Genomic DNA, 230,686 nt, shown 5'->3' on the forward strand with positions numbered 1-230,686 from the left:
CTTGGCTCAAGGTTCAAACGTCTCGTTTGACGAGTCGCTTGCCTTGATATTTCAGTGACAGTGTCACTGACTCATCGGCAAGCGCCCACATGAATTACCTGATCAATTTTTAAAGAGCTCGCCCTCGGCCAAACCGGCCGGAAGAGCGTCTCGCTTTGCTGCGCCGCAGCCCGAATCGTTAACCCGAGCCCTTGTCACAGCGCCCTGCGAGGAAGGCGTATTCTACAGAATCGAAGCGTTTCGTCAAGGCTTTCTTTTTTCGCCGTGCAAGCAATGCCTGCAGGACCCAAGAGAAAGCGAAGCGAGCCTGACGCGCATCCTGCGATGCCGTCCTGGCGACTCCGATCGAGTGGCGAGCATTTTACCGATTTCTCGTTGCCCGTCAAGTGGAGAATTTTTCGAAGACTTGAAAAAGCCTTTTCAAAACAATCACTTTACCACCCTTCACCGCCTGTGACGTTTGCTCGTCGTCGGCAGCGGATGCGTACTTTACGGATCGGGGCCGGCCTTGGCAAGCACTTCGTGTAAAAAAATTTCGACCAAAGGCTAAGCCTGCCCGGCGACGGATTTTGCAGGCCCATGGGTACGCCCGGGGACAGCGCTGCCCACGCTGCCCAAGCCACCGCCCTCCCCTCGTTGGTCTCTACAGCACCAGCAGATCGACAAAGCGATGAACCGGCGTCGCCGCCAGGCGCTCGGCGTCCTGATACAGCGTCATGATCTCGTCGCAACGTCCGGGGGCGAATCGGGTGGCCAGGTGGCGTCGACACTTGGCCTCGAGCACCGCCATGCCCTCTTCGCGACGACGGCGATGACCAATGGGATATGCCACCTCCACCGTGTCAGTCGCACTACCATCGGTGAACACCACCCTGACCGCGTTGGCGATCGATCGCTTGTCCGGGTCCAGATAGTCCCGTGTATAGCCCTCGTCCTCGACGACCACCATCCTTTCCCGCAGCTCATCAATCTCCGGATGAGCCTGATGAAAGTCATCCTCGTAGTGCTCGGCCTGAAGCTCACCCAGCATCAGCGGTACCGCCACCATGTACTGCAGGCAGTGGTCTCGATCTGCCGGGTTGGCCAGCGCCCCTTCCTTGGAGATGATGCGTATTGCCGACTCATGGGTAGTCAGCTCGATGCGCTCGATCTCATCCAGCCGCCCCTTGACCTCGGGGTGCAGGGTGACCGCCGCCTCGCAGGCCGTCTGGGCATGAAACTCTGCGGGGAAGGAAAGCTTGAACAGGATGTTCTCCATCACGTAGCTGCCAAACGACTGAGGCAGACGTAGACGCCGGGTGTCCTCGGGCTTCAGCGAGAGATCACGATTGGAGTGACTGAAGGAGACATCACAGAAGCCCCACTGGGGAGCGCTCAGGACGCCGGGTATGCCCATTTCCCCGCGCATCGCGATGTCCACCAGACGCGCCGACCGCGAGGTGGCGTCACCGGCGGCCCAGCTCTTGCGCGAACCGGCATTGGGAGCATGGCGGTAGGTGCGCAGGCTCTGACCGTCGACGAAGGCATGGGATAGCGCCGACAGCGTCTGCTCACGACTGGCGCCGCGCAGCCTGGCGATAGCGGCAGTGGACGCCACCTTGACCAGTAACACGTGGTCCAGTCCGACACGATTGAACGAGTTCTCCAGCGCCAGCACGCCCTGTATCTCGTGTGCCCGTATCATCGCATCGAGCACCTCGTGCATGACCAACGGGGCTTCGCCCCTGGCCACGCGGCACTGTGAGAGATGGTCGGCCACCGCCAGGATACCGCCCAGATTGTCCGACGGGTGCCCCCACTCCGCCGCGAGCCAGGTATCGTTGTAGTCCAGCCAGCGCACCATGGCTCCGATATCGAAGGCCGCCTTGATCGGGTCCAGTCGATAGGACGTGCCAGGCACCCGCGAGCCACATGGCACCTGGGTGCCTTCCACCAGCGGCCCTAGATGCTTGGTGCATTCAGGGAAGCGCAATGCCAGCAGGCCACAGCCCAAAGTATCCATCAGGCAGTGGCGCGCCGTATCGAAGGCCTCGTCACTATCGATGACGGCGTCCAGCGCATAGTCGGCGATGGCCTTGAGTTCGTCGTCGTAGTCGGGACGAACATTGGATTCGACGGTGCTCATGTCTGCCTCCTTCCAGTGAGCGCTATCGCCCGCTGCCGGCGTGCCTGCACCTGAGCCAGAGCCGGGAGTCCGAGGACCAGCGTGGGCGGATGGCGAGAGGTTCGAGAATGGGGGAGAACGACAGCGCCGCCTGGCGGCGGCGCTAATGCAAAAGGTCCGTTGTCAGTATCGTCGTGGTGCGCCACTGGCGCCAGTATCGACACTGGCGGGCTTCATCGGTCGAGAGCGTTATGAATCGAGGACGTCAGCCGGCACCCTGACCTTGCCCTCCATCAGAATGCGGGCACTGCGGCTCATGGTCGCCTCCGTGGCGGTCCATTCCCCGTCCAGCTGTTCAGCTCGCGCCCCGACCCGCAGGGTGCCGGAGGGATGACCGAAGACCACCGAACTGCGCCCATCGTCGCCGCCGGCGGCCTGGCTGACCAGGGTCCCCGGCACCGCGGCGGCCACTCCGATGGCCACGGCCGCGGTGCCCATCATGGCGTGATGCAGTTTGCCCATGGACATGGCCCGCACCAGCAGATCGATATCGCCTTCGTCGATCTGCTTGCCGCTGGACGCCCGGTAGCCCCGAGGCGAGGCGACGAAGGCCAGCTTCGGCGTGTGCTGACGGCTCGCGGCCTCCTCGAGTCTCGAGATCAGACCCATCTTCAGCGCGCCGTGGGCCCGTAGCGTCTCGAGCCGATCGAGGGTGGCGGGGTCTGAATTGATATCGTCCTGAAGCTCGGTGCCGTCATAGCCAAGGTCGGCCGCGCTGACGAAGATGGTCGGAATACCGGCATTGATCAGGGTTGCCTGAATGCGACCTCCGGCCACCACCTCCTCGGGAACCTCGAGTTCATCCACCACCTGGCCTGTCGGGAACATCCGCCCTTCGCCGTCGGCGGGGTCCTTGAAGGCCAGGCCGATCTCGGCGGCGGGGAAGGCCACGCCGTCGAGCTCGAAGTCACCGCTTTCCTGCACCTGACCGTCCTGTATCGGCACTCGGGCGACGATGGTCTTTTCGATGTTGGCCTGCCAGATGCGTACCTCCACCTCGCCGTCGGCAGGAATTCGCTCAGGCGGGATCAGTCCGCTCTCGATGGCGAAGGGACCGACCGCCGAGGACAGGTTGCCGCAGTTACCGCTCCAGTCGACAAAGGCCTTGTCGATGGCCACCTGGCCGAACAGATAGTCGACATCGTGATCCGGCGACTCGCTGGCGCTGACGATGACCACCTTACTGGTGCTGGAGGTGGCGCCACCCATGCCGTCGGTGTGCTTGGCGTAGGGATCGGGGCTACCGACCAGACGCATCAGCAGGGCGTCGCGCACGGGGCCGGGCTCACGCGCGGCCTCGGGCAGGTCGTCCTTGCGCAGGAAGGTGCCCTTGCTGGTGCCGCCACGCATGTAGATGGCGGGAATGCGGAGCTGCGGAGCAAAAGCGGCCATCACGCCACCTCCGATTCGAGGAAGTCCTGGGCGAAACGCTGCAGCACGCCACCGGCTTCGTAGATCGACAGCTCCTCGAAGGTGTCGAGACGACAGGTCACCGGCACCTCGACGCTTTCTCCGTCACGCCGCTTGATCACCAGGGTCAGGCTGGCCCCCGGCTGGATGTCGCCGCGGACATCGAAGGTCTCGCTGCCGTCGATGCCGAGGGTCTTGCGTGTGGTCCCCTCCTCGAACTGCAGCGGCAGTACCCCCATGCCGATCAGGTTGGTGCGGTGGATGCGCTCGAAGCCCTCGGCCACGATGACCTCGACACCGGCCAGACGCACCCCCTTGGCGGCCCAGTCACGGGAGGAACCCTGACCATAGTCGGCCCCGGCGATCACGATCAGCGGCTGCTTGCGCGCCATGTAGGTCTCGATGGCCTCCCACATGCGCATGACCTCGCCCTCGGGCTCGAGGCGAGCCAGTGAGCCCTGCTTGACCTCACCGTCGACCACCGCCATTTCGTTGATCAGCTTGGGGTTGGCGAAGGTCGCCCGCTGGGCGGTCAGGTGATCACCTCGATGGGTGGCGTAGGAATTGAAGTCCTCCTCCGGCAGGCCCATCTTGGCCAGGTACTCCCCCGCCGCGCTGGTCGGCAGGATGGCATTGGACGGCGACAGGTGGTCGGTGGTGATGTTGTCCCCCAGCACCGCCAGGGCGCGCAGCCCGGTCAGCGAGCGCTCGGCGGCCAGCGCACCCTCCCAGTACGGCGGACGCCGGATATAGGTGCTCATCTCGCGCCAGTCGTACAGCGGGCTGATGTCCTTCGACCTGTCGAAGGTGGTGTCGAACATCGGGATGTAGACGTCGCGGAAGTGCTCCGGCTTGACGCTCTCGGCGATGATCGCATCGATCTCGTCATCCGCCGGCCACAGATCCTTCAGGGTGATCGGGTTGCCCTCGGCGTCTTCGCCCAGGGCGTCCTTCTCGATATCGAAGCGCACGCTGCCGGCGATGGCGTAGGCCACCACCAGCGGCGGAGAGGCCAGAAACGCCTGCTTGGCGTAGGGGTGGATACGCCCATCGAAGTTGCGGTTACCCGACAGCACGGCGGTGGCGTAGAGATCACGCTCGACCACCTCCTTCTGGATCACCGGATCGAGCGCACCACTCATGCCGTTGCAGGTGGTGCAGGCGAAACCGACGATGCCGAAGCCGAGCTGCTCGAGCTCACCGAGCAGGTTCGACTCCTCCAGATACAGCTGCACCGCCTTGGACCCCGGCGCCAGCGAGGTCTTGACCCAGGGCTTGCGGGTCAGGCCCAGCTCGTTGGCGCGCTTGGCCAGAAGCCCCGCGGCGATGACGTTGCGCGGATTGGAGGTATTGGTACAGCTGGTGATGGCGGCGATGATCACCGCGCCATCGGGCATCTCGCCGTCCTTCTGCTCGTAAGGAGCGGCGATACCGCGACTGGCAAGCTCCCGCGTAGAGACCCGGTTGTGTGGACTAGAAGGCCCCGCCAGGGTGCGCTCCACCTTGGACAGGTCGAAGTGCAACACCCTTTCGTAGTCGGCGTTGACGAGGCTGTCGGCCCACAGGCCGGCGGCCTTGGCGTAGGTCTCCACCAGTTCGATCTGCTCCGGCTCGCGCCCGGTCAGCTTGAGGTAGTCGAGGGTCTGATCGTCGATGTAGAACATCGCGGCGGTGGCGCCATACTCCGGCGTCATGTTGGAGATGGTGGCACGATCACCCAGTGTCAGGTGCCCCGCGCCTTCACCGAAGAACTCGAGATAGCTCGACACCACCCGTTCGCTGCGCAGGTATTCGGTCAGCGCCAGCACGATATCGGTGGCGGTGATGCCAGGCTGGGGCTTGCCGCTGAGCTCCACCCCGACGATGTCAGGCAGTCGCATGTAGGAGGCACGCCCCAGCATCACGCTTTCGGCCTCGAGCCCGCCCACCCCGACGGCGATCACGCCGAGGGCGTCCACGTGGGGCGTGTGGCTGTCGGTACCCACCAGGGTGTCGGGGAAGGCCACGCCGTCACGGGCCTGGATCACCGGCGACATCTTCTCCAGGTTGATCTGGTGCATGATGCCGTTGCCGGGGGGGATCACGTCGACGTTCTCGAAGGCTTCGCGGGTCCAGTTGATGAAGTGAAAGCGGTCCTCGTTGCGCCGATCCTCGATGGCGCGGTTCTTGTCGAAGGCGCCCTCCTCGAATCCCGGGTGCTCCACCGCCAGCGAATGGTCGACGATCAGCTGGGTCGGCACCACCGGATTGACCTTGGCCGGATCACCACCCTTCTCGGCGATGGCGTCACGCAGGCCGGCCAGGTCGACCAGCGCCGTCTGCCCGAGGATGTCGTGGCACACCACCCGCGCAGGGAACCAGGGAAAGTCGAGTTCGCGCTTGCGCTCGATGATCTGGGACAGCGCCGCCGTGAGATCCTCCGGCGGACAGCGGCGCACCAGGTTCTCGGCCAGCACCCGGGAGGTGTAGGGCAGTCGGTCGTAGGCGCCGGGAGAGATGGCGTCCACCGCCTCCCGGGTATCGAAGTAGTCAAGGTCGGTCCCCGGCAGGGGCTTGCGATAGTCGGTGTTCATGGGCGTCACGGTCTCGGGCGCCCGAGGGCACGGCCCTCGCGGCGCGAATATGGTAGGAAGGCGGCGGAGCCACTTGTGCCTGCGCATGACCATGACCACAACCATGACCATGCGCGCGCCCCGCCGCTCGAGCCTCGGGATACCGTTGGGGTACCTTCGGGAGAGCCCCGGGCTCAGTCACGCTCTTCGATGGGTACCCATTCGCTGTGGGCCGGGCCGGTGTAGTCGGCGCTGGGGCGGATGATGCGATTGTTCTCGCGCTGCTCGAACACGTGGGCGCACCAGCCGGTCACCCGAGAACACACGAAGATCGGGGTGAACAGCTTGGTCGGGATATCCATGAAGTGATAGGCGCTGGCGTGGAAGAAGTCGGCGTTGCAGAACAGCTTCTTCTCGCGCCACATCACCGCTTCGACCCGCTCGGACACCGGGTACAGGCGGGTGTCGCCCACGTCGTCGGCGAGCTTCTTCGACCAGTGCTTGATGATGGCGTTGCGCGGGTCGGACTCGCGATAGATGGCGTGTCCGAAGCCCATGATCTTTTCCTTGCGCTCGAGCATGCCGAGGGTTTCGCGTTCGGCTTCTTCGGCGCTCTGCCAGTTCTCGATCATCGCCATCGCCGCCTCGTTGGCGCCGCCATGCAGCGGGCCACGCAGGGAGCCGATGGCCCCGGTGACGCAGGAATGCATGTCGGACAGAGTCGATGCACAGACACGAGCGGTAAAGGTCGAGGCGTTGAACTCGTGCTCGGCGTAGAGGATCAGCGAGACGTTCATCACCCTGGCATGCAGCTCGGAGGCCGGCTCGTCACGCAGCAGGTGCAGGAAGTGCCCGCCCACGGACTCATCGTCGGTCTCGGTGTCGATGCGCACGCCATCATGGCTGAAGCGGTACCAGTAGCAGATGATCGAGGGCAGCGCCGCCAACAGGCGATCGGAGACGTCCTGCTGCTGGCTGAAGTCGGCCTCGGTTTCCAGGTTGCCGAGCATCGAAGCACCGGTACGCATCACGTCCATCGGGTGGGCGTCCGCCGGGATCTGCTCGAGTACCGTCTTGAGCGCCTCGGGCAGACCGCGCAGGCCCTTCAACTTGGTGATGTAGGCGTTCAGCTCGCTCTGGTTGGGCAACTTGCCCTTGAGCAGCAGGTAGGCCACCTCCTCGAAGCGGGCCTTGTCCGCCAGTTCCTTGATGTCGTAGCCGCGATAGGTCAGGCCCGAGCCACTCTGGCCCACGGTGCACAGTGCAGTCGCACCGGCGCTCTGTCCCCGCAGACCGGCTCCTCCAATCGGTTTATCAGCCATGGCGTATCTCCATTTTCGTCATTGGTCGTTGTTATAAAAAGGCATGAAAGGCGTGCTGGACGCCCGAGGGTCTCTCAGTCCTTGCCCTCGTCGAACAGCGCGTCGAGCTTGCGCTCGAAGTCGTGGTAGCCCAGCACGTCGTAGAGTTCATCGCGGGTCTGCATGGTGTCGACCACGTCGCGCTGGTGTCCGTTGTCGTGAATGCTCTGGTAGACCTTGAGCGCGGCAGCGTTCATGGCGCGGAACGCCGACAGCGGGTAGAGCACCATGCTGCACCCCACCTCGGCCAGTTCCTGCTGACTGAACAGCGGGGTGGCGCCGAATTCGGTGATGTTGGCCAGGATCGGGGCATCCACCCGCTCGCAGAAGGCGCGATAGTCGTCGAGGGTGTGCACCGCCTCGGCGAAGATCGCATCGGCACCGGCCTCGATGCAGGCGTTGGCACGGTCGATGGCCGCGTCGAGTCCTTCCTTCTGGAAGGCATCGGTACGGGCGATCAGGTAGAACTCCGGATCGATGCGCGCGTCGGCAGCCGCCTTGACCCGATCCACCATCTCCTGCTGGGACACGATCGCCTTGTTGGGGCGATGGCCACAGCGCTTCTGCGCCACCTGGTCTTCCAGGTGCACGGCAGCGACCCCGGCCCGCTGCATCTCCTTGACTGCACGCCCGATATTGAAGGCGCCCCCCCAGCCGGTATCGATGTCCACCAACAGCGGAAGGTCACTGGCCCCGCAGATGCGATGGGCGTCTTCCACCACATCGTTCATGGTGGTCATGCCCAGGTCCGGCAACCCGAAGGAAGCATTGGCAACGCCACCGCCGGACAGATAGATCGCCTGATGCCCGACCCGCTCGGCCAGCATCGCGGTGTAGGCGTTGATGGTGCCGACGATGGGCAGCGGGCTATTGGCGTTGAGCGCCGCACGAAAGCGGGCACCAGGGGTCGAAGTGGACGAGGATGTCATGGGGGGCTCCAGTCAGGGGAAAGTAAGATCAGGTCACCAGGCCGTTGCCGGCGACCACCTGGGGTTCGTCGCGCCCCTCCAGCGAGGCGGCGTAGCGCGCCATCACGTTCTCGCGGGAGGCGCTGACGTGGCGACGCATCAGCAGCTCCGCCAGCTCGGCGTCACCCGCCTCGATGGCGTCGACGATACGGTGGTGCTCGACGAAGGCCTTCTGCGGACGTGCACCGCTGGCGCTGAACTGGGTGCGGTACATCCGGACCAGGTAATAGAGGTCGTCGCACAAGAGGGCCATCAGCATGCGATTATGGCTGCCCACCACGATACGATAGTGGAAGTCCAGATCTCCCTCGCGCTGATAGTAGGCCTCACCGCTGGCCAGATCAGCCTGCTTCTCGTGCACTGCCAGCACTTCTCGGAGGCCGGCGATCTCGCTGGCGGTCATATGCTCGGCGGCGATCCTGGCGGCCATGCTTTCCAGCGCCTCGCGCACGTCGAACAGCTCCATCAGCTCCTTCATGGACAGCTTGACCACCCTGGCACCCACATGGGGTACTCGTTCGATCAGCCGGTGAGCCTCGAGTCGTCGCATGGCCTCGCGCAGCGGCCCACGAGAAATACCGTAGGCCTTGGACAGTCCCGGCTCGGTGATCTTGCTGCCCGGCGCCAGTTCTCCCCGGACGATGGCGTCCTGCAATTGATGAAAGACCCGCTCGGCGAGGGTTCTGACTTCGGGGGTGGCGGGGGTCTCGTATTCGGCGCTGGTCATGGGATCATTGTCGACAATGTTGGGATAACGGAAATGTAAGATACGCCAAGGCGCGGGTCAATGGCCTGATCAGGCTCATAACCTTAACCATTGGTTGTAGACAATGCCATCCATCTTCCTTGTGCTGTCGACAATGCAGCGTTGACTCGCGCCATCCTTCCACAACGACAAGCCCTGTCGTTGCCCGTAGAATATGCCGCCTGCAACGCCCGAGGCCCCGAATGAACGCCGAGCTCCAGACCACCTCCCTGCCCTACCACGCGACCCCCCTGCGCTATTTCGAGTCTCTGCGCTCGAGGCCCGGAGCGGTGCTGTTGGACAGCGGCCGGCCCCAGGCCCCCGGCGGACGATTCGATATCCTCTCGAGCGACCCCATCGAATGGCTGGAAGTCGATCAGCATGGTCTGCCCAGAGACTCGAGCGGCAGGGCCCTCGAGGGTTCCGCCTTCGACGCCCAGCAGCGCCTGCTCGAACGCCTGCCCCGTCCACGCCAGCCGCTTGATCTTCCCTTCGTCGGCGGGCTGATCGGCTACTGGAGCTACGACCTGGGCCGGCAACTGGCGGGAATCGAAGGGCCTTCACAGACCGCCACCGCACTGCCTCAGGCCCGGCTCGGCCTGTATGACTGGGCGCTGATCCAGGACCACCAGGAGCGCCGCTGCCTTCTCGTCGCCTCCCCCGAACGGCGCCAGCAGGTACAGACCTGGCTGGCGACAGCGACACCTGCCGGCGACTTTTCGCTGAACTCCGCCTTCACCTCCAACCTGAGCGAAGCGGGCTACCGCGATCGCTTTGCCAGGGTGCAGGACTATATCCGTGCCGGAGACTGCTACCAGATCAATCTGGCTCAACGGTATTCGGCGGATTACCGAGGAGACCTGTGGCAGGCCTATCTCCGCCTGCGTGACGCGACGCCGACCCCCTTCGCCGGCTTCATGGCCTGGCAGTGCGCAGGGCGCGAACAGGCGCTGCTGTCGCTGTCGCCCGAACGCTTCGTCGAAAGCCGCCAGGGCGAGGTGGAGACGCGTCCGATCAAGGGAACACGGCCACGGGGAGCCAATGAGCAGGAGGATGCAGCCCTGGCACAGGAGCTGTCCTCGAGCATCAAGGATCGCGCCGAGAACGTGATGATCGTGGACCTTCTGCGCAATGATCTGGGTCGCGTGTGTCAGCCCGGCACGGTGAAGGTCCCTCAACTGTGCGGACTGGAAAGCTACGCCAATGTTCACCATCTGGTGAGCGTGGTGAAGGGACGCCTACCCGACGAGACGCCACCGCTCAAGCTGCTGGAAGCGGCCTTCCCCGGTGGCTCGATCACCGGCGCCCCCAAGATTCGCGCCATGCAGATCATCGACGAACTGGAGCCGGATCGACGCAGCGCCTACTGCGGTAGCCTCGGCTACGTCGATGTGCGTGGCCATATGGATACGTCCATCGCCATCCGTACCCTGGTCGCCGATGCCGGCCGACTGCACATCTGGGGCGGTGGTGGCCTGGTGGCGGATTCTCGGGAACAGGCCGAGTACACAGAAACCCAGGACAAGATTCGCCATCTAATGGCCGCCCTGGGCACACCTGCCAAATAGTAATAAGAAACCTTACCGCTAATCGATAAACGCTATATAAGAACCGAACCAATCGATATTGGGGCGATGGCGGCGGGTTTTGGTAGGGTATCGGCAAAACCCCCAGTGGAGGTCGCCGTGACGTCCTTTGACCCCAATGCGTTCGTCCTGGCCAATGACCAGGCGACACCCAAGAATATCCTGAAAGCCGCCTACGAGGCCTTCGGCGAGCTGACCGTGTCATTCTCCGGCGCCGAGGACGTGGTGCTCGTCGACCTGGCGCTCAAGGTCGCGCCCAAGGACAAGGTCAAGGTGTTCAGCCTGGACACCGGGCGTCTGCACGCCGAGACCTACGAGTTCTTCGAACGAGTCCGCAATCACTATGATATCGAGCTCGATATTCGCTTCCCCGATCAGCAGGCAGTGCAGGCGCTGACCAGCGAGAAGGGACTGTTCAGCTTCTATCAGGACGGTCACCACGAGTGCTGCGGCATCCGTAAGGTAGCGCCGCTGCGCCAGCGCCTGGCAGGCCTGCCGGTGTGGGTCACCGGCCAGCGTCGGGACCAGAGCCCGGGCACCCGTTCGAAGCTGCAGATCGCCGAGCGCGACACCGCCTTCGGCAGTGACGATCAACCGCTCTACAAGATCAACCCGCTGACCCACTGGACCAGCGAAGACGTGTGGAACTACATTCGCTCCTTCGATGTGCCCTACAACGCCCTGCACGAAAAGGGCTACGTCAGTATCGGCTGCGCCCCCTGCACCCGCCCCATTCTGCCGGGCCAGCATGAACGTGAGGGTCGCTGGTGGTGGGAAGACCAGGGTGGCAAGGAATGCGGGCTGCATGCCCTCAACCTGCCCCAGGCGGCCACCAGTTGACGCTCTGAGGTACCTGGCTGCACAGCCTCACAAGATCGCAAAGGCCCCGGACTCGCTTGAGTCCGGGGCCTTTCCGTTCATGACGACGTCAGTGAAGCTCGCCTAGTGCCACCTCGCCGCGGTCAGCGCACCGGCAGGCTGATCTTGTCGAACAGCGCGTGTTCATGGCGCGGTCCCGCTGCCAGGGCAGCGTCGACCAGATCACGGTCCAGATGGTCGGCAAACTGCTGCAGGAAGTCATACATGTAGCCGCGCATGAAGGTGCCGCGGCGGATACCGATCTTGGTCGTGGAGCTCTCGAACAGATGGCTGGCGTCCAGCGCTACCAGATCCTCATCGAGCACTTCGTCCACCGCCATGTGCGCCACGATGCCGACCCCCAGCCCCAGACGCACGTAGGTCTTGATCACATCGGCGTCGGCGGCGGTCAACACCACATTGGGAGAGAGTCCACGGGCACGGAAGGCGTCGTCGAGCTGCGAGCGTCCGGTGAAACCGAACACGTAGGTCACCAGCGGGTGCTTGGCCAGTTCGTCGAGTCCCAGACGCTCGACCTCGGCCAGGGGGTGATCCCGCGGCACCAGGATGCAGCGGTTCCAGCGATAACACGGCAGCAACACCAGGTCGTTGAACAGTTCCAGCGACTCGGTGGCGATGGCGAAGTCGGCCTGTCCCTCGCTGACCATCTGAGCGATCTGCTTGGGCGTCCCCTGCTGCATATGCAGAGCGACATCCGGGTAGCGCTGGGTAAAGTTCTGGATCACCGGCGGCAGGCAGTAGCGCGCCTGGGTATGGGTGGTGGCGATGGACAGGCTGCCCCGCCGCTCGTCGCTGTGTTCCTGGGCCACATCCTTGATGTTGGCAGTCAGCCTGAGCACTTGGCCTGCCAGCTCGATGATCGCCTCCCCTGCGGGTGTCACGCGAGTCAGGTGCTTGCCGCTGCGCGCGAAGATCTCCACGCCAAGCTCGTCTTCCAGCAGACGAATCTGCTTGGATATGCCTGGCTGAGAGGTAAAAAGACTCTGAGCGGTAGCCGACACATTCAGGTTGTGGCGGGAAACCTCCCAGATATAGCGCAGCTGCTGTAATTTCATGGCCGGGGCTTACCTCGTCCGAAGTCGACGGATTGGCACGGTGGTCGCGGAAGCGGACTAGACTGGAGCCATCGCATTGGCGGCGTGACAGCGTCCTTGCCCGGGTTCAAGCACTGGACCTCGGACATGACAACATGCCAAAGCGCCATAAAAAACCACCTTTGTGATTACTTTATAGCATAATGAGATGAGATGCAGCGATTCGTAAGCTGACTAAGAAACTATCGACCCAATATTTGCCAGCGTATGGGCCGACCGCTACCATCGTCCCACCGGACATGGCAGACATGTCCCACATTCCGCTCGATGAAGCGCAACGTAGATGGAGAAACACATGGCTAACAATGTCGATGTCACCAATGCCAACTTCGAGCAGGAAGTTCTGCAGGCCGACTCCCCGGTATTGCTGAAGTTCTGGGCTCCCTGGTGTGGCCCCTGCAAGGTCATGGCACCGGTGGTCGATGAAGTCGCCGAGGAGCGTGACGGCGCCCTCAAGGTCGTCAGCATCAACGTCGATGATGCCCCGGAAATCGCCGCCGAGCAGGGCGTGCGTGGCGTCCCCACCGTGATGCTGTTCAAGTCAGGTGCCAAGGTGGCATCCCTGGTAGGTGCCCAGTCGAAGTCCCAGCTGACCCAGTTCATCGACCAGAACGCCTGATACAGCGCTGTCGACCTCTGCCGTCACCAGACGGGACGTCCAGCCAGGGGCCAAGGCCCCTGAAACATGGCCCGGGATCCTCCTTAAGGATTCCGGGCCATGTCGTTACTGCCCCGAGCGTTATCGCTGAAGCCACGGGCTTGGGCAATGGCAGTGCCCACCCTCGCCAGTGGATGCCATCGTGCGAGGCTCGAGGCAGCGCCGGCATCAGTCCCGCAGCACGTAGCGCAGGATCTCTACCACCTGGTCGGTGGTCGTGGCCCAGGCCTGGGCGTCCGCATCGACCTCCTTGAGCGGATGTACGATGTCCTCGCCGTGCAGCGTCACATAGGGCTTGCCGAGAGCCGAGCAGTAGCCGGCGTCGAAGGCCGCGTTCCACTGCTTGTACTTGTCACCGAAGCGCACCACCACCAGATCGCTCTGCTCGATCAGGGTCCGGGTCCGGATGGCGTTGACCCTGGAAGACTGGTGATCCCGCCAGAAGCCACTTTCCGGCACGCCCAGCATGTCTCCGGCGGCGTCGCTGGCATCATGGTCGGTCACCGCCTGGGTGAACACCACGTCGAGCCCGGCGTCTCTGGCTCCCTGCTTGATCTCTTCACGCCAGTCGGTGTGGATCTCACCGGACAGATAGACGGTAAAACTCATGGCCTCATTTCCTTTTTCTCGGTCTTGCATGAATCATTGTCGGAGTGCCAGGACGCCGCCACCGGCCGTTACCCGAAAGAGGGACCAGGACATTCGGGCTTCATCCTGGCCTTCGGAGCTGATAATTTGCCTATTGGCGGTCCAAGGAACCTGGCCCTCGTGGCTTCTTGCGTGGCGCTCACCATCATACCCGCGCCTCCTGTACTGACAAACCGGTTGCCCGGCGCAGTGACGGCGTGGCGGTATCGACTCGAGCACCACCAGTCCGTCTGACTTCATTCGACAAGGATCTTCGATGCACCCGCAGGACTCCCCTTCCAACCGGCCAACGCCTGTCAGCGCGGACACCCGGGAAGCCAATCGACGCCAGGACCATTTCGGCTCTCGCGAGGCGATCTGGCTGTTCGGCTACGGCTCGCTGATCTGGAAGGCGGACTTCGCCTATCGCGCACGTCGTCCAGCGCTGATCGAAGGCTACGCCCGCCGGTTCTGGCAGGGCTCCCACGATCATCGCGGCACTCCTGAGGCTCCTGGTCGCGTCGCGACGCTGATCCACCAGCCGGGCTCGCGGTGCCTGGGCATGGCCTACCTGATCGGGCCGGAGGTGTTGGCCCCCCTGGACCTGCGTGAAAAGAACGGCTATCTGCGTGAGCGTGTCACGCTGCATTTTCTGGACAACGATCTCGCCGACAATGATCAGCCTGATGTCGATGACCCGCTCGACGATGACGGCCTGACCACCGCCAGGACCGCCGAGGGGCTGGTCTACATCGCCGGTGATGCCAACCCGGCCTATCTCGGTGACGCCTCCGATGACAGCATCGCCGAGCAGATCGCCCACGCCCATGGCCCCAGCGGCCCCAACAGAGACTACCTGCTGCACCTGGCAGACGCCCTGCACGCCATGGGTGGCGAAGACGACCACGTCTTCGGCCTGGCGGCCGCCCTGCGCCGTCGAATGCGCCAGGCGGCGACTCACCCGGCTACCACCGACTGAGCGCCGCCCTTCCCCTCGGCAATGCCGGCCACGCCTGGCTCTCGGATCGAGCCGGCGACCCCGCCGGCGACACCTTGTGCCGGACGACCTCCGGCCATCTGTCTGTTACCCGCTGGAGATCCCGGATGAGTGTGACCCTTGAAGACATTCGACGTGCCGCCGATGCGACCGTCGGCCATATCGCCCGTACTCCCTTTCTGCATTCCGCCACGCTGTCGCGGCTGGCCGGCTGCGAGTTGTACATCAAGTTCGAGAACCACCAGTTCACCGCCGCCTTCAAGGAACGCGGCGCCCTCAACCACCTGCTGTCCCTGTCCGAAGACGAGCGCCAGCGGGGGGTCATCGCCATGTCGGCCGGCAACCACGCTCAGGCGGTGGCCTACCACGCCTCAAGGCTCGGCATCCGGGCGGTCATCGTGATGCCGCGCCACACTCCCAATCTCAAGGTCAGCAATACCCGGGCCCTTGGCGCCGAAGTGCACCTGGTCGGTGATGGGGTGGACGAGGCCGGAGACTACGCGGCTCGCCTGGCCGAGGAGCACGGCTATGTGTTCGTCCACCCCTACGACGACGAGCGCGTGATTGCCGGCCAGGGCACCATCGCGCTGGAGATGCTCGAAGACGTGGCGGATCTGGATGCGCTGGTCATCCCCATCGGCGGCGGCGGCCTGATCGGCGGAAACGCCGTGGCCGCTAAGGGACTCAATCCCGACATCGAGATCATCGGGGTGCAGACCGCCCGCTTTCCCGCCATGCAGCAGGCGCTGGCGGGTGAAAAGATCCACTGCAGCCTCGCTACCATTGCCGAGGGGATCGCGGTCAAGCAGCCCGGCAAGATCACGCGAGAACTGGTGCGCGAGCACGTCAGTGACATCCTGCTGGTCGACGAGGCCACCATCGAGCGGGCGATCCTGATGTTCCTGGAGATCGAGAAGACGGTCGCGGAAGGCGCCGGTGCGGCGGGACTCGCTGCCGTATTGAGCCAGCCGGAGCGCTTCCGCGGTCGCAAGGTGGGGCTGGTCCTGTGCGGCGGCAATATCGACATGCAGGCGTTGTCGTCGGTGATCCAGCGCGGCCTGGTGCGCTCTGGTCGCATCGTGCGCGTTCGCGTGGGCATCTCCGACGTACCCGGCTCGCTGTCAGAGTTGACCCAACTGCTCGCCGAGCAGCGTGCCAACGTCATCAGCATCACCCACCAGCGTACCTTCACCGACCTGTCGCTGCGCGCCACCGAGGTCGAAGCCACCCTGGAGACGCTGGGCAGCGAACATACCCGAGAGGTCATCGAGGCCCTGCGCCATGAGGGCTACGATCCGGTGATGCCGGCCAATGAGGTGCATCCGGACGAACGTTGGGCCAGCGGCGTGGCTCCCGGCGACGTCTAGGCCCCGCCAGCGGCGGGACGTCACCTCATCGAAGGGTCCCGCCCAGGGCCGCTTTCAGGTCTGCAACAGCCCCGCCGATCGCAGAGCCTGGCCGGTCGCCGGGCCCAGCCGGGCGAGTATCTCGAGCTGTGTCTCGAGTTCCGCCTGCTGGCCGTCGTTTGCCATGCGCTCCACTCGGGCGGCCTGCGCCTCCAGGGCCTGGCAGCCCAGCGAAGCAGAGACGCCCTTGACGTCATGAGCAATCTGACCGAGTGCCTGGTGGTCGCCGACAGACAGCGCCTCTCGCATCTGCTCGAGCCGCTCCGGGAAACGCTGCAGATAGTTGGCCACCATGCGACTCAGGCCCTGGGGCGACATCACCTGACGCAGCTCCTCTACCGTGTCTCCGGCAAGCAGCGTCTCGTCGATCCGGGGCCGATCCTCGAGCATCGGGGCAACGACGGCGGGTGCCGCTTCGACAGTGCCGCCTAAGGTCTCGCTATCCAGGCCGCGGTCCGGACCACTCGCCCTGCCATCGCAACCCCTGCCATCGCAACCCCTGCCGGGATTGTCGCCACCTGATGGACTCGCGTCAGCGGAGCTCGGTGCCGCGTGCACCCGGCTGTAACGGCGCAGCGCAGCAGACAGCTCCTTGCGCGAGAACGGCTTGCCGATGACGTCGTCCATTCCCGCATCGAGACAGGCGCGATGATGCTCGGGCATGACGTTGGCGGTCACCGCGATCACCGGCAAACGCTGGACCCGCTGGCCCTGTTCGCGTAGAGCCTCTTCGTGCTGGCGCCAGCGACGCGTGGTCTCCAGCCCGTCCATCACCGGCATCTGCATGTCCATCAAGACCAGATCAAACCGTCGTTGGCCCAGGGCCTCCAACGCCTGCTCGCCATTGCCCACCAGTTCGCAGGTCTGTCCCAGTCTGGTCAGCATGGCGGCCACCAGCTCACGATTGAGGGCATTGTCCTCGACCACCAGCACGTGCTGGCTTTCCAGCGGCTCCTGCTGCCCGGTGCTGGCAGCACCCTCTTCCACCCCCGCCACCACCGGCAAGGGAAGATCGAACCAGAATCGGCTGCCGGACTCCGGCTGGCTTTCCACCTTGAGCTCTCCGCCCATGGCCGCGACCAGCTGCGAGCAGATCGCCAACCCCAGGCCGGCACCCTCATGACGGCGTGACAGGGCGGTATCGGTCTGGGCAAAGGGCTCGAAGATGCGCTGCTGGTCCTGCTGGGCGATACCGCAGCCGGTATCATAGACCATGAAGGTCAGCCGGCCGTCCCCATTGTCGGAGACCCTGAGCATCACAAAGCCACTTTCGGTGAACTTGAAGGCGTTGTTGAGCAGATTCATCAGCACCTGGCGCAGCCGATGCACGTCGCCATCGACCCAGGTGGGCAAGGCGGGAGCGGCACGCATCAGGAACTGCACCCCGCTGCGGCTCTGGGTCTGATAGCCGGTCGCGAGTTGCTCCAGCATTCTCGACAGGTGGAAGGGTTGACGTTCGACCGCCAGGTGCCCTGCCTCGATACGGGTGTAGTCGAGCACGTCATTGATCACCGAACGCAGCCCAGCGGCGCTGTCACGCAGCCCTTCTATCTGACGGCGCCCCTGATCACTCAAGGGTTCGTCATGCAGCAGCTCGGCCATGCCCAGCACGCCGTTGAGTGGCGTGCGGATTTCATGGCTCATGATGGCCATGAAGTCGGACTTCGCGCGATTGGCCACTTCCATGCGCTGATAGGCCTCGCGCAGGGTTTCGGACTGGGATTCGAGCAAATGGGTCTTGTGGCGATGCTGACGCGCCTCCTTCACCAGCGCACGAATCAGCACGCCACCGGCGATCAGCGACAGCAGGATCGAGATCAGCACCGCGATGTACAATCGCCCGAGCACGCCCATGTCCGCGCTGCGCTCTTCTGCGGCGATTCGACCATGATGCAGCATCAATTGCCGACTCAGTTCCTGCGCTTCGCCGAGACGCTCTATCAGTTCGCGTCGCAGTGCAGCGTCATAGGCAACGTCTCCATCGGCCACCGCAATGAAGCGTCGATCCAGCCGTTGCATGCCACGATCCAGCTCGTCGATCAGCTCACGACCGGTCTCGTAGCGATCCAAGAAGTTGCTCGTCTGGCCCTCCAGCAGCACCATGAAGCGCCCGTACAGCAGTTCGAAATCCAAAAGGGTCTCGTCCAGCCGGCTATCGCCGCGCTCCCAGATGGCCAGCCGCAGATCGCGCAGCGAGCGATCGTACTGATACAGGGTCCAGGTGACGGTGTCGACGTCTCGGTGGTAGATCGCCTTGTTGCGGTCATAGATCAGCCCTCCTGTCACCATCACGGCGACAATGAAGACGACGGCGGCAATGGCAGGAATCCTGATGCGCAGACGATGGGCCATGAGAACTCAGTTGACGTCGATGCGGGCGACCTGCCAGACAGATCGACTGAAGTAGATATTGGTCTTGAGTTCCGGCTGGTCGTCGAAAGGATAGACCACGAACAAGGGGCCCTTGTCGCGGATTCTCATGCGCTCTCCATCGCGGCGCATGGCGAGGATCACGCCATGTTCGTGGGCGTCGCTCACCGGCATCAGCGTCTCGTAGTCCTTGATGGCGGCCACCCTGAGCTCGTCGCCCTCGGCCTCCACCGCCGCCAGTACATCGCTGAGCAGCGGCCCCTCAAAGCGAGACTGACCATCGATCCAGGGATTGCCGGTCACCACGACATGCTGGGGCAGCGCCTCGAGCATGGCGCGGTCGAAGTGGGCTTCATCACTCACATTGGTCACGGAGATGCGCCCACCCACCTCGAGGATCACCCTGCCACCGGGGGCGTCCAGCGCAAGAGCCTGTCCGACCATTCCCCATAGCATCACCAACGCGATGGTTCGCCATCCCATGACGCCTCTCCCATTGAAAATCGGTATTCTCGACGAATTTTTGCCGTACCAGCGACATGCTACTGCCAGTTCAACGGCCAGGGAAGGCATTCACGCTCAGGATTCAGCGAAAGCTGTCGAGCACTCCGGTGGTTCGCCAGGCAAGACCGGTGCGAGTGCCGATGTCCTCCAGTTCCTTGATCAGAGGCACCAGCGGCTCGTGACGGCCCATCTCACCATGCTCGATGATCGCCTCCACCACCGCGACCACTGCCGTGCACCCCAGGGTGGTTGACGCATGATGAAGCTCCCTGGCCTCACCGACCAGCATGTCGAAGTCCCTTTCTTCATGGGCCGTGTAGAGCCTTGCGATGCGAGCAGGAAAGCGGGCCAGGTAGCCGCGTACCATGCGCTCCAGAGCATCCGCCGAGACCATCGAGCGCAGCTCTTGAAGCGTCGTTCGCGACAGCAGGTCGGCACTGGCGACTCTTTCTTCCGTCGCCGTCTGGGTGGGCGCGGAGGCCCCTTCGTGGGCGGATGTACTCGGAGGCGTCCAGAAGTTTTCGTCGGGGTCGAGGGAGGGATAGACCCGAGAGGGAAAGCGACCAAGCACCTGGCCTAGATCCTGACGCGTGAAAGGCTTGCCAATCAGGTCATCCATCCCCGCCTCGCGGCTGGCCCGGCGATGTTCCGGCAGAACGTTGGCCGTCACCGCGATGATCGGCAGCCGAGCGTCGTCGTCGCCATCACCACGGTGGATCGCCGCTTCCCGCTCGCGCCAGCGCCGGGTCGTCTCCAGACCATCCATGACCGGCATCTGCAGATCCATCAGCACCAGATCGAAGTCACGCTGTGACAGCGCCTGCAGCGCTTGCTCGCCGTTGGACACGACTTCGCAGGACTGGCCCAGGCGGGCCAGCATACTGGCCACCAGCTCCCTGTTGAGAAGGTTGTCGTCCACCACCAACACATGGTGCGGCGCCAGCGGCGCCGGGGCAGACGCCACCTCGACCTTCTCCTCTTTCTGATCGCTGGCCGGCAAGGGAAGTTCGAACCAGAATCTGGAACCGCTGCCCAGCTGGCTGTCCACCTTGAGGTCGCCCCCCATGGCGCGCACCAGGCTACGTGCGATGGGCAGGCCAAGACCGGCACCGTCATGACGCCTGGCCATCACCGGATCGGATTGTTCGAAGGGCTCAAAGATTCGCTCGACATCCAGCTGAGATATCCCGCACCCGGTGTCGTAGACGACGAAGGCAATGCGCTGATCCTGGGCACAGGAAACCCTCAACATCACGAACCCCTGGCGGGTGAACTTGAAGGCGTTGTTCAACAGGTTCTGCAGTACCTGGCGCAGCCGATGCTGATCTCCTTCCACGCAAGCGGGCAGGTCCGGGGCCAGGCGCATCAGAAACTGCACATCGCCCAGGCGTTGCGAACGATAGCCCAGGGTGGTCTGGTCGAGCATATGGCGCAGCGCAAACAGTTCGCGCTCGACCTCGATCCGGCCGGTCTCCAGCCGCGTATAGTCGAGCACATCGTTGATCACCGAGCGCAGTCCCGTCGCGCTGGCCTCCAGGCCTTCGATATGACGCTTGCCCTGATCGCTCAGGGATTCGTCGCGCAGCAGATCGGTCATGCCCATGACGCCACTGAGCGGTGTGCGCATCTCATGACTCATGATCGCCATGAAATCGGACTTGGCGCGACTGGCGTTCTCGGCACGCTCCACCGCTTCCTTCAGTGCTCGCGACTGGGCCTGCAGCAACTCCGCCTTGAGGGTGTGGGCACGCCCCTCACGCATCAGCGCCAGCACCAGCACGGTACCGGTCACCATGATAAGCACGATGCAGGCCAGTACGACACCATACAGACGCAGCATCGACTGGGTATCTTGGGTGCGCAACTCGGCCACACTGGCCTTGTGTTGCAACAGCATGTCGCGACTGACGTTCTGCAACTGCCCCAGGGTCTGCTTGAGTGCATCCCTGTCGTCGTCGAGCAGGCGCCCCCCCTGCTCCAGAGGCTCGACTCGCCCCCCCAGATCGTCGATCAATTGCTCCGCGCGCCGATACAGTTCCTGGGAGGCACTGGTCTGACGCAGAAAGTCCCGAGTCTGCCCCTGACGCAACAAGTCGCTTCGTCCGTGCAGAATCTCGTAGTCGAGGACCAGGCTATCGATATCATCCGCGCTGACCTCGGCGGCCTGAATGCGCATTTCGCGCACCATGCGATCGAACTGGTAGAGGTTCCAGGTGACGGTATCGAGGATGCGATGCTGCAATTCCTGCTGCCGATCGAAGGTAAGGCCTCCCGCCACCAGTGCCGCCACAAAAAACAGCACCGTTGCGGTGGCCGCCACCCTCGAGCGATACGGCAGTTTCAGCATAATCTGACCTCGGCCACCGGCGGCTCAGTGGACATCGATGGACTCCACCTGCCAGACGGACCGCGTCAGGTAGACAGCGTTGTAGATTTCAGGGTGCTGATCAAAGGGATAAATCACAAACAGGGGCCCTTGATTGCGCACTTCCAGGCGCTCGCCATCGCGCCACATCGCCAGCACAAGGTTGAAGGTCGAGGCATCCTGCACCGGAACCGACGCCACAAAATCGTTCAATGCGGAAACACGCAGCTCGGTACCGCGCGCCTGGACCGCATCGAGTAGCCCCTCGAGCAGAGGCCCCTGATAGACAGAGGCACCGTCAAACCAGGGGAGATGGGTCGTGATCGTGCCCTGGGGTAGCGCCTCGAGCATGTCGCGGTCGAACCATGCCTGATCACCGACATTGGTGACCCCGATGTCACCGGACACCTTCAACAAAGGCGTGCCCGAGGGCGGTTCGAGCGCCATCGACAGGGGCGATGCCAGTGTCAGCCCCAGGACCATGAGTCGCCAGCAATATCTCACATCTCCCCCTATGGCCTCCTGCTTGGGCGTGGAAGCAATCTTCGCTTATATGCTGAATCAGCTACCGATGATGTGAAAAGAGTAAAGCAAAAGACACAAACCGTCACGTTTAGAAACCTGAAGCGCCTCTCTACAATCCTTCCATGGTGAAAGACGGCCCTCGGGAGACACCAGTCGACACGGGCGCGTCTACCCACCAGGCAACAATGGCGTGCTGTTATCGCAACGTCATGGATGTTTCATGGCCTTGTCATGACCACGCCCTGAACGGTGTGTTCCATCCTATAAAACCACGTCTCAAACCCCTGTTTCGACCTGCCCCCCCACCAAGTGGTCTCCTACGCGTGCCGAAGCACATATCCTTGCTGGCTTGCCAGCCGGCCATACAAGGATAAGGCCGCTTCGGACCCTTGCGCACGCTATCAGATCACAGCACGCATCCTCGCTAGCCTGCCGGCCGGCACTACAAGGACAAATGCGCTTCAGGTACTTGCCCACGCTACCAGATCACAGCACGCATCCTCGCTAGCCTGCCGGCCGGCCATACAAGGGCAAGGCCGCTTCAGGTACTTGCCCACGCTACCAGCGCCAACTGCTGCGGGCCACGGCGTCGTGGGCGTGCAGGCTCTCGGCATGGATCACCTTCTGTTCGAAGCCATCGATCCCCGGGATGGTCATCAGGCAACCATGCACACGACGTGCGGCGTCCTCGCAGAACATCAGGTTCTGCCCGTTGGCCAATGCAAAGGCCTGTTCGTCGGGACGCTTGACCGCGGTCTGCAGCGCCGTGCCCAGGCTCTGCTCCACCCTGTCGATGACTTCGACCATGGGGACGTCCTCGACCTCGAGGCCCAGCCTGAGCGCCACGATCACCTGGCTGCGCTGGCTGTGAGGCGTCGCCACGATCCCCGACTCTTGCCCCAGCCAGCGGTGCACCTCATCACGGGCCGGATGAGGCTCTGCGGCAAAGTCTCCGTTGAACTGTTGCTGGATCAATTGACGCGCCAGCGCCGCGGAACAGGGGCAAGTGGAGGAATAGCCCACCTCCAGACGCAGGATTACCGACCGCTGGCCACCTCGTTGCTCGACTTCAAGGTGAAAGGGATAGGCCTTCCAGCCAGCCAGGTCACTGACCAACGCCGGACGCTTCAACAGCAAACGTCCTTCGAGAGACAGACTGGCAGACCGGGAGAGACCCTCGTGACTGTCGAGAAAGCGCGCCAGGCAGGCGTCCAGTCGAGGCAATGTCAGCGCTTCTTCGGTCAGGTCGTCAAGCGCCAGGTACAACCTCGACATATGAATCCCGCGGGCCTCCGGGGCGTCAAGACTGACCCCTGCGTTCACCCTGGCTTCGATCCGCTGTCCCGCCAGTTCGACGGGCAGCGCGATGCCCTCCATGCCGACCCAGTCCAGGGCGACGCCCTGGCTCACCTGCTGCACGGCCACATCCGACAGCCTTTGTGGATCGTCGATGGGCTCTCTCCCCCGGGCGTCTGTGTCGACCGTGTCGTTGACCGTATCGCTGACTGTGTCGTTGACGGCCTGGTTGGCCTCGATCTGTGCGTAATTCATCCTTTCACCGCCGGCTCAGCCTGATAAAAAAATACGTTATAACATAACATTAACAAAGACTGCATTCAGACCTCCTGCCCTACCACCAGCACGCAGCAGCGCGACCAAGCACCCGTTCACAGCGCGGCAAGCCACATCATTGCCGGCTCGCACCTCGTATCAGCCCAGCACCTCGTATCAGCCCAGCACCTCGTATCAGCCCAGCACCTCGTATCAGCCCAGCACCTCGTATCAGCCCAGCACCGGCGCTTCGGCCAGCTCTGCCGCCAACCAGTCGGCCAGATCATTTGCCAGCGGATGGCGCGCCCCCCTAGGCCCGGCTGCCAGTTCCAGCACCAGGCAGGCGTCGGTGGCGACAAAGCCCCAAGGCGCCACCAGGCGCCCTGCGCGCACGTCCTCTTCCACCAGGTAGTCCGGCGCAATGCCGACCCCAAGCCCCACCAGGGTCGCCTCCAGCAGGTAGTTGAGGTGCTCGAAGCCCTGGCCCATCGTCAGCCGCTCCGGCGCGATCCCCTGGCGGCGACTCCAGTCGCCCCAGGCGGAGGGACGTGAACGGGTATGCAACAGCGCTTGGCCGAGCAGTACCCGCGGGTCGGGCGGGCTTGCTGTAGCCCCGCCGGACCGATGCAGCTCAAGCTCACGACTGAGCACGGGACCGATGCGTTCCTGCCCGAGGATACGGGTGACCTCGCCCGGCGGCTCACCTTCCGGCAAGCGCTGAAAGCGCAGCACACCATCGACCCCGGATAGCGTCGCGACACCTTCCTCACCGGCGGTCAGATGCAACTCCAACTGCGGCAGAGCCTGCTTCAAGCGGGCCAGTCGAGGAATGAACCAGCGCGCCAGGAAGGAGCCTGGGCAGCTCAGCACGAAGGGCGACTGGACGCTGGTGCGAGCGACCTCGGCGCAGACCCGTGCCAGGGCGCCAAGATGGAAGCCGGCGGCGTCGGCCAGCTCACGGCCGGCATCGGTCAGTCTCAACCCCCGCCCTTCCTTCTCGACCAGGGCAACCCCCAACTGGTCCTCGAGCAGCTTGATCTGACGACTGACCGCACCATGGGTCAGGTGCAGCGAGGCCGCCGCCCGCGACACGCTACCGTGGCGCCCCAGCGCCTCGAAGGCCCTGAGCGCCCTGAGCGAGGGCAACGGGACGTCCTGGTTGTGCGATGTCATGGCGAACGTCTCTCCCGGCTTGGCATGGGGTGTCTTGTATTGTCTGGGCTGGGCTTGTCTGGGCTGGGCCTGGTGTGCCCCGGCGCCCAGAGGTCAGCTGATGGTGCCACCGCGTGCCGTGCGTGCGGACTTCCGGGGCACGGCTCACGGCCTAGTTCGGGACCACAGTGAAGGGCCGAGTGGTCTTGCTGCCCCTCAACTAGTGAGATTTTCTCACACATCCTGGCCGTTATTTCGATTTTTTCCGGCCTCATGCAGCGCTACGCTGCTGTCCATGCCATTCGGGGCGCAGATCGCGCCTGGTCAGCCTTGGAGCCCGTCATGAACCAGCAACGCCCAACTCCCAGCCTCCGTCACGGACCCGACCCTCGTGGTTTCTTCGGTGACTTCGGCGGTCGTTTCGTGGCCGAGACCCTGATGCCGCTGATTCTGGATCTCGAGCAGGAATACGACGCCGCACGCCAGGACCCGACCTTCGCTGACGAGCTGGCCTCGCTGTCGGCCGACTACGTCGGTCGCCAGAGCCCGCTGTACTTCGCCGAGCGCCTGACCGAGCATCTGGGAGGCGCGCGCATCTATCTCAAGCGCGAAGACCTGATGCACACCGGCGCCCACAAGATCAACAACGCCCTCGGCCAGATCCTGCTCGCCCGTCGCATGGGCAAGCGTCGCATCATCGCCGAGACCGGCGCGGGCATGCACGGTGTGGCCACCGCCACCGTCGCCGCACGCTTCGGCATGGACTGCGTCATCTACATGGGCAGCACCGATATCCATCGCCAGCAGCCCAACGTACAGCGCATGCAACTGCTGGGCGCCAAGGTGATTCCGGTCACCGCCGGCGACGGTACTCTGAAGGACGCCATGAACGAGGCGCTGAGAGACTGGGTCACCAACGTCGACTCCACCTTCTATATCATCGGCACCGTGGCCGGCCCCCACCCCTACCCAGCGCTGGTGCGCGACTTCCAGTCGGTGATCGGGCGAGAGGTGCGCGACCAGATCACCGCCAAGGAAGGACGCCTGCCGGATTCGCTGGTCGCCTGTATCGGCGGCGGCTCCAACGCCATGGGCCTGTTTCACCCCTTCCTCGACGACCCTGAAGTGGCGCTGGTCGGCGTCGAGGCGGCCGGCGAAGGCCTCGACACCCCACGCCATGCGGCCAGCCTCAAGGGTGGGCGGTCCGGCGTGCTGCACGGCAACCGTACCTTTCTGCTGCAGGACGACGAGGGCCAGATCAGCGACGCCCACTCCATTTCGGCCGGCCTCGACTACCCCGGCATCGGACCCGAACACGCCTGGCTGCATGCCATCGAGCGCGCCGAGTACGTGGCAGCCACCGATCGTGAGGCGCTGGACGCCTTCACCCTGCTGTGTCGCAAGGAAGGCATCATCCCGGCGCTGGAGTCTTCCCACGCCCTGGCCGAGGTGATCAAGCGCGCCCCGCGACTGCCGGCGGATCATCTGATGGTGGTCAACCTGAGCGGCCGCGGCGACAAGGACATGGCCACCGCCACCGAATGTCTTGCCGATGAACTGGGCCTGGGAAAGCCCGACCAGCAGGACTGACACCCCGGATTCCAGGAGAGAGACCATGACCACGACCACGACCGCCGAGGGGCGCCTCGCACGTCGCTTCGCCGAGACTCGCCAGCTGGGACGCGCCGCCCTGGTGACCTACATCGCAGCCGGTGATCCCGACTATGACACCAGCCTCGCGACCCTCAAGGGCCTGGGCGAGGCCGGCGCCGATGTGATCGAACTCGGCATGCCGTTCACCGACCCCATGGCCGACGGCACCGCCATCCAGCATGCGACCCGCCGGGCGCTGGATGCCGGCCAGACCATGGACAAGACCCTCGAGATGGTCCGCCAACTGCGTCGGACCGATCAACAGACTCCGGTCGTGCTGATGGGCTACTACAACCCCATCTACGCCCGTGGCGTGACACGCTTTCTCGATCAGGCCAAGGCTGCCGGCGTCGACGGTCTCATCGTGGTCGACCTGCCGCCGGAACACGACGACGAGCTGTGCCTGCCTGCCAATCAAGCCGGGCTCAACTTCATTCGTCTGGCGACCCCCACCACCGATGCCCGCCGTCTGCCGGGGGTGCTCACCAATACCTCGGGCTTTCTCTACTACGTCTCGAGCAACGGGGTCACCGGTGGTGCTGCGCCAAGCGCCGAACGCGTGCAACAGGAGGTAGCCCGCATCCGCGAGCACAGCGATATTCCCATCGCCGTCGGTTTCGGTATTCGCACCGCCGCCCAGGCCAGAGAGATCGGCGCCTTCGCCGACGGCGTGGTGGTAGGCTCGGCGCTGATCGATGCCCAGGCCAGCGGCGACACTCCCGCCGAAGGTACCCAAGCCGTGCTCGAATTGACGCGCGAGCTGGCCCAGGCGCTGACCGGCGCCCGCTAAGCCCTGGCAAAGAACCCCGGTCAGGAACTCCGGTAAAGAACCCCTTATCGCGTGATCCCGGTACAGAGGCCCTGTCGGCGTCTGCTCGACATAAAGACGCCTCGAGGAGACTCACGCCAGGCCTTGCGCCAAGCCACTCCCGGGAAGCGTCTCTTCCCCACGCAAGCCCCGCCGATCAGGCGGGGCTTGCTGCCATCGGGCCGAACATCTCCCCGACCCAGTCAATATTTTCATCGGACACCAGGAATGCAGCCACACCATCTATGCAACTGCTGATCCATGCCAGATTCTTACTGCTGATATCATGCTTAAGTCGAACCGTTGGGTGTGGCCGACGGTGATAGAATCGCCCTCCTTCCGGCCACAAGCCGACGCCCATCCGTCCTGACGCGACGGTCGATGCACACTCCACGCTTCGAGACCAGAGCCATGTCCACCTCCTTGAGCGCCCCCTTCAAGGCGCTGAATCGTCTGGGGCTGATCCCTCAGATCGTGATCGGTATCCTCTGCGGTATCGCCGTCGCCACCCTGTCCCCCGAGCTCGCCACCTCGGTATCGCTGCTCGGCCAGGTGTTCATTTCGGCCTTGAAGGCCGTCGCCCCGGTGCTGGTCTTCGTGCTGGTGATGGCCGCCATCGCCGGCCATCAGCGCGGCCAGCCGACCCAGATCCACAGCGTACTGGTGCTGTATCTGATCGGCACCCTGGTGGCGGCGCTGGTGGCGGTGGTGGCCAGTTTCGCCCTCCCCACCGAACTGACCCTGAATACCGCTCAGGCCAGCGGCAATCCGCCAGGCGGCGTGGTAGAGATCCTGCGCAACCTGCTGTTGAGCGCCGTGGCCAACCCGGTCAGCGCATTGATGAACGCCAACTTCATTGCCATTCTGGTGTGGGCCGTCAGCCTCGGCCTGGTGCTGCGCAGCGCCAGTGCCGCTACCAAGGGCATGATCGAGGACCTGTCCCAGGCGGTATCGACCCTGGTGCGCTGGGTCATTCGTCTGGCGCCGCTGGGTATCTTCGGACTGGTCGCCGGCACCCTGGCCGAAGCCGGAATCGGTGCGCTGCTGGAGTACGCCCAACTGCTGTCGGTGATCGTCGGCTGCATGCTGTTCGTCGCCCTGGTGACCAATCCGCTGATCGTCTTCCTGGCCACTCGCCAGAACCCTTATCCGCTGGTCTTCAGCTGTCTGCGCGGTAGCGCCATCACCGCCTTCTTCACCCGCTCAAGCGCAGCCAACATCCCGGTCAACTTGGAGCTGTGCAAGCGTCTGAAGCTGGACGAGGACACCTACTCCATCTCGATTCCGCTCGGCGCCACCATCAACATGTCCGGTGCCGCCATCACCATCAGCGTCATGACCCTTGCCACCGCCCATACCCTGGGCATCAGCGTGGACTTCGTCACCGCCCTGCTGCTGTGCGTGGTCTCCGCCCTGGCCGCCTGCGGCGTCTCCGGTGTGGCCGGTGGCTCGCTGCTGCTGATTCCCATGGCCGCCAGCCTGTTCGGCATTTCCGCCGACGTGGCGATGCAGGTGGTCGCCATCGGCTTCGTCATCAGCGTGGTCCAGGACTCCACCGAGACCGCCCTGAACTCTTCCACCGATGTGCTGTTCACCGCCGCCGCCAGCCGCAGGGGCGAACTGAGCGACTGACGCCCAGAGGCGCTGCCGCCCCTGCTCATCTCCTGAAACAACAGCTCTCCTGAAACAACAGCGAGCCCCTCTCACCAAAGGGTGAGAGGGGCTCGCTGTGTTGTTCGAGCGGGCGACGACACTACGTCAGCCAGCGATGACCTCCGGGTGATACCGCGAGGCGATCGTCACCAGGCGCTGCATGGTCTCGCCACTCGGTGGCGCCACTCCTGCCAGCGGATAGTGCTCTCCCAGCTCCTGCCACTTGTACTCGCCAAGTGCGTGATAGGGCAGCAGCTCGACACGCTCGACGTTGTCCATCGTCTCGACGAACTCCCCCAACAGGTGCATGGATGCCTCGCTGTCGGTAAAGCCAGGCACGATCACCTGACGAATCCAGGTGGGCTTGCCGATCGCCGCCAGATGACGGGCAAAGGCCAGGGGACGGCGTCGGGGGATACCGGTGAGCTCGCGGTGCACGCCCTCGTCGAGATGCTTGAGATCCAGCAACACCAGGTCGGTGGCGGCAAGCAACTGGTCGAGGACCTCATCGTAGTGGCAGACGTAGCCATTGGTGTCGAGGCAGGTGTGCATGCCCTCGGCCTTGGCCGCCTGAAACAGGTCGCGCACAAACGCCGGTTGCAGCAGCGCCTCGCCACCGGTGCAGGTGATGCCGCCCCCCGACGCCCGCATGAACGGCAGATAGCTCCTGGCTTCGGTGAGTATCTCGTCCACCGTCACCTCACGTCCGCCCTGGCGATCCCAGCTGTCGCGGTTGTGGCAGTACTGACAGCGCATCACGCAGCCCTGCAGAAACACCAGAAAGCGAATGCCTGGGCCATCCACGGCACCACAGCTCTCCAGGTGATGGAGACGGCCAGTGATCATCATCAGGACTCCTCACGAAAAGGGGCTCCGGGAGAGACCCGGAGTCCGGAAAGGGACCGCTGTCGCGGCCCCGGGCGAGACGACTGTCGGCTCAGAGCGTTTCGGTGAAGGTCCGGGAGATCACGTCGCGCTGCTGTTCCGCGGTCAAGGAGTTGAAGCGCACCGCGTAGCCGGACACGCGGATGGTCAGCTGAGGATACTTGTCCGGATTGACCACGGCGTCCTCGAGCATCTCGCGGTTGAGCACGTTGACGTTCAAGTGCTGGCCGCCTTCCTGACGCTCGCTGTGGTGGAAGTAACCGTCGAGCAAGCCGGACAGGTTGCTGCGCTGGGCGCCCTCGTCCTTGCCCAGCGCCCTCGGCACGATGGAGAAGGTATACGAGATCCCGTCCTTGGCGTGGGCGTAGGGCAGCTTGCCCACCGACGTCAACGAGGCCACCGCGCCCTTGGTGTCACGCCCGTGCATGGGGTTGGCACCCGGTGCGAAGGGCTCGCCGGCGCGACGACCGTCCGGCGTGGTGCCGGTCTTCTTGCCGTAGACCACGTTGGAGGTGATGGTCAGCACCGACTGGGTCGGCTCGGCGCCACGGTAGGTATTGAGCTTGCGGATCTTGTTCATGAAGGTCTCGACCAGCTCGCAGGCGATATCGTCGACGCGCGGATCATTGTTGCCGAAGCAGGGGTAGTCGCCCTCGATCTCGAAGTCCACCGCCACGCCGTCAGGATCACGCACCGGGCGTACCTTGGCGTACTTGATCGCCGACAGCGAGTCCGCCGCCACCGACAGCCCGGCGATGCCGCAGGCCATGGTGCGCTTGACGTCGAGGTCGTGCAGCGCCATCAGCGCCGCCTCGTAGCTGTACTTGTCGTGCATGTAGTGGATGGCATTGAGGGCGGTCACGTACTGGCGGGCCAGCCAGTCCATCAGGCCATCCATGCGTGCCCACACCTCGTCGAAGTCGAGCACCTCGGAGGCGATCGGCTCACTCCTGGGGCCGACCTGGATCTTCAGCTTCTCGTCGACGCCGCCGTTGATCGTGTAAAGCAGCGTCTTGGCCAGGTTGGCTCGGGCACCGAAGAACTGCATCTGCTTGCCGATCACCATGGGAGACACGCAGCAGGCGATGGCGTAGTCGTCGGAGGCGAAGTCCACGCGCATCAGGTCATCGTTCTCGTACTGGATCGACGAGGTATCGATGGACACCTTGGCGCAGTAGCGCTTGAAGCCGTCGGGCAACTGTTCGGACCACAGCACCGTGAGGTTGGGCTCCGGGCTCGGGCCCATGGTGTAGAGGCTGTTGAGGAAACGGAAGCTGGTACGGGTGACCAGGGTGCGTCCGTCCAGTGCCATCCCGCCCAGGCATTCGGTGGCCCAGATCGGGTCGCCGGAGAACAGCTCGTCATACTCAGGGGTGCGCAGGAAGCGCACCATGCGAAGCTTCATGATGAAGTGATCGACCAGCTCCTGGGCGCGGGCTTCGTCGATCACGTCTTGGCGCAGGTCACGCTCCAGGTAGATATCGAGGAAGCTGGAAGTACGTCCCAGTGACATGGCGGCGCCGTTTTGCGACTTCACTGCCGCCAGGTAGCCAAAGTAGGTCCACTGGATGGCCTCCTGGGCGGTGGCAGCCGGGACCGAGACGTCGAAGCCGTACTTGGCGGCCATTTCCTTGAGCTGGCCGAGTGCACGATGCTGCTCGGCGACTTCCTCGCGCAGCTGGATCACCGCCTCCAGGTCCTCGCCCTGTTCGAAGCGCTGCTGCAGCGAGGCAAACTGCGCCTGCTTGTCACGCATCAGGAAGTCGACGCCGTAAAGGGCGACCCGGCGGTAGTCACCGATGATGCGTCCACGACCATAGGCGTCCGGCAGTCCGGTCAGCACCCCTGACTTGCGACACTTGAGGATGTCCGGGGTGTAGACATCGAACACCCCCTGATTGTGGGTCTTGCGAAATTCGGTGAAGACCTTCTTGACCTGAGGATCGAGTTCACGACCGTAGGCCTGGCATGAGCCCTCCACCATCTTGATGCCGCCGTTGGGCATGATCGCCCGCTTCAGCGGCGCGTCGGTCTGCAGTCCAACGATGGTCTCGAGACGCTGATCGATATAGCCGGCGTCATGAGCGGTGATGGTCGAGACCAGCGAGGTGTCGAAGTCCAGCGGTGCATGGGTGACGTTTTCCTGCTTGACGCCTTCCATCACAGTGTCCCATAGCTCGCGAGTGCTGGCCGCCGGCTCGCTGACCAGGAAACGCTCGTCACCCTCGTAGGGCGTCACATTGGCCAGCAAGAAGTCTCGTACGTCGACGTCCTTCTTCCACTCGCCCCCGGCAAACCCTTCCCACGCTTGCGCGAATTGCTCTTTCATCGACTTGCACCTCAACAGAGTAAATGACAACGCTAGTCCTGCATGCTGAGCGACGGCCATCCCTCGGAGATGGCAGCCGACCCGCCTGTTCGGTGGCAGCAGCGGTCGCCGCATCGGAGGCGGCGGGTGTGCTGCACGCTTCTCGATCGGCGAAAAAACACCTGCCCTCGAGAGCACAATTCGACCTTAGCAGTAGTCCCGTCGCCCCTACTTGACCCGCATCATGGCGCCACGGGACGGCGATACAGCACGAGCGAAGCGGCCAAGAAACCTGTACCAGGCCAATTTCGCGCGGCGAGGACGGCCGCCTGCGCTATGCTGACAAGGGCATACGTAGGCCTGAGCCCTGTCCCACCGCCGGGTGCCCGTGATGAACAGCTTTCCCACGCTTCTGGAGTACGGTCTGCCAGGCTTCGCCGTGGTGCTGCTGATCCTCGGCTACCACCTGCTCAACAAGACCCACACCCTGTTGCTCAATGAGCGCTCTGGCGAGACCAGTGAGGGCACCGAGTTGCGCATTCGCTATCTGCAGGAGATCTCCAAGAACGCCAGGCTGTTCATGGCGCTGAGTCTGCTGTTCTTCGTCGGCGGGCTGGCCATGGCAATGATGAAACCCTCGAGCCAGGTCAATCTTTCCATCGCCCCGCCGGAAGGCGTACTGCCGGTCATCCGTCTGCAGGAGCGGGACATGCCGCTGGATGGCCGGGGCACGGTCGTGCTGAAGGTCCAGGACGACAATGTGCTGCGCATCTTGAACAACGATCTGCACGGCCGGCTGATCGCCATCGAGCAGGAGCGCGACGCCTTGAAGAGCCAACTGGCCGACGTCATCGCTGCAGCGGAGCGAGATTCTCCGCAGGTAGGCTTCTAATGAAGAACAGGCAGGGCGCCTTGGCGTCGCGCGCGATGGCGACAGACCTGGCCGGGCCAGCGAAGGGAAAACGACGGCGCCACCCCACGTCTACGATAAACGCCCTGCTGATCGTGCTGCTGAGCGTCGGGGTGGCGTGGCCGGTGATTGCCCAGCAGGCCCCGCTGTCCAGGGCCAAGGCGCTGTTGCAGCAGGGTGACAACCAGGCCGCCCTGCGCGAACTACGGCCTCTGCTCGAAAGTCCTGATCCGCTGGCCCGGATGGAAGGCTTGAACGCCCAGGGCTGGATTCTGTATCGGGAAGGCCGCCACGCTGACGCCTCAGCGCTGTTCGAGCAGGCGCTCAGGGCGAGTCAAGGTCATGACGGCTTGCGTGAGGTGCGCCTGAAGGCTCTCAACAACGCTGGCATCAACGCCTTTTCCGCCGGAGAGCTCGACAAGGCTCGAAGCTACTTCGAGGCCGCACTGGCCCTCGGCAGCGACGTGGCCCCGCGCTACCTGACCATCATCACCCGCCAGGCCCCCATGCAGTCGGCCCAGCAGCAGGTCAGCGCAGGACGTGAAAAGCGCATCGAGCGCGACTTCGAGGGGGCGGTGGCCGACTACACCCGGGCGCTTGCGATCGACCCGAACAACAACGACGCGCTCTCCTACCGCGGCTACGCCTACTACCGCTTGGGCCAGTACGACAGGGCCCGGGCGGATATCGAGGCGGCCCTGGCGAGTTCTCCCCAGCGGCTGGACGCACTGATCAACCTGCTCAAGGTGAGCTGCGCCAGCGGCGATGACATCGATGCGGTGCTCAAGCGCCGAGGTCACGCCATCCAGCGTCAGCGTGAGGCCATGCTCGACGACAGGGAGCTTCAGCGCCAGTGCCCCGACCTCTTCGCCAGCCTGAAACACTGAACAACCGCCATCGGCGCGGCAAGGACGTCGCCTTGCAGTTGCCTGAACGCAGCGACGCCACCCGAAGGTGGCGTCGTGGTTGGGGCGCTTGAGCTCTTGACGTAGGCAGCCAGCTTGTCAGGCACTCAGCAGGGCGTTGAGACGCTTGACGTAGGCGGCCGGATCGTCGAGATGACCACCCTCTGCGATGATCGCCTGATCGAGCAGGATCCGCGCCAGATCACCGAAGCCGTCACCGTCGGCCCCTTCCAGGCGAGCGACCAGGGCGTGGTCCGGGTTGAGCTCGAGGATCGGCTTGACCTCGGGCAGGCTCTGGCCCGCAGCCTCCATGATACGGCGCATCTGGAAGCCCATCTCGTGCTCGGGTAGCACCACGCAGGCAGGTGAATCGGTCAGGCGGTGGGTGATCTTGACCTCCTGGACCTCCTCGCCGAGCGCTTCCTTGACCCGCTTGACCAGATCCTCCTTGGACTTGGCGGTCTCCTCCTGGGCCTTCTTCTCGTCCTCGTCCTCGACGTCCCCCAGGTCCAGATCGCCCTTGGCAACATCGGCAAACTTCTTGCCATCGAACTCGGTGAGATGGCTCATCAGCCACTCATCGATGCGATCGTGGAGCAGCAGCACCTCGATGCCCTTCTTGCGGAAGATTTCCAGGTGGGGGCTGTTCTTGGTGGCGTTGAAGCCATCGGCGACGATGTAGTAGATCTTGTCCTGACCTTCCTTCATCCGCTCCACGTAGTCGGCCAGGGACTGATCCTGGGTGGCGCTGTCGGTGTGGGTGGAAGAGAAACGCAGCAGGCCGCTGATCTTGTCGCGGTTGGCGTAGTCCTCCGCCGGACCTTCCTTGAGCACCGAACCGAAGGTGTTCCAGAACGTCTGGTAGGCTTCCTTGTCCTTGGCCAGCTTCTTGAGCATGTCCAGGGCACGCTTGGTCAGCGCGGACTTGATCTTCTCTACCTTCGGGTCCTGTTGCAGCAGCTCACGGGATACGTTCAGCGACAGATCGCGGGTGTCCAGCACCCCCTTGATAAAGCGCAGGTACAGCGGCAGGAACTGCTCGGCGTCGTCCATGATGAACACGCGCTGGACGTACAGCTTGACCCCACGGGCACCGTCACGCTCGTACAGGTCGAAGGGTGCGCGGCCCGGCACGTACAGCAGGCTGGTGTACTCCAGGTTGCCCTCGACCTTGTTGTGGCTCCAGGTCAAGGGGTCGGAGAAGTCGTGGGCCACGTGCTTGTAGAAGGCCTTGTACTCGTCCTCGGAGACCTCGCTCTTGGGCCGCACCCACAGCGCGGTCGCCTCGTTGACGGTCTCCCAGGTGGTGACCTCGCTACCGTCGACCTCGCTGCCATCGTCGTCGGTGGCCTTTTCGGTACGCGGCATCTTCACCGGTACTTCGATATGGTCGGAGTACTTGCGCACCAGGCTCTGCAGGCGATAGTCGTCGGCAAACTCCCTGGCGTCCTCCTTGAGGTGGAGGATGATCTCGGTGCCGTGCTTCTCGCGCTCGATCTCGGCGACCACGAACTCGCCCTCGCCTTTCGAGCGCCACTCGACGCCGGCATCAGCGGCGTCACCGGCCTTGCGGGTACGCACGGTAATCTCGTCGGCGACAATAAAGCCAGAATAGAAGCCGACCCCGAACTGGCCGATCAGCCGGGCGTCCTTCTGCTGTTCGCCGGAAAGCTGCTTGAGAAACTCGGCGGTGCCACTCTTGGCGATGGTGCCCAGGTTGGCGATCACGTCCTCGCGGTTCATGCCGATACCGTTGTCACGAAGGGTGACGGTGCCGGCCTCGCTGTCGTGCTCGATCTCGACGCGCAGCTCGCTGTCGCCCTCGTAGAGCGCATCATTGTCCAGCGCCTGATAACGCAGCTTGTCGCAGGCGTCGGCGGCGTTGGAGATCAGCTCCCGAAGAAAGATCTCGCGGTTGGAGTACAGCGAGTGGATCATCAGGTTGAGAAGCTGCTTGACCTCGGTCTGAAAGCCCAGGGTTTCTTCGTGGGTAGCGGTGGTCATGGTAGATCGAACCCCTTTCGACATGGCGATTTCCGGGCCAGCGATGGCTCGCTGGCGGTCCAGAGTGCACGGCTCGCGCCGCACGTCATTCAAGATGACAATCGATATGGGGTCCGTGCTGCGCTTTTCAAGGCTGGCGCCACCAAGTCAAGGCTGGCCAGACCTGGGCCGACGTCCCTGGCCGTGGTCACCCGGCTAAAGGCTGCCCGGGCCGGCTCTCACCTACGCCGGCGCCCCCAGCACGTAGGTCAAGCGAGCCCGGGCAACCGGCGCGTCTTCGTCGTCCTGCCATGCCCATGCCTCGACATTGGCCATGCGCCGCCCTTCGCGCACCAGGCGACAACGCGCGTAGGTTGGCTTCACCCCGGCCGAACTGAGGTAGTCCACGGTGACGTTGACCAGCCTCGGCAAGCGCGGCTCACGGGTCTGCGCCAGGGTATCCAGCGCTGCCGCAGTCTCCAGAAAGGCCGACACCACACCACCGTGCAGCGCCGGCAGCATCGGATTGCCAACGTTGTGGGGACGCGTCTCCAGTACAAAGCGCCTGCCGCGCTCATCGCTGTCCTCCTTCACCCCGATGAAGTCGGCGTAGGGCACCTCGCCAAGCCAGGCGTTGATCTCACCGCTGGCACGCCCACGTTCCAGCAAGCCGCTGACACTCTCGTGTGGAGCCGACGCTATCGCGACACTGGCGGCATCGCCAACTGGGGCCTTCTCTTCGATAAGGGGATCGCCCTCGTCTTCCACAAGACCGGCGAACATGGCCTCGGCAAAACCTGCTGGCGTGTTGCGCGGCCCCAGCCGGGCAAAGTGCCCGCGGGCGCAGGCCACCACCTGTCCTTCTTGCTGCCAGGCTCGGGCCTCGGTGAACACCACCGAGTCGGTGATGGCCTCCACTTCGGCACGTACCCACAATGACGCCCCCTGACAGGCAGGGCGACGATGGCTGATATGCAGATCCAGGGTGGGACAGACCTCAGGACTTGGCAGTGCCGGCAGGACCGAGGCACCGCAGGCGGTGTCCAGCAGTACGCTGAGCACCCCGCTGTGCACCAGGCTTCTCGAGCGATCACCGCATAACTCGGCGCCCCCGGGCAGATATAAGGTGACGCCGCTGGCATCCACCGCAACGACGCGCATGCCGAGCGCCTGGGTATGTGGAATGACATCGACAAAGCGCTGAAGCGCCTGCCGCCAGAGCGACACGGAGGGTGGCTGCAGAGTGCGGTGCGAGGAGGACATGAGCGGGCTCGAATTCAAACGTTTGACTGACAATCTAGACCCAGCCCGCCAACGCCACAATACGTCCTTGGTCCGCATTTTTACCTTTTACCCGCCAAATGCTCGCCAAGCGTCAGAAACAGACGAACGTATCCTGAAGCAAACGCAAAAAGCTCGAATCCGCACACTTCGAGCCAGAAAACCAAGAACAAGGCACCTTAGATGTCGTGGATATCCCGCTCCTCCCGCGGAGCATCGTCCTCGCCAATACCACGCCAGGCGCGATAGTCGGCCAGACTATTGTCCACCTTGGTCAGCAACCAGCCGACGATGACCACATCATCGAGAAGACCGAACAGCAGCAGCACATCGGGAATCAGATCCAGCGGTGACACCAGATAGGCAAAGGCCACCGCCATCCAGCCGAAAGCCGCCCAGGGCACCGGGCGGTAGCGACCGCTGAGCACGTCCTGCAGCATCGGGATAAACAGCTTGAGCGCCCGCATTATATGCTTGAACGCTCGGGTGCGTTGGGTAAAGCGACCAATAACGGGGATTCGATCAAACAGGGCCATGGATAGTCTCCTCGACTCAATTCAGCACCAACGATTGCCGATGGTATTTATCGGGTGTCAACGGCTATCTTCATGGCGTCGACGTCGTCTTATCGCAACATGGGGGCGAAGCTGACCGGGGTCAAGTCTCGTAACCTGGCCGGGCAACTGTTCAAGGCCCGCCGGTTCGGTCACCATGTGGCTTCGATCCGACATCGATTCGCCGTCTACGGCACAAAAAGGCAGCAATGTCTTCTTCTTCACAGACCAGGAGGGTCTCCATGCCATTCGCCTTGTTTCGTCGCCTCGTGCCGCTGGTGGCAGCCACGGCACTGTGCATGCCATTGACGGCTACCGCCCAGGGCAGTGACGGCGCCATGCGCAGCGCCCTGGAAGCCGCCCGTAGCGGCAACTTCCACAACATCAACGACGCCGCCATTCGCGGCCACGAACTGGCCGGCTATGTGGCGTACTATCGTCTGCGCGATCGCCTGCCCAACGCCAGCCCTCAGGAAGTTCTCAGCTACATCTCGGCCAATGCCGATGCGCCGCTGGGTGACTGGATGCGTGAGCAGGCCATCCTGCGCTACGGCAAGGCCGGGCGCTACGGCGATCTGCTGGCCGTCGCCGGCGGCGTTCCCGAGACCACCGCCGAGCAGTGCTACTACTACACCGCGCAACTGGGCCAAAGCCCCGCCGTCGCCGCTCAGGGCGGCCGCGAACTATGGCTGGTGGGTCGCTCCCAGCCGGATGCCTGCGACTCCCTATTCTCCACCCTGCGCGCCCGCGGCGAGATCGGTGGCACGGAAATCTTCGAGCGCATGATGCTGGCCTGGGAAAACGGCGAAGACGGACTGGTCAGCTATCTTGGCCGTCAATTGGGACCCGCCTGGAGCTCCGCTGCAGCAGCGCAGCAAAGCGTGGCCGCCAACCCGTCGCGACTGGCAAGCGTAGCGCGCTGCGTCGGCCCCAACTGCGCCGGCACCGCCTCCTTTGTGCGGGCCGCCATCATCGCCACTGCAGAGTCATCCCCGGCGGCGGCGCTGTCCGCCTGGCAGCAGGTCTCCGGCAGTGTGAGCCTGCCGGCCCAGTCTCGCCAGGCGCTGGAGCGCGAGATCATCTATTACGCCCTGCGCCGCGACCAGCGCAGCCTGCTCGGCTGGATCGACGGCGCCCTGGCCGGCCAGCAGGATCCGGAGGTGTTCGAACTGCGTGCACGCCTGGCCATCCGCGATCGCGACTGGGCCGCCGTCGAGCGCACCGTTGGCATCATGCCCGCCGAGACCCAGGCCAAGGCGCGCTGGCAATACTGGCTGGGCCGCGCGCTGGCCCTGCGCGGGCAGCAGGCAGACGCGCAGGCCGCCTACGCCCGGGCAGCGGGTCAACGCGACTTCTTCGGCTTCGTCGCCGCCGACCGCCTCGGCCAGTCCTACGATCTCAACATGGAAGACACGCGTTTCAGCGAAGCCGAGCGCGCCCAGGTCGCCGGCTGGCCGACGGTGCGTCGCACCGAGGCGCTGCTGCGCGTCGGACAGGAAGGGCTTGCCAACCTCGAGTGGAATCACGCGGTACGCAGCGCAGGCCCCACCGACGCCCGGCGCCTGGCGGACTACGCCGCAGGACGCGGTTGGCACGTACGCCTGGTGCAGACGACCATCGTCGGCAAGATGCTCGACGCCCTGCCCTGGCGCTTTCCCGAAGCCTACCGGGAGGACTTCCGCCGCTGGGGCCAGGCCAACAACGTCGACCCCTACCTGCTGATGGGGATCGCCCGTCGCGAGAGCGCCTACAACCCCGAGGCGCTATCACCCGCCGGGGCCAGGGGCCTGATGCAGTTGATGCCGGGTACCGCCGCCCTGGTGGGACGCCAGGTGGGCATCGGTGATCCTGGACCCTACGGCGTACTCGACCCGGCCACCAACATTCGTCTGGGCAGCACCTATATCCGTGACATGATCGCGCGCTACGGCGGCAACCGTATCGCCGCGGCGGCGGCCTACAACGCCGGCCCCCACCGGGTCGACACCTGGCTTGCCCGCGCGCCGGGCGAATTCGACCTGTTCGTCGAGGAGATCCCCTTCAAGGAAACCCGCCGCTACGTCCGCGCGGTGCTCGAGTACCGGGTAGTGTTCGAGAGCCTGGCCCAGGGCTCGACCCAGGGCGTGCAGGTGCTGACAGCGGCCGAGAAGAGCTCGCGCTACGACGGTTCCATGGTACGTCGATGATGTAGCGGAGCCCCGGTGCGTCGATGAGGTGAGATCGCCTCGGAAAGCAAGAACCCCCGGCCTGTGGTCGGGGGTTCTTGCTGTCGAGGTCCGGTTTTTTGCGGTAGCTTCGCTGGCCTGTGTCTCGGGCTATTGGCCTCCGCGCCGATCGCGTCGGCTTAGGACGGCGCTCGCGTCAACGCCAGCTTGACCCCGAACGCCACCAGCACACCACCGGTCAAGCCGTTGAGCACGCGCGAGAACGCCGGCCGAGCAAGCCAGTGGCTGGCGCTGCCCACCAATACCGCGACCAGGATCTGCCACAGGTTGGCAATCACGAAGTGGATACCGGCAAGCCACAGGGACTTCAGCAAGGCCGGATCCGTGGGGGCGATGAACTGGGGCAGAAAGGCCATGTAGAACACCACCGTCTTGGGATTGAGCACGTTGGACAGCAACCCCTCGCGCAGCGGCCGCCACGGCGACACGCGCTGGCGGCGGGCGCCACTCGCCGCCGACACCGCGAGCCCCTTGCCGGCCCAGGCCTGACGCAGGCTGGCGACTCCCAGCCAGGCCAGGTAGCCGGCCCCGATCATCTTCAACGCCGAAAACGCCCAGGCCGACTGCAGCAGGATCAGCGATACCCCCAGGGCGGAGATGGTGGCGTGGACGAACAGCCCCGAACAGATCGCCAGGCTGGTCAGCACACCGTCGCGCAGACCGCCCCGAGCGGTGTTGCGAATCACCAGCAAGGTGTCGACCCCGGGAGTGACGCTCAACAGCGTGATCGCCACCACGAAGCCCAGCAACTGGGCATCGATCCAGCCTTCCATCAGCGCACGGACTCGAGGCTATCGGAGTGTTTCAGCGAAATCTGGTCGTTGAGCGTCCAGAAGTCGTAGAGGATACCGATCAAGAACAGACCACCGGTGAGCAGATAGATGATGCCGGTCACCCATTTGCCCATGTAGAAACGGTGCAGGCCGAATACCCCGAGGAAGGTCAGCAGCACCCAGGCCAGGGTGTAGTTGGTGGGACCACCGCGGAACCGCAGGTCGGCCTCGCGATCCATGCTCGGGATCAAGAACAGGTCGATGATCCAGCCGATGAAGAACAGTCCGAGGGTCAGAAACCAGATGGTGCCGGTCACCGGCTTGCCGTAATAGAACCGGTGGGCGCCGAGGAAACCGAACAGCCACAACAGGTAGCCCACCACCTTGGAGTGGGTATCGTCGCTATGGATCACGGGGGCAGTCATGTGAATTCCTTGTGTCATCTTTTCCGTTAAGAGGCAGCAACGGGCGTCCGGCTGGACGCTGCTGGCCTTTCGATCTACAGTAACTTGGCGAGTCGAGGTAAGCCATTCTCGCCTGCCAGGGGTGGTCGACACCAGAGGTGTCGTTTCCCGGGTAATCGGAATCGCGAACTCGACCGCAGCGTAGGACAGCAAGTAGAAACGTCAGCAGTGGTAGTTCGATCGCTCTATTGTCGAAACACGCAATGCGCCCTTCTTTCTTGTCATGCCCACGCAACAGGGTTCAGACCACACGACGGGAGAAAAGCTCCCCGGGTGGTTGAGCCTGCACCATCATTTAGCGAGTTAAGGAAATCGACAATGGCAACTGGCACTGTCAAGTGGTTCAACGATACCAAGGGCTACGGCTTCATCTCTCCGGACGACGGCGGAGACGACCTGTTCGCCCACTTCTCCGAGATTCAGGCTGAAGGCTTCAAGTCCCTGCAGGACGGCCAGAAGGTCTCCTTCGAGGTGACTCAGGGCAAGAAAGGCCTTCAGGCCTCCAACATCAAGGTCGCCGACTGAGCCTAGTGCCTGTCTGACCTTGTCACGGGGAGATCGCATTCTGCGTGATCTAGCCACCCCGTGAAGCAACAGCGCTTGAGCAGGATTGCCGCAAGTTGTGACGATCCTCGATCATGCGACAAGAAGGCCCACCATACGGTGGGCCTTTCTTGTTGGTCGGCAGAGCCTGCCGGGGGGCCGATCAGGTGCCGTAAGAGCTTGCTAGCACGCCTTGGGCCCATGACTAAGCCATGACTAAGCCCTGACTAAGCCACCCGGACCTGATGCCCTGCCAATACCAGCTCAGGGCGCATTGTCGGTACGGGTCTCGACGTCGCCTTCGGCGTTGACGTCGGCATCGAAGGACGCGTCCGCGTCGGCGGGCACCTCCTCGGGGACCTGGCGCTCGGCCTGCTCGAAGGTCTCGTCGATCTTGCGCTTGGCTTCCTCGAACCGGCGTTCGGTTTCCTGAAGGATGGCGTCGACCTCCTCGCTCGATCCCTCGAGTTGCACCGGTTCCTCGACAGGATCCGGCACCGAGGGTGCCGAGGCTTCTTCTCCGCCTGCGTCGCTCGGCTGCCCTTCACTGTCCGGTGTGCCTTGGGTAGCGCTCGTTGCCTCGGCCTGCTTATAGGTCTCGTCGATCTTGCGTTGCGCTTCCTCGAAGCGACGCTCGGTCTCCTCCAGGATGGCATCGACATCTGACTCGGTGCTCTCCCCCGGCAGCGCCTGGCCCTGCTCCAGGGTGTCGGTGGCGCTGCTGCCGAGGTCTACGTTGGCTCCGTCGGCGCCACTATCGCTCTCCGCCCCGCCGGCCCCGCTCGACGCCGCTTCACTCGATGACTCTGACTGGGCTGCGGACATCCCGCTCTCGGAATCGGATGGCTGTTGTTGAGTCGCTGAGGGCTCTTGCTGAGTCGCTGAAGGCTCTTCCTCAGTAGCTGAGGGCTCTTCTTCAGTGGCTGAAGGCTCCTCCTCAGTAGCTGAGGGCTCCTCCTCAGTAGCTGACGGCTCTTCCTGAGCAGCTGAAGGCTCTTCCTGAACAGCGGAAGGCTCACTCTGAGACGCCGGGGGCTCCTCTCCATCACACCCAACCAGCCACAGCGGTACGCTCAGTGCCACCAGGGCCGCCGCCATTCGAGGGGTCATTGCCATCGTCTTCTCTCCATAAAGCCTTTGTCCATGCGCCCAATCTCCATGATTGATCGCGCGCTATTGCACCAAAGCCACCCCGGCCACGCAACTTGCGTTGACGCTGCAGCACGCCGCAATCTCGCCTATCGGGCGACGTCTATGGCGGCTCCCGCCCTGATCATTCTCCCCGGGGTGAGGCCATTCGACAGCTGTCGGGCATGGTCAGACGCAGCGCCAACGGCATGACCCGGGCCTCGAACGCGCGCTGATAGCAGGCTTCGCCGTCCAGCGTCAGCGGCAGGCGCGCCTCGCCATCGGCTTCAAAGCGCAACCAGGCGCTGCGAAAGGCGTCGACGTACTGCCCATGGTAGGGCCTGGCCCGCAGTTCCTGCATCATCGCCCGAAGCTGGCGCAGCGAGCGGAAGTCACGCACCAGCAGCACGTCGAACAGGCCGTCGTCCAGTCGCGCCGCCGGCGTCAACTGCTGACCGCCACCGGCCTGGATGCCATTGCCGATACCCAGCAGAAAGATGCCCGCTCGACTCTCCCCGCCATCCCAGGCCAGGTGGCCCTGGTAGAGCTGATAGCGCCAGGCCTTGAAGGCACCGAACACCGAGTAGGCTCCCCCGCCCATCAAGCGCTTGAGTGGCTTCGGTGTCGATGTGGTGATCTCGGCACCGAAACCACCGGTGGCCATGTTGATGAAATAGCGATCGTTCATCCTTGGCACATCCACCCAGCGGCTGGGCAGACGACAGGCGGCGTCCAGCGACGCTGCCTGGCCGAGCGGCAGGCCCAGGGACTTGGCCAGGTCGTTGGCGCTGCCCAACGGCATGATGGCAAGCTCCGGACGCTCTTCGCGCGGCAACTGCATCAGCCCGTTGACCACCTCATGCACGGTACCGTCACCACCGCCGGCGATGACCCGCTTGACCCGATCGCGTCCAGCCTGGGTAGCCTGGCGTTCGCCGTCGCCCTTTTCCCAGGTGACACGCACATCGACATCGAGGCCGCCTCGCCGACAGGCGAAGACAGCGCTTCGCACTTCCGGCAATTGCGCCGATTGTCCGTTGAGGATCAGCCGATTGGTGCCCGGCGGCTGGGTCATCCTGACGCTTCCTTTTTCACATGAGGTTCATGAAAGTCGCACATCCTCCCTGTGCGGCGCCTATTTCATCACATCCTTCCCCCGGCATGGAGGCCCGCAGCGGCGATCCGATACCTGCCGGCCTAGCCACGTCCTGCTGCCGACGCCGCACCTATGCTGTTGCGGGACGGGCACAATCGCAGCCATAGCGCTGACTTGACCCGTATTTCCCTTACAATTGATCAAGACACGCCCCCCTTTGCGACCGAGTTCCTGCATGATTGAACCAATTTTTGTGCTGACCGCCTTTGTTTCAGGCCTGGCCGCCATGGCCCTCAGACTACCACCCTTGGTGGGTTTTCTCGCCGGTGGCTTCATCCTCAATGCACTCGGCTACGACGAAACGCCGGTCCTGACGCTGATCGCCCACCTTGGCGTCACCCTGATGCTGTTTACCATCGGTCTCAAGCTCAACGTCAAGACCCTGCTGCGCCCGGACGTCTGGGGAGGCGCCAGCCTGCATATGCTGGCAAGCGTCGTGCTGTTCGTAGGTATTCTGGCTGTCCTGAAGGCGATCGTCACCCTCGGCTGGCTGACGTCACCCAACGGTCTGCTCGCCGGACTCGACCTGACCACGCTGCTGGTGCTGGCGTTCGCCCTGTCCTTCTCCAGTACCGTCTTCGTGGTCAAGGTCCTCGAAAAGCGAAGCGAGACCCATGCGGCCTACGGACGCCTGGCCATCGGTATCCTGATCATGCAGGACCTGTTTGCGGTGATCTTTCTCACCGCCTCCACCGGCAAGCTGCCGAGCCCCTGGGCCCTGGGCCTGTTCGCGCTGCTGCCGCTGGCGCCGCTGCTGCGGCGGCTGCTCGACCGCATGGGCCACGGCGAGATGCAGATGCTGTGTGGCGTGGTGATGGCCCTGGTGCTGGGCTACGGCCTGTTCGAGGCGGTCGGCGTCAAAGGGGATCTCGGGGCGCTGATCATCGGCATGCTGCTGGCGCCCCACCCCGCCGCCCAGACGCTGTCGCGCTCGATGTTCAATATCAAGGAACTGCTGCTGGTCGGCTTCTTTCTGAGCATCGGCCTTACCGCCCTGCCCAGCTGGTCGCTGTTCGGCATCGCCCTGCTGCTGGTGGCGCTGTTGCCGCTGAAGAGCCTGCTCTACCAGCTTATTCTGATGCGTTTCGGCATGCGCCACCGTACCTCGGTGCTGGCCACCCTCAGCCTGAGCAACTATTCCGAGTTCGGTCTGATCGTCGGCGCCATCGCGGTATCCAGCGGCTGGCTGGCGCCGCAGTGGCTGGTGGTGGTGTCGCTCGCGGTCGCGCTGAGCTTCGTGGTATCGGCGATCCTCAATGCCGTCAGCGAGCAGTTCTACCGCTGGCTCGAGCCACGCCTGCCACCGGTCGACGAGGCGTCGCTGTCCCCCAGCGACCGCCCCATCGAGGTCGGCGACGCCGAAGCGGTGGTGCTGGGCATGGGCCGTATCGGTCGCAGCGTCTACCGTCGCCTGACCAAGGAGTATGGACTCAAGGTGCTGGGGGTCGACTCCAATCCCAAGAGCGTGAAGATGCTGGCCGACAAGGGCTTCAATATCGTCGAGGGCGACGCCGTAGACTCGGACTTCTGGGACAAGATGCTGATGTCCTCTCAGGTAGAACTGGTGGTGCTGGCGATGCCCCACCATGCCGGTAACCTGTTCGCCCTGAAGCAGCTGCGAAGCCGCCACTTCCCGGGCAAGATCACCGCCGTGGTCGAGTACCTGGAGGAGATCGACACCATCCGCGAACTGGGCGCCCACGCGGTCTACCACGTCTACGACGAGGCCGGCCGCGCCCTGGCCGACAGCGCGGCGGAGGAAGCGGGAATCATCTCGCGTACCGAACAACTCGGCTAGGCGCTGTCCGAAAAGTCGACGAGCGAAGGTTAGACAAGGCAAAAATCGGTGAGACAGCGCAGTTTACGGGGTGTAAATGAGCATGTTGATCCGATTTTTAACGCCGTATTACCGAGCGCAGGCACTTTTCAGACAAGCCCTAGCAAGTGGCGCGCGCAGACCTGTGCAACACCCAGACGCGCTCGGCCACGGGGCTTGCCGTGGACAGGTCGGATGCGGATACTCGGGGCTCCCATGGCCAAGGCTCGTGCTCAAGGCGCGCGCCGAGGCCCTTTGCAAGCTCCACGACAAGGATGCATGGCGGTGGAAGACGTCTTTACCTGGCTGGGCGAGGCCCTTGGCACCCTGATTCGCTTTGTGGTCGATACCCTGGGCACCTTCTTCAACAGCATCGATGACGCCGCCGCCGGCTTTATCGACGGCCTGTCTCGCTCGCTGGGCATCGCACCGACCTTCTTCACCCTGGCGCTGCTGGTGCTGGGCCTTTTCTTTCTTTGGCGGGGTCTACGCGCGATCCTCACAGGCTCCCCCATCGCCGCCCTGCTGTGGGCACTGCTGGGCCTCTTGATCCTGGGCATGCTGCTGCCCTGAGGCAGGACGGTCTTCAAGGCCAGCCGAGCCGGTAGCACACAGCACAACGCCGCCCCGAGGGGCGGCGTTGGCATTTGTGACGGTGGATCCAGCAGCGATCGTCGTCGCTACATCAGGCCAGCGCCTTTTCCACGATCTCATAGACGTTGGGCGAGAGTTCCTCGCCACGGATGCGCTCCAGCTCGGCGCGCATCAGCGCCTGGCGAGCCTCGTCGAAGCGCTGCCAGCGGGTCAGCGGCGTGATGATGCGTGCGGCGATCTCGGGGTTCAGCCGGTTCAACTCGATCACCACGTCGGCCAGCAGGCGATAGCCTTCGCCATCCAGGCGGTGGAAGTTGACCCGGTTCTGCCCGGCAAAGGCACCGATCAACGCGCGCACCTTGTTGGGGTTCTTCAGCGAGAAGGCCGGGTGCTCCATCAGATAGCGGACCCGGTCCAGGGCGTCCGCCTGGGGACGGGTCACCTGCAGGCTGAACCACTGGTCCATCACCAGCGGATCGTGGGACCACTTGCGCCCGAAGGCCTTGAGTGCCGGATCGGCGATATCCGAGCGGCTACTGTGGACCAGCAAAGTCAACGCTTGGCGCACGTCGGTCATGTTGTGGTCGGCCTCGAACTGGGCCTGGGCCAGCTCGATCGCCACCTCGTCCTCGATGCTCATCAGGTAGGACAGCGCGACATTCTTCAGGGCGCGCTGGCCGATCTGCTCGGGCGTGGGCGCGTAGGCGGCGTCGCTCTGGTTGTCGCGATACAGTGCCAGCAGCTCGTCACGCAGCTCTTGCGCCAGAGACTGCTGGATGAAGGTGCGCGCGGCGTGGATGGCGTCCACGTCGACCAGCGGCTGCTGTTCGGCGATGTAGGCCTCGCTCGGCAATTGCAGCATCTCGGCCAGCACCGCCTTGTCGTCATTGCCTTCCTCGATCAGTGCGCGGAAGGCCTCGACCAGGCGCGTATCCATGACCTTCTCGACGCCATTGCGGTGGGCCGCGATCAGATCATCGAGGGCCAGCAGGGTCAGCCGCTGGCCGGCGTCCCAGCGGTTGAAGCCATCGCTGTCGTGGGCCATCAGGAAGGCCAGATCCTCCCGCGAATAGGGGAAGGACAGCTTGACCGGCGCCGAGAACCCGCGCAGCAGCGAGGGCACCGGAGCCTCTTCGATATCGGTGAAGATGAACTCCTGCTCGTCTTCACGCAGATGAATCACGGCGTCTCTACCCAGGCTCTCGCCGTCCAGGGTCATCGACAGGTCGCGGCCGCTCTTGGTGCCGACCAGGCCCAGGCGAATGGGGATATGCAGCGCCTGTTTCTCCGGCTGGCCGGGGGTGGCCGGCGTGCGCTGACGCAGGATCAGGCGGTAGCGGGAGTTGGCGTAGTCGTATTCGCCGAAGGCGTCGATCTCCGGCGTACCCGCCTGGGAGTACCAGCGCATGAACTGCTCGAGATCCTGCCCGGACACCTCGGCCATGCAGTCGACGAAGTCCTCGATGGTGACCGCCTGCCCGTCGAAGCGCGAGAAGTACAGATCCGAGCCCTTGCGGAAGGTCTCCGGCCCCACCAGGTTGGACAGCATCCGCACCACCTCGGCACCCTTCTCGTAGATGGTCAGGGTGTAGAAGTTGCCGATCTCGATGTAGGAGTCGGGGCGAATCGGATGCGCTGTGGGGCCTGCGTCCTCGGCGAACTGGGCGGTGCGGAAGAACGACACTTCCTCGATGCGCTTGACCGGCGCGGAATTGACCTCGGCCGAGAAGCTCTGATCGCGAAAGACGGTGAAGCCTTCCTTCAACGACAGTTGGAACCAGTCACGGCAGGTAACGCGGTTGCCCGACCAGTTATGGAAGTACTCGTGGGCGACGATTCCCTCGACCCGCTGGAAGGCAGCGTCGGTGGCGGTGTTGGGGTGGGTCAGCACCGCCGCCGAGTTGAAGATGTTGAGCCCCTTGTTCTCCATGGCGCCCATGTTGAAATCATTGACCGCCACGATCATGAACAGGTCCAGGTCGTACTCGCGACCGTAGGCCTTTTCATCCCAGCGCATGGCACGCTTGAGTGAGCCCATGGCGTGGTCGGTCTTGTCGAGGTTTTCTTCCTCGACCCAGATCTGCAGGGTGACGTCGCGGCCGCTCATGGTGGTAAAGCGATCCTCGACCTTCTTCAGGTCACCGGCCACCAGCGCAAACAGGTAGGCGGGCTTGGGATGAGGATCGTCCCAGGTCACGAAGTGGCGGCCATCCGGCAGCTCTCCCCGCTCCACCGGATTGCCGTTGGACAGCAACACCGGCTCACGAGTCAGGTCGCCGATCACGGTGGTCGAGAAGGTCGCCATCACGTCCGGGCGGTCCGGGTAGAAGGTGATGCGGCGGAACCCTTCGGCTTCGCACTGGGTGCAGAACATGCCACCGGAACGGTAGAGGCCGGATAGCGCGGTATTGTCCTCGGGCGAGATCTCGATCTCGGTGTCCAGAACAAACGCCTCCGGCGCACCGGTAATCGACAGCCCCTTGCGGGTCAGTTCGTACTCGCCTTCCTCCAGCGGCTGGCCATCGATGGCGATGGCCTTGAGCGAAAGCTGCTCGCCATCCAGCCAAAGCGGTGCACCAGCCTCGCGCTCGGGATGACGCTCCAGATGCAGGCGTGCCTTGACGCGGGTGGTGCCAGGCGCCAGGTCGAAGGTCAACTCGGTGCGTGAGACAAGGTAGGCCGGCGGACGATAGTCGCTCAGATGGATCGGCTGGGGGTCGGACATCGGGGATGCTCCAATCAGAAAAGTCGACGATATTGTACGGGTACGGACGTGCCGGGCTCAAAGAACCGGCGCGACCCGGAGCACGTCGGAACCATCAGGCGAAACGGATCAAGGCGGAAGACGTCAGGACGAGGAGGCGGGCTCGGGCCGGGTCACGATCCAGATGGCAATCCCTATCAGCATGACGGTCAACCCAAGCTTCAACCACCACAGTGACACCGTGATCAACAGCACCACCACCGACAGTGACAGCATCGCCAGCGCCATCCACTTGGCATGACGGGGAATCGCACCGGATTCTTCCCAGGCCACCACCGCAGGGCCGAACCGAGGATGACTGCGAATCCAGCGAGCGAACCGCGGCGACCCCTTCGACGCCGCCCACACCGCCACCAGCAGAAAGCAGGTACTGGGCAACAGCGGCACGAAGGCCCCGATGACACCGAGGGCAAAGCTGGTCCAGGCCAGCAACTGCCAGGCCAGGCGACGGGTGGTGGAAATCAAGGGCGAACTCCGGCGGCGCACTCGCCACGCCAATTGGTCAAGAATTCACTTATTGAAACGCAGCAGGTGCGACGAGGCCAATCGGACGCCGCTATCAGGCCAGTAGCCTGCCGAACCCGCAGGGCCACTCGCCTCACGATGCCGGCAACAGAGACATGTCAGCCGCCGATCCTGTCAGTCGCGGAAATTGTCGAACTGCAGCGCCAGATCAGGGCCCTCATCACCGCGCAGCAGTGCCATCACACTTTGCAGGTCATCGCGCTTCTTGCCGGTCACGCGTACCTTGTCGCCCTGAATCTGGGCCTGGACCTTGAGCTTCGAGTCCTTGATGCGCTTGACGATGTCCTTGGCTTCCTTCTGCTCCAGCCCCTGCTTGAGGGCGACCGTCTGACGCGCCTTGACGCCGGAAAGCTCAGCGTCCTGAACGTCCATGATGCGTGGGTCGATGCTTCTGGCGATCAGCTTGTTGCGCAGGATGTCGAGCATCTGCTTGAGCTGGAAATCGACCTCGGCGTGCAACGCCACGGATTCATCGGACAGCTCGAAACCGGCGTCGACACCGCGAAAGTCAAAGCGCCCCTGAACCTCACGGTTAGCCTGGTCCACGGCGTTCTGGGCTTCGTGGCGATCGAATTCGGACACAATATCGAAAGAGGGCATGCTCGCTCTGCTCCGCTGACAAAAACGCTAGTCTACCATCGACGGCGACCCGCAGGGTGTCACTACCGAGTCCTCCCCGGATGTCACGGAGGACGGCTCGGAAGGTGGTGTAGAAGACGGCGCAGAAGATGTCGCAGAAGATGTCGCTGGAGTTGCCACGGACGGTGAACCCTGAGGCACGACGGCAGGCTCCTCTCGAGACAGGCCCAGCGACTTGACCATGCGCCAGGCGGCACAGCCATCCTCGTAGTAGTCGTCGAGCCAGCAAGCCAGGCGAAAGCCCGCCCGTCGATAGAGGCCGAGAGCAACACGATTGTCGGCCCGCACCTCCAGCGTCATGCGCTCGCAGCCACGCTTGCGTCCATCACGCTCGAGCGCCTCGAGCAAGGCCTTGCCCACTCCTTGGCCACGCGCCTCGGGGGCCACACACAGCGAATAGAGGCGCGCTGCGCGGCTATTGCGACGAAACAGCAAGGTACCGTAGCCGAGAGGCACAACGGAGCCGGCGGCGTCCTCGGCGATCAGGGTCAGCCCATGGGCGCGCTGGAGCAGGTGGCGCAATTGGCGACGAGTGAAGCGGTCCCCCGAAAAACCGCGACTCTCCAGTTCCTCCAGGGCATCGAGATCGCTTGGGGTGGCCGAACGCAAGGCAAGTGGCATAGTGAGAGGTCCCGTCTCGGCAGCCCGACGCCCGACTCGGGCGAGGTGTGTTATCTGTTGATTCTGTCTGGCCCACACGCCGCTGTCAGCCGTCGACAAAATGAATATTTTTCACTTTCTTGCCGTATTGCTTTGCCGCCAACCCAGGCGCATCCTGCCACCGTCGGCCCTGACCTCTACCCCGACTCGTGCGGTGTCCTCCGGCTTCGGGCTATCACCTTGTTTCGGCCTTGCTTCACCCTTGCTCCGCCATTGTCTCGTCCCAGTTTCGCCCCTTGTCTCGCCCCTTGCCGAGGAATTCTTGCGATGTGCGCCCTGCGTATCGTTGTCGACCGCCAGCGCGACTGGCAGCCCTACCACCCCAGTGACGATGTGATCGACGCCGACCACTATGTCGACGCCGCGGACATCGCCGATGCCAAGGCCACCTCGGGCGCCACCAGCGCACAGGTCATCAACCTGTGTTCCGACCTCGGCTACCTGGGCCGAGGCTACTATGTCTCGCTGCTCGCCCAGGCGCGAGGCGCCAGAGTGATCCCCAGTGTCGATACCCTCAACTCCCTGCGCCGCAAGTCGACCACCGACATGCAGCTCGAGGGCCTTACCGGACTGCTCGATGAGCTGAGCCGGCCCGCTGCAGTCGAGCGACTCGGCGATGACGTCCATTTCAGGGTGCTGTTCGGCGAATGCGTCGAGCCCCTGCTGGCACGCGTCGCCCGCCGCCTGTTCGAGCGCCTGCCCTGTCCGCTGATGGAGGCGCGCCTGAATCGCACCGCCCAGGGCTATCGACTGGTGCGGCTGCGTCCGCTTGCGCTTGGGCGGCTTCATGAAGACGAGCAGGACGCCTTCGCTCGCGCCCTCAATCGCCATTCGCTGAAGATCTGGCGTACCCCCAGGGCGCGGAGGCGCTATCGCTTCGACCTGGCCATGTTGATCGACCCTGAAGAACACCTGCCGCCCAGCAACAAGGGCGCGCTCAAGCAATTTATCCGCGCCGGTCGGCGCCAGGGAATCAATGTCTCGCTGATCACCCATCGCGACAGCGCCCGGCTGGCCGAGTTCGACGCTCTGTTTCTGCGCCAGACCACCGCCCTCGACCACCCCACCTGGCGCATGGCCCGACGTGCCGAACACGAAGGCCTGGTGGTCATCGACGCGCCCCAGGACATTCTGCGCTGCACCAACAAGGTCTATCTGCATGAACTGCTTCGCACCCGGGGGGTCGCCGCTCCCGAGGGACTGTTGCTCAAGCGTTCGGATCGAGCACGTCTCCTCGAGCAGACGCAGGGTCTCAGCTACCCGAGGGTGCTGAAGGTCCCCGATGGCGCCTTCTCCCGTGGCATCGTCAAGGTAACGTCCAGCGAATCGCTGGCTCGGGAAGCCGATACCCTGTTCAAGAGCTCGGACCTGCTGTTGCTGCAGGAATGGCTGCCTACCGAATACGACTGGCGCATCGGCGTGCTCGACGGTGCTCCACTGTTCGCCAGCCGCTACTACATGGCCCGTGGCCATTGGCAGATCTACGATTATTCCGGTGCTCGCACCCGCAGCGGCGGCTTCAGCAGCCACCCCATCGACGAGGTGCCGGCCGCCGTGCTGCGTGCGGCGCTCAAGGCCACCCGGCTGATCGGCAATGGCCTCTACGGTGTCGACCTCAAGCAGGTCGGCGACCGTGTGCTGGTGATCGAGGTCAACGACAATCCCAACATCGATGCGGGCATCGAGGACAGCGTGCTGGGTGCGGCGCTCTACGATCGCCTGATGGAGGTCTTCGCCAGGCGCATGGAGGCGCGCCGACAGGCACGCTCGGCCAACACGGCTTCGCCCCAGGCGGGACGCCAGAGCCTTCCAGCCAATGATCCCGGCTGAGGCGGAAAGGCATATCCGGGCTGACGCCGGCGTCCGCCTCGGCTACCCTGCGCTTTTGACCAGACAGCGGGAGCCGGCATGAGCGAGCAGGACAGAAACACCCGACACAAGAAGGCCATGGAGAAGCTCAAGTCCCACGTCGACGCCAAGGTCGCCGCCGCCGACGAGGAGCGCGGGCTGATGCTGGTGTTTACCGGCAACGGCAAGGGCAAGACCACCGCCGCCTGGGGCACCGTCACCCGCGCCCTGGGTTACGGCTACCGGGTGGGCGTGGTGCAGTTCATCAAGGGACTGTGGGAGTGCGGAGAACGCGACCGTCTCGAGGCCGACGACAACCTCGAGGTGGCGATCATGGCCACCGGTTTCACCTGGGATACCCAGAATCGCGAGTCGGACACCCAGGCATGCCGCGAGGTCTGGCAGGAGGCCAGCCGCATGCTGGGCGACCCCGAGGTCTACCTGGTGGTGCTCGACGAGATCACCTACATGCTCAAGTTCGGCTACCTGGACATCGACACCGTGCGCACGGCCATCGCCAACCGGCCTGCCGAGCAGACGGTCATCATCACCGGGCGCAACGCCCATCGCGAACTGGTTGCCATGGCCGACACCGTGACCGAGATGCAGGAGGTCAAGCACGGCTTCACCAATGGCCTCAAGGCCCGCCGCGGCATCGACTTCTGAGCGCACCCGACGCCAGCAAGCGCCGCGAGCGACGATAGGCACCTCGCGGCACAAATGCCCTCGACCCGACGACACAGAGCCCGACGCCAGCCGGGCTCTGTTCCTTTTCACTCGCCGAGACCGGACAGCCCTGTCCGGCGTTGGCCTCCCCCGGGCGCGCCGAGGGAGACCGCTGCCCTGCAACTCAACCTGCTATTCCACCTGCAACTGGCCGTCGTCGATCATCTGCTGCAGGAAGGTCGCCGAGTCCTGTCCCCCCATATCGACGCCATTGAGGGTAATGACCTGATCGGCATCGCCTCCTGTATTGCCGATGCCACCATCGCTCTTCACGTACAACACGGTATTGCCGCCGCCGTCCTCCTCGGCGTAAAGATAGTTGTTGACGGTTGCCTCGGTCGCCCCGTCGAGCAGGTCCGCCATCTCCAGGCGATCGGCCTCGGCGTCACTGCCGACGTCTCCCAGGGTAAAGTCATTGATCTCATCACTGGCAGGCGCAGCACTGGTCCCAGCGTCGCCATCATTCCAGGCGACCACATCGGCACCGGTGCCCAGATCGATGATATCGTTGCCCGCGCCGCCATCGAGCGTATCGTTGCCCTTGCCACCAACCAGGGTGTCATTACCTTCGCCGCCAAGGAGGGTATCCCCCCCGGCGCCGCCGATCAGGGTGTCGTTGCCGTCGCCGCCGTCCAGGGTGTTGATCCCGCCTTCATCACGCGACTCGTCAATCAGGTCATCGAGATTGTCCCGGATATAACCGATCATTTCGCCATCGGTGGGTTCGGTACCACCATTGACTCCCCACTTGACGTATTCGTAGAGCCCTTCGTAGCCCAGACCGTCATGCCCACCCGCGGTAAAGACCTCACCGGTGTCGGTATTCGTCCAGGCCAGATGGTCACTGTTGAGCACATCGCCGATCAGGATGTCGTCGCCGCCTCCGCCCGACAGGACGTCATCGCCAAGTTGCAGAAGCCCTCCTGCGGCTTCCTGGATGGCACTGTTGAGACCGTCCTCGTCGTTGACGATCTGAACCTGGCCGACCGGATCATTAAACGTCGTACCGCCAATGGTCAGGCCTCCGGTGCCATCGACGTTGCTGTTGTCGAAGTACTCAAGCGTTTCTTCGTTGATCCCGTTGCCGATGCCGATAGCGGCCACCTCGACTTGCGGATAGCCAGCTCCCGGCGTGGTTGGTGCAAGATCCTGGAACGCTTCCAGGGAGTTGTTCATGACGGGGACGCTGTTGTTTCCCCCGGGGCCGTAGCGGCCGGGGGTGCCATCTCCATCAGCGTCGTCCAGATAGAACGTCGGCTCACCGTCGGTGAGAAACAGGGCCAGGTTCTTGTATCCGGGTGTCGACGTGTATTGTTCGCTGAAGAACTCCTGAGACTCACGGAAGCCCGCCTCGTAGTTGGTGCCGCCTTCGGCCACCATGGCGTCGATAAAGGCCATGGCGGCGGCCAGATCCGAAGCGTCAAAGTCTTCGATAGTAATCGAATCGACCCCGACCACACCGCCACCGTCCGTACCAACCCGGACGCCACTGTCAAAGTCCACGATCTGCAGATTGATGGTCCCACCGTAGGTCTGGAGATGGACAAGAAGATTCTCCAGGGCGTCCTTGGCCAGCTGCATCCGCGTCTTGCCGGCGGTGCCCGACGCATTGCCCATGCTGCCCGAGCTGTCGATGATCAGTGACAGGTTGTAATTCTCCGGCTGCGCCTGGGCCACCCCGCCGGCGTCGCCGATCAGCACGTCGTCGCCATCACCACCGGCCTGTTCGCTGTTGTCGTTGTCATCCACGTACAGGGTATCCGGCGCCTCTCCGTTAAGGGTCAGGGTGCTCTCGAGCCGATCGCCGTCGCCATCGACACCGACCAGACCGAGGGGCACCTCGAAGTCCTCGCGCTGCTCGCCGCTGCGATGGTTGATGTCACCCAGTGACAGATCGCCAGGGGACTCACTGCCACTCTGCTGCGCCTCGATGGAGACCGCCTCGAAGGGGCGATCGTCACCGGTGCTCAGGCGCACCTCCCAGCCATCCTTGAGGCCGTCGACCTCAATGCCATCGCCGGTATCGACCAACGACACCCTTCCCGTGACATCCACGCCCCGAGCGTCGAACACCTTGACGTCATCGACGCTCAGATCCATGGCGGCACCGCTGGTCGCCCCTGGATCACCGCTGCCTGCGCCTTCAGCATCGAACACGACGGCAGAGAGCAACAGAGCGGCGGTGACGCCGTTGGTCACATGGACCTTCTGCGAATAGCTCGTCAGGCCGACGTGGTCCTGCCATTCAGGCGTCGTCCCGGAAGCGGTGATGCCCTTGAGCGCATCGATGCGCAGGGTCCCGTCGGTACCAAGGGCGATACGGCCGTCGCTATCCTGGTCGGTCGTTCCCGACAGCAAGAGGTCGTTGACCGCGACGTCATCGCCGGCGTGCAAGGCCAGATAGTCACCGATCGTCTGTGCATCTGCCGGGCTTGAGTCGAACGCCTCGCCATTGGTGATCGCACCGATCACCTCGACGCTGTAGCCGTCACCTGCTGCGTTGAGCGTGACGCTGAAGCCGTCCTCGGCACCGTCGGCGCTTTCGGCATACAGCGTCGTTCCATCAGCGCTCAAACGATAGCTCAGCGGCTTGCCGTCGACTCGCAGCGCGTTGCCCTGGCTATCCGTCGCCGGCTGTCCGTCGAGGGCGGCGGCAAAGACCACCTCCCCGACCCCATCGGCTCCGACGTTGGGCCCGAAGTCCAAAGTGCCGTTGCCACTCTCCAGGGCGTGCTCCGCCTCGGAGAACACCTGGGGCACGTCATCCTTGATGTCGATGGTCAGGGTGGCCGGATCACTGGCGTCACCGTCGGAGTCGGTCACCACCACGCTGAAGGCGTCCTGCACAGCGTCGCTGGCGGTGCCCTGGCTGGTGTGGTCTGTGCTGTTGTCGGTCAGGGTATAGCGATACTGATAGGTCCCCGCGCTATCCTTCCACACCTCCAGGGTGCCGAGGTCTCCGTCGACCTCGACCGGATTGGCCTCGGTACCGTCGGTCACATCGATACCATCGATCTCCACCTTGGCCAGGGTGTCACTGCCGGTGTCGATGGTGAGCGACCCCAGAGTGGTCTCGAGGTCGGTGGCGGCCTTGCTCCCGCCATCGTCGAGACCCGCCTCGTCCACCTCGCTGTTACCCGAGGCGTTGGGCGACTCGGGATTGACCTCGACCTCGGGCGTGGCGTCCACGGTGATCGTCAGGGTCGCGCTGCTGATATCACCGTCGGCGTCGCGGATCGAGTAGTTGATCACCGCGTCACCCTCGAAGCCGTCGGCCGGCGTGAAGGTGATATTGCCGTTGGCGTCGACGTTGGTGATGGTGCCGCTGCCGCTTTCCAGGCTCACGCTGTCGGTGACGAAGGTGTAGGGACCGTCGGCCCCGGCCACGTCAGGCTCGCCCGCCGTACCGTCGAGCACATTGACGGTGATCGGCTGGTTCTCGTCGGTCTCGGCGGTGTCATCCTTGGCCTCGGGCACGTCGTCCTTGATGTCGATGGTCAGGGTGGCCGGATCACTGGCGTCACCGTCGGAGTCGGTCACCACCACGCTGAAGGCGTCCTGCACAGCGTCGCTGGCGGTGCCCTGGCTGGTGTGGTCTGTGCTGTTGTCGGTCAGGGTATAGCGATACTGATAGGTCCCCGCGCTATCCTTCCACACCTCCAGGGTGCCGAGGTCTCCGTCGACCTCGACCGGATTGGCCTCGGTACCGTCGGTCACATCGATACCATCGATCTCCACCTTGGCCAGGGTGTCACTGCCGGTGTCGATGGTGAGCGACCCCAGAGTGGTCTCAAGGTCGGTCTGCGCCTTGCTTCCGCCGTCATCGAGACCCGCCTCGTCGACCTCGCTGTTGCCCGAGGCATTGGGCGACTCGGGATTGATCTCGATCTCGGGCTCGTCGTCCTCCACCTCCACCCGCCAGGTCGCCTGGCTGGTATCACCGTCGTTGTCGGTCAGGGTATAGAGGATTTCGGCGGTCCCCTCGAAGCCCGCCGCCGGAGTAAAGGTGATGGTACCGTCGGCGTTGAAGTCCAGGCTGCCGGCGGTGCTGTCCACCAGTTCTGCAGCGGTCAGCTCGGCGCCATCGGCACCGAGCGTATCGGCGCCTGGCCCATCGTTGATAACGTTCAACATGACCGGAGCGTTGTCGGACGCGCCGATAGTCTCGTCATCCTTGGCCTCGGGCACGTCATCCTTGATGTCGATGGTCAGGGTGGCCGGATCACTGGCGTCACCGTCGGAGTCGGTCACCACCACGCTGAAAGCGTCCTGCACAGCGTCGCTGGCGGTGCCCTGGCTGGTATGGTCCGTGCTGTTGTCGGTCAGGGTATAGCGGTACTGATAGGTCCCCGCGCTATCCTTCCACACCTCCAGGGTGCCGAGGTCTCCGTCGACCTCGACAGGATTGGCCTCGGTACCGTCGGTCACATCGATACCATCGATCTCCACCTTGGCCAGGCTGTCGCTGCCGGTGTCGATGGTGAGCGACCCCAGAGCGGTCTCGAGGTCGGTGGGGGCCTTGCTCCCGCCATCGTCGAGACCCGCCTCGTCGACTTCGTTGTTGCCCGAGGCGTTGGGCGACTCTGGATTGACCTCGATCTCGGGCTCGTCGTCCTCCACCTCCACCCGCCAGGTCGCCTGGCTGGTATCACCGTCGTTGTCGGTCAGGGTATAGAGGATTTCGGCGGTCCCCTCGAAGCCCGCCGCCGGGGTAAAGGTGATGGTACCGTCGGCGTTGAAGTCCAGGCTGCCGGCGGTGCTGTCCACCAGTTCTGCAGCGGTCAGCTCGGCGCCATCGGCACCGAGCGTATCGGCGCCTGGCCCATCGTTGATAACGTTCAACATGACCGGAGCATTGTCGGACGCGCCGATAGTCTCGTCATCCTTGGCCTCGGGCACGTCATCCTTGATGTCGATGGTCAGGGTGGCCGGATCACTGGCGTCACCGTCGGAGTCGGTCACCACCACGCTGAAGGCGTCCTGCACAGCGTCGCTGGCGGTGCCCTGGCTGGTGTGGTCTGTGCTGTTGTCGGTCAGGGTATAGCGATACTGATAGGTCCCCGCGCTATCCTTCCACACCTCCAGGGTGCCGAGGTCTCCGTCGACCTCGACCGGATTGGCCTCGGTACCGTCGGTCACATCGATACCATCGATCTCCACCTTGGCCAGGGTGTCGCTGCCGGTGTCGATGGTGAGCGACCCCAGAGTGGTCTCAAGGTCGGTGGGGGCCTTGCTCCCGCCATCGTCGAGACCGGCCTCGTCCACCTCGCTGTTACCCGAGGCATTGGGCGACTCGGGATTGACCTCGATCTCGGGCTCGTCGTCCTCCACCTCCACCCGCCAGGTCGCCTGGCTGGTATCACCGTCGTTGTCAGTCAGGGTATAGAGGATTTCGGCGGTCCCCTCGAAGCCCGCCGCCGGGGTAAAGGTGATGGTACCGTCGGCGTCGAAGTCCAGGCTGCCGGCGGTGCTGTCCACCAGTTCTGCAGCGGTCAGCTCGGCGCCATCAGCACCGAGTGTATCGGCGCCGGTCGTATTGGTGATGACGTTGATACTCACCGCCGTATCGTCGGTGGTCTCGACGGTAGGATCGTCTTCAGCGCGGGGCGCGTCATCCACGATCAAAATGTCGAGCGAGCCGCTGGCGCTACTGCCATCCACGTCCACCGCCTGAACATTCAGGCTCTCGAGATAGCCGCCATCGGTGGCGCCGGCAACGCTGTCATTGTCGACGTTGTCGGTCAGTTCATAGGTGTAGCTGACGGTGCCCCCTGCGGCCGACCCGGTGAAGCCGGTCAGCGTCACCACACCATGATCGGTGACGATGGTGACCGGCGAGGTCCCCAGAGCATCAAGCTGGGCAAGCGTCAGGGAAACCGGCCCCACCGTCAGGGTGGCCAGGCCATCAGGTGAATCAAACCCAAAGGAGCCGGTGCGAACCAGCTGGGTGGCGTCACCACGGCTACCGCCGGCCAGGTCGGCTTCGAACAGCACCTGTTCGGCACCGGCGGCGCCAATCGGCAGCTCGCCAGGACCGCCAGGGCCGCCAGGACCACCAGGGCCGTCAGGACCGCCGGGTCCATCAGGGCCATCAGGACCACCGGGGCCAGTGGGATCTTCGGGGCCATCGAGACCGGTCAGGGTGACACCTTCGTCATCATCGCCGGGATCCACCGCGTCGACACCGGTGAAATCGCGCTCGATGGGAACATCGCGCCCCTCAAGGCCAAACTGGAAGGCCAGCGGATCTACCGTCTCCACGATGCGCAGCAGACGGACAAAACCACTGCCCTCGTCGTCCCCTCCCCCGCCGGTGCCGCCGGCCGCCGGATCCTCAAGATCATCGAACAGGTCGCCTTCGCCGGAGTCGATGGCGGCCAACAGCTCGTTAAGCTCTTCGTCACCCAGCACGTTGTCGGCCTGCTCGGCGATCTGGGCGAGAGCCGCAAGCTCATCGTCCGTGGAGCCGGACGCCTGGGTTCCCTCGGGTACCGGTGCGTCAATGCCGACAGCCGCGCCAGCCGTCGCCGGGCTGCCCAAAGGGGTCGCGGGTGCAGCAATGGGCGCCGAGTCGTCGGTGGTCTGCACAATACCCTGATCGACCAGCGAAGGGCCGGCCGGCTCGGTGGTGGAAGGCAACAGGCGCACCTGTCCGCTACCGGAAAGTGTCACGGGGTCGCCGACGCCACCGGGCGAAATCGAGATTTCACCACCCTGTGACGTCACCAGGCGCTCCCCGTCGCTGATCACGTCTCCCGGCCTGAGTTCGCGAAGGCTACCATCGGTGCCCTGAACAAAAGCCTGCCCCTGTACCATCACCACCGTCGCCGTGCTCATGTCGCTTCCCCTGATGCTCGTTGTCGTTTATCGAGCGCGCCCAAGGATATTTCTGCCCTCGATAACGCACCTTATCGGCACACTGTGGAAGTAGTATTAGCGAAGCTTTTTTATGACTAGCATTGGACTCAAGTACAGTGACTTTGGGATCCATCTATTCAATTGATGTTTTATGCAAACTTCTGAAAACAAAGCTCATATAATTAACGCCAATAACTTCGCGTCATTCATACTTAACTAACACCAATAATGGCGATAAACCTCATACTCTCCAGTGGACGCATGTGAGCTTCGGTCCCTCCCGGCAACCCTGCCCGCCCCTCATTCAAAGCCTAAGCCACTGTTCAAAAAAAGCATTCCTCCCCTCATTCGCTGATGGCGCTGTTTCACTGCCGGGTCATCCAGCTCGACGTTCGCCGCGGCTCGACGCCTGGCAGCTCTGCCGCTACTCGGCGTCGACAACGTCAGCATGGCGATCGTCATGCCGCAAAAACCGTCTCAAGCATGATGCTCCGATCGGGTGCTGATCGGCGAAACGTAAAAAAAACAGTGTTTTCACTTTATTTTCAAAAGCTTATCACACAAAAAATCATTGGCGTATCCATAGAGCAACATATAACTAGCTGATTTTAAATGCTTTATACGAACGTCGCGCACCATTGTCTGTTAATGGCGACATTCCGGCCGACCATCGGTCATCCCGGAGAACGCTCACTAGAGCACGCATCCAAATAAGTTGTTGTTTTTAAAATACAAAAAGATAACTGGATCGATCCTTGCCCTCATTGCGGTCAGAACAAGGCTTTCCCGGCGTCCCTCCGACGCCCGAGGCAAGGCCGCCAATATCACAAGCGACGGCAAGGAGTGAGTTCATGAAAATCACGATTCACGGCTCGGGTTACGTAGGACTGGTCACCGGCGCCTGCCTGGCCGATGTGGGACACGACGTGATGTGTGTGGACGTCGATCAGGTCAAGGTCGCCCGCCTCAAGCGCGGTGAGGTACCGATCTACGAACCAGGCCTCGAGGATCTGATCCGCCACAATATGGAAGACGAGCGCCTGACCTTCTCCGATAGCCCGGAGGAAGGAGTGGCCCATGGCCTGTTGCAGTTCATCGCGGTGGGAACGCCCCCTGACGAGGACGGCAGCGCCGACCTGACCCACGTGCTTGGCGTGGCCCGTACCATCGGCCAGCACATGGACGGATATCGCGTCATCATCAACAAGTCCACCGTCCCGGTGGGGACCGCCGACAAGGTTCATCAGGCGGTGGCCGATACCTTGGAGGGACGCCAGGCCGAGGTCGACTTCGACGTCTGCTCCAACCCGGAATTCCTCAAGGAAGGCGCGGCTATCGAGGACTTCTCGCGGGGGGCGCGGATCGTCATCGGTACCGACAGCGACAAGGTCCGCAAGCTGATGCGCGAGTGCTATGCCCCCTACAGCCGCCAGCGCGACAAGCTGATGTTCATGGACGTGCGCAGCGCCGAACTGACCAAGTACGCCGCCAACGCCATGCTCGCCACCAAGATCAGCTTCATCAACGAAATCGCCAACCTGGCCGAGCACCTGGGTGCGGACGTCGAGCAGGTCCGCCACGGTATCGGCAGCGACCCGCGTATCGGCTACCACTTCATCTATCCCGGCTGTGGCTACGGCGGCTCCTGCTTCCCCAAGGACGTCAAGGCACTGGCTCGCACCGCCAGCGAGGTCGGCGCCCCCGCCCGCATGCTGCAGGCGGTGGAAACGGTCAACGACGCCCAGAAGACGCGGCTGTTCGACAAGCTGGAACTGGCGCTCCACGGCAACCTCAAGGGCCGCACCATCGCCCTGTGGGGACTCGCCTTCAAGCCCAACACCGACGACATGCGCGAGGCGCCGAGCCGGGTACTGATGGAACAGCTGTGGCAAGCCGGCGCCCGGGTCCAGGCCTACGACCCCGAGGCCGCCGCCGAGTGCCATCGCATCTACGGCGAGCGCTCGGACCTGTGCCTCTCCAAGCAGCGTGACGCTGCCCTGGAAGGCGCCGACGCCCTGGTCATCTGCACCGAGTGGAAGGCCTTCCGCACCGTCGACTTCGACAAGATCGCGCGCACCCTCAATCACCCGCTGGTGATCGATGGACGCAACCTCTTCTCACCCGAGGACGTCGAAGCGGCGGGTCTCGAATACTACGCCATGGGTCGCGGCGCCTCCCTGCAACACCCCCGGGTGTAAGGACGCCACCATGTCATCGCTACCCAAGCACACCTCCGTGGCCAGCAAGGCCACGGAGCTGACCACCCTGGCGCTGCTGCTGTCGCTGCTGATCGTGCTGGTCAGCGAGTTGCCCTCCGAGGTGTTCTCGCCGGCGTCGAAGAGCTTCTTCTTCGCCATTGGCGCGGTCGGAGCGTGGCGCTATTCATGGTGGTTCGTCCAGGCGCTGCGATCGGTGTGGTACAACCGCCGCGTCTTTCCACAGATGCGGGCCGAGGCCGACGCCCTGGGAGAGTCCGGCAAGCCGTCAGAGCTCTACGTGCTGTGCACCTCCTTTCGCATCGACCCCGACGTCTGTTTTCGGGTCTACGACGCGCTGATCGAGGAGACCCGGCACTATGGCGTGCCGACCACCATCTTTGCCTCGGTCTCGGACCAGACCGACGTGGACATCATCTCCCACGTGCTGCAGGAACACCGCTGGCCGTCGCATATCGAGGTCCGCTACATGTTCCAGAAGGGCGACGGCAAGCGTTCGGCCATGGCCGAGGTGCTGCGTGCGATCTCGCGCCGGGCCCCGGCCCCCGACGCCCTGCTGGTGTCCATGGACGGGGATATCCTGCTCGAGCCCGGAACCCTGGAGCGCTCGCTGTCGTTCTTCGCCCTGCGCGATGATCTCGGCGCCCTGACCACCAACAACAGCGCCATCGTCACCGGCAACGATGCCACCAAGGAGTGGTACGACCTGCGTTACGCCCAGCGTCATCTGGTGATGAGCTCGATGTCGGTGTCCGAGCGGCTGCTGGTCCTGACCGGCCGCTACAGCGCCTTCCGCGCCGACCTGGCGACCCACCCGGACTTTATCGACATGGTCGAGAACGACCACGTCGAGCATTGGCGCTTCGGCAACTTCAAGTTCCTGTCCGGGGACGACAAGTCGACCTGGTACTGGTTGCTCAAGAACGGCTGGAAGATGCTCTACCTGCCGGACGTCTACGTCTCGGGATTCGAGGAGCTGCCGGACCGCAAGCGCTTCTTTGCCTCGACCACCGACCTGATGCGTCGCTGGTACGGCAACATGCTGCGGACCAGCGGTCGCGCCATTGCCCTGGGGCCGAGGCCGATGGGGCTGTTCACCTGGTGGAGCCTGATCGACCAGCGGCTGTCCATGTGGACGACCCTGATCGGCCCTATCGTGGCGATCCTGGTGACGCTGTTCGTGCGGCCGTCGTTCATCTTCGCCTATGCCCTGTGGATCCTGTTCACCCGCGGGATCTCCACCTCGATCCTGGCCTGGCAGCGTGGTCGCTTCAGCCTTCTGTGGATCCCGCTGATCTACTACAACCAGGTCTACGGCGCCCTGCTCAAGACCTACGTGAGCTTTCGCTTCAACCGTCAGAAGTGGTCACGCCAGGGCATCTCCGCCGGCGAGCCAGGTGATGAAAAGGCGGTTCGCCGCCAGCGTCGCATGGGTCACCTGCTGCATGGCTTTCATGTGTGCCTGATGTTGTTCGTGCTGACCCTGGCCACCGGCGTACTGAAGGTACCTGACGCTACCTCGCTGAAGATCCTCGAGCGTGCAGGCCCGGTGCCCAGCGACAGTGCCGCGCTGCCTGACGCCAGTCGCTGGCTGGCCAGCCGCATCGAGGATGGCTCGGGCGAGCTGCGCCTGCCTGCCGGCGAGCTGCGGATCAGCGATCGGCTGATCGAACGCCTGGGCGCAAGCAGCATCGGCGAGGCCACCAATCTCAGCGGCAGCCCCCAGGGCACCACGCTAGAGGTCCCGCCGGCGTTGATCGACCGCCTCAAGGACGCCCAGGGGACCACTCCAGCCCCCGGCGATCTGTTGAGCTGCACCGACCAGCAGCGCTGCTCGCTTGATCTTCACGACACCAGGCTGTCGCTGAGTGACCTGCGCATCCAGGTGCAGCCACGCCACGGCTGATAGCCACGCCACGGCTGACAACGACGACACGGCCACACTTTGTCGCTGAGCCGCATGTACGGCCAGACACCGCCACGGCTCAGCGAATACTGACTTCAGGACACCGATATGAGCGATTACTTCGACGACAAGGACACCTCCACACCTCGCCACGAGCCCACACACCAGCCGGAACCCGCACCGCGCGCCGAACCCCATCTGGGCGATACGCGCTCCCAGCCGCGCCAAGAAGAGGCACCGGCAGGCTCGGGACTGGCCCATGAGCGCCGCGATGAGCGCCGCTACATCCGCGTTTCGCCGACCTTCGAGGTGCGCTTCGATGACGGCAACCGCTTCCGCGGGCTGGACCTGTCCCAGGGCGGCTTCGCCATCGAGAGCCCGCGCCCGATGCGCCAGGACGCCAGGGTGCGCGGCAGCATCGCCATCACCACCGCCAGCGGCGAGCTACTGGTACCCGTGAGCGCCCAGTGCCGCCATAGCCTGGCGCTGGAAGGTCGCGGTGGCGCACACCACGCCGGCTTCGAGATCACCGACATCTCCCCCTCCCACCTTGAGCTGCTGCGCCGCGTGGTCCGCGCCCATCTGGCCGGCCGGCCGCTGGACGTCGAGCAGATGGTCCAGGGCGAGGATGCCCAGACCCCACGCAAGCGTCGCGGCACCGGCAGCACGCCCCAGGCGGCGGCTCGTCCGCCGAGGCCCATGGGCCGCTACGTGGCGCTGTTCATTGGCTTCGCGGTGCTCGCGGTGGTCGCGGCGGCCACCGCCTATCGCAACTTCATGCTGATCGAGCCCAACTTCGCCGCTGTCACCGCGCCACGCATCGACATTCGTGCACCGAGCCCCGGCATCCTGATGGCGCACGAACTCAAGGCAGGTGACCGTGTCACACGGGACGAGCAGCTCACCCGAGTCAAGGACGTCGATCTGGAGTCCGACCTGATCCTGGCCGAGGCCGCCCAGCGCTACAACAGCCAACTGATCGAGAACCTTCAGGAAAACCTCGACGGCGCCAATGGCGGACAGGTCAGCCTGGCCAACTCCGCCGAGCCCGGCAACGGTGACGCCGTGAGCTTCGAGACGGTGTCCCCGGACATCGCTCGTGCACGTATCGATCAGTTCGAGACCGCCCGGGACTTCCAGGCGTCCAGGGTCACCGCGCTGCAGGCGCGCCAATCCCAGAACGAGATCTACAGCCCCTGCGACTGCCTGGTGGCGTGGGCGCTGTCGAGCTCCGACGGCACCTATATCAACGAAAGCGAAAAGATCATGACGCTGATGCGTACCGGCGACGACGAGGTCATGGTCGAGGCGCTGGTGCATATGGACGACATCGATCGCATCGAGCCCGATCAACTCGCCTATCTGTCGCTGCCCAACGCCTCCGGCCCGATCAGCGCTCGGGTGCGCAGCGTGGCGCTGGACATCGAGCGCCAGCCGCGCGCCGGCTTCCCGAGCTGGGTACGCCAACAGCAGAACGTCGCCAGCGTGCTGCTGGTACCGGAAAAGCCGCTGCCGGTGGAAAGCGTCGGTACTCCGGTGGACGTGCGCTTTACCGAACAGGCCCTGCTGGGCGCCACCGCCGAGTGGATCTGGCAGAGCGGCCGCCGGGTGGTCCAGCAGGCCAGCCAGCTGTTCTCGGGCATTGGTGACAACGACGCCGCCGACACCGCCGGCTGAGCCACGCTCTTTCTTTACACGTATCCGTCCCACTTGCCACGACCACCGCGGTGGTCGTGAGCCAACAGGAGATCGAACGCCATGTCGACACTGACGACGCGCCTGTCCGCCACCCTGCTGGCCATCTGCGCTACCCAACCCGCCCTGGCGGACAACGGCGCCAATGACAGCGACGCCGATCAGCAGAGCCCCGGCGTCCCCCAGGTCGCCGCCTGCTCGGCGCGCCATCCGCTGGTCGCCTCACCCGCCCCTGCGATGGGTGAGAAAAGCGCCCACGACGCCATCCGCGAAGGCTTCGACACCACCCGTACCTGGGGCACCGAGGAGAACGTCGAGCTGTTGTCGGGTCATTCGGCGACACCGGCGCTCAGGGTCCTCTATCCCGAGGACACCTCCTCGCCCGGCGACACCGACACCGGAGGCGCCGGCTTCTACACCGAGCCTTCCGCGCTCGAAGGGCGCGATCACGCCTGCCTGAGCTACCGGGTTCGCTTCGAGAGCGGGTTCAACTTCGTCAAGGGCGGCAAGCTGCCGGGGCTCTACGGCGGCGAAGCGCCCAGCGGCGGTGACGATGTCACCGGCGAGAATGGCTTCTCCATGCGCTACATGTGGCGCGAAGACGGCCAGGGTGAACTTTACGAATACGTGGTCGGCGGCGAGGGCGACTACGGCGACTCGGTGGCCCGAGGCCGCTTCACCTTCCCCACCGGTCAGTGGGTCACCCTGGAGCAGGAGATCATCCTCAACGACCCCGGCAAGGCCAACGGCATTGCCCGGGTGTGGGTCGATGGTCGGCCGGTGCTCGAGCAGACCAATCTCACCTACCGTACCGACGACGACGTGCACATCGATGGCCTGATGTTCTCGACCTTCTTCGGTGGCCACGGTGAGGACTGGCGCACCCCCAGTGACCAGCACGCCGACTTTGCCGACTTCCGTTTCTACGCCCCCCGTTCATGATCGCGGCGCCCCCAGGGGCGCCGCCAAGGAGACGCTTGATGCACCCATCCCATGGCTCATCCCCCGGTCCCCTCCCCACCCGAGGCCTGGGCCCATCGATGCCGGCATTCGAATCCGGCCGGTGCCACCACTTCGACCAACGCTCGGCAAATCCGCTCAAGCGTCTGGCACACAGAGTGATGGGATGGCCGACGGCCAGGTTGTCGGGAAAGCTGGCAACGGGCCTGACGCTCGGCCTGACGATGGGTGCCGCCCTGGTATCGTCCGCGCACGCCATGACCCTGGAAGAACGGGCCGAGCTGGACCTCAGCGACTACCGAGTGACCAGACCTGACGCCTCCTACTTCGATGTAGAGGCCCGCATGGAAACACTGGCCGACACCGACAACTCGATCCTGTTGCAGGAGCTCGATCAACTGACCAACGGACCCAGCTGCCAGCAACTGCTGGCCCAGGAGCCGATTACCACGCGCCTGCGGATCCCCGGCTATTATCCCAGCCCCAAGGAGTGGGAACTGGCATCCGAACCCCTGTTCGACTTCGAGGACAGTGTGTCGATGCTCGCCGGCTCCTTCGTGGCCACCGGCGACACCTACTACGCCGACTGCCTGGTGACCTTTCTCGATCAATGGGCCCAGCACGATGCCCTGACCGACTTCCACTACGATCCCAAGGAGCCTCAGGCCTGGTTCGCCACCGAATCGATGATCTTCGCCGCGGGCATGGCCTACTCGGTGGTGCGTCCCCGCGTCGAGGGCAGCGACCAGGCCAAGCAACGTGTCGAGCAGTGGCTCAACCGGCTCGCCCACAAGCACGCCGCCATTCAGGGGCAGCCCGGCAACAGCTGCTGCAACAACCACTTCTACCGCCGCGCCCTCTACGCCAGCATGATCGGCGTGATTACCGAGGACGATGAGCTGTTTCGCTTCGGCGTCAGCGCCATCCATTCGGCGCTCTCCGACATGACCGAGCGCGGCGCCTTTCCGCTGGAGATCGAGCGTGGTCGTCGCGCCACCCACTACCAGAACTATGCGCTGCTCTACCTGATCACCAACATGCAGGTCATCGCACGCCAGGGCTATGACATATTCGAACTCGAGATCAACGGCCATGACATCCACGACGCCGTGGACTTCGCCATGACCATCTTCAACGATCCCGAGGCGCTTGGAGACCTGGCGCCCCACGAGCAGTACACCGGCTTTCTCAAGGACAACCAGTACTTCGCCTGGATGGAGATCTATCAGAGCCGCTTCGATGACCCGCGCATCGAACGGTTCCTGGCCCAGGTGCGTCCGGTCTACAACCGCAGCGCCGGCGGTTACCAGACGTTGTACTTCATGTCACCCGAGGCGCAGCAGCACCTCGTCGTCGATGAACAGGAGCGCGAGACCACCGCCTTCGAGGGTCTCGACGACGACAGCGCGTCGCAGTGACAGCACACGATCAACCAGGAGGCCTGCTTATGATGCTCCCCCGTTTTCGCCCCCACACCGCCCAGGGCCAACGCTGGTCCCGGGCCTTTCCGCTCACCGCCTCGGTCGCCGTGGCGCTGTGGCTCGGCGGCTGCGCCGCCCCCGGTACCGAGTTCCAGAGTACCGGCGTCGACCCGCTGCCTGCCGAGTATCAGGACTTCTTCGACAAGGAGCAGCCACGCAACCCCGAATGGATGCATGACAACACCCTGGAAGAGGCGCAGCAGCTCGTCGCTGCCGGCCAGACCCGAGAGGCGATCCTCAAGCTCAAGGGGCTGGCCGCCCAGGACATACCCAAGGCCTACTACGAACTCGGCAAGATCTGGGATCAGGGCAAGGGCATCCAGGCGGACCCCGCCAAGGCCGCTGCCTACTACGAGGACGCCGTGCGCACGCCGTCCTATATCCTTGGCCACGCATCGCTCAACCTGGCCAAGCTGAGCCTGGAACAGCAGGGTGCGCCCTATCGTCCGGTACTGGCCTACTATCTGCTCGAGCAGGCCATGGAAGAGGAAATCGGCCGTGACGAAGGCGTGGTGATGGCCTCATTGCTGGCCCGCGGCGCCGAAGGCGTCGCGGCGGACCCCCAGCGCGCCCTGGCGCTGTATCGTCAGGCGGCGAACAACGGTAACCCGGATGCCATCCTGGCACTGGCCAACGCCTACGCCGAGGGTGGTTGGCTCGACACCGACAAGGCACGCTCGCGCGAGTACGCCGAGCGTTACGCCGAAGGCCTGCGCGAGCGCGCCGGCGGCGGCGATATCAAGGCGATGACCGAACTGGCTGAGCTGTACTCGGCCGACGGCCTGCTGGCCGGCAACGACGATCGCCGCCTGCACTGGCTGACCCAGGCCGCCCAGGCCGGTGACCCCGACGCGGTGGCCAAGGCGGGCCGCGAGATGCTCGACAGCGGCCGCGCCGAGCAGGGCGTGACCCTGCTGACCCAGGCGGCCGAGAACGGTGACGTCGACGCCATGGAGCGCCTGGGCCGGATTCTGCTGGAGGGCGACGGCCTCAGGGCACGGCCAATCGAGGCACGCAATTGGCTCGAAAAGGCCATCGACGAGGACTCGGTCGACGCCCGCGTGACCCTGGGTCGCGCCTTGCTGGAAGGCGATGCCCTGCCGGCGGAACCCCAGCGCGGCATCCGCCTGCTCGAGCAGGCCGCCCGACACGAGGACCCGCTGGCACTGGCGATGCTCGGCCAGGCCTACCTGGCCGATGAGGTGGTGCCGACCCAGCCGGTGATCGCCGCCCGCTATCTCGAGCGCGGACATGAGCTGGGCCATCCCTTCGCCACCGAACAGCTGGGCGCGCTCTACCTCAGCGGCCGTGGCGTGGCCACCGATCCGGCCCGGGGCGAACGGCTGTTGCGCGAGGCCATCGACCAAGGGCAGAGCGGCGCCCTGCGCACCCTCGGCGAAGCCTATCTGGCCGAGGACGGCCCCCTGCCCTATCAGCCCCGTGAGGCGGAGCGCCTGCTGACCCAGGCGGTGGAAGCCGGCGATACCAGCGCCGCCACCCGCCTGGGCGAGGCCTATCTGACTGGCGAGCTGACCGGCGAGCTGAGCCCCGAGACGACAGGCCCGAACCCCACCCAGGAACCGGGCGGCGACGCCATGGCCGTGGCCGATGGTGCTTCGACCCAGCGAGGAAATTCTCGGGTGGATCACGGACGGCGCCTTCTGGAGAACGCCGCCGAGCAGGGCGACGCCTACGCCATGGTCGTCCTCGGCCGCGCTTACCGCGACGGTACCGGGGTGAGCCGTGACCTTGCCCAGGCCACCGAGTGGCTCGAACGGGCCGAGGCCGCCGGCCATCCCTCCGCCGCCGAGGCGCTGATGCGCACCCAGCGCGATCGCGGCCAGGCCGGTGACATCCAGGCGCTGATCGCCTCTGCCCGTCAGGGCAACGTCAACTCCATGGCGGACCTGGGCCGCGCCTATCGCGACGGCCAGGGCGTCGGACGCAACCTGTCCGAGGCCAGCCGCTGGCTCGAGCGAGCCGCCCGCCAGGGTCATCCAGGCGCCGCCGCCGCGCTTGGCCGCATGTACCTCGACGGTGAAGGCGTCGCCCGCGATCCGGCCAAGGGCGCCGAACTGCTCCAGGTGGCGGTGGCCGGTGGCCACGCCGGCGCGCGTGCTGACCTCGGCGGCATGCTGCTGACCGGGAACGGCGTGGAAGCCGACCCCGAGCGGGGTCGTCGCCTGCTGAGCGAAGCCGCCGAGGCCGGCAACGAGTATGCCGCCCAGACCCTTGGCGAGGCCTACCTCGAAGGCAATGGCGTCAGCGCCGACCCGGCCGAGGCCGAGCGCTGGCTGACCCGGGCCAGCGACGCCGGCAGCCTGTCGGCACGCGCCCTGCTTGGCACCGCCCTGGTGCGAGGCGACCAGAGCCTGGCTCAGGACCCGAGCCGGGGCGAACAGCTGCTGACCAGCGCCGCCGACCAGGGACACGCCGGCGCCCAGGCCAGCCTCGGCCGCGAGTACCTGCGTGGCGAAAACCTCGAGCGGAACACCCGCCAGGGCGCCGACTACCTGCTCAAGGCCGCGCGTCAGGGCCACGAGACCGCGCGGCTGGCGCTGGCCAAGGCCTACCTGGCCGCCAATGGCCTGGAGAACGCCAACCGTGAGCAGGCGCTGGTATGGCTCGACGGGGTCATGGACGGCAACTCCCAGATGGCGTCCCAGACCCTGCACGACCTGCTCTCCGACGAGGCTACCCTGGCCGCCATGCCGGAGACCATGAACGCCGGCGGCTGACCCCTGCCCCCTGACGTCATGCCCCTGGCGTCACGCCCCAGGCGCCATGTGCCCACTAACTGGCACATGGCGCCCTGGGTTACCTCACGGCTTCTCATGCCCGCAGCTTCACCGTCGCCTGAGTCCCCCTGAGTCTTCTCCCGCTCGCCTTTCCAGGCGCTCACCATCTTGCCCGCACTGCGCCCTTGCCTGCGTGCTGCCCGCCTTCACCTGGCTTTTTCGGGGCGGCCCTTTTGGATACCTCGACAAACACAGCTAAAGTGCTGAGACGACAGCCTCGGCGCCCGTGCGCCCTGACAGGAGACCACCATGAGCTATCGTCCCGCCGAAGACCGTTACGAACGCATGCGCTATCACCGCTGCGGTCGCAGTGGCCTCAAGCTGCCCGCCCTGTCCCTCGGGCTGTGGCACAACTTCGGCCACAACGCCCATGAAGACAACGCTCGCGAGATCTGCCGTACCGCCTTCGATCACGGCATTACCCACTTCGACCTGGCCAATAACTATGGCCCGCCGCCTGGCAGCGCCGAGTCCATGTTCGGGCGCATCCTCAAGACCGACTTCGCCGGCCACCGCGATGAACTGATCATCTCCACCAAGGCGGGCTATAACATGTGGCCTGGCCCCTACGGCGAGTGGGGCAGCCGCAAGTATCTGCTGTCGAGCCTCGACCAGAGTCTCAAGCGCCTGGATCTGGACTACGTCGACATCTTCTACTCTCACCGCTTCGATCCCGAGACACCGCTGGAAGAAACCATGGGCGCGCTGGACCAGGCGGTACGCTCGGGCAAGGCGCTCTACGCCGGTATCTCGTCGTACAGCCCTGAGCGCACCCGCGAGGCCGCTCGCCTGCTGCGCGAACTGGGGACCCCCTGCCTGATCCACCAGCCCAGCTACTCGATGATCAACCGCTGGATCGAGGACGACGGGCTGCTCGATGTGCTGGACGATGAAGGCATCGGCTCGATCGTCTTCTCGCCACTGGCCCAGGGCCTTTTGACCGCCAAGTACCTGGGTGGGGTGCCTGACGACAGCCGTCTTGCTCGCGGTGGTGCGATCCGCGAACAGCACCTGTCCGACGACAACCTCGAGCGTGTCAGGGCGCTCAACGCCATCGCCGAGCGGCGTGGCCAGAGTCTGGCGCAGATGGCGATTGCCTGGGTGCTGCGCGGCGGCCGCGTGACCAGCGCCCTGATCGGCGCCAGCCGCCCCGATCAGGTCAGCGACTGCGTCGAGGCCCTGGACAACCTCGACTTCAGCGACGAGGAGCTGGCCGACATCGACCGCTACGCGGTGGATGGTGGGGTCAATCTATGGGCCCAGTCCTCCAAGGCCTAGGGCTTGTCTGAAAAGTGCCTGCGCTCGTCGACTTTTCGGACAGTGCCTCGGCAAGCCAGCTCGGCAAGCCAGAAAGCATCAAGCCTGCCGCGCACACCGAAACTGCGCCTGCGCTCGATCACAAGGTGACCAGTTGCACCCCGCTGCAACACACCAGTGACTTGTCGCCAAGATCGGGCCAGGCCTCGCGCGTATAGGCGTAGATCTGGATGTCCAGGGTGCTCTTGCCGGCGTGCAGATGGCGCTTCAGGGCCTGGGTCACCGGTACCCGCTTGAACGCCGGTGTCATCGGATGGGAAGGCCGGGTATCGAAACGTCTGAGACCATCCGGGCCATGGCAGTGTCCTGGCGAGCCCCAGCATTCGGCGTGGCCGAACAGCGCAAAGGTGCCGGCATAGCCCCGGCTTTGCGGGGTCACCCTGGCCGGCAGGCGCGCGCTGAAGAAGAGCCAGGCGGTGTAGCTGGGGCGCAGGTGGTGGATGCCATAAAGCTCGACGAAGGCTTCCTCGAACTCATCGGCGCGAAGCGCGCCCAGGTCGAGCCGCGGCAGGCGATAGCGTTGCTCGATCATCAGGTCTCCTCCAGACCGCTGCCGGCCAGGGTCAGGTCCGCCACCGAACGGGCATACTCGTAGCCCAGCGACTGGACATTGAGCACTTCACCGACGGTCAGGCCGAAGGGTTCCAGCACGATATCCTCGAGCCCCGGGGGAAAGTTGGTGATGCCGTGGCGCTTCTGCCACAGCGACCAGAGCCGGTCGATCATGCAGTGGTGAGAATAAAAGATCGGATCATAGGCGGCGTAGGTGGTGCTGGCCATGGTCGCACCGACATAGACGTGGAGCTGATCATGCACCGTCTCGATCAGGTCGTTGAACTGCTCGAAGGTGTCCACCCGCTCCACCAGGAAGGCCGCGATCTCGCCCAGCGTCGCCCGGCCATCGCCGTTCACGTCGGCCACTGGAAAGGAAAACACCGGCAACAGGCCGTCGGGATTGCGCTCGGTGACCAGGTCCACCGGTTCGGGCACCTGGGGGGGATAAAGCTGGATGCGCGAGGAGTGAAGCGGATTCTCCTCGCCATCGATCAGCGCAACATCGAAGGCCTCGGGAATGCCCTCGCCTTCGGTCCAGTCCCACCAGGGGATCGAGACCTCTTCATCGATATCCTGCAGCGACTGCTCCAGGCGATGGAGGTAGGCTCGGTGCCAGGGCAGAAACAGCCTGGCGCTAAGGCTGGTGCGAGGCGAGAACTGATGATGCCAGCACCAGCGCCCCGGGGCGCCATGGATGCCGGCGTAGTGGTAGAAGCCTCGATTATCCTGTCGAGCCTTGGACGCGCCCAGTGCAGCGATGTAGCGGCGCATGTGCACACGCTCGACAGCTTCCACCGGCAGGCGATACATCATCTGACCCGACATGCTTCCCCCTTGCCGTCGCTGTCGACGGCAGTCCCGGGAGCCGAAGGACGATTATCCCTGGCTCGTTTCAGCCTAGTTCAGTCCACAGGGCTCGGCCACGCCGCCGTTCGCCCTCATTACCGGCCAGCCAGCCGGCTCGGCTCGCCCCCGAGACATCGTCCTGATGGTCCCAGCCTGCACGGAGCGACCGCCCGTTATTGAGCAATTACTCAAAATGCGTTTGAATGGCGTCCACCCACGACATCACCGAATCGTCCCGCGCCCTTCCAAGGAGTCCCCATGGCAAGCGTCACCAATCGAACCCTGCTGGATCTGGGGCGGCTGACCGCCAACCTGGTCACCTACCCCGAAGGCCACAGCGTCTATCGCCACAACGACCCCATGGGTGGCGGCCGCTACTACAAGCTGAACCTCATCCTGAAGGCCCCTCGGGCCGGCGGGGTATTCGAGACCGAAAAGGTGATCTTCAACCTGTTCGACCGGGTGATCCTGTTTCGTCCCGACCTCTACCAGCACAGCGTCTCGAAAATCGAAAAGGGCAAGCGGGTGCTGTTGAGTATTGCCCTGCACACCCCCTAAGCCTACGGCTTGCGCCCCCACCGAAGGCTCTGACCTGAGGCGTTGTCGTTGGCGTTGGCGTTGGAGTTGGCGCGACACGCCTATCGAAAATGCACGAAAGGTGCGCCTTAGGCCGGTGCAAGCGTAGCCCTGGCCTCGGACCTGGGCCTGCTCGATCATCCCCCCCTGCTCGGCTGAACGCCCCCGCCACCTACCGACCAAACTGTTGGCGATCCCCGGCGCCTCACCCCAGGGCCGGCCCCCGGCATCCTGCCCCAGGCTTCGTCAGCCATGCCAACAGGAGGCGTCAGCTGTGACCACCACCCTCGTTCAGGCGGAAATCGCCGCCAATCGCTTTGGCCTCGGCGCGGGGCCAGGTGAGCTTGCCGAGATCGCCAAGGACCCCCAGGGCTGGGTGCTGGCGCAGATCGACGAGGCCGAACGAGCGCCACTGATCGAGCCTCTCGCCGCCCTGCCATCCACCATCACCTACCTGGAGCGCTTTGATCGCTTTCGCCGCGACCACGCGGCCGCCCGTCGACGCATGAGCGAGGCCGCCGCCAATGACAAGCCCACACAGAGCCTGCCGACCCTGCTCGAGCGTTTTGGCGCGATGAAACAGGCCGAGATCCAGGCCAGGGGGCGCCAGCAGTGTCTGAGTCCGTTTCCGGTACTCGAGCGCTGGGTGATGTTCTGGAGCAACCACTTCACCGTGTCCGCCGACCGCGGCGGCGTACAGTTGCTGCCCGGGGCCTTCGAGCGCGAGGCCATCCGGCCCTATGTGTCGGGTAGCTTTTCGGCCATGTTGCTGGGCGTCGAGCAGCATCCGGCCATGCTGCTCTATCTCGACAATGCAGCGTCGGTGGGCCCCGATTCGCCGCTGGCCAGAAGTGCCAGAGCCTCTGCCGGACGGCTCGGGCTCAACGAGAACCTGGCGCGGGAAATCCTGGAGCTGCATACCCTCGGCGTCGACGGCCCCTATCAACAGCAGGACGTGATCGAACTGGCCAGGGCCATCACCGGATGGCGGACACGGCTCGAACTGCCGCCATCGACCGAGGCGCCGGCCCTCGGACCCTACGGCAGCCTGTTTCATGGCGCGGCCCATCAAGGCGGCGAGCGAGAACTGCTGGGGCGGCGCTTCGCTGCAGGCGGGGCCAGGCAGGGGCGTGACATGCTGCGCTTTGTGGCCGGCCAGGAGGCCACCGCAACCTTTGTCGCCACCAAGCTTGCCCGTCACTTTGTCGCCGACGATCCACCCGGTGAGCTGGTATCGGCCTTGGCCTCCACCTTCCAGCGCGAGAACGGTCGCCTGTCGGCGCTGTTTCGCACCCTGTTCAGCCACCCCCAGGCGTGGCAGCCGCAAGCGCTCAAGTTTCGCCGTCCGCAGGAATATCTCGTCGCGCTCTATCGCGCCCTGGGCAAGGCACCCTCGCCCGATGGCAGTGACTGGGGCCAGCAGCTTCGCCTGCTGGGCCAGCCACCTTTTCTCGCCGGCGCCCCGGCCGGATGGAGCGATGATGCCAACGACTGGATCGGTGCCGACGCCTTGAACAAGCGACTGCTGGTGGCCCAGCGCCACGCCGGTGACGCCAGCGGCGAAGCCATGGAGCTGGCCCAGCAGAGCCTGGGCCCTCGCCTGCGTGAAGCCACCGCCGTGGCGCTCAGTCAGGCGCCCCGCAACCAGGCGCTCGCCATGGTGCTGGCAAGCCCCGAGTTTCAGTGGCGCTGAGCGCCGTCGCGACACCACCCAATGGAATCCGCCATGTTCAACCGACGCGAGTTTCTCAAGGCACTGGGCGCAGGCACCAGCCTGCTGCTGTGGCCCTCGCTGGCTGCGGCCGACTCCCCGCTCGGCAAGCGCCGCCTGGTCGTCGTGCTGCTGCGCGGTGCCCTCGATGGCCTCGCCGCCGTCCCCTGCGACAGCGACCCCGCCTACCAGCGCTTGCGCGGTAGCCTGGCATCGCAGGAAGGAGTCGTTGCACCACGACTGGACGGGACCTTTTCGCTGCATCCGTCACTGGCCTTCTGCCACCGTCTCTACCAGGCCGGCGACTTCGCCGTGGTTCACGCCTGCGGACTGCCCTATCAGGGACGCTCGCACTTCGACGCCCAGGAGTGCCTGGAAAACGGCACCGCCACCCCCACAGGAAGCCGCACCGGCTGGCTGAATCGTGCGGTGGGCAGCCTAGGCGACACCCAGGGACTGGGCCTCACCTCCTCCCGCCCGTTGTTGATCCGTGGGCCGGCCCCCTTCGCCACCTGGTCGCCGTCGGCGCACGGCACCACCCAGCCGTCACTGGCCCAGCGGGTCGCCGCGCTCTATCGACAGGATCCCCGGCTGGGCCCGGTGTTCGAACGCGCCCTGGCGATGCAGCAGATGGCCCCCACCGATATCGACAGCGGTGGCCTCCTGAAGGACACCCTGGCGGCGGCAGCACAGTTCCTGGCCGTCGCGGATGGCCCCCAGATCGCCATGGTGGAAGACGACGGCTGGGACACCCACGCTCGCCAGAATGCGGTGCTGTCACGCAAGCTTGAACAGCTGGATAGCGGGCTTGCAGCGCTGCAAGGCAAGCTCGGCGAACGCTGGCAGCACACCGCCGTAGTGGTCATCACCGAGTTTGGCCGCACGGTGGCCGTCAACGGCACCGGTGGCACCGATCATGGCACCGCCAGCTGCATCCTGCTGGCCGGTGGCGCCATTCGGGGGGGGCGCGTCCACGGCCAGTGGCCGGGGCTCGCCCGGTTGCGTGACGACCGTGATCTGATCGCCGCCCAGGACACCCGCGCCGTCCTCAAGGGTGTGCTGCGCGACCACCTTGGCCTCGATCTCGATCCCCTGGCCGAGCAGGTCTTTCCCGACAGCCGGCAGGTGGCCCCTCTAGCAGGCCTGATTGGCTAAGCGGTTGGCCCGAACTGACCGGCCCGAACTGACTCACTGAGCCAGCGTCGATAGCCTGGTTTTACCAGGCTGGGAAAGGGTCATCCGAGTCGACCCAGGCGTCCATGCCGAGGGCCAGCTCCGATTCGCTCAGCAGGCACTCATCCAGGGCCTGGCGAATGCGATGCTCCGCCAGGTTCTGGCCGATGAACACCAGTTCCTGGCGCATGTCACCGAAGGGCTCCTGCCATTTGGCCAGAATCGCCTCGCGATACTCCGGGTCCTCGGGCCACTGCTCCTCGGGTACCGCCCGCCAGAAGCGACCCGCCAGGCCGTGGTGAGCGATGCCTCCCGCCTGACTCCACTGACCGGCGAACTGAGGACGGCTGGCAAGCCAGAAGAACCCCTTGGAGCGCAGCAAGGTGCCACCGAACCAGTCGCCATGCAGCAGTTCATGAAACCTGCGCGGATGGAAGGGGCGGCGCGCCTCATAGGCAAAACTCGAGATACCGTACTCCTCGGTTTCCGGCACATGCTCACCGCGCAGCTCCTTGAGCCAGCCCGGCGCCCGCTGGGCCCGCTCGAAGCTGAAGCGTCCGGTATCCAGCACCCGCGACAGCGCCACCTCGCCCTGGACCATGTGGACGATGTCGGCCTCGGGATTGAGGGCGCGCAGTACCGCCTCGACCTCCGCCAGTTGCTGCGCCGAGATCAGGTCGCACTTGCTGATCGCCAGCACATCGCAGAACTCGATCTGGTCCACCAGCAGGTCCGCAACATTGCGCTCATCGTCCTCGCCCAGCGACTCCCCCGCCTCCTTGAGGGAGCGGGCTTCAGCGTACTGGCTCAGAAAATTGGCGCCATCGACCACGGTGACCAGGGTATCGAGTCTGGCGATCTCGGACAGGCACTGACCGTCCTCATCGGCGAAGGTAAAGGTCTCCGCCACCGGCAGGGGTTCAGAGATCCCGGTGGATTCGATCACCAGGCTGTCGAAGCGCCCCTCCTCGGCCAGCCTGCGGACCTCGATCAACAGGTCCTCGCGCAGGGTGCAGCAGATACAGCCGTTGCTCATCTCCACCAGGCGCTCTTCGGCGCGGTTCAGCGTGACCCCGTCCTCCAGCTCGTCTGATGCCACTGGCCCACCGCGCACCAGAGCGGCGTCGATATTGACCTCGCTCATGTCGTTGACGATGACCGCGACCCGACGCCCCTGGCGATTGGCCAGAAGGTGATTCAGCAAGGTGGTCTTGCCGGCTCCCAGAAAGCCTGACAGTACCGTGACCGGCAACCTGGCATCATTCATGAACCTGTTCTCCCCATGTGCGCTCGCAAAGGAAAGCCCCTCTCTGCACGAGGCGCTTTCCTTGTTTTAAATGTTACGTTATAACATTGTAAACACATCCCATGGAGACGCCAAGATGTCGCTGTCCAGCTCACTGTCCACCTGCGTCGACGGGGACGCCCCGACCGCGTCTTGCGAGTCGCAGTCAAGTGTCCACTGGGCCCAGGGTATCGATGCCTCGATCCTGCCGCGCATCTTCGAGCAAGGCATCACCATCGCGGTGATGCAGCGCGCGCTGTCCCCCAGCCTGGAACGCAGCATCCAGGCACAGTGCGATACCGAGCGTCGCTGGAGTTTTCAGTGGCTGGGAGTTCCCGACGCCGCCATGAAGCGAGAACTCCGGCGCAGCATGCCCGCCCCGGAGCAAGCCTGCCCCCTGGTAGACGACGTCGTGCTGTTGACCCAGGCCATGGCGATGCTGTTTGACACCGACACTCTGGGAATACGGCTGCGCCTGCTGGACAGCGCCATGTGTCCACGCTTTCACTGCGACAAGTTGCCGGTGCGACTGGTCACCAGCTATCGGGGGCCGGGCAGCGAATGGCTGCCCGAGTCTGCGGTCAATCGCGCCGGGCTCGGTGCGCCTTCGCCGGACAAGCCCGAGACGCTTCGCCAGGCCCATGCCATTCAGCGGCTGGGCACCGGCGACCTGGCACTGTTGAAGGGAGACGGCTGGAGCGGCAACGAGGGCCGCGGACTGGTACATCGCAGCCCGGCGCAGCAGGCAGGGGAGACGCGCCTTTTGTTGACCATCGATCCGAGCTGAGTCGAGCGGCCGCCGACGCTTTGCCAGGGGCGTGGCGGCCGCCGGCGCACGCAACGCGTGGTCAGTGGATCTTGAGGCGTGGCCCGACCGAGCGGCCGAGGACGTCGCTCAGCGCCTCGGCGGTACCCTTGAGCGGCCCCAGCAGGATGAACTGGTGCTGGCGCTGCAGTCCCTGGTAGGCCGCCCGCGCGAGTCGCCCGCGCAACTGGACGTCATCGGCGAACCAGCCTTTCACTTCGCCGACGCTGCCGGCCTCACCCAGCGACAGCAGGGTACCCTTGTCCTCGTAGACGAAGGGCGCCGGCGTTTCCCCCGCGAGAAAACGCGGCAACTCCTTGGCCAGATGTTCTGCCTGCTCGCTGGCCGCCTGGGCGGTGGGCGGTGCGGGCTCGTCGTCGATAACCGAGCAGTCACCCAGCGCAAAGACGTGATCACTGTCGACACTCTGCAGGGTCGGCTTCACCCGCCACTGGCGCTTCTTGTTGGTCGCCAGCGCGTCGATCGAATCGGCCACCGGCGGCCCCACGCGACCGGCCGCCCAGATGGTCAGGTCCGCCGGAAACTCGTCGCCGCCATCGGTGGTCAGACGGTCGCGATCGACGCGACTGACCTGTTGTTCGGTATGGATGTCGATGCCGACATTCAAAAGGCGCTTGCGGATGGACTGGCGCACCTCATCCTCCATGCCCGGCATGAAGGTATCAGTCGCCTCCAGCAGGGTCACCTTGACCCTGGGCTGGCACTCTCGTGGGGCCACACTCGAGGCCCGCGCCTCGGTGGCCAGCAGCCCTGCCAGTTCCACCCCGGTGGCCCCTGAACCGACGATGGCGATATGGAAGGGATCACTGCGCTGCCCGGCGCGATGCGCCAGCAGACCCGTCGAGAAGCGCTCGAACAGTCGCTCGGCGTCGGCCTCGCTGTCGAGCATCAGGGCATGCTCGAGCACGCCCTCCACGCCCATGTCCGGGGTCACCCCGCCAATCGCCAGCACCACCGCCTGGTAGCCGATGCAGCGACCGGGCACCCTCACCCGACCGTCGTCTTCGGGCCACTCGGCCAGGGTCAGGGTACGCGCCTCGGGATCGATGTCCGCGAGTTCACCGCGCTCGAAGCCAAACCCCCAGTGCTCGGCGAGTCCTGCGTAGTCCAGCTCATCGACCTCGCCACGCCGAAAACCGGCGGCAAGCTCATGCAACCGCGGTTTCCACACATGGGTGGCGCTACGGTCGATCAGCAATACGTCCTTATGGCCTGCCTTGGCCAGCCGGATGGCAAGCTCGAGGCCGCCGGCACCACCACCTACGATCACCACGCCTTCACTGCGAACGTTCATGGGACCTCCTGTCATCGCCCCTGCGGGGGATCCACAGGGACGTCCGGTGTCGATTCGTCCCCACCCTACCACTCCGAGCCCGGCTTGAGGACATGCTCGTTGCAGCGTAGTTTGGGGAGGTCGGAAACGGAACTTCTTCAGGAGATTGCCCCTATGCACACCCCTGAGAACCAGCTGATGACTGACCATGCCTATCTTGGCGGACGTTGGGTCGAGGCCAGTGACGGCAAGACCCGGGAGGTCGAAGACCCGGCCACCGAAAAGACCATCGGCAAGGTGCCCCAGCTGACCGAAGACCAGTTGGGCGAGGCCATCGATGCCGCCAGTCAGGCCTTCGAGCGCTGGCGTGACACCCCCGCCCTAGAGCGCGCCGACGCGCTGATGGCCTGGTACCAGGCGATGCAGGACAACGCCGAGGCGCTGGCCCGCCTGATGACCCTGGAGCAAGGCAAGCCCCTGGCCGAGGCCCGTGGCGAGGTCGATTACGCCGCCAGCTTCCTGCGCTGGTTTGCCGGCCAGGCGCGACGCATCGCCGGTGATACCCTGGCCTCGGATGACCCCGACATCTCGCTTGGCACGCTGCGCCAGCCGGTCGGCGTGGTGGCCATCATTACCCCCTGGAACTTCCCGCTGGCGATGATTACCCGCAAGGTCGGGGCCGCGCTGGCAGCGGGCTGCACCACCCTGGTCAATCCAGCAAGCCAGACCCCTTTCTGCGCACTTGCCCTGGCCAGACTGGCCGAACAGGCCGGGCTCAACCGGGGCGAGTTCAATGTCCTCACCTGCCCCGGCAAGCGCTTTTCCGAAAAGGTCTGTGACGACAATCGCGTTCGCGCGCTGTCGTTCACCGGCTCCACCGAGGTCGGCCGGACGCTGCTGGCTCAGGCCGCCGACACGGTCAAGCGCAGCGCCATGGAGCTGGGTGGCAACGCCCCTTTCATCGTCTGCGAGGACGCCGACCTGGACGCCGCCGTGGAAGGCGCCATCGCCGCCCGCTTCCAGACCAGCGGCCAGGACTGCGTGGCGGCCAACCGCCTGTTCGTCCACCGTTCTCTCTACGACACCTTCATCGAGCGCTTCACCCAGCGCATGAATGACATGCCGGTGGGCAACGGCTTCGATGAGGACAGCAAGATCGGCCCGCTGATCAACCGCGACGCGGTGGCCAAGGCCCGCGAACTGGTAGAGGACGCCAGATCCCGGGGGGCGCGCGTGCTCGGTCGCGGCCAGGGCCAGGCCCCAGGGCCACGCTTCTTCATGCCGACCCTGGTGGCCGGCTTCACCGATGATATGCGCATCGCCAGTGAAGAATCCTTCGCGCCCCTCGCCCCGGTGCGCGCCTTCGACAGCGATGACGAGGCCATCGCCGCTGCCAACGACACGGTCTACGGTCTGGCCGCCTACGTCTATGCCAGCGACCATCAGCGCATCCGTCGCTACCAGCAACGTCTGGAAGTCGGCATGGTCGGTACCAACACCATGGATATCACCGGGCCCCAGGTCCCCTTTGGCGGCGTCAAGCAGTCCGGCCTCGGTCGTGAAGGCGGCCTCGAGGGCATGGAGGAATACCTCGAGACCAAGTACCTGTGCACCGCCCATGGCTAGCGTGTACACACCCTGAGTCCCCCGGGAGAAGCGCAGCCTTCTCCCGGGGAGCACGGTTATCTACTGCGACCCCGTCCCGCCGAGGATACCCGGCAGGGCCTGCGGCGCCCCCACCGCCCCACAGATCCCCCCTCCAGACTCCGTCAGAAACTTAAGAAAAGCTGGCTTTTCAGGAGATTGCCTCACCTCCTGCACAAGGCTGAGGGTAAAGTGAATGCGACACCTGGCCGATACTAATACTTTACTCTCAAGGATCTCACCTGCATGGACCACTCGCTTGCGTCCTACAACCCGGCACTGGTCGCCCTGAGCCTTGGCATCGCCGCCATCGCTTCGCTCACTGCCCTCGATCTCGCCGGACGCGTCAGAGCGAGCCAGGGCCTTGCCCGCCACCTGTGGCTTGCCGGCGGTGCCTTCGCCATGGGCACCGGCATCTGGTCGATGCACTTCGTCGGCATGCTGGCCATGGACCCCGACTCTCACTTCGCCTACGGGATCCCCCTTACCCTGGCGTCCCTGCTGGCGAGCCTTCTCGCTTCCGCCTTGGCACTGGCAACAGTGCAGTCAGGCCACCTCACCGGTCCTCGACTGGCCGTCGGCGCACTGATCATGGGTAGCGGCGTCTGCCTGATGCACTACATCGGTATGGAGGCCATGCTGTCGGTAGACAGCCTGCGCTACCGACCGGACCTGTTTGCCCTGTCCGTGGTCATCGCCGTGCTGGCCTCGGCGGTCGCCCTCAGCCTGGCCTTTCGACTCAACCCGGTGGGGGGACGCTCCCCGCTGTGGCAACGTGGCCTGGCCTCGCTGGTCATGGCCGCAGGCATTTCGGGCATGCACTACACCGGCATGGCCGCCACCAGCTATCGCACCCTGAGCTACTCGGCCTCGGCCCCGGGCATCGGCACCGACCAGCTGGCCATCGTGGTGGCGCTGATCGCCACCTGCATCATGCTGGCAGCGTTGATGATGTCGATCTACGACGCCCATCTGTCCTCGCGCAATGCTCAGCTGGCACGTTCGCTACAGCAGGCCAATCAGGAGCTCAAGGACCTGGTCCATCATGACGTCCTGACCCAACTGCCCAACCGACTGAAGCTCGAGGAGCACCTCGACGAACTGCTCGAGGACAACATCGATACCTTCGCGGTGTTCTTCGTCGACCTGGACCGCTTCAAGCAGGTCAATGACGGCCTCGGCCACCATGTGGGTGACGAGCTGATCAAGGGCGCGGCCCGACGCCTGCAGATGGCGGTGCGCGACAGCGACCTGGTCGCCCGGGTGGGCGGCGACGAATTCATGGTGGTCACCCATCAGGTTGCCAGGCGCGGCGACGCTGAAGCGCTGGCCCAGCGCATCGTCAGTTCGCTGGACAAGCCCTTCCAGATCGGCAACAGCATGGTCAAGGTCTCCACCAGCCTGGGCATCAGCCTTTACCCCGACCACGGGCGCAGCAAGCACGCCCTGATGGTCCACGCCGACGCCGCCATGTATCGCGCCAAGCAGCAGGGACGCAACAACTTCCAGTTCTTCGCCTTGGACATGACCTCCGAGGCAGACCGTCGCAGTACCCTCGAGCGAAGCCTGACCCAAGCCATCGAGGAAGATCGCCTGAGCCTGGCCTATCAACCGAAGATCCGCGTCGACAGCGGTGAGGTCTCAGGCGTCGAAGCGCTGCTGCGGTGGCACGATGAGGAACTCGGCCAGGTCACCCCTGACGAGATCATTCCCGTCGCCGAAGACTGTGGCCTGATCCTTCCCCTGGGCGCATGGGTGCTACGCACCGCCTGCCGGTTCTCGAGCGAGTGGCTCAAGGAGTCCGGCGAGCCATTGCCGGTGGCGGTCAACATCTCGGCCATTCAGCTCAATCATCGCGGCTTCGTGGCCACCATCGAGGCTGCGCTTGCCGAATCGGAGCTTCCCCCTCACCTGCTGGAACTCGAACTGACCGAAAGCACCCTGGTACAGAACCCTGATCGCGCCCTGGAAGTACTGAGTACTCTGCGCAACATGGGTGTGCTGCTGTCCATCGATGATTTCGGCACCGGCTATTCCAACTTGACCCAGTTGAAGTATCTGCCCGTGGACCGTCTGAAGATCGACCGCACCTTCATGCAAGGCGTGGTCGATTGCGAACAGGACGCGGCCATCGTCCAGGCGGTGATCTCGCTGGCCAGGTGCCTGGGGCTTCATATCATCGCAGAAGGTGTCGAGAGCGAAGAACAGCTGGCCTTTATCCGCCAGCTGCAGGGCCACGAGTACCAGGGCTACCTGTTCAGCAAACCGGTCCCGGCCGAAGAGCTCAAGGCACTGTTGGCCAAGGGTCACCTCGTGGCAGCGGCCGCAGCGGAACCCCGACACGCCCCCCGGGACACGCCGGTGCGCGAGGCCCGCCTATCAGGACTCGAGCCTGAAGGCAGACCTTCCCACCCCACTGGCATCGTCTAAACGGCAGCCCGATACCGTCGATACAGGCTGCTTGACCTTGCCGGTCAGGCAGCGTCACCCTTCAGCCACCACGACAACAACACTCCGCAGCGCAGAGATCGCCGCCATGTCCAATGCCTTTCGCGCCCCGCCCCCGGCGCACCAGGAATCCCCGCCGCTGTCCTCCCCGGAGCGGCTGGTTCATCTGCTCTCCAGAGTCGCCGACAAGGACCGGGAGGCCTTCGCCGAGTTGTACGAGGCCAGCGTGGCGAAACTCTTCGGCACGGTGTTACGTATCTTGAAGCAGCAGGCCTGGGCCAACGATGTCATCCAGGAGGTCTACGTGACCATCTGGCAGAAGGCCGGACGCTTCGAGAGCGAGCGCGCCTCCGCCATCACCTGGATGGTGACCATCGCCCGCAATGCGGCCATCGACGAGCTACGCAAGGCACCGACACGGCCCACCGAGAGCGACAGTATCCTCGAGAACTGGGTCGCCGAGACGCCCTCCGCCTACGATCAGCGTCACCAGGACGAGACGTCGACACAGCTGACGTTGTGCCTTGATGAACTGGAAGAGAGCCGGCAGCAAATGGTGCGCCTGGCCTATCTGGAGGGCTGGTCGCGGGCCGAACTGGCAAGCCACTTCGACCAGCCGGTCAATACCGTCAAGACCTGGCTGCATCGTGCACTGAAACAACTCAAGGGGTGCCTGGGATCATGAGCGACCGCGACGACAAGGACATGCTGGCCGCCGAGTTCGTGCTGGGCACCCTGGATCGTGACGAGCGCGACAGGGTGCACCGCCAGCGTCAACACGACAGCGAACTCGAGCAGCGTATCGGTGAATGGGAGAGCCGGCTGGCGCCTCTGGCCGACGAGATCCAGGACCTCACCCCGGGCCCGGACCTGTTGCCGCTTATCCAGCAACGCATCAAGGCCATCGAGGACGCCGCGCGTGGCGATACGGCATCCGACGCCCCCCCGAGCACCGCCAGCGTCACGCCGCTGCACCGCCGTCTGGCCTTCTGGAAGGCCGCCACCGGCCTGTCCAGCGCCGCGGCGGTCATCCTGGCGGCGGTGCTGCTGGCACAGCCGTCGCCGTCCACCAGTGAGTCCAACTTTGTGGCGGTGTTCCAGCAGGACGATCGCCAGCCCGCCTTCATGCTCAGCGTCAACCTGGAGCAGCGCCGCCTGCATGTCCGCCCGGTCAGCGCCGAACCTCTGCCCGACCGCTCCTATCAGCTCTGGATCAAGCATGATGATCTGGGCTCCGCTCCCCGGTCCGTCGGTGTACTCGACGATGACCTGAGCCTCGACCAGGCCGCCCTGCGCGACTACGAACCTGAATTGCTGAAGCATGCCACCTTTGGCATCAGCGTCGAGCCTCCGGGTGGCTCGCCCACCGGCCAGCCCACCGGCCCCGCCATCCACGGCTACCTGTACCCCACCGAGCCCAGCGGCGGCCAGCGTCTCTGAGAATTTCAGCCCTCACTGAAACCTTTTCGCCTCCCCTGCGTAGCTAGTCGATGACCCCGCCACCGGCAACGGCCGATGGCGGGGTCATCGTGGCGGGCGTGGGTTTCGACACCCTCGATGCGTACGCCCCGCACCACGACTTCCCTGCTTGGCCACTCGTTCGAGTGGCCTTTTTTATCTGGACGTCGGCTCTCTCAGGGCACAACAATTTTTTTCGATGATGTGAAACCCACCGTGGCATCGGCACGTAGCTGTTATCAACTCGGCAGCCATCCTGTCGTGGAGCACCTTCGGCAAGCCAATCAGCAACACCAGGAGACCATCACCATGTTCAAGCCATTGGCAGCACGTACCCTCATCACCTCAGCCCTCCTCGTCGGCGCAGCCACCCTGGCCACCGGCGCCCAGGCCGCCCACCATGGAGAGATGGACGAAGCCGGCCATCTCGGCGTCTGGGCCGAAGATCAGTCGGTGGAGAGCGGCACCGTCACCGCCGATCGCATCGTCGCCGAGAACAACGGTTGGCTGGTCGTCCACCGTACCGACGAAAGCCACAAACCAGGGCGCGTTGTCGGTCACGCCCCGCTCAAGGCCGGTGAGAACACCGATATCGCGGCCATCCTGACTGAAGAGGTCAGCAGCGGCGAACATCTGATGCTGATGCTCCACGGCGAGGACGGCGGCATGCAGACCGGCATCTTCGAATACACCCTGGGCGCCAGCGAAGACGGCCCGGTCAAGGTCGACGGCAACCTGGTGATGAGCGTAATCACCGCTCAATGACACCAGCCCCCTCCTTTTGACGACTTGGCGAGGGCCCTGCCCCTCGCCTTTTTTGTGCCTGCTGCTCGCCCTTCGTACCCCACCGCTGTCCTTCCGCGCCGGCCTCCCGGTCTTTCCTGTGCCTGCCGCTCTTCCTGCTCGCGCCAGCCCCCGCAAAGAATCCTCTTTGATGACTTCACAACGTCTCTTGAAGATTGTATAAAATATAAAACCTGATCAACGACGCCCAGATGATCGTCGATCACCACAACCGACAACAAACCGGGGTACTCCATGCAACGCGTACACGTCATCGATTCCCACAGCGCCGGCGAGCCCACGCGCCTGGTCATGGACGGCTTTCCGACGCTTGCCGGCGCCACCATGGCCGAGAAACGCGACTGTCTGCGCGACCGACACGACCACTGGCGCCGCGCGGTGATGCTGGAACCCCGCGGCCACGACGTGCTGGTCGGCGCACTCTACTGTGAGCCGGTATCTCCGGACGCAACCTGCGGGGTGATCTTCTTCAACAACGCCGGCTACCTGGGCATGTGCGGTCACGGCACCATCGGCCTGGTCGCCTCGCTGCATCACCTGGGCCACCTCAGCCCCGGCGACCACCGCATCGACACGCCGGTGGGCCAGGTCGAGGCGACCTTGCATGCCGACGGTGCCGTGACCGTACGCAACGTCCCCTCCTACCGCTACCGCCGGCAGGTCGCGGTGGAAGTGCCCGGCCACGGCATGGTCCATGGCGACATTGCCTGGGGCGGCAACTGGTTCTTTCTGGTCAGCGACCATGGCCAGCGCATCGCCCTGGATAATGTGGAGACCTTGACCGGCTATACCTGGGCCATTCGTCAGGCGCTTGCAGGCCAGGGCTTCACCGGCGATGACGGTGGCGAAATCGACCACATCGAGCTGTTCGCCGATGACGACGAGGCCGACAGCCGCAACTTCGTGCTGTGCCCCGGCAAGGCCTACGACCGATCCCCCTGCGGTACCGGCACCAGCGCCAAGCTGGCGTGCCTGGCCGCCGACGGCAAACTCGCTCCCGGCGAACGCTGGCGCCAGGCCAGCGTCTGCGGCGGCCTGTTCGAGGCGAGCTATGAATGGCAAGGCGATCAGATTCGCCCCAGCATCACCGGACGCGCCTTCATGAGCGCCGACAGCACCCTGCTGATCGACGAGCAAGACCCCTTCGCCTGGGGCATCGGCGGCTGAAGCCCCAGCGGCTGGCGCCCCAGTACCCGACGACGGCCATTGACGTTTTTACCCATCGGCGGCTGCCCAAGAAGGGCGGCGCCTCCCTGACCCGTGACATCGTCCCACTCAAGGACCCGACATGAACGACAATATCTTCACCGGCTGCATCCCCGCCCTGATGACCCCTTGCACCAAGGACCGCCAGCCCGACTTCGACGCCCTGGTCGCCAAGGGCCGTGAACTGATCGAGGCCGGCATGAGCGGCGTGGTCTACTGTGGCTCCATGGGCGACTGGCCGCTGCTGACCGAGGCCCAGCGCCAGGAAGGCGTCGCCCGCCTGGTGGCAGCCGGCATCCCCACCATCGTCGGCACCGGCGCGGTCAATTCCCGCGAAGCGGTATCCCACGCTGCCCACGCCGCCAAGGTCGGCGCCCATGGCCTCATGGTGATTCCCCGGGTGCTGTCTCGCGGCACCTCGGTGACCGCCCAGAAGGCACACTTCGCCGCGATCCTGGACGCCGCGCCGGACCTCCCCGCGGTCATCTACAACAGCCCCTACTATGGCTTTGCCACCCGCGCCGACCTGTTCTTCGAATTGCGTCGCCAGCATCCCAACCTGATCGGCTTCAAGGAATTCGGTGGCGCCGATGACCTGCGCTACGCCGCCGAGCACATCACCTCCCAGGATGATCAGGTCACCCTGATGGTCGGCGTCGACACCACCGTCTTCCATGGCTTCGTCAACTGCGGCGCCACCGGCGCCATCACCGGCATCGGTAACGCCCTGCCCCACGAGGTGCTGACGCTGGTGGCCCTCAGCAAGAAGGCTGCTAAGGGCGATGTCGAGGCACGTCGCCGGGCCCAGGAACTCGAGCAGGCCCTGGGGGTGCTGTCCTCCTTCGATGAAGGTGCCGACCTGGTGCTCTACTACAAGCACCTGATGGTGCTCAACGGTGACGAAGAGTATCGCCTGCACTTCAACGAGAGCGACGCCCTCAGTGATGCCCAGCGTCGCTACGTCGAGACCCAGTACGACCTCTTCCGCACCTGGTACGCCGGCTGGTCAGCCTCGCTCGACCTGTCCTGAAGCCCGATATGTCCTGAAACCACCGGGGAGGCTCGCTCGACGCCGGGCCTCCTGTTGTTTTCGGCATGGGCGACAGGGGCGTTGGCACAACACCCCTGTCGCCCATGCTGCTTCCCGCACGTCCCCCTCGACAGGAGAGTCAAATGACACTGGAAGGCAAGATGCTGATCGGACAGGACGCCGTGACTGGCAGCCAGGCGCCGATCCACGCCATCGACCCCGCCACCGGCAAGCGCCTGGAGCCGGCCTACCCGGGCGGCAGCCAGGCCGAGGTGGAGCGCGCCTGCGCCCTGGCAGAGGCCGCCTTCGATGACTACCGCGAAACCACGCTCGAGACACGCGCCCGTTTTCTCGAGACCATCGCATCGGAAATCGAGGCACTCGGCGATGCGCTGATCGAGCGCGCCATGCAGGAAACCGGCCTGCCCCAGGCCCGCCTTGCCGGAGAGCGCGGACGCACCTGCGGACAACTCAGACTGTTTGCCGACACCGTACGCGCGGGCGAATGGCTCGACGTTCGCATCGACCCTGCCCAGCCACAACGCCAGCCCATGCCCCGTGCCGACCTGCGTCAGCGTCAGATCGCCCTGGGGCCTGTCGCGGTGTTCGGTGCCAGCAACTTTCCGCTGGCCTTCTCGGTGGCCGGCGGCGACACCGCTTCGGCCCTGGCCGCTGGCTGCCCGGTGGTGGTCAAGGCTCACTCGGCCCACCCCGGCACGTCGGAGCTGGTCGGCCGCGCAGTACAACAGGCGGTGGCCCGGTGCGAGCTGCCCGAAGGCGTGTTTTCGCTGATCTTCGGCTCCGGCCGCGTGGTAGGCCAGGCGCTGGTCGAGGACCCCCGCATCAAGGCAGCCGGCTTCACCGGCTCTCGCTCTGGCGGCATGGCCCTGTGGCAAAGCGCCCAGCGCCGACCGGACCCCATCCCCTTCTACGCAGAGATGAGCTCGATCAACCCGGTGTTCCTGCTGCCCGAGGCGCTCAAGGCCCGCGGCAAGGACCTCGGCGAGGCCTTTGTCGGCTCACTGACCATGGGCGCCGGACAGTTCTGCACCAACCCGGGGCTGGTGATCGCGGTCAAGGGCGAGGCCCTGGACGCCTTCATCGAGTCGGCCGCCGAAGCCGTCAAGGCCGCGGGCGCCCAGACCATGCTGACCCCGGGCATCCATGACGCCTACACCCAGGGCGTAGAGACCCTTGGCGACAGCGACAAGGTCCGGGAAATCGCACGTGGGCCGCAAGGCGAAGGCGTCAATCAGTGTCAGGCGGGACTGTTCGTGGCCACGGCCAGTGACTTTCTCGGCGACGAAGCGCTACAGGCCGAGGTATTCGGTTCGACGTCCCTGGTGCTGGAGTGTGCCGACACAAGTGAGGTCAAGGCGCTGGCCGAAGGTCTCGAGGGCCAGCTGACCGCCACCCTGCAGATGGACGACGGCGATACCGAGACGGCCCACGGCCTGCTTTCGATCCTCGAACGCCGGGCCGGACGTATCCTGGTCAACGGCTGGCCAACCGGGGTCGAGGTATGCCACGCCATGGTGCATGGTGGCCCCTTCCCCGCCACCTCCGACGCCCGAACCACCTCGGTGGGTAGCGCCGCGATCCAGCGCTTCCTGCGCCCGGTGTGCTATCAGGATCTGCCCGAAGCGCTGTTGCCCCAGGCACTGCGCGACGACAACCCCTGGGCCCTTGGCCGCCTCGTCGACGGCAAGCGCGAGGCCTGAATCAGGTCCCTTGCCCAGGCGGCGGCCCCCTGGGGCCGCCGCCTGCCCATGGACATTCATCGCGGTTTGTATACAGTGTGCAATAACATCCGATGGGCAGAGAGAGGCTATGGCGACTTTCAAGACACGCGCACAGTTCGTCGCGGATGACCTGCGCAGGCGTATCCTGGGCGGAGAGTTCCAGGGGGGAACCCAGCTGCGCCAGGATGCCCTGGCAAAGGACTATGACGTCAGCCGTATTCCCGTGCGCGAAGCCCTGCTGACCCTGGAGTCCGAAGGGCTGGTCGAGTTCCATGCCCACCGCGGTGCTTTTACCACCGAACTGTCGGTCGCCAAGATTCGCGAGCTGTTCGACCTGCGAGTATTGCTCGAGACCTACGTCCTGCGCCATGCCATCAGCGAGTTGACGGAAGACGACCTGCTCAAGGCAGAGCGCATCCTCGAGAAGTACGACGATGCCCTGAACAGCGGCGGCGAGATCGACAACTGGAGCGAGTACAATTTCGCCTTCCACCAGGCCCTCTATGCACCGGCCAGGTTGCCCGAAACCCTGGCGTTGATCAGTCAGCTCAACACCAAGTCGGATCGCTACATCCGCATGCAACTGCTCTACACCCAGGAGATCGAAAAGGCCGAGCGCGAACACCATGGGCTGCTCGACTTCGCCCGTCAGGGCAAGGCCGACGAGGCCTGCGAATTGCTCCAGCGCCATATTCAGGAAGCCTGTGAAGGCATCGTGACCCTGCTCGAAGAACGCGCCCAGCGCGGCGACGCAGACTGAAGCGCCATCCCTCCCCTTGTGCTTGCCCTGTCGGCGCCTTGCGGGCGCCGACTCGCTAGAACCCTGGCGTCAACGCCATAGCCCCCTGAACGTCCGCGGGTGAGCTGCCCGCTTTCGCGGTCGTCGCCCTTGGCCTGCCAGTGGCGTTATCGCCCCCGTCGGCGCCAGCCGCCTGTCATCAAGGTTCCCTCCTGCGCTGGCTTGTTCAAGTCCCTGCCCTGAAAGCACCGTCCTGACGCTCCATCCCCTTGGCACGTTTTCAGCGCTCCGAACACGGCGCATTCCTTTGCGCTCCAACCCCAGCGCGGCTTTCTCGGCGCCCCGAACCCGGCGCGGATTTCCAGGCGCCCCGAACCCGGCGCGTTCCTTTGCGCTCCGACCCCAGCACAGCTTTCTCGGCGCCCCGAACACGGCGCGTTCCTTTGCGCTCCGACCCCAGCGCGGCTTTCTCTGCGCCCCGAACACGGCGCATTCCTTTGCGCTCCGGCCCCAGCACGTCGTTCATGCGCTCCCCCTCGGTGCGTCGCCCATGCAGACCGTCCAGCGGATAACGCCAACGTTTAATATCGCCGCTATTGATCCGAAAGGGCACCTATCTTATATTTTATACAATCGACAAAGACAAACGCTGCAGAGGCAAACCATGGGTTCACCCGGCTCGCGACAAGACCGCCAACCCGGCGACACGCGCATTAACGTGATCGGTGCTGGCGTCATCGGCCTCGCCTGCGCACTCGAGCTGCGCCGCCAGGGCTTTTCGGTGCAGGTACTGGATCGTCAGGCTCCCGGCATGGGGGCGTCATACGGCAACGCCGGGCATATGGCCACCGAGCAGGTCTTTCCCATCGCCGACGCCTCGATCCTGACGCAGCTTCCCGCCATGCTGCGTGATCCGATGGGGCCGCTGCGACTGGACTGGCGCTACCTGCCCCGCGCCCTGCCCTGGTTCACTCGTCTATTGCTGAACCTGCGCTCTGCCCCCTACGCCAACAGCGTGGCCGGGATTCGTGCCCTCAACGAGGCCAGCCTGGACGCCTGGCGCAAGCTGCTCGATTCGATCGATGGCCGCCATCTGATGAAGGAGGACGGCTCGCTGCTGGTCTATGAGCAGGACCTGTCAAAGCCCCGGATCGACCATCTGGCTGGTGCCATGTCGGCCCAGGGGGTAGCCCTCGAATCCTGGTCGGGTGACGCCATACGCGAGCTTGCGCCGTCCCTCTCGACCAAGCTCCGTGGCGGCCTCTTCTTTCCCGCCACCGCCCATGTGGTCGACCCCGCCGCCATCTCCCGGGCCCTGGTCGACGCCGCCCGCCATGCAGGCGTTACCTTCGCCACGGCGGAGGTACGCGCAGCCCGTGTCCATGGCCAGGGCGTCACCCTCCAGACCGATTCGGGGGCGCTGGACTGTGAACGGGTACTGCTGGCCTGCGGCGCCCACTCGGCCCGCCTGGCCGCACACCTCAGCGGTCGCCGTGTGCCACTGGATACCGAGCGTGGCTATCACCTGATGCTGCCGGCAGAGCGGCACCGATTGCCGGTGGCGGTCACCTCGCTGGAGCGCCGCTTCATCATGACGCCGATGAGTGACGGCCTGCGCCTGGCCGGCACTGTCGAATTCGCCGGCCTCAAGCGCCCCCCCAACATGGCCCGCGCCTGGCAGCTCCACCGCCTGAGCCAGGGTCTGTTCGAGCACGACCTGGACAGCACCGATGCCAAGCCCTGGATGGGCTTTCGCCCTTCCCTTCCCGATTCGCTGCCGATCATCGACAGCGCCCGGGACGGCCGCGTGCTGCTGGCCTTCGGGCACCACCATCTGGGACTGACCCAGGCCGCTGTTACGGCACAGCTTGTCGCCCGCCTGGCGACGGGGCGGACGGGCCCAGCGACCGGATCCGGCCCGGTGTCACTCCCGCCACCATCGCCACTCCCGCCACTGTCGCCCTATCGGCTCGAGCGCTTCTGAGCATGACCGCTCGGCCCCTGCACCGCAGAACCCACAACAACACCAAAGGAGATCCCATGACGTCGTCTTCCACCCCCATCCGCCTACCCGGCATGGCCGAGGTTCTGGCCGTCATGATCGGCTTCATCGCCATCATGTTCTTGAGCATCAATGTCCTTGGTCTGCCCATCCAGCTTGCCCTGTTCGCCTCCTGGTTTCTGGTCATGGCGCTGGGCGTCAGGCTCAAGATCCGCTACGCCAGCATGCAGGAAGGACTGATCAACGGCATTCACAACGGCATGGAAGCCGTACTGGTGCTGACCACCGTCGGCGCCCTGATCGGCACCTGGATCGCCGGTGGCATCGTGCCGAGCATCATCTACTACGGTCTGACGGTGATGGACCCGCAGATCTTCCTGTTCGCCGCCTTCATCATCTGTGCCCTCACCTCGCTGGCCACTGGTACCTCCTTCGGTACCGCAGGCACCGCCGGTGTCGCCATGATGGGCATCGGCCACAGCTTCGGCATCCCGCTGCCGCTGGTCGCCGGCGCGGTGATCTCCGGTGCCTACGTCGGCGACAAGATGTCGCCGCTGTCCGATACCACCGTGATGACCGCCTCGCTGTGCAAGGTCAACCTGATCGACCATATCCGCTCGATGATGCTGGTCAGTGCACCGGCAATCCTGATCGCCGGCGTGCTGTTTCTGGTGGTCGGCTTCTTCTTTATCGACGGCGACGTCGACACCTCCCGTGCCACCGTCGCCATGCAGGCGCTGGAGACCCACTTCACCATCAGCCCCTGGCTGTTGCTGCCGGCGGTGATCGTGATCGGCCTGCTGACGCGCCGATTCCCTGCCATCCCGGTAATCACCTTCGGCGCCGTGCTGGGCAGCATCTGCGCCTGGTGGGCCCAGGACGTGTCTCCGGTCGATGCCATTCGCATCGCCTATGACGGCAACGCCATGGCCTCGGATGTGGAATTCCTCAATACACTGCTCAATCGCGGCGGCATCCAGTCGATGCTCGGCGTGGTGGCACTGATCCTTTTCGCCCTGGGCCTCGGTGGCCTGATGGACCGGGTCGGCATCCTCAAGGCGATCAGCAACGGCTTCCTGCGCTGGGCCAACAACCCGGGCCGGCTGACCCTGTCGACCATGCTCGGTGGCTTCTTCGGCAATTTCTTCGGGGGCGCCGCCTACGTCTCGCTGATCACCGCCAGCACCATCACCGAGAAGAACTACGACGACCAGGGCATCGATCGTCGGGTGCTGTCGCGCAACGCCGAAGCCGGTGGCACCGTGACCACCCCGATGGTGCCCTGGACCGATGGCGGCGTGTTCATGGCCACCACCCTCGGCGTGTCCACCATGGCCTACCTGCCCTTCCTCTGGTATCACATGCTGGTCATCGCCATCTCGCTGTTCTACGGCTACGCCAATATCGCCATCTGGCGCACGACGTCGTCCGCCGAGAAAACGACCACCTCCAGCTCCGAATTTCAGACCACCTGAGCCGTCACCAACAGCAGGCAACCAAAAGCCCCCGCTCGCCTTCACGGTGAGCGGGGGCTTTATCTTGTAGCGGGGCTGGGCAGGCGCGCGCCAGGCTCGCCCCCGGTCGAGGCATCCAGGTCTGGTTCGTGCAGGACGCTTCCTGCCTGGCCTTCTGCTCACGGCGGCGTGTCAGCAACGGCCGCGCGGGTGTCGACGCTGGTCCAGGCATCCTGCAAGCCGAGGACGCCGAACGTCGATCAGCGGCCTTCTGTACCTTCCAGATAGGTCAGGGTGGTTTCCCAGCTTTGGCTACTGACCTCAATCGCGGCCCTGACGGCCGTCTCGTCGCCCGCTTGGAAAGCCGTGTAGATCGCCTTGTGGTCCTTCAGCGCGACCTCCGGCAAGGTCTGCATCGACGTCTCGAGGCCGGCCTCGACCAGTTGAATCAGCGTCTCGCCGACACGAATCGTCATGGGGTTGTGGGTGGCGGCCAGGATCGCGCGATGAAAGGCCGTGTCGTGGCAAGCGGTCTGCTCGTCATTGGCAATGGCTGCCTCGAGCGCGTCAATGGCAGCGCCAATCGCCTGATGATCCTCTGGCGTGGCATTGTCCATCGCCTGCAGCGTATAGGCGGGTTCAAACATCTTGCGAAACTCCAGAACGTCACGGGTCATGCCTCTGGCCAGGATCATGCCAAATGCCATCGGATCGACCAGCGGCTCTCCGGGCTCCTTGCGAATCAGCGTCCCCTGCCCCCGCTTGACCTCGACGATGCCGATCGCCTGCAGCATCTTGATCGCCTCGCGCACACTGGACTTGCCGATTCCCAGGCTATGGGTCAATTCCGTCTCCGAAGGCAGATAGTCTCCTGGCTTGAGCTCACCGGCGATCAGCGCCGTCTTGATGCGCTCGAGCAGCTGCACCGCGACCGACTGGCGGTCGATTGAACTCCCGAAGAGATCCATTGGCTTTATCCTTGTTGATGCGTTTCGAACTTGGCGTGGCGCGGCTGGGTAACACGTCCAAAGCGGTCAGCGACAGAAAATATCCAACCAATCTGCGCATCGACACAAGACGGCCGCGACGAAAATCTATTTTTATCGGTTTTATCATTACTTTTTGAGCGCCAGGACTTGCCTGGACAGCAACCTTGAGTCTAGCATGATGACAGACATCTGATGTCTTATGACAACAACAACGAGACGCGAACATGTCCTCCCTACCCCGTATTCTGGTGATGACCACCGGAGGCACCATTGCCAGTGCCCTGGATAGCTCCGGGCGCAGTCTGTCCGGTGCGCTCCCAGGCGACGCCTTGCTGGCAAACGTTGCGCTACCCGAAGCGCTCCGCGCTCGCGTCGACGTGGTTTCGGTCCTGCAAAAGCCAAGCAACGCCATCAGCCGCGCCGACCTTGTAGCGTTGCACCAGCGTTGCCTGGACGCCATGGCCGACCCAGGCGTGCAAGGCATCGTAATTACCCACGGCACCGATACCCTGGAAGACACGGCGTTCTTCCTCGATCTGACCCTGCCGTCGCACAAGCCTGTCGTGGTGACTGGCTCCCAGCGACCGCCACACCAGGCCGGGACGGACGCTTTCATCAATCTGGCCGACGCCATCCGGGTGGCCGCCGACGAGCAGGCACGTGGACTGGGCACACTGGTCGTGTTCAACCAGTCGTTGTTCGCGGCTCGGCAGGTACGCAAGGTCTCGACCTATCAGCTGGACGGCTTTGCCGCGCCTGCCGCTGGCCCCGTTGGCCGAGTGGATGGAGAGAACGTCCACCTGCTGCAGCACCCCGTCGATCACCAGGTCTTCGAGTTGCCCATGCAGGCACAACTTCCTCGCGTCGACATCGTTCCCGCTTACCTCGACGCCAGCCCCGCACTGCTCGAATGCGCCATCGACAACGGCGCCGCCGGCATCGTCATCGACGCCCTGGGTAGAGGCCATGTTCCTCCCGACTGGATGCCGGCTGTTCGTGATGCCTGCTCGCAAGGACTTCCTGTACTGGTCACGAGCAGTTGCCTGTCGGGCCCGCTCCACCAGAGCTACGAATTCTCGGGAAGCCTTGTCGATCTGTGTCAGGCAGGCGCACTGCCGGTCAGCGGGCTTGGCGCACGCAAGGCGCGAATTGCCCTGTCGATATTGCTGGCCAGCGACACTCCACTGGCGGCAACACTCGATGCACTGGCTCGTTGAATCGAAGCACCAGGTCTTGCTCAGCCATCCCCGATGGTGCTCCACCATTTTCATCGCGTTGTACCGACCACAACAACAACCACGACAACAACCACGACAAAAAAGGAACCATCCATGAAAATGTCCCTGAAGCTGGCCCTGCCCCTGGCCATCGCCGCAGCCTCCATCTCCGGCCAGAGCCTGGCCGCCGACTACACCTTTTCCTTTGCCCATGTGTTGATTGAAGACACGCCCAATGGCAAGGCCGCCCTCGCCTTCAAGAAGGAGGTCGAGGAGAACTCCGACGGCCGTATCAGCATCAACGTGCTGCCCGCCGCCCAGGTCGGTGGCGATGTCGAAATCATCGAACAGATCCAGATGGGGCTGGTGGATATCGGCATTCCCCCCACCGCAACCCTGGGTAACTTCGAACCCCGCCTGCAGATTCTTGACCTGCCATTCCTGATCTCGACCTACGATGATATGGAAGCGGTGCTTGATGGCGACGTGGGACGGGAAATCCTCGATACCCTCGAAGATGATGGCATGCATGCCTTCAACTTCTGGGGCGCGGGTTTTCGCCATATGACGAATAACGTGCGTGCCATCGAGTCCCCCGAAGACCTCGACGCCATTCGCATGCGCACCATGCAGGCCCCGATCATCATCTCGACCTACGAGAACTATGGCGCAAACGCGACTGCGATGGCGTTCACCGAGGTCTACAACGGCTTGCAGCAAGGCGTGGTAGAAGGACAGGAAAACCCGCTGGCCAATATCTACACCATGCGCTTCCACGAGGTTCAGGACTACCTGTCACTGACCAGCCATGCCTACCACGCCTACGCCGCCGTCATGAACAAGGATGCCTGGGAATCCCTGCCCGAAGACCTCCAGCAGGTCATGCTCGAAGCCTTCGACAACGGTCGCGATGCCTCACGCCAGATGACGCTCGAGGACGAGGAAGTGATCATGTCCGAGATCAAGGACGAGATCGCCATCAACGAGATCAGCGATGAGGCTCGCCAAGCCTTTGTCGAGGCCAGCATGCCGGTACACGAGGACTACGAAGACGTGGTGACGCCGGAACTGCTGCACAAGGTCTACGACGTCGTCGGTATCGAATACTAAGAGAGAGCTCCGATGATCAAGACGCTGAATGCAGCGATTGATCGCCTGGAGAGCGTTTCGATGGTCGCGTTCATGTCGATCGCGACCGTCATTACGGCGGTTCAGGTGGTTTATCGTTATGGCTTCAACAGCTCGCTGTTCTGGGCCGAGGAAGTTGTCATCTATTCCATCATCTGCATGAGCTTCGTCGGTGCCAGCATGGGGGTGCGACACGGCGCTCATATCTCGGTCGATGTGCTCAATGCCATCGCCTCGCCCAGGGTCAATCGCCTGTTGCATCTGGTCTCGGCGGTACTCGGCATCATCTTCGCCGGATTCATGGTCTTCTACGGGTTCCAGCTATTCGGAAAGACCATGGATCGCGGACAGCTGACGGCAGCCCTGAGACTGCCGATGGCATGGTTCTACCTGCCGATCGGTATCTCGGGAGTGCTGCTGATCATCCGTTACCTTGGACTCTTGCAGACGATGTGGTCGAGCCCCCCCATGAGCCACGCTGAACAACTCGCCGCAGAGGCAGACAAGCTCGTCTAACCAGGAGACTCCCATGATTACGGCGCTTCTGCCAATCTTCTTCGCGGTGTTATTGCTCGGTCTACCGATATTCGCCGCACTCTCACTCGCCGTTTTTGTCGCAATTGAGCTGTTCGGCTCGACCAGTGCGCTGATTGTTCCCATGCGCATGTTCACGGGCATGAACAACTTCTCGCTGATGGCGATCCCCTTCTTTATTCTAGCCGCCGAATTGATGCGTATCGGCGGGCTGTCCGACCGCCTGATCAACCTGGCCAAGGCACTGGTCGGCTGGGTGCCCGGAGGACTCGCAGCGGCCACCGTGCTGTCATGCCTGTTCTTTGGCTCCATCTCAGGTTCCAGCCCAGCCACCGTGGTGGCCATCGGCACCATCATGTTTCCCGCCCTGGTCGCGGCAGGCTACAACCGGCTTTTCGCCATTGGCCTGATCGCCACGGCCGGCACCCTTGGCCCGATCGTGCCCCCCAGTATCGCCTTGATCATCTATGGTTCGGTGACTGGCACCTCGGTGGGTCAGCTATTCGCTGCGGGGTTGCTGCCGGCCATCCTGATCGCCTCTCTGTTGATCGGCTACTGCATGGTCTACGCCAGCCTCAAGGGATATGCGCGTGCGCCGATTCCCTCTTTGGGCGAGATCCTGCGTGCCTTCAAGGCGGCAGCCTGGGGCCTGGGACTCCCCTTTATTCTGCTGGGCGGCATCTACAGCGGCGTCTTCACCCCCACGGAGTCAGCGGCGGTGGCCTGCGTCTACGGACTCTTCATCGGCATGGTCGTGTATCGCACCATTGGTCCCCGGGAGCTGGTCGCCACCCTGAGAAGCTCTGGCTTGACCTCTGCAACCTTGCTGCTGATCACTGCCGGCGCCTCTGCCTTCTCATGGCTGCTGGCGATCACCGGTACGCCAACCCAGCTGGCCAGTCAGGTGCTATCACTGACCGACGATCCCATTCAGGTCATGGCGCTGTTCAATGTGGTGATGATCGTCGCGGGCTTCTTCCTCGACAGTGCCTCGGCCATCATCGTGCTGTCCCCTCTCCTTCAGCCTATCGCCGAGCAGGTCGGCGTCGACCCCGTGCATTTTGGCGTGATCACCCTGATCAACTTCTCGGTGGGAATGATCACTCCCCCGGTCGGGCTGAATCTTTTCGTGGCCATGTCCATCTCGAAGATGTCACTGCAGGAAGTGTTCAAGGCGTGCCTGCCCTTCATCGCCATGATGCTGCTGGCGTTGATTGTCATCAGCTATGTTCCCTGGTTCAGCACCTGGCTACCCTCACTCATCTATTGAGACGAGCACAATGCAACAGCACAGCACATTAGGTCGAGAGGTCGATATCGATCGCTTCTGGCAGGACGTTCAGACCCAGGCGCGCATCGGCGCGCTACCCGAAGGCGGCCTCGGCCGCCTGGCATTGGACGAAAGCGACATCGAGGCACGTCTGTGGCTGATGCAAGAGGCGGCTTCCCTCGGCGCGAGCGCCTTCCACGACCCCATCGGCAACCTCTACCTGCGCCGAGAGGGGCGCTCCCCGGAGCTCCCGCCGCTGTTGATCGGCAGCCATATGGACAGTCAGCCTCGAGGGGGAATCTACGACGGGGCGCTGGGCGTCATCGCAGGCCTCGCCGTGCTGCGCACCCTGCACGAACAGGACATCACGCTCGAGTGCCCTGTCGAAGTGGTGAGCTGGACCAACGAGGAAGGCGCCCGTTTCGCCCCGGGAACACCGGGGTCTGCGTGGTTCGCGGGGGTTAGAGACATCGCGGCGATCATGGCGTCACGCGATGATGTCGGAGTGTCATTCGAACAAGCCCTGGCCCCTTGTCTAGAGGCCATGGAAGCCCGGGGGTCGACCAAGCGAGAAACCCCCTTTTCACCATCGGCCTACCTGGAGCTGCATATCGAGCAAGGTCCCGTGCTGGATGCAGGCCAACTTCCCGCCTGTGTGGTCGTTGGTATTCAGGGTGTCAACTGGTACCGCTTTCGCCTCCAGGGACGTGCCAACCACGCCGGCACAACGCCCATGGACATGAGACGAGACGCAGTGATGGGGGCACATGCCCTGATCAGGGAGCTGGAGAACTGCGTCAACCGGCGGGGCTCGCAGGTACGTTTCACCATCGGCAAGTTCAGCGTGGCACCAGACTCGATCAATACCATCGCCGACGAGGTCAGCTTCACGGTCGATCTGCGCCACCCCGATGGCTCGGTACTGGCAGCCATCGACGACGATTTTGCCGCCCTGGCAGCGACTCACTGGCAGGGCTGTCCGGCCACACTGGAACGGTTGTCCTCGATCGCACCGGTCACCTTCGATTCGGCCATCCTGGCATCACTTGAACAGAAGCTTGAGACGTACGCCACCAAAGCCCCCCGACTGGTGTCTGGCGCCTTTCATGACGCCATCCATCTGGCCAACCTGTGCCCTGCTGCGATGCTGTTCGTCGCCTGTCGGGACGGCATCAGTCATCACCCGGACGAACATGTCGAGAAGGACGATGCCGCAGTGGCCGTCCGAGCCCTGACCGACACCGTCCTCGAGCTTGCTCAAGGCTAAACACGACTGGCCAGGGCACTCTCGTTCGTGGCAACGGGCTAGGCCTGGCGCTCCAGCACCTCTTCCATGGCCTCGACCAGGCGACGGCATCGGCCATCGTCCATGGCGTGGGCATGCGGCGACGAGAAGCCATTGCCATCGTTGTCGTAGTACTGGCCGCCGGCGTTGCCGAACTCCTCGGACAACGCCGCCCGGACCAGGATGTCGACGCCGATGGACAGGTCGTTGCCGGCCACGCCAAAGCCTTCCTTGACCATCTTGCTGGCCAGCAAGGAGCCGGGGTTGACCGCCACTACCATGGGATCACCGGCACTGGACCTGGCGGCCAGGTCGCGGGTCCACATGATCAGCGCCAGCTTGCTCTGGGCGTAGGCGTCGAAGTCACCGTCGGCGTCGGCGGTGCCGGCAAGCGCCGCCAGCGACACCGGCGCCTGGGCGGCAGAAGCCAGATTGACCACCCGCCCCTTGTCTCCGAGCAAAGCCGCCAGGCGACGGGCCAGCACATAGGGCGCCAGGGTATTGACCGCAAATCGCACATCGAGGCCGTCTGCGGTGCGGGTGTCCGGGGTGCGGTAGACCCCGGCGTTGTTGATCAGCACATCGATGCGCTCATCGCTCTGCTCGACCTCCGCCGCCAGCGCCGCCGCTTCGGCCAGGCGTGATAGGTCGGCGACATGCCCTGCGGGCACCTCGCCTTGCGAGATCACAGCCAGCTGCTCACGGGCCGCCGCGAGCTTGTCCGGGTTGCGTCCGTGCAGGATGACGCGATGGCCCTGGCGCGCCAGCTCGCTGGCGGTGGCAAGGCCAATCCCATCGGTGGACCCGGTGATCAATATCGTCTTCATGGCAATCTCCTGGCGGCGCCGGTCACCGGATAACGGTGCGGCGACATGTTTTCCCCCATGCTAGTGCAGCCCTGTGCCGACGATAAGCCGGCAAGCGGCGCAATCAGTTTTCGGTTTTCTTGCAAAGCCATCGCCTGCGCCACGCTGGCAGCCTCGCCTATCCGACCCTGGCGTATGGCCTGCGCCTTGCGCCCGACATAAAAAAAGCGCTACCGAAGGAGGACGGAAGCGCCAATGGGCGATACAAGGAGACGAGGCCTAGGCGCTGTCCGAAAAGTCGACGAGCGAAGGTTAGACAAGGCAAAAATCGGTGAGAAAGCGCAGTTTACGGGGTGTAAATGAGCATTTTGATCCGATTTTTAACGCCGTATTACCGAGTGCAGGCACTTTTCAGACAAGCCCTAGGCTTTGGTCAAGCCTTAGAACAGCAGGTGGGTCGCCAGCGCCACCATGGGCATGGCCACCAGGGTGCGCAGCAGGAATACCACGACCAGGTCACGCACCGTCAGCGGGATGTCCGACTCCAGCATGGCGTTGGCACTCTCGGTGAAGAAGATGATCTGCACCGACGACAGGGTGCACACGAAGAACACCGCCATGGGGTCGACGTCGGCGCCGGAGATGATGATCGCCGGCAGCGCGATCTCGGCGATCGACACCAGCACGGTGGGGGCAATGGCGCTGGCATCCGGCAGCTGAAGCGCAGAGATCAACGGCTCCACCAGCACGCCCAGGTAGTCGAATACCGGGGTGTAGGTCGCCAGCAGCAGCGCCAGGGTGGCGATGGCCAGGATGTAGGCGACGATCTTCTGGGCAAAGGTGATGGCCTCCCAGAAGCCCTTGTAGAACACATCGAGCCGAGTCTGGGAGGCGCGCTCGGCGGCGGCGCCACAGGCACGGGCCAGGATGTGTCCATCACTGGAAACCTCAAGATCCTGAGCCGTCTGGGTGTTGCCCTGATGGTAGACGTCGAGCTTGCGCGACAACGGCGGAATCCTGACCATCAGCGCCGCCAGGGTGAAGTTGATGATGAAGGAGACGATGATCATGTGCGGCAGGTAAGCCATGATGCCGCCGATGGACGCCAGCAGGGCGAAGAAGCCCAGGCTGCAGATACTGAAGTTGGTGGCAATGCTGGCCGACTCCCGCTGAGTATAGTGGCCTTCCAGATAGAGCTTGTTGGTGATGAAGATGCCCACCGCCGGGGCGGCGACGAAGGAGGCAACCGCGTCCACCGCAGACTTGCCCGGCAGACGATAGAGCGGACGCATCAAGGGCTCCATCAGGGTGCCGACAAATTCCAGGAAGCCGAACTCGGTCAGAAACAGCACAAACAGGCCGGCGATGGCCACGGTCAGAAAGACGCTGCCCCCCAGGTACAGCGCCAGCCCACCGACATCCTTGTGCAGCAGCCAGTCGGGCCCGATCTGGAACACCAGCATGAAGGTGAACACCGCCGCCAGCAGGAAGGTCAGCCCGGTCATCGTGCCATCCTTCTCATGGTAGGCGGCGACGGCTTGGCGCCATGGAGACGGCGCCCCGGAGGAAGCCACCAGGCGTGACAGCAGCCAGGTCACACACAACAGGGCGACCAGGCCAAGCGTCAGATACTCGAGGGCCCCGCCGAGCGAAGACTTCAGATAGTCGATGATGATCACCAGCGGGATCTTCAGCGCGCCATCTGCCGTCGGGAAGGGGAAAAAGAAGATGCAAAGGCCAATCAGGCTGCCAACCAGCGAGGTCACGCCAGCGCTGCGTGGAGGGGCTGCCACCTTGGGATTGTTCATGTTGTGTCTCCAGTGGGGCTTGGGAGGAGCACCGCCCGCAGGGGCGGATGCTCGGTGGTGCCGGCGCCGTCATCGGCGCCAGCGGAACGGATGATATTCAGGGGTTGAATGGCCAGCGCCGTTAAGCACGGAACTGTGGCCAGCTGCGTCAGCGCTCGGCCAGTGCCTGGTCGAGTTCGGGCAGTGCCTGGAACAGGTCCGCGACAAGACCGTAGTCGGCGACCTGAAAGATCGGCGCCTCCTCGTCCTTGTTGATGGCGACGATGACCTTCGAGTCCTTCATCCCTGCCAGGTGCTGGATGGCGCCGCTGATACCCACCGCGATGTACAGCTCCGGCGCGACCACCTTGCCGGTCTGCCCCACCTGCAGGTCGTTGGCCACGAAGCCGGCGTCCACCGCCGCCCGCGACGCCCCGATGGCGCCGCCAAGGGTATCGGCGATACCTTCGAGCAGGGCAAAGTTGTCACCGCTGCCCATGCCGCGACCGCCGGAGATGACCACCCTGGCAGCGCCCAGCTCCGGGCGCTCGCTCACCGCCCGGGTCTCGCCGACGAGGCGCGAGTGCTGATTGACGATGGCGATGTCGACGGACTCGATGGGTGCTGCGCTTGAGACCTCGGCCACCGCCTCGAAGGCGGTGACCCGCACGGTGATGACCTTGACCGGGTCCAGACTCTGTACCGTGGCGATGGCGTTGCCGGCGTAGATCGGCCGCTTGAAGGTATCGGCGGACTCGACCGCGATGACCTCGGAGAGCTGGGCGACATCCGCAAGCGCCGCTACCCGCGGCAGCACGTTCTTGCCGCTGGTCGATGCCGCCGCCAGCACGTGGGTGTAGTCCCCGACCAGCGCCGACACCAGATCTCCCATTGGCTCGGCCAGTTGATGGGCAAGGCTCGCCTGATCGGCCAGCCGCACCCGGCTTACGCCTTCAAGCCTTGCCGCTGCCTCGGCGATGCCCGCGACGCCCTCGCCTGCCACCAACACATCGATATCGACGTCGCTTGGGTCTGCTGCGGTCTGTGCGATCTGTCGGGCGGCGGCGACTACCCGCGCGGTGGCCTCGCCGAGCTGTCCTTGATGATGTTCCCCCACGACCAGAATCTTCATGCGATCACCTTGGCGTCGTTCTTGAGCTTGTCCACGAGTTCGGCCACCGAGGCCACCTTGATGCCGCCCTGCCGCTCGGGCGGCGGCTCGACCGCCTTGAGCCTGAGCCGAGGGCTGACGTCGACGCCCAAGGCGTCGGGCGTGGTCACGGCCAGGGGCTTCTTCTTGGCCTTCATGATGTCCGGCAGCTTGGCGTAGCGAGGCTCGTTGAGGCGCAGGTCGGTGGTGATGACCGCCGGCAGCGCCAGCGACAGGGTCTCGAGGCCGCCGTCGATCTCGCGGGTGACCTTGATCTGGCCCTGCTCTACCTCCAGGGCGGAAGCGAAGGTGCCCTGGGGCATGCCGCCGAGGGCGGCCAGCATCTGACCGGTCTGATTGTTGTCACTGTCGATGGCCTGCTTGCCGAGCAGTACCAGCTCCGGCTGCTCCTGCTCGACGACCGCCTTGAGCAGGTGCGCCACCGCCAGCGATTCCAGCGCGACCTCGGTGTCGATGTGCAGGGCACGGTCGGCGCCGAGGGCCAGCGCCGTGCGCAACTGCTCCTGCACCGCCTTCGGCCCGGCACTGACCACCAGCACCTCACTGGCCACGCCGGCCTCCTTGAGGCGAACCGCTTGCTCCACGGCGATTTCACAGAACGGGTTCAGGGCCATCTTGACGTTGGTGAGGTCCACGCCGGAGTGGTCCGGCTTGACCCGGATCTTGACGTTGTGATCAATGACGCGCTTGACCGCGACAAGGATTTTCATGGGCTATCTCCCTTGCTGGGCGGTCAGGCGGTGATGGCACGGCCGATGATGATCTTCTGGATCTCCGAGGTGCCCTCGAAGATGCGGGTGATGCGGGCGTCACGGTAGTAGCGCTCGATCGGCAGGTCGGAGATGTAGCCGTAGCCGCCGTGGACCTGCACCGCGGCGTCGGTGACCTTGGCCGCTGCCTCGGAGGCCACCAGCTTGGCCACCGCCGACTCCAGGCTGAAGCGCTGGCCGGAGTCACGTGCGTCCGCCGCCTTGTAGGTCACCAGCTTGGCGGCCTCGAGCTGGGCGTGCATCTCGGCCAGCATCCACTGGATGCCCTGGTGCCGGCACAGCGGCTTGCCACCGACGATGCGCTCCTTCGACCAGGCCAGCGACGCATCCCGAGCGGCCCGCGAGATACCGACGCTCATCGCCGCCACCTCGACCCGGCCGCGATCCAGCACCTCCATGGCGGTGGCGAATCCGGCCCCCTCCTCTCCCATCAAGGCATCCAATGGCAGCACACAGTCGAAGCCGATCTCGTAGATGTGGCTACCGCGCAGGCCCAGGGTCTTCTCGGGACTCGAGAACTCGAGACCCGCAGTGTGGCGATCGACCAGAAAGGCAGAGATGCCGCGGTGGCCCTGATCGGGGTCGGTCTTGGCATAGACCACCAGGAAGTCGGCGAAGGCGCCGTTGGTGATGTAGTGCTTGGTGCCGGTCAGGTGCCAGCCGTCGCTGGTGCGTACCGCCCGGGTGCGCATCTCGGCGGGATTGGAGCCGGCCCCGGGTTCGGTCAGGGCGAAGGCGCCCAGCTTCTCGCCGCTGGCACACTGGGGAAGCAGTGTCTGCTTCTGATCCTCGGTGGCGCCGATCAGCACCGAGTCGGTGGCCAGAAAGTGAGCGGTCAGCGATGAACAGGTGGCCGCGCAGTGGTAGGCGATCTCTTCCACCGCCAGCGACATGGCGATGCTCGAGATCTCCACACCGCCATACTGCTCGGGCAGGTTCATGCCCCAGAAGCCCAGCTCGCCCAGGGCGTCGAGGCTCTCGCGGCAGAACTCCCGCGTTTCGTCGTAGCGCGCCGCATTGGTCTTGAGCACCTCAGCGCAGACGCGGTGAGCGGCGTCCTGGAAGGCGATGTCATCTTCATTGAAGGTAAAGTTCATGCGTCGATCTCCTTGTCGAGGTGCTGTGATTCGAGACAGGCGTTGTGTTGGCCAAGCGTCGGCGCGGGGCGATCGCAGACGACCCGTCGGCCATTGAAGAACACCGGTTGAGCCGGCGAGCGCCAGTGCCCCATATCGAGCAGCAGCTGGCGGTCTTCGGCATGCCGGGATTCGGCAAGCTGGGCGATGTTCCAGATCGGAGACGCCGGCACTCCCGCCTGATCGAGACGCGCGCAGACCTCCTCCACGGTGAACTGGCCGGTCCAGTCTTCGATCAGCGACTTGAGTTCGGCCTGGTGGAGACAGCGCTGCTCGTCGTCGACAAAGCGCGCATCCTCGGCGAGCTCTGGCGCCTGCATGCACTCAACCAGGCGAGAAAACAGCGTGTTGTTGATCACCGCGATGATTACCTGGCCATCGTTGGCCTCGAAGCTGTCGAAGGGCGCCGACAGCGGATGGCGGTTGCCGATAGGAGAAGGCGCCTGGCCGCTGGCGACGAACTGCGCCAGGTTGGTGACCTGCATCGAGAACAGGCAATCGAGCATGGACACATCCAGATGGCAGCCCTGGCGCTCGGGGTCACGTTCACGGGCGAACAACGCCGCTGCGATCGACCAGCTGGCGAACATTCCGGCGCACACATCGCCCAGCGACTCGCCGATGCGGGTCGGCATGCCGCCATCGGGACCGGTGGCCGCCATCATGCCCGACAGCGCCTGGGCGATGATGTCGTAGGCCGGCTTGGCGCGCATGGCACCGCTCTGACCGAAGCCGGAGATCGAGCAGTAGATGAGACGGGGGTAGCGCGCACGCAGCGTCGCCTCGTCGATTCCCAGGCGCTCGGTCACCCCGGGCCGGAAGTTCTCCACCACCACGTCGGCGCGCTCGCAAAGCCGATGAAAGCGCTCCAGGTCCTGGGGGTCCTGGGGGTCCTTGAGATTCAGACACAGGCTCTTCTTGCCACGATTGAGCATCGAGAAGTACAGGCTTTCGCCCTCGACGTAAGGCGCAATATGACGGCTGTCATCGCCCTGCCCCGACTCGACCTTGACCACTTCGGCGCCCAGGTCGGCCAGCATGGCGGTGCAGTAGGGCCCGGCGAGCACCCGGGACAGGTCGAGGACGGTGATCCCCTTGAGTGGTTGCATAGCGTCTTGCCTCCGGTCTTGTTGTTGGCAGTGACATCGAGCGCTGACGGCCGCTCAATATGTATATACATATCTATCGCCAAACTGCTCAGCTTTCCACCCAGACATTCTTGCCAAAAATCTCACAACAAAACTTATTTATTGTTTTTTAAACATTTTCTATAAACCAGGCCTTGAAAATTATCGACCAAGGTCTAATGAAAAATGGTGACACCAGGCGCTTTTGGCACATATTGGTATATACATATAGCGTCATCGACGGCCCGCACCGATGTCGAGGGAGTCCGCGGCACGACACCCTGAAGCCCGCCGGGAGCCCGAGAGATGGTCATCGAGGGCAACGTCAGGGAGGGGGGAGAACGACGGGCGCCAAGCGTTCGTCAGCGCTGCCAGTAGAGAGACAGCAGAGAGATAGCAGGGTGATAGGAGGGAGTTCGGCGAGAGAGCTTGCCGGGGGGGGGGAGATCACCGAGAGAGGGAGGTGAAAACGCAAGCGCTGCATGACACCAAGCCACAGCCGTCGCCACCTTCACAGCAAAGACCTGCGAAGGAAGCCTTCCGAACAGCGGCGGTGATGCGCCAGGGGAGCTTCAGGTATTGCGGGAGGCGTTCAGCTTGTAGCGCTTGCCGGGATGCAGAAGCTGGGTGTAGCTGATCAACAGCTCTCCTGACCAGGTACGCCGCACCACCAGCAGGCAGGCGTCGCTGGGAGACATCTCCAGCAGCGCCGCTTCCTCGTCACTTGGCAGCATCGCCTCGACGCTGTTCTCGACATCGGTGACCGGATAACGCGCCACCAGGATGGCGTTGGGCGTCTGGCGCTCGAAGTCCTGCTGCAGGTAGTCCGGCGCCAGCTTCGGGTTGACGTGGCGTCGCTCGAGCTGGACCGCCACGCCATTTTCCCGATGCACGATCTCGGAGTAGAACACCCGGGTCCCGGTCCTCACCCCCAGAAAGACGGCGACCTCTTCGGATGCGGCCACCTCCTTCAACGCGATGATCTGGCTTGAGTGCTCGCCGCCTCGCAGGCGGATCTCGTCGGCGATATTGCGGATGTCGAACAGCGACGATTCGGACTTGCGCTGACTGACGAAGGTACCGGACCCCACCCGGCGCACCAGCAAGCCCTTCTGTACCAGATCGCGTATGGCCTTGTTGGCGGTCATGCGGCTGACCCCAAACTGGGTAGCCAGCGCATTCTCGGCAGGGATTCGATCACCGGCGACGTAGGCCCCGCTCTCGATCTCGGACAGCAGATATTCCTTTATTCTTGCGTAGCTGGGCCGCGAGCTTGCCATGCAACGTCCTGTGGGCAATGGGAAACGCCAAGTGTAGCCATGCTCCCGGCCCCAGGGAAGCCGAGGTGAACATCAAAGCATCGTCGTCAACGGCAGGCACGTCTCGATGCAGGGATTCCGGCTCCCCTCCGAGCACAGCGCTAACACCGTCTCTTGGTCGCCCGGCGGCAGAACTTCACCTCCGTCGCCCCCCCCTGCTGCTCACTCACTCCCGTCATGACTCGCTGCTGCCTCGATTGAAGCGTTGAGCCGCGAGCAAAAAGTCCGCCAGGCAGCCTGCATGGGTCTCAGCCTGGGAAGGCCATGCAGCGCGCTATGCACCATGCCTTCGGCGATATCCAGAGAAACATGCACTGAAGCGCCCGACCATCGCTCCACGGCATCTGCCGTCATTGCCGTCAGCGGGTCGTGCTCTGCCGCCAGCACATGAACGTAGCGCGACGGCGGAAGGCTCACATCATGACAGGGAATATCGGCCGCGACCGACCGCCACAACGCCATGACATCGTCGCGTGTCAGCAGCGGTGCGTCCGGCCCCAGCGTCGTCATATGCGGCGTACCGACGACCGGATAGATCAGCCCCAGCGGTGGTACGCCAACGCCTTCCCGAGTTAGCGTGGCTGCTGCATCCATTACCAGCCTGCCCCCGGCGCTATCCCCTACCGCGGCGACAGGATCACAGGTTCGCCACACGCCAAGCACATCCGCCAGTGCTTCGCGGTAATTCGCTTCAGGCAGCAGGCGATAGTCCACGCTGACCACATCGCGGCCCAGCGCCAGCACCAGGGCTTCAGCGACGCCGCGATGGCTACGACTGGACCCGAGCGACCAGCCTCCTCCATGGGCATACACCACCACGCCATCGCCTCGACCCACGCCATCACGCGCCCACAGCCTGGTGACCGGCACACCGGCGATCTTGGTGACGTCGCAAGCGATTGCCGAACTTCTCACCTGAAAACTTTCGCACAGGCGCTCATAGCCAAGCCGGGAGTCGGCGACCGTCATCCCGTCAAGCTGATTGAGCCCCTTTTGATAACAGTTGATGAACTCTTCGATTTCCATGCGGCTTTCCGGGCACCTTTCCACATAATGAAGCGTGAGATCATGGTAGCGATTTCTGCAACTTTCAGGCATTTGCATCTGCAATCGTGCCCATTGCAAAGACTCGTGCGTCCCCCCTTGGCAGCGAGCCCCGTTGGCCTAGACTTAAGGCTCCACCCCATAACCGGACTTCTAGATGACACTTCAACGCCGTGCCACGACAACAATCACCGTCGGACTGCTCACCCTCTTTGCCATGACATCTCACGCTGACGACAACATCGTGGTCGGTGGCAAAAACTTTACCGAACAGCAGATCATCTCGAGCATGACCGCCCAGTACCTTGACCATCTCGGCTACGACGTGGACAAGCGCGCCGGCATGGGCTCGGCGGTGCTGCGTCAGGCCCAGGAAAACGGCCAGGTAGACCTCTACTGGGAGTACACCGGCACTTCCCTGATCGTCTTCAATGGGGTCGAGGAAAAGCTCGATTCCCAGGAAACCTATGACCGCGTCAAGGCGCTGGATGCCGAGAAGGGACTTGCCTGGCTCGAACCTTCCGGCGTCAACAACACCTACGCGATCGCCATGCGAGAGGCCGACGCCGAGGCCATGGAGATCACCAGCATTTCGGACATGGCAGAAGCGGTCAACGCCGGCGAGGACCTGCTGTTTGCCTCCAATGCAGAATTCTACGCCCGACCTGACGGACTGCGGCCGATGCAGGACATCTACGGCTTTCAGTTCGAGCGTTCCGACATCAAGCGCATGGATACCGGCCTGACCTACACGGCGCTGAGAGACGATCAGGTGGACATCGCTATGGTCACCACCACCGATGGACGCGTATCGGCCTTCGATCTACGTATCCTCGAGGACGACAAGGGCTTCTTCCCGCCCTACGCCATGACCCCCGTGGTGCGCCAGGAGACGTTGGACACCCACCCCGAGCTGGAAGCCCAGCTCAATGCTCTCGTTGCCAAGCTCGATGACGAGGTGATGACCCGCCTCAACGAACAGGTGGACGTGAACCGCGACGTCGTCGAGACGGTCGCCGAGCAGTTTCTCGTCGACCAGGGACTGATCGACTGACCATACGCCAACATCCCCAAGATCCCTTCCCCACCAACCGGTCACAAACGGCCTGGCAGGCGGTTTGTGGCCGCTATTTCGTCTGCATCCTGAGGGCGCCATTGTCCGGGAATTCCGAATAGTGTGTTTGGCGGCCGCCGGTGTTTCACGACTCCATAGCACGCTAAGGTGTTGCCATTGATGAACACCTTACGGGAGATCCCATGAAAGCTATCGGTTACCACGCCCCCGGCCCCATCGACCGCGACGACGCCCTGGTCGATCTGACCCTCGACACGCCTCAAGCCAGCGGCTTTGACCTGCTGGTCAAGGTCGAGGCGATTTCGGTCAACCCGGTGGACGTCAAGATTCGCCAGGCCCGCGCACCCGAAGAAGGTCAGCCTGCGGTGATCGGCTGGGACGCGGTCGGCGAGGTGGTCGCCGTCGGTGACCAGGCCTCACGCTTCGCCGTGGGCGACCAGGTCTGGTACGCCGGCGATATCTCCCGCCCGGGCACCAATAGCGAGTACCACCTGGTCGACGAGCGCATCGTCGGGCATGCGCCTCGCTCCATCACTACCGCCCAGGCAGCGGCGCTGCCGCTCACCACCCTGACCGCCTTCGAGATGCTGTTCGATCGCCTGCGGGTGCTTGATCCGGTCCCCGGTGCCGCCCGTGCGGTGCTGGTGATCGGCGGTGCCGGCGGCGTGGGTTCCATCACCATCCAGCTGTTACGTGCCTTGACCGACCTGCAGATCATCGCCACCGCCTCGCGCCCGGAGACCCAGGCCTGGGTGAAGGAACTCGGCGCCCACCATGTGATCGACCACAGCCAACCGCTGCCCGAGCAGGTCGAGGCGCTGGGCCTGGGTGCGCCCGCCTTCGTGTTCTCGACCAACTATTCGGAGCACTATGCCCCCCAGGTGGCCGAGTTGATCCCCCCCCAGGGCCGCTTCGGGCTGATCGATGACCCAGAGACGCTGAACATCACCCCGTTCAAGCCCAAGGCGGTGTCGATCCACTGGGAGCTGATGTTTACCCGCGCGCTCTTCACCACCGACGACATCGCCCGCCAGGGCGAGATCCTCGACAAGGTGGCGGGGCTGATCGACACGGGACGGATTCGCTCCACCGCCACTGACAGCTACGGCACCATCAACGCCGACAACCTCAAGCGCGCCCATGCGCTGATCGAGAGCGGCAAGGCCAAGGGCAAGATCGTGCTCGAAGGTTTTTAAGGCGCAGACGAAAAGACGCCCGCTCGGCACTGCCGAACGGGGCGGGCGTCTTGCGCATCGCAGACGGTCCGATCGAATCGAAACCACGATCAGCGTCAGTCGAGCTCCAGAACCTCGGACTCGAACCTCGGCCTCGCACCTTCCACTCTGCCGTCAGGACAGGCGTTCGCGGAAGTCCTGATAGCCGAACTCGCGGATCACCCTGAGCTCACCGGTCTCGGAGTTCCACACCGCAATGGCCGGCAGGCGCGTGCCATTGAAGGTGGTGGTCTTGACCATGGTGTAGTGGGACATGTCCTTGAAGATCAGCTTCTGACCGATCTCAAGCGGCTCGGGGAAGCTGTAGTCGCCGATCACGTCCCCGGCCAGACAGGTCAGCCCGCCCAGTCGGTAGGTGTGCGGGTACTCGCCTGGCTCCCCCGCCCCCAGCAGACCGGGACGATAGGGCATCTCCAGCACGTCCGGCATATGGCAGGTGGCCGAGGTGTCGAGGATCGCCTGGTTCAGCGCATTGAAGCTCGTGTCCAGCACCGTGGTCACCAGCACCCCGGAACCGATGGCAACCGCCTCGCCGGGCTCCAGGTAGACCTGCACCTGGTGACGCTCGGCGAAGTCACGCACGCAGCGGATCAGGTCGTCACGCTGGTAGTCGGGACGGGTGATATGGTGGCCACCGCCGAAGTTGACCCACTGCATGCGCCCGAGCAGATGGCCGAAGCGCTCTTCCACCGCCGCCAGGGTACGCTCGAGCGGCGGGAAGTCATGCTCGCACAGGGTATGGAAGTGCAGACCGCTGATGCCGTCGAGGCTCTGCTCGTCGAGCTCGGACAACGGGATACCGAGCCGCGACCCCGGTGCGCAGGGATCGTAGATCGGCACATCGCCCTCGGAGTGCTCCGGATTGATGCGCAGCCCGAAGCGCAGCCCCGGACGACGCGCCAGCGCCTCGCGCACCAGCGGCTGGGCCCTACGCCACTGGGCCGAGCTGTTGAACACCACATGGTCGGCGATCTTGAGGATCTCGGCCAGATCGGCGTCGCTGTAGGCGGCGCCGAAGACGTGGACCTCGCCACCATAGTGCTCACGCCCGAGCTGCGCCTCGTGCAGGCCGCTGGCGCAGGTGCCGCTCAAGTAGCGCGACACCATCGGCGCGAAGTGCCACATGCTGAAGGCCTTGAGCGCCGACAGCACCTTGGCACCGCTGGCCTCGGCGACCTCGGCGAGGATCGCCAGGTTGCGCTCCACCGCCACCTCGTCGACGACGTAGCAGGGTGACGGCAGCGCTTCGGCGTCCAGCCGCGTGATATCCGTGAACTGAAGGATCTCCACGCCTTAGAGGTCCTCGCCCTTCTGCACGTCCAGACGGAACGACGGATCCAGCTCGATGACCTTCCACGGCAGACCGTACTCGTTCATGTCGGCCATGAACGGATCGGGATCGCACTGCTCCATGTTCCACACGCCCGGACGCTTCCAGTGACCCTCGAGGATCATCTTGGCGCCGATCATCGCCGGCACGCCGGTGGTATAGGAGATCGCCTGGGACTTCACCTCGGCGTAGCAGTCCTGATGGTCGCAGATGTTGTACAGGTACATGACCTTTTCCTGGCCATCCTTCTTGCCGCGCACCACGGTGCCGATGCAGGTCTTGCCCTTGGTGCGCGGGCCCAGGGTGGAGGGGTCGGGCAGCAGGCTGGCCAGGAACTGGATCGGCACGATCTGCTGGCCGTTGTACTCCACCGGCTCGATGCCGGTCATACCGACATTCTTCAACACCTCCAGGTGCTTGAGGTAGCTGTCGCCGAAGCTCATCCAGAACTGGGCGCGCTTGAGGCTCGGGAAGTGCTTGGACAGCGACTCCAGCTCCTCGTGGTAGAGGCGGTAGATGTTGTAGTCACCGACCTCTTCGGGGCAGCTGAAACGGGCCATCTTGGACATCGGCGGCGTGGTGACGAACTCGCCATCTTCATAGTGGCGGCAGTCCGCGCTGACCTCCCGGATGTTGATCTCCGGGTTGAAGTTGGTGGCGAAGGGGTAGCCATGATCGCCGCCGTTGACGTCGATGATGTCCAGCTCCTCGATCTCGTCGAAGTAGTGCTTGGCGAGATAGGCGGTGAACATGTTGGTGGCGCCCGGATCGAAGCCGCTGCCGAGCAGCGCGGTCAGGCCGGCCTGCTTGAAGCGATCCTGGTAGGCCCACTGCCACTTGTACTCGAACTTGGCGGTATCCAGCGGCTCGTAGTTGGCGGTGTCGAGGTAGTGCACGCCGGCGGCCAGGCAGGCATCCATGATGCTCAGGTCCTGGTAGGGCAGCGCCACGTTGATGACCAGCTCCGGCTTCTCGGCTTCGAGCAGGGCAGTCAGCTCGGCGACGTTGTCGGCGTCGACCTGGGCTGTGCGAATCGGGCGCGGCAACTGCTCGGCGATGGCCTTGCACTTGGATTCGGTGCGACTGGCCAACAGGATATCGGTAAACACCGATTCAAGCTGCGCACACTTGTGAGCGACGACACTGCCCACACCGCCGGCACCGATGATGATCACTTTTGACATAACAATACGCTCCCGCCTGAGTACAACGACCCGTCAAGATGGATAGGCCCGGTCGAGGTGAGCCGAATCGCGACCCACGAGGCTCGTCCACCCGACGAGCCCCCTACCCTACTACCGGACGGCGCATGCTAACCAGATTTGCCGTTTCACGCCACGGCTTTTCGCCCCTTAGCTGTGCGTCGCCGAGGTGGATGTCAAGGCGTGCCACCGACCTGGCGACAGTGTAGTCAATCACCACCAGATGACAGCTTGATGTGACGCTGTCGAGCGCCTGGTGCGAGCCCATGTACGAGCCGCCCTCACCTCGCGCCAGCTCACTCCACCTCACGCCAGCCCACTCCAGCTCACTCCACCTCACGCCAGCTCATTCCAGCTCACTCCAGCTCGCGCCAGCCCACTCCACTTCAGGCCTCCTGACGTCACTTGCCCCAGCCTCCACCCGACGCTACAAAGCGCGCACGCCACCCATCAATCCACAAAAAAAAGACTACGTAGTCACTAAATTAAACTAAAGTATATTTAATTAATATTCAGCAACTTACTTCACATACATGGATCATGGAATTTTCTATTGTTGAATACGTATGTCGTTTGGATTTACAAGTGTGCACTCCGCAGCGCCACCACCTCGAGCGCCGCCGATTGCCCCTCGCTGCCGGCCAGGGGCTCACAACGACAACAGGAGAGCTCCATGCGCCACTTTCACCCCCTCCCCTTCAGCCTGACCGCCCTGACCGCCGCTGTCGGTCTTGGCCTGTCCGCGACCGCCCTTGCCCAGCAGGAACGCACCATCGACGTCAGCCTGCCGCTGGGACCCGAGTCACAGCAGGGCATCGGTATCCTCAAGTTCGGTGAGGAACTTGAGCGCCTGTCGGATGGCCGTCTGACCATCGAACCTCACTACGACAACGCCCTGGGCGCCGAGCGTGAGGTCATCGAGGGCATGGGGCTTGGCATCATCGACGCCGGCATCGCCTCCACCGGCCCCATGGGCGGTTTTGTCGACGAGTTCCTGCTGTTCGACCTGCCCTACATCTTCGAGGACCACGAGCACGCCTACGGCTTCCTCGACAGCGAACACGGCGAACAGCTCGCTCAACTCGCCGAAGAGCAGATGAACGTCAAGTTCCTGGCCTGGATGGAAAACGGCTTCCGCCACAACACCAACTCGGTACGCCCGCTCGAGCACCCGAGCGATCTCGACGGCATCAATCACCGCACCCAGGAAAGCCGCGTTCAGGTGGACACCTGGGAAGCGCTGGGCGCCAACGCCACGCCGATGGCCTGGACCGAGGTCTACACCGCGCTGCAGCAGGGGGTCATGGACAGCCAGGAAAACCCGCTGGCCACCATCTACGACGTCAACTTCTACGAGGTCCAGGACTACCTGAACATCACCCAGCACGTCTATTCGCCGGCGCCGCTGATGATGAGCCTGAACCTGTTCAACTCGTTCAGCAAAGAAGATCAGCAGATCATCCTCGAAGCCGCGCAGATCGCACTGCCGGTGCAGCGTGAGGCCAGCCAGGAGCTGGAGCAGCGCTACAAAGGCGAACTGGCGGAACTCGGCATGACCGTGACCGAGCCGGACCTGGGCCCCTTCCGTGAGGCCGTCCGTCCGGTGATCGACAAGTGGGCACCGACCGTGGGCGAGGGCCTGGTCGACGCCGCGATCAACTTCGACCACTAAGCAACAAGGCGCCCGCCGAGCCCATGGCAAGGCGGGCGCCGTCTCTTCCTGCGAGGCATCCCATGCAATCCTTCCTGCAATTCGTCAACGCCGGGATCGGGCACTTCAACCGCTTGATCGGCTGGGGCCTGGCGCTGCTGCTGCTGGTCATGACCGTACTGATCTTCTGGCAAGTCTTCGCCCGATTCGTGGTCGGCAGTCCCTTGTTCTTCTCCGACGAGATCGCGCGCTTTTCGATGCTCTGGCTGACCTTTATCGGTGCCGGCTACGCCTACCGCAAGGGCACCCTGATTTCGGTCGACATCGTGCTGGAGTATTGCGGCGAACGCGTGGGCCGCCTGATGCGCATCCTGGTTGTGCTGTGCTCGGCGGTGTTCGCCTTCGTCATGATCAAGTACGGCTTCGAGCTGGTCGGCCGGGTCTCCAGCCAGACCGCCCCCAGCACCCGAATTTCGATGATGTGGCCTTACCTCGCCATCCCGGCAGGCGGCATCGTGATCATGGTCAATAGCCTCGGCCTGCTGATCGACGAAGCCCTGGGCCAACCGGTCCACCACCATCAGGAGGTGAACTGACCATGGCACTGTTACTGTTCGTCCTGCTGATTTCACTGTTCATTCTTGGCGTCCCCATCGCCTTCTCGCTGGGCTTGGCCTCGGCCATTACCGTCTGGCACGGCGACCTGATGCCGATGCTGATCGTCGCCCAGCAGATGCTGGCCTCGGTCAATTCCTTTCCGTTGATGGCGATCCCGTTCTTCATCCTGGCGGGCTACCTGATGCAGGGTGGCGGCATCTCCAAGCGCCTGGTCGACTTTTCCAACACCCTGGTGGGCAGCATGACCGGCGGCCTGGCCATGGTGGCCATCGTCACGTCGCTGTTCTTCGCGGCGATCTCCGGCTCCGGCGCCGCCACCACCGCCGCGATCGGTGCCATCCTGATTCCCGCCATGCTGTCCAAGGGCTATCCCGGTGGCTACGCCGCCGCCAACCAGGCCGCCTCCGGCGCCCTCGGCGTGATCATCCCGCCCAGCATCCCGCTGATTCTCTACGGCATCGCCGCCAACGTCTCGGTGGGCGACATGTTCATCGCCGGTATTCTGCCGGGCATCCTGGTGACCCTCACCCTGCTGGTGTTTGCCTACTTCTTTGCCCGTGCCAATGGACTTGGCGGCGGAGAAAAAAGCTCGCTCGGCGACGTCTTTCGCGCCGGTAAAAAGGCGATTCTGGCCATCCTGATGCCGGTGATCATCCTCGGTGGCATCTATGGGGGTGTCTTTACGCCCACCGAAGCCGCCGTCATCGCGGTCGCCTACTCCTTCGTCATCGGCACCCTGATCTACCGAGAGATCAAGTTCGCAAGCCTGGTAGGCATCCTCAAGCAATCCGCCGTGACCACCGCGGTGGTGCTCAGCATCATCGGCGCCGCCGGGCTCTATGGGCGCATCCTGCAAAGCCTGCGGGTCCCCGACATGATCTCGGACTTCGTGATCTCGGCCATCGACAGCCCGCTTCTGTTCATCCTGCTGGCGAACCTGTTGCTGCTTCTGGCCGGCATGTTCATCGAGGCCGCCGCCGCCATCCTGATCTTCGTGCCGATCCTGCTGCCGATCGCGGTGAGCTACGGCTTCGACCCGATCCACTTCGGCATCATCATGGTGGTCAACCTGGCCATGGGCATGTTCACCCCGCCGGTCGGGCTCAACCTCTTCGTCGCCTCCCAGATCACCAACATCGGCATCGCTCGTCTGACCTGGGCGGTCATGCCCTTTGTCGCGATCGTGCTCGCCAACCTTCTGATCATCAGCCTGCTGCCGGTGTTGTCCACCTGGCTGCCGTCGCTGTGACCCCACACAAGGAGAACACCATGAACGTCGTTGAAAGCCTCACCCCGCGCCAGGGACTGCGCGTGCTGGTCACCGCCGGCGCCTCCGGCATCGGCCTGGCCATCGCCAAGGCCTTCGTCCAGGCCGGCGCCAGGGTCCACGTCTGCGACATCGACAGCGAGGCCCTGGCCGCCCTGCCAGACGGCATCACCCATACCCGTTGCGACGTCAGCCGCGAAGACGAGGTCGCCCGCCTGTTCGATGACGCCCGCGCACTCGGCGGTCTCGATGTGGTGGTCAACAACGCCGGGATCGCCGGCCCCACTGCGGGCATCGACGAGATCGATCACGCAAGCTGGACCCAGACCATCGACATCAACCTGAACGGCCAGTACCGCGTCGCCCACCGCGCCGCGCCGCTGCTGCGCGAAAGCCAGGGACTGCTGGTCAACCTGGCCTCGGTGGCCGGACGGCTTGGCTTCGCCTACCGCACGCCCTACGCCGCGAGCAAGTGGGCGGTGGTCGGCCTGACCAAGAGCCTGGCCTGCGAGCTCGGCCCGGACGGCGTGCGGGTCAATGCCATCCTCCCGGGCATCGTGCGCGGGCCACGAATCGAGAAGGTGATCGAGGACCGTGCCGCCAAGCGCGGCATCAGCTACGCCGAGATGGAAACGGAGAACCTGTCGAAGATCTCCATGCGTCGCATGGTAGAGCCCACCGATATCGCCGCCATGGCACTGTTCCTGGCGGCGCCGGGGGGCACCAACATCAGCGGCCAGGCACTCAGCGTCTGCGCCAACGTCGAATCCCTGTGACCACGGAAGCCTCCTTATGACCAGACCCGTAGGTATTCTCGGCGCCGGCCTGATCGGCCGCGCCTGGGCCATCGTGTTCGCCCGAGCCGGCATCGACGTGCGCCTGCATGACGCCGCAGACGAGGCGCTCGAGCGGGCCCGCGACGCCATCGCCACCTCCCTCGACGACCTCCACCAGGCGGGGCTGATCGAGGACCCGGAGCGGGCGATGTCGCGTATCCGCTACGACAGCGACCTGGCATCGGCCATGGCCGGGGTCGGCTACGTGCAGGAGTGCGGGCCGGAAGATGTCGAGACCAAGCGGCGCATCTACAGTGACCTTGAAGCCGTGGTGGCCAAGGACACCGTGCTGGCCAGCTCGACCTCCGGTATCGCCGCTTCGCGCTTCACCGATCACCTCCATCATCCTGACCGTTGCCTGGTGGCCCATCCGGTCAATCCGCCCTACCTGATCCCGCTGGTGGAAGTGGTGCCGGCGCCGGCCACCGGGCAAGCCGCGGTGGCGTCCACCATGGCGCTGCTGGAGCAGGCCCGGCAGACACCGATCCTGGTCAACAAGGAAGTCCCTGGCTTCGTGCTCAATCGCCTGCAAGGCGCCTTGCTCAACGAGGCGCTGAGACTGTTCGCAGACGGGGTGTGCTCCGCCGAGGATCTGGACAAGACGGTCAAGCACGGGCTGGGCCTGCGCTGGTCGTTCATGGGGCCCTTCGAGACCATCGACCTCAATGCGCCCGATGGCGTGGTCGACTATGGCAACCGCTATGGGCCGCTGTATCGCGACGTCGACCGCGAGCGCGGTGACGACGATCCCTGGCAAACCACGACCCTGGCGGCACTCGACCAGCAGCGCCGTCAACAACTGCCGGCCCAGCGCCTGGGCGAGCGACAGGCCTGGCGCGACCGACGCCTGATGGCGCTGATCGCCCACCAGCAGACGCTGACAAACGATTGACCCGGGCCAACGACGGACCCAGACCAGCCACTGTCCCACCTTACCCGCCTATCCATCATTCAAGGACCCGACCCATGGCAAAGCAACGCAAGGTCATCATCACCTGCGCGGTCACCGGCGCGATCCACACCCCGTCCATGTCGCCGCACCTGCCGGTCACCCCGGAAGAGATCGCCGAGGCAGGCATCGCCGCCGCCGAGGCCGGCGCCTCGATTCTGCACCTGCATGCGCGTGATCCCGACAACGGCAAGCCGACCCAGGACCCGGCCATGTTCGAGCGCTTCCTGCCCCGCATCAAGGACGCCTGCGACGCGGTCATCAACCTCACCACCGGTGGCAGTCCGCACATGACGGTGGAGGAGCGCATGCGCCCGGCCATGGAGTTCAAGCCCGAGCTTGCCTCCATGAACATGGGCTCGATCAACTTCGGGCTGTTCCCGATGCTCGACCGCTACGCGTCGCTTGAGCACCAGTGGGAGCGTGAGCACCTGGAGAACAGTCGCGACCTGGTGTTCAAGAACACCTTCGCCGACATCGAGAAGGCGATGACCCTGGGCGCCGAGAACGGTACCCGTTTCGAGTGCGAGTGCTACGACATCGGACACCTCTATTCCCTGCGCAACCTGCTCGACCGCGGCGTCATCGGCGGCCGCGTGTTCGTCCAGAGCGTGTTCGGCATCCTCGGTGGCATCGGTCCTCACCCGGAGGACGTGATCCACATGCGGCGCACCGCGGACCGGCTGTTCGGCGACGCCTACGAGTGGTCGGTGCTGGGCGCCGGCAGCAGCCAGATGCGCATCGCCGCCCAGGCCGCCGCCATGGGGGGACACGTGAGGGTCGGGCTCGAGGATTCGCTGTGGCTGGGCCCGGGCAAGCTGGCCGAGACCAACGCAAGCCAGGTCGCCAAGGTGCGCGAGATCCTCGAGGGTCTGTCGTTTGAGGTAGCGACCCCGGACGAAGCGCGTCAGATGCTGGGACTCAAGGGCGCCGACCAGGTCGGCTTCTAGGGAGACGGACGATGACCCTGTATCGACTCGGGGGCGAGGCCCCCGATATCGCCGCCAGCGCACTGGTGTTCGACGAGGCCACGCTGATCGGCGACGTACGCCTGGGTGAGCGCGTCAGCGTGTGGCCCGGGGCCGTGCTTCGTGGCGACAATGCGCCTATCGTGGTGGGAGACGACAGCAACCTGCAGGACGGCTGTGTGGTTCACTCGGACCCCGGCTATCCGGTTACCATGGGACGCCAGGTCACGGTGGGTCACCTGGCCATACTGCACGGCTGCCGCATCGGCGATGACGTGCTGGTGGGAATGAATGCCACGGTACTCAACGGTGCCGACATCGGTGATCGATGTATCATCGGCGCCGGCGCGCTCGTCACCTCGGGCAAGCGCTTTCCCCCTGGCTCGTTGATCATCGGCAGTCCAGCCAAGGTGGTCAGAGAACTGACCGAGGACGAGATACAGTCGGTGCGCGACAATGCCCGCGTCTACACCGACAAGATCGCCGCCTATGCGTCTCTGGAGCCTGTCGAGCCGGCGTGATCGCCGGCCATTTCTGCCACCCGACACGACATGACTCGATGAAAAAGAAATCCGTCACCTCACACGATGTCGCCCGTCTTGCCGGGGTCTCGCAGTCTGCCGTCAGCCGGACCTTTTCGCCGGATGCCAAGGTGTCGGACAAGACCCGCAAGAAGGTCATGGAAGCGGCGCGGCAACTGGGCTATCGGCCCAACACCATCGCCCGCTCTCTGATCACGCGATCGAGTCGCACCATCGCGGTGGTCGTCTACAGCCTCGAGAATCCCTTCTACAGCTATATGCTGGAAAAGGCGTCCCGCTTCTTCAAGCAGCAGGGTTACCACCTGCTGCTGTTCTCGGCGTCCAGCAGCGACGGCTTCGATGACGTGCTCGACGACATCCTGAGAAGCCAGGTCGAAGGCATCCTGATGCTGGCGATTACCCTCAATGACGACCAGGCGGCTCTGGTCTGCGACTACGGCATTCCGGTGGTAATCATCAACCGTACGGTCGACTACGCGGGCATCAGCCAGGTCGCCTGTGACAACTTCCAGGGCGGCTACTGGGCGGGCCGCCACCTGGTCTCGCTGGGCCATCGCCGCATCGCCTACCTGTCTGGCCTGGTCGATTCCTCCACCGACATCCAGCGTCGCGCTGGCTTTGTCGAGGGCCTGGCCTCCATGGGGGCAGCCCTTCACGACAGCGGCATCGGCCACTACCAATACACCAGCGCCTGCCAGGCCACCCGTCTGCTGTTCGCCAGCACCACCCCACCCGACGCCCTGTTTGCCGCCAACGACCTGATGGCCATCGCCGCCATGGAAGTCATCCAGAGCGAGTTCTGCCTCAAGGTGCCCGAGGACGTCTCGGTCATCGGTTTCGACGACGTGCCCATGGCCGCCTGGCCGAGCCACTCGCTGACGACCCTGCAGCAGCCGGTACAGACCATGATCATGCGTGCCACCGAGTTGCTGCTGGCCCAGATCGACCAACCGGACACCCCACCACAGCAGATCACCCTGCCGGTCACGCCGATGCTGCGCGGCAGCGTCAGGCGGCCTTCAGGCGACGTCAACGACACCTAGTGAAGCGACGACCCTCTCGCCATCCGCCGACGCATGCGTGAGCATGCGCCGGCGAATGAGCCAGCGCCTATTCCACCTCGAGCTGTCCATGGTCGATCAATCGATCGAGGAAGGCGTCGCTGGATGCTCCGCCCATGCGCACGCCGGCCAGGACGATAAACTGATCGGCGCCGGCGCCGTGTGCGCCGATACCACCTTCGGACTTGACCGCGATGACGGTATCGTCACCCTCCTGACGGGCGTGCAGGAAGTCCGACACCTGGTGGTCACGGGCGTCATCGAGCAGATCAGACAGATCGAGCCGGTCTGCCTCAGGGTTGCGGGCGGTGTTGCCCAGGGTGAAGTCCTTGATCTCGTCTTCTGCAGGCCTGCGCACACTGCCCGCATCCCCCGCCTCGTAGCCAAAGGTGTCGGCGCCAAAGCCGCCCCACATCACGTCGCCACCGCGACCGCCGATCAGCACGTCGTCACCACCACCGCCGATCAGCACATCGCGCCCCCCTTGCCCAAGCAGGGTGTCGTTGCCGCCATCGACACGGTCTGTATCCATCAGCTCCCGGTAGTGGTCCTGGATATAGGCAATGATCTCTGCGTCGCTCGCCTCGGCGCCATTGCCATGGTGAACCGACCACTTGAGGTACTCGGTCAGCCCTTCGTAGCCGAGGCCGTCGTGGCTGCCGGCGGCAAAGCTCTCGTTGGTATCGCCGTCTCTCCAGCGGAGGTGGTCGGAGTTGACGGTGTCGCCAAACAGAATATCGGCCTTCACCCCGCCGGCAAGCACATCGTCACCGAGCACCTCGAGCGGTGCGTCGGGGCCACCCTGCGCCAGCGCGGCGTTCAGTACCTCCTGGGTGTTGACGATGACCGACTCACCGGCGAGTGACGTCCACTCGGTGCCGTCCTGCAGGGTGATGGTGCGAGCCCCCTGGGTCTCGGTATTGTCGAAGATGTCCAGATAGTCCTTGCGCAGCAGACCCGCAGGATCCGGCTCCCCCGCGACCTCTTCACCGATGCCGAAGGTATGCACCTCGGACAGCCGACCGAGTTGAAGGAACTGTTGATACGCCTTTTGGACAGGGGTAAAGGCCCCCGCCACATCGCTCTCCACGATGTGTCCACCCTCCCGGTAGGAGGTTGGGAGACCATCGGTCAGGAACATGGTCAGCGACCTGTCACCTTCATCTTCCTTTGCGACATGGTATTTTCTGGCGGCGGAGAGGGCTGCCTGATAGTTGGTGGAGCCCTGGGCGGCCGCACCGTTGACGTAAGCGATAAGGCCAGCCACGTTATGTTCGTTCAGACCATCGACCGCTCTGGGTGAATGCGCCTTGTCGTCAAAACGCACCACTTGTACGTCGACATTTCCGTCGTGACCCGCCAGACGTGTGAGCAACAGATTGACGTTCTGCTGCAATAGCTGTAGCCGAGTCAGACCATCGGTGCCGGACGGCTGGCGCATGCTGCCGGACTCGTCGATCAGGATCGAGATGTTGTAGTCGACACCTGACGCAATCAATCCCTGCTTGCCGCCCAGGTCGCCGATCAGGACGTCATCACCCGGGCCGGTCGACCCATGATTGTCCCCGTTGTCACCGACATAGAGTTCGCCATCTTCCCGGCCCGCCATCACATCGACCGTCAGTGACGCCGAGGTGATATCACCGTCGCCATCGGTGCCGGTGTAGTCGATCACTGCGTCACCGGCGAAGCCCTGGTGCGGGACGAAGGTCAGGGTGCTGTCGGGGTTGATGGTGACGCTGCCGACGCCAGCACCACCCTGAACGCTGGCCCTGATGACACCGCCCGGGCCATCGGCACCATGCTCATCGTTGGCCAGCACATCCACACGCACCGGCGTGCCGCTGGCGGTGGTGGCACTGTCGTCATGGGCGATTCCGCTGTCGTCATCGATGATGATCTGCACAGCTCCGTCAGCGCTGTCGCCGTCCCCATCGGTGACGGTGTAGCCCACCGTGAACTTGATATCGTCTTCAAACCTGCTGCTGCGGTGGTCCAGCGGACCCTCGACAAACAACTTGTAATAGGGGCCCGTTGCAGGGCCATGCAGTATCCAGATAACGCGGTCACCGTTGTCGTCGAAACCTTCCAGCGAACGACCGTTACCACTGAGCTGCCAATTGATCGGGACGCCGCCGGAGGTCAGTGCCGGCAGCCCGGCGGTGTGCCAGGTGAAGGAGCTCACGCCGTCGTTACCGACGTCATAGTTCAAACGAGCGGCGGTAAAGCTTTGGCAAGTCAAGGCGTCCCCTACGCCACCTCGAATGCCGCCGGGCAGGCCCTCTTCGTCAACCACCGACCTGATCAGACCGGCGGTCGGGGTATGGTCGTGTGGACTGTCGATCGAGGTGTAGGTGCTCGCATTGTCTGTTTCGGAATCGGTATTCATGACAGTCTCCTGTCCTTGGGTGGGTCGAAATTCGCGTATGACTCCTTGAAGCTAGGCGGTCGATACCGACCTCGACACTGGACTGGTGGCCACCACTTTTCGCCCCATTACTCCTCGATATCTTGCGCCAAACGCGACTTTCATAAAAAACCGACACTTGCGAATCAGCAAAAAACCACTTCGCACAAAAAGCCACGCGAAAGAAAATTCACGAAATCTCTTACCGACTGATACATAACAACTTTATGTTTTTCCACCGATTTTAATACATGAGATTCCGGCATCGAAAAACTCGAAACAGCACAGTTCTGTAGGCCGGATAAACGCCGGCGCTGCCATGGCTTATAAAAGCCAACAGACCACCTTGTAAGTCAACGCCACCTTTTGGAACATTGATCGTTAAATATTGATCACACGACAGGAAAAACATCCATCGATCATCGAGACGTCGAGGCAGAATTTCAGCTGACTTATCGACAAAAAAGATGCAAAAAATATCGCGATAGCCGACAAGACATCACCCAGCCAAAGGCCGGGTGATTGAAGGGGATCTTCGCAGGAGTGATCCACCGCTTACTCCACTCTCTACTCCACTCTCTACTCCACTGCCTACTCCACCAGCAGCGCGACCTCATGGCCGATGCGCTCCAGGGTGGTGTCGCCGGCACCGGCGCCGTTCAGGGCCAGCGCTTGTTCGCTGTCTGCGCCGCTGTCACTGCTGCCACCACTGCCGCCGCCACTGCCGCCTGCCGACGCGGGGCCTACGCTGTCTGTCTGGTCCTGTTCCGGCGGCAGCCAGGCCGCTACCTCCTCGTCGCTCTCGTCATCGAGCAATTCCGACAGCGCCAGCCGGCCCGCCTGGGCAGCGATTTCCTCGCCTGTCACAAGCACACCCGTGTCGCCAATGGCAGAGGCACTGACGTCAGCATCCGCTGGCGCTGGCGCCACGTTGACTTTATCGACACTGTAAGCGCTATCGTATTCGCTATCAGCAACAGTTACCCAGACGCGCGTTTCACTGATAAAGCCCCCGTCGTACAAGAACGTCACCGTATGATCGGGATTGATCGTCACCTGGCCACCATCACCGCTGGAGACTCTCACCTCCAGGGAACCGTAGCCATCGCCGCCGAAGTTCACCAAATCGAGGGTCACCGGAATGCCGCTATAAAAGGTAAAGCCTTCCAGATCAGCAGTGATCACAGGCGTGTCGTCATCTACCGTCAGCCGGAGTTGTCCTTCAGCAGTATCGCCGTCACCGTCGGTAATGACGTAGCCGACCGCGACATTGATATCAATCTCCCCAAAGCCACCTTTGTGGTCCAACGGACGATACAGCTCGACGCGGTAGTCGCCGCTGTCGATATCGGTCATCTCGATGCCAATCACAGTATTACCGTCGCTATCGGAGGCCAGGAGGCTGTGGCCGGAGCTACCGAGTGACCAGGCCAGGGGGCGTCCTTGCGACGTTAAAGACGGCATGCCTTCTGTCGTCCAGCGGAAGCTGCCACGCCCTCCCTCACCGAAGTCATAGCCCAGCGAACCGGTCACCACGGTCTGCTCACCGGGAACGTCATTGAAACCGCCGGGGTTGCCGCCGAGGCCATCCTCATCGACGACGGCCTCGGCCACCATGGTGGCGGGGTCGCCATCGGTTTCCGGGGTCGTCGGTCTGGTGGGGTCGCCACCCGTCACATCGATAGAGAGCGTCGCCTCGCTGCTGTCACCGTCGTTGTCGCTGCTGCTGTAGTCGATCTCCGCCACGCCGGAGAAGCTCGGGTTGGGTATGAAGGTCACGGTGTCATCGGCATTGACCGTGATGCTGCCGACCCCTGCCCCTCCCTGAAGGCCAAACCCGCCGATACTCCCCGGCCCATCGGCGCCATATTTATCGTTGGTGGACACATCCACGGTAATCGGGGTGTCACTGTCGGTACTGGCGCTATCATCGCTGGCGCTGCCGGCGTCGTCGTCGACAAAGAGCAGGAAGACACCCTCGGCACGGTCCCCGTCGCGATCGGTGACGGTATAGCCAACCTCTAAGGCGCGGTTATCCTCTACAACATAAGACAACGAGGGGGACGGCTCGTGATCCAACGGCTGGAACAGCGCCACTCGATAGCTACCGCTGGCAACATCGGTCAATTGCACCGAGATCACCCGGTCGCCACTGCTATCTACGCCTACCAGCGAACGCCCGTTACCGCTTAACTGCCAGGTCACCGGATCTCCGCCGGTCGTCAGCGTCGGCAGATCGTCGCTATGCCAGGTAAAACCACCCTGACCGTTATTTCCGAAGTTGTAGCCCAGCAAGCCGGTGGCGACGGTGCGTTCGGTGGCAACATCCCCATCTCCTCCCGGGATACCGCCTGGCAGCCCGTCTTCGTCGACGAAGGTCCTGACAGGGACAGTGTTCGGATCGTCATCGGTTTCCGGGGTAGTCGGGATGTCATCGGTTTCGACGTCCACGACAAGCGTGCCGGTACTGATGTCACCGTCGCCGTCCATTGCGTCATAGTGAACACGCGCAACGCCAGAGAAAGACGAATCGGATTCAAAGGTCAAGGTACTGTTAGGGTGGATCTTGAGGGTGCCGACGCCGTCGGCGCCACCCTGAATGCGGGCGCCGACAAGACGTCCCGGCCCATCGGCGCCGAACTCATCATTGGCCAGCACATCCACCCTGACCCGGTCACCGCTCACGGTGCTGACACTGTCATCGTTGGCGCGAACGCTGTCGTCATTCACGCTGACATTGAGCACGCCTTGCGCAGCCTCGCCGTCACGATCGGTGATCACGTAGCCCAGCGCCATGTCGATACTGTCCTCGCTCATGGCATCATCGTGATCAAGCGGTCGGAGCAGTGACACGCGATACTCTGCGTTGAGAATATCGATGATTCTGACGCGCAGGACGTCATTGCCCTCGGTATCGGAGGCCGTCACGGTATGGCCGGTGGCATTGAGCGACCAGCTCAATGGGCGGCCTTGTGACGTCAAGGAGGGCAGACCGTCGGTGCTCCAGCGGAAGGTTCCACGCCCATCAGAGCCAAAGTCATAGCCCAGCGAGCCGGTCACGACGGTCAGCTCGCCTGGCGCATCACCCGGACCACCGGCAACACCACCGGCCAGGCCGTCCTCGTCGACAACCGCCGTGGCGGGTCCGGTGGCTGGATCGTCATCGGTCTCCGGGGTGGTAGGACGATCCGTGCCCTGGTCGACACTGACGCTGAGCTGTCCAGCGGTAATGTCGCCGTCTGCGTCGCTGCCGGTGTAATCAATCAGCGCGGTGCCGCTAAAGCTTGCCTGTGGCACAAAGGTCAACACGCCAGCGCTGGTTAGCGTGACGCTGCCGACATCCGCGCCTCCCTGGACACTGGCAGCGATCACCCGTCCCGGGCCATCGGCGCCGTGGTCGTCGTTGGCCAGCACGTCCACTTCGACCGCTGTCGCGCGATCGGTGCGCGCACTGTCGTCGTTGGCACGACCACGGTCATCATCCACGGTCACGCGCAGCACACCCTCAGCAGTGTCACCGTCAGCGTCGCTGACGCTGTAGCCCACGACGAAGTTGAGGTCGTCCTCGACCCTGGCGTTGGCGTGGTCCAGCGGCCTTGCCACTGCCACCTTGTAGCTGCCGGTCGCCTGATCGACAAGCTGAACCGAGATGGCCCTATCGCCATTGCTGTCAAACCCCACCAGCGAACGACCGTTACCGTTGAGCCGCCAGGTCACCGGATCACCGCCGCTGGTCAGCGACGGCAGGCCGTCGGTGCTCCAGCGAAAGTCTCCCTGGCCATCGCTGCCGAAGTCATAGCCCAGCACGCCCGTCGCGACCGTGAGTTCGGTGGGCGCATCCCTGACACCGCCGTGGATGCCGCCCGCCAGGCCATCCTCGTCGACCACGGCCTTGGCGGGGTTGGACAGGGGGTCGCCGTCGGTCTCCGGAGTGATGGGAATACCGGCATCATCGCTCTTGACCACAACGCGGAGCTGTGCACTGCGGGTATCACCGTCGGCATCGCTCGCGGTGTAGTCGATCAGCGCACTCCCTGAGAAGTCAGGGTGGGGGATAAAGGTCAGGGTGCTGTCGGGATTGATGGTGACGTTGCCAACCGCTGCCCCACCGCGCACGCTGGCGGAGACGAGACCACCCAGGCCATCAGCGCCGTACTGGTCGTTGGCCAGCACGTCCACGCTGATCGGGCTGGCCTTGTCAGTAGTGGTGCTGTCATCGACCAGCAGCATACTATCGTCATCCACGCTGATCCTTAGCTGGCCCTGGGCAGTGTCGCCGTTGCCGTCGGTGATCATGTAGCGAACGGTCAGATCGATATTGTCCTCGAGGCTGGCATCGTCGTGGTCAAGCGGCCGGTGCAGCTCGACACGATAGAGCCCCTGCTCGAGATCGGTGATGCGGACGCTGATCACCTCGTTGCCAAGCGCATCCACGCCCGTCACCTCATGCCCGGTACCGTTGACCAACCAGCTCAACGGGCTACCCTGTGAGCTCAGCGCCGGCAGGCCATCGGTGACCCAGTGGAAGGGAAACAGCCACGGGCCATCCTTGCCGAAGTCATTGCCCAACGATCCGGTGACAACCCTGGCCTCTCCGGCCACGTCCCCCGGGCCGCCGGCGATGCCACCGGCGAGGCCTTCCTCGTCGAGCACGGCCCGGGCCGAGACGGTGGCAGGGTCGCCATCGCTCAGCGGCGTGATCGGTACATTGTTGCCAGAGGCGCCGACACTGACCTCGACACGTCCGCCGGTCTCATCGCCATCACCGTCAGTGTATCCGAGCTGCAACAAGGCCTTGCCGTGGAACTCGGGATGCGGCGTGAAGGTGGCATAAAAATCACCCTCTTCGTGGCTGACCTGGCCAACGCTATCGCCGCCGACGACCTCGGCGCGAAAGTTGGCGACCCGCTCGAAGTCGGCGCCGATAAGGATGTCATCCCGCAGATCAAACCTGACCGGGGTATCGGTGCCAGTGAAGTACCATCCCCTGTACCCACCACCACGGGGACTGTCGTCGTCCACCAGGATGTCCAGCGAGCCTTGCGCACTATCGCCGTTGCCATCGGTGATGACGTAGCCGACGCTGAAGGTGATGTCGTCTTCCAGGTAGGGGTCGCTGTGATCCAGTCCCTTTAGCAGTTCAACTTTGAAGATGCCCGGCTCCAGGCCCAGGAGCTTTATACTGATCACGTCTACCTGGTCATAGTAGCCGAAAATATTGAGACCGCGGGCCTTGCCGATCAGGCTGTTACCAGCGGCGTTGAGCGACCAGGTCACAGGCTCACCATTCGCACTCAATTCGGGCAAGCCATCGGTGGACCAGCGGAAGCTGCCAGGCCCAGCCTCTCCAAAGTCGTAGCCCAGAAAACCGTCGTAATAGGCTTGGTAGTATCCGATATCGCCGGAACCACCTTCCAGGCCAGTCATTTCATAGGCATACAAGTAAAGCCGGTCCTCATCGACGATGGCGGTGGGCGCCACGTTCTCAGGATCACCGTCGCTGTCCGGGGTGGTGGGGCCGCCGGCGTCGCCACCTTCGACGACGACGCTGAGTGTGGCGGCGGCGGTGTCACCGTCGGCGTCACTGACGACGTAATCGATCAGCACCTCTCTGCCGAAAAGCTCCGGGTGAGGCACGAAGGTCAGGCTGTTGTCGGGGTTGATCGTGATGCTGCCGACCGCTGGCCCGCCGAGCACGCTGGCGTCGATGATGCCCCCAGGGCCATCGGCGCCCAGCCCGTCGTTGTCCAGCACCGCTACCCTGATCGCCGTGTCGACGGCGATTGTGGCGCTATCGTCTCGGGCCACCAGGCTGTCGTCGTCCACCACGATGTCAAGCCTGCCGGCGGCAACGTCTCCGCCACCGTCGGTGACGGTATAGCCCACCTCGATAGAGAGGTCGTCCTCGATGCCCGAAATGACATGATCCAGCGGCTTGTCCAGCGTCACCTTGTAGCGGCCGGTCACCACGTCGACAAGCTGCACCGCGATGACCCTGCCGCCACCGCTGTCGACGCCCAGCAGCGAACGGCCATTGCCGCTTAGCCGCCAGCTCACCGGATCGCCACCGGAGGTCAGTATCGGCAGGCCATCGGTGTGCCAGCGGAAGCCACCCGGACCATCATTGCCGAAGTCGTAGCCCAGCGATCCGATGGTCACGCGACTCTGGGTAGCCGTGTCGCCGGCCCCCCCGGCGATACCGCCTGCCAGGCCATCCTCGTCGACCACCGCCTTGGGCGACCGGGTGTCGGGGTCGCCATCGGTCAGTGGCGTGATCAGCCCGTCAGGATTGACGGCCGCAACAGACACGGTGAGGGTGCCGACGGGGAAGTCACCGTCGCCATCGGAGCGGGCGTAGTCGATAAGCGCATCGCCGGAGAATCCCACAGCGGGAACAAAGGTCAGGGTGCCATCGGGATTGATCGACACGGTGCCCACAGCGTCGCCGCCCTGAACGCTTGCCTGCATGACCTTGCGTACGCCCTCGGCGCCGATCTCGTCGTTGCTCAGCACGTCCACGATGACCGGGGTGGCACTGAGGGTGGCGGCGCTATCGCTGTTGGCGCGGCCGGCGTCGTCATTGACACGGATCTCGAGTACGCCTTCAGCCGTGTCGCCGTCACCATCGGTAACGACATAGTCGATCACAAAGTCGACATTGTCCTCGATGCTTGGATCCGAGTGATCCAGCGGCTGGAACAGCTCGAAGCGATATTCACCCGTCGTGATATCGACAAGTTCAAGCCTGAATACCGAGCCGAACTGCTCGTCCTTGGCAATCAAGGTCCGTCCATTATTCACCAGTGACAGGCGCGGCACTTCCCCTCTCACCTCCACATCTACCAAATAGGAGCTACGAATCCAGGAGAAACCAGCAACCCCAGCGTCGCCAGCGTCATAACCCAGGAAACCGGTGGCGACCGTTGACTCGCCGGCGATATCGCCGATACCGCCAGCAATGCCGCCGGGCAGACCCTCCTCATCGACGACGACCCTGGCCGGTTGGGTGTCGGGGTCGTCGTCGGTTTCCGGAGTGGACCGCGTCGTCGAGGCAGCGTCGCGGACATTGACGGTCAGACCTCCTTGGGTGGTGTCACCATCGCCATCGCTGCTGGTGTAATCGATCAGGGCATCGCCCAGAAAGTCCGGGTGAGGCACGAAGGACAAGCGGCCATCGCCCCGGACCGTGACGCTACCGACATCGGCTCCCCCTTGAACGCTGGCCGCGACAACCCCACCCGAACCGTCGGCACCGAGAACGTCGTTAGCCAGCACGTCGACGATGACCTGGGTGTCCTTGGACGTGGAAGCCCTGTCGTCGTTGGCGCGAGGAGCGTCATCATTGACCGTGACCTCGAGCACGCCGAAAGCGCTGTTGCCAGAGACGTCGACGACGACATAGCCCAACTCGAAGTGAATACTGTCATCGTTGCCAGCGCCTGAGTGATCCAGTGCGGCAATCTGGTCGCGGTCAGCAAAGTGTCTAACGTCAGGCAACCGTACCTCATAGCTGCCGGAGGCTAAGTCGGTAAGCACCACCTCGATGACCGCATACTCCTCCTGGGCGTCACTATCGTAGGCAACCCCACGCACCCTGTGGCTACTAGCGTCAATCAACCATGACACCGGATAGCCGTCGGCGGTCAGACGCGGCAAACTGGCGACATCCCAACCGAAGCTGCTCACCCGTTGATTTTCGTAGCCAGTTTCTTCCGAGCAATCGCTGCCGAGGTCATAGCCCAGCGACCCGGCCGCCACGACCGTTTCGCCTGTGCCTGAGCCGCTGGCACTGCCGTAGTAAGAGGCGGCTTCATCGACGATAGCGTGGGCCGGTTCGGTGGCAGGATCATCATCGGTCTCCGGGGTGGTCGCCACCTCGCTGTTCTCACATTCTCGGATATCGAAGTGGGCCTCGATGTTCACCCGGTCGCCGTCACCATCGATGACAACGATCTGAAACTCGAACGATCCCTCGGCATCGGGGTCGGCCTTGAACACCCAATATTCCAAGTTGACGGCGAGCAGGCCTTTGTCGGTGTCGATCATCGCCCCCAGTGGATATTCGGTGTCGTCACCGGGCAGGCTGACAAAGACGCGGTCGAGGCCTTCTTTGCCAGCATCCATCCTCCAGCGATCGACGACAAAGTTCCCCGGAACGACCGAACTGGGAGTATCGATGCCGTTGTACCCCGAGTAGGTGGGTGGCGCTACATCAACCACATTGATGTCGACCCAGGCCTTCTCTTCCCTGCCCTCGTTGTCGGTGGCGATGAAAGGAAACGATAACGACAGAATGTCGTCGAAATCAGGCCCGGTATGGTCCAGTTTCCGATTCACCGAAACAGTGACCAACTCGTCGTCGTCAGTCACTTGCAGGATCAACAGGGCTCGACTCGGATCCTCGTTCAGCAAACTCTCCTCGAACAGCATCAATCGCTGCCCGTCGGGTGAAATCCGAAACCCCACTGGCTCACCGTCCGCCGTCAGTTCGGGGAGGTCAGGAGCCACCCAGCGATAGGGCTCATTGCTGGCAGGATCTCTGTTGTATCCAAAGTCGTGGTTCAGCCTGAAGCTATAACTCCCACCGCCATCGGTGACAGAGAGAAGGACAGCGGGCTCCACGCCGCGGGTATTCATCAGCGCAGTGGCGCTGGCATTGGCTCTTTCAGTGTCGGTATTCATGGGAGTGTCCTCGCCGCCGGTTGGTGGCGGCAAACAACGAAAACAAGGCAACAAGCACGGTGTGATTCCTGCGTCTGCCTTAAACCTAGGCACTGATTTTCGCTCTCGACACTGGACTGACGAACATCATTATCACTCGAAGCCTCGTTGTTTTCCGACATCAAAAATTTCTTTTTTATAAAACAGATAATTGCGCGTCAGAAAACGCCTCAGCCACCAATTCACACTTTGTGATAAAAAACTCACAAATTTTTAAATGATTGATAATTCGACATTTTACTTTATAAATAAATACCAAGGTCGCTGCCATCAAGCGACTACACAATCGATTAAGCACAATTTTGCATGCTTATTCCACGCCTCAGGCAACGATGACTGCGAACAATCACACAAAACACTCTAGATTTTACGTCACGATTTTCTTCCCTTGTCAGTTCGACAACTGAAAAAACAAAAACCACGCTTCCATCTTTCCATAAGCGAGTACACGCCGACCTTTACGCACGTCGCTATAACGCCATAACAAAAAATTATCACCTTTTGATAAAAACCCCGATTGGCCGAATTCAAGTGCTGATGTTGTGGGTCGAGATCACCGCCCGAAGAACAGCCGATAGTTGCTGCGCTTGCAGGGTGCAGTGCACGGCCCTGTCGCTGGGAGGGGGCTGGGAGAGAGGGCTGGGAGAGAGGGCTGGGAGAGAGGGCTGGGAGAGAGGGCTGGGAGAGAGGGCTGGGAGAGAGGGCTGGGAGCGCTCGTAGCGATGCGAGATAGCCGAGGCGTCTCGTACTCGAGGGAGGCTCGTCGCTATGCAAAAAACATCACCCGGCCAAGGGCCGGGTGATCGAAGGGGACTTTCGCTGGAGTGATCCACCACTTGCTCCACGGCCTATTCGACCGCTTGCTCCACTCTCTACTCCACTGCCTACTCCACCAGCAGTGCGGCCTCCTGGCCGATGCGCTCCAGGGTGGTGTCGCCGGCACCGGCGACGCTCAGGGCCAGCGCTTGTTCGCTGTCTGCGCCGCTGTCACTGCCGCCACAGCGCCATTGGGATGATCAGCCCAGCAGCCTTCGAAGCTCGAATGATCGCATAGACCGGTGTCCACTTTTGTTGGGCAAGATCAGGAAGCACCCGCCTGGCGATGGAGCCCAGGCCGTTATGCCTTTCGGGGGATGGCGCTCTCCCACCTCACTCGCCACACTGCGACCACGCCCGAGCAACACACCAATGCTGCACATCCTGGCACCACCCGACGGATACCGGGAAGACATCAGGCGCCAGACAGCGTCCTGCTTCAGTGATCACATGTCTCCCCTGGCACCGCGGCTCTCTTCTTTCCCTGGGCCCGACACATGGAGTGGAAAATGAGGACTTCCATCGCTGCGACAATGCTGACCGTGGCCCTGTCGGCAGGCCTGTTGGCGGCCAAGGCCCCCATCGCCATGGCCAGCACGCTGTCCCGGGCGGTGGCGGAAAACGACCATCGCCAACCGGCCATTCCCCACCCCCAGCAGCAGGCTGCGGCCGCCCAGGCACTGGCGGACTTCGAGGCCCGCGCGGGCCAGAAGCCTAATATCCTGCTGTTTATCGTCGATGACCTGGGCTACGGCGACCCCGGCGCCTTCGGTGGCGGCGAGGCCGTCGGCGCCCCCACCCCGCATATGGACCGGCTGGCCGATGAAGGCCTGATGCTGACGTCGACCTATTCGCAGTACACCTGCACGCCCACACGTGCGGCCATCTTTACCGGCCGTCTGCCGGTACGCACCGGCCTGATCCGCCCGATCCTTGCCGGCGACAGCGTCAGCGTGAATCCATGGGAAGGCGAGACGTCCATTGCCAGGCTGCTGTCGAACCAGGGCTACTACAGTCTGCTGGTGGGCAAGTGGCATATCGGGGAAGAAGAAGGCATGCGCCCCCACGATGTGGGCTTCGACGAGTTCTACGGCTACTATCGCGCGCAGAAGGAATACACCCAGCGCTTCGATGAGCGTCGCTATCCCGACCTGGTACTGGATGACGACAAGCTTGAGCGCTACGACCGGATCAAGGCCGATGACAACCTGATCCATGGCCTCGCCGACGGCACCACCGAGGTGGTCAGCCAGGTCAGCTCCATCGAGGACATGGCCGAGGGTGACGCCCGACTCAGGGACTACACCGTCGACAGCATCCAGCGGCTGTCGCAGCAGGACGCGCCCTTTTTCATCACCCACGCCTTCATGAAGGTGCACGCCGACAACTGGCCATCGGAGGCGTTTCGCGGCGCCAGTCCATCGAAGTATCCCTACAAGGACGCCGTCGTCGAGGTCGACAGCTATATCGGTGACATCGTTCAGGCGCTGGATGACAGCGGCGAGCTGGAGGACACCTTCATCTTCGTCACCTCGGACAATGGGCCCCAGATGGATAGCTGGCCGGACAGCGGCTACACCCCCTTCCGTGGCGCCAAGGGCACCACCTGGGAAGGCGGCGTGCGGGTCCCGGGCATCGCCTACTGGAAGGGCATGATCCCGCCCGGCCAGCGCTCCGACGGCCTGTTCGATCTGATGGACCTGTTCAATACCTTCGCCACCCTGGGCGGCGCCGAAGACGGCATCCCTCAGGACCGCTACATCGACGGCATCGACCAGACGTCCTTCCTGCTTACCGAGAACGGTCAGTCCCACCGCGAGCAGGTCTACATGTGGCTGGGCAACCAGTTCACCGCCCTGCGCATGCGTGAGTACAAGATGCATACCGCTGTGGTGCGCGCCGACGATGGCCTGCGCTGGATCGACATGGCGACGGTGGAAAGGACCGCCCTGGCCCCTTGGCTGTTCAATCTCTACATCGACCCCAAGGAACAGATGACCGTCGGCCACCGACGCAACGCCTGGCAGGCGTCCATGGTGGCCGAAGCCGGCGCCCATCGCGCCACCTTCGAGAAATTCCCGGCCAAGAACATCGGACTGGAGTAGCCCGGGCGCCGAGCTCAAGGCCCGCAGCGCCCCTCGCAGGACTCGTCTCTGCCAGGTCGACAGACGGTGAAGACCGTGGAGCCGACGACGTCCGCGCTTTCTCGAGGCGACTTGCCTACTCTGAGGCTGTCGCCGCACGGTGCTTGAGCAGGCTGATACCCGTCACCGCGCCGAGAATCAGCAGCATGCCCCCGACCTGAGGCAGGGTCAGGCTCTCGTCCAGCACGAACAGCCCGAACAAGGTCGCGGTGACCGGTTCGACCATGGCGACGATGGAGGCCATGGTCGGCAGCGTATAGCGCACGCCGACAACGTAGCAGAAGAACGACAGCGCGCCGCCCAGCACACCGACCAGCAGAAACAGCGAAACGTCAGCGGACGCCGGCACCGAGGCCAGCGTCGAGAAATCCGCCAGCGGCAGGATCAACAGGGCGGCGGTGGCCAGCGCCATCGGCAGCGCCGCCGTGGCCGAGCCATGCAATGCCGCAAAGCGAAAGCCGAAGATGAAGAAGGCGTAACCGACGCCTGCCAGCAAACCGGCGGCGATGCCGAACGGCGTCACCACCCCGGCGTCGGCGCGATAGATGCCGGTCAACAGCACGATACCGCCCATCACCACCGCCATGGCCAGCCACTGCACCAGTGACGGACGCTCGGCCCCTGTGATGAAGGACACGACGAACACGAAGATCGGCGCGCTGTACATCAGGGTCGCCGCCACCGCCACACTGCTCTCGCTGATGCTGATGAAGTAAAAAGTGAAGTTGGCGGCGATACCGCACCCGGCGAGCATCGCCCACATCACCATCCGGCGGTTGACCGTCGGTCGCCCGCGCCGCCACCAGGACAGCGCCAGCCACACGAGCATCACACCCACCCCCACCAGCGCCCGCCAGAAGGACACCGCCTCAGGCGTCCAGTCGCGCTGCAACAGCAGGCTGCCGAAACCACCGGCGAGCCCCCACTGCAGCGATGCCAGCATCACCAATAACGTCCCTGTCATTGCCATGACATGCCCTCGCTTCGAACAAATGAGCTCTCGGTCGGGCGTCGCTGCCCAACCGTTCCCCAGCGTAGGAAATGATCACGGCGCGTCCTAGAGGCGCAGCAATGACTTCGTGTAAGCCTCATGTACCTTCGGTCGGGTGACGACACCTTCGGCTAAGGCGCCCCGCGTCACCTCACGCCAGCAGCGCCTCGATATCATCGAGCAGCGCCTGGGGCACCCAGGCGCCACGGGATTCACTCAGCGCCCGCTCACGGTAACGACGCTGGGCCGGCAAGCGTGCGCCCTGGCCCAGCAGCTCGTCGAACAACCGCTCGGCCCTGTCCATGTGCGCCTCGCTGCTGGCGCCTGCGGTGCGCGCCGGGTCGATGGCGATGATCAGTTCGCCGTGGTACGGAAGTCCTGCGCGACCGGCGTCGTGCTCGCTTGACTCGACGCTCAGCAGGTCACCGATCATCGGGCCGGCGATCAGCTCGACCATCAACGCCAGCGCCGAACCCTTGTGCTGACCAAACGGCAGCATGGCGCCATGATCCAGCACTTCTTCGGGGTCGGTGCAGGGCGCCCCGTCGCGATCGACCCCCCAACCCTCGGGGATCGGCTTGCCCTCGCGGCGATGCAGCTCGATATCGCCCCGGGCGATGGCGCTGGTGGCAAAATCAAACACCAGTGGCTCGCGCCCGGGCCTGGGCCAGCCAAAGGCCAGCGGGTTGGTGCCCAACAGCGGACGACTGCCGCCGTGGGGCGCCATGTAGGCCTGGGTGGGGTTACAGGCGATCGCCACCAGGCCCTGTTCCGTCAGCCGCTCGAGTTCGACCCACAAGGCGGTGGAATGCACGCAGTGATTGATCGCCATCAGCGCGACCCCGGCGTCGCGGGCCTTGTCCACCAGCAGCGGCAGCCCCAGCTCGAAGGCCAGCGGTGAAAAACCACCGCCGGCATCGACCCGCACCACCCCCGCGGCCACGTCTTCGACCTCCGGGACGGCGTCGGCGACCGCCGCGCCCTGGCGCAGCGTCTGGACGATCCCCAGCAGACGGTAGAGCCCGTGGGAGTGGCTAGCGTCCATCTGCGCCGCCACCAGGGTCTCGCCGAGGGCCCTGGCCTGCTCGGCACTGAAGCCCTGGTGCTCCAGCACGCGGCGACTGAGCGACATCAGCGCCTCGCGGGTCAGGTAGGCCCCGTTGTCGGCGGTGGTGTCGGTGTCCTTCATGGGGGCGTCTCCTTTGTCAGTGTCCGGGGTCATTTCCACGAGGGGCCGCTCAACTGCTCGGGTAGCCACAGCGCCAGCGACGGGAAACTCAGTACCAGCGCCAGCACCACCAGCTGTACCACGATAAAGGGCACCACCCCGATGTACATGTGCTTGAGCGTCACCTCCGGCGGTGTGATCGCCCTGAGGTAGAAGATCGACGGTGCCAGCGGCGGCGTCAGATAGCTAGTCTGCATCACCACCAGGAAGGCCACGCAGAACCAGATCTCGTCGAAGCCGAGTGCACGCACGATGGGCATGGCCACCGGGATGACGATCAGCACCACCGAGATCATGTCGAGCACGAAGCCGGCCAGGAAGGCGATCAGCAGGATCATGCCGAGGATCATCCAGGGGCTCATGCCGGTGTCCATCAACAGCGACTGCACCGTGGCCATGCCACCGGCGGCGAAGAACACCCCGGCGAACATGTTGCCCCCCAGCACGATCAGCAGAATCATCGCCGAGATATTCAAGGTCCGCTTGGCCGAGTTCCACAGCACGTCCAGCGTCAGGTTGCGATAGGCCAGCGCCAGCACCACCGATCCCAGGGCACCGCAGGCGGCCGCCTCGGTCGGCGTGGCGATGCCGAGCAAGATCGTCCCGAGGACCGTCATGATCAGCGCCATGGTCGGCAGCAGCGCACCGAAGGTCATCTTGAGCTTCTCGCCGAGGGTCGCCCGCTCGGCGTCATCCTGCGCCATGCGCGGTGCCATCTCCGGCTTCAAGTAGGCGATCAGCACGATGTAGAGCAAGAAGAACAGCGCCATCAGGAAGCCCGGGAACATCAGGCCGCTGAACAGCGACCCCACCGAGACGCTGGCCACCGGGCCCAGCACCACCACCGTGATAGACGGCGGGATCGCCGTCCCCAGCGAGCCGCTGGCACAGATGGTGCCGGACATCAGCGACTTGCTGTACTGATGCTTGAGCATGACCGGGATGGCCAAGAGCCCGATCACCGCCTCGGTGGCACCGACCACGCCACTGGCTGCGGCGAACAAGGTCCCCATGACCACCGCGCCGACGCCCAGTCCCCCCGGCAGCCGACGGGTCCAGAAGTGGATCGCCGTGAACAGCCGCTCGGCGATACCGGAGCGCTCGAGCATGGCGCCCATGAAGATGAACAGTGGCACCGCCGCCAAAATCGAATTGGAGGCGGTGTCCTCGATCTTGGTCAGCAGCTGATAGGCGGCAGCGTCGCCGAACTGCATGATGCCGAACAGCGTCGCCACCAGAATCATCGAAAACGCGATCGGAAAGCCGGCGATGATGAAACCGATCAAAGCCGGGAACATCACCAGCGCAAGATAGTCGCTCATGCCGCGCCCCCTTGTTCGGGCGTGCGCCCTTGCATGATATGAACCGCCTTGAGGATCTCGGCCACGACCTGCAGCGCCAGCAGCACGAAGCCGGCCCACCAGGTCAGAAATACGGGCCAAATCACCGGGTTCCAGGCCGAGCGGCCGGAGCGTTCATTCGAGGCGAAGGCCTCCAGCGCATACTGCCCCAGCTCCCACACCAGCCAGCCCAGCACCGGCAGAAACAGCAGGTAGCCGACCAGGCGCACCGCTGCGTTGGTGCGATCCGACCAGCGCAACGTCAACAGATCGACGCTGACGTGCTGGCCCAGGCGCAGGGCGTTGGCCATGCCCAGCATGAAGATGGCACCCATGACCATGTAGCTGACCTCGAAGGCCCACAGGGTCGGGCGGCCCAGCACGTAACGGCTGAACACCTCATAGACCAGGGCCGCGATCAGCGGAAAGGTCAGCATGGCGCCCAGCCCTCCCGCCAGGCGGGTCAGCCGCTCGATAGCGTGAATAAGCTTCATCTCGTTTGCCCACAGGTGGTGGTAAAGACAGCGGCCCGACCAGGCAGCAAGGGGGTTAGCTCCTGCTGTCTGGCCGGGCCGCAAGGCGTGTGGTCAGTCGCGACCCATGGCACCGATCGGCAGACGATACTGCTGCCAGTTGGTCATGCTGGCCTTGAACTCACGCTGGGACTCGAGCACCCGGGCAAACCACTCGTTGCTCTCGGCGTTCTCGTCTTCCCACTTGCGCGTTTCTTCATAGATGGCGTCGATGAACGACTGATCCAGCTGGACGATCTCGTTGGGGCCGTCGACCAGCTCCTGATAGGCCTCGAGGTCGGCGTAGGAGCTCGCGAGCCAGGAGTCGAACACGCTGAGCTTGCCGGCCAGACGCAGTAGCTCCTGCTGTTCGGCGCTCAGCGCATCCCAGGCGTCCTGGTTGACCTGGCACTCGAGGAAGCCACCCGACTGGTGCACGCCAGGCAGGATCACGTACTGCGCCACATCCTGGAAGCCGGTGGGCTTGTTCATCTCGGGGCTACCCCACTCGGCGGCGTCGATCACGCCACGGTCCAGGGCGTTGTAGATCTCGCTGCCCGCCATGACCACGGTGGACGCACCCAGCTGGGAGGCGATCTCGGCCCAGGCGCCGGACGTGCGCAGGCGCAGACCCTGGAAGTCCTGCAGCGTCTCGACCTTCTTGTTGGAGTGCAGGAAGATCTCGGTGCCCAGAATCGAACAGGGGAAGGCCACCACATCGAAGACGTCACGGCGGAACTCTTCATACAGCTCCACGCCGCCGCCCTCGTACATCCACATCATGAACTCTTCCGGCGTCAGGCCGCTGGAATGCCCGGCCAGCAGCGCCGCGGTGGGATCGGTGCCGTAGTCGTAGTTGACGTAGTTGTGGCTGACCTCGGCCACCCCGGCCTTGACCGTATTGGTGACCCGCAGCGCGCCCCCCAGGGTGCCACCGGGGAACACCTCGATGGCGATGTCGCCGGCCGTCAGCTGGTCGACGTAGTCGGCAAAGGTCTGGGCATCGCGCTCAAGCCAGGGACCGCCGCCCCAGGGAGTGGCCATCTTCCAGTTCATTTCCTCGGCGTTTGCACTCAGCGAGGCACCCGCCAGCGCGGCCGCCAGGGCGACACCGCCCGCCAGTCGATTCAGTTTGTACATTATTATCCCCATTGGATTTTCTTGTGGAAATTAGGCGCTGTCCGAAAAGTCGACGAGCGAAGGTTAGACAAGGCAAAAATCGGTGAGAAGGCGCAGTTTACGGGGTGTAAATGAGCATTTTGATCCGATTTTTAACGCCGTATTACCGAGCGCAGGCACTTTTCAGACAAGCCCTAGGAGCGCAATGACCGTGCTGGCAAGCGCTTTGGCAACCCCGGGATCACGCCGGAGCGCCCGCTCACACGCACACACCTTGCTATTGTCGCGTTCGTGAATGAGGATTGCATATACGCAATATTCAGTCAAAACTATAAAAAAAGACCAACAATCAACGCTTTTTCTTGAAAAATTCGAGACGAAGGCGTCGGAGGCCAGCATGAGCGACACCGTCACCCCGCCCCCACGCGTCAGGGAGCGTCCGCGCAAGGCAGGTTCCATCGGCACCAACCTGAAGGCACTCAGAAGCGATAGGGGCCTGACCATCGCCCAGATGGCCGAGGCCTCGGGCAGTTCCGCCGCCAGCATCTCGCGTATCGAGAACGGCCGGCTATCCCCGACCTACGACGTGATCGTCAAGCTGGCCGCCGCCCTGGAGGTAGATGTCAGCGAACTCTTCTATCACAACGAACGCAGCGCCCTGAGCGGCTGGCGCACCCTGACCCGGGCGGGCCAGGGGCCGGTGGTCGAGACCCCCAACTATCGCTTCGAGCTTTTATGCAACGACATGGTGGCCAAAGACTTTCTGGTGTTTTCCACGACGGTGCTCAACACCAGTATCGAGGAGTTCGGCGAGTTGCAGCGCCACGCCGGGCATGAGCAGATCGTGGTGCAGCAGGGTGAGGTGGAGGTGTGGACAGAGCACTACGCGCCGACCCGGCTAAAGGTCGCCGACAGCATGTCCTTCGACAGCCAGATGGGCCACGCGGTGATATCGGTCGGCGATCAACCGGCGCGGATACTGTGGATCTGTACGTCCTGAGGGGCCCGGCAGCCGTAGGCTCGTCCCGACATCGAGCCCCATGCACACTGCGCCGGCCCGGGACAAGCGCCGGCGTGGCCGGCCACACAGGGGCCGACCACGCTCGTCGCCCGTAGCGCTTGCGTACAGGCAGACGAGCGATGGCTCAAGTGCGAGCGATAGTGCCAACGGCTTGCCGGGCAACGTCGCAACATCACCGATACGCTGGCGATGCCTGACGATGGCGACATCGATATCGACTTAGAACCTCCTCGTGCGGAGATCGCCACCAGACCAGCCGATGACTCATGATGCTGCTAGACTGCGCAAGGGCCAATAAGGCAAGGCTGGTCCTGCAGTGGCGGCCTGCGCCCAAAGCAGCAACGCACGGGTTACCCGTTCAGGACGAGATATCGCTGGAAGACATTCTGACGAACCGGCGCCTGCCGAGATCCACCAGGCTACACAGGACAAACACCACAGCGGCGAGGCTGACGATGGTCGGACCGGTGGGCGTGTCAAGCCAGTAGGCCGCCTGAAGACCGCCGCTAGTAGACGCGGCACCGATCACCGCTGCCATCAGCACCATGGCTTCCGGGGTACGGCAGAAGGGTCTGGCGGCGGCGGCGGGAATAATCAGCAGTGCAGCGATCAACAGTACCCCCACCACCTTGAGCGCCACCGCCACGACCACCGCCACGACCACCGCCAGGGACAGTGTCAGCACCAGCTGCTCGCGCCCGGGATGGATGCCATTGGCCCGCGCCAGATCCGCGTCCAGGGTCGCCGTCAACAGTGACGACCAGCGCCACCCCACCAGCGCCATGACCAGCAAGGCGCCGCCGGCGATCAACACCAGATCCCCCTTGCCGACCGCCAGAATGTCACCGAACAGATATGCCATCAGGTCGATACGCACCCCGGACACGAAGGACACCGCCACCAGCCCGAAGGCCAGAGCCGAATGAGCCATGACCCCGAGCAAAGTATCCATGGCATAGCCACGACCGCTGAGCAGTGAGACCAGGATCGCCATCAGCAGCGACACCACCAGCACTCCGGCGAAGATCGAGGTCGACAGCAACAGCGACAGTGCCACACCAAGGATGGCGGCGTGCGCGGTGGCATCGCCGAAGTACGCCATGCGGCGCCACACCACGAAACAGCCCAGCGGGGCGGCGGCCAAGGCCACACCGATACCGGCGAGCGCCGCACGCAGCATGAAGTCATCGAGCATCAGGCTGAGACCCTCAGTGAGCGGGCAGCGCCCACCTGCGCCAAGGCCGGGCTAGCGGCGTCTTTTTCGCGCAGATGTTCGTGGCGGTAGAAGGCGAGCGCGTCAGCGGTATCGGGGCCAAACAGCGCCTGATAGGCCGGTGACGCCAGCACTCGCTCGGGCGTGCCCTGGCAGCAGACGTGGCGATCGAGGCAGATCACCCGGTCCGAGGTGCGCATCACCACATGCAGCTCATGGCTGACCATCAGGATCGCGCAGCCCGTTTCGCGCCTCACCCGCTCGATCTGGCGATAGAAATCCGCCGTACCCCGGTGGTCGAGGCCCTGGGTTGCCTCATCGAGCAGCAACAGGTCGGGCTTCTCGAGCAGGGCTCGCGCCAGCAGAACACGCTGACGTTGGCCGCCTGACAACGACATCAACTGTTGCGAGCCCAGCTCAGGCACGCCGGCCTGCGCCAGGGCCAGCTGCACGGCTTCACGGGAACGTCGACGAGGCAGGTTCAGAAAGCGTGTGACCGTCATCGGCAGGGTCGGATCGATGGCCAGTCGCTGCGGTACATAGCCGATGGTAAGCCCGGGCCTTCGCACCAAACGTCCGCCAGCGGGCGTCAGCGCACCGATGATGGTACGCAAAAGCGTCGATTTGCCCGACCCGTTGGGGCCGACCAGCGTCACGATTTCGCCGCATTCGAGCTTGAGGTCTATGCCCTCGAGGATGGTCTGCCCTCCCAGGACGACCCGCAGATCATCGATCGACAATAGCGGCATGAACATTCTCCAGAGCCTTTCTTGACGTCGAAAACAATGTTATATCATAACAAAACATGCCACAATCACCCGCCCCGAGAACGCCCGAGAGATCGATGACGATGCACACCTCGCTACGCCCCCTTCTCCTCCCTTGCCTGCTGCTTCCTGCGGTGGCTGCCGCAGAGGTCCCCTCGGTGGCCGTGGATATTCCGCCGGTCCACAGCCTGGTGGAGCGCGTGATGGGAGACCTGGGGACGCCGCAACTGGTGATCCAGCCTGGGGCCTCTCCCCACGGCTACGCCATGCGTCCTTCCGAGGCCGAAGCACTGGCGCAGGCCGACGTGGTGTTCTGGGTCAGCGATGGGTTGACGCCCTGGCTTGCCAAGGCACGCCAGTCACTGGCGGCGGATGCGCAACAAGTCGAGTTGATGGAAAGCGCCGGCACGCAGCGCCTGACCTATCGCCAGGGCGCCACCTTCGAGGCCCACGATCATGATGAGCACCATGAGCACGAGGAGCATAAGGGCCACCGGCACCACGAAGAGCATGATGGCCACGAGCACGAGCACGAACACGACGCACATGACGGGCACGAGCACGAACAGCATGCCGGGCACGACCATCACGACCATTCAGGCTGGGACCCCCACGGCTGGCTGGACCCGGTCAATGCCCAGGCCTGGCTCGAAGCCATCGCCACCTCACTGGCCGAACTCGATCCCGACAACGCCGATATCTATCGACACAACGCAGAGGAAGCCCGCGGCGAGCTCGACGACCTGATCGATGAACTGGAGACCCGCCTCCAGCAGGCCCAGGGTACTCGCTTCATCGTCTTCCACGATGCCTACCAGTACTTCGAGCGCCGCTTCGATGTGCCGGCGGCCGGGGCGATCTCCCTGGGGGATGCCTCCGACCCGAGCCCTGCGCGTATCCGAGAGATCCAGCAGCGTGTCGCCGAACTCGGCGTGCAGTGCGTCTTCCGAGAGCCCCAGTTCAACCCGGCGCTGGTGGACAGCGTGTTCCAAGGCACCGGGGTCGAGACGTCGCTGGTCATCGATCCCCTGGGCGTCGACCTGCCGCTCGGTACCGAGCTCTATCCCGCATTGCTGCGCCAACTGGCCGACGGCGTCACCCGCTGCGCCGCCGAGGCCGAGTGATGAAAGCCCTGTTATCTCCAAGGCCTCCCCGGGGAGGCCACAACGCCCCACCGATCATCCCAAGGAGCAAGACGATGGACCCGATTCTGACCCGCCGCATGGCCGTCGCCGCAATCAGCGCCCTGACACTGGCGACCGCCCCCCTGGCCTTCGCACAAAGCGATTCCGCGGCCAGCGAAACGCACGATCACGATCACGATCACGATCACGATCACGATCACGATCACGATCACGACCATCATGATCATGAGCATGATCACGCCAAGGACATCTACGCCGGCTATTTCGACGACGACCAGATCAAGGACCGGCCGCTGTCCGACTGGGAAGGCGACTGGCAGTCCGTCTACCCCTACCTGCTGGACGGCACCCTCGACGAGGTGTTCGCCCACAAGGCCCAGCAGAGCGATGACAAGACCGCCGAGGAATACAAGGCGTACTACGAGATCGGTTACGAGACCGACGTCGACCGTATCGTCATCGATGGCTCTACCGTCTCCTTCCACGAAGATGGTCAGGTACTCTCCGGCGAATACGCCTCCGACGGCTACGAGGTGCTGACCTACAAGGCTGGCAACCGCGGCGTTCGCTACATCTTCGAGTACCAGGGTGAAGACGACAGCCTGCCGAACTACATCCAGTTCAGCGACCATGCCATCTACCCGACCGAGGCCGACCACTACCACCTGTACTGGGGTGACGACCGTGCGGCCCTGCTTGAAGAAGTCACCAACTGGCCGACCTACTACCCCTCCGAACTGGATGGCCAGGGTATCGTCGATGAAATGCTGGCCCACTAAGGCCTGAGTAAAGAAGGACCAAAGCCCCTCGAATGAGGGGCTTTGTTTTATCGGTGAATCGTTGCAAATGCCTGACTGACCGCCCACTCCCGCATCGCGATGGCCGCCGCCAGTAGCTGTCCGGTGGCCGCCTCCTGCTCAGTGAAGCCGGGGCCATCACGCAGAAAGTTGAGAGTCCCCAGAACATTTTCTCCACGTACGATGGGGACGTTGAGCACGGCCTTGAGGCCGAGACCAAGGATGGTCCGATGGTCACCGAAGGCCCAGACGATGTCCTCCTCGCCGTAACCAAGATTCACCCGTCGGTTGAGCAGCACCTTGTCGCCCCATTCGGTGTCGCGCTTGGGCTTGCGACCGCTTACCGGGTAGACATCGGGCAGGGTGGAGTGGATTCGCTCGACCTCCATGCTGTCCCGGTGAAAGCGCATGGCGGTAAAGAGTCCGTTGGGAATCGCCTCGGCGCAGCGCTCGAGCGCCCTGTCGAACGGTGTGGCCGGATCGATGATGTCGACCAGGATATCGGCAAGACCTGGGTTCATGGCGTCTCTCCCGGTTTGGCGGCGCGGACCCCGATCGCCGAGTTGCCCGCGCGACGCGGGTCGGCCACGGCGACGCAGCCGTCGTTGTCGTCCCTGGGATCGCCCCTTTTGTTGTCCCTGTTTTCATCATTACGCATCGCCAGGCAGATGCCGCCGGCCTTCCAGGTCAGTGCTGGCCAGGCCTCGAGCTTATGCCCGCGGGCGGCAAGTTGCTCGACCTGCTCGGCCGATAGATCCTGCTCGTAGAGCACCTGGTTGGGGTGCACGTCGTGGGGGGCGAAGCTGCCGGGAAAGGCGTAGGTGGCCACCCGGGGCGCCCGTACCGCTTGTTCGGCAGACAGGCCCAGGTCGCGCATATTGAGCAGCACCTGGATCATCGCCTGCACCTGAACGTCCCCGCCGGGGGTGCCCATGGCAAGCCAGGGCTTGCCGTCCTTGAGCGCGAGGATCGGATTGGGAGTAAGGCGCGGCCGCTTGCCCGGGGCCAGAGCGTTGAGGTGGCCGGGGATCGAGCGCGACTGGGATCCGCGCGAAGACACCGACAGTCCCGTGCCGGGGATCACCACGGTGTCGTAGCTGGGATCACTGGGTGTTGCCGAGAAGATATTGCCGTCGGCATCGATGACGCTGACATGGGAGGTATCAGCGCAGCCCACGCGATAGACCGCCGGCTCGCCACTGCGGCCTCCGGCGACAGCCGGCGCCGGCAAGGGATCCGAGCACTCGCCAATCGTTGCCAGCCGCGCCTTGATAAAGTTCGGCTCGAGCAGCGCCTCAGGGGCGATCGCCATATAGTCGGGGTCGGTGACGTAGGCCTCGCGGTCAGCGAAGACACGCTTTAGCACCTCAAGCACGAAGTGCAGGTCCAGGCGTTCCTGCCCGCCCTGCGTTTTCACGCTGGCCGACCTGCCCGCCGCCTCGATCATCGCCAGCGTCTGTGCCATGGAGATCCCCTGGCACCAGGCACCGCAGCAGTGCACGTCAAGACCACGAAAGCGCACCGCGTGGGTGGCCTCGTCACGCACCTGATAATTCGCCAGATCGTGCGCCGTCAAAAGGCCGCCGTTGGCGGCGTGGAAGGCGACGATGCGCTCGGCGATCGGCCCTTCATAGAAGGCCGCCCGGGCCGCCGCCAGCCCCGCCAGACGTCCACCGGGCGACGCAGCCTCGGCCTCGATCATCTGCTCGAGTGTCCAGGCCAGGTCGCGCTGGACAAACCGCTCGCCCACCTGCGGTGGCTTGCCCCCCGGCAGAAAGACTTCAGCCGTAGAGGCGAAACGCGCGTACTTCTCGACCCGAGAGGTGACAAAGTCGGCAAACAGTGGGTAGACCTCGAAGCCATCCCGGGCGGCGGCCAGGGCATCCTGGGCGACCTCGCCAAAACCCATGGTGCCCTTGTCCGCCAGCGCCTTGATCCAGCTTGCCGGCGCCGCCGGGATCACCGTTCGCAGGATGCCCTCGGGCACATGATCACCATGGTCGCGGTGCATCGCCTCGACATCCGCCGCCGCCGGCCAGCCGCCGACACCGTCCTGGCTGGTGACCTCGCCGGTTTCGGCATCAAACATGATAATCGGGGCGACCCCGGCGATGGAGACCAGGTCAGGCTGGACCACGCCGAGCGCCAGGCCAGCGGCGACGCCGGCATCCACCGCATTGCCGCCCTGGCGCAGCACTCGCTCCGCCGCCCTGGTGGCGATCGGATGTCCACTGGCCACCGCCCACGTCTCGTTCATGGTGTTGTCCTTGTACGGTTGATCATCTTTTCACCATCGTCGCCCATTAACTACGTAGTTGACAATAGAAACAGACCATATCTATCTTAGTTGAATGCAAAAGACGACCACCACCCTGTCTCTCGCGCCGCTGGTGACCCAATGGCAGGCCGCCAACACCAAGCGCACCAAGTACCTGCGCCTGGCCGAGGCGTTGAGTGCCTGCATTCACGCCGGAGACTACCGCCCAGGGGATCAGCTGCCGAAGGAAACCGAGATCTGCGACGCTCTGCCGGTGGGTCTTTCCACCGTGCAGAAGGCGCTGGGTCAGCTGGTGGAAAAGGGCCTGATCGTTCGTCGACGCAAGCTCGGCAGCTTTATCACCGATGCCCGTCATCAGGTGCCGGAGGTACACGTCTATCGCTTCCATGACCCGGCCACCGGCGAACTGATGATGCCCTACACCCGGGTGGTCGGGGTGCAGCGGGTCAGTACCTCGCAATACGGCGCCCTGCTTACCGGCTTCGACTGCGAGGAAGTGATGCGCGTCGACCGTCTGGTGTGGGTGACCGGGTCAACGCCGGCCTTCAGCGCCTTCTTCATGCGTCCCGAGGTCGCCGTCGAACTGCCAGACAGTAGCGAGGTACAGCACGGCGCTTCCTATCACCGCCTGCTGTGGGAACGCTTCGGGATCCGCACCGCCAGCGTCAGACACAGCGTCACGACAGAACTGTTGTCTCGCCAGGCCTGCGGGCATCTGGATCTGGCTGCGCCCCACGTCGGCATGCTGTGGGACGCCTTCGAGTATGACAGCGAAGATCGGCTGCAGCTGGTGCAGCGCTTCGAGCTGCCCCGTGGTCATCGACCGATGGAACTGGTCGAGACCAAGCCCTGAAACGCAACGTTCGCCCTGTCCCCAGGGCGGCACTCGAGCCACACAACCACAACAACACCGGAGAGTCCCATGAAACGCATTCTTCTAACCGCAGCCTCCACCCTTATGCTGGCAGGCCCGGCCCTGGCCGAGTGGAACCCGGACGGCCCCATCCGCCTGTGGATCGGCTATGGCGCCGGCGGGGGCACCGATGTCCAGGGCCGCACCCTGGCCAAGGAACTGGAAGCCACCCGGGGCTGGCAGGTGATCCCCGAGAACAAGGCCGGCGAGGACGGCACCGTGATGTCAGCACAACTCAAGGGCGAAGCGCCCGACGGCCAGACGCTGGGCTTCGCGATCACCACCACCTACGACTTTGCACCGATGAACAGCGACAACCTGTCGCCCGAAGACTTCACCTACATCACCACCACCGCCGGCTCGCAGATGGCGGTGCTGGCACGGGCCGACAGCGGCTGGCAGACCCTTGACGACCTTAGGGCCGCCGCGTCCGCAGGTAAGCCCATCGTCTGGGCCAACTGGGGCACCCAGGTCGAGGCCGGGGCAGAAATCGTGGCCCGCCAACTTGGCATCGAGGTCAACCACCTGCGCATGAAGGGCGGGCGTGGCACCCTGAACGCCCTGGTGTCGATGGATGCCAACGTGGGCTGGGGTGGCGGCGTACAGAAGCCGCTGGTCGAAGCCGGCCAGCTCAACATCCTGGCCTCCGCCGAGCAGGGACCGGTGGCCCTGGCACCGGAAAAACCGACCCTCCAGGACCTGGGGATCGACCTCAATCTCGGTTATCAGTACATCATTACCGCCCCCGCCGGCATGGATGACGAAGTGCGTGACGAGATCGCCGAGGCCGTTGCAGAGATCCTCGCCGACCCCGAAAGCGAAACCCGCCAGTTCATTGAAAAGCAGTACCCACCGGCGCCGATCGTCACCCAGGGCGAGGCGCTGCGCGAACAGATCCTGACCACCTATGAGTCCAACGTGGCAATGATGCAGGAACTGGCCAGATGAGCGATGCCAGTCGCCAGGCCGCCCCAATCCGGGGCGGCCGCTGGAACCTGTGGCTTGGTATTGGCCTTTTGGGGTTCTGCCTTTTGTGCGTAACGCTGTGGTTTCCCCGGGATATCGGCAGCGGCTTTCTCGAACAGAACCTCACCGGGCGTACCGTGCCCGGTGACGCCTTCTTTCCGGTGCTGCTGGTGGGCCTGATAGCCCTGCTGGCGAGCCTGTTGATCTTGAGCGAACTCCGTCATGGCGCCCGACGCTCGCACCCGCCATCCACTGGCGAACCGGTGGGACGCATCACCCCCGTCAATCTCGCCTTCCTGCTGCGCGCCATCATCGTGACGGCCGTAAGCCTGCTGGCGATAAACACAACCGGACCGCTGCTGGTCACGCTCACCAACGCCGCGGGCCTTACCGATTACAGCGGTTATCGTGCGGCTTCCGGCACCTTTCCCTTCGATGTATCAGGCTTCTTCGTCGGTGCCACCCTTCTGACCTGCGGCTATATCCATACCACCCGCCACCGACTCAGAGGGCGGGATGTGCTGGTGGCACTGGCCGCCGCCGCCGCCCTGGTGCTGCTGTTCGACGGACTGATCGACAACGTCCAGCTTCCTCCCAACGCCGATCTCTGAGGATTCCCCATGGAGCTGCTGCTGCAATACATCGGGCTCGGGGTCAGCTCGGTCTTCCACACCGCCGAGGGCGGACTCTGGCTGATGCCGCTGGCGATGACGCTGGTCGGCGTGGTAGTCGGTATCCTGATCGGCGCCACCCCAGGCATGTCCGGGCCCTTCGCCATGGCCATCGCTCTGCCGGTGCTGGTGTCGATCTTCGGCTATACCAACGAGGCGCTCTACCCGGTGCTGGGCTGCCTGGTGGGGATCATGAAGGGGGCCACGGTGGGCGGTGCAGTGCCCGCCATACTGTTCAACACCCCGGGCACCCCCGACGCCTTTCTCACCACCCTGGACGGCCATCCCATGGCCCAGCGAGGCCAGGGCCGCAAGGCGGTACAGACCGCCCACTTCGCCTCGGTGATGGGTGACAACGTCTCCGATCTGGTGCTGTTTATCGCCGCCCCGGTCATCGCCGTGGCGGTGGAGCGTATCCTCGGCCTGCCCGAGAAGTCAGCTCTGATTATCCTGTCGCTGTGCTTCATGGCCGCGGTGGTCGGTCAGGCTCCGCTCAAGGGGCTGATCGGCGGCCTGCTCGGCATGTTTCTGTCGCTGGTCGGCTCCACCCTGTCCGGCAACGGTCCGCGGCTGACCTTCGGCATCCCGGAACTCGGCGGCGGTCTGCCGCTGACCTCCGCCGTACTCGGCGTGCTGGTGCTCTCGGAGGTGCTGATCAGCATCGAGGACATGCGTCGAGCCAGGCAGCACAACGCCGCCCCGCCCAAGCCACCGCAAATGGGCCCGAAACTGCGCTGGCGAGAGCGCGGCGCCATGCTGCCGGCCATCCTGCGCGGCGCCGGTATCGGCACCATGATCGGCGCTCTGCCCGGCATCGGCACCACCACCGCCGCCACCCTGAGCTATGACACCGCCAAGCGTCACTCGAAGACTCCCGATGAATTCGGCCATGGCACCCCCGCCGGCGTGGTTGCCACTGAATCGGCGAATTCGGCGGTGTCCGGCGCCAACCTGATCCCGGTAATGAGCCTCGGCATCCCCGGCAACTTCGCCGCCGTATTCATCATCCTGGCGGTCGAGACCATCGGCGACTTCGCCTTCGGCCCCCAGGTGTTTCGCTTCACCCCCATCCAGGAGATCGAAGGCTTCGGCACCCTGTTGAACAAGGACCTGGTGACCGCTTTCGGCATCTTCACCATGATGGTGCTGGCCAATGCCTTCAACTGGACCATCGGCGGCGTGCTGATGGGCCTGCTGGGCTACCTGGTGCGCATCCCCAAGGACGTGATGCTGCCGGTGATCCTGACCATCTCGCTGACCGCCGCCTATGTCCAGGACGGCGGCTATCTTGGCCTCGTCACCGCCTGCGTGTTCGCGCTGATCGGCTACGCCCTGCGAAGGCTCGAGATCTCGATTTTGCCCTTCGTCATCGGCTTCTTGCTCGCCCCCACCCTGGAAGGCCTGGTGCGCGGCGCCTTCACCGCCTCCGGCGGCGATCCCTTCTTCCTGCTGACCTCCCCCATCGCACTGGCAATGCTGGCCCTGTCGGTGTGGTTGCTGGTGCGGATGGTACGCCAATCGAAAAGAGAGCGACCCAGCCAGAGGGCCAGGACCTGATCAGGCTGTCGCAGCCCATGCCTCGAGCTCGCTGATAACGTTACGCACCCTTGCGTAAAGTTGCGTAAAACGTGACGCCCAATGTACGGAAGCGCTTGGATCGACATGGAACAGAGGCCGGAACAGGCGCCGGAGGCAGGAATCGTCAGACCACCAGACGGTGCGAGAATCGTCGAGAGCTTTAGCTAAACGCCAGCCTTTTCTGCAAGATTGGTGCGCAAATGCCCTTCCGGCAGCTGGCATGCGCCTTGATCGCCAACATCGGCCCTTGGCTCGCATGCGTTCCGCTATACTTCCCGGACACCGCTCCCCGGGGTGAGCGGTACAGCGCGCAGCAAATTTCAAGATGGCCTGGCCGATGTGCGAACAATCCGACGTTAGAAGAGCTGGTTGTGAGGAATACAGAGAGCTACTGGCCTCGCTACGCCACTACGGCAACATCCGCTTCGCTATGCTCGCCCTTTTTTCGACTGCCACGGCCGCCATCATCGGCCTGAACCGAGGCGATGCTTCGCCCACGGCCGGCGATGCGTCCTTGAGCACCCTGCTGTACGAACTCATTCCCATCGTCGCAAGCTGGGTCTTTCTTCGGTTAAACGTCCAGCTATCTGAATACATCAATGCACTGGGGGACCAGGTTGCCCACTATCCACACTGCCACCTGAACAAGATAGAAGGTTTCAGATCCCGCAAGGTATCTAGCCTCTTCTACACCCTGTACGCCTCCGTACTCGGGTTCTGGATGCTCAAGGCCCTGCTTTTCCTGTTCGAAGTGAAGGGGCTGTCCTCCGCACTTGTGCCTTGAACAATGCCGGCACCTAGGTGACCTGCCCAATGACAAAGACTCAACGATTTCCAGCTGCCCCAGGATCGGTAGACGGCCCCCTACCACCAGCATCCCCAGAAAATCTGGTGTATCGATCTCTGCAAGGCTCGCCATGCCAGTCGGGAATGGCGAGATGAAGCCGCCAAACCCGCCATGAGCAGGAAATCGCGACGCTCGTCATCCATCACAGTGACGGATCGCTGTACCTCCAGCCCCGGCGGACCGGCGTCTGACGGAAAGGCCAGGGAGAGAGAACGCCGCTTGCGATAACACGGCGTGAGACAAAACGTTACCCACACAAAAACGACAAGACCCGCCGAAGCGGGTCTTGTCATTCATCTTAGTCAGCTAACTAGAAGTTAGATAACCTTGATGTTAGAAGCCTGAAGGCCTTTCTTGCCCTGGGTCACGTCAAAAGAGACCTCTTGACCGTCCTGCAGGGACTTGAAACCTTCAGCCTTGATTTCGGAGAAGTGGGCGAACAGGTCGTCACCACCGTCGGCCGGAGAAATGAAGCCGAAACCTTTAGCGTCGTTGAACCACTTAACTGTGCCAGTTGCCATGATCGATTTCCTTAACGCAGAGCGTTGTCATTACAGTTTGCCGGGTGTCATCCCAGAAATATGGATATAACAAGGGGGATATTGCCAGGCTACCGAATGATTCGATCACTACTGAAATATACGACTTGCTAACCAACGAGAAGCATCGTCTCACGGCTCGCCGCGCCTTGTCAAACCTTTTTAAAGCATGGCAACAGAACTTTCGCACGTTGCGCTGCTGGTCCTCGGGACGATCGAAAAAACATCATCAAGATCCGATAAAAAACTGAATTATTAATCACTTACACGAAATCAGCCTGCGTGATCGACATTGGCATCGTCCGGTACGGCCAGGCGATGGCGGCAATCACCCACGCTTTCGTCCTGCTCTCGGCCCAGCACTCCTGTCAATCGCGCGCCGCATGTGTACGACGGTTTCTCCTAATTCAGTCGTGCAAAACGCCAGAGTCTGGCGATTCGCCACGCTTTCCCTCTAGCAAAACGCTTCGGTTGGCCGAACACGGCTACCTCAAATCATCTCCTCGCTGCTATTCACTACCCCAACCTATTGAATAAAAAGACCAATTGGTCTTTCTGGCACGACTTGAGCAATAGCCATGTCAATCACAGGAGGACGCCAGGATGAAGGTCTCGCTGCCCCACAAACTCACCACCGCCTTAGCACTCACTGCAACCCTGGGTGGCTGCGCCTCCATCGGTACCGATCCCGTGGCACCGCGTGAAGGCTCGCGAGTGATGACCAACCACACGCCCTACACCCGCTGCCTGAGCGCACTCAGCCAACAACCCGGTGAAAACCTGCCAGTGGTCAGCGTAGGACAGATCCTCGACCGGACCGGCCAAGTCAGCTACTCGACCATCACCGAGAGCCGCACCTTGACCCAAGGCGTGTCTGAAATGCTGATCAGCGCGCTCTACAAGACCCGCAAGGTACGCCTGGCCGAGCGCCTCGACATTCGCATTCCGCTAGCCGAGCGCCAGCTCAAGGATGCCGGAGCCATGCAACGCGCGCCCGCAGCGCTCAACGTGCAGCCCGTCAACTACGTCATTCTCGGCGCACTCACCGAGCTCAACTACAACATCCTGACCCAGGGGGCACGCCTTTATGTAGGACTGATAGGCGCAAGCAACCGAGAAGCGGTCATCAACGTAGGCCTGGATCTCCGAGTGGTGGACGCCACTACCTTTCAGACCGTCTACGTCACCAGTTTGCAAAAGCAGATTGTCGGCAACCAGGTGGAAGCGGGCGTCTATCGCTTCTTCGACAATCAGCTCGTGGAATTCGATGCCGGGACGGTGAGGAACGAACCTCTCCAGCTCGGTGTTCGATCCGTCGTGGAAATGGCTGCATACCAGATCCTGACGGAAGGGCTCGGCCTGCCGATCAACGACACCCAAGCGTGTCAGGTGGCAGACGGGCATTACCCTGCGGCTTGAAAACATCCGAAAAAACAAGGAACGCCGTCATGAAAACTCAGCAAAAAACCGCACTGTCCGCTGCTATCGCCCTCACTGGTCTGATGTCAGCCTCCTCGGCCTTGGCCTTCGACTCGGTGACCTGGGTGTGGGATGCCACGGTCAACAGCACGGTCGACACTTCGGCGCTGTCTGAAGTCAATGTCGCCCCCGAAGGCCTGAACATGACCGAAAATGACCAGACCGCCCTGGGCACCATCAGCGCCACTAGCCTGGTCACCGCCGTCGACAACACCATCATACCGCTGCTCGATGGAAACGCCTTTGAAGACCTGGCGGCGGTAGAAAGCATCGCGACCGCAGTGGGTAACAACGCCGCGATCGAGTCCGATGTGTCGACCCAAACCGACAACTCTCAGGTGTACGCGGGGCTCGACGCCTCAGTCGGCACGCCGCTGACCGGAGAACTGGTGGATGCCACGCTGCCTGGTGCCGTCACCGCGACCGCCTCGGCACTCGCCATCCTCAACGCCACGGTAGACGTGGACGCAACGGCCGTAGGCAACAACATGACCGTCGACCTGACCACCCTGTCTGACAACGACGCCTTCGCCATCACCAACAACGAACAGCTCTCTGTGGCACTGGTCACCAGCACTGCCACTGCCGACGGTGTGCTGTTCAACGGCATCAACGGTATGGGAGGAGGCGATACCGCCGCCGTATCCTCCACCGCCACCGCCGTGGGCAACAACCTGTCGGTCAAGGTGGATGGCAACTTCTGATTCCTCATCTCAACCCTGGCTCGGGCATCCGTGGCCTCCACGGATGCCCTGGGAGTTCTCTCATGACACGCACAGTTAACCGACATGTTTCCGACATTGACTGCCTCCCCCTCGACTCTGGTGCCCTTCCCTCTCGGCGATGGGCCAGCTGGATGGCCGCAGCCCTTGGCGCAGCGCTTCTATCTGCCGGTGGCCCCGCTGAGGCGAGAGATCGAGATCCGCTCGTCGGCCCCTACCCCTACGACTTCCCCGCGCGAGCCAGCATCCAGGGTTCCCTCATCCTGCAGGAGGCACGGCGTCGCAATAACGGTAGTGGAGGTTCAGGATCTGGCGGCAGCGGCAGCATTAATGCCGGTGCCATCGTCAACAACAATTCCACGTCGATCGCCGTGGGCAACTGGCAACAGATCGAAATGACCCTGGGCGATGGGGCAGAGGGTCTGATCATGACCGAAAACCATCAGACTAATGAAGCCGAGGCCAACGCCCTGTCAAAGATCAATACCACGCTGAACCTGGATGCCGAGAGCTCAGAGGACGTGATTTCCAACGAACAAACAGCGAAGTAGCAATAACTTGCCCTAGCAATAATGAGAAATTCAGTACTCAAAGTGGAATAACTACGAATGGAGTACCAGCCAAATCCCAGACAATGTCAAACACTGTTAAAGCAACCTTTAAAACAAGGAAAGCTGCTTCGAGTCTGGCTAGGGTGGCAATTGACTCTTGTACGAATCAGAAAGGCTGCGGCAACCGGTACACCCGTTCATACCGAAGCCATCGGTGTCATCAAACCCGATCGCCAAGCGCTGATCGGACGGCGCACTGAAAGATGGCGACGCACGCATCCAAAGAGCACCTCGAGTGACAACTCGTACAAGCTCTGAAACCGGCTTAGAGCCAGCCAAGGGTATTGCCATGACGTCTTACAATGCGCAGGAGCATCACCTTACTTCAACCACATGTCTCCCCAAGCCTGGAGTGCTGATCATCGTAGTCGAGGATGACACCGATACCGCTCACCTCTATCAGACCATCCTGGCCACGCGTTACCACCACGTGGCCGTCTGCCACAGCGGTAGTGAAGCCGTCGCCAGGCTGGTCAGCCACCAAGGCCCTGCCGTAGTGGTACTGGACTACCACCTTCCCGACATGACCGGTATCGAAGTCATGGCCACCTGTCGTGACCTTGAACACCCAGTCGCCTGCATGATGGTGTCCGCCGACCGCCTGAACGACCAGGAGGCCGGATGCGGCGAGGCGATACGTCTGACCAAGCCGCTCGGCTGTCAGACGCTGCTGCAGTGGACCGCAAAGCTCGTGCACAAGGTACAGACTGCAGTTCACGGCGAAGGCCCCGGCGACCATGCCCCCGAAAATCTGCTGATCGGTCAGAGCGCCGCCATGCAACACCTCCGCACGCTCATCCCACGCTTGGCGCAGTCGCGTTCTCCCTTGTGGCTACACGGAGAAAGCGGGACCGGAAAGGAACTCGCAGCGCGCAGTGTGCACTACTGCAGCCCAAGATCCTCCGGTCCGTTTGTGGCCGTTAACTGCGCAGCATTTCCCGAGGCACTGATCGAATCCATGCTCTTTGGTCACGTCAAAGGAGCCTTCAGTGGTGCCACGCGGGATCACAAGGGTTTCTTCGAAGCGGCCGACCAGGGCACCCTGTTTCTCGACGAAGTCGGCGATATGCCACTGCCCTTCCAGGCCAAGCTGTTGCGCGCACTTCAGACCGGCACCATCACTCCCGTGGGAAGCACGCGAGACGTTCGTGTCGATTGCCGGGTGATCACCGCCTGCCACCGAGACTTGGCGCAGTCCGTGCGAGAGGGGGCGTTTCGGGAGGATCTCTATTACCGTCTCAACGTTCTGAGTCTTGCCTTGCCACCCCTGCGCGAGCGACAAGGGGACGCCTTGATGCTGGCAGATCACCTGCTGGAGTCGCTGGCCAGAGAAGAACGTATCGCAGTCTGCCCCCTGGATGAGGAGGCCAGAAACTGGATCCAGCAGCACGACTGGCCCGGCAATGTCCGAGAACTGGAAAATCGTCTGAGGCGCGCCTTGCTGCTATGCGACGGAAAAGCGATAACGGTCAACAACCTGATGCTGAACGATGACGAGCGCCTTCCGTCCGCACTCCCGCCCTCGCAAGCGCCGTCTGGCGTCGGTATACACTTCAGCCCAGGTCGCATGACCTTGCGCCAGATAGAAGACGCGGCCATCGAAGCGACTCTGGAAGCCTGCGACGGCTGTATAGAACGCGCCGCCCGGCAACTCGGAGTGGCGGCGTCCACCTTGCACCGACGGCGCAGGCGCCAGGCCGCCTGAGGCATGTCGAGACCAGCGGCCCGGACACCAGCAAACTCACACACTGTCCTCAGACAAACCTGGGGCGGGCGCCGGTCCCCGCCTCCTCGGTACCTGACATGGGACACTCGAACGCCAAGGTCCATCGCCGATGACACTGCGACAAGACCTTATGCATCGGTGCCGCTAGGCCGCTCAGGACAGATCGATACCCCTGCCACGCCATTGGCAAACCGCGTCACTACCCCCGCGCTCGATACGGGCAATTTGCTCGCGACAGTGCGACATTTTTGCCTTCGGCGCCAACTGCTCCAAGCGCGCCGCTTCCGCGGCAAGCTGCCGACACCCCAACGAGGCCGACGCGCCCTTGAGCGAGTGCGCCTCGCGTTTGATCCGCTCACGGTCACTGCCATCGACAGCCTCGCGCAACGCTTCGACCCGACCATCGAGTCGAGAGAAAAACGCTGCGAGCAGCGACTTCAACGTCTCATGCTCCAGGCTCTGCTTGAGTTCGATCACGGTGTCAGCATCCAGGCCGCCCCTCCCGACGCAGCTGTGATCCTGCACGGGCCTGGCGGCGTCAACATCGGCAACCTGCTCGGGCGCGTAGTCAAAAGGCACGACATGCAAAGCAGCCTGACGGCGCCTGGGTGGGTAAGCGCGAAGGACATCGGCCAGCTCCAGCCGCGTGAAAGGCTTGCTCAGAATGTCGTCCATTCCCGCATCACGACATGCCTGCCGATGCTCCGGCATGACATTGGCCGTCATGGCCACAATAGGCAGGTGGCCCTCGCCCTCTTCGGCACGAAAGCGCCGAGTCGTCTCCACGCCATCCATGCAGGGCATCTGCATATCCATCAGCACCAGGTCATAGTCCTTGCACTTCATCGCAGCCAGCCCCTGCTCTCCGTCTTCGACAAGGTCGAAGGTCTGACCGAGGCGCTTGAGCAAAGCGGCCACCAGATCCCGGTTGACAGGGTTGTCTTCCACCACCAGCAGATGTCGTGAGGCCAGTGCTTCAGACGGATCGTCGAGCAGACGCTCGCTGACACCCTCGGCGGCGCTCAGTGGAAGACAAAAGCGAAAGACGCTGCCCAGGCCCGGCATGCTGTTCAATTCAAGGTTTCCCCCCATGGCTTCTATCAGCCGGTAGCAAATCGCCAGGCCAAGACCGGTCCCCTCGTGACGGCGCGACAGAGATGTATCCACTTGCGTGAATGGCTCGAAAAGCGCAGCCTGGACCTGTTTGTCGATGCCGACTCCAGTATCACGCACCTCGAAGATGATCGACGCAGGCTTTCGCGATTGGACAGCGAGCGTAATGCTGCCCGCCTGGGTGAACTTGAAGGCGTTGTCCATCAGGTTCATCAGCACTTGTCGTAGGCGGGTCGCATCACCGATCACCACCGCAGGCAAGTCATCACCTAACTGCACGATAAACGACACGTCTCTGGTCTGACGTGATCGATATCCTTCGGCAAGCCTCGCGACCATCCGCGTCAAGGGAAACGGCGAATGGTCAAGATCAAGACGTCCGGCCTCGATCTTCGAGTAGTCCAGTACGTCATTGATGACCGCGCGCAGCGAGGCGGTGCTTTCCCTCAGGGTCGCAAAGTGCTGCTCACGCTTTTCCTGGCAGGGCTCATCCTCGAGCACATCGAGCATGCCCACCACACCATTGAGCGGGGTGCGGACCTCGTGACTCATGATCGCCATGAATTCCGACTTGGCCTGACTCGCCGCTTCTGCCTGCTGCACAGCACGCTGAAGTTCCTGAGACTGCTGCTGCAGACGCTCACCGTGGCGAGCACGAGAGCGCGCCTCGCGCCACAGCGCCATGACAAGATAAGTTCCTGCCAGCATGATCAATATCATCAGCACGAACAGCAGGACGTACACCCGCAGCATGCCCTGCCGGGTCTGTTCACGAACGCTCGCGAGCGCCTTGTTATGGTCGAGCAGCAACCGTTCCGCATCGTCACGCATGGCGCTGATCAGCTGTGACAATTGCCGGCGCTGAGCAGGCAGCGGTGCCAGCGCTTCCTGGTAGAGTGGCTGCAGCAGTACATCAATATCTTCAAGGCGGGCATCGAGGTGCCACAATGCTTCGAGGAGCTCAGGTTGTGAAGCCAGATATTCTCGATATTGTCCTTGCTGCAGCAGCTTTATCCGGCCGTAGAGAATGTCGAAACGCTCCATCAGCCGGGTCCAGGAAGAAAGCTCGCCACGAGTACCTGATACGCCGTGCGTAAGCTGGCTGTCCACCTGCTCCAGCGCCACTTCGACTTCACGTGATTGACGATCCAGTTGATAGATCGCCCAGGTGACGTTCTCCAGCCCTTCATGTCGCAGTCGATCGTGACGCTGGAAAGCGGTCACACCAATGACAAGACAGGCCGCGAACAGCAAAAGTGCCGCTGCCGCGGATAACTTGAGACCGCGCGCCTCCTTCATCGACTAGTTGTCGTATACATCAATGGCGGCTACCTGCCAGACGGAGCGGGTGAGATAGGTCTCGGTCAGTAGATCGGGATTGTCATCGAACGGGTAGACGATAAAGAGAGGCCCTTGTTCGCGAATGCTCATCGGCTCACCATCCTTGTGGGTCGCCAGCACGACCCCATGTTCAGCAAAGTCAGAGGCCGGCACATCGGCGGCGTAATCGTTCAGCGCGGTGACGCGCAGATCACTCCCTTGTGCTCCCACCTCCGCCAGCAAGGCGACGCCCAGCGGTCCACTGAAGGACACCTTCCCCTCATGCCAGGGAGTCTGTGTCACGATCTCGCCCTGCTCGAGGCTCGCCAACATGGCCATGTCGAAATGTGCCTCGTCACCGACATTGGTCTGGGTGATGTCACCGCTCACCACCAGTACCGTCTTGCCGGCAGGCGACTCCAGCGCCATTGCCTGATTCGCAACAAGCCCAACCGCCAGGACCAGCAGGACAGGAGTCTTGCACCACAAGGTCTTCATCGACGCATCTCCAAACGTTTGAGCACTTACCTATTCGGTATATGCTAATTTTGGATGTAGGTTTGTGAAACTTTGTCAAACCTGCTCCTGCGAGGCACCAAGACAGGAAACTTCGGTATGCGCATCGCTATCCTCGAAGACGACCCCGACCAGCAGGCTTTGATCGCCGCGGCGCTAGGCGACGGCACAGCCACGCTGACCCCCTTCACCACGGCCCACGACCTGTTTCGGGCAATGCAGAACACAAGTTTCGAGCTACTGGTGCTCGACTGGCGTTTACCGGAGGTCGATGGGTTCGAAGTGCTTGAGACCTTGCGCAATGCGTATCAGTGGCCAGGCGCGGTGCTGTTCATTACTGCCGACGACGCCGAAGACAACGTCGTCCGAGCCCTCGGGGCAGGGGCCGATGACTTTCTGCACAAGCCGCTGCGGGTCCCCGAGCTCAGGGCTCGGATCGAAGCCCTGGGTCGCCGGCTAGGTCACGTAGACAGCGTTGGAACGACGCTGTTCGAATGCGGCCCCCTCCAGCTCGACCTGACGGCAGGGATCATCCGCCTGCATGGCGATATCGTCGAGCTCACCGATCGGGAATATCGGCTGGCTGCCCTGTTTCTCCAGAATCCCGGTCAGCTCTTCACGCGCGCCTATCTGCTTGAGCGAATCTGGAGCGTCAGTGGTGACCTCAATACCCGTACCGTCGACACCCACATCAGCGGCCTTCGGCGCAAGCTGAAGCTGGATGGGCAACAGAACCACCGACTCAAGAGCGTCTATCAACAAGGTTATCGTCTTGAACTGAGCCAGCACTAAACCTCTGCCACGCGACGCCCCCTCCTCCGAGCCCCGCCAAGGCAACAACACGACGCGACAACCAACTGTGGGCCATCTGTAGCGTTTGTAGCGCGGCATGCGTCAACCCGGTAGTTAAACCGACATCAAGGGGATGGTCAGCGCCACGCGAAACATCAGCGCAGCCGACCGGTAAAGCTGTGAACGTCAACATCACTCGCTGGTCTTGGCTTCCACACCAGGGATGGGCTGGGTTGACCTGGGAAACTCTCCTTTCAACACATCAACACCCGACTGGGGATTGGCCAGCGGCACCAGATCTTGCCTGGCCTGACGCCGCTCCTCTGTGTCGATCCCCATACGTTGGTCTCGATCTTCGACCAGGCCCGGCTGCGGCTCTCCGGTACGATTAAAGGACCAAGCCAGCTCGGGCTTACCCAGCGGCAACGCCTGGTCTTGTTCATCGCTGTGTGAACTGCTCCATGTGTGCCACGTCTTGCCATAGCTGTTCATCTTGGATTGCATCAGCTCATGATCAGCGGTTTCAGGCAGGTTGGGCGCGACCAATTGGCCAGACAGAATCTCCCCGTTATGGGGATGCCAATATTGCTTCTCTTCTTCAGGCAGGGTCTCAAAAACGCTTTCGGATATGATGTATTCCACCCCGGTGAGGTGGGCATCCGCAGTATTTCCATCGTAAAGCGCACACTGCATGAAGTCTTCATTGATCTGCTGGCAGAAATGATGCGCTTCGAATTGATGGCTTGGCTCATCCTTCATGGGATGGAAACCGACAAGATAGATATTGAGCTGATCCGTCGGTGCGTCGGTCTGCAATGCACTGGCTCCTGCTTCCAGCACATTGGTCTTGGTGCTTTCTGGCTGTCCGGGCACGTCGGCTGCAGGGCCCGTCTCGGCCATCCCTGTACAGCCGTTTAGAACGACGACACACAGAGCCGCTGACGCACCGCGATAAAACACTGGAGTTACAGACACACGCTTATCTTTCATGACCATTCCCTTGGCACGATGAATATCACGCTCACCCATCGCATAAACTGACAGATGCGCCTGGGAGACGTCGTTGCAATAGCAACTTGACTATACAAGCCGGCCCTTATCTACATCAACACGTCGAATGCCAACTTTCTATGACGTCAGCCTTGCTCTTGGCGGCTCTCCCAGCCTTTGTTTATCAGTTACTTAGCGGTTTATTAGGATGGGAATAAGGACGGAGACGGAAACAACATGCGGAAGCCACGGACGCTTGGCAGCCGTTGATTATTGCCATTCGTGCAATAACAAATTGCAGACAGGCGCCTTTTTTGTGTCTGCGCCAATGCACTAAGCTCGCCAACCAGCCTCATGGACTCGCCACAGCACAGGCGGCCGGCCCAAGTGCATGCCAGTGCTCATCCTCTGGCAACTCATCGTGAAGGAGGTCTCGATCATGTCAGCGCCCATCCTTACCCGCTTGGCGTTCGTCAATTATCAGCTCGATCGCCCGGAAGGTCTGCAGATCAAGGTGGACCCGGACGGCGAGACCGGTCGGCGTATTGAGCCGAAACATGATCGCCAAAGCGTCAGCTTGCAGGATCTGCGCGCTACTCCGCCAAGCTTCGCGTCCCAGGGCCTGCTGTTTCTCGATACGCCCGAGCTTGCCGTGGATGTACGCGACGCCAAGGCGCGCGACCGCCTGCACACGCCAGCCATCGAGGCGTTGCTCAAGCAGCAACTCGGTGTCAGTGAGGTGCATGTGTTCGACCACACCTTGCGCGGCTTCGAAGGTGAACGCGTGCCGGCGCAGCATGTGCATGTCGACTACTCGCCACGCTCTGGCCCGCAGCGCGTGCGCGATCTGCTGCCGCCCGAGCAGGCGGAGCATTGGCTGAGCGGCCACTACGGAATCGTCAATGTCTGGCAGCCCGTCGAGCAGGCCGTCGCGCGTGACCCGCTGGCATTCGCCGATACCCAAAGCGTGCACCACGAGGACTGGGTCAACATCGACATCCTCTATCCGGATCGCTGCGGCCAGATCCAGGGCCTCGTCCATAATCCGGATCACCGCTGGTACTTCGTCTCACGCATGCGCCCCGACGAAGCCATCGTCTTCAATGCCTTCGACAGCGCCGGCAAGCCACCGGTCGCGCATACCGCGGCCGAGCTGCTCGACACGCCCGAAGATGCGCCGACACGCACCAGCCTGGAGACGCGGGTATTGGTCCGCTATCCCGACTGAGGTGCATCGGCCGTTGGTGGCGGCTGAGTTCCACGGTCAACAAGGCGGATACCTGGCCCATCCAGGTAGCTGACTATTTCTCCTCGGTACCGACACTCACCGCCAGATGACAGGCATCCAGGCCTTCCTCCGGCAGGCCTCGCTGTCACCACGTTTTCGCCTCACATTCTTTGTTATTCAGGAGCTTTGCCATGAGCTTGTCATTCCATGTCGTCAGCCACGAACGCGGCTTCTCCCCCACGCCCCTGCCCATCTGGACGGACAACGGTGACGTGTCTGACCTCTTCGAAGCCGACGCGACGCCAGAGGTTGTCCGTCAGGAGGTCGAGGGTGTCCCCGGCGCCTTCCAGCTACTCAATGTGCTGACACCTGCCGAGGCCGATAACTTCGTTGCCGTTCTGGAGGACATGGGCTTCGAGGAAGATGCGCCGGTCTCCCTGCCGCGCTCGGTACGCCACAATCACAACGTCAACTGGATCGTCAGTGAAGCGGTCGATCAAGTCATCTGGCAGCGCTCAGCGCCGCTGGTCACCGAGCAGATCCAGGGCGAGGGAGCCAAAGGCATCAATGCGCGCTTTCGTGTCTATCGCTACGAGGCCGGCGACTTCTTCAAGCCGCACACCGATGGCGCCTGGCCGGGCAGTCGCGTCATCAATGGCGAGGTCGTCCAGGACGCCTATCCGGGCCTGATGAGCCAGTACACCTTCCTCATCTTCTTAAGCGATGGCTACACTGGCGGGCGCACCGAGTTTCTGGTCAGCCGCCGTGATCCCGACAAGCCGGCTCAGTCGCGGGACGATATCCAGACGGTCTCGGTCTCCACGCCCAAGGGTGGCGTACTGTGCTTCCCGCATGGCTCGCATCCGCAGCACTGCGTGCACGCCAGCGAGCCGATCCGCGACGGAGCCAAGTACATCATCCGTAGCGATATCCTCTACTGAAGGCTGTCAGATGAGCCCTATTTGATAAACAGCGCCTGATGAGTATCGTCCAAGCAGTCGCGACGTGCGCACAGGGCCCGATCTCCCTTTAGATCGGGCCCTTCGTGTATCTGGACGGCGGAAAGCGCTCACGGCTGGCTAGTGACAGGACAGCCGCTCGCGGCGAGCCAGCAGGAAGTCGATCCAGGCGCGCACGCGCGGGTTATGTTGATTCTCGCGCGCGTAGACGACATGGATACCGGTGTCGAAATCCGATGAGGTGACCTGATAGTCCTCCAGCACCGGCATCAGGCGGCCGCTTGCCAGCTCTTCCCGTATGGCCCAGAGCGGCTGTACCACGACGCCGGCGGCGCCCAGCGCCGCCTGGGTGAGAATGTCGGCATTATTGGTGCGCAACGCACGGGCCCGCACCGAGATCCGATGCTCCCGATCCCCTTGCACCAGTCGCCAGTGATGATTGGCGGTGGTATAGCTGAAGGTCAGCAGACGGTGCTGCTCCAGGTCTTCCGGCCGATGGATCGGGGGCCGGGCCGCGAGGTAAGACGGCGCGGCGGCCAGCACGAAGCGCTGATCACTGATGTGCCGCGCGATCAGGCTCGAATCTTCCAGGTGACCGATGCGCAGGGCCACGTCGAAGCGGGCCTCGATCAGATCCACACGCTGGTCGCTGCTGACGATATCCAGCGCCACCTCGGGATAGCGCTGCATGAACTCGCTCACCAGCGGCGCCAGATAGAGGCGCGAATAGCGCCACGGCACCGAGATACGCAGCGGTCCCGCGACTCGCTCACTCAGCGTCTCGAGCTCATCCTCCAGTTGTTCCACCTCGGCCAGAATGGCGCGAAAGCGGATCAGGGCACGCTCTCCGGCGGGCGACAGCCGCACATGGCGAGTGGTGCGCACCAGCAGCGGCTCGCCCAGCTGGCGCTCCAGATGATTGACATGACGCGTCGCCGTGGAACTGGCGATATCCAGCTCCCGCGCCGCCACATTGAAGCTCTGATGCTCCGCCACCTTGAGAAAGGTGCGCAGGCGTTGAGTCAGTTCGTTCATGGTGCTCCTGCGATTCCTCGGCGTCCTTGTCGCGTGCCCCACAGGTCAGCCGGCCGGCCAATCACCTGACCAGTAGACTCGGCAGTCGGTGGACGAAGTCGCCTGGCGATGACGGTTGGCGATGGTCGGGCACGAGCATATCATCGTCGCAACGCTGGATGGCCGAAAGGGAGGACGAATGACATGGACATCATGAGCAGCATGAAAGGACTCGCCGGCGGCGTCCTGATCGGCCTCTCGGCAGTGATGCTGATGGCCTTTCTGGGACGTATCGCGGGTATCAGTGGCATCACGCGGGGAGCGCTTCTGGAATCAGGCCCGGACCACCGCTGGCGTATTGCCTTCGTGCTCGGGTTGATCAGCGGCCCGCTGCTCCTTGTGCTGTTCAATCTTGACTGGGGCAATGTGGCCGAGCGCTCAGATGCGCTGATCGGCAAACCCACCAGCGGGGGTCTGAGCATGATGTTCGCAGGCCTGCTGGTAGGCGTGGGAACCGGTATCGGGGGCGGCTGTACCAGTGGCCACGGCGTCTGCGGTATCGCTCGTCTTTCACCCCGCTCGCTGGTGGCCACTGTGGTGTTCGTGGCCGTCGCCATGCTGACGGTCTTCGTGAGCCAACACCTGCTGGGAGCGTCACCATGAAAGCGATCATCGGCTTCATCACCGGCCTGGTCTTCAGCCTCGGGCTGACACTCAGCGGCATGACCGATCCCGCGCGTGTCGTCGGCTTTCTCGACGTGGCCGGTGACTGGGACCCCACACTGATCTTTGTGCTTGGCGGTGCCGTCATCACCACCTTCATCGGTTATCGCCTTGTCTGGCGGCGTGGCACTCCCCTGCTGGGCGAGCGCTTCCAACTGCCCAGGCGTCGCGATATCGATGGCCGCCTGCTGCTCGGCGCGTCCCTGTTCGGTGTTGGCTGGGGCCTGAGCGGTTACTGCCCCGGGCCTGCCATCGTCTCCAGCAGCGCCATGAGTCTGCCATTGGCGGGTTTTCTGCTGACGATGCTACTGGGCTGGTGGCTGGCCACACGCCTGACTCGCAGTCACTGAACCGAGTGCCACGCTTCGCCCAGCAAACGCCGGCCATCCGGCCGGCGTCACAACGGCGTCACACGGGATATTGTGCGGTAGCTGGTTTATTTATCACTCTGAAAACGCCATTCAAGGCCGCTTTTGGAGCAGAATTCAAACCAACAGTGACAGCCAACCGATGGCAGACCCTTTAGGGCGCGCAGCTTCGCTGGGCTTTCCACGTCAAGCGTACATGGTCCGCCCCAGGGGCTTTCGCTGAGAACAGCCAATCGCCCCTCCTTGCCTCCACCTGAGCATCACGCCATCTGCTGGCGGATGGCGGGGAGGCGCTCCTCGATAAGCGCGACGAAGGCCTCGATCACCGGCCGGCCCGGCGTCGTCGGATAGTGCAACTCCAGCGGCACCGCCCCGAGTGCCGGGCGCAATGGGATAAACCGGCAGCCATCACATTGCAGCCGGCGAATACAGCCGGGCGCAATAGCGACCCCGAGCCCAGCTGCAACCTCGCTGAGCAGGGTCTGCATCAATGCCGGTTGGCGCTGAATGCGCGGCGAGAAACCGGCATCGCCGCAGGCGCTGATGATCTGATCGAACAGCCCCGTGGCCTGCCCACGCTGAAACAGCACGAAGTCTTCCTGCTCCAGCTCGCTGAGGGCGAGCCGCTTGCGATGCGCCAGGCGATGCCCTTCCGGCACGACCGCCATCAATACATCCTTGTAAACCGACAGGGCGGTCAGAGTGTCGCGCTGCTCTATGGGGAGCGGGCGCGACAGCCCGATATCGATCTCGTCACGCTCGAAGGCATCCAACTGCTGCTGGGCGGTCATCTCATGCAATGACAGGCTCACCTCGGGATGGCTGGCGGCGAAGTCGCGCATCAATCCAGGCACGAAACTTGCGCAGGCCGAGCTCATGTAGCCGATGCGCAACGTGCCGGTCTGGCCGCTGGCGGCCATTGCCTGGCAGCTGCCTTTCCTGCTCTACCTGCTGTCCTGGGGGCTACTGGCCATGCTCTGGTTGATGGTGCCGAGACAGTCCCCGCCCGCGCCTGACGGCGAGCCAGGGCAGAGCAAGAGAGCTGCGCTGGCATCCTCACTCAATGGAATCTATCTGGCAGCGGCCATCTCGCTGACGCTGTTCTTCACCGCCATCGTCATGCTGCCGATGCGCTTGAATCTGCTCGGGCTGGATGAGGCGGCCACCGGCATCTTCCTGGCGGCCATCTCGCTGGTTGCGGTGGTGGCGGCGATGCTGATGCCGAAGGTATCGCGTGCGCTGGGCGAGATGCCGACTCTGGTACTGGCCTTTCTGCTCTATGCCGCCAGCCTGTTCATCTTCCAGCAGGCCGGGAGCATGCCCCTGATGAGCGTCGGGGCTGTACTGTCCGGCATGGGCTTCGGCTTTTCCATCCCGCTGCTCAATCACATGACGGTGGAGCGCAGCCACCCCTCTGTGCGCGGTCGCAACCTCTCCTACCTGACGATGGCGATCTTCCTGGGCCAGTTCCTGACCTCCTTCCTGGAATTCCTGCCCGGAGATGGCAGCAATGTCTTCGGTGCTGCCGCCGTGCTGGGGCTGATCTTCGCGGTACTCTACCTCGGCGCCTATCTCCTCAAGCGCGACAGTCGAGGCGCCTGAGACATCAAAGGCAACGTCAGCCTGCTCTTAGAGAAAGGCACGACGATAAAGCCCCACCTCCTGACGTCAGGAGCTGGGGCTTTCAGCTAAACGTCGTGCTCACCAGCCAGACACTATTCTCTGGCCACCAACCGTCACGTCACCTCTGAAAATGCGTGTACCTTTTTGCGCATTCCTTCGAGCTCAATGCCCCGAAGGCCAAGATGCCAGGTCATGCGATACACACCTCAAATGCGGCTTGTAGCTGATCAGGGCTGAAGCTGCCCTGCTCGCCGATGACCACAAGGCGGGTCATCGGCTTCTTCTCACCCCAGGGTGCGCCGGGAGCCAAATCGCTACGACTACCCACAAGGTGCAGTACAGCACGTCGGTCCGGGAGCTCAGCCAGCTGACAAATGCCCTTGGCTCGATAGACACTCGCGGGCAACGACTCGAGCACCTGGCGCAGCGCCTGCAATGAAAGAGGCCTCTCACTGGTCCAGCTCCAACTTTGAAACTGGTGTCCATGGTGCTCATGGGTGCAGTGCGAGTCGCAGTAGTGCTCGGGTTTGGGACGATCGGGATCAAAGTCCCCTACCCCCAGCACCAACTCCAGGGGGACCTGACCAAAGCTAGCTTCCAACAACCGAACTCCCGGATACAGCCAGCGGCGCTTCAAGGCATCCAGCTGATCAGGGCTCGCCAGATCGCACTTGTTAAGTATCACGATATCGGCAATATCGAGCTGCTCCATCGCAAGGGCGGCCAACTCACCGTCCAGATGTTCGAATTGCTCTGCATCCACCACCGTCAGCACACTGTCGATGACCAGCTGATCCTGGAACTGGGGGTAGCGCAGGGTCCCGGCAATCTTGCTCGGGTTCGAGACCCCGCTTGCCTCGATCAGAATATACTCCGGACGATTTTCCCTTAGCGCCAACAGTCGCGAGATCTGCTCGATCAGATCACTCTCCACAGTGCAGCAGATGCATCCATTGGCAAGGCTCACCATGGTCTGCGTTTCACTGACGATCAGCTCCTGATCAATATTGATCGCGCCAAAATCATTGACCATCACCGCCACCCTCAACCCAACCTCACTGTTCAGGATCTGGTTGAGCAAGGTGGTCTTTCCAGCGCCCAGAAAGCCCGAAACGATAGTGACTGGGACGGGAGGAAACCTACGGCTCATCATACGTGTTCACCCCTTCAAGGTCTGGAGGCTCAAAACGATGGAAGCTCTCGTTGCCACACCGCTTCTCGAGCAGTACCCGAGAACTCTCCCGCGGCATCCCAGACGAGCTCACCTTCAAGCATCGTCAACTCCACCTGTGTGTCGTGGATATTTCCCCGCGGTGCTACTTCAAAGAGATTACGGTCAAGGACGATCAGATCGGCCGACTTGCCGACCGATATTGAGCCGGCTTGATCCTCGATGCCCATCGCCCAGGCGCCATTGATTGTCATCACGCGTATGGCCTGCTCGAGGCTGATAGGTTCGCCGTAGAAGCTAGCGTCGGTTTCCTCCCACGGGTTTTCACGGGTGACCATCGCCTCGAAGCCGATCCACGGGTCGAGGCTCGATACTGGCCAGTCGGTTCCCATGACAGCGATGCCATCAGCGTCCAGCACACCCTTGAAATTATAGGCACGCTGCATGCGTTCCTCACCGAATACCGCCCTCGCGTAGGCAAAGGACGACGGAAACCAACCCACCGGAGAAAATTCAGCCACCACATCCAGTTCATTAAAACGCTGCAGATTGGCGTCAAGCAGTGTCGTGCTGTGTGCACACTGGTGGCGCATACCCTGCCCACCGTTGCGTCGGCGAGCCTCTGCCACCGCATCAAGAAACAGGTCGGAGGCCCCATCCCCCGTACAATGGGCAATGACACGAATGCCCTTGCGATCCATGTCTGCGACCATGTCCTTGATATGTTCGGGTGTCAGGTTCAAATGACCCCGCCAGGCACTGCCCTCGGACCACGGCGTGGACAGATATGACGATCTGGACTCATGGGTGCCATCGAAGTGGAACTTTACGGCGTTGGCATTAAGACGAGCGCTACGATAGAAGTGCCTTTCGCCCGCAATCAGTTCCCAGCGTCGCTTCACTGGAAAGATATCGTCCTGCCAACTGATGGCCGCCTCGACGCGCACGGTGAGCTGGCCGGCCTGATCGATGGTTCGCAGGGCATCCAGACGGTGTTCGCAAACGTGTACAAACTTTGTGCCGACAACCCCCCGACCACTTTGAAACTGCACCCCCTCACGATAGGCACGTTGCAGTGCATGTGCGGGCGTCGGAGGCATCGCTGCATGAATCAGCGCGTAGGCGCCATCGACAAGAACGCCTGTCGGCTTCCCGGTGATGCCGTCACGCTCGATATACCCATGGCGAGGGTCCTGAGTATCGGCATCGATACCGGCCAGCTCAAGCGCCATGGTATTGACCAACATGCACCCCCAGGAGCGATCCAGAATAGCCACCGGCCTATCCGCCACGATGCTGTCGAGCCAGGCTCGGTCCGGCACGATCCCCGCCTGCTTGAAGGTGTAGCGAACGAAGTAGGCGCCATAGATCCAGCCATCTCCCGGATGTTCATCGGCATAGGACAATATCGCCTGTTTGACCTGTTCCGGCGTCGGGTCTTCGAGCCCGACGTCCAGATACCCGGCGTAACTCGGGGCCAACGCCAGATCCGGGTGTGTATGCATGTCATACAGGCCTGGCATGACGAATCGCCCTTTCAGGTCTACAACCCTGGTATGCACGCCGATATGAGCGGCCACCTCATCGGCGCTGCCGACCTCAAGGAAGCGTCCCTGCGAAATCGCCACTGCCTCGGCCCAGGGGGTTGCTTCGTCGACGGTGTAGATCCGACCGTTGGTCAATACCAATTCGGCGCTGGCGACGGGCGGACGAGTATTGGAGGAAAGATGATGTCGTGAAGGTTCCATGATGTAGCCTTTTCAAACCGGTGTTATTCCCTCGGCCGGCTGGCTTGGTGCCGTAGCCGCAGCCAGCCGCCCGAGGTGCGCCGGATCACTGGAGGATCAGGTGACCCAAGAGCGACAGGATCGGCAGCGAAATCAGCACCCGAAGTGCATAGATCACCACAAGGTCTCGCAACTTCAGGCCAATCCCCGCTCGAATCAGGACGATGGCGGCCTCGGTGAAGAAGATGATCTGGTTGACTGCGACCCCTGCGAGCACAAAGCGGGTCACCTCGCTTTCGATGCCAGCACCCAGCAATGGCGGCATGATGCTGTCCACGATCCCAGCCAACAGCGCCGGGGCGGCCTTGTCGGCTTCCGGCAACTGTAGTAATTCAAGCAGGGGTACCAGCGGCAGCGACAACACATGGAAGAACTCGGTGAACTCGATCAGCGCAAGCCCGACACAGCCGATGATCATCATCGTCGGGTAAACGGAAATGGCGACATCGAGGCTAACGTGAACGCTTCTCTTGAGCAGCTCTAGCGGCGGTGCGGCCGCGGCGGCGCGATCCACGGCGCGACGCAGCCCCATGGCGAACAACCCTTCCCCTGCGTGCTGATCCACTACCAATTGCTGACCAACAACGGGGTTATAGGTATCGGATTTCCCTCTCAACGGAGGCAGCTTTGGAACGATGATTGCGCACACAACTCCGGTAAAGGCGACCGCCGCATACCAGGGAAGAAAGACGTGTTCCATCCCGATCAAGCTGAGTAACAGGTACGAATAGGCAATCGATACAATGGAAAAGTTTGTGGAAATAACGCATGCCTCTCGGCTGGTATAGAAACCCTGCCGATACTGCTGCGTTGTCAGGATAATGCCCACGGCTGAGGCGGAAAGCCAAGAAGCAAGGCTGTCAATTGCCGCGCGCCCTGGGAGACCGAAGAGCTTGACGAATACTCGGGACAACAGGCTACCAATAAACTCCATCAGTCCATAATCGGTAAGCAGAGGTAACAGCAATGCCGACAGAAAGTAGATCGCCAACACGACAGGACCTACATCGTAAAGAAGCACGCCGCCCGTATTCCGATGCCAGATCCATTCCGGACCCCACTGGAAATAGGTCATCAACATCAGCGTAGCGCCGACCATCCTCACGATGGTCCAGCCTACCCCCGGATTGAGCAGTTGTACGAAACGGTTCGAGTGATGCTTGAGAGAGGTAAAGGTCACCAACACTGTCAATACACTTGGAACGACGGCGACTGCAACCGTGACTGGCACCATCAGCGGTTTTATCACGTCGTTGACAAAGTCGATGACAAATGCAATCAACACGGTCAGGCGACCGTCGATACTGATGGGTGTCAGAAAAAGCAGAACCCCCAGCAGCGTAGGAAGAATGAACTTTGCGAGCTGAGCCGTGCTGTAGCGACTCGGCGCGCCGGAGGTATCGCTTGCGGTAACATGCGAGTCAGGTTTGTGTTGCATGGGCGCCACCTTGTTATAGTTGTCCCGATTCAGGATTCCATCATTTATTCAGGCTGGGTCTCCTGCCCTGCCTTTTTCTTGCTGGAGCAATAGCCGACCTATCCAGCCCATGAACAGCTACTCACGGTACCCAGGGGCGATTCGATCCAGTTTGCGCCTCAACGCCCGCCAGACCAGATCGACGCTTTCAGCGTGATAAGCGGGATTTTCGAATTGCTGGGCGGTAAACTCGCAGTCTTCATGCGACGGCATCACCAGCTTCCGACCAGACTTCATCGCTTCAAGCTGTATCTCGCAAGCCTGGTTCAGGTAGTACATATAGAAGAACGCTTCGGGAATGCTGCGCCCGACGGTCAGCAGGCCGTGGTTGCGCAGTATCATGCCCTTGTGATCACCCAGGGCCTCGACGATGCGTTGCCGCACCGAAAGATCCAGCGGGATACCTTCATAATCGTAGTAAGCCAAACGATTGTAGAAGGCCATGTTGGTCTGGTTCAGGGGCAAAAGCCCCTCTTCAAGTGCAGAGATAGCCATACCTGCCATGGTATGGGTATGCATGACACAGACAGCGTCGTGGCGATGCGTATGGATAGCGCTATGAATGGTGAACCCGGCCGGATTCACCTCAGGATCGCTGTTGTCGAGCTTGTTGCCGTCTACATCGATCTCGACCAGGTTGGAAGCCGTCACCTCCTCTGGAAGCAAGCCATAGGCGTTGATCAGAAAAGCGGGGGTCTCACTAGGGATTCTGACCGACAAGTGGGTGAATACCTGGTCGCTCCAGCCATAGTGATCCAGTAGCCGGTAGGCCGCCGCCAGGTCTGTACGCAGCGTTTGTCGTATGTCCTGATATTCCATGCCGAGTTCCCATTCCGACGATCGACGTGGCCCTGAAGCGGGCGTTCTCGTTCAGAGTAAGGAACTTGTCGGATACGCGATAACGATCTATTCTCCACGAGTCATTCCAATACGGAATAAACTTTCAGGACAACCGCGATGAGCCGTCAGCTTCCCACCATGATCTCGCTCAGCTGCTTCGAGGCAACGGCTCGGCATCTCAGCGTCACCAAGGCAGCTGAAGAGCTCAACCTGACTCAAAGCGCTGTCAGCAAGCAAATCAAGAAGTTAGAGGACATGTTGGGCTGCGCCTTGTTCCGTCGCGTCAAACAGCGGCTGAACCTGACAGACAGCGGTCGAAGCTATGTCCAGGTGGTCACCCAGACCCTTGACCAGCTCGACAGTGCGACGCGAGAGCTGCGCAGTGGCGTCGCCGAACAGGTGATCGTAGGCGCTGAACCTTCCTTCACCTCTCGCTGGCTACTACCCCGACTCAGCGATTTCACGCTCAGACATCCCGAAATCAACATCGAAATCATGAACGACCTCCGTCAACTCTACGATGGTAACGAAGACTTTGACGTAGGGATTCTCTACGGCGACGGCAGCTGGCCCGATTTCGAGACCCACTTTCTCATCCAGGGCGAACTGGTGGTGGTCTGCACTTCTGAACTACTAGAGCGATATGGCCCCATCTGCGAACCCGAAGAGCTGCTGCGCTATCCACTCCTGCATCACGGCACCTACACCCCGGCGCCTCACCTCTCCTCTACCTACCTCTGGCTCCAGGGCGCAGGGCTGGATGACGATGCCATCAAGGCTACACCGGGCCAGCATTTCGAGCACTTTCGCTTCCTGCTCGATGCCGCTCAACACGGACTCGGCGCCACGGTGCTACCTGCCTACTTTGTGGAAGGCGAACTGGCGACTGGGCAGCTGGTCCAGGCATCACGCTCGTCGATGATCTGCGGCGCCTACTACGTAGCGATCCGTCGCCACAGGGTCAACCACCAGAACACCAAGGTTTTTGCCCAGTGGTTACTGGGAAAGAAATTGTAGATTGCATCGCTTTTCCCATACGTTGTAGCGTGTTGCACTCAGAAATTTCATCCGCCCATTGATGTACCATGCCCCAATTTCTGCGATGAAAGACTGGTAGAAAAAGTGGTTCTTCGTCACTTCATGTGGATTTGGCCTGATCGAGCAGGCGCCACACAGGGCTGCCGATCAGGTGGATCATGGTGATGAAATTGGCCTCGTTCCGGTTGGGGTCTCCGGCCGCACTCTGCACGGCATATCCGAAGAGAGCATTGTCGAGAAGTTTGCTGAACTCATCTGCGATACAGGCCCGAAGGTCACTGCCGGCGGCTCTCACCTCATCAAGTAGCTCGGGGCGGCCATCCACGAGATTGAAGATGTCCTCGATATCGTGGCCCGATAAAGGATCGTCCTCACCCCGCCCCTTGTAGGCTTCAAGCTTGGTGGCAACGAAAAGCGGTGGTGCGACCACGCGGATGGAAAGACCCCAACTAGGGAGATGGGCTGTGCCGTTTCCCGTGCCTGGGGATACCAGTGATTGCTGAAGCCGAGCACGTCGTCATGGTCCGGCATCAGATCGACGCGCAACACCTGCGTATTCCGCACCATCCATAGGATCGCCCGGCCGATCATTCTGGCGTAGCTCATTCTAGGTGTCAGGCTCAGAGTATGAACGCTGGCCGAAAGTCCCCGGTGCCCGATACTAGTAAAGCGAATATCGCGATGGTTGCTGGTCAGATCCCATCTCAGGGCCGTAGGGCTTACCAATTCGGCAGCTGTACCGGCTGGCGGTCGCATCTTATGAAGCCGACTCGCTTCAGAGTTCGATCAAATGCTGGGACTTATTTAGATGGAGACTACGCTGGGCAGCAAGCGCTCGCCTGGGGCTCGAAGCCCATTCACTAAAGGAAGCGGCGTTGAAACGATGTCCGTGGACAGCCAAGCATCGGGAATTCCCGTGGTGCGAGAACAATGTCAATTCCAGACAGCACAACCAACAAGCAAGTGGGAGGGCGGTGGTGGGCCCAGCAGGACATGACCCCACGACCACGGGATTGTGAATTTGCCGCCCACGCGCTATGCATTGAAAAATCAAGCGTAGCCAAGCGAAATCCAAAAAACCACAAAGCACTTGTCTTTCAGCAGTTTAGTGAAGATTGGCGAAACAGGAGAGATCTGATGAATGTCCCCCTACTGTACCGCCCAGTTGCTACTGTCACGATAGCCTGCCATCCGCTCATGAACCGCCCTTCACTCGTGTAGCAACATACCTACATTAGTCGCTCGTATAGGAGGTGCCATCATGACCATCACAACCCTATCCAGTCGAGAACTTAACCAGGACGTTACCCGCGCAAAGAAGGCGGCCAAGAGCGGCCCAGTGTTCATCACAGATCGCGGCAAGCCTGCTCATGTGCTGTTGAGCATCGAGGAATACCAGCGGCTTATAAGGCAACGACGCAACATTGCTGATTCTCTGGCTATGCCAGACGTTTCGGCGGATATCGAGTTTGAACCGCCGCGTGTGACCATTGGCACACAGCCCGCTGATTTCCCATGATGTATGTTCTCGACACTAACGTCGTGTCCGAACTACGAAAAGTTCGGGCTGGCAAAGCTGACCCGAACGTTGCGACATGGACTGAAAGTGTCGATGCCGCCGAGCTTTTTGTGTCCACCATAACCGTCATGGAACTTGAGCTTGGTGTGTTGTCAATTGAGCGCAAGGACGCCACCCAGGGGACCGTGCTGCGCTCGTGGCTGGAGCAACAGGTACTGCCGGAGTTCTCGGGGCGAACATTGCCAGTCGATGCAGCCGTAGCGCAACGCTGCGCCCGGCTGCACGTCCCCGACAAGCGCGGCGAACGTGACGCGCTCATCGCGGCAACGGCCCTTGTTCATGGCATGACGGTAGTCACTTGCAATGTGGCCGACTTCGAGCCTACAGGAGTGACCATCCTCAATCCGTGGAAGGCGATGCAATGAAAGATCAAATACAGACAAGAAGATCCTATTCAAGGTGAGCTACTCGAAGGGGTGTTCGAGGTGATAACTCATATTCGGTCCGCACAAGAGCCGGAATCGCCGGAAAGTGAGACCCTTGAAAGCCGGTGACCTTCCCAGGTTCCGCGCCTTCCTCGATTACGCGAAGGCGGGGCTTTCCCCTTCGCCGATCACCTTGCGTGTCGTCGTCACGGCCTCGGTAGCGACCGAATCACCGACAGGCGGTCGCCGGGCGGTAGCGGCCCGGCATCAAAATGAATCGAATTGATGCTGATGATGAAAATCTTCAGTTTGTCTCATAATAGATTTCCCTCAATAATCTTCTCACTCGCTCAAGGGTGATGCCGGCCAGGCACCGATTCACCGGCATCATCGTCCGCTTCCGTCGTACACCGGCGCGAGTTCAGCTTCCGCCTTGGAAGCGCCAGCGGGACCATATCGATCAAGGGCCGCGAGGTCTCCGCGGTCTACCGGCTTCACCTTCCAGCAGACAGAGTGGCACCTCACGATGACCAACGACTTTGCATTTTCCGTCAAGAGCGTGCGTTTCGACGAACACTATCAGCCGTCGAACAGCACTCGTATCACCACCAACTTCGCCAATCTTGCCCGCGGGGAGAAGCGCAAGGACAACCTGCGCAACACCCTTCGCATGATCGACAATCGCTTCAATGCCCTGGCGGACTGGGACAATCCCACAGGTGACCGCTACAGGGTGGAGTTGGACATCATATCGGTCGAGATGGCCATCGACGCGAGCAATAGCGCTGGTGCGCTACCACTTATCGAGATCCTCAAGACCCAGATCGTCGACCAGAAGACGGGCGAACGTATCGAGGGCATCGCAGGCAACAACTTCTCGTCCTACGTGCGCGACTACGACTTCAGCCTGGTCCTCAAGCAACACAATCAAAACCGCGAGACGTTCAGCGTTCCCGAGAACTTTGGCGACCTGCACGGCAAGCTGTTCAAGGCCTTCTTGAACTCGGAGGCCTACAGGGCGCACTTCCACAAGGCTCCCGTCATCTGCATCAGCGTATCGAGCACTAAGACCTACCACCGCACCGAGAACCAGCACCCGGTGCTGGGCGTGGAGTACCTCCAGGAAGCGCATTCATTGACCGATGAGTACTTCCGCAAGATGGGCATGAAGGTGCGCTACTTCATGCCCCCGGGCAGCGTCGCGCCCCTGGCCTTCTACTTCAGCGGGGACTTGCTGGGCGACTACACCAACCTGGAACTGATCAGCACCATCAGCACCATGGACACCTTCCAGAAGATCTATCGCCCGGAGATCTACAACGCCAACTCCGTCGCCGGCAAGTCGTACCAGCCAAGCCTGCAACAACAGGACTACTCCCTGACCCGGATCGTCTACGACAGGGAAGAGCGCAGCCGGCTGGCGACCGAGCAAGGGAAATTTGTGGAGCAGAGCTTCATCAAACCCTATGGCGCGGTGCTCGAACAATGGTCCGCCAACGCCCCACTCTGATTCACCCAAGACAAGGTTTCTCCCGATGACGACACTGCTTCCCACCTCGACCGCCGGCAGCCTGCCAAAGCCCGCCTGGCTCGCTCAACCCGAAGTGCTCTGGTCCCCCTGGAAACTGGAGGGCGACGGCCTGACCGAGGGCAAGCAGGACGCGCTGCGCCTGGCCCTGCACGAACAGCAGCATGCCGCCATCGACATCGTCAGCGACGGCGAGCAGTCACGCCAGCACTTTGTCACCACCTTTATCGAGCATCTCAACGGCGTCGATTTCGAGCAGCGCGAGACCGTGCGCATTCGCGATCGCTATGACGCCAGCGTGCCCTCGGTGGTCGGTGAGGTATCACGTCAGAAGCCGGTATTCGTCGACGACGCCAGGTTCCTGCGGGAGCAGACCGATCGCCCCATCAAGTGGGCCCTGCCCGGCCCCATGACCATGATCGATACCCTCTACGACGGCCACTACAAGAGCCGCGAAAAACTGGCCTGGGAATTCGCCCGCATTCTCAATCAGGAAGCCCGCGAACTCGAGGCCGCAGGCGTCGACATCATCCAGTTCGATGAACCCGCCTTCAACGTCTTCTTCGACGAGGTCAATGACTGGGGCATCGCGACCCTGGAGAAGGCCATCGAGGGACTCAAGTGCGAAACTGCCGTGCACATCTGCTATGGCTACGGCATCAAGGCCAATACCGACTGGAAAAGCACGCTCGGCTCGGAGTGGCGTCAGTACGAGGAAGTCTTCCCCAGGCTCCAGCAGTCCAATATCGATGTGGTCTCGCTGGAATGCCACAACTCACGGGTGCCGATGGAATTGATCGAGCTCATTCGCGGCAAGAAGGTCATGGTCGGCGCCATCGATGTCGCCACCAACACCATCGAGACCCCGGAAGAGGTGGCCAGCACCCTGCGCCAGGCGCTTGAGTACGTCGATGCCGACAAGCTCTACCCCTGCACCAATTGCGGCATGGCCCCGCTGTCGCGCCAGGTCGCCCGGGGCAAGTTGAACGCGCTCAGCCAGGGCGCCGCCATCGTCCGTCGCGAACTGACCCGCTAAGCGACTCGCGCCGGGACTATCCCACCCGACCGGCCAGCGTGTCCCGCACACGCTGGCCCGGTATCCGCACGTCCATGAAGCCTTGCGCAGCCGTCCCACAAGGAGCCACCATGTCGCACCCCTGCGCCGGTATCGAGCCATCGCGTTTTCGTGAAGCGCTCGGCCACTACGCCTCCGGTATCACGATCATCACCACCCAGTTGGACGAGGAACCCATCGGCTTTACCTGCCAGTCCTTCTACAGCGTGTCGATGGATCCCCCGCTGGTGTCGTTCAGCGTCAAGGCTGGCTCGTACAGCTATCCCAGGATTCACCAGGCGGGTCGCTTTGCGGTCAATATCCTGTCCCGAGACCAGGCGTCGCTATCGAACCAGTTTGCTCGCCAGGGCGATGACAAATGGCGCGGTATCGACTGGCAGCCGTCCCCCTCGGGTAACCCGGTCATCGCCGACTGCCTATACTGGCTGGACTGCCAGATTCACGCCGAGCACGCCGCCGGCGACCATCTGATCGTGATCGGCGAGGTAAAAGCATTGAAACCAGGCGTAACAAAGCCCGCCCCACCGCTGCTCTACTACCAGTGGCAGTACCGCGGCCTGGCCAGACTCGATCAGTGACGCTGCGAAAGGCAGACAGCGCTGCCGGCACCAGCATCACGTCTCTTGCGATACCCGCGCATGGATGGATCGATAGCGAGAATCTGGCCTTCTCGCTTTCGCACCGCGCACAGGCACTTTTCAGACAAGCCCTAGCGCTGCTGGTCTGCTGACCTGCGGGCCTTGCGCCGCCTTAACTCCGCGCGCATCCAGGCCGACGACTCGGCCATATCACGACGCAGGTCGTCGAGTTCATCGCGGGTCAGCCAGCGCACGGCTGGCTCCGTGCTGGGTGATGTCGCCTCACAGGCTTTCTCCTCGGGATTGTCTGCCATACCCAGTCCCTCGCATCCGCGTTGGTTCTGTTGATCTTTCCTGTTCTTCTCGTGGCGTTTCGATGGCCCTGGCGCATCAACTGCCGATAATATAGCGTTCCTGAACAGTTCCGCCCAAGCGAGGGGACACGCGGCAGTACACTCCCCCTACCCTTCTCCCGGCATGAACGAGGCTCTGTGCAACTTAAAACGATGTTACTGCCCCTCTTCATCCTAATCAGCACACCGGCCATTGCGGACCTGCCTACGGGCCCAGCCAGCCAGTATCACACCGACGATTGCGCGTCACTGCATCAGATCGCGAGAAGCACCATGGACGCCCGACAATCGAGAGTGGCCATGGCGGACATGATGGACAGCGCCGAAAGACACATGAAAGGCAACTGGCAGCGAATGGCCCAACAACTGATTCAGGACGCCTATAGCCAGCCACGCTACTCCACCAGCGCCAAGCAACAAGCGGCCATCTCCACCTTTGCAGGCTCTATCCATGAAGCCTGCATGGAACGTTGATACCTGGAAAAATACCCGACAGCACCGGCAAACCGCGCCAATTCAGGCCGCCTTACGCCCATGACCCGTGGGGGTGCGCCGGGATACCCTGTCTGTTGATGCGACGCATGGGGCCCAACGGATTGCCAATCTTGCCGGTGGCCCTGCCTCGAGCGTCGCCGTCTCTGCCTGACGTCACCTGACCTTCTCCGTCGTCTTCTCGGCTTCCATCTATTCGCGCGCCCCTTCGCCATCTCCGAAAACGTCGATCCGAAGGAGCCTCAGTCGTAGCGACATGCCCCGGTCATCCGGCGTCAGTGGCGGGCAGCATGTGGCAACAGGCGATAATCTGTTCACGTAGCCAGCGGTGGGCGGGGTCCTTCTGATAGCGGCGGTGCCAGCTCAGGTGGAAGGGAAAGGGATCAAAGCGCACCGGCGGGGGCACCGGGGTCACGGCAAACTGGCGCCGAAAATGCCGGCACAGCCCCGCGGGTAGACTCGCGATCAACAACGAGCGCTCCAACAGTGCGGGCACCGCCATGAAGTAGGTCACGGCGAGCGCGACGTCTCGCCTCAGCCCTTGATCCTTGAGCTGCTTGAAGATGCCACTCTTCAGCCGCGTGTGGGGCTGCACCAGCACGTGGGCGTAATGCTCGAAGTCTGCCCGCGCCATGCGCCCGTCATCCTCGAGGCGTTCCAGCAATGGGTGGCCCTCACCGACCAGGCATTCGATCCCTTCGCGAATCACCTCTCGCACCACCAGGTTTTCCGGGGGATCCACCTGGCGCCCGAAGGCCAGGTCGGTCGTGCCGCTCATCACGCCCGCCTCGCTCATGTCCTGTGACAGGCGGCGCACCTGCAGGGTGATCCCCGGCGCCTGCTGGCGCAGGGCCTCGGCCAGCACCGGCAGGATCATCACCTCGAAGTAGTCGTTGGCCGCGATCTCGAAATGCCGCTGCTCGGTAGCGGGGGAAAAGTCCCTTTCACTGTTGATCAGTCCGTCCAGGTCGGTCAGTGCCGCTTCGATGGTCGGAAAGAGATGTTCCGCCTTTTCGGTCGGACGCATGCGCTGACGATCGCGTATGAACAACGGATCATTGAACAACTCACGCAGGCGGCCCAGCGCAGCACTGACCGACGGCTGGCTCAGGTGCAAGCGCTCACCGGCACGGGTGACGTTCTGCTCCAGATACAGCGCATGGAAGGTACGCAATAGATTGAGGTCGTAATTGAGCTTCATCGAGGCCATCCCGGACAGCAACCAGCGGAGCGGTGGCTCAGCACTATTTGCCTCGATGATAGCAGCTATCCACACTATCGATTATACGCATGAAGCTACGCACATTAGGCTTTCCTGCATACACCGCGCGAGTGGTCGCGGCACACGCTGCGGAACCTTCCGCACCACAGAGGAGAGCCCCATGAGCAAGGTACTGGTCGTCGTCACCTCCCACGATACCCTCGGCGATACCGGCAAGAAGACCGGCTTCTGGCTGGAAGAGCTGGCAGCCCCCTACTACGTGCTGAAGGACGCCGGTGTCGAGGTCACGCTGGCCTCTCCCAAGGGCGGCCAGCCACCGCTGGATCCGGCCAGCAAGGGCGAAGACTTCCAGACCGACGCCACCCGCCGCTTCGACAAGGACGCGGACGCCCAGCGGGATCTGGCCAACACCGCCGTTCTGTCCGAGATGAACGTCGAGGACTTCGATGCCATCTTCTACCCGGGTGGCCATGGCCCGCTGTGGGACCTGGCCAACGATACGGATTCCATCCGTTTGATCGAGCAGTTCCACGCTGCCGGCAAGCCTGTCAGCGCGGTCTGTCACGCTCCGGCGGTGCTACTGAAGGCCCGTAAGCCAGACGGTTCCCCCTTTGTCGATGGCGTACGTGTCACCGGCTTCACCAATGGCGAAGAAGCCGCGGTTGGCCTCACCGAGGTCGTCCCCTTCCTGGTGGAAGACAGCCTGCAACAGCAGGGAGGTCTTTACGAAAAGAAGGTGGACTTCACTGCATTCGCGATTCAGGACGGGCTAATCATCACCGGGCAGAACCCGATGTCCTCCGAAGGCGTCGCCGAGCTACTGCTCGACAGCCTCGAGGCCTGACCCAGGCCCCTGATGAATCGCCCCCGGTTTCGTAGACACCTCCAAGCCTTGTACTGAAGGCACCAAGGAGGTCCCATGAGCCGCCAGCGATATACCGAAGAATTCAAGATCGAAGCCGTCAAGCAGGTGACGGAACGAGGCCATCCCGTCACGGAAGTGGCTGCCCGGCTGGGCGTCTCCGGCTACAGCCTCTATCAATGGATGAAGCGCTACGCCAAGCCTGTGGAGCAGCGGCAGCAGGACGCGGATCTCCAGGCGGAGAACCGGCGTTTGAAGGCCGAGCTGAAGTCTGTGTCAGAAGAACGGGACATACTAAAAAAGGCCGCCGCGTACTTCGCCAGAGGGTCCGACTGAGGTACGCGTTTATCCATGACCATGCAGACCAATATCCGGTGCGGCGCCTGTGCCGCATCATGACGGTGCACCCGAGCGGCTACTATGCTTGGCGCCGTCACGCCCTGTCTGAGCGGGCGCGAGACGACCAGCGTTTGCTGGGGCTGATCAAGCATGCCTGGCTCGAGAGCGGCGGCGTCTACGGCTACCGCAAGATTCACCAGGACCTCAGAGAGGCCGGTGAAACCTGCGTCAAGCACCGCGTAGCCAGGCTGATGCGCCGGGAAGGGTGCGTTCCCAGACCGGTTACCGGCGGCGTCCTGGCGCCTATGGCCGCAAGCCGGCGGTGGTGTCACCCAATCGTCTGGATCGCCGCTTCGACGTAACGGCACCCAATGTCGCCTGGGTCACCGACATCACCTACATCCACACCCTCGAAGGCTGGCTCTACCTGTCGGTGGTCATCGACTTGTTCTCACGCCAGGTCGTAGGCTGGTCGATGAAGCCACGCATGACTACCGACCTGGCTCTGGATGCCTTGCTGTCAGCCATCTGGCGCCGCAAGCCCCAAGGGGTTGTCATGGTGCATTCGGACCAGGGCAGCCAGTTCAGCAGTGCGGACTGGCAGAGCTTTCAGAAGGCCAATCACCTGGAGGGCAGCATGAGCCGTTGAGGTAGCTGCCATGACAACGCCGTGGCCGAAAGCTTCTTCCAGCGGCTCAAACGAGAACGCATCAAGCGCCGGATCTATTCGACTCGGGAAGTCGCCAAGAGCGATGTGTTCGACTCTATCGAGATGTTCTACAACCCCACACGTCGTCACGGCACGAGCGATCGCTTGTCACCCGTCGAGTACGAACGGCGTTATACCCAGAGCCTGACGGGTGTCTAGATTACCCGGGGCGACTTAAAGGGACTGGCGCAGTCAACCATCAACAACCGCACTCAGGTCGTAAAGCGGGTGCTCTCGCTTTCATACCGGGAGTGGGACTGGATAGAGCTGCCGCTGGACGGCAAGCTCCGCAAGCCATCACCCAAGAACGAACGCCATGTCTACCTGACCGAACTAGAGCTCGCCGAACTTCTTGAAGCCGTGCCAGAGCGCTACAGGATCGAACGAAAGGTGATCCTGCTGGCGATGCTGACAGGCATGCGGAGGGGTGAGCTGATGGCACGGGAATCTGGGAACATCTACAACGGCCGCATCGTACTCAGGCCCAACCAGACGAGGAACGGGAAGCCAAGGGTGATACCACTGACGGAGGAAGCCCTACCGCTGGTGGAAAGCTTGCCGTTCGATACGACGGGGGACCGGGTACGTGGCGCCTTCGAGAAAGCCAGGGAGAAGATTGGCCGCCCTGACATCCGCTTTCACGACTTGCGGCACTGCTATGCCTCGTTGCTGGCGAGCAAGGGGGAGGCACTGACGAGCATCAGGGATCTGCTTGGTCATTCGTCACTGACCGTGACCAGCCGCTATGCTCATGCCGACCCGGCACGGTGGGAAAGCGTAGTGGCGAAGTTGCCGCGGATCAGCAACCAAACCGCAACAACATTGATAGAAAGCAACCCTTGGTTACGTAACCACCTGATTTCATTGGTGGGCCCAGTAGGACTTGAACCTACGACCAAGGGATTATGAGTTCGCTTTTAAAACAATAGGTTACTGATAACCAAGGAAAAGCAACCGTGATCAAGCGAAAGGTACAGTTCTTTGGAATCAGTAGGTTAGCGAAAGTTGAGGATAGCACACGAAGCTGGTGTATGTACCGCTGGTGTACCCTTGATGCTACCGCAGCCACCTCTCATTCGGGTAATACACATTTGCTAAAAACAGCACTGAAGGTAGCCTTGATACCCCGGTCAGTTCGCTGTACCAAGCTAGTGTCGTCATCACAACGAAGAACGGCTGCATAAGCCCCTAGGCTATGTGGCACCTCGAACATACACAGTATTAGTCGCTTAGGGTGTGCAGCAACTAAGGAGCACTACAGACCAGGTAAAGCCTGAGTCAGGCCCTTCCACCGTTGCAGCATAGACACGCTGCAAGAGAGCATGATACCTAAAAAAGGATTAGGTGCTCAGACATAGTCGAGAATAATTATTACTAGCGATACGCACAACAATCACCAAGGTTCCTATCAGAAAGGGGTAGCATGACTGATCTTCGATTACACACAGCACAGATGCCCGCATACTTGGACAAGGAGGTGTCATCGGCTGATCACGACAAATTTGGCCATGCTCACCTAGCGGCAGCTTTGCGGGGCCTTGTTGAAGATAAAAAGCACCGCCCGCCCTATTCCATTGGCCTGTTGGGCAAATGGGGGACCGGGAAGTCAACTGTCAAAGGACTTTATCTCGATCACCTTCGTACTGACGAGAAAACGAATGGCGCTAGCGTGAAGCGCCGGGATCGTATCCATACGATCACCTTCAATGCCTGGAAATATGGCGGCGAGACTGATATCCGAAAATCACTCTTCCGCCACATCTTTCTTGAAATTGGTGGCACGCACGAAGAAGCCGACCGTCATCTGTTCAAGACTGTTTCGTCGACGGAGTCCCAAAGGAAGCCCTTTAAAGAAATATGGGCCGAGTTTGTGGATCAGTACGTCCTTGGCCTACTCGTCGTCGGCGTCTTTGCCGTCCTGTTCGTGGCCCTTTTAGTATTGATGGCGTGGGGGTTCGGGTTCGATGACCCGACCACCGCCGCTGCCAGCCTTTTTGCCTCCTCCGGCATCATCTGGGTTCTTGCCAAAAAATACTTCTCCAGTCTTCCAATATTATCTGCACGGGCTCCGGTCAACATAACCTCGCCTCCGAGTCAAACTATCGAGGAGTTTGAAGACCTCTTTCTCACCCAAATCCGAAAGTTTAAGAAAGGCGATAAAAAGAATGTACGGCGTATTGTCGTCTTTATCGACGACCTCGACCGCCTCACCGCCGACGAAATGGTGAGCGGGCTTGACGGTATTCGCAGCCTGATCGAAATGGCCTCACATGAAATGCCCGGTGACGTTGGCATCGTCTTCGTTATCTCATGCGACGAAGAGCGCGTAGCCGACGCCCTGAGCAGACGGCGTGCCACGGCTGATCTTCCCGCAGCGGTCTCGAATATACAGGACGCGCGACGCTATCTTGATCGCATTTTCCAGTTTCGCCTGGAAATTCCACCCTTCTCCAAGCGCGACATGCGCAGTTTCGCTCTCGGCTTGCTGGAAACCGAATACCCGGCCTTGCTGACTGACCTCACAGAACGAGGGATCGACCTCCAAGAGGTTGTGGATAGGATGATTCACCCGGCTGTGCAAAGTCCACGCAATGCCATTCAAATCGTCAACCTGTTTGCACAATCCTGGTGGCTCAGCGTCCTGCGAGAACGCAATGCAGTCGGCGCCGACAATCCAGGTGGACTCGGAGAGGGCGTGGTTACAAAGAACCCGCTCACACTCGCCTTAATATGCGTCATCAGAACCGATTTTCCTGACTTCTATCAAGCACTGCAAAAAAAACCACGCATCTTCGAATATTTTATTGACAGATTCGTGCGACCAGAACCGTTGGAATCCTTACCAGCAGAAATTTACGAACAACTCGTAGAGTTTGCAGCTGATAAATCATTTTCCAGCGAAGAAGAGAAGGTCGAGCGCTGGGACGTAAAACCGCAGCACCGCGGTCTTCGCCAATTTATGTCGCATATTCAGGACGTTCGCCGGCCATACAGCCTTCAGCCTCTTCTTGCTCTATCCCAAGACCCGGTATCGCGTCGACATGGCGACAAGGCGGTACCAATCGAAGAAGCGCTGCGGACATCGGACGTGGTAGCGCTCTTGGATGCTGCCGGCCTTACCGGCAGTACCGGGGCATTTCCGCCCGACTTTGGCGCCCTTCTTGCCGACCTTATCGACGACCTGCGTAGCGAAACACCGACGATACAGGACAATGTCGCCTTTACCGTCGCCCAGCTCGACGAGCGGATTCCCGAAAAGGACAAGCGACGTATCCTAGGGCTTGCGGTGCGGCGCGCGGAAGACAGCGAAGCCCTGCGCTGGCGACTCGGTCCGGCCAAATTGCGTGCCCTTACGACATATGGCGAGAACGAGGAATTGCGCGCACTCGGACGAGCGCTGATCGATGACATCACCGCTGATCCCACAAACGTCCGGCTGCCAAGCCGCGAGGTGCCAAGCTTGCGGGAAGGCCGTGATCTTACCCAGGCAGCGGCCGAGCTTGTCGTGCACCTCATGCAGCAGGCCGACCTACCGCCGCAATCGGAATCCGCTTTCGGCCAGTGGCTGCTAAACCGCACGGTAAAGATCGCACGACAATCAGGCCAGCTACCACTATCCTGGCTTGAGGGTATGCTTGCGGATCAAGAAAATATTCTTCTTACGTTGATCCTCGATGACTACCCGCGCATCATCGCCGAGGAACTCAACAAGGAGCAGCCAGAGCCCCTTGACCTGTCCGTTGTTACCGAGCGCATCGATCAGGTATTCACCCATTTCTTCGAACAGGGAACGCAAACGCGGGCTAAGTTGTGGGCGTACCTGAAGGACTTTGCCGCTTTGCGTCAGCCGTCCCTGGTGGCCCTTGCATTCTCAAAGTTCGCCGAATGGCATGGTGACGCCGATGCCGACGCGACCCATTCCGTCTTTGCCGCTATGGCAGACCGCCTTATTTCCCATGAGGAAGATGCTGACGCATGGCCGCTGGACGACGAAGCGGTATTACGCGATATTTTTGCCGAGCTCGCCGAAGCATGCACGTCACTTGATGCTTACGGCACCGCGCAGATGGTCCAGCTCGCCAAGGAGTGGTCCAAATCTTCCGAGCGTGCCGCCAGCGCATCCCGACTTTATGCGGTTCTCGGCCAAGCCGATCCGGCACAGCGGACAACGCTGGGCCAAGAGTGGGCCAAACGTTTTTTTGCGGACCTGCCGGCTGCATGCCAGCAGCCCCTCCTTCGCACGGCCAACAGCAAGGATGCGCCCAACGAGCTTTGCACATCTCTGGCTTCGACTATCGCATCGTTGCGTGGCGCAAAGCCGCTTGATGACCACAAAATCGAGACGTTCGCGCGCCTACTTTCCACACTGGATCAGCCGGTACTTCGGGACAGTCCTTTTGCCGAGCAGGTTAGCTATTTCATTGACGAGATCGTGAATCTTGTCACGCAGAACCCCGGTGATCACCTTGTTTCAAAAACGGAAGCACTCGCTAGAAGCTTGGAAAAGCTACCGCCTGAAAAGACACAGCAGCTACTCAACAACTTCGTCAAGTTGCAACAACATCCGCAAATCCTGGCCGGCGTATATGGTACGCTGACTGCAACCTGGCCTCTGCCGGCTGATGAAGGTGGTCTCGACTATGCAGCCCAAGAGCTGTTCAACGCCGGTATCGGTGCATTCCACAAGATCGATAAATCTGATATTGAAGCCGCCACTTTGCTTAAGAGCCTCGACAGCCTCCACCACCTTGCCCGCCTTGATCAGATAGACAACGCAGATAAACTCGTCGCCTGTGCCTACGAGCTATGGCCATACGCCCCCGAAGTGAGCAAGACACTTTGCCGCCACCACTCCGAAGCTGAGCGTACGCCTGAGCAGCTCACGGCGCTGGTCAGCACGATTGCCGAAGGCGAGGATGGTAATGATGGTTATGCGGACCTATTCCCGGCTGCGCTTGTGCATGAAATCGAGTGCGCCGGTGCAGAAGCCGTACAAGGGACAACTATGAGCCTTCTCGCACAACCGCCACAGGAAGCCGATGGTTCCTCGGACCCGGTCTTGGCACGATGGGTCGAAGCGGTAGCAGAGCACGATCCTCAGCCGTTACTCGATACGCTTGTCAACGAAGATACCAACGATGAGCAGGCCGTCCGCCTTTACTACCGCATCTTAGAGAATATTGATCACGTCTCTGACGAGCAGTTCATCACTCTGCTCCAGCAGATTCTGTCCGTGCAAGAGGGCAGAGAGAAGACGGCGGATGCCCTCGCCAGGAGTCTGAGAGAGCTTGCGGCGAAACAATTCAGCACCGATGATCAGCACCGGGCGCTTTGCGAGGCTGTACTTTCGGTCTTTTCCGATATCCCGAAGCTCGATACGAAGGCTGAACTAGCCAAGGTATGTACTCCGCTCGGTCTAAAAAATGTCATGGCGGATGCGGGCTACACAGACAGTATGTCGGACGATGACATGCAAATTATCGAACAGTTCACCGGAAAATTTAGATAATAGCACCATTCAATTCCTGTGCTCTTATGTAAGGTCCCCGACCATACGCCCCCCTCCCCCGTTGCGGCTTGGGCAGCCCTGGGGAGGGGCAGCGGTAGCTGGAACAGGCTCATCTGCCAAGAACGAACCGTACAGGTGTTCCTAGGGGGACAAAGCTCTCCCAGGTAAGAGGCTCCCCCGCTTGGCAGTATGCGCCGTGCCCCACGCGTTGCAGCTAGTCACTGCTGGCCAGCTTACGTGCTTGGTCCTAGGTAACGCCGTGAGATGCTAGCCTGGCGGTCGTCACGACGACGCCATACGGGATCTTGTGCAGCAGCTGGTTTATTTTCACGCCAAAAAGCGGCCTTAAGTTCCGATTTAATAGATAAAAATAAACTATAGATGATTTATCGACATCCATATAAGCGGAACTCTAGGCCGCTTTATTTAGAATCAGAAGGTTGGCAATATTTGAGCGTAACGCAGGGGCTGATGTGTGTTCCGCCGAGGGCGCTGCAGCATCTCTATTACTTGGGTCAGCGATAGGCTCCGAACCGTGCAGGTCTTGTTCATTCTAAACCTTCAACGAAATCGAGCGGCTGAGTCTCAGCCGCTCGATACCAAGACAGTAACCAACATAAGCTAAAGCTAAGCAGAAACTGCTGTTCACACTATTACTGCCCCAACTCGCGGCACCCTTACTCTGTCTCGCCCGCCAGCTCTGCGCTCACGCTGCGGAACTGCTCCAAGGCGGCCTCTAGGTTCTCGACAATCTCGGTGGCCAGCACTTCCGGCTCCGGCAGGCTGTCGATGTCTTCCAGGCTATCGTCCTTGAGCCAGAAGATATCCAGATTGAGCTTGTCGCGCTGGACCAGCTCGTCATAGCTGAAGCGGCGGAAGCGCTCGGTTTCCTGGCGATCGTGGTAACAGCGCACGAAGTCATCCAGGTCAGTGTGGGTCAGGCGCTTGGTCTTCAGGGTCTTGTGGACATTGGTGCGGTAGTCGTAGACCCATAGCTCCTTGGTCTGGGCTTCCCGGGAGGCAGGGCGCTTATCGAAGAACAGCACGTTGGCCTTCACCCCGGGGCTGTACCAGATGCCGGTGGGCAGGCGCAGCAGGGTGTGGAAGTTGAAGCCCTCCAGCAGACGCTTGCGGATTCCCTCACCCGCCCGGCCGGCCTCAAACAGCACGTTGTCGGGCAGTACCACGCCGGCGCGGCCGTGGGTGTCGAGGATGGTCATGATGTGCTGGAGGAAGTTGAGCTGCTTGTTCGAGGTGGAAAACTTGAAGTCCTCCCGCTCGTAACTCTCCCGTTCGGTGCTCACCGAGCCATCTTCCCCCACCACCTTGTAGCTGGACTTCTTGCCAAAGGGCGGGTTGGTCAGCACCACGTCGAAGCGCGTGCCGCCGTCGCCAGAGAGAGCATCCCCCTGCTGCACGGGGCTGCCACCGTTGCCGATGCCGTGCAGGTAGAGGTTCATGGCACACAACCGCACCACTTCATCGACGATATCCACGCCGTGCAGAGCGCTGTGCTTGAGCTGACGCAGCTTCTCACGGTCCTGGCTCTGGGTCTTCATGTGCTCGAAGGCGGAGAGCAGAAAGCCCCCGGTGCCGCAGGCGGGGTCGCACACCGTCTCGTCAATCCGTGGGTCGACGCACTTCACGATAGCGTCGATCACCGGCCGCGGGGTAAAGTACTGGCCAGCGCCAGAGCGCACCTCGGAGGCGTTGCGCTCCAGCAGGCCCTCGTAGATATGGCCCTTAACGTCCACGTTCAGGCCGATCCAGGGCCCCTCCCTATCGATCAGGCTGACCACGCGCTTGAGCTTGGCCGGGTCGGAAAGCTTATTCTGGGACTTGCGGAAGATGGTGCCGATCAGGCCGCTCTCACGGGCCAGACCCTCCAGCGTGTGGCGATACTGCAGCTCCAGCTCATCGCCATCCTTCTCCACTAGCTTAGCCCAGCGCCATTGGCTGGGTATGCAGGTCTCCTCGCCAAGTAGCTCCACCCGCTCCTCGTCCATCTTGAGGAACAACAGATAGGTGATCTGCTCAATGTAGTCACCGTAGGAAACGCCCTGATCGCGAAGTACATGGGCGTAGTTCCAGACCTTGGAGACGAGTTGTTCATTGCTCATGCGGTGGCCTTCTTGCGGGTGCGTTTCTTGGGAGCGGCGGCGTCACTTTCGGCGCGGATACGGGCCAGCAGCTCGCTGGCAGGTTCATCGTCGGGGTCCTGAGGTACCAGCTTGCCGACAAGGGCGTCCTTGAGGATGGATTGGCGCAGGGCAGCGGAGCGGGTGAGCTCGGTTTGACACCATGTAGCCAGGGCTTCAGCAGTAGAAAAAGCCTCGCCAATTCGGGCAGCTATTTCCCGCATTTCATCAATTGAAGGCAATGGCATAGCAAACGATTTGACCTTTGAACCATTCAACGCAGGCTGATTCCCGCCCTGCCCTGCCTTTCTGCTTTCTTGATACCTTCCCATCAAGTAATAATAGACATATTCAGATGGGACACCGCTTTCTGAGACTCTTATAGCTGCAGCGTTTTGGTTATTACAAGCAGGGATGTCCAAAATTGCAGCCTGCCCCCGAGTCTTACCTTCCCCAATCATAGCCAGTAAAATTGTTCCCTCAGGGTGGATCTTTGTCGAGCAGCTTTGATAGCCTACCTTTGTAATCTTTTCCTCAGTATCTTTGATTCGACAAAAAGCAACTTCCCCACTGCTCACCCAAGGAATATCACCATTCCAGTTTTTGGAATCTTTTCTAGATGGTGTGGCTCCACCATAAACGTCGAATAGTTGTTCAAAGCTGGCCCATACCCACTCCTCGGGCAGCTCCGGCAGGTCGCTGGTATCCGGCGCCACGGGCTCCGTATACTTGCCACGCCCCTGCCAATTCTCGCGACGAGCCTGAAGGATGCGTTCCAGAAGGTCACTTCCAGACTCCAGGCAATCAGCGTTCTCGGCCCGCCAGTCGGCGGTCAGCTGACCAGTGACAGCAGCCTTGAGCACCGACTGGCGATAGCGAGCTAGCAGTTTCTGTACGTCCCGCAGGCTGGCCTCGCCATGGTCAAGCTGGGAGAAAAGGGACTCGATCTTCTCGACGATGCGGCTCTGCTCATCAAAAGGGGGCAAGCCAAAGCAAAAGTCAGCGATTCCATCAAACTTGACACGAGGCCGATCGCCGGATGCTCGACTCATCGCAAAATCAATAAAGCGCTGCTGGTGGAGCAAATATTTTATAAAGTCACTATTATGATGCTCCGAAGCTGGAAGAACGATGAATTCGGCGGACGCCACGCCTTCGAACTTTGCCCTATGAACTTTATTAAGGTATGGCCTCAAGCGGCCATAAAGCACATCGCCCGGCCTAAAATAGCTACCAGCGCTTTTCATTTTCGAGAATTCAGAATGCCCCACCAAGTGGAAAGAGCCTGGCTCAATATGATCCATGCCAATGAACGGAAGGTGGCTATCCGGGTCAGCAGGAATCTTGGGGCGAGCCTTATGTATAACATCACCCAACTCAGCGAGTGACCATCCTTGAGGAAGTTCATCTTGTTTCATCACGCCACCAGTGCCTCTTGCAGCTCATCCAGCATCTCATTCAGTCCGTTACCCAGTACCTGTCTGGCCCGGAGGATACCACCCCGGTCGGCCAGGCTGGGCACATCCATAAAATCCTGCGGGGCGATCTCGGCATTGGCGGCGAGATAGGCGGCAATGGCCCTCAGCCACGCCTCCTGCTCGGCGTTGTACTCGCGCCCGGCCTTCTTCTCGCGGCCGAGCCAGAGGTTGAACCGGCGCTCCACCACGGCGTCAATGGGCTCCAGGGTATCAGTCTGGCCCAAGGCGTAGCGCACCAGGCTGACCACCTCGGTGAGCTGCTCATCTACCGGAGCACCGCGTACTTGGGAGGCCTCCAGGCGCTTGTAGGCCTGCCAGACGTTAGCCACCGCCAGGTGAGGGGGCTTCTCCAACATCGCGTTGACCAGTTCACGAATGGCGGCATAGGTGAGCCCCTGTTGCCCCAGCGGCTGGTTGTAGAGGATCTGCAGGGCTGTCAGCTCGTCGCGGTGTTCTTCGATAAAGGCCTTGAAGCTGGTAATGGTCTGCTCGGCCCGCTGATGGTCGAAGTCAGCGTGCACCAGTTGGTCGGTGGTGACCTCGTCGATAACGATATCGGTCCTCTGCTTGATGTCTTTCAGCAGTTGGCGCAGCTGGGGCTTATCAAAGGGCCGGCAGGCGTTGTCGATCAAGATGTCTACCACCTGCTGTTCCTGCACCGGAGAGGGCGCGGTGCCATGTTGTTCAAAGATGGCGGTCTGTTGCTTATCGGGGTCGATGGCATCGAGCAGGTCGTTTGCCAGCTCGCGCGGGAACTTGCCGCCGGTATTCTCGGCGACGCGGGCGCGGTCCTCGTCGTTCAGCTTGCGATCCAGGGCGGCGAGGCGACCGGCGAGGGATGACAGGGCATCCTCGTCGCGTCTGCCCATAGCGATCTGCTCCAGCAGGGCATCGAAGCTGACAGAGTTTTTACGCTCCAGTGGCTGGCTAGCGTTCTTCTTGCTTTCCGAGACCCCGACGGCATCGATCAGGATAAAGCGAGTCTTGGTTTTAGCATCCGGGGTAACGGTTTGTAGGTCGGCATCGGGGATGGTACGCACGCCGCGACCTTTCATCTGCTCATAGTAACCTTCGGATTTTACGTCGCGCATGAAGATCAACACTTCCACCGGCTTGATGTCGGTGCCGGTGGCGATCATATCCACGGTGACAGCGACTCGGGGGAAGGGGTCAACGCGAAAGGCCTTGATTAACGCCTTGGGATCTTCTGACCCGTTGCGGTAGGTGACTTTTTTGGCGAAGTCGTTGCCTTCACCGAACACCTCGCGCACAGCGTGGACAATTTCCTCGGCGTGGTTGTCGTCCTTGGCGAAAATCAGCGTTTTGGGCAACCACTGGCCACTGCGGTCGGGGAACAGCTCAGTGAACACGCGGTCACGGTAGGTCTGCAACACGGTGCGGATCTGGTTCGGGTTGACCACGGAGCGGTCCAGTTCCTTAGCGGTGTATTCCAGGGCTTCATCTAAGGTTTCGTAGCGCAGCTTCCGGGTGCGCTTGTCGCGTACCGGTACCTGGAAGCCGGCGTCGTCGGTTTCCACCTTGCCGCCCTGTTCAGTGACGTGTGTGCGGATGCGGTAGATCTCGTAGCCCACGTTGACGCCATCGGCTACGGAGCGTTCATAGGGGTACTCGGCCACCATGTTCTGGTTGAAGAAGCCCAGGGTGTGTTTCGACGGCGTAGCGGTCAGGCCGATGATGCTGGCGTCAAAGTATTCCAGCACCTGTCGCCACAGGCCGTAAATGGATCGGTGACACTCATCAGTGACGATAAAGTCGAAGGTTTCGATGGGGATTTCGGGGTTGTAGGTGAGCGGCAGCGGCTCGCCTTCATCGCCCGTCCATTGTTCAAAGGCGGAGGTTTCCTCCGCTTCCTCGTCTAGTTCCTTGCCGCGCAGCATCGAATAGAGCCGCTGGATGGTAGTGATCACCACTTTGGCGTCCGGGTCGATGCGATGGGTATGCAAATGCTGGACGATGTAGGTATCAGTGAAGCGGTTGGCTGCGCCAACCGGCTGGAAGTTCTGGAATTCCTTGAGGGTCTGGTCACCGAGATTATTGCGGTCCACCAGAAACAGGATGCGCTTGGCCCCAGCGTGCTTGATCAGCCGCCAGGAAAAGGAGCAGGCTGTGAAGGTCTTGCCCGCGCCAGTGGCGAGCTGGATCAGAGCACGGGGCCGATCCTCGGCTAGAGACCTTTCCAGCCCCTGGATGGCCTCGACCTGGCAATCGCGCAGGCCACTGGTCTCCAATGGCGGCATCTTGCGTAGCCGGGCGCGCAGGCTGTCCGACTGGCGAAGCCATTCGTGCAGGGTCTCAGGGCGGTGGAAGGCAAACAGGCGGCGCGAACGGGCCTTGGGGTCGCGCTGATTACAGAAGAACGTCTCCTCGCCCGTACTCTCGTAATCGTAGATGAGCAACTCGCCCCAAGAAGCTAGGTGTTCGGGCAGCTTTGTCATGTACTTGGCCGATTGCTCGGCCACTCCGCTCAGGGTAACGCCGGCCTTCTTCGCCTCGATCACACCAGCGGCCTTGCCATCGACGAACAGCAGGTAATCACAGAAGCCGGCCGGCAACGGAAACTCTCGCACCGCCACCCCTAGCGCCGCATTGCGGTCGAAGGAGTCACGATCCTGGAGCACCCAACCAGAGTCTGTCAGCAGACGGTCGATTTTCGTTCGTGCTTGTTGTTCCGGTTGTTGCATGGGAAAACTCACTGTGTCGATGCAGGAAAGTAGCAGCCGGTCAGCTCATCATGCCAAGTACATACCGTAGTCATGCCCCACCATCCTCCTCGTCCAGCCAGCAAGCCATTGCGCAGGTCCACGGCGGCTACGCCACACGCTCTCACGAACGGCCTGAAAGCCCGCTATAGCCTCCCACCGTGCACAACATTTAGTATCCACAGTGCTTTCCCCACGTATAGAACGTTAATTATGAGTAATTGAGGGAATCATACACGGCTCGGGCTCGTCGTTGCAGCCAGGTTCTACTACTTGAGAGTGAGCCGGGGAGCCCACACCAGACTGAGTCGGCACGGAGGCTCCCGAGCTCCGTACGGGGCTTGGGCCCAGCACAGGAGGCAAGGTGCAAGGCAGTCAACGTCTATCTTCGCCGCTTCAGCTCAGCTCTCGCCCAGGCGGATGATTCGGCCATGTCCCGTCGCAGTTCATCGATCTCCTCGGGAGTCAGCCACCGAACCGCCGGCTCCCCGCCTTCTGGGTGCGTCTCGCCGACCTGCTCGACGGACTTGATTTCCAGCTCTTTCCGCCTTTGTCGGCGTGTCTGTTCGTCCATGTCCTCCTCCTGGCTGAAAGGCGGCCATTGGCCGCCTGAGCTACCGCTGGTCAATGGCTCCCATCATGTTAGAAACCAGTATCGGAAAATCCCGCCGCCTCTGAAAACGGGGTTCTTCCGGTTCCAGCTTCCACATCATTGCTAGTGTGCGTACTGCGCGGTGTTTCCTCTCGGCCCGCATGGGCCGGACGGTTCACAAAGGCGGCAATCTCTGACTCAGCGTTCCTCTCCTCCTCGGCCGATAGCTCGACAGCCGGTAAAAAAGCGGCTTCAGTGCGGGCTTCATGCGCTTCGTCGAGCATATCCAGGGCTACCATAAAATGGCGTTGTTTCATCGTGAGGTCTCCTTAGGTGTCCTGCTGGCCACGGTTCACAAAGTGAGCAATCTCGTCGCTACGGTCCTGCTGGTGTTCACTACCGCCCAGGCTGTCGCTGTCGAATGAGGGAACAGAATCATCCGCTTCTGCGACCTTACTATCCCCTTCCGGCTTCATGCTCGCGCGGATGGATGACGCCATGCGGCCACCAGCGGTTTGATCAACCTTGCCCTGGAACTTCCCAGCCACCTTCGACCCAACCCCTTTAGCTAGCTCGCCAGCCGTTCCAGCTCCCAAGGATGCTGCTCGCTTGAATCCGCTACCGCCACCAGATCGGGAGCCAGAACCAGCGAAACCAGCCGCCTGCGAAAATGGGGTGTCACCGGTGCCAGCTTCATCTCCGGTGAAGCTGCTGCCACTCCCACCACCGCTGCTGTCACCTCCAGTGCCAAAGCTCGGCATGTCAGCTCCAGACCCCGACATATTGGACTGGGCCTTCTCGAAAGCAGCCTTGATGGCTGACCCGCCACCTACTGCATTCGCCGCACCGCCCAACATCGCGTTCCCAGCCATCTTGCCCGCCGTGAGGGCCATACCTGCCGCTGATATGGCTGCTCCTACCGCAGCACCGGCACCGAATGACCCAATGCCCATTGCTCCCACGCTGCCACCCGAAACCAGGCCGGAAATCATCGGTGGAATCTTGTTAACCAGAAATAGCAGGATCACCGAAACGACCAGCATCACGACCAACTCCTGGGACGCCATGTTCTCGCTCATCTGCGAGTAGTAGTGAGTAATAAACTCCCTGCCGATGGCGACCAGGAGCACCATTGCCATCAACTGAGCCGCTATGCCGAGAATAGCCTTGTAATAGTTGATCGCCATGTCTGATGTCCAACGGGAGCCGCCAAACCCCAGGAAAAACACTCCCGCATAGAGCAGTATCCAACTGGCGGCTAGCAGCAGGAGCAGGTTGACGGAAATGATCGCCAACACCAGCAATACAGCCAAGGCCATACCTTCCATCACCAACGCAGTGGCAAACTGTTTCCAGCTCAACTCTGACGTGGCCTTCACTGTCTGGTCGTACAGCTCAAAACCGATATCGAGGATGCTGGACGGCCCCAAGTTGCCGTTGGAGAGGCCACCGGCTTGTGCCCCAAGGGTTTGCAATGACTGTACGATGGTTCCCGCGATGTTCATGCCCTGAGTCGCGTTCGTCAGCAACCACCAGAAAAAGCCTGTAAAGATGGTGAAACGCACAAGCTCGGCAAAGAACTCACCAATGTCGGCCTTGCGCAGCGCCATCATGCCGAACGTCCACACCATCGAGATCACTACCAGGGTCCAGAACAACCGACTGGCGGCCGCTTCTATGGCAGGCCCCCACGTTGATGCCGCGGAATGAAAGCGATCCAACACATCATCCATGATGTTGCTGCTGGATAGCTCCTGAGCCATTGCGGTATCGGACAGCATGACGACGGCCATCACGCCCAAACCACCATATACGAATCGTTTCATACGACGCCCTCCCTCAATACCTGTCGGGGGAGCTGGGTTTGAACTCCCATTCCCGCATGCGTTGGGCCTTCTCGAACGACCGACAGGCTTCGGTAAAGGCTTTTCGGCTCGATTCTCGGCTCAGCTCGCTGATGGTCTGCTGAAACGCAACTGGCGAGCACGTGATCGCACTCGCCTCTGGTACCGTTTCCTGCTCACAACCTAACAAGGCAACAGCTGCCACAAGTGGGATGATCTTCTTCATCGCAGCCTCCTTAATAGCGACCTGCTGCGCTAGGTTGGTAATTCCAGGTACGCATCTGCCGTTCCCGCGCTTCCCCTCTGGCGTTAGCATCCAGTTCGGCGGCGAGACGGGCGGCTTCAGCGTGCTGCTGAGCAATCAGCAAGCTGCGGATTTGCAGGAGTTGGTTGGCCTGGTTACTGGCGAGCTGGTTGGCGTAACCAATGGCGGCAAGCTGGCCATCCGCGCCCTGGGCGGCGGATTGAAGACGCTCAAGCTGTCGAGCATCGGAGACCAGGTTATCTTGTTGCTGATCCAGTCCCCGGAAGAGCGCATCGTTGGCCGCTTTTTGCGATTCAGACGCCAGGCGACGGTTTTCATCCATCGCTGCACGTTCGGCATCCGTGCAACCACCGCCATTGAAGCAGGGGGAACTCCGGTAATACGCTACGTCCTGGAACTTGCCTAGGTAGGCATCGAGGCTGCCGAGCTGGTTCTGATAATGCTGAAGCGTATTGGTGGCTTGGATCAGATCATTAATCGTGGATTGTGCCCTGTCCCAGATATAGGCCGCTGGAGCCATGGTGTTTTGCAACTGGTTTTCATACTGCTGCAACTGCGTCTGGTACTGCTCGATCTGCTTGAGAGTCTGTGAGACGGACTCCATCGCCGTCATAACATTTTGCTGAAGGTTGGTGCCGTCGACGACAGGGATGCCCGCTTGGGCAGGCATGGAAGCGGTTAACGCCAAGGACATGACCGCGACAGGAATTTTAGCCGCTAAAATTCGTTCTCTTCTCATGATTGAGTGCTCTTAGCTTCATCGTGACTAAGTTGCACTCACCAACCTGTAGCGGCTCGCTCATGAAGATTGCGAGCCACTACCCCTGCCGGAGAACCCAGCGGTGAAGTGTGGACCTCTACAGGGATAGCTCGTCACTTACTATCCCGGCGTCCGACCTGCGCGACACCGTCAGAACGCGCGGCCAATGGTTGTTGAACATCGGTGTCATTGTCCTGGGGAACGGTTAGGCTTCCCAAGGGTTAATCGCATCTACTGTTTGTTGCCGCCTTCCAAAGGGAAAGCACTATAGTGAACGTCCCGTCTGTTGTCTTTTTGCCCTCTTGGCATCCATCTCTGCCCGTAACTTGGCTTTGCGGCGCTCTTGCTCGCTCGGCCCCTGTAGGGGCGGTGCCGGAGTCTTGCCCGTTTGTCCCTCAAGGTGAAGCACATCGGCCTGGGATAGCGATTGCAGCCGGTTCCGGCGCACCGGAGGTGGCGGCTGACCGATGGGCGGCACTCCCGCCCGTTTGCTTCGGGTTTTGGCCGGGGCGGTGTTCTCGCCGTTCGCCAGGGCTTGGCGGCGACGTTCCAGCCCGGCGTCCGCAAACCGGATAGGCAACTGTCCATCCGCTGCCGCCTTGATCACCCGCGCTTTGAACTCGGGCGAACCGTTCACGGTGATGCGCTCGCCGTAGCGTTCCATCGCCATTCTTAGCGCGTTCTGGATGCCTGCCTGGTCGGACTCCCTGGACACCTGGAGCCGGTCGCCATCGTCGCGCACGGCGCTGGCTCCGGCCCGGTAAATGATGGTGCCCTTCTTAGTGATGTTGTCGATCACCGGCACATGGCCGGGCTTCGCCTGTCCCTCACCCTTCAAGGTGTTGCCCTTGAGGCCCTGGGCGGCCTCTCTGGCTCGCAACGCGGCCAGAACCTCGATATCGCCCTGCAAGGCTTCTCGTTTGAGCCAGTCGGCCCAGGTGCGGCGCCCGTGTGCTTCATGGATCGCCTGGCGTTCTTCACGGTACTGCTTCTGGATCGCGTCAATGTCGGCTTTCAGGGCGCTGCTGGCCTGCGCATACAGCATCTTCTTGGTCAACCTGCCGCTGGTGAGCTTGATGGCCGCCCGCCGGGCCTTGCCCTTCTTCTTGGCGTTCTCAATCCGGCGGTCTTTCTGCCGCCGGGCTTTGTCCAGGGCCGCCGTCTTGTTGGCTGCGGCGCTCTGCTGTTCTGATTTGAACCGGGCGTAAAGCTCGGTGGTGTTCACGCGCAGCCGTACCGGGTCTTTGCGGTACTGGCGGTGGGGCTTGCCCTGTTGCGCCTGGTCAGGCTCGAACGGGCCGAAACGGGCCTCTAGCTTCGGCTTGGAGAAATCCCGCCCCAAGGTGCTCGCCTTGACCGCCGCGTCATCACCGGCCACGACAACCATCCCATTCCCCCGCGCCCGGAGTTCCAGGCCATTGTCACGCATGACCTGGTGTAGCTCAGCCCAGGACTGCGCGGTTTTGATGTCGTCCAGGCACTCGCGCTTGATCCAACCGATCAGGCTTTCAATACCGGCATGACGCTCCATGTCGGCGGCTCGGGCCTCGGCCCCGCGTCGGCGCGGCATGTGGTTGTCCTGCTGCAACCCATAGTCCCGTTCCATGACCTCGCACAGCTCGGCCAGCGTCTGGTGTGGGTAGTAGGGTTCGTGGATGATGTTGCGCGTCGGGTGGATCTTGTTGACGGCGATATGGATGTGCAGGTTGTCGGTATCGTTGTGAACGGCGCTGATGCGCTGATGCTCGCCAAAGCCCAGCCCCTCGCAAATGCGGTCCTCGATGGCCGCCAGGGTATCGGCCTCGATCTGCTCCCCGGCCCGAAAGCTGACAATCAAGTGATAGGTCTTGTCGCTTTTCGCTCGGGTATTGGCGAACTGGGTCGCTAGTACCTCGCTGACGGCATCCTGGACCGAATACGCCTCGCAGTTGGTCAGACGTACCGCGTCAAGACGGTGCTCCTTGCTTTGCTCGTCGGTGATGTAGTTCACCAGCCCGGCAAAGTCTGACTTGCCCAGGGAGCGCATGGGGACGTGTTTGGCTATCATCAGTGCCAGCCCCACATTTTAGCGGCTAAAAAAATCACGATCTGGCCCTTGGCTGCACCACGGATTTCAATACCTGACTCATTTCCTCCTGAGTGGCTTCGATCCTTCCGAGCAGGCTAAGGATGGTAGCCGCCCCGAAGTGAGCCGTTCTCACGTCATCTGTCAGCCAGAGCTTGAGCAAGCCCCCTAAACGACCCAAGTCTCCATTTACACGAACCAGCTCGCGGACATATTCATAGTCCATAACACCACTGACCTGGTAGCCCTGACCTACTTCGCGCAGATAACAAGCAACGCTTAGCCCTGCCTGCCTGGCGTTGGATTCAATCAGTTCTCTCTCTTCCGGAAGGCAGTACACCTTGAGCGGAGTGCTGTTCTTCCGTGTCACCCTTTGCTTCTCACTCATGCCAGCTCCTATCTCAGATGCCATGCCTTGCAGAGCAGGATTTCCGTTGAGCACCGCAGGTGCGAATAAGGACCAGTGAAGAGGAACACCACGCTTGCGGGGTGGGACTACTTCACACATCCTGCCCGCACTTCAGCGTTGATTTTTGTAGGTACGCCATGTGCAAAGCATCGCTATTTCTCTGCATTTCGTTGCACGGGTCTGTTTTTTCCTGTGCATCCATGACAAACAGCCCCGAACTCTGATGAAGTCGATACTTGCGGCGATAATGCAGCACTCCAGAAGCGGTAAAACAGCGATCTAATAGCGATTTCTCCATAGCGGCGCCCTTGCGATTTCCACATTCAAATACACAGCTTTCCTCGCGGTTTCCGCACGGCCCCTCAAATGTCAATAAATCAGAAGTTCTGCCCCTCAAGTGTCAACATCGCTGCCACGCAGACCATTTCTTCCATCTCATTGGCTTACTGCGTATCAATTGACGTGGTTGGCCTTTCTTCCTTGGCGTGTAAAACACGGCGAATGCCGTTCATATACTTACTACCTAAGTACTTACTAGGCTTAGTACTTTCTAGCTTCTTTACTTAGTAGTGTTGGATTTTCCGCCTACGGACTACCCGGAGTTGGATTACCCATATTCGGAAAATCCGAACGTGGTGGATCAAGCTCAAAGTCGCCTGGTCGGTCAGTGACTAACCATGTAGTGCGCACGAACTTTCCACATCCACCACGCTCTCGCTGAATGCACAGATACCCCGCCTGTTGAAGTTCCTTCAGCCCCGCTCTCGTAGCATCTCGACCAGAGCCAACCTCCTTCTCTTTTGAAAGGTGGGATAGCCTGAGCTTCCAGTTATCCGGCAGGGAGAGCACAAACACCAGAATGCCCAAGGCTTTCCATGAAATTCGTCGGTCTCGAATCAACTCATTGTTGAGCGTCATGAAGTTTGATCGCACTCGGCGTCGAATGATTGCAGTGTCGTCCACAGTTGCCCCCTCAGGACTCGTCAATCAGTCCAGCAACATCAGTTGCACGGAAATAGACACGCCTTCCAACCTTCCTCTTTGCGGCATTCCATTTCAAAGCAAAGTCTGATTGGCTCTGCAAAGATATTCGGAGTCCATCAGGGCTACGCTTCAACAATTCCGATAAATCGGTTAGGGAAAGTAGAGGACCATAACGCTCAAGCAACTGCTCTTCGGTTGTCATAAACATCTCCAGATAACGCAAACAAAGACTTCACTTTCAATATTTACGTCATCTTGAGAAAACTTTCAACACTTTGATTTTATGGTTAAAAAAGTATAGCTATACGCCTACCCAAAGTTTATCTATACTTTTCCAACAGCACCTTACATAAAACAAAAGAACCAAAAATTCCGCATATAAAACTCAAACAAAAACCAAAGTGAACCTGCCCATCAAGTGTCAATAAACAGCTTGAGTTGACCACATTGTGCACGGTACTTGGTCAATGTACTTTATTTCATTGACACTTGAGGGGCACTTTTATAACCACAATCCTTCAGGCGCATAAGCACATGGAAAAATGTGTCCAGCATGAGGGATGCTAGGTAGGAAAGGATGGCATTGAGTAGCGCACCACTGAGGCCACACCACAAAGGCAGAAGAAATTTTAGCCGCTAAATTTCCCTATTCGTTGCTGAAGGGATGATCTCCTTTCGGAAAAGGTAGTATGTTGTATACTACTACAACATACTACAGGCTACACAACGCCCATAACTTAAAATTCTGGTATCGATCAGAGGCTGTTTTTTAGTCATCTCTGATATAACGCTTTGCTTACCGAAAAATTGCGAGTGTAGCGAGTAATTTATCCGCATGCAGCAACTTGTTAAATGCACTTTTCAAATTTTGTTTGAAACTGACCCCATCTTTCCCACAAATATGGCCATCTGTTTTTTAATGGTTCTGTCGATGCCTTTTGTTCAAAGTAATTGACAAGAAATTCCAGCTGAACAAAGCTTTCTTGTGATTCACGCTTAACAATATCAAGTAGTGCCATCTTGACCTCCTCAATAGATGGCCTATCAGAGGGGTCAATTGAGAGCATATCAAGAACAAGAGATTGGACCTCAGGCTCTACAGGAGATACTCCTTCAAAATTTATATTTGCGGTCTTTGCCCATTTTTTCCAAACCTCAGCTTTGGTCCACTTTTTACTATAAGCCTCAACTGGTCGAGGCCAATAATCGTTGAGCTTTATGCCAACCGGATGGAAACCTCCACTCATTAGCTCATAGAGAATGACCCCCAGCGCAAATACATCTGTTTTAGGTGAAAGCTCAGATTCACTCCACTGTTCTGGAGCCATATAAGGCCGAGAGCCACCGAAGACAGATGAGTCTTGAAAAGCATTAGCTAGACCGAAATCAGCGATTAGAGCCACGTTATAGATATCTAGATCAGGTAAATCACGAAATTCGTTTTTTACATCCCTCAGAAAAATATTAGCAGGTTTCAAATCTTGATGTGCTACTAGACCGCTCTTATAGCAGTGGCTCAAGCCACTACAAGCATAAACCATTATTGAAAGTTTTTCGATCACGCTAGAAAGTTCAGGCTTTCGTATCACCTTATCAAGGTCACTTCCCCAATAACGAAATAGTGCCACAGGACTTCCATGAACCTCAGTGAAATCAAATGCCCAATGAACAAACATCTGGTGGTTATATGAAAGCTGATTCTTTAGTTCATTGACAAATCTTTTATTCGTTTCCTGAATGGAAGCGTTTTTAAGAGGTTTCGGTATTTTCGCACATACATATCTAGGTAATACATTTTCACCTTGATCAAAGACATAAATCTCTCCGCACATACCTCCAGAAACTGAAACACATGTTCCTTTGTTACCCAAAGCAACCTCTAACATAAATTTCTTCTGAGTATCATCGAGGGCATGAAAATCTATTTGATCCATGGAGCTTATCTTCCTGTGCATTTAACGCCGCGTTGAGTGGTGAGTAACGCTACCACTAAATCTAAACCATTGTGCCGTAAAAATTAAATTCAAAGATAATCGAAAATGCCAAGCGTTGGGAATCCGTCTTAAACGCTGTGTTATTTGCAAACCTCAAGTGTTCGTAAGCATTTTTCTTTATGTCCCTCAATTGTTTTCAGGAATGAGCCACACGAGAAACATCTAGTTTTACCTTTTAAGTCTATGCTATTCTGAACGAAAAATTGGTTCCATGACTCAGGATGCGACTGACTTACATGCTGGGTAAGATCAACCACCATTTTGGCGCAGTATGGACAAGGAATTTTATTGTAAACTGGTTTCTTTTTTTTCTTTGCACGCATTTCTTCAATTCGGTGACGAAGATGAGTTTTATATAAATACTCAACTCGATCTATGTGAAACTCAGCCCCTCGACACGAACGGATACCCGCAGATCGAAATTTGATGGAAAGCAAATATAAAGGGTCACCAAGCTCAAGATCTTGGAATAAAATGTACAATTCGCAAGCACTGTTGATAAATTCGGTAGAGTAAGTTGTAGCCCAACTTCCAGAACCGTGATGTGCTGGGAGATATTCTCCTTGCTTGGATTTGCACTTTTCCACTAACGCTCTAATTTGCTTCTGTTTGTTATTTGATATTTCCATTTATACTCCAAGCAACTAACGCCGCGTTCACCGGCTTGTCCGGTGCAACGCTTTGTTAGCTGCGCTGCACATGTTTCGAAAGATTCGAGACAATTACTTTAAGGTGGCCTATCAATGAGATAACATCATTTTCAGTAATTAAAACTTTCTTCCCCAACTGTTCTGGGTGACTGCCCGTTTTCTTTATGTATTCTTCATCAACTACACCCATTTTATGCGCTAGAAGATGGCGTTTTTGAAACTGCTTTACGACGAACTCCCACTCGGTGCTATCGAGACCTTCAGTAATATTAATTCCGGATTCATCGAGTTTTTTTCCTGGCTACGTAAATATTCTGAAAAGACAGCTTAGGATATCGGTCACGACAACGTTCTCGTGAAAATCCATCAAACGCTGAAATGCAGTCCTCCAGCCCATTTTCAATTAGCTTGCTTTTTATATCTGATGGCGCTTCTTTAGCCAGATCAAGTATTTTTATGACCAGATCAAAATTTGCATCGGCTATCTGTTGTGAGTTGTGCTCTGCACAATCAGGACAGTACCCGAACGCACCATAGATAGCATACTTCAAGGTGCAGTTTTTACATTCGACTTTTTCTTCAAGTTCTTTTTCAGAATAGTAGGTAATGGGAGTTGGCTTTCCCTTTACGGTTATGCCAATAGAGATCAGCTGATTCTTTTTTGGTTTCGTCTCCATCTTCTTCATCATTTTGAGAAGATCGCCAGAAACCTTATTAAGAACAACCGACCGAGCATACTCAATCTGCTGTTTTGTCCAAAAATGGTCTTGCGGCCCCAAGTGTTGACAATAGGGGCAATAACAATCGGAGAAATCAGGGATACCTGTACCCGGCTTTATCTTGAAGTACTTTTCGCACTCGGGGCACTCTCTACCCAAATAGCCTTCATCGTCTTTTTTAATATCCACAGAGTAGGTTTCCACTACTGATTCCTTTTTTCAGCAAACAGTGATTATACGCCCCTCGACATAACGTCAATGAACCCGGCAGCGCGTTCACTCAGGTTATACCGCCTATCATTCAAGATCTCTTCCATTGAAATTATAATAAATTAAGTATAAACAGGAAGCATAACATATATTATTGTGCCGGCTTCATAACTCGGCTGAACCAACATGCCGCTTTCGCCGACATAGCCGCTCAGGGTCGGAATCCGCCTGATCGTTCTGCCTAGTTTTCTCAAGCTATTAATGTATTAGACCTCCCTTAGTCTATCCAGCTTCACGACCAAATCCTCGGCTCTCAAGTGCGTATACCGTCTCAGCATCTGCATCGACTTGTGCCCGCTGATCGCGGCGACCTCCTGATCGGATAGTCCTGCCTCTACCAGCCGGCTCACGGCCTCATGGCGTAAGTCGTGGAAGCGAAAGTCATCGAGCCCTGCTTGCTTCTTCGCCTGGTTCCAGAGCTTGGTGTAGGCATAGGGGCCGCGCTTTCCGTCCCTGCCAGGCTCACCGAAGAACACCAGATCGCAGTCGAGCGGGCGCACCGGATTGCTCAGCGCCTGCTTGAACACCTCGGTGGCGGCCTGAGTCAGCGGTACCAGGCGGGCTTCGTTATTCTTGGTGTCCGTAAGGCGCACCACGCGGCGTTTCACGTCGACCTGGGAGCGAGTGAGGGTCAATATCTCTGAGGAGCGCATGCCCGTCTCCAGGGCGATTCTGGCGATCCAAGCCAACATGGGATTGTTGTGCTGTCGTAGCACGGCGAACAGGCGCTTCTCCTCGTCGGGGCTCAGGCGGCGGTCACGCCCCTCTCCCGGGCTGGGCTTACGGATGTTCTGGACGGGGTTGTAGGTCAGGCCGAGGCCCCACTCCTGGATGGCTACGGTGTAGAGGTGGCCGAGCAGTGCGAGCTCAAGGCGCACGGTATTGGGGCTGATGTGCTTTCCCCGGTGCCCCAGGCTGTTCAGCCGCGTATCGCGGTAGTTGGCAATCAGTTCCGGCGTCAGGGCCGCGAGGGAGTATTTACCCAAGTGATCGATCAGCGTGTTGGCCTTGTGGCGTTCGCTCTTTTGGGTGCTGGGCTTCTTGGTAGGGGTAACGTCGGCCAGGTAGCGCTTGAGGGCGGCTTCAAGCGTCATGCGCTCCGAGGCACTGCGCTGGATATAGACGCCACGCACCATTTCATCTTCGGTGCGGCGGCTCCAGTCCTGAGCGTCACGTTTGGTACGAAAGGTCTTGGCGGTAGTGGGCCAGCCGGTCTTGCGAATGACGGCTTTCCAGCTACCAGAGGGTCTTGACGATGGTGGCCATGAAAATCTCCAGGGGACTGAAGAATCGGTACTGTACCGAAACTGTACCCTTGGACTATGGGACTCACCATAGATAATTCGTAAGGTGCTGATTTTATTGGTGGGCCCAGCTGGACTCGAACCAGCGACCAAGGGATTATGAGTCCCCTGCTCTAACCAACTGAGCTATAGGCCCTTATCAGCGCGGGCGTATAATAGCGAAAGCTGCGGCCGTAGGCTAGCGGGTTTCGGGTGGACGCTTGCCACTGGTCAGTATGGCGGCTTTCGAGGCGCTTTGGCTGTGCCCTTCCTCGCATCACAGCCCTTGTCGCATCATCGTTCCGGCGCCTCGAAGTCCGGTTTTGGCGGCTGGGTGTACCGCAGGCGTACCCGCGGCACCCACACATCGCCCTCCTCCTCACGCGCCCTTTCTTCCCCGGCCCTTTCTTCACCCGCCCTTTCTCACTCCCTATCGTTCCTTCTCACGCTCTATCGCTCTCTATCGCTTTCCTGATCTCTCTATCAGGCTCCGGCGCCGCGTCCTGCCCTGCCTCGGTTCGATGTGGCGTTGTGCCATGCCTGAACCGCTTCGTGCCTACTGCACTAGTCCGAGGATGGTGTAGGGGGCTTCGCAGCAGCGGCGTTCGTCGCGTTCGCTGACGCTGTGCAGGTCGTAGTTGCGGTCGTTGTCGTAGGCGACGAACAGGCGTTCGCGGTCGAGCACGGCGAGGCCTTCGGCCTTGTGTTCGAACTCGAGCACCTTGTCGTTCTCGTCGCGTACCAGGGTGGGTGCCCTGCCCTGGCGGAAGTCGTGCAGCGACATCACCCACAGATAGCCGCCGATGACCTCGTCGTCGCTCTCTTCCGTCTCGAAGCTGGTGAGCAGGTACAGCTGGCCGTGGTAGGGATCGTACTCAAGGCTCGACAGGCCACAGATGTGCTCCACGCCGTCGTACTCGCCGGGGTCGAAGCTGAAGACGTCGTGCAGGGCGTCGACGAACTCCAGGTTGTCGTCGTCGTTGATGATGTAGTGGGCACCAATGACCCTGCGCACGTAGTCGAAGTCATCGTGGGCCTTGCCCTGCTCGCGGATGCCGAACAGCAAAAGGCCATCGCCACGCTCGCCGGGGATCGCGGCCAGGCCCTCGATCTTGTAGTAGGGCTCGCCTACGGCGGCGTCCATCTTGCGCCGAAATTCGAGCGACCCTTCCACACCGTCACGGGGGTCGGGGTCCACCACCTGGACCCGGTCAGGCTCGTGAAGTGGCCAGATCAGCAGGTGGTTGTAGGCGTTGAGATCGTGGGTCTCGTCATCGATGCGATCGAAGCCGGTGGTGGCGATCATGTGGCGCCCATCGGTGGTCAGGGCGAAGTCTTCATACTTCACCGCTTCCTTGATGGTCTGCTGGGTCAGGTAGTCGATGCGGCTGTCGTCGGGACCATCGGCGGTCAACGGCAGGCTGAAGGCGGCAGAACGCTCGTGGCCGGGGATCGGCTTGTCGCTGGCCATCAACAGTCGCTCACCATCGTAGGCCACCGCGGAAATCTCGGCGTTGACCAGCTCGCCCTGGTCGTCACGCAGGCCGGGAGGAAAGCAGTGGATCGTGCCCTGCTTGAGGATTTTAACTCGTGCCATCAGGCCTCCTGATCGTCGCGTGGTAGATGCATCCAGCCTACGCCTTGTGCCTCTGGTCGGCGAGGGGGTGAGCTTGACTTGCACAAATCTTAAAATTGAATACGAACGCTTCGCATTATTTTCACAATTCGCTATATTGCTTGCCGCTGCCGAAGCTGCACACCTGCCCCACGGGCAACACGCAGCTCCCTCGGCAGGTGGCGCGAGACGGGCCGCCAGAAGCCCGGTCCGCACTGTCCCATCGGCTCGTCTCGACAAGCCGGTCAACATCAGCCAAGCGATCATTCCATGCCATCCCAGATTCCGACTCAGCTCCACACACGCCCGCGGCCCGTTACTACTGCGCCAGTCACCGGCGTTACGTCATATGGCGGCTCTCCCTTGTCAGCGTCACTTTCCCTCGGTGCAGGCCTTTTGCTGCTGGCCGCTGCTCCGTCGCTAAGCTGGGCGCAGTCCGTTGGTGCCGATCAGCAAGGCACCGACGCCAGGGCGGCCACCGACGAGGCAGCCGTCCAATCCCAGGAGACCATGGTGGTGGTCGGCTCGCGTACGCCGAAGTCGATCAGCGAGATTCCGGGTGCGGTGTGGGTGGTGGATCAGCAGCAGCTGGAGACCCAGATCGCGACGGGAGCCGACCTCAAGACCGCGCTGGGTCGGTTGGTACCGGGGCTGGATCTGGCCCCCCAGGGACGCACCAACTATGGCCAGAACATGCGTGGCCGCAGCGTGCAGGTGCTGATCGACGGCGTCTCGTTGAACAGCTCCCGGGGCCTGTCGCGCCAGTTCGACGCCATCGACCCGTTCAACATAGAGCGCGTCGAGGTGCTGTCCGGCGCAAGCAGTCTTTATGGCGGTGGCGCCACCGGCGGCATCATCAATATCGTGACGAAGAAAGGTGACGGTCCCGGTCGCCACTTTTCCACCGCGACGAGCGTCACCAGCGGCTTCAATGACAGTGACGACGCCGACTTTCGCCTGGCCCAGTCGATCAGTGGCGGCAGCGAGCGTGTCCAGGGACGTCTGGCGGTGGCCTATCAGGACAATGGACGCTTCTATGACGGGCGTGGCGACGAGATCTTCCCGGACATCGCCCAGACCGACCTGCAGGACAATCGCTCCATCGACATCATGGGCAGCGTCGATCTGGCACTCAGCGCCGAGCAGACGCTGACGCTTGGCGCTCAGCTATACCGCTCGGCCTATGAGGGTGACCGTGGGCTCTACTTCCCCAACCTGGCGCTAGGCAATCTGGAAGGCGCCGAGATCCGCGACGGCTATTCGTCGGATCGCGATCCCGAGACGGATCGTCGCATGGTCAACCTGCAGTACCACCACGCCGACCTGCTGGGTCAGGACTTCTACCTGCAGGCGTTCTATCGGGAAGAAGAGGCCAGCTTCAATGCCTTCCCCTACGCCACCACTCAGGGCGTCGAATTCCGCGCCTCCAAGCAGGACACCGATCTGGGCGGTATCAAGGCGCTGTTCGATGCCGAGCTGGGCGAGCGCGTCTCGCTGACCTATGGCCTCGACATGGACCGTGAGTCCTTCGACGCCGACCAGATGTACTTCGACATTGCCACCTCGAATGCCAGTGGCGGTCTCACCCAGGAAGAGCGCGAGATCGGCCCGCGCTATCCAAGCTACGAGGTCGACGGCTACGCCGGCTTCGCCCAGGGCGACTGGCGGGTCACCGACGGTCTGACCCTGTCCGCCGGGGTGCGCCAGCAGCATATGGACGTCGAGGTCGATGACTTCAACGGCGTACCGGGTGGCGAGAATGACTATGATGCCACCCTGGTCAACGCAAGCGCCCTCTACGATTACGGCAACGGCCACCAGAACTGGATCCAGTTCAGCCAGGGCTTTGAGCTGCCGGACCCGGCCAAGTACTACGGCAAGAGCGCCGATGTCAGCGTCGACGACAACCCGCTGGACGCCATCAAGACAAACCAGGTGGAACTCGGCTGGCGCTTCAATGACGCCGACTGGAGCACCCAGGCGGCGATCTACTACGCCTGGTCCGACAAGGCGGTGGAAAATGCCGAAGACCTGTCTGTCAGCGTGGTCGAGGAAAACAAGCGCGACTACGGCCTGGAAGCGGCGGTGACCCGCTTTCTGGACGGCGGCTTCGAGGTCGGCGGCACCCTGCACCTGGTGCGCTCGGAGCAGGAAGACGAGAACGGCAGCTGGGAAAAGCGTGACGCCCGCTATGCGTCGCTGTCCTCCGCCACCGCCTTCGTCGGTTGGCAGGACATGGCGGCAGGTCGCAGCGCCCGCCTGCAGGCCAACCATGCCCATAACCTGGAAGATGACGATGACCGCCAGATCGACGGCTACACCACGGTGGACCTGGCGCTGGCCCAGGATATCGATATCGGCCGCCTGACGCTGGGTATCGACAACCTGCTCGACGAGGAATATTCCACCGTCTGGGGACAGCGAGCGGCAATGTTCTACTCGCCCTACTACGGTCCGGAGTACCTGTACGACTATCAGGGTCGGGGACGGACCTTTACCCTTGGCTGGACCATGGACTTCTAATATTCGTCCAGGGAATTCCCTTCCCCACCAAGCGCCGGGCCGTATCAGGTCCGGCGCTTATGGTATCGGCCTTGTGGCAGGGCTCACCTGGCGTGCCACCCCAGTCGGTATTCCCTCCTCCTCTCATTTGATAATGAATTGCATTTGCTTTTGCGCCATGGCATGCTCTTGGCCCTCCGCATTTCCGCTTTCGAGGACTGTGAGACGGTTCATGTTCCAGGCCCGGCCCACCAATACGCTGACCAAGGTCCCTGCCTCGCGGGGTGCTGAGCTGTCTTGTGATGAGTCGTCGAAGGCCCACGCCGGAGGTGCCTGGGTGCTGGTCAGCGTGTTGTTGGGCACCTTTACCGTCAGCCTCAACAACAGTGCGCTGAACCTGGCGGTGGCGGAGCTGATGGCGACCTTCGATGCCAGCGCCAGCCAGGTGAACTGGGTCATCACCCTGTTCATGATCAGCATGGCCATGACCATGCCGCTGACCGGCTATCTGGCCGACCGCTTCGGCCGGCGGGTGATCTATCTGCTGGGGCTGATCGGTTTTATCGCCGGTTCTGGCCTTGGCGCCATGGCCGACAGTCTAGACAGCATCATCATCGCCCGGGGCGTCCAGGGCATGGCGGCGGGGCTGATGATGCCGCTGTCGCTGGCGCTGATCTTCGCCGCCTATCCGCCCGAACAGCGGGGCCGTGTCAGCGGCATCTGGGGGTTTGCGGTGATGATCGCGCCGGCCATCGGCCCAAGCGTCGGCGGCCTGCTGCTGGAGGTCAGCCACTGGCGGGCGCTGTTCGTCATGAATCTGCCCTTTGCGCTGCTGGGGCTGGTGGTGGGCTGGCGCTGCCTCCATCGGGAGGCGCCCAACCGTGCCAGGCGCTTCGACCTGCCGGGCTTTTTGCTGATCACCCTCGGCATGGGCGCGGTGCTGTTTTCGCTGAGCCGAATCGACAGTCTGGCCGAACTGCTCACGCCCTCGGCGCTCGTCCCCCTGGGGCTCGGGCTTGCCGCCCTGGCAGGGTTCGTGGTGGTGGAACGGGGTATGGAGTTCAAGGCGGGGCGTATGCAGGAACGGAATGCCGACCCAACAGCAGCCCAGGACGCCCCGGCGCCTTTACTGTCGCTGTCCCTGTTTGGACACCGCGCCTTTCGCCTGAGCGTCGCCCTGGCCTGCCTGCAGTCCATCATCCTGTTCGGCTGCGTGCTGCTGGTGCCGCTGTGGATGCACCAGGTGCTCGGGGCGAGTCCGCTGACCACCGGGCTTGTGTTTCTGGCCACGGCCCTGATGGCGTCGCTGTCCTCGCCCATTGCCGGGCGGATGATCGACCGCCACCCGCCCCAGTGGTGTCTTCTCGCCGGCCTGGTGCTGACCGCTGTCGGTCTTGCGGGGCTCGCGCTGATGTCGTCGGCGACGCCAGCCTGGGTAGTGGGGCTGTGGATGGGGACGCGTGGCATTGGCCTTGCTTGCGGCTACCTGCCCTCCACCACCGTGGGCATGCGCGCCCTGCCCGACCGGGACATGGCCCAGGCTTCGGCCATGAACAATATGGCGAGGCGATTGATCGCCTCGCTGGGCCTGGTGGCGCTTTCTCTTTACTACGACACCCGCGTCAGTGGCGTCACCGCCGCTGGCGTGAGTGCCGCCGAGGCCAGCGCCAAGGCCCTGCACGAGACCTTTATCGCCCTGGCCGCCATTGCCCTGCTGTGCCTGCCGCTGGCCTGGGCGCTGGGGCGAGAAATCGGCCACTCGTCGGGGCGCCAGACACGCCAATACAGGTGAAGGATCATCCCCATGACGTTCACGCCATCGCTGCGACCACCGTCGCAACCCTCACCAGGCTCGCGCTCGCCATTTTCATCGCACATGCCACCCGAGCCGCCGCACCGCTCCCGGCCCCAGCCTCGGCAGGCACCCTCAGTGCTGCGCAGCCTGCTGCTGGTGCTCGGGCTGTTCGCCGGTGTACTGGCCTTTGTGGCACTCGCCCTGCTCGCCGGGATGCTGTTGTTTGCAGGCGCTGCCGAGGCCAACATCAGGGCTGATGAAAGGGCTGGTGTAAGGACGGACGCGGCGGCCGCTGCGCCGGTAGTCTCCTCGGCTTCGGCGCCGCGTCTAGTCACGCTGTATCAGGGGGCCACGGACAGCGCCGTGGCGCTGGGGGTAACGCCCATCGGGGTAGTCGATGCCTGGATGGAGAAGCCCACCTATCGCTACCTGCGCGAGGCGCTCGATGGCGTCGAGCACGTGGGCCTGGAGACCCAGCCCAACCTGGAAAAAGTGGCCTGGCTTGATCCCGAAGTGATCGTCGCCACCCGCTTTCGACACGAGCGAGTGCGCCCGCTGCTCGAGCAGATCGCGCCGACGCGGTTCGCATCCACGGTGTCTGACTTCAAGGCCTCGCTCACGCTGGTGGCGTCGGCGACCGGTCGCGAGGACAGGGCCGAACAACTGCTGGCCTGCTGGGACGACCGGGTAGCGGATCTGCGCGCGAAAATCGCCACGACACTGGGTGACGCCTGGCCGCAGAAGGCTGCGGTGGTGCGCTTCAAGAGCGACCACGTGCGTCTGTATTCCTCCGGCTTCGCCGGCAGCATCCTGGAGGAGCTGGGCTTCCGCCAGCCTGACGCCGCTGCGGACCGCAGCTGGGGCATGAAGTTGACCAGCGAGGAGAACATCCCCGCGCTGGACGCCGACGTCATCTTCGTATTGCTGGAAGACGACCCGGCGATCCATGACACCTACCGCCACTGGACCGCCCACCCGCTATGGCAGCGGCTCACCGCGACCCGCGCCGGCCGGGTGTACGAGGTGGACACGGTCAACTGGATCATGGGCGGTGGCATCCTCGCCGCCAACGCCATGCTCGATGACCTCTATCGCCACTACGGCCTGGCGCCGCAGGCGCTCTCCCCTTCCTGCGCGCTGGGTGACGCGCTGGGGGAGGCGCCTTCAGCGGTGGAAGAGCCTTCAGCCATTGAAGAGCCGTCGCCAACAACAGACGAGGGTGCGGCCTGATGCTGGAACGCACCTCGACCCGGGCCGCCGGACTGATCCTCGGTACCCTGCTGCTGCTGGCGGCCTTTGGCGCCAGCGTGATCCTCGGCACCACCGAGATCGCACCGCTGACCGCCCTTGAGGCCGTCACCGACTATGACGGTGGCAGGGTCAGCCATATCATCATCCTCAACGAACGCCTGCCCCGGGCGGTGATCGCCACCCTGACCGGTGCAAGCCTGGCGGTGGCCGGTGCGCTGATGCAGACCATGACGCGCAACCCGCTGGCCTCGCCAAGCATCCTCGGCATCAATGCCGGCGCCATGTTCTTTGTGGTGGTGGCGGTATCGCTGCTGCCGCTGCACACCCCCGGTCAGTACGTCTGGGCGGCCTTGCTCGGCGCGCTGGTCGCCGCACTCGCCGTGGTGGCGCTGAGCCGTGGCCGGCGCGGCGAGCTGTCGCCGCTTCGGGTCGTGCTCGCCGGGGTGGCGGTGACGGCGATGTTCGTGTCCTTCAGTCAGGGCCTGTTGATCATCGACCAGCAGAGCTTCGAGAGCGTGCTGTACTGGCTGGCGGGGTCGGTCTCCGGGCGTGAGCTTGAACTGGTGGTGCCGCTTTTGCCGCTGTTTGCCCTGGCCCTTGCGATCACCGCTGCCCTCGCCCGTCAGGCCAACGCCCTGCTGCTGGGTGATGACATGGTCACCGGCCTGGGCATGCGCGCCGGCACCCTGAAGCTTGCCTTGGGCCTGTGCGTAATCCTGCTGGCCGGCAGCTCGGTGGCGCTTGCCGGGATGATCGGCTTCGTCGGCTTGATCGTGCCACACATGGCCCGCGGCCTGGTCGGCATCGACCATCGCTGGCTGCTGCCAGCCTGTGCGCTGCTCGGGGCCACGCTGCTGCTGGTCGCCGATATCGCCTCGCGCTTTCTGATGGCGCCCCAGGAGATCCCGGTCGGTGTCATGACCGCGCTGATCGGCACGCCCTTCTTTATCTATCTGGCCCGCAAGAAGCAGGTATCCGCATGAGCAGCTTGTCTGGCGCCAACGCCGAATCCGCTACACAGGACCAGACACCGGGCCATGCACAAGGCCATACGCAAGGCCATACACAAGATCGGGCCAACCGACGCTATCGCCGCCTGGTAGCGCTGCTGGCGCTTGCGCTGGTGGCAAGCGCAGGCCTGTCGCTGTCGCTGGGCAGCTTCCCCACACCGCCCATCGAGGTGCTGAAAGCCCTGGCCGCACCCCAGGCCAGCGACATCGGCTTTATCGTCTGGGAGTTGAGGCTGCCGCGCATTCTGCTGGCGGTGCTGGTGGGGGCGGCGCTGGCGGTGGCCGGCGCAGTGCTGCAGGGCATCGTCAGAAACCCGCTGGCCTCGCCGGATGTGATCGGTATCACCAGCGGCGCGGCGCTGGCGGCGGTGGTATTTCTGGCCGGTTTTGCCAGTCAGCTGAGCATCCATCTGCTGCCGCTGGCGGCGCTGGGCGGCGCCCTGGTGGCCACCGTGCTGGTGGTGGCGCTGGCCTGGCGAAAGGGGCTCAATCCCAGCCGGGTGGTGCTGGTGGGTATCGGGCTGTCCGCCGCCATGGGGGCGGCGACGACCCTGCTGATCGTGATCAGCGACGACGCCTCGGCGCTGCACGCCTACGTCTGGCTCACCGGCAGCCTGTATGCGGCCCAGTGGCGCCATGTGCTGTCGCTGCTACCCTGGCTGCTGGTGGCGATTCCGCTGTGCCTGAGCCTGGCTCGGCATATGGACGCCCTGGCTCTGGGCGACGCCGTGGCCGTCGGGCTCGGTGTCGATGTGCTGAGAAGCCGGCTGATCCTGCTGGCCCTCAGCATGGCGCTGGCCGGCGCGGCGGTGGCGTTTGCCGGGGGCCTCAGCTTCGTCGGACTGGTGGCGCCCCATCTGGCGGCCCGCCTGGTCGGGCGCAGTCTTGCACGGCTGGTGCCGGTGGCGGCGCTGTGTGGCGCGCTGATCGTGCTCTACGCCGACTTGATCGGCCGAGTGGCCTTTCTGCCCAAGGACCTGCCCGCCGGGGTCTTCGTCTCCGCGGTGGGTGCACCCTTCTTCGTCTATCTGCTTTATCGCACCCGGCAGTAATGGTGCTAGGTGCCTCGCCGTGATCCGGTCAGCACCCCCTCAGCAACACATCCGACAGGAGGTCCGATGTTCCATATTGCCCCGCGCAGGGACAGCTTCAGCCAAGCACAGATCGATCGCTTCGCCGGGCTTGCCACCTCGACCCTGGGCCACTTCAGTGACTTTGGCGCCATTGCCTCACTGGAGCCGCTGCACCGCCCGGTACGCCTGGTCGGCACCGCCCTGACGGTCAGAATTCCTCATGTCGACGGCGCCATCATCCGCGAGGCGCTGACGCTCGCACGCCCCGGTGACGTGCTGGTGATCGACGTGTCCGGTGATCATCGTCGCGCCTGCTGGGGCGAGTTTCGCGCCTACGCGGCGCTGACCAAGGGACTCGCCGGTGTCGTCACCAATGGCGCTGTCACCGACCGGGAGACGCTGTCTCGGCTGAGACTGCCGATGTTTGCTGCGGGTACCAGTCCGCTGACCACCCGCTCGCTGTCGCTGGAGGGTGAGATCAACACTCCGGTATCCATCGACGGGGTCTCCATCGCGCCCGGCGATCTGGTGCTCGGTGACGACGACGGTCTGTTCGTGGTGCCCCCGCACCGGGCCGACGAGCTGGCCGAAAAAGCCCTGGCCAAGCAGCAGGACGAAACTCGTCGGCGCGAGGCGATGCTCGCTGAGCATCCCGAATGGCTTCGCTGAATATCCCGTCTCTTGCGCACGAAAAAACGGCGGCATCGGTATTCACCGATGCCGCCGCTCATTTTCCTGACGATGAGATCAGGCTTGCTGCAGTGTCCCCAGACGGTCGGCTTCGCCAGCGCTACCGACACCCTGTTCAACACCAGCAGTTGCCTCGGCGTTCTGATGCGTCAGCTCCCCCTGGCAGGCCCTCAGCGGATTGACGGTCTCGCTGACGCCAAAAGGCATGCTGCCGGGGCCGCCCGCACGCTCGATGATCGGGGCGATCAGGCGCTTGTAGGGCCAGCGCTCGCGCTCGAACAGCGCGGACTTCAAGACATTGCGCTCGGCGGCTTCGAAGGGCACGGCGTCGAGCTGGGCCTCGAGCTGAACCGTCAGATCCCGCCATAGGGCGCGCTGGCAAAGGCCATAGTGTCCCGCCAGAGTGTCGATGATCGCACGCAGGTTGACCTGGATCGCCAGGGTCTGCAGCCAGAACAACAGCGCCTCCTGACTGTCGTGGTAGAGGGTGTTGGCGTGACCCGGCTTGATCCGGTAGCAGGGATCCTGCATGCCTTGGCGCTCGAGCTGGCCGACGTTGATACGCAGCGAGTCATGGTCACGCAGCAACAGTCCCTCGACCCTACCCTGGCGCACCACCAGCACGGCGTTCTGGCCGTGCACCTCCGCCAGCATGCCGAGCCTCAGCATGCGCAGGTTGATCTCGAAAAAGCGCGCACACAGCTCACCGAACAGCGCCTGTGCGCTCGCGGCGCCGGCTTCCATGCCACGCTGTACCATCCAGTCATCGAAGACGTGATGGGCGCTGGTGCTCGCAGGACCTGACGCCCCGACCATCGGTAGCGGCGTACCCAGGGTCGCCATGGGTACCAGTTGGGTGCCGGCCTGCTCGAGCAGCGCCTGAGGATAGCTGCGCACCATGGCGCTCAGGTGGCGCGGGGCCTCATCGAACAGGCTGGCGTCCTCGGGCAGGTAAGCCCACCACTTGCCTTCGTCACACAGGTGCAAGGCGCTTGCCAGCAGTGGATCGCGCTGCCGAGCTTCTTCCAGCAGCCGTGCGCTCAGATCGCCATTGATCATCTTCACCGCCGGCAGGTAGCGCGAGGCCCCCAGCGAGTGGATGGCCATGGGCAACTTGAGGCTCTGCGCTGCGCCGTCTGACGAGGGCGCAGCCGGCAGCAGCGAGCGCAGCGACGAGGTCGGCCACCAGCGCCCGGCGCTAGCCTCCAGGGTGATGCAGTGACCAGCGGCAAAGTCCTCGGCGAGCCACTTCGGCAGGGCATGATCGTGCTGCCAGGGGTGCACCGGCAGCGCCAGGTGGCTATCGGCGATGCCCTTGGCGAGCATCTCATCGGCGAGTGCCTGACGCTCCTCTGGCGCGAGCAGCCAGTCTGCGGGGGCTTTAATGTCGCCCGAAGCCGCTCCAATGTCGCCCGAAGCCGCTCTAATGTCGCCCGACACCGCTCCAATGGCGCCCGACACCGCGCCGGCTGTCGCTCTATCGGCGCCCGAAGCCGCTCTATCGGCGCCCGACCCCACGCCGGCTGCGAGAGCCCCCACCCCTGCGCCATGGGTCAGCCGGTGACGCTCTACCGCCACCCAGTAAAGCTCGACGGGGTTGGCAAACTCGGCCATATAGGCACGGTACTCGGCAGCGCTTAAACCCTGTTTGGCCTTGGCGGTGGGATGGTAGGGCCGGTCGAGCAGCGACGCCCACTGTTCCAGAATGGTGAAGTGCTCAAGGGTGCCCAGGGAGGCGAGATGGTGGGTGTCCACACCATGGGCCATGGAGGCCGTGGCTTGCCACAGGCTGTCCTCCAGGGCGTCGAGAAAGACGCGCTGGCCAGGCGTCAGGGCCTGTTCATCGCCGCCGAACACCCGGCGCATCAATGCCACGGGGTCCAGGGTTGCCGGCGCTCCCCCATCGAGCGCCAACACCGGCGTGCCGGGCACCTTCTGCCAGTCCTGGGCAGTACCGGGCTCCAGCAGCATCACCAGGCTGGTCTTTTGGCTAGCGCCCTGGGCCCGCTCTTGGCGCCACAATCGCGCCCCGGGGTAGGCCACCAGAGTGTCATCACCAAACAGCTCAGTGGCAAACGAACGGGCATCGCCGTCATCACCGGCCAGCGAGTCGATCTCGAGGATCCCCTCGACCAGCAGGCCATCTACCAGCGACTGAAGGATCTGCTCGCTGGCCAGGCGCCTCGCCTGGGGTGAAGCCTGAGGTGAAGGAACGGGTGAAGAAGCGGAATCAAACGAGGCCATATTGGGCTCTCCTTGCAACTGCAACAATCGGGGGCACCGACGAAGGCGCGACAGCTGGGTTCAGGACAGTGGGGGTTCGGGCAACAGGGGCACCGGAAGCAAACGACAGGCACCTCATGCGCGTGCCTCCTTCAAGGCGCTCGTCAGGGCGCGAAAGGCGATGCCCCGCTCGTCGCCGAGCAGGAAGGTACGCACACCGCGCTCGCGCCACTCGGCCTTGGCGTCCGCATGGCGCAGGAAGGCGGCGTAGGGAAGGCCGTGGTCCGCCACCCGCTGCTGTACCCGGCAAAGCGCCTTTTGCACCTCGGGATGGGTGGTCTGCCAGCTCACGCCCAGGGACTGGGACAGATCAGCGGCACCTTCCAGCACCAGGTCGAGACCATCGACGGCGCACAGCTCGTCGATGCGCTCGACGCCGGCCCGGCTCTCGATCATGGCGACGACCAGGATCTCGTCGTTGGCCTTTTGAACGTATTCGGCCAGGGAGTGCTTGCCGAAGGCGCCGGGGCGCCCGGCGTTGAGGCTGCGCGTGCCCTGGGGCGCGTACTTGCAGGCACCCACCGCGGCGGCCAGTCGCTCGGGGTCTTCGACGCTCGGCAACACGATGCCCTGGGCGCCGCCGTCGAGCAGGCGCAGCAGGGTCTTGGGGTTGTCGTCGGCGACCCGCACCAACGGCGTCAGTCCGTAGCTCTCGGCGGTGCGGATCATGTGCTCGACGGTTTCCGGGTTGATCAGCACGTGCTCGGTGTCGATCACCACGAAGTCGAAGCCGGCTTCGGCGATCAGCTCGATCGACGCCGCCGTGGGCAACGACGCCAGCACTCCGTAGATCTCGCGCTGCTCGATTAGCGCACGTTTCAGGCGATTGGTTCTCAGCATGGGGTACGCTCCTGTATCGCTGCAGCCTTCCCCGTGGTCACAGACGCAGGGCGCTGCACCGGTGCATGCAAGGCCAGGGGATTGGGCACCCGCTTGATCTGAGGCATCTCGTCGCCGAACAGCCGCCGGCGGGTCAGTGCTTCCACTTCCCACTCGGGGACGAAGACGTCGAACTGGCGATAGCGCTCGGCGTGCTCTGGATGGGCGTCCTGGTAGGCGGTGATGACATCGGCGACCATGGCCCAGAAGGAGCCCTCGGTGAGTCCGAAGTGACGCTCGAGGAAGATCGCCATCTCGGCCAGGGCAATAAAGAAGAAGGCGTCGCAGGAGTAGTCGCGCACCGCCGCCAGGTCGTCGGTGACGATAAAGGAGTTACGGTTGCGCGCGGCGTGGGCCGCCGGCAGCGGTTCCAGGCTGGGGGCCAGCTGCGGGCGGGCCAGCGCCGACGGGCAGTAGCGTACCCCGTCGTGGAAGTCCTTGAGCGCGACTCGCACTGGCCAGCCGTCTCGGTGGATCACCACGATATTCTGGCCGTGGGACTCAAGCCCCACCCCTTCGGCGAACAGCAGGTGGATGATCGGCAGTGTCGCCACCCTCACCAGTTGGCGGGTCCAGGCGTCACGCCCGTGACGGGCGATCCAGTCGGCGATGAAGGGCTCTGCGGGCGCCCCGTCCGGGTCGCGCAGACACTGGCTCAAGCCGTTGAAGGGAACCGCCTGCTCGCCGGGGGCGAGAAAGCCGTCGATGTGCTCACGCCACAGCGCGCCGGCCTGGCCGTACACCTCGTCATGGCGCAGGCCGCCAAAGGCGCGTTCGTCCAGGGCAACCCCGGCCACCTCGCCGAGGATCACGACGTTGGCCGCCCCGGCGCCACCGTCGCTCTCCAGAAGCTGCTTGAGCCAGGCGGTGATGATGGGGCCGTTGGTGATGGTATGGCGCGCCAGGATGCGGGTACTGGAGGTGTTGGTGATCCCCAGCGCCAGCTTGAGATAGGGCGTCGGGGACGCGCGTCGATCGTGATCCAGCGGCGCCAGGGTACGAATCGACTGCTGCGGCCGATAGCGGGTCTCGCCCTCGCCGAGCAGGACGATCTCGCCACTGGCAAGCTCCGGGTAGAGCGCGCCGACCAGCACGTTTTCCCACTGCCAGGGGTGCACCGGCAGCAGCACCGCCTGCTCGCGCGCAAGGCCTCGCTCGCCTAGCCACTCGGCCAGACGCTGCCTGGCCGGCGATCCCTCTTCACCCAGCTCGGCATCGGCCATGGCCGCAAACGTCGCCAGGGCGCCGAGACCAGGAACAGCCCCCTGATGCGCCAGCCGCGCCGGCAGCGCCAGCCACAGCACCCGCAGCGGCTGGCCGAACTCGGGACCGAAGCGACGGTTGTCGCCAAGCGTGAAACCAAGCCGAGACTTGTAGCAGGGATGGTAGCTGTGGGCGTCGATGAAGTACTGCTCCAGGGCGTCGGCGTCGAGCGTGTGAGGCGCGCTCTGGCCGTCGACGGGCGCTGCTGTCGAAGACTGCAGGTCCTTGATCAGGGTCTGCTTGAGCTCGTTGATGAACCCCGGCTGCAGCCGCCCTTGAAGGTCTCCCTCGGCCCTGGCGCTCAGTGTGGACGCCAGGTCGTCCAGAAACTCCGAGAGCGACGGCGACTGGGTCCGGCCATCGTGTCCGGCCAGAGCCGGCGCCTTTGTCGACGCCCGAGCCGACGCCTGTGTCGACGCAACAGCCAGACTCTGATGATCGAGGCGAATCAGCGAGAAGCTGTGGCACAGCCAGCCTCGCACCCGATAGTCGCGCTCTCCCAGGGAGACGACGAAGGTGGTTTCACGCCCCTGCCCTTCACCCTCAGTCGGGGCCAGGTGCTCGCAGCGATACTCGAGCACGTCTTCGTACAGCAGGGTCTGCAGCAATTGGCCGATGACCCGCCGCTCGATGCGCGACCGATGACGCCAGTCGTCGGAACGGGCAAAGGGAACGGCAGCGGGGACAGCACTGGGAGCAACACAGGAGGCAACTCGAGGTGCGGCGACGTTAGCGGCGGCGTCAGCGGCGGCGTCAGCGACGGCGTCAGCGGACCCCGTCGCGGGCTCGGCAACGTAGGAAGGTGATGACATGAATAACCTCAGCGTGCGGTGTCGGATGACGCCCTGTCGGCGCCAATGAAGATCTGCGGCGGCCTTGGGTGGCACAGAAAGTCGGCGTGGGAGATGTTGTAGCCGTAGGCCCCGGCCAGCGGCAGCACCAGAAGATCCCCCGGGGCGACGTCGCCAAGCAGTCGATCGCGCCCCAGCACGTCCTTGGGCGTACACAGCTGCCCCACCACCGTCCAGGGTCGCTTCTCGCCGGACGACGCTTCGCCGCGCTCCCCGCTCGGCAGGTGGATGACCGGGTGGTCGTGGCCCTGGGCCGCGGGCAGCCGGAACTGGTGGGTACCGCCACGACAGACGACGAAGCCCTGACCATGGCTGTGCTTGGTGTCCAGCACCTCGATGGCGTAGTAGCCACAGAAGGCACTGAGGAAGCGGCCGATCTCGAAGCGCACCCGCGGGGCCTGAGCCATCGCCTTGAGTCGCGCGTCCAGATGGGCGCACAACGCCTGCCAGTCGAATTGCCGCTCGGGTTCGAACGGCGCCATGTAGTCGACGCCGATGCCACCCCCGACATTGAGCTGGGTGACCCTGGCAGGCGAGGCGGCAAGCGCTCGCCACTCCGGCCAGCGCGCCAGGTAGCCGTCCAGCAACGCCTGGTGGCGCGCCACGCTCGTCTGGTGGGACATGGCGTGGATATGAAAGCCGACCAGGGTGAGATGGGCAGCGGCGTCCACCGCCGCCACCGCCTCGCCAAGACTGGCTTCGTCGATGCCGAAGGGGGTGGCGATACCGGCCATGCGCAGACGACTCGACAGCGCCTCGGGCAGGGTCGGATTGATGCGGATCAGCACCGCCTGTTGACGCCCCCTGGCCGCGGCGAGTCGCTCAAGGCGCGCGATCTCGCCAAGGCTCTCCAGGTGAAAGGCCTCAATGCCCTCGTCCATGGCCAACGCCATCTCCGTGTCGAGTTTGCCCGGTCCCGACAGCACCCAAGGCAGCGTGCTCGTCGCCTCGCGCATGCGACCGATCTCGCCACCGGAGGACAGCTCGAAGCCGTCCACGATGGGGGCCAAGGTCCCGAGGACCGGCGCCTCGCTATTGGCCTTGATGGCGTAGAAAAGCTCTACACCGTCGGGCAGCGCGGACTTGATCGAACGCGCCCGGGCGGCCAGCGCCTCCAGGTCATAGAAGAAGGCGGCGATGGGATCTTGCGCTTCGGCCTGGTGGCAACGGATCGCCTCCCGCACCGCTGGCGGCAACCGCTGGGCCTCCTTACGGCCCGAGGCAGCAACGCTAGCCATGGGCCACCTCCAGACGCTCACCTGCGAGCTGATGCCAGGGGTTGGGCAGCCACACATAGTCGGCGTGACGATCGGCGCGGGCCATCAGCCTGAGCTTGAGGTTGGTCTTGCACGGCAAGTCGCCGCCGGCGAGCAGGCCATCGAGCTCGGGCGCGGCGACTCCGAGCCGTTGCCTGACCCGCGAAAGCTCCTCCCCGGTAGCCATCCACAGACGCTCGGCCAGCTCTGGGCGGCGCCAGCTCAACGCCAGGATCGCCTCGGCCAGGTGGTTGACCAGCAGGCAGTAGGCGATACGCTTCCAGCCCTTGTCGCGACTGTAGGTCATCGACGCGCGCACGCGCTCATCCAGCGTCTCGCCGGCGAGCCAGTCAAGGCCCTGATCCTCGGTCAGCTTGACGCCTTCGAAGTCGCGCAGCAGTACGCGACGGGGCCAGCCCTGGTCATGGATCAGCACACAGTTCTGCAGATGCGGCTCGACCACGATGCCATGACGGAAATACAGCGCCAGCACCGGCTCGACCAGGGCACCCAGATAGGCCTTGTACCAGTCGACGATCCTGTGTTCGGGCACATCGTCGGCGGGGGCGCCGCTCACAGCAGCGGACGCAGGCGAACTCGCGCGCGCCACCAACGATGGCGCCATCGGCTCAAGTTCGGTGTCACGGGCGAATACCGTCGCCGCCAGCAGGCAGCGCTCGGCGCCGAAGCGCTGACAGAAGTTCTCGCGCAGGATGACCCCGGTCTGCTCGCGGAACCAGCGGCGCTGATCGTCGTCAGCGTCCTGCGGGGCCCAGTGCAGGGTGGCGGGCTCCCGAGCCAGCTCGAGGGTCTCGAGCGCCGGGTCTTCACTGTCGATCAAGCGACTCATGATGCGATCGATCACCAGGGTGCTTTCGAGCTCGTACCAGGCGTTCTTGCGCACGCAGTTGGTGATGCGCACGTTGAGCGAGCCCTTGATGAACCAGGGATGCTCGGGCGCATGCCAGGTACGCATCGAGGCGGTGGGCAGCGCCAGCGGGCCGCTTCTGCCCAGGTCGCGGATGCTGCCGTCGTTGATCCGCGCGGCAACATCCGGCGCCTGGCGAAACAGCTCGGCCTGGACCGGGTGCATGGCCAGCACCACCCGCCCGGCCTCGGGCTCCGCGCTCTGGTCGGCGGCCTGGCTGAGCACCTCACCGGGCTCCAGGCCATTGCAGGCGATCCGTAGCCCTTGCGCCGGAAACGAGAACTGGTGCAAGCGGGTACCCTGACCAAACTCGGGGGAGCAGTCCCTGCCCTGCCCCTTCAAGCCTTGCGGCCACTGCCTGGCCTTGGGAGTGGGGTGATTGGGATGGCCGAACCACAACCCCTGTTCGCTGGCGGCGTAGTCCTTGAGCGGGTCATGGGGGCGTCGCCGAGCGTCCTCGATGATGGAGGCCATCACCGCCTGGCTCTGCAGCACCTGGTCGCCGAACTCGGGGTTGGGGCTGGCCTCGCGCCAGGGGCCATCTTCCAGCAGGGCCGATACCAGCTCGTCGGTATCGGCCTCCCGCCAGGGCTGATCGAGGCTGCGGCGCAGATACAGCGGCGACACAACCTGATGGCAGCCCATCGCCGAGTGGCGATCGACCAGCACGAACAAGGTTAAAGAAGACGACCAGGCGACCTGCAATGGCAGGCCCTGGAGGCTCGTTGGCAGGCCACGCCTGTTGGCGGGCCAGTGGTGGCTCAACAGGTCGTGGGGGATAGCCACTTCCTTGATGATGCCGTTGAGCAGGGCATGCTGTGAGGCATGCCGAGCGATCTCGCCAGGGGTGCGAGTACATGGGGGGAATTGCATGTGCAACCTCCGCAAGGATTCCTTCCTTGTTTTGCTTCCCCGGACGTCGAATCATCGACGCCTTTCGTCAGGGGAAACCGCGCTTTCCTGGCTAGTCACTTGGCGAAGGGTTGTTGTTATGGCGTAGTTGTTATTGCGTACGTTGTTATGAAGTCGTTGATCTGGAAACTGATTCTGCAGATGGCCTGAAAACAGCCTCAGGCGTTGCCTGGTGTCATCGAAGCGGCACCACGGCCCGTCCGCGTGGACCGCCGCCGTCCTGGCGGCGGTCCGGGTCAGCCGACTAGCGGCGCTTACGAAAAGTAGCGCTTTCCAGCCGTAGTGCTTACAAACGCAGCCTTTAGAAGTCGACGCTATACCCTACCGTCAGGGTACGACCACGACCGGCGAAGTAACGGTCGTCGTTGACCAGCGCGCTCTGGGAGTAGTAGGTGATGTAGTCCTCGTCGAGCAGGTTGGACACGCCCACATTCAGCTTGCCGGTAGGCAGTTGGTAGCCCACCGCTGCGTCCACCAGCAGATAGCCGTCGAACTCGCGATCGTCCTCGTCATAGGTCTCATCGAACGAGTAGTTGGCTTGGAGGAAGGTGGACACCTTGTCGGTCCAGTTGGCGGACCAGCTACCGATCAGACGATCCGGCGAGACATCCAGGCCGGACAGTTCGGCATCGAGGTCGCCATCGTCGTCGCTGTCATACAGCCCGGTCATGTGGGAGTAGGCCAGGCGACCGGAGTGGCGCTCGGTAAAGGCGTAGTCCACCGAGGCCTCGATACCGGTGATCTGGGTCTCCTGGCGGTTCATGATGAAGACGCCGTCTTCTTCGGTCAGGCGGCTGCCGAAGTCGGAGGTGGACTCGTAGTAGCTCAGCTCTGCCGACAGGCGATCCCCTTCGAAGCGCACGCCGGTCTCGACGTTCTCGGTCACGATGGGACGCAGGTTGTCGATGCTGTCGACGGACTGTCCCGGGGTATCGATGCCGCGCAGCGCACGACCAACATCAGGGATCGAGAAGCCTTCGGAGTAGTTGGCGAACAGGCTGACGCGATCGACCGGCTTCCACACCGCGCCGACGTTGTAGAGCGTCTCGTCGAAGTCGGGATTGCCGCCCTCGACGTCGACGCCATTGTTGGCCCACACCGTCTGATAGTCATCGATATCCAGCTCGGCGTACTCATAACGCACCCCGGCGGACAGCAGCAACGAGTCGATCGGCTGCAGTTCGGCCTGGAAGAATGGCGACAGGTCGGTGTAATCGGTGGGCGGCACGTAGGTGCGGTTGCTCTGATACAGGTACTGCTCGGTCTCGTCGAACAGCGTATCGAAGCCACCGGTCAGCTTGAGCCGGTCATTCCACAGGTCGTCCTTGGTCAGCGAGATCTTGGTGCCGAACTTCTCGGTCTTGGCCGAGCTCTGGTCGTAGTAGGTGCCTACCGGCGCCAGTGACGGATCCTGGAAGCTGCTGGAGTCGGTGGCGCCGAACAACGCCTCGTAGTCCTGATAGTAGGCCTGGGCGCTAAGGTGCATGCCGGCCAGGTCGTAGTTCTCGTAGCTAAGCCCAGTGGTCCAGACCTCATTGAAGGGGGCGTCGCCCTCGGGGGTGCCACGCACGGAGGTGGTCGGAATCCCGGCGTCGCGATCGCCGGTCACGCTGACGTAGTCGTTGTGACCTTCGATGTCATAGTGATTGAGGGTGAACTGGATGCGCTGGTCATCGTCGATCCAGTAGGCAATCTTGCCGAGCAGGTCATAGCTGCGCGAGTCCATCAGGTCGCCCTGGGTGTTGTCGACACCGACCGGGTCGTCCTTGGCGTCCAGGTACAGCCCCTGGTCCTCGTAGCTCAGACCAAACAGGTAGTCGACGTTGCCCTTGTTGCCGCTGAAGCCGTAGTCGGTCTTGTAGCTCAGGGTGTCCTCGTCCAGCTCGCTGGTCGGGGTGGTCATCTGCACGCCGAAATGCTGATTGAAGGAACCCGGCTCCGGACGCTTGGTGATGATGTTGATCACCCCGCCGGCGGCGCCGACGCCGTTGGTGGCGTTGGCGCCCTGGATCACCTCGATCTGCTCCACCTGGGAGAAATCGATGGTGTGG

Annotated in this window: 175 protein-coding genes, 1 tRNA gene and 2 pseudogenes (1 of these 178 cut by a window edge); 89 read left to right on the forward strand and 89 right to left on the reverse strand. The window is 62.5% G+C overall.

The features are described from left to right. Positions 1-643: 643 nt before the first annotated feature. The 6 genes from KUV74_RS05395 to KUV74_RS05420 form a co-directional block, all read right to left on the reverse strand. Positions 644-2,125 carry a bifunctional 2-methylcitrate dehydratase/aconitate hydratase gene (locus KUV74_RS05395; RefSeq protein WP_222515829.1) on the reverse strand — a complete coding sequence of 494 codons (1,482 nt, stop codon included), beginning with the start codon at positions 2,123-2,125 and terminating at the stop codon, positions 644-646. Positions 2,126-2,353: 228 nt separating this feature from the next. Next, on the reverse strand, positions 2,354-3,556 hold the full coding sequence (gene prpF, locus KUV74_RS05400; RefSeq protein WP_124803005.1) for a 2-methylaconitate cis-trans isomerase PrpF: 1,203 nt from the start codon (positions 3,554-3,556) through the stop codon (positions 2,354-2,356). Beyond that, positions 3,556-6,147 (reverse strand): Fe/S-dependent 2-methylisocitrate dehydratase AcnD, encoded by a 2,592-nt coding sequence (gene acnD, locus KUV74_RS05405; RefSeq protein ID WP_045993769.1) that lies wholly within the window; start codon positions 6,145-6,147, stop codon positions 3,556-3,558. The genes prpF and acnD overlap by 1 nt, the downstream gene beginning before the upstream one ends. Positions 6,148-6,320: 173 nt before the next feature. Continuing rightward, positions 6,321-7,448, reverse strand: coding sequence for a 2-methylcitrate synthase (gene prpC / locus KUV74_RS05410; protein WP_045993770.1), 1,128 nt, complete (start codon positions 7,446-7,448; stop codon positions 6,321-6,323). Positions 7,449-7,522: 74 nt separating this feature from the next. After that, on the reverse strand, positions 7,523-8,416 hold the full coding sequence (gene prpB / locus KUV74_RS05415; protein ID WP_222515830.1) for a methylisocitrate lyase: 894 nt from the start codon (positions 8,414-8,416) through the stop codon (positions 7,523-7,525). A 28-nt stretch (positions 8,417-8,444) separates the two neighbouring features. Next, positions 8,445-9,182 (reverse strand): GntR family transcriptional regulator, encoded by a 738-nt coding sequence (locus KUV74_RS05420; protein WP_045993772.1) that lies wholly within the window; start codon positions 9,180-9,182, stop codon positions 8,445-8,447. Between the two features lie 221 nt (positions 9,183-9,403). Here KUV74_RS05420 and pabB point away from each other — a divergent pair, with 221 nt between their 5' ends. Both pabB and KUV74_RS05430 read left to right on the forward strand, forming a co-directional pair. After that, the gene (gene pabB / locus KUV74_RS05425) at positions 9,404-10,768 is read left to right on the forward strand and encodes an aminodeoxychorismate synthase component I (RefSeq protein WP_213231202.1); all 1,365 of its coding nucleotides are present in this window, start codon (positions 9,404-9,406) and stop codon (positions 10,766-10,768) included. A gap of 66 nt (positions 10,769-10,834) precedes the next feature. After that, positions 10,835-11,626, forward strand: coding sequence for a phosphoadenylyl-sulfate reductase (locus KUV74_RS05430; protein WP_108133822.1), 792 nt, complete (start codon positions 10,835-10,837; stop codon positions 11,624-11,626). Between the two features lie 122 nt (positions 11,627-11,748). Here the strand turns inward: KUV74_RS05430 and cysB are convergent, their stop codons facing one another. Next, complete coding sequence (gene cysB, locus KUV74_RS05435) at positions 11,749-12,720, reverse strand: HTH-type transcriptional regulator CysB (RefSeq protein ID WP_124803011.1); 972 nt, start codon at positions 12,718-12,720, stop codon at positions 11,749-11,751. Positions 12,721-13,054: 334 nt separating this feature from the next. Here cysB and trxA point away from each other — a divergent pair, with 334 nt between their 5' ends. Next, positions 13,055-13,378 carry a thioredoxin gene (gene trxA / locus KUV74_RS05440; protein WP_045993776.1) on the forward strand — a complete coding sequence of 108 codons (324 nt, stop codon included), beginning with the start codon at positions 13,055-13,057 and terminating at the stop codon, positions 13,376-13,378. Between the two features lie 207 nt (positions 13,379-13,585). Here the strand turns inward: trxA and KUV74_RS05445 are convergent, their stop codons facing one another. Continuing rightward, positions 13,586-14,026: a YtoQ family protein gene (locus tag KUV74_RS05445; protein WP_045993777.1), complete on the reverse strand. Its 441-nt coding sequence runs from the start codon at positions 14,024-14,026 to the stop codon at positions 13,586-13,588. 295 nt (positions 14,027-14,321) lie between these two features. Here KUV74_RS05445 and KUV74_RS05450 point away from each other — a divergent pair, with 295 nt between their 5' ends. Then, positions 14,322-15,023 carry a gamma-glutamylcyclotransferase gene (locus KUV74_RS05450; RefSeq protein ID WP_045993778.1) on the forward strand — a complete coding sequence of 234 codons (702 nt, stop codon included), beginning with the start codon at positions 14,322-14,324 and terminating at the stop codon, positions 15,021-15,023. 125 nt (positions 15,024-15,148) lie between these two features. After that, positions 15,149-16,408 (forward strand): threonine ammonia-lyase, encoded by a 1,260-nt coding sequence (locus KUV74_RS05455; protein ID WP_124803013.1) that lies wholly within the window; start codon positions 15,149-15,151, stop codon positions 16,406-16,408. Between the two features lie 54 nt (positions 16,409-16,462). On the opposite strand, the gene KUV74_RS05460 is transcribed toward KUV74_RS05455, so the two are convergent. From KUV74_RS05460 to KUV74_RS05485, 6 genes are all read right to left on the reverse strand, one after another. Further along, entirely contained in the window at positions 16,463-18,799 is a 2,337-nt protein-coding gene (locus KUV74_RS05460) for an ATP-binding protein (RefSeq protein ID WP_222515831.1), read from the reverse strand. A gap of 6 nt (positions 18,800-18,805) precedes the next feature. Next, positions 18,806-19,300 carry a molybdopterin-dependent oxidoreductase gene (locus KUV74_RS05465; protein ID WP_108133826.1) on the reverse strand — a complete coding sequence of 165 codons (495 nt, stop codon included), beginning with the start codon at positions 19,298-19,300 and terminating at the stop codon, positions 18,806-18,808. Between the two features lie 103 nt (positions 19,301-19,403). Further along, a complete protein-coding gene (locus tag KUV74_RS05470; RefSeq protein ID WP_213231196.1) occupies positions 19,404-21,668 on the reverse strand; it encodes an ATP-binding protein in 2,265 nt (754 codons plus the stop codon). 24 nt (positions 21,669-21,692) lie between these two features. After that, the gene (locus KUV74_RS05475) at positions 21,693-22,169 is read right to left on the reverse strand and encodes an oxidoreductase (protein WP_108133828.1); all 477 of its coding nucleotides are present in this window, start codon (positions 22,167-22,169) and stop codon (positions 21,693-21,695) included. Positions 22,170-22,769: 600 nt separating this feature from the next. Next, positions 22,770-23,762: a GTP cyclohydrolase FolE2 gene (folE2, locus tag KUV74_RS05480; RefSeq protein WP_108450042.1), complete on the reverse strand. Its 993-nt coding sequence runs from the start codon at positions 23,760-23,762 to the stop codon at positions 22,770-22,772. A gap of 231 nt (positions 23,763-23,993) precedes the next feature. After that, the gene (locus KUV74_RS05485) at positions 23,994-24,935 is read right to left on the reverse strand and encodes a LysR family transcriptional regulator (RefSeq protein WP_108450043.1); all 942 of its coding nucleotides are present in this window, start codon (positions 24,933-24,935) and stop codon (positions 23,994-23,996) included. A 321-nt stretch (positions 24,936-25,256) separates the two neighbouring features. On the opposite strand from KUV74_RS05485, the gene trpB reads away from it, so the two are divergent. The 3 genes from trpB to sstT all read left to right on the forward strand — a co-directional run bounded on the left by trpB (position 25,257) and on the right by sstT (position 29,007). After that, positions 25,257-26,504 carry a tryptophan synthase subunit beta gene (trpB, locus tag KUV74_RS05490; RefSeq protein ID WP_108133831.1) on the forward strand — a complete coding sequence of 416 codons (1,248 nt, stop codon included), beginning with the start codon at positions 25,257-25,259 and terminating at the stop codon, positions 26,502-26,504. Positions 26,505-26,529: 25 nt separating this feature from the next. Next, positions 26,530-27,357: a tryptophan synthase subunit alpha gene (gene trpA / locus KUV74_RS05495; protein ID WP_222515832.1), complete on the forward strand. Its 828-nt coding sequence runs from the start codon at positions 26,530-26,532 to the stop codon at positions 27,355-27,357. A 429-nt stretch (positions 27,358-27,786) separates the two neighbouring features. After that, complete coding sequence (sstT, locus tag KUV74_RS05500; protein ID WP_222515833.1) at positions 27,787-29,007, forward strand: serine/threonine transporter SstT; 1,221 nt, start codon at positions 27,787-27,789, stop codon at positions 29,005-29,007. Between the two features lie 126 nt (positions 29,008-29,133). Here sstT and pflA read toward each other — a convergent pair whose 3' ends face one another. Continuing rightward, positions 29,134-29,877: a pyruvate formate lyase 1-activating protein gene (gene pflA / locus KUV74_RS05505; RefSeq protein WP_222515834.1), complete on the reverse strand. Its 744-nt coding sequence runs from the start codon at positions 29,875-29,877 to the stop codon at positions 29,134-29,136. An 88-nt stretch (positions 29,878-29,965) separates the two neighbouring features. Then, positions 29,966-32,242, reverse strand: coding sequence for a formate C-acetyltransferase (gene pflB, locus KUV74_RS05510; RefSeq protein ID WP_222515835.1), 2,277 nt, complete (start codon positions 32,240-32,242; stop codon positions 29,966-29,968). 370 nt (positions 32,243-32,612) lie between these two features. On the opposite strand from pflB, the gene KUV74_RS05515 reads away from it, so the two are divergent. Beyond that, positions 32,613-33,113, forward strand: a complete 501-nt coding sequence (locus tag KUV74_RS05515; RefSeq protein WP_222515836.1) for a hypothetical protein — start codon at positions 32,613-32,615, stop codon at positions 33,111-33,113. Continuing rightward, the gene (locus KUV74_RS05520; protein ID WP_222515837.1) at positions 33,113-34,018 is read left to right on the forward strand and encodes a tetratricopeptide repeat protein; all 906 of its coding nucleotides are present in this window, start codon (positions 33,113-33,115) and stop codon (positions 34,016-34,018) included. The genes KUV74_RS05515 and KUV74_RS05520 overlap by 1 nt, the downstream gene beginning before the upstream one ends. Positions 34,019-34,135: 117 nt before the next feature. Here KUV74_RS05520 and htpG read toward each other — a convergent pair whose 3' ends face one another. The 3 genes from htpG to KUV74_RS05540 form a co-directional block, all read right to left on the reverse strand. Next, positions 34,136-36,040: a molecular chaperone HtpG gene (gene htpG, locus KUV74_RS05525; RefSeq protein ID WP_222515838.1), complete on the reverse strand. Its 1,905-nt coding sequence runs from the start codon at positions 36,038-36,040 to the stop codon at positions 34,136-34,138. 222 nt (positions 36,041-36,262) lie between these two features. After that, the gene (locus KUV74_RS20805) at positions 36,263-37,282 is read right to left on the reverse strand and encodes a PaaI family thioesterase (RefSeq protein WP_261395135.1); all 1,020 of its coding nucleotides are present in this window, start codon (positions 37,280-37,282) and stop codon (positions 36,263-36,265) included. A 197-nt stretch (positions 37,283-37,479) separates the two neighbouring features. Continuing rightward, positions 37,480-37,836: a YkvA family protein gene (locus KUV74_RS05540; RefSeq protein WP_045993792.1), complete on the reverse strand. Its 357-nt coding sequence runs from the start codon at positions 37,834-37,836 to the stop codon at positions 37,480-37,482. A 260-nt stretch (positions 37,837-38,096) separates the two neighbouring features. Between KUV74_RS05540 and KUV74_RS05545 the strand changes: the two genes are divergently transcribed. Beyond that, the gene (locus KUV74_RS05545; RefSeq protein WP_124803029.1) at positions 38,097-40,040 is read left to right on the forward strand and encodes a transglycosylase SLT domain-containing protein; all 1,944 of its coding nucleotides are present in this window, start codon (positions 38,097-38,099) and stop codon (positions 40,038-40,040) included. A 158-nt stretch (positions 40,041-40,198) separates the two neighbouring features. Here the strand turns inward: KUV74_RS05545 and KUV74_RS05550 are convergent, their stop codons facing one another. Together KUV74_RS05550 and KUV74_RS05555 are read right to left on the reverse strand one after the other, a co-directional pair. After that, complete coding sequence (locus KUV74_RS05550; protein ID WP_045993794.1) at positions 40,199-40,852, reverse strand: LysE family translocator; 654 nt, start codon at positions 40,850-40,852, stop codon at positions 40,199-40,201. Continuing rightward, positions 40,852-41,277 (reverse strand): NINE protein, encoded by a 426-nt coding sequence (locus KUV74_RS05555; RefSeq protein WP_045993795.1) that lies wholly within the window; start codon positions 41,275-41,277, stop codon positions 40,852-40,854. The genes KUV74_RS05550 and KUV74_RS05555 overlap by 1 nt, the downstream gene beginning before the upstream one ends. Positions 41,278-41,634: 357 nt before the next feature. Between KUV74_RS05555 and KUV74_RS05560 the strand changes: the two genes are divergently transcribed. Next, positions 41,635-41,841: a cold-shock protein gene (locus tag KUV74_RS05560; RefSeq protein WP_045993796.1), complete on the forward strand. Its 207-nt coding sequence runs from the start codon at positions 41,635-41,637 to the stop codon at positions 41,839-41,841. Between the two features lie 282 nt (positions 41,842-42,123). Here the strand turns inward: KUV74_RS05560 and KUV74_RS05565 are convergent, their stop codons facing one another. Both KUV74_RS05565 and yegS read right to left on the reverse strand, forming a co-directional pair. Further along, a complete protein-coding gene (locus KUV74_RS05565; RefSeq protein ID WP_222515839.1) occupies positions 42,124-42,684 on the reverse strand; it encodes a hypothetical protein in 561 nt (186 codons plus the stop codon). A 448-nt stretch (positions 42,685-43,132) separates the two neighbouring features. Then, a complete protein-coding gene (yegS, locus tag KUV74_RS05570; RefSeq protein ID WP_045993797.1) occupies positions 43,133-44,062 on the reverse strand; it encodes a lipid kinase YegS in 930 nt (309 codons plus the stop codon). Positions 44,063-44,318: 256 nt separating this feature from the next. On the opposite strand from yegS, the gene KUV74_RS05575 reads away from it, so the two are divergent. Then, entirely contained in the window at positions 44,319-45,941 is a 1,623-nt protein-coding gene (locus KUV74_RS05575; protein ID WP_197037166.1) for a cation:proton antiporter family protein, read from the forward strand. Positions 45,942-46,238: 297 nt separating this feature from the next. Beyond that, the gene (locus tag KUV74_RS05580) at positions 46,239-46,532 is read left to right on the forward strand and encodes a hypothetical protein (RefSeq protein WP_222515840.1); all 294 of its coding nucleotides are present in this window, start codon (positions 46,239-46,241) and stop codon (positions 46,530-46,532) included. Positions 46,533-46,644: 112 nt separating this feature from the next. Here KUV74_RS05580 and pepN read toward each other — a convergent pair whose 3' ends face one another. From pepN to KUV74_RS05600, 4 genes are all read right to left on the reverse strand, one after another. Next, positions 46,645-49,278: an aminopeptidase N gene (gene pepN, locus KUV74_RS05585; RefSeq protein ID WP_222515841.1), complete on the reverse strand. Its 2,634-nt coding sequence runs from the start codon at positions 49,276-49,278 to the stop codon at positions 46,645-46,647. Positions 49,279-49,401: 123 nt separating this feature from the next. Next, positions 49,402-49,782 carry a YbaN family protein gene (locus KUV74_RS05590; protein WP_231498735.1) on the reverse strand — a complete coding sequence of 127 codons (381 nt, stop codon included), beginning with the start codon at positions 49,780-49,782 and terminating at the stop codon, positions 49,402-49,404. Positions 49,783-49,956: 174 nt separating this feature from the next. Then, positions 49,957-50,442 (reverse strand): YajQ family cyclic di-GMP-binding protein, encoded by a 486-nt coding sequence (locus KUV74_RS05595; RefSeq protein ID WP_045992571.1) that lies wholly within the window; start codon positions 50,440-50,442, stop codon positions 49,957-49,959. Between the two features lie 27 nt (positions 50,443-50,469). After that, on the reverse strand, positions 50,470-51,102 hold the full coding sequence (locus tag KUV74_RS05600) for a GNAT family N-acetyltransferase (protein ID WP_222515842.1): 633 nt from the start codon (positions 51,100-51,102) through the stop codon (positions 50,470-50,472). 306 nt (positions 51,103-51,408) lie between these two features. On the opposite strand from KUV74_RS05600, the gene KUV74_RS05605 reads away from it, so the two are divergent. Both KUV74_RS05605 and cobO read left to right on the forward strand, forming a co-directional pair. Next, on the forward strand, positions 51,409-52,971 hold the full coding sequence (locus KUV74_RS05605) for a RimK family protein (RefSeq protein WP_222515843.1): 1,563 nt from the start codon (positions 51,409-51,411) through the stop codon (positions 52,969-52,971). 78 nt (positions 52,972-53,049) lie between these two features. Further along, positions 53,050-53,655: a cob(I)yrinic acid a,c-diamide adenosyltransferase gene (cobO, locus tag KUV74_RS05610; protein ID WP_124803037.1), complete on the forward strand. Its 606-nt coding sequence runs from the start codon at positions 53,050-53,052 to the stop codon at positions 53,653-53,655. Positions 53,656-53,847: 192 nt separating this feature from the next. Here the strand turns inward: cobO and KUV74_RS05615 are convergent, their stop codons facing one another. Beyond that, positions 53,848-60,552, reverse strand: a complete 6,705-nt coding sequence (locus KUV74_RS05615; protein WP_222515844.1) for a retention module-containing protein — start codon at positions 60,550-60,552, stop codon at positions 53,848-53,850. Positions 60,553-61,424: 872 nt separating this feature from the next. Between KUV74_RS05615 and KUV74_RS05620 the strand changes: the two genes are divergently transcribed. The 7 genes from KUV74_RS05620 to mgrA all read left to right on the forward strand — a co-directional run bounded on the left by KUV74_RS05620 (position 61,425) and on the right by mgrA (position 72,907). Continuing rightward, positions 61,425-62,771 carry a UDP-glucose dehydrogenase family protein gene (locus KUV74_RS05620; RefSeq protein WP_108450058.1) on the forward strand — a complete coding sequence of 449 codons (1,347 nt, stop codon included), beginning with the start codon at positions 61,425-61,427 and terminating at the stop codon, positions 62,769-62,771. 10 nt (positions 62,772-62,781) lie between these two features. Then, positions 62,782-64,695, forward strand: a complete 1,914-nt coding sequence (locus KUV74_RS05625; protein WP_213231479.1) for a glycosyltransferase — start codon at positions 62,782-62,784, stop codon at positions 64,693-64,695. 108 nt (positions 64,696-64,803) lie between these two features. Further along, complete coding sequence (locus KUV74_RS05630) at positions 64,804-66,372, forward strand: PilZ domain-containing protein (protein ID WP_124803043.1); 1,569 nt, start codon at positions 64,804-64,806, stop codon at positions 66,370-66,372. 81 nt (positions 66,373-66,453) lie between these two features. Continuing rightward, positions 66,454-67,332, forward strand: coding sequence for a polysaccharide lyase (locus KUV74_RS05635; RefSeq protein WP_222515845.1), 879 nt, complete (start codon positions 66,454-66,456; stop codon positions 67,330-67,332). 179 nt (positions 67,333-67,511) lie between these two features. Continuing rightward, entirely contained in the window at positions 67,512-68,768 is a 1,257-nt protein-coding gene (locus tag KUV74_RS05640) for an alginate lyase family protein (RefSeq protein WP_083970380.1), read from the forward strand. A 29-nt stretch (positions 68,769-68,797) separates the two neighbouring features. Continuing rightward, a complete protein-coding gene (locus KUV74_RS05645; protein ID WP_261395146.1) occupies positions 68,798-71,569 on the forward strand; it encodes a tetratricopeptide repeat protein in 2,772 nt (923 codons plus the stop codon). Positions 71,570-71,878: 309 nt separating this feature from the next. Beyond that, complete coding sequence (gene mgrA / locus KUV74_RS05650; RefSeq protein WP_124803047.1) at positions 71,879-72,907, forward strand: L-glyceraldehyde 3-phosphate reductase; 1,029 nt, start codon at positions 71,879-71,881, stop codon at positions 72,905-72,907. A gap of 118 nt (positions 72,908-73,025) precedes the next feature. Here mgrA and KUV74_RS05655 read toward each other — a convergent pair whose 3' ends face one another. Then, entirely contained in the window at positions 73,026-73,478 is a 453-nt protein-coding gene (locus tag KUV74_RS05655; protein ID WP_222515846.1) for a hypothetical protein, read from the reverse strand. Beyond that, the gene (locus KUV74_RS05660; RefSeq protein WP_222515847.1) at positions 73,478-74,326 is read right to left on the reverse strand and encodes a tyrosinase family protein; all 849 of its coding nucleotides are present in this window, start codon (positions 74,324-74,326) and stop codon (positions 73,478-73,480) included. Before KUV74_RS05660 ends, KUV74_RS05655 begins: the two co-directional genes overlap by 1 nt. A gap of 279 nt (positions 74,327-74,605) precedes the next feature. Between KUV74_RS05660 and KUV74_RS05665 the strand changes: the two genes are divergently transcribed. The 3 genes from KUV74_RS05665 to KUV74_RS05675 all read left to right on the forward strand — a co-directional run bounded on the left by KUV74_RS05665 (position 74,606) and on the right by KUV74_RS05675 (position 77,789). Further along, on the forward strand, positions 74,606-74,905 hold the full coding sequence (locus KUV74_RS05665) for a 2OG-Fe(II) oxygenase (protein WP_124803051.1): 300 nt from the start codon (positions 74,606-74,608) through the stop codon (positions 74,903-74,905). Positions 74,906-75,197: 292 nt separating this feature from the next. Then, positions 75,198-76,616: a DUF1800 family protein gene (locus KUV74_RS05670; protein ID WP_222515848.1), complete on the forward strand. Its 1,419-nt coding sequence runs from the start codon at positions 75,198-75,200 to the stop codon at positions 76,614-76,616. Between the two features lie 33 nt (positions 76,617-76,649). Continuing rightward, positions 76,650-77,789, forward strand: a complete 1,140-nt coding sequence (locus tag KUV74_RS05675) for a DUF1501 domain-containing protein (protein WP_222515849.1) — start codon at positions 76,650-76,652, stop codon at positions 77,787-77,789. Between the two features lie 61 nt (positions 77,790-77,850). Here KUV74_RS05675 and zigA read toward each other — a convergent pair whose 3' ends face one another. Then, complete coding sequence (gene zigA / locus KUV74_RS05680; protein WP_108450064.1) at positions 77,851-79,074, reverse strand: zinc metallochaperone GTPase ZigA; 1,224 nt, start codon at positions 79,072-79,074, stop codon at positions 77,851-77,853. 115 nt (positions 79,075-79,189) lie between these two features. On the opposite strand from zigA, the gene KUV74_RS05685 reads away from it, so the two are divergent. Then, the gene (locus KUV74_RS05685) at positions 79,190-79,879 is read left to right on the forward strand and encodes a DUF1826 domain-containing protein (protein WP_108450065.1); all 690 of its coding nucleotides are present in this window, start codon (positions 79,190-79,192) and stop codon (positions 79,877-79,879) included. A 61-nt stretch (positions 79,880-79,940) separates the two neighbouring features. On the opposite strand, the gene KUV74_RS05690 is transcribed toward KUV74_RS05685, so the two are convergent. After that, positions 79,941-81,212, reverse strand: a complete 1,272-nt coding sequence (locus tag KUV74_RS05690) for an NAD(P)/FAD-dependent oxidoreductase (protein ID WP_162816542.1) — start codon at positions 81,210-81,212, stop codon at positions 79,941-79,943. Between the two features lie 153 nt (positions 81,213-81,365). On the opposite strand from KUV74_RS05690, the gene KUV74_RS05695 reads away from it, so the two are divergent. From KUV74_RS05695 to nhaC, 11 genes are all read left to right on the forward strand, one after another. Next, positions 81,366-82,817 (forward strand): NAD-dependent succinate-semialdehyde dehydrogenase, encoded by a 1,452-nt coding sequence (locus tag KUV74_RS05695; protein ID WP_222515850.1) that lies wholly within the window; start codon positions 81,366-81,368, stop codon positions 82,815-82,817. A 264-nt stretch (positions 82,818-83,081) separates the two neighbouring features. Then, positions 83,082-85,265, forward strand: coding sequence for a putative bifunctional diguanylate cyclase/phosphodiesterase (locus KUV74_RS05700; protein WP_222515851.1), 2,184 nt, complete (start codon positions 83,082-83,084; stop codon positions 85,263-85,265). Between the two features lie 106 nt (positions 85,266-85,371). Then, positions 85,372-85,968, forward strand: a complete 597-nt coding sequence (locus tag KUV74_RS05705) for a sigma-70 family RNA polymerase sigma factor (RefSeq protein ID WP_045992553.1) — start codon at positions 85,372-85,374, stop codon at positions 85,966-85,968. After that, positions 85,965-86,723, forward strand: coding sequence for an anti-sigma factor domain-containing protein (locus KUV74_RS05710; RefSeq protein WP_108133706.1), 759 nt, complete (start codon positions 85,965-85,967; stop codon positions 86,721-86,723). The genes KUV74_RS05705 and KUV74_RS05710 overlap by 4 nt, the downstream gene beginning before the upstream one ends. 327 nt (positions 86,724-87,050) lie before the next feature. Continuing rightward, a complete protein-coding gene (locus KUV74_RS05715) occupies positions 87,051-87,506 on the forward strand; it encodes a hypothetical protein (protein ID WP_045992551.1) in 456 nt (151 codons plus the stop codon). A 273-nt stretch (positions 87,507-87,779) separates the two neighbouring features. Beyond that, a complete protein-coding gene (locus KUV74_RS05720) occupies positions 87,780-88,712 on the forward strand; it encodes a 4-hydroxyproline epimerase (RefSeq protein ID WP_222515852.1) in 933 nt (310 codons plus the stop codon). A gap of 121 nt (positions 88,713-88,833) precedes the next feature. Further along, a complete protein-coding gene (locus tag KUV74_RS05725) occupies positions 88,834-89,781 on the forward strand; it encodes a dihydrodipicolinate synthase family protein (RefSeq protein ID WP_222515853.1) in 948 nt (315 codons plus the stop codon). Positions 89,782-89,924: 143 nt separating this feature from the next. Beyond that, positions 89,925-91,502 carry an aldehyde dehydrogenase (NADP(+)) gene (locus tag KUV74_RS05730; protein ID WP_222515854.1) on the forward strand — a complete coding sequence of 526 codons (1,578 nt, stop codon included), beginning with the start codon at positions 89,925-89,927 and terminating at the stop codon, positions 91,500-91,502. Positions 91,503-91,611: 109 nt separating this feature from the next. Next, a complete protein-coding gene (locus tag KUV74_RS05735; RefSeq protein WP_045992547.1) occupies positions 91,612-92,283 on the forward strand; it encodes a GntR family transcriptional regulator in 672 nt (223 codons plus the stop codon). A gap of 643 nt (positions 92,284-92,926) precedes the next feature. After that, on the forward strand, positions 92,927-94,246 hold the full coding sequence (locus KUV74_RS05740; RefSeq protein ID WP_222515855.1) for an NAD(P)/FAD-dependent oxidoreductase: 1,320 nt from the start codon (positions 92,927-92,929) through the stop codon (positions 94,244-94,246). Between the two features lie 56 nt (positions 94,247-94,302). After that, positions 94,303-95,739 (forward strand): Na+/H+ antiporter NhaC, encoded by a 1,437-nt coding sequence (nhaC, locus tag KUV74_RS05745; protein WP_222515856.1) that lies wholly within the window; start codon positions 94,303-94,305, stop codon positions 95,737-95,739. A gap of 239 nt (positions 95,740-95,978) precedes the next feature. Here nhaC and KUV74_RS05750 read toward each other — a convergent pair whose 3' ends face one another. Next, positions 95,979-96,686, reverse strand: a complete 708-nt coding sequence (locus KUV74_RS05750) for a FadR/GntR family transcriptional regulator (protein ID WP_222515857.1) — start codon at positions 96,684-96,686, stop codon at positions 95,979-95,981. A gap of 245 nt (positions 96,687-96,931) precedes the next feature. Here KUV74_RS05750 and KUV74_RS05755 point away from each other — a divergent pair, with 245 nt between their 5' ends. The 5 genes from KUV74_RS05755 (at position 96,932) to KUV74_RS05775 (ending at position 102,123) form a co-directional block, all read left to right on the forward strand. Continuing rightward, the gene (locus KUV74_RS05755) at positions 96,932-97,924 is read left to right on the forward strand and encodes an asparaginase (protein ID WP_222515858.1); all 993 of its coding nucleotides are present in this window, start codon (positions 96,932-96,934) and stop codon (positions 97,922-97,924) included. A 114-nt stretch (positions 97,925-98,038) separates the two neighbouring features. Next, positions 98,039-99,034 (forward strand): TRAP transporter substrate-binding protein, encoded by a 996-nt coding sequence (locus KUV74_RS05760; protein WP_222515859.1) that lies wholly within the window; start codon positions 98,039-98,041, stop codon positions 99,032-99,034. 12 nt (positions 99,035-99,046) lie between these two features. Beyond that, a complete protein-coding gene (locus tag KUV74_RS05765) occupies positions 99,047-99,568 on the forward strand; it encodes a TRAP transporter small permease (protein WP_045992541.1) in 522 nt (173 codons plus the stop codon). Between the two features lie 13 nt (positions 99,569-99,581). Beyond that, positions 99,582-100,856 (forward strand): TRAP transporter large permease, encoded by a 1,275-nt coding sequence (locus tag KUV74_RS05770; protein WP_045992540.1) that lies wholly within the window; start codon positions 99,582-99,584, stop codon positions 100,854-100,856. A gap of 10 nt (positions 100,857-100,866) precedes the next feature. Then, the gene (locus KUV74_RS05775; protein WP_222515860.1) at positions 100,867-102,123 is read left to right on the forward strand and encodes a M20 family metallo-hydrolase; all 1,257 of its coding nucleotides are present in this window, start codon (positions 100,867-100,869) and stop codon (positions 102,121-102,123) included. Positions 102,124-102,161: 38 nt separating this feature from the next. On the opposite strand, the gene KUV74_RS05780 is transcribed toward KUV74_RS05775, so the two are convergent. The 8 genes from KUV74_RS05780 to KUV74_RS05815 all read right to left on the reverse strand — a co-directional run bounded on the left by KUV74_RS05780 (position 102,162) and on the right by KUV74_RS05815 (position 111,283). Further along, positions 102,162-102,968, reverse strand: a complete 807-nt coding sequence (locus tag KUV74_RS05780; RefSeq protein ID WP_222515861.1) for an SDR family NAD(P)-dependent oxidoreductase — start codon at positions 102,966-102,968, stop codon at positions 102,162-102,164. A gap of 419 nt (positions 102,969-103,387) precedes the next feature. Further along, positions 103,388-104,755, reverse strand: a complete 1,368-nt coding sequence (locus tag KUV74_RS05785) for a YjiH family protein (RefSeq protein ID WP_124803078.1) — start codon at positions 104,753-104,755, stop codon at positions 103,388-103,390. Positions 104,756-104,903: 148 nt separating this feature from the next. Then, positions 104,904-105,866: an electron transfer flavoprotein subunit alpha/FixB family protein gene (locus KUV74_RS05790; protein WP_124803080.1), complete on the reverse strand. Its 963-nt coding sequence runs from the start codon at positions 105,864-105,866 to the stop codon at positions 104,904-104,906. After that, positions 105,863-106,615: an electron transfer flavoprotein subunit beta/FixA family protein gene (locus KUV74_RS05795; protein WP_108448363.1), complete on the reverse strand. Its 753-nt coding sequence runs from the start codon at positions 106,613-106,615 to the stop codon at positions 105,863-105,865. Before KUV74_RS05795 ends, KUV74_RS05790 begins: the two co-directional genes overlap by 4 nt. A 23-nt stretch (positions 106,616-106,638) precedes the next feature. Beyond that, positions 106,639-107,772: an acyl-CoA dehydrogenase family protein gene (locus KUV74_RS05800; RefSeq protein ID WP_222515862.1), complete on the reverse strand. Its 1,134-nt coding sequence runs from the start codon at positions 107,770-107,772 to the stop codon at positions 106,639-106,641. Next, positions 107,769-108,920, reverse strand: a complete 1,152-nt coding sequence (locus tag KUV74_RS05805; protein ID WP_222515863.1) for a CaiB/BaiF CoA transferase family protein — start codon at positions 108,918-108,920, stop codon at positions 107,769-107,771. Before KUV74_RS05805 ends, KUV74_RS05800 begins: the two co-directional genes overlap by 4 nt. Positions 108,921-109,510: 590 nt before the next feature. After that, positions 109,511-110,218, reverse strand: a complete 708-nt coding sequence (gene hutC / locus KUV74_RS05810; RefSeq protein ID WP_222515864.1) for a histidine utilization repressor — start codon at positions 110,216-110,218, stop codon at positions 109,511-109,513. Between the two features lie 201 nt (positions 110,219-110,419). Further along, the gene (locus tag KUV74_RS05815) at positions 110,420-111,283 is read right to left on the reverse strand and encodes an alpha/beta hydrolase fold domain-containing protein (protein ID WP_222515865.1); all 864 of its coding nucleotides are present in this window, start codon (positions 111,281-111,283) and stop codon (positions 110,420-110,422) included. A 175-nt stretch (positions 111,284-111,458) separates the two neighbouring features. On the opposite strand from KUV74_RS05815, the gene KUV74_RS05820 reads away from it, so the two are divergent. Continuing rightward, the gene (locus KUV74_RS05820; protein WP_222515866.1) at positions 111,459-112,355 is read left to right on the forward strand and encodes a glycine betaine ABC transporter substrate-binding protein; all 897 of its coding nucleotides are present in this window, start codon (positions 111,459-111,461) and stop codon (positions 112,353-112,355) included. A 203-nt stretch (positions 112,356-112,558) separates the two neighbouring features. Further along, positions 112,559-113,572, forward strand: a complete 1,014-nt coding sequence (locus tag KUV74_RS05825; RefSeq protein WP_222515867.1) for a zinc-binding alcohol dehydrogenase family protein — start codon at positions 112,559-112,561, stop codon at positions 113,570-113,572. A gap of 153 nt (positions 113,573-113,725) precedes the next feature. On the opposite strand, the gene nspC is transcribed toward KUV74_RS05825, so the two are convergent. Together nspC and KUV74_RS05835 are read right to left on the reverse strand one after the other, a co-directional pair. Continuing rightward, positions 113,726-114,901, reverse strand: a complete 1,176-nt coding sequence (gene nspC, locus KUV74_RS05830) for a carboxynorspermidine decarboxylase (RefSeq protein WP_239452538.1) — start codon at positions 114,899-114,901, stop codon at positions 113,726-113,728. A 3-nt stretch (positions 114,902-114,904) separates the two neighbouring features. After that, positions 114,905-116,125 (reverse strand): saccharopine dehydrogenase family protein, encoded by a 1,221-nt coding sequence (locus tag KUV74_RS05835; protein WP_045992530.1) that lies wholly within the window; start codon positions 116,123-116,125, stop codon positions 114,905-114,907. A 691-nt stretch (positions 116,126-116,816) separates the two neighbouring features. On the opposite strand from KUV74_RS05835, the gene KUV74_RS05840 reads away from it, so the two are divergent. The 8 genes from KUV74_RS05840 to KUV74_RS05875 all read left to right on the forward strand — a co-directional run bounded on the left by KUV74_RS05840 (position 116,817) and on the right by KUV74_RS05875 (position 124,017). Beyond that, entirely contained in the window at positions 116,817-117,815 is a 999-nt protein-coding gene (locus KUV74_RS05840) for a TRAP transporter substrate-binding protein (protein WP_045992528.1), read from the forward strand. Positions 117,816-117,877: 62 nt separating this feature from the next. Continuing rightward, positions 117,878-118,390 (forward strand): TRAP transporter small permease, encoded by a 513-nt coding sequence (locus KUV74_RS05845; RefSeq protein WP_045992527.1) that lies wholly within the window; start codon positions 117,878-117,880, stop codon positions 118,388-118,390. Positions 118,391-118,392: 2 nt separating this feature from the next. After that, positions 118,393-119,661: a TRAP transporter large permease gene (locus tag KUV74_RS05850; protein WP_045992526.1), complete on the forward strand. Its 1,269-nt coding sequence runs from the start codon at positions 118,393-118,395 to the stop codon at positions 119,659-119,661. Positions 119,662-119,681: 20 nt separating this feature from the next. Continuing rightward, the gene (locus KUV74_RS05855; protein ID WP_108133687.1) at positions 119,682-120,455 is read left to right on the forward strand and encodes an SDR family oxidoreductase; all 774 of its coding nucleotides are present in this window, start codon (positions 119,682-119,684) and stop codon (positions 120,453-120,455) included. 16 nt (positions 120,456-120,471) lie between these two features. Further along, positions 120,472-121,407 carry a 3-hydroxyacyl-CoA dehydrogenase gene (locus KUV74_RS05860; RefSeq protein WP_222515868.1) on the forward strand — a complete coding sequence of 312 codons (936 nt, stop codon included), beginning with the start codon at positions 120,472-120,474 and terminating at the stop codon, positions 121,405-121,407. 74 nt (positions 121,408-121,481) lie between these two features. Next, entirely contained in the window at positions 121,482-122,414 is a 933-nt protein-coding gene (locus tag KUV74_RS05865; protein ID WP_045992523.1) for a 3-keto-5-aminohexanoate cleavage protein, read from the forward strand. 11 nt (positions 122,415-122,425) lie between these two features. Then, the gene (locus KUV74_RS05870) at positions 122,426-122,953 is read left to right on the forward strand and encodes a gamma carbonic anhydrase family protein (RefSeq protein WP_045992522.1); all 528 of its coding nucleotides are present in this window, start codon (positions 122,426-122,428) and stop codon (positions 122,951-122,953) included. Positions 122,954-122,991: 38 nt separating this feature from the next. After that, positions 122,992-124,017 (forward strand): LacI family DNA-binding transcriptional regulator, encoded by a 1,026-nt coding sequence (locus KUV74_RS05875; RefSeq protein ID WP_045992521.1) that lies wholly within the window; start codon positions 122,992-122,994, stop codon positions 124,015-124,017. A 67-nt stretch (positions 124,018-124,084) separates the two neighbouring features. Here KUV74_RS05875 and KUV74_RS05880 read toward each other — a convergent pair whose 3' ends face one another. Together KUV74_RS05880 and KUV74_RS05885 are read right to left on the reverse strand one after the other, a co-directional pair. Continuing rightward, positions 124,085-126,424, reverse strand: coding sequence for a type I secretion C-terminal target domain-containing protein (locus tag KUV74_RS05880; RefSeq protein WP_222515869.1), 2,340 nt, complete (start codon positions 126,422-126,424; stop codon positions 124,085-124,087). A 609-nt stretch (positions 126,425-127,033) separates the two neighbouring features. After that, entirely contained in the window at positions 127,034-135,124 is an 8,091-nt protein-coding gene (locus KUV74_RS05885; protein ID WP_222515870.1) for an Ig-like domain-containing protein, read from the reverse strand. Positions 135,125-136,488: 1,364 nt separating this feature from the next. On the opposite strand from KUV74_RS05885, the gene KUV74_RS05890 reads away from it, so the two are divergent. Continuing rightward, a complete protein-coding gene (locus tag KUV74_RS05890) occupies positions 136,489-138,084 on the forward strand; it encodes an arylsulfatase (RefSeq protein WP_222515871.1) in 1,596 nt (531 codons plus the stop codon). Between the two features lie 115 nt (positions 138,085-138,199). On the opposite strand, the gene KUV74_RS05895 is transcribed toward KUV74_RS05890, so the two are convergent. The 5 genes from KUV74_RS05895 to KUV74_RS05915 all read right to left on the reverse strand — a co-directional run bounded on the left by KUV74_RS05895 (position 138,200) and on the right by KUV74_RS05915 (position 143,334). Further along, positions 138,200-139,093, reverse strand: a complete 894-nt coding sequence (locus tag KUV74_RS05895; protein ID WP_045992517.1) for a DMT family transporter — start codon at positions 139,091-139,093, stop codon at positions 138,200-138,202. A 172-nt stretch (positions 139,094-139,265) separates the two neighbouring features. Next, positions 139,266-140,303, reverse strand: coding sequence for an Ldh family oxidoreductase (locus KUV74_RS05900; RefSeq protein ID WP_124803100.1), 1,038 nt, complete (start codon positions 140,301-140,303; stop codon positions 139,266-139,268). 29 nt (positions 140,304-140,332) lie between these two features. Beyond that, positions 140,333-141,664 carry a TRAP transporter large permease subunit gene (locus KUV74_RS05905; protein ID WP_045992516.1) on the reverse strand — a complete coding sequence of 444 codons (1,332 nt, stop codon included), beginning with the start codon at positions 141,662-141,664 and terminating at the stop codon, positions 140,333-140,335. Continuing rightward, positions 141,661-142,176: a TRAP transporter small permease subunit gene (locus KUV74_RS05910; RefSeq protein WP_108133679.1), complete on the reverse strand. Its 516-nt coding sequence runs from the start codon at positions 142,174-142,176 to the stop codon at positions 141,661-141,663. Before KUV74_RS05910 ends, KUV74_RS05905 begins: the two co-directional genes overlap by 4 nt. A 93-nt stretch (positions 142,177-142,269) precedes the next feature. Beyond that, positions 142,270-143,334, reverse strand: a complete 1,065-nt coding sequence (locus KUV74_RS05915) for a C4-dicarboxylate ABC transporter substrate-binding protein (RefSeq protein ID WP_222515872.1) — start codon at positions 143,332-143,334, stop codon at positions 142,270-142,272. A gap of 376 nt (positions 143,335-143,710) precedes the next feature. Here KUV74_RS05915 and KUV74_RS05920 point away from each other — a divergent pair, with 376 nt between their 5' ends. After that, the gene (locus tag KUV74_RS05920; protein WP_222515873.1) at positions 143,711-144,313 is read left to right on the forward strand and encodes a helix-turn-helix domain-containing protein; all 603 of its coding nucleotides are present in this window, start codon (positions 143,711-143,713) and stop codon (positions 144,311-144,313) included. 379 nt (positions 144,314-144,692) lie between these two features. On the opposite strand, the gene KUV74_RS05925 is transcribed toward KUV74_RS05920, so the two are convergent. Both KUV74_RS05925 and KUV74_RS05930 read right to left on the reverse strand, forming a co-directional pair. After that, a complete protein-coding gene (locus tag KUV74_RS05925; RefSeq protein WP_222515874.1) occupies positions 144,693-145,529 on the reverse strand; it encodes a metal ABC transporter permease in 837 nt (278 codons plus the stop codon). Then, the gene (locus tag KUV74_RS05930; RefSeq protein ID WP_222515875.1) at positions 145,529-146,296 is read right to left on the reverse strand and encodes a metal ABC transporter ATP-binding protein; all 768 of its coding nucleotides are present in this window, start codon (positions 146,294-146,296) and stop codon (positions 145,529-145,531) included. The genes KUV74_RS05925 and KUV74_RS05930 overlap by 1 nt, the downstream gene beginning before the upstream one ends. A gap of 95 nt (positions 146,297-146,391) precedes the next feature. On the opposite strand from KUV74_RS05930, the gene KUV74_RS05935 reads away from it, so the two are divergent. Both KUV74_RS05935 and KUV74_RS05940 read left to right on the forward strand, forming a co-directional pair. Beyond that, a complete protein-coding gene (locus KUV74_RS05935; RefSeq protein WP_315900723.1) occupies positions 146,392-147,438 on the forward strand; it encodes a zinc ABC transporter substrate-binding protein in 1,047 nt (348 codons plus the stop codon). A 74-nt stretch (positions 147,439-147,512) separates the two neighbouring features. Next, a complete protein-coding gene (locus KUV74_RS05940) occupies positions 147,513-148,238 on the forward strand; it encodes a ZinT family metal-binding protein (RefSeq protein ID WP_222515876.1) in 726 nt (241 codons plus the stop codon). A gap of 47 nt (positions 148,239-148,285) precedes the next feature. Here the strand turns inward: KUV74_RS05940 and KUV74_RS05945 are convergent, their stop codons facing one another. Both KUV74_RS05945 and KUV74_RS05950 read right to left on the reverse strand, forming a co-directional pair. Next, on the reverse strand, positions 148,286-148,777 hold the full coding sequence (locus KUV74_RS05945) for a GAF domain-containing protein (protein ID WP_222515877.1): 492 nt from the start codon (positions 148,775-148,777) through the stop codon (positions 148,286-148,288). After that, positions 148,774-150,513, reverse strand: coding sequence for a gamma-glutamyltransferase family protein (locus KUV74_RS05950; protein ID WP_222515878.1), 1,740 nt, complete (start codon positions 150,511-150,513; stop codon positions 148,774-148,776). The genes KUV74_RS05945 and KUV74_RS05950 overlap by 4 nt, the downstream gene beginning before the upstream one ends. A gap of 94 nt (positions 150,514-150,607) precedes the next feature. Here KUV74_RS05950 and KUV74_RS05955 point away from each other — a divergent pair, with 94 nt between their 5' ends. The 5 genes from KUV74_RS05955 (at position 150,608) to KUV74_RS05975 (ending at position 155,446) form a co-directional block, all read left to right on the forward strand. Next, on the forward strand, positions 150,608-151,387 hold the full coding sequence (locus KUV74_RS05955) for a GntR family transcriptional regulator (protein ID WP_222515879.1): 780 nt from the start codon (positions 150,608-150,610) through the stop codon (positions 151,385-151,387). Between the two features lie 69 nt (positions 151,388-151,456). After that, positions 151,457-152,395, forward strand: a complete 939-nt coding sequence (locus KUV74_RS05960; protein WP_222515880.1) for a tripartite tricarboxylate transporter substrate binding protein — start codon at positions 151,457-151,459, stop codon at positions 152,393-152,395. After that, the gene (locus tag KUV74_RS05965) at positions 152,392-153,024 is read left to right on the forward strand and encodes a tripartite tricarboxylate transporter TctB family protein (protein WP_222515881.1); all 633 of its coding nucleotides are present in this window, start codon (positions 152,392-152,394) and stop codon (positions 153,022-153,024) included. The genes KUV74_RS05960 and KUV74_RS05965 overlap by 4 nt, the downstream gene beginning before the upstream one ends. A 9-nt stretch (positions 153,025-153,033) precedes the next feature. Next, entirely contained in the window at positions 153,034-154,641 is a 1,608-nt protein-coding gene (locus tag KUV74_RS05970; protein WP_222515882.1) for a tripartite tricarboxylate transporter permease, read from the forward strand. A gap of 346 nt (positions 154,642-154,987) precedes the next feature. Further along, positions 154,988-155,446, forward strand: coding sequence for a hypothetical protein (locus KUV74_RS05975; protein WP_157033093.1), 459 nt, complete (start codon positions 154,988-154,990; stop codon positions 155,444-155,446). Positions 155,447-155,826: 380 nt separating this feature from the next. Here KUV74_RS05975 and KUV74_RS05980 read toward each other — a convergent pair whose 3' ends face one another. After that, positions 155,827-156,030: a cold-shock protein gene (locus KUV74_RS05980; RefSeq protein ID WP_045993826.1), complete on the reverse strand. Its 204-nt coding sequence runs from the start codon at positions 156,028-156,030 to the stop codon at positions 155,827-155,829. Between the two features lie 621 nt (positions 156,031-156,651). Between KUV74_RS05980 and KUV74_RS05985 the strand changes: the two genes are divergently transcribed. The 4 genes from KUV74_RS05985 (at position 156,652) to KUV74_RS06000 (ending at position 160,565) form a co-directional block, all read left to right on the forward strand. Then, positions 156,652-157,467, forward strand: coding sequence for a CsgG/HfaB family protein (locus tag KUV74_RS05985; protein WP_045993825.1), 816 nt, complete (start codon positions 156,652-156,654; stop codon positions 157,465-157,467). A gap of 29 nt (positions 157,468-157,496) precedes the next feature. Next, positions 157,497-158,231, forward strand: a complete 735-nt coding sequence (locus KUV74_RS05990) for a hypothetical protein (protein WP_045993824.1) — start codon at positions 157,497-157,499, stop codon at positions 158,229-158,231. A 152-nt stretch (positions 158,232-158,383) separates the two neighbouring features. Continuing rightward, positions 158,384-158,800, forward strand: a complete 417-nt coding sequence (locus tag KUV74_RS05995) for a hypothetical protein (RefSeq protein WP_222515883.1) — start codon at positions 158,384-158,386, stop codon at positions 158,798-158,800. Between the two features lie 349 nt (positions 158,801-159,149). Further along, on the forward strand, positions 159,150-160,565 hold the full coding sequence (locus KUV74_RS06000; RefSeq protein ID WP_083970521.1) for a sigma-54-dependent transcriptional regulator: 1,416 nt from the start codon (positions 159,150-159,152) through the stop codon (positions 160,563-160,565). 174 nt (positions 160,566-160,739) lie between these two features. Here KUV74_RS06000 and KUV74_RS06005 read toward each other — a convergent pair whose 3' ends face one another. After that, positions 160,740-162,998, reverse strand: a complete 2,259-nt coding sequence (locus KUV74_RS06005; protein ID WP_222515884.1) for an ATP-binding protein — start codon at positions 162,996-162,998, stop codon at positions 160,740-160,742. 3 nt (positions 162,999-163,001) lie between these two features. Beyond that, positions 163,002-163,517: a hypothetical protein gene (locus KUV74_RS06010; protein ID WP_045993821.1), complete on the reverse strand. Its 516-nt coding sequence runs from the start codon at positions 163,515-163,517 to the stop codon at positions 163,002-163,004. A 117-nt stretch (positions 163,518-163,634) separates the two neighbouring features. On the opposite strand from KUV74_RS06010, the gene KUV74_RS06015 reads away from it, so the two are divergent. Then, the gene (locus tag KUV74_RS06015) at positions 163,635-164,327 is read left to right on the forward strand and encodes a response regulator transcription factor (protein WP_108133670.1); all 693 of its coding nucleotides are present in this window, start codon (positions 163,635-163,637) and stop codon (positions 164,325-164,327) included. A 192-nt stretch (positions 164,328-164,519) separates the two neighbouring features. On the opposite strand, the gene KUV74_RS06020 is transcribed toward KUV74_RS06015, so the two are convergent. Beyond that, complete coding sequence (locus tag KUV74_RS06020; RefSeq protein WP_260425285.1) at positions 164,520-165,317, reverse strand: OBAP family protein; 798 nt, start codon at positions 165,315-165,317, stop codon at positions 164,520-164,522. A 391-nt stretch (positions 165,318-165,708) separates the two neighbouring features. Here KUV74_RS06020 and KUV74_RS06025 point away from each other — a divergent pair, with 391 nt between their 5' ends. Beyond that, positions 165,709-166,545, forward strand: a complete 837-nt coding sequence (locus KUV74_RS06025; RefSeq protein WP_222515885.1) for a CmcJ/NvfI family oxidoreductase — start codon at positions 165,709-165,711, stop codon at positions 166,543-166,545. A gap of 191 nt (positions 166,546-166,736) precedes the next feature. Next, entirely contained in the window at positions 166,737-167,486 is a 750-nt protein-coding gene (locus tag KUV74_RS06030) for a 2OG-Fe(II) oxygenase (RefSeq protein WP_222515886.1), read from the forward strand. A gap of 138 nt (positions 167,487-167,624) precedes the next feature. Here the strand turns inward: KUV74_RS06030 and KUV74_RS06035 are convergent, their stop codons facing one another. Continuing rightward, positions 167,625-168,539 (reverse strand): LysR family transcriptional regulator, encoded by a 915-nt coding sequence (locus KUV74_RS06035; RefSeq protein ID WP_222515887.1) that lies wholly within the window; start codon positions 168,537-168,539, stop codon positions 167,625-167,627. Between the two features lie 183 nt (positions 168,540-168,722). Here KUV74_RS06035 and KUV74_RS06040 point away from each other — a divergent pair, with 183 nt between their 5' ends. Together KUV74_RS06040 and KUV74_RS06045 are read left to right on the forward strand one after the other, a co-directional pair. Then, on the forward strand, positions 168,723-169,181 hold the full coding sequence (locus tag KUV74_RS06040; protein ID WP_108133665.1) for a YeeE/YedE family protein: 459 nt from the start codon (positions 168,723-168,725) through the stop codon (positions 169,179-169,181). Continuing rightward, positions 169,178-169,591 (forward strand): DUF6691 family protein, encoded by a 414-nt coding sequence (locus KUV74_RS06045; RefSeq protein ID WP_222515888.1) that lies wholly within the window; start codon positions 169,178-169,180, stop codon positions 169,589-169,591. The genes KUV74_RS06040 and KUV74_RS06045 overlap by 4 nt, the downstream gene beginning before the upstream one ends. Before the next feature lie 278 nt (positions 169,592-169,869). Here KUV74_RS06045 and KUV74_RS06050 read toward each other — a convergent pair whose 3' ends face one another. Next, positions 169,870-170,529: a LysR family substrate-binding domain-containing protein gene (locus KUV74_RS06050; RefSeq protein ID WP_222515889.1), complete on the reverse strand. Its 660-nt coding sequence runs from the start codon at positions 170,527-170,529 to the stop codon at positions 169,870-169,872. Between KUV74_RS06050 and KUV74_RS06055 the strand changes: the two genes are divergently transcribed. Next, positions 170,495-171,211, forward strand: coding sequence for an MFS transporter (locus KUV74_RS06055; protein WP_222515890.1), 717 nt, complete (start codon positions 170,495-170,497; stop codon positions 171,209-171,211). The two genes, KUV74_RS06050 and KUV74_RS06055, sit on opposite strands and share 35 nt — an antisense overlap. Before the next feature lie 211 nt (positions 171,212-171,422). On the opposite strand, the gene KUV74_RS06060 is transcribed toward KUV74_RS06055, so the two are convergent. The 4 genes from KUV74_RS06060 to KUV74_RS06075 all read right to left on the reverse strand — a co-directional run bounded on the left by KUV74_RS06060 (position 171,423) and on the right by KUV74_RS06075 (position 176,486). Beyond that, complete coding sequence (locus KUV74_RS06060; protein WP_221621142.1) at positions 171,423-172,385, reverse strand: CobW family GTP-binding protein; 963 nt, start codon at positions 172,383-172,385, stop codon at positions 171,423-171,425. 29 nt (positions 172,386-172,414) lie between these two features. Further along, positions 172,415-174,151, reverse strand: a complete 1,737-nt coding sequence (locus tag KUV74_RS06065; protein WP_124803128.1) for an amidohydrolase — start codon at positions 174,149-174,151, stop codon at positions 172,415-172,417. A gap of 85 nt (positions 174,152-174,236) precedes the next feature. Continuing rightward, entirely contained in the window at positions 174,237-175,628 is a 1,392-nt protein-coding gene (locus KUV74_RS06070) for a YjiH family protein (RefSeq protein ID WP_222515891.1), read from the reverse strand. 117 nt (positions 175,629-175,745) lie between these two features. After that, positions 175,746-176,486 (reverse strand): class II aldolase/adducin family protein, encoded by a 741-nt coding sequence (locus tag KUV74_RS06075; RefSeq protein WP_124803132.1) that lies wholly within the window; start codon positions 176,484-176,486, stop codon positions 175,746-175,748. A gap of 138 nt (positions 176,487-176,624) precedes the next feature. Here KUV74_RS06075 and KUV74_RS06080 point away from each other — a divergent pair, with 138 nt between their 5' ends. After that, positions 176,625-177,524: a LysR substrate-binding domain-containing protein gene (locus KUV74_RS06080; RefSeq protein WP_221621143.1), complete on the forward strand. Its 900-nt coding sequence runs from the start codon at positions 176,625-176,627 to the stop codon at positions 177,522-177,524. Positions 177,525-177,645: 121 nt separating this feature from the next. On the opposite strand, the gene KUV74_RS06085 is transcribed toward KUV74_RS06080, so the two are convergent. Continuing rightward, positions 177,646-177,975 (reverse strand): hypothetical protein, encoded by a 330-nt coding sequence (locus KUV74_RS06085; protein ID WP_222515892.1) that lies wholly within the window; start codon positions 177,973-177,975, stop codon positions 177,646-177,648. Positions 177,976-178,806: 831 nt separating this feature from the next. Between KUV74_RS06085 and KUV74_RS06090 the strand changes: the two genes are divergently transcribed. The 5 genes from KUV74_RS06090 (at position 178,807) to KUV74_RS06110 (ending at position 182,670) form a co-directional block, all read left to right on the forward strand. Further along, positions 178,807-179,064: a type II toxin-antitoxin system Phd/YefM family antitoxin gene (locus tag KUV74_RS06090; protein ID WP_222515893.1), complete on the forward strand. Its 258-nt coding sequence runs from the start codon at positions 178,807-178,809 to the stop codon at positions 179,062-179,064. After that, a complete protein-coding gene (locus tag KUV74_RS06095; protein WP_261395150.1) occupies positions 179,061-179,489 on the forward strand; it encodes a type II toxin-antitoxin system VapC family toxin in 429 nt (142 codons plus the stop codon). The genes KUV74_RS06090 and KUV74_RS06095 overlap by 4 nt, the downstream gene beginning before the upstream one ends. A 526-nt stretch (positions 179,490-180,015) precedes the next feature. Further along, positions 180,016-180,999 carry a DUF1852 domain-containing protein gene (locus tag KUV74_RS06100; RefSeq protein WP_222515894.1) on the forward strand — a complete coding sequence of 328 codons (984 nt, stop codon included), beginning with the start codon at positions 180,016-180,018 and terminating at the stop codon, positions 180,997-180,999. A gap of 25 nt (positions 181,000-181,024) precedes the next feature. Further along, on the forward strand, positions 181,025-182,053 hold the full coding sequence (locus KUV74_RS06105) for a methionine synthase (RefSeq protein ID WP_222515895.1): 1,029 nt from the start codon (positions 181,025-181,027) through the stop codon (positions 182,051-182,053). A 110-nt stretch (positions 182,054-182,163) separates the two neighbouring features. Next, the gene (locus KUV74_RS06110) at positions 182,164-182,670 is read left to right on the forward strand and encodes a flavin reductase family protein (protein ID WP_222515896.1); all 507 of its coding nucleotides are present in this window, start codon (positions 182,164-182,166) and stop codon (positions 182,668-182,670) included. A gap of 131 nt (positions 182,671-182,801) precedes the next feature. Here KUV74_RS06110 and KUV74_RS06115 read toward each other — a convergent pair whose 3' ends face one another. Further along, the gene (locus KUV74_RS06115) at positions 182,802-182,984 is read right to left on the reverse strand and encodes a hypothetical protein (protein WP_222515897.1); all 183 of its coding nucleotides are present in this window, start codon (positions 182,982-182,984) and stop codon (positions 182,802-182,804) included. A 312-nt stretch (positions 182,985-183,296) separates the two neighbouring features. On the opposite strand from KUV74_RS06115, the gene KUV74_RS06120 reads away from it, so the two are divergent. Beyond that, entirely contained in the window at positions 183,297-183,497 is a 201-nt protein-coding gene (locus tag KUV74_RS06120; RefSeq protein ID WP_222515898.1) for a hypothetical protein, read from the forward strand. A 283-nt stretch (positions 183,498-183,780) separates the two neighbouring features. Here KUV74_RS06120 and KUV74_RS06125 read toward each other — a convergent pair whose 3' ends face one another. Next, a complete protein-coding gene (locus KUV74_RS06125) occupies positions 183,781-184,716 on the reverse strand; it encodes a LysR substrate-binding domain-containing protein (RefSeq protein ID WP_045993809.1) in 936 nt (311 codons plus the stop codon). A 181-nt stretch (positions 184,717-184,897) separates the two neighbouring features. On the opposite strand from KUV74_RS06125, the gene KUV74_RS06130 reads away from it, so the two are divergent. The 4 genes and pseudogenes from KUV74_RS06130 to KUV74_RS21035 form a co-directional block, all read left to right on the forward strand. Continuing rightward, a complete protein-coding gene (locus KUV74_RS06130; RefSeq protein WP_222515899.1) occupies positions 184,898-185,581 on the forward strand; it encodes a type 1 glutamine amidotransferase domain-containing protein in 684 nt (227 codons plus the stop codon). A 75-nt stretch (positions 185,582-185,656) separates the two neighbouring features. After that, positions 185,657-186,806: pseudogene (locus tag KUV74_RS06135) on the forward strand (IS3 family transposase). A gap of 69 nt (positions 186,807-186,875) precedes the next feature. Further along, positions 186,876-187,556, forward strand: coding sequence for a site-specific integrase (locus KUV74_RS06140; RefSeq protein WP_222515900.1), 681 nt, complete (start codon positions 186,876-186,878; stop codon positions 187,554-187,556). Positions 187,557-188,100: 544 nt separating this feature from the next. After that, positions 188,101-189,246, forward strand: a pseudogene (locus KUV74_RS21035) (P-loop NTPase fold protein); the annotation flags it as partial. A 3,587-nt stretch (positions 189,247-192,833) separates the two neighbouring features. On the opposite strand, the gene KUV74_RS06150 reads toward KUV74_RS21035, so the two are convergent. From KUV74_RS06150 to KUV74_RS06225, 16 genes are all read right to left on the reverse strand, one after another. Next, positions 192,834-194,276, reverse strand: a complete 1,443-nt coding sequence (locus tag KUV74_RS06150; protein WP_222515902.1) for a class I SAM-dependent DNA methyltransferase — start codon at positions 194,274-194,276, stop codon at positions 192,834-192,836. Further along, positions 194,273-195,712 carry a restriction endonuclease subunit S gene (locus KUV74_RS06155; protein ID WP_222515903.1) on the reverse strand — a complete coding sequence of 480 codons (1,440 nt, stop codon included), beginning with the start codon at positions 195,710-195,712 and terminating at the stop codon, positions 194,273-194,275. The genes KUV74_RS06150 and KUV74_RS06155 overlap by 4 nt, the downstream gene beginning before the upstream one ends. After that, complete coding sequence (locus KUV74_RS06160; RefSeq protein WP_222515904.1) at positions 195,712-198,474, reverse strand: DEAD/DEAH box helicase family protein; 2,763 nt, start codon at positions 198,472-198,474, stop codon at positions 195,712-195,714. Before KUV74_RS06160 ends, KUV74_RS06155 begins: the two co-directional genes overlap by 1 nt. A 400-nt stretch (positions 198,475-198,874) precedes the next feature. Further along, a complete protein-coding gene (locus KUV74_RS06165) occupies positions 198,875-199,066 on the reverse strand; it encodes a hypothetical protein (RefSeq protein WP_222515905.1) in 192 nt (63 codons plus the stop codon). A gap of 68 nt (positions 199,067-199,134) precedes the next feature. After that, positions 199,135-199,401, reverse strand: coding sequence for a hypothetical protein (locus tag KUV74_RS06170; protein WP_222515906.1), 267 nt, complete (start codon positions 199,399-199,401; stop codon positions 199,135-199,137). A gap of 12 nt (positions 199,402-199,413) precedes the next feature. Beyond that, complete coding sequence (trbL, locus tag KUV74_RS06175; RefSeq protein ID WP_222515907.1) at positions 199,414-200,910, reverse strand: P-type conjugative transfer protein TrbL; 1,497 nt, start codon at positions 200,908-200,910, stop codon at positions 199,414-199,416. Between the two features lie 13 nt (positions 200,911-200,923). Continuing rightward, the gene (gene trbK / locus KUV74_RS06180; RefSeq protein ID WP_222515908.1) at positions 200,924-201,154 is read right to left on the reverse strand and encodes an entry exclusion lipoprotein TrbK; all 231 of its coding nucleotides are present in this window, start codon (positions 201,152-201,154) and stop codon (positions 200,924-200,926) included. Between the two features lie 10 nt (positions 201,155-201,164). Next, entirely contained in the window at positions 201,165-201,932 is a 768-nt protein-coding gene (gene trbJ / locus KUV74_RS06185) for a P-type conjugative transfer protein TrbJ (RefSeq protein ID WP_222515909.1), read from the reverse strand. A gap of 286 nt (positions 201,933-202,218) precedes the next feature. Next, positions 202,219-204,000: a TraI/MobA(P) family conjugative relaxase gene (traI, locus tag KUV74_RS06190; RefSeq protein WP_222515910.1), complete on the reverse strand. Its 1,782-nt coding sequence runs from the start codon at positions 203,998-204,000 to the stop codon at positions 202,219-202,221. Positions 204,001-204,034: 34 nt separating this feature from the next. Next, positions 204,035-204,406 (reverse strand): conjugal transfer transcriptional regulator TraJ, encoded by a 372-nt coding sequence (gene traJ, locus KUV74_RS06195; RefSeq protein WP_175069029.1) that lies wholly within the window; start codon positions 204,404-204,406, stop codon positions 204,035-204,037. Between the two features lie 994 nt (positions 204,407-205,400). Continuing rightward, a complete protein-coding gene (locus KUV74_RS06200) occupies positions 205,401-205,613 on the reverse strand; it encodes a DNA-binding protein (RefSeq protein ID WP_222515911.1) in 213 nt (70 codons plus the stop codon). 646 nt (positions 205,614-206,259) lie between these two features. Beyond that, the gene (locus tag KUV74_RS06205) at positions 206,260-207,345 is read right to left on the reverse strand and encodes a protein kinase domain-containing protein (RefSeq protein WP_222515912.1); all 1,086 of its coding nucleotides are present in this window, start codon (positions 207,343-207,345) and stop codon (positions 206,260-206,262) included. A gap of 991 nt (positions 207,346-208,336) precedes the next feature. Then, on the reverse strand, positions 208,337-208,978 hold the full coding sequence (locus tag KUV74_RS06210; RefSeq protein ID WP_222515913.1) for a hypothetical protein: 642 nt from the start codon (positions 208,976-208,978) through the stop codon (positions 208,337-208,339). 272 nt (positions 208,979-209,250) lie between these two features. Then, the gene (locus tag KUV74_RS06215; protein WP_222515914.1) at positions 209,251-210,180 is read right to left on the reverse strand and encodes a tyrosine-type recombinase/integrase; all 930 of its coding nucleotides are present in this window, start codon (positions 210,178-210,180) and stop codon (positions 209,251-209,253) included. Between the two features lie 227 nt (positions 210,181-210,407). After that, positions 210,408-210,484 (reverse strand) — tRNA-Ile (locus KUV74_RS06220). 399 nt (positions 210,485-210,883) lie between these two features. Further along, a complete protein-coding gene (locus tag KUV74_RS06225) occupies positions 210,884-211,924 on the reverse strand; it encodes a hypothetical protein (RefSeq protein WP_222515915.1) in 1,041 nt (346 codons plus the stop codon). Positions 211,925-212,305: 381 nt separating this feature from the next. Between KUV74_RS06225 and KUV74_RS06230 the strand changes: the two genes are divergently transcribed. The 6 genes from KUV74_RS06230 (at position 212,306) to KUV74_RS06255 (ending at position 220,242) form a co-directional block, all read left to right on the forward strand. Continuing rightward, positions 212,306-214,465 (forward strand): TonB-dependent receptor, encoded by a 2,160-nt coding sequence (locus tag KUV74_RS06230; protein ID WP_261395152.1) that lies wholly within the window; start codon positions 212,306-212,308, stop codon positions 214,463-214,465. Positions 214,466-214,676: 211 nt separating this feature from the next. Continuing rightward, positions 214,677-216,236, forward strand: coding sequence for an MFS transporter (locus KUV74_RS06235; protein ID WP_222515917.1), 1,560 nt, complete (start codon positions 214,677-214,679; stop codon positions 216,234-216,236). A 138-nt stretch (positions 216,237-216,374) separates the two neighbouring features. Next, on the forward strand, positions 216,375-217,469 hold the full coding sequence (locus tag KUV74_RS06240) for an iron-siderophore ABC transporter substrate-binding protein (protein ID WP_315900724.1): 1,095 nt from the start codon (positions 216,375-216,377) through the stop codon (positions 217,467-217,469). Beyond that, complete coding sequence (locus KUV74_RS06245) at positions 217,469-218,473, forward strand: FecCD family ABC transporter permease (RefSeq protein WP_222515918.1); 1,005 nt, start codon at positions 217,469-217,471, stop codon at positions 218,471-218,473. Before KUV74_RS06240 ends, KUV74_RS06245 begins: the two co-directional genes overlap by 1 nt. Then, positions 218,470-219,552: a FecCD family ABC transporter permease gene (locus KUV74_RS06250; protein ID WP_222515919.1), complete on the forward strand. Its 1,083-nt coding sequence runs from the start codon at positions 218,470-218,472 to the stop codon at positions 219,550-219,552. Before KUV74_RS06245 ends, KUV74_RS06250 begins: the two co-directional genes overlap by 4 nt. 66 nt (positions 219,553-219,618) lie before the next feature. After that, positions 219,619-220,242: an RraA family protein gene (locus tag KUV74_RS06255; protein WP_222515920.1), complete on the forward strand. Its 624-nt coding sequence runs from the start codon at positions 219,619-219,621 to the stop codon at positions 220,240-220,242. 78 nt (positions 220,243-220,320) lie between these two features. Here KUV74_RS06255 and KUV74_RS06260 read toward each other — a convergent pair whose 3' ends face one another. The 6 genes from KUV74_RS06260 to KUV74_RS06285 form a co-directional block, all read right to left on the reverse strand. After that, positions 220,321-222,507, reverse strand: coding sequence for an IucA/IucC family protein (locus KUV74_RS06260; RefSeq protein WP_222515921.1), 2,187 nt, complete (start codon positions 222,505-222,507; stop codon positions 220,321-220,323). A gap of 114 nt (positions 222,508-222,621) precedes the next feature. Further along, a complete protein-coding gene (locus tag KUV74_RS06265; RefSeq protein ID WP_222515922.1) occupies positions 222,622-223,386 on the reverse strand; it encodes an HpcH/HpaI aldolase family protein in 765 nt (254 codons plus the stop codon). Next, on the reverse strand, positions 223,380-225,500 hold the full coding sequence (locus KUV74_RS06270; protein WP_222515923.1) for an IucA/IucC family protein: 2,121 nt from the start codon (positions 225,498-225,500) through the stop codon (positions 223,380-223,382). The genes KUV74_RS06265 and KUV74_RS06270 overlap by 7 nt, the downstream gene beginning before the upstream one ends. 8 nt (positions 225,501-225,508) lie before the next feature. Further along, on the reverse strand, positions 225,509-226,777 hold the full coding sequence (locus KUV74_RS06275; protein ID WP_222515924.1) for a type III PLP-dependent enzyme: 1,269 nt from the start codon (positions 226,775-226,777) through the stop codon (positions 225,509-225,511). After that, positions 226,770-228,596, reverse strand: a complete 1,827-nt coding sequence (locus tag KUV74_RS06280) for an IucA/IucC family protein (protein ID WP_222515925.1) — start codon at positions 228,594-228,596, stop codon at positions 226,770-226,772. Before KUV74_RS06280 ends, KUV74_RS06275 begins: the two co-directional genes overlap by 8 nt. Positions 228,597-228,936: 340 nt before the next feature. Next, on the reverse strand, positions 228,937-230,686 hold the 3' portion of the coding sequence (locus KUV74_RS06285) for a TonB-dependent receptor (RefSeq protein WP_124803174.1). It continues 386 nt past the right edge of the window; only the last 1,750 of its 2,136 coding nucleotides appear in the window; its start codon lies beyond the right edge, outside the window; the stop codon is at positions 228,937-228,939.

Source organism: Halomonas sp. DP1Y21-3, assembly GCF_019801245.1.
Taxonomy (GTDB): Bacteria; Pseudomonadota; Gammaproteobacteria; order Pseudomonadales; family Halomonadaceae; genus Halomonas; species Halomonas litopenaei.

Bases quoted from the DNA above. Each gene is read 5' to 3' on its own strand.
- KUV74_RS05395 (WP_222515829.1), bottom strand. From the start codon at position 2,125: ATGAGCACCGTCGAATCCAATGTTCGTCCCGACTACGACGACGAACTC.
- prpF (WP_124803005.1), bottom strand. From the start codon at position 3,556: ATGGCCGCTTTTGCTCCGCAGCTCCGCATTCCCGCCATCTACATGCGT.
- acnD (WP_045993769.1), bottom strand. From the start codon at position 6,147: ATGAACACCGACTATCGCAAGCCCCTGCCGGGGACCGACCTTGACTAC.
- prpC (WP_045993770.1), bottom strand. From the start codon at position 7,448: ATGGCTGATAAACCGATTGGAGGAGCCGGTCTGCGGGGACAGAGCGCC.
- prpB (WP_222515830.1), bottom strand. From the start codon at position 8,416: ATGACATCCTCGTCCACTTCGACCCCTGGTGCCCGCTTTCGTGCGGCG.
- KUV74_RS05420 (WP_045993772.1), bottom strand. From the start codon at position 9,182: ATGACCAGCGCCGAATACGAGACCCCCGCCACCCCCGAAGTCAGAACC.
- pabB (WP_213231202.1), top strand. From the start codon at position 9,404: ATGAACGCCGAGCTCCAGACCACCTCCCTGCCCTACCACGCGACCCCC.
- KUV74_RS05430 (WP_108133822.1), top strand. From the start codon at position 10,835: ATGGCGGCGGGTTTTGGTAGGGTATCGGCAAAACCCCCAGTGGAGGTC.
- cysB (WP_124803011.1), bottom strand. From the start codon at position 12,720: ATGAAATTACAGCAGCTGCGCTATATCTGGGAGGTTTCCCGCCACAAC.
- trxA (WP_045993776.1), top strand. From the start codon at position 13,055: ATGGCTAACAATGTCGATGTCACCAATGCCAACTTCGAGCAGGAAGTT.
- KUV74_RS05445 (WP_045993777.1), bottom strand. From the start codon at position 14,026: ATGAGTTTTACCGTCTATCTGTCCGGTGAGATCCACACCGACTGGCGT.
- KUV74_RS05450 (WP_045993778.1), top strand. From the start codon at position 14,322: ATGCACCCGCAGGACTCCCCTTCCAACCGGCCAACGCCTGTCAGCGCG.
- KUV74_RS05455 (WP_124803013.1), top strand. From the start codon at position 15,149: ATGAGTGTGACCCTTGAAGACATTCGACGTGCCGCCGATGCGACCGTC.
- KUV74_RS05460 (WP_222515831.1), bottom strand. From the start codon at position 18,799: ATGGCCCATCGTCTGCGCATCAGGATTCCTGCCATTGCCGCCGTCGTC.
- KUV74_RS05465 (WP_108133826.1), bottom strand. From the start codon at position 19,300: ATGGGATGGCGAACCATCGCGTTGGTGATGCTATGGGGAATGGTCGGA.
- KUV74_RS05470 (WP_213231196.1), bottom strand. From the start codon at position 21,668: ATGCTGAAACTGCCGTATCGCTCGAGGGTGGCGGCCACCGCAACGGTG.
- KUV74_RS05475 (WP_108133828.1), bottom strand. From the start codon at position 22,169: ATGGTCCTGGGGCTGACACTGGCATCGCCCCTGTCGATGGCGCTCGAA.
- folE2 (WP_108450042.1), bottom strand. From the start codon at position 23,762: ATGAATTACGCACAGATCGAGGCCAACCAGGCCGTCAACGACACAGTC.
- KUV74_RS05485 (WP_108450043.1), bottom strand. From the start codon at position 24,935: ATGACATCGCACAACCAGGACGTCCCGTTGCCCTCGCTCAGGGCGCTC.
- trpB (WP_108133831.1), top strand. From the start codon at position 25,257: ATGAACCAGCAACGCCCAACTCCCAGCCTCCGTCACGGACCCGACCCT.
- trpA (WP_222515832.1), top strand. From the start codon at position 26,530: ATGACCACGACCACGACCGCCGAGGGGCGCCTCGCACGTCGCTTCGCC.
- sstT (WP_222515833.1), top strand. From the start codon at position 27,787: ATGTCCACCTCCTTGAGCGCCCCCTTCAAGGCGCTGAATCGTCTGGGG.
- pflA (WP_222515834.1), bottom strand. From the start codon at position 29,877: ATGATGATCACTGGCCGTCTCCATCACCTGGAGAGCTGTGGTGCCGTG.
- pflB (WP_222515835.1), bottom strand. From the start codon at position 32,242: ATGAAAGAGCAATTCGCGCAAGCGTGGGAAGGGTTTGCCGGGGGCGAG.
- KUV74_RS05515 (WP_222515836.1), top strand. From the start codon at position 32,613: ATGAACAGCTTTCCCACGCTTCTGGAGTACGGTCTGCCAGGCTTCGCC.
- KUV74_RS05520 (WP_222515837.1), top strand. From the start codon at position 33,113: ATGAAGAACAGGCAGGGCGCCTTGGCGTCGCGCGCGATGGCGACAGAC.
- htpG (WP_222515838.1), bottom strand. From the start codon at position 36,040: ATGACCACCGCTACCCACGAAGAAACCCTGGGCTTTCAGACCGAGGTC.
- KUV74_RS20805 (WP_261395135.1), bottom strand. From the start codon at position 37,282: ATGTCCTCCTCGCACCGCACTCTGCAGCCACCCTCCGTGTCGCTCTGG.
- KUV74_RS05540 (WP_045993792.1), bottom strand. From the start codon at position 37,836: ATGGCCCTGTTTGATCGAATCCCCGTTATTGGTCGCTTTACCCAACGC.
- KUV74_RS05545 (WP_124803029.1), top strand. From the start codon at position 38,097: ATGCCATTCGCCTTGTTTCGTCGCCTCGTGCCGCTGGTGGCAGCCACG.
- KUV74_RS05550 (WP_045993794.1), bottom strand. From the start codon at position 40,852: ATGGAAGGCTGGATCGATGCCCAGTTGCTGGGCTTCGTGGTGGCGATC.
- KUV74_RS05555 (WP_045993795.1), bottom strand. From the start codon at position 41,277: ATGACTGCCCCCGTGATCCATAGCGACGATACCCACTCCAAGGTGGTG.
- KUV74_RS05560 (WP_045993796.1), top strand. From the start codon at position 41,635: ATGGCAACTGGCACTGTCAAGTGGTTCAACGATACCAAGGGCTACGGC.
- KUV74_RS05565 (WP_222515839.1), bottom strand. From the start codon at position 42,684: ATGTCCGCAGCCCAGTCAGAGTCATCGAGTGAAGCGGCGTCGAGCGGG.
- yegS (WP_045993797.1), bottom strand. From the start codon at position 44,062: ATGACCCAGCCGCCGGGCACCAATCGGCTGATCCTCAACGGACAATCG.
- KUV74_RS05575 (WP_197037166.1), top strand. From the start codon at position 44,319: ATGATTGAACCAATTTTTGTGCTGACCGCCTTTGTTTCAGGCCTGGCC.
- KUV74_RS05580 (WP_222515840.1), top strand. From the start codon at position 46,239: ATGGCGGTGGAAGACGTCTTTACCTGGCTGGGCGAGGCCCTTGGCACC.
- pepN (WP_222515841.1), bottom strand. From the start codon at position 49,278: ATGTCCGACCCCCAGCCGATCCATCTGAGCGACTATCGTCCGCCGGCC.
- KUV74_RS05595 (WP_045992571.1), bottom strand. From the start codon at position 50,442: ATGCCCTCTTTCGATATTGTGTCCGAATTCGATCGCCACGAAGCCCAG.
- KUV74_RS05600 (WP_222515842.1), bottom strand. From the start codon at position 51,102: ATGCCACTTGCCTTGCGTTCGGCCACCCCAAGCGATCTCGATGCCCTG.
- KUV74_RS05605 (WP_222515843.1), top strand. From the start codon at position 51,409: ATGTGCGCCCTGCGTATCGTTGTCGACCGCCAGCGCGACTGGCAGCCC.
- cobO (WP_124803037.1), top strand. From the start codon at position 53,050: ATGAGCGAGCAGGACAGAAACACCCGACACAAGAAGGCCATGGAGAAG.
- KUV74_RS05615 (WP_222515844.1), bottom strand. From the start codon at position 60,552: ATGAGCACGGCGACGGTGGTGATGGTACAGGGGCAGGCTTTTGTTCAG.
- KUV74_RS05620 (WP_108450058.1), top strand. From the start codon at position 61,425: ATGAAAATCACGATTCACGGCTCGGGTTACGTAGGACTGGTCACCGGC.
- KUV74_RS05625 (WP_213231479.1), top strand. From the start codon at position 62,782: ATGTCATCGCTACCCAAGCACACCTCCGTGGCCAGCAAGGCCACGGAG.
- KUV74_RS05630 (WP_124803043.1), top strand. From the start codon at position 64,804: ATGAGCGATTACTTCGACGACAAGGACACCTCCACACCTCGCCACGAG.
- KUV74_RS05635 (WP_222515845.1), top strand. From the start codon at position 66,454: ATGTCGACACTGACGACGCGCCTGTCCGCCACCCTGCTGGCCATCTGC.
- KUV74_RS05640 (WP_083970380.1), top strand. From the start codon at position 67,512: ATGGGATGGCCGACGGCCAGGTTGTCGGGAAAGCTGGCAACGGGCCTG.
- KUV74_RS05645 (WP_261395146.1), top strand. From the start codon at position 68,798: ATGATGCTCCCCCGTTTTCGCCCCCACACCGCCCAGGGCCAACGCTGG.
- mgrA (WP_124803047.1), top strand. From the start codon at position 71,879: ATGAGCTATCGTCCCGCCGAAGACCGTTACGAACGCATGCGCTATCAC.
- KUV74_RS05655 (WP_222515846.1), bottom strand. From the start codon at position 73,478: ATGATCGAGCAACGCTATCGCCTGCCGCGGCTCGACCTGGGCGCGCTT.
- KUV74_RS05660 (WP_222515847.1), bottom strand. From the start codon at position 74,326: ATGTCGGGTCAGATGATGTATCGCCTGCCGGTGGAAGCTGTCGAGCGT.
- KUV74_RS05665 (WP_124803051.1), top strand. From the start codon at position 74,606: ATGGCAAGCGTCACCAATCGAACCCTGCTGGATCTGGGGCGGCTGACC.
- KUV74_RS05675 (WP_222515849.1), top strand. From the start codon at position 76,650: ATGTTCAACCGACGCGAGTTTCTCAAGGCACTGGGCGCAGGCACCAGC.
- zigA (WP_108450064.1), bottom strand. From the start codon at position 79,074: ATGAATGATGCCAGGTTGCCGGTCACGGTACTGTCAGGCTTTCTGGGA.
- KUV74_RS05685 (WP_108450065.1), top strand. From the start codon at position 79,190: ATGTCGCTGTCCAGCTCACTGTCCACCTGCGTCGACGGGGACGCCCCG.
- KUV74_RS05690 (WP_162816542.1), bottom strand. From the start codon at position 81,212: ATGAACGTTCGCAGTGAAGGCGTGGTGATCGTAGGTGGTGGTGCCGGC.
- KUV74_RS05695 (WP_222515850.1), top strand. From the start codon at position 81,366: ATGCACACCCCTGAGAACCAGCTGATGACTGACCATGCCTATCTTGGC.
- KUV74_RS05700 (WP_222515851.1), top strand. From the start codon at position 83,082: ATGGACCACTCGCTTGCGTCCTACAACCCGGCACTGGTCGCCCTGAGC.
- KUV74_RS05705 (WP_045992553.1), top strand. From the start codon at position 85,372: ATGTCCAATGCCTTTCGCGCCCCGCCCCCGGCGCACCAGGAATCCCCG.
- KUV74_RS05710 (WP_108133706.1), top strand. From the start codon at position 85,965: ATGAGCGACCGCGACGACAAGGACATGCTGGCCGCCGAGTTCGTGCTG.
- KUV74_RS05715 (WP_045992551.1), top strand. From the start codon at position 87,051: ATGTTCAAGCCATTGGCAGCACGTACCCTCATCACCTCAGCCCTCCTC.
- KUV74_RS05720 (WP_222515852.1), top strand. From the start codon at position 87,780: ATGCAACGCGTACACGTCATCGATTCCCACAGCGCCGGCGAGCCCACG.
- KUV74_RS05725 (WP_222515853.1), top strand. From the start codon at position 88,834: ATGAACGACAATATCTTCACCGGCTGCATCCCCGCCCTGATGACCCCT.
- KUV74_RS05730 (WP_222515854.1), top strand. From the start codon at position 89,925: ATGACACTGGAAGGCAAGATGCTGATCGGACAGGACGCCGTGACTGGC.
- KUV74_RS05735 (WP_045992547.1), top strand. From the start codon at position 91,612: ATGGCGACTTTCAAGACACGCGCACAGTTCGTCGCGGATGACCTGCGC.
- KUV74_RS05740 (WP_222515855.1), top strand. From the start codon at position 92,927: ATGGGTTCACCCGGCTCGCGACAAGACCGCCAACCCGGCGACACGCGC.
- nhaC (WP_222515856.1), top strand. From the start codon at position 94,303: ATGACGTCGTCTTCCACCCCCATCCGCCTACCCGGCATGGCCGAGGTT.
- KUV74_RS05750 (WP_222515857.1), bottom strand. From the start codon at position 96,686: ATGGATCTCTTCGGGAGTTCAATCGACCGCCAGTCGGTCGCGGTGCAG.
- KUV74_RS05755 (WP_222515858.1), top strand. From the start codon at position 96,932: ATGTCCTCCCTACCCCGTATTCTGGTGATGACCACCGGAGGCACCATT.
- KUV74_RS05760 (WP_222515859.1), top strand. From the start codon at position 98,039: ATGAAAATGTCCCTGAAGCTGGCCCTGCCCCTGGCCATCGCCGCAGCC.
- KUV74_RS05765 (WP_045992541.1), top strand. From the start codon at position 99,047: ATGATCAAGACGCTGAATGCAGCGATTGATCGCCTGGAGAGCGTTTCG.
- KUV74_RS05770 (WP_045992540.1), top strand. From the start codon at position 99,582: ATGATTACGGCGCTTCTGCCAATCTTCTTCGCGGTGTTATTGCTCGGT.
- KUV74_RS05775 (WP_222515860.1), top strand. From the start codon at position 100,867: ATGCAACAGCACAGCACATTAGGTCGAGAGGTCGATATCGATCGCTTC.
- KUV74_RS05780 (WP_222515861.1), bottom strand. From the start codon at position 102,968: ATGAAGACGATATTGATCACCGGGTCCACCGATGGGATTGGCCTTGCC.
- KUV74_RS05785 (WP_124803078.1), bottom strand. From the start codon at position 104,755: ATGAACAATCCCAAGGTGGCAGCCCCTCCACGCAGCGCTGGCGTGACC.
- KUV74_RS05790 (WP_124803080.1), bottom strand. From the start codon at position 105,866: ATGAAGATTCTGGTCGTGGGGGAACATCATCAAGGACAGCTCGGCGAG.
- KUV74_RS05795 (WP_108448363.1), bottom strand. From the start codon at position 106,615: ATGAAAATCCTTGTCGCGGTCAAGCGCGTCATTGATCACAACGTCAAG.
- KUV74_RS05800 (WP_222515862.1), bottom strand. From the start codon at position 107,772: ATGAACTTTACCTTCAATGAAGATGACATCGCCTTCCAGGACGCCGCT.
- KUV74_RS05805 (WP_222515863.1), bottom strand. From the start codon at position 108,920: ATGCAACCACTCAAGGGGATCACCGTCCTCGACCTGTCCCGGGTGCTC.
- hutC (WP_222515864.1), bottom strand. From the start codon at position 110,218: ATGGCAAGCTCGCGGCCCAGCTACGCAAGAATAAAGGAATATCTGCTG.
- KUV74_RS05815 (WP_222515865.1), bottom strand. From the start codon at position 111,283: ATGGAAATCGAAGAGTTCATCAACTGTTATCAAAAGGGGCTCAATCAG.
- KUV74_RS05820 (WP_222515866.1), top strand. From the start codon at position 111,459: ATGACACTTCAACGCCGTGCCACGACAACAATCACCGTCGGACTGCTC.
- KUV74_RS05825 (WP_222515867.1), top strand. From the start codon at position 112,559: ATGAAAGCTATCGGTTACCACGCCCCCGGCCCCATCGACCGCGACGAC.
- KUV74_RS05835 (WP_045992530.1), bottom strand. From the start codon at position 116,125: ATGTCAAAAGTGATCATCATCGGTGCCGGCGGTGTGGGCAGTGTCGTC.
- KUV74_RS05840 (WP_045992528.1), top strand. From the start codon at position 116,817: ATGCGCCACTTTCACCCCCTCCCCTTCAGCCTGACCGCCCTGACCGCC.
- KUV74_RS05845 (WP_045992527.1), top strand. From the start codon at position 117,878: ATGCAATCCTTCCTGCAATTCGTCAACGCCGGGATCGGGCACTTCAAC.
- KUV74_RS05850 (WP_045992526.1), top strand. From the start codon at position 118,393: ATGGCACTGTTACTGTTCGTCCTGCTGATTTCACTGTTCATTCTTGGC.
- KUV74_RS05855 (WP_108133687.1), top strand. From the start codon at position 119,682: ATGAACGTCGTTGAAAGCCTCACCCCGCGCCAGGGACTGCGCGTGCTG.
- KUV74_RS05860 (WP_222515868.1), top strand. From the start codon at position 120,472: ATGACCAGACCCGTAGGTATTCTCGGCGCCGGCCTGATCGGCCGCGCC.
- KUV74_RS05865 (WP_045992523.1), top strand. From the start codon at position 121,482: ATGGCAAAGCAACGCAAGGTCATCATCACCTGCGCGGTCACCGGCGCG.
- KUV74_RS05870 (WP_045992522.1), top strand. From the start codon at position 122,426: ATGACCCTGTATCGACTCGGGGGCGAGGCCCCCGATATCGCCGCCAGC.
- KUV74_RS05875 (WP_045992521.1), top strand. From the start codon at position 122,992: ATGAAAAAGAAATCCGTCACCTCACACGATGTCGCCCGTCTTGCCGGG.
- KUV74_RS05880 (WP_222515869.1), bottom strand. From the start codon at position 126,424: ATGAATACCGATTCCGAAACAGACAATGCGAGCACCTACACCTCGATC.
- KUV74_RS05885 (WP_222515870.1), bottom strand. From the start codon at position 135,124: ATGAATACCGACACTGAAAGAGCCAATGCCAGCGCCACTGCGCTGATG.
- KUV74_RS05890 (WP_222515871.1), top strand. From the start codon at position 136,489: ATGAGGACTTCCATCGCTGCGACAATGCTGACCGTGGCCCTGTCGGCA.
- KUV74_RS05895 (WP_045992517.1), bottom strand. From the start codon at position 139,093: ATGGCAATGACAGGGACGTTATTGGTGATGCTGGCATCGCTGCAGTGG.
- KUV74_RS05900 (WP_124803100.1), bottom strand. From the start codon at position 140,303: ATGAAGGACACCGACACCACCGCCGACAACGGGGCCTACCTGACCCGC.
- KUV74_RS05905 (WP_045992516.1), bottom strand. From the start codon at position 141,664: ATGAGCGACTATCTTGCGCTGGTGATGTTCCCGGCTTTGATCGGTTTC.
- KUV74_RS05910 (WP_108133679.1), bottom strand. From the start codon at position 142,176: ATGAAGCTTATTCACGCTATCGAGCGGCTGACCCGCCTGGCGGGAGGG.
- KUV74_RS05915 (WP_222515872.1), bottom strand. From the start codon at position 143,334: ATGTACAAACTGAATCGACTGGCGGGCGGTGTCGCCCTGGCGGCCGCG.
- KUV74_RS05920 (WP_222515873.1), top strand. From the start codon at position 143,711: ATGAGCGACACCGTCACCCCGCCCCCACGCGTCAGGGAGCGTCCGCGC.
- KUV74_RS05925 (WP_222515874.1), bottom strand. From the start codon at position 145,529: ATGCTCGATGACTTCATGCTGCGTGCGGCGCTCGCCGGTATCGGTGTG.
- KUV74_RS05930 (WP_222515875.1), bottom strand. From the start codon at position 146,296: ATGCCGCTATTGTCGATCGATGATCTGCGGGTCGTCCTGGGAGGGCAG.
- KUV74_RS05935 (WP_315900723.1), top strand. From the start codon at position 146,392: ATGACGATGCACACCTCGCTACGCCCCCTTCTCCTCCCTTGCCTGCTG.
- KUV74_RS05940 (WP_222515876.1), top strand. From the start codon at position 147,513: ATGGACCCGATTCTGACCCGCCGCATGGCCGTCGCCGCAATCAGCGCC.
- KUV74_RS05945 (WP_222515877.1), bottom strand. From the start codon at position 148,777: ATGAACCCAGGTCTTGCCGATATCCTGGTCGACATCATCGATCCGGCC.
- KUV74_RS05950 (WP_222515878.1), bottom strand. From the start codon at position 150,513: ATGAACGAGACGTGGGCGGTGGCCAGTGGACATCCGATCGCCACCAGG.
- KUV74_RS05955 (WP_222515879.1), top strand. From the start codon at position 150,608: ATGCAAAAGACGACCACCACCCTGTCTCTCGCGCCGCTGGTGACCCAA.
- KUV74_RS05960 (WP_222515880.1), top strand. From the start codon at position 151,457: ATGAAACGCATTCTTCTAACCGCAGCCTCCACCCTTATGCTGGCAGGC.
- KUV74_RS05965 (WP_222515881.1), top strand. From the start codon at position 152,392: ATGAGCGATGCCAGTCGCCAGGCCGCCCCAATCCGGGGCGGCCGCTGG.
- KUV74_RS05970 (WP_222515882.1), top strand. From the start codon at position 153,034: ATGGAGCTGCTGCTGCAATACATCGGGCTCGGGGTCAGCTCGGTCTTC.
- KUV74_RS05975 (WP_157033093.1), top strand. From the start codon at position 154,988: ATGGCCTGGCCGATGTGCGAACAATCCGACGTTAGAAGAGCTGGTTGT.
- KUV74_RS05980 (WP_045993826.1), bottom strand. From the start codon at position 156,030: ATGGCAACTGGCACAGTTAAGTGGTTCAACGACGCTAAAGGTTTCGGC.
- KUV74_RS05985 (WP_045993825.1), top strand. From the start codon at position 156,652: ATGAAGGTCTCGCTGCCCCACAAACTCACCACCGCCTTAGCACTCACT.
- KUV74_RS05990 (WP_045993824.1), top strand. From the start codon at position 157,497: ATGAAAACTCAGCAAAAAACCGCACTGTCCGCTGCTATCGCCCTCACT.
- KUV74_RS05995 (WP_222515883.1), top strand. From the start codon at position 158,384: ATGGCCGCAGCCCTTGGCGCAGCGCTTCTATCTGCCGGTGGCCCCGCT.
- KUV74_RS06000 (WP_083970521.1), top strand. From the start codon at position 159,150: ATGACGTCTTACAATGCGCAGGAGCATCACCTTACTTCAACCACATGT.
- KUV74_RS06005 (WP_222515884.1), bottom strand. From the start codon at position 162,998: ATGAAGGAGGCGCGCGGTCTCAAGTTATCCGCGGCAGCGGCACTTTTG.
- KUV74_RS06010 (WP_045993821.1), bottom strand. From the start codon at position 163,517: ATGAAGACCTTGTGGTGCAAGACTCCTGTCCTGCTGGTCCTGGCGGTT.
- KUV74_RS06015 (WP_108133670.1), top strand. From the start codon at position 163,635: ATGCGCATCGCTATCCTCGAAGACGACCCCGACCAGCAGGCTTTGATC.
- KUV74_RS06020 (WP_260425285.1), bottom strand. From the start codon at position 165,317: ATGAAAGATAAGCGTGTGTCTGTAACTCCAGTGTTTTATCGCGGTGCG.
- KUV74_RS06025 (WP_222515885.1), top strand. From the start codon at position 165,709: ATGCCAGTGCTCATCCTCTGGCAACTCATCGTGAAGGAGGTCTCGATC.
- KUV74_RS06030 (WP_222515886.1), top strand. From the start codon at position 166,737: ATGAGCTTGTCATTCCATGTCGTCAGCCACGAACGCGGCTTCTCCCCC.
- KUV74_RS06035 (WP_222515887.1), bottom strand. From the start codon at position 168,539: ATGAACGAACTGACTCAACGCCTGCGCACCTTTCTCAAGGTGGCGGAG.
- KUV74_RS06040 (WP_108133665.1), top strand. From the start codon at position 168,723: ATGGACATCATGAGCAGCATGAAAGGACTCGCCGGCGGCGTCCTGATC.
- KUV74_RS06045 (WP_222515888.1), top strand. From the start codon at position 169,178: ATGAAAGCGATCATCGGCTTCATCACCGGCCTGGTCTTCAGCCTCGGG.
- KUV74_RS06055 (WP_222515890.1), top strand. From the start codon at position 170,495: ATGCGCAACGTGCCGGTCTGGCCGCTGGCGGCCATTGCCTGGCAGCTG.
- KUV74_RS06050 (WP_222515889.1), bottom strand. From the start codon at position 170,529: ATGGCCGCCAGCGGCCAGACCGGCACGTTGCGCATCGGCTACATGAGC.
- KUV74_RS06060 (WP_221621142.1), bottom strand. From the start codon at position 172,385: ATGATGAGCCGTAGGTTTCCTCCCGTCCCAGTCACTATCGTTTCGGGC.
- KUV74_RS06065 (WP_124803128.1), bottom strand. From the start codon at position 174,151: ATGGAACCTTCACGACATCATCTTTCCTCCAATACTCGTCCGCCCGTC.
- KUV74_RS06070 (WP_222515891.1), bottom strand. From the start codon at position 175,628: ATGCAACACAAACCTGACTCGCATGTTACCGCAAGCGATACCTCCGGC.
- KUV74_RS06075 (WP_124803132.1), bottom strand. From the start codon at position 176,486: ATGGAATATCAGGACATACGACAAACGCTGCGTACAGACCTGGCGGCG.
- KUV74_RS06080 (WP_221621143.1), top strand. From the start codon at position 176,625: ATGAGCCGTCAGCTTCCCACCATGATCTCGCTCAGCTGCTTCGAGGCA.
- KUV74_RS06090 (WP_222515893.1), top strand. From the start codon at position 178,807: ATGACCATCACAACCCTATCCAGTCGAGAACTTAACCAGGACGTTACC.
- KUV74_RS06095 (WP_261395150.1), top strand. From the start codon at position 179,061: ATGATGTATGTTCTCGACACTAACGTCGTGTCCGAACTACGAAAAGTT.
- KUV74_RS06100 (WP_222515894.1), top strand. From the start codon at position 180,016: ATGACCAACGACTTTGCATTTTCCGTCAAGAGCGTGCGTTTCGACGAA.
- KUV74_RS06105 (WP_222515895.1), top strand. From the start codon at position 181,025: ATGACGACACTGCTTCCCACCTCGACCGCCGGCAGCCTGCCAAAGCCC.
- KUV74_RS06110 (WP_222515896.1), top strand. From the start codon at position 182,164: ATGTCGCACCCCTGCGCCGGTATCGAGCCATCGCGTTTTCGTGAAGCG.
- KUV74_RS06115 (WP_222515897.1), bottom strand. From the start codon at position 182,984: ATGGCAGACAATCCCGAGGAGAAAGCCTGTGAGGCGACATCACCCAGC.
- KUV74_RS06120 (WP_222515898.1), top strand. From the start codon at position 183,297: ATGGACGCCCGACAATCGAGAGTGGCCATGGCGGACATGATGGACAGC.
- KUV74_RS06125 (WP_045993809.1), bottom strand. From the start codon at position 184,716: ATGAAGCTCAATTACGACCTCAATCTATTGCGTACCTTCCATGCGCTG.
- KUV74_RS06130 (WP_222515899.1), top strand. From the start codon at position 184,898: ATGAGCAAGGTACTGGTCGTCGTCACCTCCCACGATACCCTCGGCGAT.
- KUV74_RS06150 (WP_222515902.1), bottom strand. From the start codon at position 194,276: ATGAGCAATGAACAACTCGTCTCCAAGGTCTGGAACTACGCCCATGTA.
- KUV74_RS06155 (WP_222515903.1), bottom strand. From the start codon at position 195,712: ATGAAACAAGATGAACTTCCTCAAGGATGGTCACTCGCTGAGTTGGGT.
- KUV74_RS06160 (WP_222515904.1), bottom strand. From the start codon at position 198,474: ATGCAACAACCGGAACAACAAGCACGAACGAAAATCGACCGTCTGCTG.
- KUV74_RS06165 (WP_222515905.1), bottom strand. From the start codon at position 199,066: ATGGACGAACAGACACGCCGACAAAGGCGGAAAGAGCTGGAAATCAAG.
- KUV74_RS06170 (WP_222515906.1), bottom strand. From the start codon at position 199,401: ATGAAACAACGCCATTTTATGGTAGCCCTGGATATGCTCGACGAAGCG.
- trbL (WP_222515907.1), bottom strand. From the start codon at position 200,910: ATGAAACGATTCGTATATGGTGGTTTGGGCGTGATGGCCGTCGTCATG.
- trbK (WP_222515908.1), bottom strand. From the start codon at position 201,154: ATGAAGAAGATCATCCCACTTGTGGCAGCTGTTGCCTTGTTAGGTTGT.
- trbJ (WP_222515909.1), bottom strand. From the start codon at position 201,932: ATGAGAAGAGAACGAATTTTAGCGGCTAAAATTCCTGTCGCGGTCATG.
- traI (WP_222515910.1), bottom strand. From the start codon at position 204,000: ATGATAGCCAAACACGTCCCCATGCGCTCCCTGGGCAAGTCAGACTTT.
- traJ (WP_175069029.1), bottom strand. From the start codon at position 204,406: ATGAGTGAGAAGCAAAGGGTGACACGGAAGAACAGCACTCCGCTCAAG.
- KUV74_RS06200 (WP_222515911.1), bottom strand. From the start codon at position 205,613: ATGACAACCGAAGAGCAGTTGCTTGAGCGTTATGGTCCTCTACTTTCC.
- KUV74_RS06205 (WP_222515912.1), bottom strand. From the start codon at position 207,345: ATGGATCAAATAGATTTTCATGCCCTCGATGATACTCAGAAGAAATTT.
- KUV74_RS06215 (WP_222515914.1), bottom strand. From the start codon at position 210,180: ATGGTGCGTGGCGTCTATATCCAGCGCAGTGCCTCGGAGCGCATGACG.
- KUV74_RS06225 (WP_222515915.1), bottom strand. From the start codon at position 211,924: ATGGCACGAGTTAAAATCCTCAAGCAGGGCACGATCCACTGCTTTCCT.
- KUV74_RS06235 (WP_222515917.1), top strand. From the start codon at position 214,677: ATGTTCCAGGCCCGGCCCACCAATACGCTGACCAAGGTCCCTGCCTCG.
- KUV74_RS06245 (WP_222515918.1), top strand. From the start codon at position 217,469: ATGCTGGAACGCACCTCGACCCGGGCCGCCGGACTGATCCTCGGTACC.
- KUV74_RS06250 (WP_222515919.1), top strand. From the start codon at position 218,470: ATGAGCAGCTTGTCTGGCGCCAACGCCGAATCCGCTACACAGGACCAG.
- KUV74_RS06255 (WP_222515920.1), top strand. From the start codon at position 219,619: ATGTTCCATATTGCCCCGCGCAGGGACAGCTTCAGCCAAGCACAGATC.
- KUV74_RS06260 (WP_222515921.1), bottom strand. From the start codon at position 222,507: ATGGCCTCGTTTGATTCCGCTTCTTCACCCGTTCCTTCACCTCAGGCT.
- KUV74_RS06265 (WP_222515922.1), bottom strand. From the start codon at position 223,386: ATGCTGAGAACCAATCGCCTGAAACGTGCGCTAATCGAGCAGCGCGAG.
- KUV74_RS06270 (WP_222515923.1), bottom strand. From the start codon at position 225,500: ATGTCATCACCTTCCTACGTTGCCGAGCCCGCGACGGGGTCCGCTGAC.
- KUV74_RS06275 (WP_222515924.1), bottom strand. From the start codon at position 226,777: ATGGCTAGCGTTGCTGCCTCGGGCCGTAAGGAGGCCCAGCGGTTGCCG.
- KUV74_RS06280 (WP_222515925.1), bottom strand. From the start codon at position 228,596: ATGCAATTCCCCCCATGTACTCGCACCCCTGGCGAGATCGCTCGGCAT.